General features: G+C 63.6%; 203 protein-coding genes, 3 tRNA genes and 1 other RNA gene (2 of these 207 only partly in view). 131 read left to right on the top strand and 76 right to left on the bottom strand.

Annotated elements, in window-relative coordinates; translation table 11 throughout:
- The 5 genes from WBR68_RS05445 to WBR68_RS05425 form a co-directional block, all read right to left on the bottom strand.
- Positions 1 to 335 carry the 5' end (the start) of an aldo/keto reductase gene (locus WBR68_RS05445; RefSeq protein WP_230693669.1) on the bottom strand. It extends 583 nt beyond the left edge of the window, so 335 of the gene's 918 nt are visible here — the first part of the coding sequence; it begins with the start codon at positions 333 to 335; the stop codon falls past the left edge of the window.
- A gap of 68 nt (positions 336 to 403) precedes the next feature.
- Positions 404 to 1,114 carry a Bax inhibitor-1/YccA family protein gene (locus tag WBR68_RS05440; RefSeq protein ID WP_050447648.1) on the bottom strand — a complete coding sequence of 237 codons (711 nt, stop codon included), beginning with the start codon at positions 1,112 to 1,114 and terminating at the stop codon, positions 404 to 406.
- A gap of 119 nt (positions 1,115 to 1,233) precedes the next feature.
- Positions 1,234 to 1,653: a hypothetical protein gene (locus WBR68_RS05435; RefSeq protein WP_127183751.1), complete on the bottom strand. Its 420-nt coding sequence runs from the start codon at positions 1,651 to 1,653 to the stop codon at positions 1,234 to 1,236.
- A 63-nt stretch (positions 1,654 to 1,716) separates the two neighbouring features.
- Entirely contained in the window at positions 1,717 to 2,178 is a 462-nt protein-coding gene (locus WBR68_RS05430) for a DNA polymerase III subunit chi (protein ID WP_230693668.1), read from the bottom strand.
- Between the two features lie 22 nt (positions 2,179 to 2,200).
- Positions 2,201 to 3,709, bottom strand: a complete 1,509-nt coding sequence (locus WBR68_RS05425) for a leucyl aminopeptidase (RefSeq protein ID WP_230693667.1) — start codon at positions 3,707 to 3,709, stop codon at positions 2,201 to 2,203.
- A gap of 57 nt (positions 3,710 to 3,766) precedes the next feature.
- On the opposite strand from WBR68_RS05425, the gene lptF reads away from it, so the two are divergent.
- Positions 3,767 to 4,876 (top strand): LPS export ABC transporter permease LptF, encoded by a 1,110-nt coding sequence (lptF, locus tag WBR68_RS05420; protein WP_230693666.1) that lies wholly within the window; start codon positions 3,767 to 3,769, stop codon positions 4,874 to 4,876.
- Positions 4,877 to 4,968: 92 nt separating this feature from the next.
- Here lptF and WBR68_RS05415 read toward each other — a convergent pair whose 3' ends face one another.
- The gene (locus WBR68_RS05415) at positions 4,969 to 5,889 is read right to left on the bottom strand and encodes a LysR family transcriptional regulator (protein ID WP_050447653.1); all 921 of its coding nucleotides are present in this window, start codon (positions 5,887 to 5,889) and stop codon (positions 4,969 to 4,971) included.
- 214 nt (positions 5,890 to 6,103) lie between these two features.
- Here WBR68_RS05415 and WBR68_RS05410 point away from each other — a divergent pair, with 214 nt between their 5' ends.
- From WBR68_RS05410 to WBR68_RS05395, 4 genes are all read left to right on the top strand, one after another.
- On the top strand, positions 6,104 to 7,321 hold the full coding sequence (locus WBR68_RS05410) for an ABC transporter substrate-binding protein (protein ID WP_050447654.1): 1,218 nt from the start codon (positions 6,104 to 6,106) through the stop codon (positions 7,319 to 7,321).
- A gap of 99 nt (positions 7,322 to 7,420) precedes the next feature.
- Entirely contained in the window at positions 7,421 to 8,914 is a 1,494-nt protein-coding gene (locus tag WBR68_RS05405; RefSeq protein WP_230693665.1) for a CoA-acylating methylmalonate-semialdehyde dehydrogenase, read from the top strand.
- A gap of 96 nt (positions 8,915 to 9,010) precedes the next feature.
- A complete protein-coding gene (locus WBR68_RS05400) occupies positions 9,011 to 9,955 on the top strand; it encodes a CysB family HTH-type transcriptional regulator (protein WP_050447656.1) in 945 nt (314 codons plus the stop codon).
- Positions 9,956 to 10,203: 248 nt separating this feature from the next.
- Positions 10,204 to 10,527 carry a DUF2325 domain-containing protein gene (locus WBR68_RS05395; protein ID WP_039883953.1) on the top strand — a complete coding sequence of 108 codons (324 nt, stop codon included), beginning with the start codon at positions 10,204 to 10,206 and terminating at the stop codon, positions 10,525 to 10,527.
- Positions 10,528 to 10,697: 170 nt separating this feature from the next.
- Here WBR68_RS05395 and WBR68_RS05390 read toward each other — a convergent pair whose 3' ends face one another.
- Positions 10,698 to 11,369: a C40 family peptidase gene (locus WBR68_RS05390; protein WP_050447657.1), complete on the bottom strand. Its 672-nt coding sequence runs from the start codon at positions 11,367 to 11,369 to the stop codon at positions 10,698 to 10,700.
- Between WBR68_RS05390 and WBR68_RS05385 the strand changes: the two genes are divergently transcribed.
- From WBR68_RS05385 to ltaE, 6 genes are all read left to right on the top strand, one after another.
- Complete coding sequence (locus WBR68_RS05385) at positions 11,285 to 13,543, top strand: propionate--CoA ligase (protein ID WP_342490491.1); 2,259 nt, start codon at positions 11,285 to 11,287, stop codon at positions 13,541 to 13,543. The two genes, WBR68_RS05390 and WBR68_RS05385, sit on opposite strands and share 85 nt — an antisense overlap.
- The gene (locus WBR68_RS05380; protein ID WP_006218075.1) at positions 13,540 to 13,947 is read left to right on the top strand and encodes a heme-binding protein; all 408 of its coding nucleotides are present in this window, start codon (positions 13,540 to 13,542) and stop codon (positions 13,945 to 13,947) included. The genes WBR68_RS05385 and WBR68_RS05380 overlap by 4 nt, the downstream gene beginning before the upstream one ends.
- 38 nt (positions 13,948 to 13,985) lie before the next feature.
- Positions 13,986 to 15,287: an MFS transporter gene (locus tag WBR68_RS05375; protein ID WP_230693688.1), complete on the top strand. Its 1,302-nt coding sequence runs from the start codon at positions 13,986 to 13,988 to the stop codon at positions 15,285 to 15,287.
- Positions 15,288 to 15,556: 269 nt separating this feature from the next.
- A complete protein-coding gene (gene acs / locus WBR68_RS05370; protein ID WP_230693663.1) occupies positions 15,557 to 17,536 on the top strand; it encodes an acetate--CoA ligase in 1,980 nt (659 codons plus the stop codon).
- Positions 17,537 to 17,681: 145 nt separating this feature from the next.
- Positions 17,682 to 18,569, top strand: a complete 888-nt coding sequence (locus WBR68_RS05365) for a DMT family transporter (RefSeq protein WP_230693662.1) — start codon at positions 17,682 to 17,684, stop codon at positions 18,567 to 18,569.
- Between the two features lie 57 nt (positions 18,570 to 18,626).
- Positions 18,627 to 19,637, top strand: coding sequence for a low-specificity L-threonine aldolase (ltaE, locus tag WBR68_RS05360; RefSeq protein WP_230693661.1), 1,011 nt, complete (start codon positions 18,627 to 18,629; stop codon positions 19,635 to 19,637).
- A 16-nt stretch (positions 19,638 to 19,653) separates the two neighbouring features.
- Here ltaE and WBR68_RS05355 read toward each other — a convergent pair whose 3' ends face one another.
- From WBR68_RS05355 to WBR68_RS05340, 4 genes are all read right to left on the bottom strand, one after another.
- Positions 19,654 to 19,998: an antibiotic biosynthesis monooxygenase family protein gene (locus WBR68_RS05355; protein ID WP_230693660.1), complete on the bottom strand. Its 345-nt coding sequence runs from the start codon at positions 19,996 to 19,998 to the stop codon at positions 19,654 to 19,656.
- On the bottom strand, positions 19,995 to 21,098 hold the full coding sequence (locus tag WBR68_RS05350) for a cytochrome (RefSeq protein ID WP_230693659.1): 1,104 nt from the start codon (positions 21,096 to 21,098) through the stop codon (positions 19,995 to 19,997). The genes WBR68_RS05355 and WBR68_RS05350 overlap by 4 nt, the downstream gene beginning before the upstream one ends.
- A 71-nt stretch (positions 21,099 to 21,169) precedes the next feature.
- Positions 21,170 to 22,033 (bottom strand): NAD-dependent epimerase/dehydratase family protein, encoded by an 864-nt coding sequence (locus tag WBR68_RS05345; protein ID WP_230693658.1) that lies wholly within the window; start codon positions 22,031 to 22,033, stop codon positions 21,170 to 21,172.
- Between the two features lie 76 nt (positions 22,034 to 22,109).
- Positions 22,110 to 23,756, bottom strand: a complete 1,647-nt coding sequence (locus tag WBR68_RS05340) for an electron transfer flavoprotein-ubiquinone oxidoreductase (RefSeq protein WP_050447664.1) — start codon at positions 23,754 to 23,756, stop codon at positions 22,110 to 22,112.
- Between the two features lie 113 nt (positions 23,757 to 23,869).
- Here WBR68_RS05340 and WBR68_RS05335 point away from each other — a divergent pair, with 113 nt between their 5' ends.
- The 3 genes from WBR68_RS05335 (at position 23,870) to WBR68_RS05325 (ending at position 25,950) form a co-directional block, all read left to right on the top strand.
- Entirely contained in the window at positions 23,870 to 24,319 is a 450-nt protein-coding gene (locus tag WBR68_RS05335; RefSeq protein WP_167401066.1) for an acyl-CoA thioesterase, read from the top strand.
- A 269-nt stretch (positions 24,320 to 24,588) separates the two neighbouring features.
- The gene (locus WBR68_RS05330) at positions 24,589 to 25,287 is read left to right on the top strand and encodes a CoA transferase subunit A (protein WP_050447666.1); all 699 of its coding nucleotides are present in this window, start codon (positions 24,589 to 24,591) and stop codon (positions 25,285 to 25,287) included.
- Positions 25,288 to 25,299: 12 nt separating this feature from the next.
- A complete protein-coding gene (locus tag WBR68_RS05325; protein ID WP_050447667.1) occupies positions 25,300 to 25,950 on the top strand; it encodes a CoA transferase subunit B in 651 nt (216 codons plus the stop codon).
- 48 nt (positions 25,951 to 25,998) lie between these two features.
- Here the strand turns inward: WBR68_RS05325 and WBR68_RS05320 are convergent, their stop codons facing one another.
- Entirely contained in the window at positions 25,999 to 26,451 is a 453-nt protein-coding gene (locus tag WBR68_RS05320) for a GNAT family N-acetyltransferase (protein WP_050447668.1), read from the bottom strand.
- 182 nt (positions 26,452 to 26,633) lie between these two features.
- On the opposite strand from WBR68_RS05320, the gene WBR68_RS05315 reads away from it, so the two are divergent.
- The 9 genes from WBR68_RS05315 to WBR68_RS05275 all read left to right on the top strand — a co-directional run bounded on the left by WBR68_RS05315 (position 26,634) and on the right by WBR68_RS05275 (position 37,830).
- Entirely contained in the window at positions 26,634 to 27,509 is an 876-nt protein-coding gene (locus tag WBR68_RS05315) for a MurR/RpiR family transcriptional regulator (RefSeq protein WP_050447669.1), read from the top strand.
- Complete coding sequence (locus tag WBR68_RS05310) at positions 27,506 to 28,486, top strand: isoaspartyl peptidase/L-asparaginase family protein (RefSeq protein ID WP_230693657.1); 981 nt, start codon at positions 27,506 to 27,508, stop codon at positions 28,484 to 28,486. The genes WBR68_RS05315 and WBR68_RS05310 overlap by 4 nt, the downstream gene beginning before the upstream one ends.
- Before the next feature lie 39 nt (positions 28,487 to 28,525).
- Positions 28,526 to 30,412, top strand: a complete 1,887-nt coding sequence (locus tag WBR68_RS05305; protein ID WP_050447671.1) for a dipeptide ABC transporter ATP-binding protein — start codon at positions 28,526 to 28,528, stop codon at positions 30,410 to 30,412.
- Positions 30,413 to 30,478: 66 nt separating this feature from the next.
- Positions 30,479 to 32,032, top strand: coding sequence for a glutathione ABC transporter substrate-binding protein GsiB (gene gsiB / locus WBR68_RS05300; protein WP_050447672.1), 1,554 nt, complete (start codon positions 30,479 to 30,481; stop codon positions 32,030 to 32,032).
- An 89-nt stretch (positions 32,033 to 32,121) separates the two neighbouring features.
- A complete protein-coding gene (gene gsiC, locus WBR68_RS05295; protein WP_050447673.1) occupies positions 32,122 to 33,042 on the top strand; it encodes a glutathione ABC transporter permease GsiC in 921 nt (306 codons plus the stop codon).
- A gap of 7 nt (positions 33,043 to 33,049) precedes the next feature.
- On the top strand, positions 33,050 to 33,949 hold the full coding sequence (gsiD, locus tag WBR68_RS05290; RefSeq protein WP_050447674.1) for a glutathione ABC transporter permease GsiD: 900 nt from the start codon (positions 33,050 to 33,052) through the stop codon (positions 33,947 to 33,949).
- A gap of 109 nt (positions 33,950 to 34,058) precedes the next feature.
- The gene (locus WBR68_RS05285) at positions 34,059 to 35,153 is read left to right on the top strand and encodes a DmpA family aminopeptidase (protein ID WP_230693656.1); all 1,095 of its coding nucleotides are present in this window, start codon (positions 34,059 to 34,061) and stop codon (positions 35,151 to 35,153) included.
- 20 nt (positions 35,154 to 35,173) lie between these two features.
- The gene (locus WBR68_RS05280) at positions 35,174 to 36,019 is read left to right on the top strand and encodes a M55 family metallopeptidase (RefSeq protein ID WP_230693655.1); all 846 of its coding nucleotides are present in this window, start codon (positions 35,174 to 35,176) and stop codon (positions 36,017 to 36,019) included.
- A 14-nt stretch (positions 36,020 to 36,033) separates the two neighbouring features.
- Positions 36,034 to 37,830: an aminopeptidase P family protein gene (locus tag WBR68_RS05275; RefSeq protein ID WP_230693654.1), complete on the top strand. Its 1,797-nt coding sequence runs from the start codon at positions 36,034 to 36,036 to the stop codon at positions 37,828 to 37,830.
- 490 nt (positions 37,831 to 38,320) lie between these two features.
- Here the strand turns inward: WBR68_RS05275 and WBR68_RS05270 are convergent, their stop codons facing one another.
- The gene (locus tag WBR68_RS05270) at positions 38,321 to 39,310 is read right to left on the bottom strand and encodes a hypothetical protein (RefSeq protein ID WP_230693653.1); all 990 of its coding nucleotides are present in this window, start codon (positions 39,308 to 39,310) and stop codon (positions 38,321 to 38,323) included.
- A gap of 219 nt (positions 39,311 to 39,529) precedes the next feature.
- On the opposite strand from WBR68_RS05270, the gene WBR68_RS05265 reads away from it, so the two are divergent.
- From WBR68_RS05265 to ftsB, 4 genes are all read left to right on the top strand, one after another.
- Positions 39,530 to 41,182: a CTP synthase gene (locus WBR68_RS05265; RefSeq protein ID WP_050447679.1), complete on the top strand. Its 1,653-nt coding sequence runs from the start codon at positions 39,530 to 39,532 to the stop codon at positions 41,180 to 41,182.
- A 202-nt stretch (positions 41,183 to 41,384) separates the two neighbouring features.
- Positions 41,385 to 41,669, top strand: coding sequence for a DUF1330 domain-containing protein (locus WBR68_RS05260; protein WP_050447680.1), 285 nt, complete (start codon positions 41,385 to 41,387; stop codon positions 41,667 to 41,669).
- A gap of 4 nt (positions 41,670 to 41,673) precedes the next feature.
- A complete protein-coding gene (eno, locus tag WBR68_RS05255; protein WP_050447681.1) occupies positions 41,674 to 42,960 on the top strand; it encodes a phosphopyruvate hydratase in 1,287 nt (428 codons plus the stop codon).
- A gap of 71 nt (positions 42,961 to 43,031) precedes the next feature.
- A complete protein-coding gene (ftsB, locus tag WBR68_RS05250; RefSeq protein WP_230693652.1) occupies positions 43,032 to 43,433 on the top strand; it encodes a cell division protein FtsB in 402 nt (133 codons plus the stop codon).
- An 11-nt stretch (positions 43,434 to 43,444) separates the two neighbouring features.
- Here the strand turns inward: ftsB and WBR68_RS05245 are convergent, their stop codons facing one another.
- The 13 genes from WBR68_RS05245 to WBR68_RS05185 all read right to left on the bottom strand — a co-directional run bounded on the left by WBR68_RS05245 (position 43,445) and on the right by WBR68_RS05185 (position 57,277).
- Entirely contained in the window at positions 43,445 to 44,176 is a 732-nt protein-coding gene (locus WBR68_RS05245; RefSeq protein ID WP_230693651.1) for a pilus assembly protein, read from the bottom strand.
- 89 nt (positions 44,177 to 44,265) lie between these two features.
- Complete coding sequence (gene hslO / locus WBR68_RS05240; RefSeq protein WP_127183765.1) at positions 44,266 to 45,195, bottom strand: Hsp33 family molecular chaperone HslO; 930 nt, start codon at positions 45,193 to 45,195, stop codon at positions 44,266 to 44,268.
- 72 nt (positions 45,196 to 45,267) lie between these two features.
- On the bottom strand, positions 45,268 to 45,789 hold the full coding sequence (locus WBR68_RS05235; protein ID WP_050447685.1) for a gamma carbonic anhydrase family protein: 522 nt from the start codon (positions 45,787 to 45,789) through the stop codon (positions 45,268 to 45,270).
- Between the two features lie 3 nt (positions 45,790 to 45,792).
- A complete protein-coding gene (locus WBR68_RS05230) occupies positions 45,793 to 47,655 on the bottom strand; it encodes an acyl-CoA synthetase (protein WP_370641193.1) in 1,863 nt (620 codons plus the stop codon).
- Positions 47,656 to 47,784: 129 nt separating this feature from the next.
- Positions 47,785 to 48,657: a UDP-2,3-diacylglucosamine diphosphatase gene (locus WBR68_RS05225; RefSeq protein WP_127183766.1), complete on the bottom strand. Its 873-nt coding sequence runs from the start codon at positions 48,655 to 48,657 to the stop codon at positions 47,785 to 47,787.
- Positions 48,658 to 48,742: 85 nt separating this feature from the next.
- Positions 48,743 to 49,261 (bottom strand): RDD family protein, encoded by a 519-nt coding sequence (locus WBR68_RS05220; RefSeq protein ID WP_050447687.1) that lies wholly within the window; start codon positions 49,259 to 49,261, stop codon positions 48,743 to 48,745.
- Between the two features lie 116 nt (positions 49,262 to 49,377).
- Positions 49,378 to 49,566 (bottom strand): hypothetical protein, encoded by a 189-nt coding sequence (locus WBR68_RS05215; protein ID WP_035212795.1) that lies wholly within the window; start codon positions 49,564 to 49,566, stop codon positions 49,378 to 49,380.
- Positions 49,567 to 49,822: 256 nt separating this feature from the next.
- Entirely contained in the window at positions 49,823 to 51,199 is a 1,377-nt protein-coding gene (locus WBR68_RS05210; RefSeq protein WP_230693687.1) for a THUMP domain-containing class I SAM-dependent RNA methyltransferase, read from the bottom strand.
- A gap of 511 nt (positions 51,200 to 51,710) precedes the next feature.
- Positions 51,711 to 52,139 carry a CopD family protein gene (locus tag WBR68_RS05205; protein WP_172616216.1) on the bottom strand — a complete coding sequence of 143 codons (429 nt, stop codon included), beginning with the start codon at positions 52,137 to 52,139 and terminating at the stop codon, positions 51,711 to 51,713.
- Between the two features lie 262 nt (positions 52,140 to 52,401).
- Positions 52,402 to 53,850 (bottom strand): bifunctional 2-methylcitrate dehydratase/aconitate hydratase, encoded by a 1,449-nt coding sequence (locus WBR68_RS05200; RefSeq protein WP_230693650.1) that lies wholly within the window; start codon positions 53,848 to 53,850, stop codon positions 52,402 to 52,404.
- A 77-nt stretch (positions 53,851 to 53,927) separates the two neighbouring features.
- Entirely contained in the window at positions 53,928 to 55,121 is a 1,194-nt protein-coding gene (gene prpC / locus WBR68_RS05195) for a bifunctional 2-methylcitrate synthase/citrate synthase (protein WP_230693649.1), read from the bottom strand.
- A gap of 97 nt (positions 55,122 to 55,218) precedes the next feature.
- Positions 55,219 to 56,109: a methylisocitrate lyase gene (prpB, locus tag WBR68_RS05190; protein ID WP_050449838.1), complete on the bottom strand. Its 891-nt coding sequence runs from the start codon at positions 56,107 to 56,109 to the stop codon at positions 55,219 to 55,221.
- A gap of 178 nt (positions 56,110 to 56,287) precedes the next feature.
- Positions 56,288 to 57,277 (bottom strand): malate dehydrogenase, encoded by a 990-nt coding sequence (locus WBR68_RS05185; protein WP_006218122.1) that lies wholly within the window; start codon positions 57,275 to 57,277, stop codon positions 56,288 to 56,290.
- A 347-nt stretch (positions 57,278 to 57,624) separates the two neighbouring features.
- Between WBR68_RS05185 and WBR68_RS05180 the strand changes: the two genes are divergently transcribed.
- The 8 genes from WBR68_RS05180 (at position 57,625) to WBR68_RS05145 (ending at position 64,706) form a co-directional block, all read left to right on the top strand.
- On the top strand, positions 57,625 to 58,404 hold the full coding sequence (locus WBR68_RS05180) for a GntR family transcriptional regulator (protein WP_050449837.1): 780 nt from the start codon (positions 57,625 to 57,627) through the stop codon (positions 58,402 to 58,404).
- Between the two features lie 121 nt (positions 58,405 to 58,525).
- A complete protein-coding gene (gene sdhC, locus WBR68_RS05175) occupies positions 58,526 to 58,942 on the top strand; it encodes a succinate dehydrogenase, cytochrome b556 subunit (RefSeq protein ID WP_050449836.1) in 417 nt (138 codons plus the stop codon).
- Positions 58,943 to 59,326 carry a succinate dehydrogenase, hydrophobic membrane anchor protein gene (gene sdhD / locus WBR68_RS05170; RefSeq protein ID WP_050449834.1) on the top strand — a complete coding sequence of 128 codons (384 nt, stop codon included), beginning with the start codon at positions 58,943 to 58,945 and terminating at the stop codon, positions 59,324 to 59,326. It abuts the gene before it with no gap.
- 3 nt (positions 59,327 to 59,329) lie between these two features.
- Positions 59,330 to 61,108: a succinate dehydrogenase flavoprotein subunit gene (gene sdhA, locus WBR68_RS05165; protein ID WP_127183770.1), complete on the top strand. Its 1,779-nt coding sequence runs from the start codon at positions 59,330 to 59,332 to the stop codon at positions 61,106 to 61,108.
- An 18-nt stretch (positions 61,109 to 61,126) separates the two neighbouring features.
- A complete protein-coding gene (locus WBR68_RS05160) occupies positions 61,127 to 61,843 on the top strand; it encodes a succinate dehydrogenase iron-sulfur subunit (protein WP_006218127.1) in 717 nt (238 codons plus the stop codon).
- 37 nt (positions 61,844 to 61,880) lie between these two features.
- A complete protein-coding gene (locus WBR68_RS05155; protein ID WP_006218128.1) occupies positions 61,881 to 62,141 on the top strand; it encodes a succinate dehydrogenase assembly factor 2 in 261 nt (86 codons plus the stop codon).
- A 20-nt stretch (positions 62,142 to 62,161) separates the two neighbouring features.
- The gene (gltA, locus tag WBR68_RS05150; RefSeq protein WP_050449832.1) at positions 62,162 to 63,472 is read left to right on the top strand and encodes a citrate synthase; all 1,311 of its coding nucleotides are present in this window, start codon (positions 62,162 to 62,164) and stop codon (positions 63,470 to 63,472) included.
- A 100-nt stretch (positions 63,473 to 63,572) separates the two neighbouring features.
- Positions 63,573 to 64,706, top strand: a complete 1,134-nt coding sequence (locus WBR68_RS05145; RefSeq protein WP_230693648.1) for a hypothetical protein — start codon at positions 63,573 to 63,575, stop codon at positions 64,704 to 64,706.
- On the opposite strand, the gene WBR68_RS05140 is transcribed toward WBR68_RS05145, so the two are convergent.
- The 3 genes from WBR68_RS05140 to mdeB form a co-directional block, all read right to left on the bottom strand.
- Positions 64,696 to 65,148 carry a DUF2214 family protein gene (locus tag WBR68_RS05140; RefSeq protein ID WP_050449831.1) on the bottom strand — a complete coding sequence of 151 codons (453 nt, stop codon included), beginning with the start codon at positions 65,146 to 65,148 and terminating at the stop codon, positions 64,696 to 64,698. The two genes, WBR68_RS05145 and WBR68_RS05140, sit on opposite strands and share 11 nt — an antisense overlap.
- Before the next feature lie 151 nt (positions 65,149 to 65,299).
- Positions 65,300 to 67,597 carry an NADP-dependent malic enzyme gene (locus tag WBR68_RS05135; RefSeq protein WP_050449830.1) on the bottom strand — a complete coding sequence of 766 codons (2,298 nt, stop codon included), beginning with the start codon at positions 67,595 to 67,597 and terminating at the stop codon, positions 65,300 to 65,302.
- Between the two features lie 488 nt (positions 67,598 to 68,085).
- Positions 68,086 to 70,773 carry an alpha-ketoglutarate dehydrogenase gene (gene mdeB / locus WBR68_RS05130; protein ID WP_230693647.1) on the bottom strand — a complete coding sequence of 896 codons (2,688 nt, stop codon included), beginning with the start codon at positions 70,771 to 70,773 and terminating at the stop codon, positions 68,086 to 68,088.
- 218 nt (positions 70,774 to 70,991) lie between these two features.
- Here mdeB and WBR68_RS05125 point away from each other — a divergent pair, with 218 nt between their 5' ends.
- Entirely contained in the window at positions 70,992 to 73,037 is a 2,046-nt protein-coding gene (locus tag WBR68_RS05125) for an OPT family oligopeptide transporter (RefSeq protein WP_050449828.1), read from the top strand.
- A gap of 98 nt (positions 73,038 to 73,135) precedes the next feature.
- Here the strand turns inward: WBR68_RS05125 and WBR68_RS05120 are convergent, their stop codons facing one another.
- The 4 genes from WBR68_RS05120 to puuE form a co-directional block, all read right to left on the bottom strand.
- Entirely contained in the window at positions 73,136 to 74,641 is a 1,506-nt protein-coding gene (locus WBR68_RS05120) for a nucleobase:cation symporter-2 family protein (RefSeq protein ID WP_050449827.1), read from the bottom strand.
- A 218-nt stretch (positions 74,642 to 74,859) separates the two neighbouring features.
- Positions 74,860 to 76,089: a M20 family metallopeptidase gene (locus WBR68_RS05115; protein WP_050449826.1), complete on the bottom strand. Its 1,230-nt coding sequence runs from the start codon at positions 76,087 to 76,089 to the stop codon at positions 74,860 to 74,862.
- A 6-nt stretch (positions 76,090 to 76,095) separates the two neighbouring features.
- Entirely contained in the window at positions 76,096 to 77,874 is a 1,779-nt protein-coding gene (uraD, locus tag WBR68_RS05110) for a 2-oxo-4-hydroxy-4-carboxy-5-ureidoimidazoline decarboxylase (protein WP_230693646.1), read from the bottom strand.
- An 11-nt stretch (positions 77,875 to 77,885) separates the two neighbouring features.
- Positions 77,886 to 78,830, bottom strand: a complete 945-nt coding sequence (puuE, locus tag WBR68_RS05105) for an allantoinase PuuE (protein WP_230693645.1) — start codon at positions 78,828 to 78,830, stop codon at positions 77,886 to 77,888.
- Between the two features lie 167 nt (positions 78,831 to 78,997).
- Between puuE and uraH the strand changes: the two genes are divergently transcribed.
- Positions 78,998 to 79,348: a hydroxyisourate hydrolase gene (gene uraH / locus WBR68_RS05100; protein WP_230693644.1), complete on the top strand. Its 351-nt coding sequence runs from the start codon at positions 78,998 to 79,000 to the stop codon at positions 79,346 to 79,348.
- Between the two features lie 216 nt (positions 79,349 to 79,564).
- Positions 79,565 to 80,770 (top strand): urate hydroxylase PuuD, encoded by a 1,206-nt coding sequence (locus WBR68_RS05095; protein ID WP_230693643.1) that lies wholly within the window; start codon positions 79,565 to 79,567, stop codon positions 80,768 to 80,770.
- A 76-nt stretch (positions 80,771 to 80,846) separates the two neighbouring features.
- Here WBR68_RS05095 and WBR68_RS05090 read toward each other — a convergent pair whose 3' ends face one another.
- On the bottom strand, positions 80,847 to 81,863 hold the full coding sequence (locus WBR68_RS05090; protein ID WP_230693642.1) for a 1-aminocyclopropane-1-carboxylate deaminase: 1,017 nt from the start codon (positions 81,861 to 81,863) through the stop codon (positions 80,847 to 80,849).
- Between the two features lie 194 nt (positions 81,864 to 82,057).
- Between WBR68_RS05090 and WBR68_RS05085 the strand changes: the two genes are divergently transcribed.
- The 5 genes from WBR68_RS05085 to zapE all read left to right on the top strand — a co-directional run bounded on the left by WBR68_RS05085 (position 82,058) and on the right by zapE (position 89,789).
- Positions 82,058 to 82,528: an Lrp/AsnC family transcriptional regulator gene (locus tag WBR68_RS05085; protein WP_050449819.1), complete on the top strand. Its 471-nt coding sequence runs from the start codon at positions 82,058 to 82,060 to the stop codon at positions 82,526 to 82,528.
- Positions 82,529 to 82,858: 330 nt separating this feature from the next.
- Positions 82,859 to 85,726, top strand: coding sequence for a 2-oxoglutarate dehydrogenase E1 component (locus tag WBR68_RS05080; protein ID WP_050449818.1), 2,868 nt, complete (start codon positions 82,859 to 82,861; stop codon positions 85,724 to 85,726).
- 103 nt (positions 85,727 to 85,829) lie between these two features.
- The gene (gene odhB / locus WBR68_RS05075) at positions 85,830 to 87,059 is read left to right on the top strand and encodes a 2-oxoglutarate dehydrogenase complex dihydrolipoyllysine-residue succinyltransferase (protein ID WP_127183777.1); all 1,230 of its coding nucleotides are present in this window, start codon (positions 85,830 to 85,832) and stop codon (positions 87,057 to 87,059) included.
- A gap of 129 nt (positions 87,060 to 87,188) precedes the next feature.
- Positions 87,189 to 88,616 carry a dihydrolipoyl dehydrogenase gene (gene lpdA / locus WBR68_RS05070; protein WP_050450282.1) on the top strand — a complete coding sequence of 476 codons (1,428 nt, stop codon included), beginning with the start codon at positions 87,189 to 87,191 and terminating at the stop codon, positions 88,614 to 88,616.
- Between the two features lie 81 nt (positions 88,617 to 88,697).
- A complete protein-coding gene (zapE, locus tag WBR68_RS05065) occupies positions 88,698 to 89,789 on the top strand; it encodes a cell division protein ZapE (protein WP_050450283.1) in 1,092 nt (363 codons plus the stop codon).
- Between the two features lie 75 nt (positions 89,790 to 89,864).
- Here zapE and WBR68_RS05060 read toward each other — a convergent pair whose 3' ends face one another.
- The 8 genes from WBR68_RS05060 to WBR68_RS05025 form a co-directional block, all read right to left on the bottom strand.
- Positions 89,865 to 90,893 (bottom strand): extracellular solute-binding protein, encoded by a 1,029-nt coding sequence (locus WBR68_RS05060; RefSeq protein ID WP_050450284.1) that lies wholly within the window; start codon positions 90,891 to 90,893, stop codon positions 89,865 to 89,867.
- Between the two features lie 37 nt (positions 90,894 to 90,930).
- Positions 90,931 to 92,583, bottom strand: coding sequence for an ABC transporter permease (locus WBR68_RS05055; protein ID WP_230693641.1), 1,653 nt, complete (start codon positions 92,581 to 92,583; stop codon positions 90,931 to 90,933).
- Positions 92,580 to 93,629, bottom strand: a complete 1,050-nt coding sequence (locus WBR68_RS05050; protein WP_050450286.1) for an ABC transporter ATP-binding protein — start codon at positions 93,627 to 93,629, stop codon at positions 92,580 to 92,582. Before WBR68_RS05050 ends, WBR68_RS05055 begins: the two co-directional genes overlap by 4 nt.
- A gap of 74 nt (positions 93,630 to 93,703) precedes the next feature.
- Complete coding sequence (locus WBR68_RS05045) at positions 93,704 to 94,528, bottom strand: inositol monophosphatase family protein (RefSeq protein ID WP_230693640.1); 825 nt, start codon at positions 94,526 to 94,528, stop codon at positions 93,704 to 93,706.
- Complete coding sequence (locus WBR68_RS05040) at positions 94,525 to 96,120, bottom strand: FAD-dependent oxidoreductase (RefSeq protein WP_230693639.1); 1,596 nt, start codon at positions 96,118 to 96,120, stop codon at positions 94,525 to 94,527. The genes WBR68_RS05045 and WBR68_RS05040 overlap by 4 nt, the downstream gene beginning before the upstream one ends.
- Positions 96,117 to 97,253: an NAD(P)/FAD-dependent oxidoreductase gene (locus tag WBR68_RS05035; protein ID WP_230693638.1), complete on the bottom strand. Its 1,137-nt coding sequence runs from the start codon at positions 97,251 to 97,253 to the stop codon at positions 96,117 to 96,119. The genes WBR68_RS05040 and WBR68_RS05035 overlap by 4 nt, the downstream gene beginning before the upstream one ends.
- On the bottom strand, positions 97,253 to 98,230 hold the full coding sequence (locus WBR68_RS05030; RefSeq protein WP_230693637.1) for a 4-hydroxyproline epimerase: 978 nt from the start codon (positions 98,228 to 98,230) through the stop codon (positions 97,253 to 97,255). Before WBR68_RS05030 ends, WBR68_RS05035 begins: the two co-directional genes overlap by 1 nt.
- A gap of 228 nt (positions 98,231 to 98,458) precedes the next feature.
- Positions 98,459 to 99,373 carry a dihydrodipicolinate synthase family protein gene (locus tag WBR68_RS05025; RefSeq protein ID WP_127183783.1) on the bottom strand — a complete coding sequence of 305 codons (915 nt, stop codon included), beginning with the start codon at positions 99,371 to 99,373 and terminating at the stop codon, positions 98,459 to 98,461.
- Between the two features lie 220 nt (positions 99,374 to 99,593).
- On the opposite strand from WBR68_RS05025, the gene WBR68_RS05020 reads away from it, so the two are divergent.
- The 5 genes from WBR68_RS05020 (at position 99,594) to WBR68_RS05000 (ending at position 103,956) form a co-directional block, all read left to right on the top strand.
- The gene (locus WBR68_RS05020; protein WP_083447588.1) at positions 99,594 to 100,226 is read left to right on the top strand and encodes a DUF4198 domain-containing protein; all 633 of its coding nucleotides are present in this window, start codon (positions 99,594 to 99,596) and stop codon (positions 100,224 to 100,226) included.
- A 23-nt stretch (positions 100,227 to 100,249) separates the two neighbouring features.
- Complete coding sequence (locus WBR68_RS05015) at positions 100,250 to 100,531, top strand: DUF3649 domain-containing protein (protein WP_050450292.1); 282 nt, start codon at positions 100,250 to 100,252, stop codon at positions 100,529 to 100,531.
- The gene (locus WBR68_RS05010; RefSeq protein WP_230693636.1) at positions 100,528 to 102,213 is read left to right on the top strand and encodes a PepSY-associated TM helix domain-containing protein; all 1,686 of its coding nucleotides are present in this window, start codon (positions 100,528 to 100,530) and stop codon (positions 102,211 to 102,213) included. Before WBR68_RS05015 ends, WBR68_RS05010 begins: the two co-directional genes overlap by 4 nt.
- A complete protein-coding gene (locus tag WBR68_RS05005) occupies positions 102,210 to 102,533 on the top strand; it encodes a DUF3325 domain-containing protein (RefSeq protein ID WP_050447816.1) in 324 nt (107 codons plus the stop codon). Before WBR68_RS05010 ends, WBR68_RS05005 begins: the two co-directional genes overlap by 4 nt.
- 70 nt (positions 102,534 to 102,603) lie before the next feature.
- A complete protein-coding gene (locus tag WBR68_RS05000; protein WP_050447818.1) occupies positions 102,604 to 103,956 on the top strand; it encodes a tryptophan--tRNA ligase in 1,353 nt (450 codons plus the stop codon).
- Positions 103,957 to 104,029: 73 nt separating this feature from the next.
- Here the strand turns inward: WBR68_RS05000 and WBR68_RS04995 are convergent, their stop codons facing one another.
- Both WBR68_RS04995 and tex read right to left on the bottom strand, forming a co-directional pair.
- Positions 104,030 to 104,536 (bottom strand): hypothetical protein, encoded by a 507-nt coding sequence (locus WBR68_RS04995; RefSeq protein ID WP_050447820.1) that lies wholly within the window; start codon positions 104,534 to 104,536, stop codon positions 104,030 to 104,032.
- A 332-nt stretch (positions 104,537 to 104,868) separates the two neighbouring features.
- On the bottom strand, positions 104,869 to 107,247 hold the full coding sequence (gene tex, locus WBR68_RS04990) for an RNA-binding transcriptional accessory protein Tex (protein WP_050447821.1): 2,379 nt from the start codon (positions 107,245 to 107,247) through the stop codon (positions 104,869 to 104,871).
- Positions 107,248 to 107,461: 214 nt separating this feature from the next.
- Between tex and WBR68_RS04985 the strand changes: the two genes are divergently transcribed.
- The gene (locus tag WBR68_RS04985) at positions 107,462 to 109,600 is read left to right on the top strand and encodes an ATP-dependent DNA helicase (RefSeq protein WP_230693635.1); all 2,139 of its coding nucleotides are present in this window, start codon (positions 107,462 to 107,464) and stop codon (positions 109,598 to 109,600) included.
- A 98-nt stretch (positions 109,601 to 109,698) separates the two neighbouring features.
- On the opposite strand, the gene WBR68_RS04980 is transcribed toward WBR68_RS04985, so the two are convergent.
- Positions 109,699 to 110,487 (bottom strand): outer membrane protein assembly factor BamD, encoded by a 789-nt coding sequence (locus WBR68_RS04980; RefSeq protein ID WP_050447825.1) that lies wholly within the window; start codon positions 110,485 to 110,487, stop codon positions 109,699 to 109,701.
- A gap of 107 nt (positions 110,488 to 110,594) precedes the next feature.
- Between WBR68_RS04980 and WBR68_RS04975 the strand changes: the two genes are divergently transcribed.
- The 10 genes from WBR68_RS04975 (at position 110,595) to WBR68_RS04930 (ending at position 120,006) form a co-directional block, all read left to right on the top strand.
- Entirely contained in the window at positions 110,595 to 111,602 is a 1,008-nt protein-coding gene (locus tag WBR68_RS04975; protein WP_230693634.1) for an RluA family pseudouridine synthase, read from the top strand.
- Positions 111,590 to 112,354: a peptidoglycan editing factor PgeF gene (pgeF, locus tag WBR68_RS04970; RefSeq protein WP_230693633.1), complete on the top strand. Its 765-nt coding sequence runs from the start codon at positions 111,590 to 111,592 to the stop codon at positions 112,352 to 112,354. The genes WBR68_RS04975 and pgeF overlap by 13 nt, the downstream gene beginning before the upstream one ends.
- 123 nt (positions 112,355 to 112,477) lie before the next feature.
- A complete protein-coding gene (locus tag WBR68_RS04965; protein WP_050447917.1) occupies positions 112,478 to 114,112 on the top strand; it encodes a PHA/PHB synthase family protein in 1,635 nt (544 codons plus the stop codon).
- Positions 114,113 to 114,190: 78 nt separating this feature from the next.
- Positions 114,191 to 114,928: an acetoacetyl-CoA reductase gene (phbB, locus tag WBR68_RS04960; RefSeq protein ID WP_050447831.1), complete on the top strand. Its 738-nt coding sequence runs from the start codon at positions 114,191 to 114,193 to the stop codon at positions 114,926 to 114,928.
- Between the two features lie 118 nt (positions 114,929 to 115,046).
- On the top strand, positions 115,047 to 115,613 hold the full coding sequence (gene phaR / locus WBR68_RS04955) for a polyhydroxyalkanoate synthesis repressor PhaR (RefSeq protein WP_006218172.1): 567 nt from the start codon (positions 115,047 to 115,049) through the stop codon (positions 115,611 to 115,613).
- A gap of 231 nt (positions 115,614 to 115,844) precedes the next feature.
- Complete coding sequence (locus WBR68_RS04950; protein WP_050447832.1) at positions 115,845 to 116,381, top strand: iron transporter; 537 nt, start codon at positions 115,845 to 115,847, stop codon at positions 116,379 to 116,381.
- Between the two features lie 2 nt (positions 116,382 to 116,383).
- A complete protein-coding gene (locus tag WBR68_RS04945) occupies positions 116,384 to 116,737 on the top strand; it encodes a cupredoxin domain-containing protein (protein ID WP_050447918.1) in 354 nt (117 codons plus the stop codon).
- A 13-nt stretch (positions 116,738 to 116,750) separates the two neighbouring features.
- Positions 116,751 to 117,608: an FTR1 family iron permease gene (locus WBR68_RS04940; RefSeq protein WP_230693632.1), complete on the top strand. Its 858-nt coding sequence runs from the start codon at positions 116,751 to 116,753 to the stop codon at positions 117,606 to 117,608.
- A gap of 39 nt (positions 117,609 to 117,647) precedes the next feature.
- Entirely contained in the window at positions 117,648 to 119,045 is a 1,398-nt protein-coding gene (locus WBR68_RS04935; protein WP_230693631.1) for a 4Fe-4S binding protein, read from the top strand.
- Positions 119,046 to 119,133: 88 nt separating this feature from the next.
- Positions 119,134 to 120,006, top strand: coding sequence for a PhzF family phenazine biosynthesis protein (locus WBR68_RS04930; protein ID WP_230693686.1), 873 nt, complete (start codon positions 119,134 to 119,136; stop codon positions 120,004 to 120,006).
- A 115-nt stretch (positions 120,007 to 120,121) separates the two neighbouring features.
- Here the strand turns inward: WBR68_RS04930 and WBR68_RS04925 are convergent, their stop codons facing one another.
- From WBR68_RS04925 to WBR68_RS04915, 3 genes are all read right to left on the bottom strand, one after another.
- Positions 120,122 to 120,457 carry a BON domain-containing protein gene (locus tag WBR68_RS04925; protein ID WP_050447835.1) on the bottom strand — a complete coding sequence of 112 codons (336 nt, stop codon included), beginning with the start codon at positions 120,455 to 120,457 and terminating at the stop codon, positions 120,122 to 120,124.
- Between the two features lie 96 nt (positions 120,458 to 120,553).
- Complete coding sequence (locus WBR68_RS04920) at positions 120,554 to 120,718, bottom strand: DUF1328 domain-containing protein (RefSeq protein ID WP_083447431.1); 165 nt, start codon at positions 120,716 to 120,718, stop codon at positions 120,554 to 120,556.
- A gap of 44 nt (positions 120,719 to 120,762) precedes the next feature.
- Positions 120,763 to 120,963 (bottom strand): CsbD family protein, encoded by a 201-nt coding sequence (locus WBR68_RS04915; RefSeq protein ID WP_050447836.1) that lies wholly within the window; start codon positions 120,961 to 120,963, stop codon positions 120,763 to 120,765.
- 383 nt (positions 120,964 to 121,346) lie between these two features.
- On the opposite strand from WBR68_RS04915, the gene WBR68_RS04910 reads away from it, so the two are divergent.
- On the top strand, positions 121,347 to 121,475 hold the full coding sequence (locus tag WBR68_RS04910) for a hypothetical protein (protein WP_255695874.1): 129 nt from the start codon (positions 121,347 to 121,349) through the stop codon (positions 121,473 to 121,475).
- Positions 121,476 to 121,637: 162 nt separating this feature from the next.
- Here WBR68_RS04910 and cphA (WBR68_RS04905) read toward each other — a convergent pair whose 3' ends face one another.
- Positions 121,638 to 124,208 carry a cyanophycin synthetase gene (gene cphA / locus WBR68_RS04905; RefSeq protein ID WP_127183792.1) on the bottom strand — a complete coding sequence of 857 codons (2,571 nt, stop codon included), beginning with the start codon at positions 124,206 to 124,208 and terminating at the stop codon, positions 121,638 to 121,640.
- 14 nt (positions 124,209 to 124,222) lie between these two features.
- Positions 124,223 to 126,838, bottom strand: a complete 2,616-nt coding sequence (cphA, locus tag WBR68_RS04900; protein WP_050447838.1) for a cyanophycin synthetase — start codon at positions 126,836 to 126,838, stop codon at positions 124,223 to 124,225.
- A 270-nt stretch (positions 126,839 to 127,108) separates the two neighbouring features.
- On the opposite strand from cphA (WBR68_RS04900), the gene WBR68_RS04895 reads away from it, so the two are divergent.
- The gene (locus tag WBR68_RS04895) at positions 127,109 to 129,394 is read left to right on the top strand and encodes a cyanophycin metabolism-associated ABC transporter (protein ID WP_050447839.1); all 2,286 of its coding nucleotides are present in this window, start codon (positions 127,109 to 127,111) and stop codon (positions 129,392 to 129,394) included.
- 21 nt (positions 129,395 to 129,415) lie between these two features.
- Positions 129,416 to 129,898, top strand: coding sequence for a cyanophycin metabolism-associated DUF1854 family protein (locus tag WBR68_RS04890; RefSeq protein WP_050447840.1), 483 nt, complete (start codon positions 129,416 to 129,418; stop codon positions 129,896 to 129,898).
- A gap of 12 nt (positions 129,899 to 129,910) precedes the next feature.
- Here the strand turns inward: WBR68_RS04890 and WBR68_RS04885 are convergent, their stop codons facing one another.
- Positions 129,911 to 131,050 carry a GNAT family N-acetyltransferase gene (locus WBR68_RS04885; protein WP_230693630.1) on the bottom strand — a complete coding sequence of 380 codons (1,140 nt, stop codon included), beginning with the start codon at positions 131,048 to 131,050 and terminating at the stop codon, positions 129,911 to 129,913.
- A gap of 95 nt (positions 131,051 to 131,145) precedes the next feature.
- Here WBR68_RS04885 and WBR68_RS04880 point away from each other — a divergent pair, with 95 nt between their 5' ends.
- From WBR68_RS04880 to WBR68_RS04865, 4 genes are read left to right on the top strand one after another with little or no spacing between them, the layout of a single operon-like run.
- A complete protein-coding gene (locus WBR68_RS04880; protein WP_050447842.1) occupies positions 131,146 to 131,991 on the top strand; it encodes a ferritin-like domain-containing protein in 846 nt (281 codons plus the stop codon).
- Positions 131,988 to 132,701 carry an MOSC domain-containing protein gene (locus WBR68_RS04875; protein WP_050447844.1) on the top strand — a complete coding sequence of 238 codons (714 nt, stop codon included), beginning with the start codon at positions 131,988 to 131,990 and terminating at the stop codon, positions 132,699 to 132,701. Before WBR68_RS04880 ends, WBR68_RS04875 begins: the two co-directional genes overlap by 4 nt.
- 32 nt (positions 132,702 to 132,733) lie before the next feature.
- Positions 132,734 to 133,966: a lytic murein transglycosylase gene (locus tag WBR68_RS04870; RefSeq protein WP_370641196.1), complete on the top strand. Its 1,233-nt coding sequence runs from the start codon at positions 132,734 to 132,736 to the stop codon at positions 133,964 to 133,966.
- The gene (locus WBR68_RS04865; RefSeq protein ID WP_255695873.1) at positions 133,963 to 134,499 is read left to right on the top strand and encodes a YidB family protein; all 537 of its coding nucleotides are present in this window, start codon (positions 133,963 to 133,965) and stop codon (positions 134,497 to 134,499) included. Before WBR68_RS04870 ends, WBR68_RS04865 begins: the two co-directional genes overlap by 4 nt.
- A 168-nt stretch (positions 134,500 to 134,667) precedes the next feature.
- Here WBR68_RS04865 and ssrA read toward each other — a convergent pair.
- The 5 genes from ssrA to ompA all read right to left on the bottom strand — a co-directional run bounded on the left by ssrA (position 134,668) and on the right by ompA (position 138,880).
- Positions 134,668 to 135,057: a transfer-messenger RNA gene (gene ssrA, locus WBR68_RS04860) on the bottom strand.
- Between the two features lie 91 nt (positions 135,058 to 135,148).
- Complete coding sequence (locus WBR68_RS04855; protein ID WP_050447847.1) at positions 135,149 to 136,327, bottom strand: MFS transporter; 1,179 nt, start codon at positions 136,325 to 136,327, stop codon at positions 135,149 to 135,151.
- A gap of 420 nt (positions 136,328 to 136,747) precedes the next feature.
- Entirely contained in the window at positions 136,748 to 137,422 is a 675-nt protein-coding gene (locus WBR68_RS04850) for an HAD-IA family hydrolase (RefSeq protein WP_050447848.1), read from the bottom strand.
- Complete coding sequence (gene ubiG / locus WBR68_RS04845; RefSeq protein ID WP_230693629.1) at positions 137,419 to 138,147, bottom strand: bifunctional 2-polyprenyl-6-hydroxyphenol methylase/3-demethylubiquinol 3-O-methyltransferase UbiG; 729 nt, start codon at positions 138,145 to 138,147, stop codon at positions 137,419 to 137,421. The genes WBR68_RS04850 and ubiG overlap by 4 nt, the downstream gene beginning before the upstream one ends.
- A 151-nt stretch (positions 138,148 to 138,298) precedes the next feature.
- Positions 138,299 to 138,880 carry an outer membrane protein OmpA gene (ompA, locus tag WBR68_RS04840; protein WP_050447851.1) on the bottom strand — a complete coding sequence of 194 codons (582 nt, stop codon included), beginning with the start codon at positions 138,878 to 138,880 and terminating at the stop codon, positions 138,299 to 138,301.
- A gap of 412 nt (positions 138,881 to 139,292) precedes the next feature.
- Here ompA and gyrA point away from each other — a divergent pair, with 412 nt between their 5' ends.
- From gyrA to cysM, 15 genes are all read left to right on the top strand, one after another.
- Positions 139,293 to 141,977, top strand: coding sequence for a DNA gyrase subunit A (gene gyrA, locus WBR68_RS04835; protein WP_050447852.1), 2,685 nt, complete (start codon positions 139,293 to 139,295; stop codon positions 141,975 to 141,977).
- Positions 141,977 to 143,107: a 3-phosphoserine/phosphohydroxythreonine transaminase gene (gene serC, locus WBR68_RS04830; RefSeq protein WP_050447853.1), complete on the top strand. Its 1,131-nt coding sequence runs from the start codon at positions 141,977 to 141,979 to the stop codon at positions 143,105 to 143,107. Before gyrA ends, serC begins: the two co-directional genes overlap by 1 nt.
- Positions 143,100 to 144,185 (top strand): prephenate dehydratase, encoded by a 1,086-nt coding sequence (gene pheA / locus WBR68_RS04825; RefSeq protein ID WP_050447854.1) that lies wholly within the window; start codon positions 143,100 to 143,102, stop codon positions 144,183 to 144,185. The genes serC and pheA overlap by 8 nt, the downstream gene beginning before the upstream one ends.
- A 9-nt stretch (positions 144,186 to 144,194) precedes the next feature.
- Positions 144,195 to 145,316, top strand: a complete 1,122-nt coding sequence (gene hisC, locus WBR68_RS04820; protein WP_050447856.1) for a histidinol-phosphate transaminase — start codon at positions 144,195 to 144,197, stop codon at positions 145,314 to 145,316.
- Positions 145,313 to 146,215: a prephenate dehydrogenase gene (locus WBR68_RS04815; RefSeq protein WP_230693628.1), complete on the top strand. Its 903-nt coding sequence runs from the start codon at positions 145,313 to 145,315 to the stop codon at positions 146,213 to 146,215. Before hisC ends, WBR68_RS04815 begins: the two co-directional genes overlap by 4 nt.
- Before the next feature lie 5 nt (positions 146,216 to 146,220).
- Positions 146,221 to 147,543: a 3-phosphoshikimate 1-carboxyvinyltransferase gene (gene aroA, locus WBR68_RS04810; RefSeq protein WP_050447858.1), complete on the top strand. Its 1,323-nt coding sequence runs from the start codon at positions 146,221 to 146,223 to the stop codon at positions 147,541 to 147,543.
- 12 nt (positions 147,544 to 147,555) lie between these two features.
- Positions 147,556 to 148,260, top strand: a complete 705-nt coding sequence (gene cmk, locus WBR68_RS04805; protein ID WP_050447859.1) for a (d)CMP kinase — start codon at positions 147,556 to 147,558, stop codon at positions 148,258 to 148,260.
- Between the two features lie 267 nt (positions 148,261 to 148,527).
- Positions 148,528 to 150,240: a 30S ribosomal protein S1 gene (rpsA, locus tag WBR68_RS04800; RefSeq protein WP_006225145.1), complete on the top strand. Its 1,713-nt coding sequence runs from the start codon at positions 148,528 to 148,530 to the stop codon at positions 150,238 to 150,240.
- 3 nt (positions 150,241 to 150,243) lie between these two features.
- On the top strand, positions 150,244 to 150,603 hold the full coding sequence (locus WBR68_RS04795; RefSeq protein ID WP_050447860.1) for an integration host factor subunit beta: 360 nt from the start codon (positions 150,244 to 150,246) through the stop codon (positions 150,601 to 150,603).
- A 139-nt stretch (positions 150,604 to 150,742) separates the two neighbouring features.
- Positions 150,743 to 151,057, top strand: a complete 315-nt coding sequence (locus WBR68_RS04790) for a LapA family protein (protein WP_050447861.1) — start codon at positions 150,743 to 150,745, stop codon at positions 151,055 to 151,057.
- A gap of 60 nt (positions 151,058 to 151,117) precedes the next feature.
- Positions 151,118 to 152,332: a lipopolysaccharide assembly protein LapB gene (gene lapB, locus WBR68_RS04785; protein ID WP_050447862.1), complete on the top strand. Its 1,215-nt coding sequence runs from the start codon at positions 151,118 to 151,120 to the stop codon at positions 152,330 to 152,332.
- On the top strand, positions 152,329 to 153,270 hold the full coding sequence (gene rfaE1, locus WBR68_RS04780) for a D-glycero-beta-D-manno-heptose-7-phosphate kinase (protein WP_050447863.1): 942 nt from the start codon (positions 152,329 to 152,331) through the stop codon (positions 153,268 to 153,270). The genes lapB and rfaE1 overlap by 4 nt, the downstream gene beginning before the upstream one ends.
- Positions 153,267 to 154,256: an ADP-glyceromanno-heptose 6-epimerase gene (gene rfaD, locus WBR68_RS04775; RefSeq protein ID WP_127183801.1), complete on the top strand. Its 990-nt coding sequence runs from the start codon at positions 153,267 to 153,269 to the stop codon at positions 154,254 to 154,256. Before rfaE1 ends, rfaD begins: the two co-directional genes overlap by 4 nt.
- A gap of 193 nt (positions 154,257 to 154,449) precedes the next feature.
- Entirely contained in the window at positions 154,450 to 154,965 is a 516-nt protein-coding gene (locus WBR68_RS04770; RefSeq protein WP_230693627.1) for a ComEA family DNA-binding protein, read from the top strand.
- 82 nt (positions 154,966 to 155,047) lie between these two features.
- Complete coding sequence (gene cysM / locus WBR68_RS04765; RefSeq protein ID WP_050447866.1) at positions 155,048 to 155,956, top strand: cysteine synthase CysM; 909 nt, start codon at positions 155,048 to 155,050, stop codon at positions 155,954 to 155,956.
- 94 nt (positions 155,957 to 156,050) lie between these two features.
- Here the strand turns inward: cysM and mltB are convergent, their stop codons facing one another.
- On the bottom strand, positions 156,051 to 157,205 hold the full coding sequence (mltB, locus tag WBR68_RS04760; protein ID WP_050447867.1) for a lytic murein transglycosylase B: 1,155 nt from the start codon (positions 157,203 to 157,205) through the stop codon (positions 156,051 to 156,053).
- A gap of 10 nt (positions 157,206 to 157,215) precedes the next feature.
- Between mltB and WBR68_RS04755 the strand changes: the two genes are divergently transcribed.
- The 15 genes from WBR68_RS04755 (at position 157,216) to WBR68_RS04685 (ending at position 175,227) form a co-directional block, all read left to right on the top strand.
- Positions 157,216 to 158,139, top strand: coding sequence for a histone deacetylase family protein (locus WBR68_RS04755; RefSeq protein WP_083447432.1), 924 nt, complete (start codon positions 157,216 to 157,218; stop codon positions 158,137 to 158,139).
- A 70-nt stretch (positions 158,140 to 158,209) separates the two neighbouring features.
- Complete coding sequence (locus WBR68_RS04750) at positions 158,210 to 158,959, top strand: electron transfer flavoprotein subunit beta/FixA family protein (protein ID WP_046802734.1); 750 nt, start codon at positions 158,210 to 158,212, stop codon at positions 158,957 to 158,959.
- Positions 158,959 to 159,888, top strand: coding sequence for an electron transfer flavoprotein subunit alpha/FixB family protein (locus WBR68_RS04745; protein WP_050447869.1), 930 nt, complete (start codon positions 158,959 to 158,961; stop codon positions 159,886 to 159,888). The genes WBR68_RS04750 and WBR68_RS04745 overlap by 1 nt, the downstream gene beginning before the upstream one ends.
- A gap of 197 nt (positions 159,889 to 160,085) precedes the next feature.
- On the top strand, positions 160,086 to 161,777 hold the full coding sequence (gene aspT / locus WBR68_RS04740; protein ID WP_050447870.1) for an aspartate-alanine antiporter: 1,692 nt from the start codon (positions 160,086 to 160,088) through the stop codon (positions 161,775 to 161,777).
- 25 nt (positions 161,778 to 161,802) lie between these two features.
- Entirely contained in the window at positions 161,803 to 163,629 is a 1,827-nt protein-coding gene (locus WBR68_RS04735; protein WP_050447871.1) for a bifunctional aspartate transaminase/aspartate 4-decarboxylase, read from the top strand.
- 26 nt (positions 163,630 to 163,655) lie between these two features.
- Entirely contained in the window at positions 163,656 to 165,356 is a 1,701-nt protein-coding gene (gene aspT / locus WBR68_RS04730) for an aspartate-alanine antiporter (RefSeq protein ID WP_050447872.1), read from the top strand.
- A 72-nt stretch (positions 165,357 to 165,428) separates the two neighbouring features.
- Complete coding sequence (locus WBR68_RS04725) at positions 165,429 to 167,255, top strand: acyl-CoA dehydrogenase (protein ID WP_050447873.1); 1,827 nt, start codon at positions 165,429 to 165,431, stop codon at positions 167,253 to 167,255.
- Positions 167,256 to 167,406: 151 nt separating this feature from the next.
- Positions 167,407 to 168,048, top strand: coding sequence for a peroxiredoxin (locus WBR68_RS04720; RefSeq protein ID WP_050447874.1), 642 nt, complete (start codon positions 167,407 to 167,409; stop codon positions 168,046 to 168,048).
- Between the two features lie 213 nt (positions 168,049 to 168,261).
- On the top strand, positions 168,262 to 169,290 hold the full coding sequence (locus tag WBR68_RS04715; protein WP_255695872.1) for a sulfate ABC transporter substrate-binding protein: 1,029 nt from the start codon (positions 168,262 to 168,264) through the stop codon (positions 169,288 to 169,290).
- A gap of 24 nt (positions 169,291 to 169,314) precedes the next feature.
- The gene (gene cysT, locus WBR68_RS04710; protein WP_230693626.1) at positions 169,315 to 170,205 is read left to right on the top strand and encodes a sulfate ABC transporter permease subunit CysT; all 891 of its coding nucleotides are present in this window, start codon (positions 169,315 to 169,317) and stop codon (positions 170,203 to 170,205) included.
- The gene (gene cysW / locus WBR68_RS04705) at positions 170,202 to 171,104 is read left to right on the top strand and encodes a sulfate ABC transporter permease subunit CysW (protein ID WP_230693625.1); all 903 of its coding nucleotides are present in this window, start codon (positions 170,202 to 170,204) and stop codon (positions 171,102 to 171,104) included. Before cysT ends, cysW begins: the two co-directional genes overlap by 4 nt.
- A gap of 27 nt (positions 171,105 to 171,131) precedes the next feature.
- On the top strand, positions 171,132 to 172,196 hold the full coding sequence (locus tag WBR68_RS04700; protein ID WP_230693624.1) for a sulfate/molybdate ABC transporter ATP-binding protein: 1,065 nt from the start codon (positions 171,132 to 171,134) through the stop codon (positions 172,194 to 172,196).
- Positions 172,193 to 172,939: a phosphoadenylyl-sulfate reductase gene (locus WBR68_RS04695; RefSeq protein WP_230693623.1), complete on the top strand. Its 747-nt coding sequence runs from the start codon at positions 172,193 to 172,195 to the stop codon at positions 172,937 to 172,939. Before WBR68_RS04700 ends, WBR68_RS04695 begins: the two co-directional genes overlap by 4 nt.
- A gap of 41 nt (positions 172,940 to 172,980) precedes the next feature.
- Positions 172,981 to 173,889, top strand: a complete 909-nt coding sequence (cysD, locus tag WBR68_RS04690; protein WP_230693622.1) for a sulfate adenylyltransferase subunit CysD — start codon at positions 172,981 to 172,983, stop codon at positions 173,887 to 173,889.
- Between the two features lie 39 nt (positions 173,890 to 173,928).
- Positions 173,929 to 175,227, top strand: a complete 1,299-nt coding sequence (locus tag WBR68_RS04685) for a sulfate adenylyltransferase subunit 1 (RefSeq protein ID WP_050447924.1) — start codon at positions 173,929 to 173,931, stop codon at positions 175,225 to 175,227.
- A gap of 179 nt (positions 175,228 to 175,406) precedes the next feature.
- Here the strand turns inward: WBR68_RS04685 and WBR68_RS04680 are convergent, their stop codons facing one another.
- Complete coding sequence (locus WBR68_RS04680) at positions 175,407 to 175,664, bottom strand: hypothetical protein (protein ID WP_230693689.1); 258 nt, start codon at positions 175,662 to 175,664, stop codon at positions 175,407 to 175,409.
- Between WBR68_RS04680 and WBR68_RS04675 the strand changes: the two genes are divergently transcribed.
- Together WBR68_RS04675 and WBR68_RS04670 are read left to right on the top strand one after the other, a co-directional pair.
- A complete protein-coding gene (locus tag WBR68_RS04675) occupies positions 175,560 to 176,885 on the top strand; it encodes a PA0069 family radical SAM protein (RefSeq protein ID WP_230693621.1) in 1,326 nt (441 codons plus the stop codon). The two genes, WBR68_RS04680 and WBR68_RS04675, sit on opposite strands and share 105 nt — an antisense overlap.
- Positions 176,886 to 176,947: 62 nt before the next feature.
- Positions 176,948 to 177,415, top strand: a complete 468-nt coding sequence (locus WBR68_RS04670; protein ID WP_050447882.1) for a hypothetical protein — start codon at positions 176,948 to 176,950, stop codon at positions 177,413 to 177,415.
- A 31-nt stretch (positions 177,416 to 177,446) separates the two neighbouring features.
- Here the strand turns inward: WBR68_RS04670 and WBR68_RS04665 are convergent, their stop codons facing one another.
- Positions 177,447 to 178,319, bottom strand: a complete 873-nt coding sequence (locus tag WBR68_RS04665) for a DMT family transporter (protein ID WP_230693620.1) — start codon at positions 178,317 to 178,319, stop codon at positions 177,447 to 177,449.
- Between the two features lie 219 nt (positions 178,320 to 178,538).
- On the opposite strand from WBR68_RS04665, the gene rplS reads away from it, so the two are divergent.
- Both rplS and WBR68_RS04655 read left to right on the top strand, forming a co-directional pair.
- Positions 178,539 to 178,919 carry a 50S ribosomal protein L19 gene (gene rplS, locus WBR68_RS04660; RefSeq protein ID WP_006218237.1) on the top strand — a complete coding sequence of 127 codons (381 nt, stop codon included), beginning with the start codon at positions 178,539 to 178,541 and terminating at the stop codon, positions 178,917 to 178,919.
- Between the two features lie 123 nt (positions 178,920 to 179,042).
- Entirely contained in the window at positions 179,043 to 179,774 is a 732-nt protein-coding gene (locus WBR68_RS04655; RefSeq protein ID WP_050447884.1) for a CoA pyrophosphatase, read from the top strand.
- An 85-nt stretch (positions 179,775 to 179,859) separates the two neighbouring features.
- On the opposite strand, the gene rsgA is transcribed toward WBR68_RS04655, so the two are convergent.
- Complete coding sequence (rsgA, locus tag WBR68_RS04650) at positions 179,860 to 180,783, bottom strand: ribosome small subunit-dependent GTPase A (protein WP_050447925.1); 924 nt, start codon at positions 180,781 to 180,783, stop codon at positions 179,860 to 179,862.
- Positions 180,784 to 180,812: 29 nt separating this feature from the next.
- The gene (locus WBR68_RS04645; RefSeq protein WP_050447885.1) at positions 180,813 to 182,063 is read right to left on the bottom strand and encodes a M48 family metallopeptidase; all 1,251 of its coding nucleotides are present in this window, start codon (positions 182,061 to 182,063) and stop codon (positions 180,813 to 180,815) included.
- 60 nt (positions 182,064 to 182,123) lie between these two features.
- Here WBR68_RS04645 and orn point away from each other — a divergent pair, with 60 nt between their 5' ends.
- Positions 182,124 to 182,669 (top strand): oligoribonuclease, encoded by a 546-nt coding sequence (gene orn, locus WBR68_RS04640; protein WP_050447887.1) that lies wholly within the window; start codon positions 182,124 to 182,126, stop codon positions 182,667 to 182,669.
- 25 nt (positions 182,670 to 182,694) lie between these two features.
- A complete protein-coding gene (locus WBR68_RS04635) occupies positions 182,695 to 183,321 on the top strand; it encodes an NAD(P)H-hydrate epimerase (RefSeq protein WP_230693619.1) in 627 nt (208 codons plus the stop codon).
- Between the two features lie 56 nt (positions 183,322 to 183,377).
- Here the strand turns inward: WBR68_RS04635 and paaX are convergent, their stop codons facing one another.
- Positions 183,378 to 184,307 (bottom strand): phenylacetic acid degradation operon negative regulatory protein PaaX, encoded by a 930-nt coding sequence (gene paaX / locus WBR68_RS04630; protein ID WP_050447889.1) that lies wholly within the window; start codon positions 184,305 to 184,307, stop codon positions 183,378 to 183,380.
- Between the two features lie 172 nt (positions 184,308 to 184,479).
- Here paaX and paaA point away from each other — a divergent pair, with 172 nt between their 5' ends.
- The 9 genes from paaA (at position 184,480) to paaK (ending at position 192,720) form a co-directional block, all read left to right on the top strand.
- Positions 184,480 to 185,469, top strand: a complete 990-nt coding sequence (gene paaA / locus WBR68_RS04625; protein WP_230693618.1) for a 1,2-phenylacetyl-CoA epoxidase subunit PaaA — start codon at positions 184,480 to 184,482, stop codon at positions 185,467 to 185,469.
- 137 nt (positions 185,470 to 185,606) lie between these two features.
- Complete coding sequence (paaB, locus tag WBR68_RS04620; RefSeq protein ID WP_050447891.1) at positions 185,607 to 185,891, top strand: 1,2-phenylacetyl-CoA epoxidase subunit PaaB; 285 nt, start codon at positions 185,607 to 185,609, stop codon at positions 185,889 to 185,891.
- Between the two features lie 14 nt (positions 185,892 to 185,905).
- Positions 185,906 to 186,670 carry a 1,2-phenylacetyl-CoA epoxidase subunit PaaC gene (gene paaC, locus WBR68_RS04615; protein ID WP_050447892.1) on the top strand — a complete coding sequence of 255 codons (765 nt, stop codon included), beginning with the start codon at positions 185,906 to 185,908 and terminating at the stop codon, positions 186,668 to 186,670.
- Positions 186,667 to 187,173, top strand: a complete 507-nt coding sequence (gene paaD / locus WBR68_RS04610; protein ID WP_050447893.1) for a 1,2-phenylacetyl-CoA epoxidase subunit PaaD — start codon at positions 186,667 to 186,669, stop codon at positions 187,171 to 187,173. The genes paaC and paaD overlap by 4 nt, the downstream gene beginning before the upstream one ends.
- 13 nt (positions 187,174 to 187,186) lie before the next feature.
- Positions 187,187 to 188,272, top strand: a complete 1,086-nt coding sequence (gene paaE, locus WBR68_RS04605) for a 1,2-phenylacetyl-CoA epoxidase subunit PaaE (protein ID WP_050447894.1) — start codon at positions 187,187 to 187,189, stop codon at positions 188,270 to 188,272.
- A gap of 47 nt (positions 188,273 to 188,319) precedes the next feature.
- Entirely contained in the window at positions 188,320 to 189,984 is a 1,665-nt protein-coding gene (gene paaN / locus WBR68_RS04600; protein WP_127183817.1) for a phenylacetic acid degradation protein PaaN, read from the top strand.
- Between the two features lie 14 nt (positions 189,985 to 189,998).
- The gene (paaG, locus tag WBR68_RS04595; RefSeq protein WP_127183818.1) at positions 189,999 to 190,787 is read left to right on the top strand and encodes a 2-(1,2-epoxy-1,2-dihydrophenyl)acetyl-CoA isomerase PaaG; all 789 of its coding nucleotides are present in this window, start codon (positions 189,999 to 190,001) and stop codon (positions 190,785 to 190,787) included.
- The gene (gene paaI / locus WBR68_RS04590; RefSeq protein ID WP_050447926.1) at positions 190,787 to 191,257 is read left to right on the top strand and encodes a hydroxyphenylacetyl-CoA thioesterase PaaI; all 471 of its coding nucleotides are present in this window, start codon (positions 190,787 to 190,789) and stop codon (positions 191,255 to 191,257) included. Before paaG ends, paaI begins: the two co-directional genes overlap by 1 nt.
- 143 nt (positions 191,258 to 191,400) lie before the next feature.
- Positions 191,401 to 192,720 carry a phenylacetate--CoA ligase PaaK gene (paaK, locus tag WBR68_RS04585; protein WP_050447898.1) on the top strand — a complete coding sequence of 440 codons (1,320 nt, stop codon included), beginning with the start codon at positions 191,401 to 191,403 and terminating at the stop codon, positions 192,718 to 192,720.
- 63 nt (positions 192,721 to 192,783) lie between these two features.
- On the opposite strand, the gene WBR68_RS04580 is transcribed toward paaK, so the two are convergent.
- The 6 genes from WBR68_RS04580 to radC all read right to left on the bottom strand — a co-directional run bounded on the left by WBR68_RS04580 (position 192,784) and on the right by radC (position 199,009).
- Positions 192,784 to 194,184, bottom strand: a complete 1,401-nt coding sequence (locus tag WBR68_RS04580; protein WP_230693617.1) for an MATE family efflux transporter — start codon at positions 194,182 to 194,184, stop codon at positions 192,784 to 192,786.
- On the bottom strand, positions 194,181 to 195,911 hold the full coding sequence (locus WBR68_RS04575; RefSeq protein WP_050447900.1) for an ArnT family glycosyltransferase: 1,731 nt from the start codon (positions 195,909 to 195,911) through the stop codon (positions 194,181 to 194,183). Before WBR68_RS04575 ends, WBR68_RS04580 begins: the two co-directional genes overlap by 4 nt.
- Before the next feature lie 124 nt (positions 195,912 to 196,035).
- Positions 196,036 to 196,302, bottom strand: coding sequence for a type B 50S ribosomal protein L31 (locus tag WBR68_RS04570; RefSeq protein WP_050447901.1), 267 nt, complete (start codon positions 196,300 to 196,302; stop codon positions 196,036 to 196,038).
- Between the two features lie 238 nt (positions 196,303 to 196,540).
- On the bottom strand, positions 196,541 to 197,389 hold the full coding sequence (gene kynA, locus WBR68_RS04565; protein WP_050447902.1) for a tryptophan 2,3-dioxygenase: 849 nt from the start codon (positions 197,387 to 197,389) through the stop codon (positions 196,541 to 196,543).
- 185 nt (positions 197,390 to 197,574) lie between these two features.
- The gene (kynB, locus tag WBR68_RS04560; protein ID WP_006218257.1) at positions 197,575 to 198,201 is read right to left on the bottom strand and encodes an arylformamidase; all 627 of its coding nucleotides are present in this window, start codon (positions 198,199 to 198,201) and stop codon (positions 197,575 to 197,577) included.
- 130 nt (positions 198,202 to 198,331) lie between these two features.
- Complete coding sequence (gene radC / locus WBR68_RS04555; protein ID WP_050447903.1) at positions 198,332 to 199,009, bottom strand: RadC family protein; 678 nt, start codon at positions 199,007 to 199,009, stop codon at positions 198,332 to 198,334.
- A gap of 49 nt (positions 199,010 to 199,058) precedes the next feature.
- Here radC and WBR68_RS04550 point away from each other — a divergent pair, with 49 nt between their 5' ends.
- Genes WBR68_RS04550 through maiA form a run of 3 tightly spaced genes read left to right on the top strand, consistent with a single transcriptional unit; the run spans position 199,059 to position 201,205 of the window.
- Entirely contained in the window at positions 199,059 to 199,535 is a 477-nt protein-coding gene (locus WBR68_RS04550; protein ID WP_083447433.1) for an FKBP-type peptidyl-prolyl cis-trans isomerase, read from the top strand.
- On the top strand, positions 199,535 to 200,512 hold the full coding sequence (ispH, locus tag WBR68_RS04545) for a 4-hydroxy-3-methylbut-2-enyl diphosphate reductase (RefSeq protein WP_230693616.1): 978 nt from the start codon (positions 199,535 to 199,537) through the stop codon (positions 200,510 to 200,512). The genes WBR68_RS04550 and ispH overlap by 1 nt, the downstream gene beginning before the upstream one ends.
- Before the next feature lie 48 nt (positions 200,513 to 200,560).
- Positions 200,561 to 201,205: a maleylacetoacetate isomerase gene (gene maiA, locus WBR68_RS04540; protein WP_230693615.1), complete on the top strand. Its 645-nt coding sequence runs from the start codon at positions 200,561 to 200,563 to the stop codon at positions 201,203 to 201,205.
- Positions 201,206 to 201,229: 24 nt separating this feature from the next.
- Here the strand turns inward: maiA and WBR68_RS04535 are convergent, their stop codons facing one another.
- The 4 genes from WBR68_RS04535 to WBR68_RS04520 all read right to left on the bottom strand — a co-directional run bounded on the left by WBR68_RS04535 (position 201,230) and on the right by WBR68_RS04520 (position 204,956).
- Positions 201,230 to 202,672, bottom strand: a complete 1,443-nt coding sequence (locus WBR68_RS04535) for a DegQ family serine endoprotease (protein ID WP_230693614.1) — start codon at positions 202,670 to 202,672, stop codon at positions 201,230 to 201,232.
- Positions 202,673 to 202,750: 78 nt separating this feature from the next.
- Positions 202,751 to 204,085 carry an ATP-binding protein gene (locus tag WBR68_RS04530; protein WP_230693613.1) on the bottom strand — a complete coding sequence of 445 codons (1,335 nt, stop codon included), beginning with the start codon at positions 204,083 to 204,085 and terminating at the stop codon, positions 202,751 to 202,753.
- The gene (locus WBR68_RS04525; RefSeq protein ID WP_050447910.1) at positions 204,082 to 204,741 is read right to left on the bottom strand and encodes a response regulator; all 660 of its coding nucleotides are present in this window, start codon (positions 204,739 to 204,741) and stop codon (positions 204,082 to 204,084) included. The genes WBR68_RS04530 and WBR68_RS04525 overlap by 4 nt, the downstream gene beginning before the upstream one ends.
- A gap of 139 nt (positions 204,742 to 204,880) precedes the next feature.
- Positions 204,881 to 204,956: transfer RNA gene (locus WBR68_RS04520), tRNA-Thr, on the bottom strand.
- 235 nt (positions 204,957 to 205,191) lie between these two features.
- Between WBR68_RS04520 and WBR68_RS04515 the strand changes: the two genes are divergently transcribed.
- The 4 genes from WBR68_RS04515 (at position 205,192) to WBR68_RS04500 (ending at position 208,031) form a co-directional block, all read left to right on the top strand.
- Positions 205,192 to 205,267: transfer RNA gene (locus WBR68_RS04515), tRNA-Asn, on the top strand.
- Positions 205,268 to 205,398: 131 nt separating this feature from the next.
- Complete coding sequence (locus WBR68_RS04510) at positions 205,399 to 206,415, top strand: CobW family GTP-binding protein (protein WP_050447911.1); 1,017 nt, start codon at positions 205,399 to 205,401, stop codon at positions 206,413 to 206,415.
- A 113-nt stretch (positions 206,416 to 206,528) separates the two neighbouring features.
- Positions 206,529 to 207,434 carry a LysR family transcriptional regulator gene (locus WBR68_RS04505; protein ID WP_230693612.1) on the top strand — a complete coding sequence of 302 codons (906 nt, stop codon included), beginning with the start codon at positions 206,529 to 206,531 and terminating at the stop codon, positions 207,432 to 207,434.
- 366 nt (positions 207,435 to 207,800) lie between these two features.
- Complete coding sequence (locus WBR68_RS04500; protein WP_127183825.1) at positions 207,801 to 208,031, top strand: hypothetical protein; 231 nt, start codon at positions 207,801 to 207,803, stop codon at positions 208,029 to 208,031.
- Here WBR68_RS04500 and WBR68_RS04495 read toward each other — a convergent pair.
- Positions 208,010 to 208,086 (bottom strand) — tRNA-Met (locus WBR68_RS04495). The two genes, WBR68_RS04500 and WBR68_RS04495, sit on opposite strands and share 22 nt — an antisense overlap.
- Positions 208,087 to 208,148: 62 nt before the next feature.
- Here WBR68_RS04495 and scpB point away from each other — a divergent pair.
- The 8 genes from scpB (at position 208,149) to typA (ending at position 219,891) form a co-directional block, all read left to right on the top strand.
- Positions 208,149 to 209,354 (top strand): SMC-Scp complex subunit ScpB, encoded by a 1,206-nt coding sequence (gene scpB, locus WBR68_RS04490; RefSeq protein ID WP_230693611.1) that lies wholly within the window; start codon positions 208,149 to 208,151, stop codon positions 209,352 to 209,354.
- A 35-nt stretch (positions 209,355 to 209,389) separates the two neighbouring features.
- Positions 209,390 to 211,237, top strand: coding sequence for a 23S rRNA pseudouridine(2605) synthase RluB (gene rluB / locus WBR68_RS04485; protein ID WP_230693610.1), 1,848 nt, complete (start codon positions 209,390 to 209,392; stop codon positions 211,235 to 211,237).
- Positions 211,238 to 211,729: 492 nt separating this feature from the next.
- The gene (gene rimP, locus WBR68_RS04480; RefSeq protein WP_050447914.1) at positions 211,730 to 212,233 is read left to right on the top strand and encodes a ribosome maturation factor RimP; all 504 of its coding nucleotides are present in this window, start codon (positions 211,730 to 211,732) and stop codon (positions 212,231 to 212,233) included.
- Complete coding sequence (gene nusA, locus WBR68_RS04475; protein ID WP_050447915.1) at positions 212,230 to 213,708, top strand: transcription termination factor NusA; 1,479 nt, start codon at positions 212,230 to 212,232, stop codon at positions 213,706 to 213,708. The genes rimP and nusA overlap by 4 nt, the downstream gene beginning before the upstream one ends.
- A gap of 95 nt (positions 213,709 to 213,803) precedes the next feature.
- A complete protein-coding gene (infB, locus tag WBR68_RS04470; RefSeq protein ID WP_230693609.1) occupies positions 213,804 to 216,854 on the top strand; it encodes a translation initiation factor IF-2 in 3,051 nt (1,016 codons plus the stop codon).
- A 23-nt stretch (positions 216,855 to 216,877) separates the two neighbouring features.
- On the top strand, positions 216,878 to 217,279 hold the full coding sequence (gene rbfA / locus WBR68_RS04465) for a 30S ribosome-binding factor RbfA (protein WP_006218273.1): 402 nt from the start codon (positions 216,878 to 216,880) through the stop codon (positions 217,277 to 217,279).
- Between the two features lie 39 nt (positions 217,280 to 217,318).
- The gene (gene truB, locus WBR68_RS04460) at positions 217,319 to 218,071 is read left to right on the top strand and encodes a tRNA pseudouridine(55) synthase TruB (RefSeq protein ID WP_050446074.1); all 753 of its coding nucleotides are present in this window, start codon (positions 217,319 to 217,321) and stop codon (positions 218,069 to 218,071) included.
- Positions 218,068 to 219,891 carry a translational GTPase TypA gene (gene typA / locus WBR68_RS04455; RefSeq protein WP_050446073.1) on the top strand — a complete coding sequence of 608 codons (1,824 nt, stop codon included), beginning with the start codon at positions 218,068 to 218,070 and terminating at the stop codon, positions 219,889 to 219,891. Before truB ends, typA begins: the two co-directional genes overlap by 4 nt.
- Positions 219,892 to 219,999: 108 nt before the next feature.
- Here the strand turns inward: typA and WBR68_RS04450 are convergent, their stop codons facing one another.
- A complete protein-coding gene (locus WBR68_RS04450) occupies positions 220,000 to 220,398 on the bottom strand; it encodes a tautomerase family protein (protein ID WP_127183828.1) in 399 nt (132 codons plus the stop codon).
- Between the two features lie 108 nt (positions 220,399 to 220,506).
- Here WBR68_RS04450 and WBR68_RS04445 point away from each other — a divergent pair, with 108 nt between their 5' ends.
- Both WBR68_RS04445 and WBR68_RS04440 read left to right on the top strand, forming a co-directional pair.
- Positions 220,507 to 221,373, top strand: a complete 867-nt coding sequence (locus tag WBR68_RS04445) for a LysR family transcriptional regulator (RefSeq protein WP_230693608.1) — start codon at positions 220,507 to 220,509, stop codon at positions 221,371 to 221,373.
- Positions 221,374 to 221,461: 88 nt separating this feature from the next.
- Positions 221,462 to 222,883, top strand: a complete 1,422-nt coding sequence (locus WBR68_RS04440) for a M20 family metallopeptidase (RefSeq protein WP_230693607.1) — start codon at positions 221,462 to 221,464, stop codon at positions 222,881 to 222,883.
- A 57-nt stretch (positions 222,884 to 222,940) separates the two neighbouring features.
- On the opposite strand, the gene WBR68_RS04435 is transcribed toward WBR68_RS04440, so the two are convergent.
- On the bottom strand, positions 222,941 to 223,621 hold the full coding sequence (locus WBR68_RS04435) for an LOG family protein (RefSeq protein WP_446697884.1): 681 nt from the start codon (positions 223,619 to 223,621) through the stop codon (positions 222,941 to 222,943).
- Between WBR68_RS04435 and polA the strand changes: the two genes are divergently transcribed.
- The 3 genes from polA (at position 223,620) to WBR68_RS04420 (ending at position 228,156) form a co-directional block, all read left to right on the top strand.
- Positions 223,620 to 226,337 carry a DNA polymerase I gene (gene polA, locus WBR68_RS04430; protein WP_127183831.1) on the top strand — a complete coding sequence of 906 codons (2,718 nt, stop codon included), beginning with the start codon at positions 223,620 to 223,622 and terminating at the stop codon, positions 226,335 to 226,337. The genes WBR68_RS04435 and polA overlap by 2 nt on opposite strands.
- A gap of 117 nt (positions 226,338 to 226,454) precedes the next feature.
- Positions 226,455 to 227,294: a ZIP family metal transporter gene (locus WBR68_RS04425; RefSeq protein ID WP_100857142.1), complete on the top strand. Its 840-nt coding sequence runs from the start codon at positions 226,455 to 226,457 to the stop codon at positions 227,292 to 227,294.
- 73 nt (positions 227,295 to 227,367) lie between these two features.
- Positions 227,368 to 228,156 carry a dienelactone hydrolase family protein gene (locus WBR68_RS04420; RefSeq protein ID WP_230693606.1) on the top strand — a complete coding sequence of 263 codons (789 nt, stop codon included), beginning with the start codon at positions 227,368 to 227,370 and terminating at the stop codon, positions 228,154 to 228,156.
- A 74-nt stretch (positions 228,157 to 228,230) separates the two neighbouring features.
- Here WBR68_RS04420 and WBR68_RS04415 read toward each other — a convergent pair whose 3' ends face one another.
- A protein-coding gene (locus WBR68_RS04415) for a Na/Pi cotransporter family protein (protein WP_050446066.1) crosses the window boundary here: on the bottom strand, positions 228,231 to 229,400 show its 3' portion. It continues 492 nt past the right edge of the window; only the last 1,170 of its 1,662 coding nucleotides appear in the window; its start codon lies beyond the right edge, outside the window — the gene reads right to left on this strand; its stop codon occupies positions 228,231 to 228,233.

The raw sequence follows: 229,400 nt of genomic DNA, 5'->3' as shown, positions 1-229,400 counted from the left end.
AGGAAGTACCGGCTGCCTTCGTCGCCCTGGCGCGCCAGCAGCGCTCCCACAACCGCCTCGGCCTGGCCGTAGCTGGGCGCGGTGTCGATCAGCGTGCCGCCCGCTTTGGCGAAGGTGTCCAGCACCTGCGCCAAGGGCTGCATGGCTGCTGCGTCATCGGGCGAGGTGTTGAAGGTGTCGGCAGTGCCCAGGCCGATGACGGGTATCTGTTCCTTCGTAGACGGAATGGAGCGCTTCAGCATGGCTTGCTTGGCGCTCAGGGCCTGGACGGCGCCCGCGGGTCCCAGCAAGGTGGCGCAGGCGGCGGTTTGGAGGAAGCGGCGGCGATCGTGCATGGGAGCGCTCCAAAGAAAAAGGCCTACATGCGAATGTAGGCCTTCAGTACTGAACTTGCGGGGCGCGATTACTCGCGGTTACCGCCGAAGATGCCCAGCAGCATCAGCAGGTTCGAGAAGACGTTGTAGACGTCCAGATAGATGGCCAGGGTGGCGGACACGTAGTTGGTTTCACCCCCATTGACCACGCGCTGCAGGTCAACCAGCATGAACGCCGAGAACACCAGGATGGCCATGACCGAGATGGTCAGCATCAGTGCGGGCATTTGCAGGAAGATGTTGGCCAGCGCTGCAACCAGGATCACGACCGCGCCGATGAACAGGAATTTCTGCATCCCGGACAGGTCGCGCTTGATGGTGGTGGCCAGTGTGGCCATCGTGCCGAACACGATCGCCGTGCCGCCGAATGCCGTCATGACAAGCTGCGAACCGTTGCTGAAGCCCATCACGAAGCCAAGCAGGCGCGACAGCATGATGCCCATGAAGAACGTGAAGGCCAGCAGCAGCACCACGCCCATCGAGTTGTTCTTGTTTTTCTCGATGGCGAACATCATGCCGAAGGCGCCCACCAGGAACACGATCGCGGAAAGGCCGGGGCTGGCGCCCATGACACGGTTGATTCCCGTGTAGAGGCCGACCGCCGCGCCCAGCACCGTGGGAATCAGCGAAAGGGCCAAGAGCCAATACGTATTGCGCAGCACCTGATTGCGCGCGACCTCGCCCGGCGCGCCAGCGACCGAGCCGGAACGGTTAAAAGGGGACGGACGATATTCGTTCATGGAGAACTCCTGTATGCGCCAAAAATAATTGCCTAGTAGGCTTAGAGGGGAAGGATACCTTACAGTTCCCTGAAGAATCCAGTTTTTGGAAGATTTAGACCCGCGGCCAGACTCCCTGTTTACCCAGGGCGGACCTCGTTCAATACCCGGGAAACGATACCCGGTAATTCGGCATCCATGCGCGTTTGGATCTGTTCAACGGCATCGGCCAGCGCGCGGCGCATCAATTGTTCGACCTCGGCTTGCAGTCGGGCGCTCAATACCGTTGCATCTGGCTGCGCCACGGTGGTTTGCGCGGCGGCGGCATGAACCGCTGCCGGGGCCTCGTCCACGTCCCAGTCCTGGCCATGGCCATCGGCGATGTCCGTCAGCAAAGGAAACGCATCGTCGGCGTCGGCGGCGGGGGCGTCGTCAGCCAATTCGGTCAGCACGGGGGGAACGCGGCCTTCAGTCTCAAGGGGCGGGCGCGGCGCGTAGAGCGTCGGTTCGGCCCGCTGGGTCAGTGTGGGGATGCCGGTGTCGTTGGAGCGAGAGGGCATGAGGGCTCCCAAGTATCAAAAACCCGCGGCGGGGACGATGCCCGCCGGGATGGATTGGGCTGGTCAGCCGCCGGTGGCTTGGCGGCTGAGGTCGTGGCTTAGCGGCGTGTGGCCCGCATTCTGATAGACGCGCCAGCGCTGTCGGGCGGCTTGCTTGTCGTCCGGGTCATCGGACACGATTTCAAGCAGGCGCTCGAAGGTGTCGAAGCCGGGCGGGCAATCGTTGTCCAGATTCAGCAGCCACAGCGGGGCGGCGTCCGCGCCCGCTGCGGCCTGGGCCGCCTGCTGCGGGTCTCCCGCCGTCAACACCACCGGCGTTTCGGGCGCCAGCGGGTCGTTGGCCAGCACGTGCGGCACGAACGAGGTGTCGTCAAAGGCCCACAGCATGCGGTCGAACGCGGCCAGCCGCGAACCGTCTTTACAGTACACCACCAGCCGCTGCCCTGCCAAAAAGCGCTTGCGCACCACCTGGCAGGCCATGCGCAAGCGGTCGGGCGCGCCGAAGGCGAAGTCGATCCGCGTCATGCCCGGTTCCGTTGCAAGCGCTTCAAACCTGGTCCAGCAGATATTGCATCAGCAGGGGCACGGGGCGGCCGGTGGCGCCCTTGTCCTTGCCGCCGCGCCAGGCGGTGCCGGCGATGTCCAGGTGGGCCCACGGGTAGGCCTTGGCGAAGCGCGACAGGAAGCACGCCGCGGTCACCGCGCCGGCCGGGGGGCCGCCGATGTTGGCCAGGTCGGCGAAGTTGGACTTCAGTTGTTCCTGGTAGGCGTCGTCCATCGGCATGCGCCACGCGGTGTCCAGCGACTTGCGGCCAGCCGTGGCCAAGGCCTCGGCCAGCGCGTCGTCTTTCGAGAACAAGCCGCTGTTGACGTGGCCCAGGGCCACAACGCAAGCGCCGGTCAGCGTGGCGATGTCGATCACGGCCGACGGCTTGAAGCGTTCGGCGTAGGTCAGGGCGTCGCACAGGACCAGGCGGCCTTCGGCGTCGGTGTTCAGGATCTCGATGGTCAGGCCGGCCATGCTGGTAACGACGTCGCCGGGCTTGTTGGCGGTGCCGCTCGGCAGGTTCTCGCAAGCGGGGATCAGGCCGACCACGTCCAGCGGCAGCTCAAGTTCGGCCAGGGCGCGAAACGATCCCAGCACGCTGGCGGCGCCGCACATGTCGTACTTCATTTCGTCCATGGTGGCGGCGGGCTTGAGCGAGATGCCGCCGGCGTCGAAGGTGATGCCCTTGCCAACCAGCACGATCGGGCCCTGAGCGCCTTTCGCGCCTTTCTTGGCGGTCTTGGCGCCGGCGTGGCGCAGCACGATGAAGCGCAGCGCTTCGGCGGAACCGCGCGCGACCGACAGGAAGGAACCCATGCCCAGCGCCTCGACCTGCTTGCGGTCCAGCACTTCGACCTTCAGGGATTTGAATTCGCGCGCCAGGCGCTTGGCGGTGTCGCCCAGGTAGGTGGGGGTGCAGATATTGCCGGGCAGGTTGCCCAGCGTGCGGGTCAGTTCCATGCCGTTGGCAATGGCGGCACCTTCGCGCAGGCCTTTCTGGGCCTGAGCCGCGTCGGCGCGCTCGACCACCTGGACGATCTTCTTGAGCTTGGGGCGGGCGTCGCGGTCGGGTTTGCCGAAGCTTGCGTCGTAGTGATAAGTGGCGGCGCCGGCCGCAATGGCGGCGCTGCGGGCGCGGGCAATGATGGCGACGTCGGCGACAGGGTTGGCGGCCAGCGTGGACACGCCTTCCGTCAGTTGGGCGCCCACGCAGACCGAGGCGAACGCCTGTTCGGCCGATGCGTGAACGCGGGCCGAATATTCTTCCTGCTTGCCCAGACCCACCAGCACCACACGCTGGGCGGTCACGCCGGGCAGCGTGCGCAGTGTCAACGTGGAGCCTGCGCGGCCGCGGAACTCGGTCTTGAGCACGGCGCGCACGGCGCCGTTGGAAGCGCGGTCGATGATGTCCGCGGCGGGGCTCAACACGCCATCCGCGTACACCCCGACAGCCAGGGCGGCGGTTTTAACCTGGTGCAGGGAAGCGGTGGTCTGTGTGCTAAATTCCATGAGGGTTTCCCGTGTGCGTCTGTGTATGATGCGGTCGATTATCCCGCATATTCTCCCATGTCTCTATTTAAACGCTCTGTCGTCAGCGAGATCACCAGTCACGCTGGCGTTGTCTTTTCCACGTTGCTCGTCGTGTGGCTCAGCGTGCTTCTCGTGCGCCTGCTCGGTGAAGCGGCGGGGGGCAACATCGGAGCCGACGTCGTGGTGGTGCTGGCCGCGCTGTCCACCATCACCGCCTTGCCGACCATTCTGGCCGTGTCCATTTTCATCGCGGTGCTGACGACCGTCACGCGCAATTACCGCGAATCCGAAATGGTGGTGTGGTTTGCCAGCGGCCTGTCGCTGGCCGACTGGCTACGGCCCGTGCTGCGCGTGGCCATTCCCGTGGCCCTGGCGGTGGCCGGCTTGACGCTGGTGGCCGCGCCGTGGGCCTACCGGCAGATTGGCGAATACCACGAACGGTTCGAGCAGCGTTCCGACCTGTCCAAAGTGACGGCCGGGCAGTTCGCGGAATCGTCCGGCGGCAGCCGCGTGTTCTTCTCGGAAGACCCGGTCAAGCCCACCGACGAATTGGGCAACGTGTTCGCGCGTGAAACCGGGCCTGAATGGTTGAGCGTGCTGACGGCTAGCAGCGCGCACAGCGAAACCCTGCCCAATGGCGACCGCTTCCTGGTGCTGGGCGAAGGCCATCGCTATGACCTCAAGCCGGGTACGCCTGAAATCCGCCTGGTGCACTTCGAAAAGTACGGTTTGCGCCTGGAAAGCAAGGCGGGTGAAGACCCCATCGGCGAAGCCCGCGCCGCAGCCGAGCGCTCGTCGAAGGCGCGCGCCACCATGCAACTGATCGCGGATGACACCGACAGCAGTTGGTCGCAGGTCATGTGGCGCATTTCGTTGCCGCTGGCCGCGCTCAACCTGGCGCTGCTGGCCATTCCCCTGGGGGCGGTGAACCCGCGCCTGGGGCGTTCGGGAGATTTGCTGATTGCCGGCCTGGTGGGCTTGCTTTACATGAACATGATCAACCTGTCGCGCGCCTGGATTTCCAACGGCAAGCTCAGCTTTGGCGTGGGGGTGTGGGCAATCCATGGCGTGGTGGCCTTGCTGACCGTGTTTCTGCTGATGCGCCGTCTGCGGGTCAAGGCGCCCAAGAGCGCGACCCCGGCTTAAGGCCGGGCAAGACGCCGAAAAAGCAAGATGCAAGGGGCCGGTTTCCGGTCCCTTTGCTTTATGGCGGGTACTTCACCGAGGCGGGTACTTCATCACGGCAGGTACTTCATCGTGCCGCGCTTGCCCGCCAGCAGGTCGGCGTTCTTCAGCACCGACTTGCGGATGAATTCCCACAGGGCCGTCACGCGCTTGAGCTTGCGCAGGTCTTCGTGGCAGTACATCCAGAAAGAACGGGTGATCTCCACTTCCTTTTCCAGCACGGGCTTCAAGCGTGGATCCTGCGCGGCAATGAAGCAGGGCAGGATCGCCAACGACTGCCCTTGCAGCGCCGCATGGTATTGCGCCACCACGCTGGTGCTGCGCAAGACCACATTGCTGGCGGGCAGCAGGTCTTCCAGGTAGCGCAGTCGTTCGCTGAACAGCAGTTCGTCCACATAGCCGATGAAGGTGTGCTGGGCCAGATCCGCGCGCGTGGCAATCGGCGGGTGGCGCGCCAGATACCCCGGCGTTCCGTATAGCCGCAAGGTGTAATCGCACAGCTTGCTGCACACATAGGGGCCGCGCTGCGGGCGTTCGATGGTGATGGCCAGGTCGGCCTCGCGCTTTGACAGGCTGACAAAGCGCGGCACGGGCAGGATGTCCAGGGTGATGTGCGGATAGCGGCGCTGGAAGTCGGCGGCCAGCGGCGTTAGCACATAGCTGCCGAACCCCTCGGTGGCGCCGATACGCACATGCCCCGACAAGGCCTGGCCGATGCCTGACAGGTTTTCGCGGGCGGTATGCACGGTGCTTTCCATCTGCTCGGCATGCACGAAAAGGCGCTGGCCGTCGTCCGTCAGCATGAAGCCCGCGCTGCGGGACTTTTCAAACAGCAAGGTGTCCAGCTCTGCCTCCAGCGCACGAATGCGGCGCGACACCGTGGTGTGTTCCACCCCCAGCTTGCGCGCGGCGGCGCTGACCCGCTGCGTTCGGGCGACTTCCAGGAAGTACCGCAGGCTATCCCAATCCAACACGATTTCGCTCTCCGCAGGCCCTTCGCCAACAGGGGCGCGAGGCAATTTTCTTATTGTGCATGAATGCACAAGGAATGTGCATTTCTGGTGTTGCTTGTTGATTTTCACACATCTACACTGGGTCGGCTGGCCTCGGGGAATGCCCCCGGGAGCCGCAGGCCGCAAAGACGGCATATCGCTACGACTCAGCGCATAACACTCAGGAGACAAATCCATGAAATTGCACGCACGCGGGCTGGCCGCAGGCTTGTGTCTGGGCGCTTTATTGGTAAGCCAGGCGCAGGCGGCCGACAAGCCGCCAGTGAAGATCGGCATTCTGACGGATATGTCCGGCACCTATGCCGGGATGGGCGGGCCGGGTTCGGTGGCGGCGGCGCAATTGGCCATCGACGACTGCCTGGCCGCGGAATGCAAGGGCATGAAGATCGAACTGGTGTCCGCCGACAACCAGAACAAGGCGGACGTGGGTGCGGCGAAAGCGCGTGAATGGTTTGACCGCGATGGCGTGACGGCCATTGCCGACCTGACCAATTCGGCCGTGGCGCTGGCGGTGCAGGGCATTGCGCGCGAGAAGAACAAAGTGGTGATGTTCTCGGGTCCGGCCACCACGGCGCTGACCAACAAGGAATGCTCGCCCGTTGGCTTCCATTGGATGTTCGACACGTATTCGCAGTCCGCGGGCGGCGCCAAGGCCACCGTGCGGGCAGGCGGTAAGTCCTGGTACTTCATCACCGTGGACTATGCGTTCGGGCATTCGCTGGAAGCGGACACGGCCAAGGCGGTGAAGGCGCTGGGCGGTACGGTTGCCGGCAACGTTCGGCATCCCTTGAACGCGCCGGATTTTGCGTCGTACCTGTTGCAGGCGCAAAGTTCGAAGGCGCAGGTCGTGGCGCTGGCCAACGGTGGCCAGGACACCGTCAACGCGGTCAAGCAGGCGCGTGAATTCGGCATTGTTGAAGGCGGGCAGCGCCTGGTGTCCTTGTTGATCTTCCTGTCGGACCTGCGTGCCTTGGGCCTGGAAAACGCGCAAGGCCTGTCGTATGTGGACGGTTTTTACTGGGACTACGACGATGCATCGCGCCAATGGGCCGCGCGTTTCGAAAAGGCCTTCCGTGGCCTGAAGCCCACGATGACGCAGGCGGGCGTGTATTCCAGCGTGCTGCATTATCTGCGCGCGACGGCTGCCGCCGGCAGCACCGACGGCAAGGTGGTGGCCGACAAAATGCGTGAAATGCCCATCAAGGACCCGATCATGCGCAATGCATCGATCCGCCCCGATGGCCGCGTGATCCACGACATGTACCTGTATGAAGTGAAGAAGCCCGCGGAATCCAAGGGCGGCTGGGACTATTCCAAGCTGATCGCCACCATTCCGGCGGCCGAAGCCTTCCAGCCCCTGGCCGACTCAAGTTGCCCGCTGGTGAAGAAATAAGCCCGGCGCGCCGGCTTGGGCCCCTGTCCGGCCGGCGCACCGCAAGATCCAAGAACGCGGATTCCATCCGCATCGTCTACGCAGTGTGAGGAGCATCAAATGAGTGAAGTCCCCCGCGTTCCGCTATTGATCGGCGGCAAGCTCGTGCAGTCCAAATCCACCGAATGGCGCGACGTGATCAACCCCGCCACCCAGGAGGTCGTTGCCAAGGTGCCGTTCGCCACGCGCGAAGAGCTGGACCTGGCCGTCTCCAACGCCAAGGAAGCCTTCAAGACCTGGCGCAACAGCGGGCAGGGCACGCGGATGCGCGTCATGCTGAAGTTCCAGGAACTGCTGCGCGCCAACACCGGCAAGCTGGCCGAGATGATTACGCGTGAACATGGCAAGACGCTGCCCGACGCCGAAGGCGAAATCGGGCGCGGCCTGGAAGTGGTTGAACACGCCTGCTCGATCGCCAACCTGCAACTGGGTGAGTACGCCGAAAACGCCGCGTCCGGCATCGACGTCTACACCCTGATCCAGCCGCTGGGTGTTTGCGCGGGTATCACCGCGTTCAACTTCCCGGTGATGCTGCCTTGCTTCATGTTCCCGATTGCCGTGGCTTGCGGCAACAGCTTCGTGCTCAAGCCGTCTGAACAGGATCCGACCGCGTCGCTGTTCCTGGCCCAATTGGCGCTGGAAGCCGGCCTGCCCCCGGGCGTGCTGAACGTGGTGCATGGCGGCCCTGACACGGCCAACGGCCTGTGCGAACACCCCGACATCAAGGCGGTGTCGTTCATTGGTTCGACCCGCGTGGGCACCGAGATCTACAACCGCGCATCGGCCGCGGGCAAGCGTTGCCAGTCGATGATGGGCGCCAAGAACCATTGCGTGATCCTGCCGGACGCGGATCCCGAAGTGGCGTTGAACCAACTGGTGGGCGCGGCTTTCGGCGCCGCCGGCCAGCGCTGCATGGCCTCGTCGGTGGCCGTGCTGGTGGGCGATGCCCGCAACTGGCTGCCCGATTTCGTCGAGCGCTCGAAGAAGCTCAAGGTCAATTCCGGCACGGACCGCGAAGCCGACCTGGGCCCGCTGGTGTCGCCCAATGCCAAGAAGCGCGTGGAAAGCCTGATCCAGAAGGGCGTGGACGAAGGCGCCAAGCTGCTGCTGGATGGCCGCAACCTGAAGGTGTCGGGCTTTGAGCAAGGCAACTTCGTGGGCCCGACGATTTTTGACGGCGTCAATGAAGACATGACCATCTATACCGAAGAAATTTTCGGACCGGTCTTGTGCTGCGTGGGTGTGGAAACGCTGGAAGACGCGGTGGCCTTCATCAACCGCAATCCCAACGGCAACGGCGTTGCGCTGTTCACGCAGGATGGCGGCGCGGCGCGCTATTTCCAGAACAACATCGATGTGGGCCAGGTCGGCATCAACGTGCCGATTCCCGTGCCGGTGGCTTGGTTCAGCTTCACGGGTTCGCGCGGCTCCAAGCTGGGCGACTTGGGCCCCAACGGCAAGCAGGCCGTGCAGTTCTGGACGCAGACCAAGACGGTTACCGCCCGCTGGTCGGCTCACGCCAAGACGGTGAACACCACGATCTCGATGCGCTGAAAGGAGGGACGCCTTGCTCCTAAGCTTATACAAATAAGTCATATAGTGAGGCGTCCTTATTACTTATAATTGGCCGATCTATCAGGGGCCAATTCAATGAACCTCCAGCAATTTCGTTTTGTGCGTGAAACCATCCGGCGCGACTTCAACCTGACCGAAGCCGCCCGGATGCTCTATACCTCGCAGCCTGGAGTTTCCAAGGCCATCATCGAATTCGAAGACGAGCTGGGCATCAAGATCTTCGAACGCCACGGCAAGCGCATCAAGGGCCTGACCAAGCCCGGCTTGGCGGTATCGCAAGTGATCGACCGCATCATGCGCGAAGTCGACAACCTGAAAAAAGTCAGCGATGAATTCGCCCGGCGCGACGAGGGCGGCCTGGTCATCGCCTGCACCCACACTCAAGCACGCTACCTCTTGCCCCGCGTGATCCCCGCGTTCCGCAAGCAATTTCCCAAAGTACATTTGTCGCTGGCTGAAGGCAGCCCGGCGCAACTGGCGGAAATGGTCTTGCATGAGCAGGCCGATCTGGCGCTGGCGACCGAGTCGCTGGCGCTGACGCCGGGCCTGGCCACCTTGCCCGTCTATGCCTGGGAACACACCGTGGTGGTGCGCCCGGACCATCCGCTGGCGGAATTGACGTCCAGCGCCGCCAAGCGCCTGTCGCTGGCGCAACTGGCGGAACACCCCATCGTGACCTATGACCGCGCGTTCACGGGCCGCAGCACCATCGACGAGGTATTCGCCAACCAGGGCATCCACCCCGACATCGTGCTGGAAGCCATTGATGCCGACGTGATCAAGACCTACGTGGATGTAGGGCTGGGTATCGGCATCATCGCCGGCGTGGCCTATGACCCGCGTCGCGACTCGAACCTGGTCGGCCTGCCGGTGGGGCATCTGTTCGGCACGCACACGACGCGCGTGGGCGTGAAATCGGGCGTGTTCCTGCGCGACTACGTCTACACGTTCCTGGAAATGTTGGCGCCCTCGCTAACGCGAGCGGTCGTGTCCGCTGCCGTGCAAGGCGTGCCGAAATAGGCTTGATACCCGGTTGCGATCCAATCAGCGCGGCGTCTTCGGACGCCGCGTTTTTTTTGCGCCGGCGGGCGGGGCCGACATGGCGCGACCAGCCGTACAGCCGCGAGTTCCCTGGCCGATAGCAAATCTCACTATCCCCTGGGACAAGCTCATATAAATAATTAAATAAGAACCGATCTCATTTAAGTTGACTAAAAAATAGGAATCATTATCATTACATCCAGGCTCAACGACCAGTGAGGTTCATCATGACGGCAGGACTCAGTGCAGTAGTGGTTGGGGCAGATCGACTGGGTAATATTCCGGATCTGCTCAAAGGACACAACATTTCGATCACGCATCACATCAGCGGCCGTGATCCCTCGCATCAGAAGAAAACGCTGCAATTGCCTTCGGGCACGCAACTGGTCATTTTGCTGACCGACTTCCTGGGCCACAACGTCATGAAGACCTTTCGCAACGCCGCGCAGCGTGGCGGCATCCGGGTCGTGGCTTGTCGCCGTTCGGTATGCAGCATGCAGCAAGCCCTGCAGCAGTGTGGTCTGTGCTCACGTGCGGGCACCGTGCACTGAATCCGTAGCTTGTCGCTGGACCATAAGAACTGGGGAGGCCGAAACGGCCTGTGGCCTTGAGGCCGCGAAGAGCAATCAAAAACGCCGTCAGGCCAAAGTCTGACGGCGTTTTGCTTTTGGGGGATGGCGTTCCGGCAGCCGCTTGTGCGAGCATGCCGAAAGCAGCGCGATCAGTTGGCGGCGCGGGCCGATGCCATCAGCGTGTTGTCAAGGCGGCGAGCGCCGTTGTAGCGCTTGGACCAGTAGGCCATGGTCATGCTTTCCACGCGCACGACGCCACCGGCGCTGGGCGAGTGTACGAAGCGGTCGTCGCCCAGGTAAATGCCCACGTGCGAATAGCGGCGGCCCATGGTGTTGAAGAAGACCAAGTCGCCGGCTTTCAATTCGTTCTTGGCGACCGAGACGCCTTGCCGGGCCATTTCGGCGGCGTTGCGCGGCAGTTTCAAACCCAGGGAGCGTTCAGCGGAGTACGAGACCAAGCCGCTGCAATCAAAACCGGTTTCAGGAGAGCTGCCGCCGAAGCGGTAGCGGATGCCCAGGTAGTTCAGGGCTTCGCTGACCATGGCGTTGTCGCCGCTATTGGCGCCGGCGTTGCCGGCACTGCGGCCTTGGCGATCGCGCTTGAATTTTTGCGTCACCAGCATGCCGATGGGGTCATCGGCGGTGGCGACCCATTCCATTTCGTACGGATCAATCTCGGACGTATGGGCGGTTGACTTTTGCCCGGTGCCTGCACAACCTGCCAGACTCGCTACACATGCCATCAGCGCGAGCGTATGCAGACCGCGCTTTGCCTGGCCAGTGGATGAATAGAATCGCGCGAGTATGGAGTGTCGATGCATTCGCCTGGGATGACCTGCTTTTTCACAGCAAAAAGCACGGAATTAGCCGTGGATTGGGCCGAAATGTCAGCAGAATCAACAATTATCTACAACTTCGCGGGCATTCTACCAAACTTTTATTACTAATCAGTGCCAGATCAGTAACGTTCCGTGCCGCGTGGAAATTTGGAAGAATATTTTTGACTTGTGGCAAGCCTCGTGCAAGGTTTGCCTACCAAAATGACCGAAAGATTCGCAAGAAATCAATCCGCCTTAAGGCGTACGAACAATACCAGGAGACACAAATGCAAAAAACTCGGGATTTCCATTACAGATCATTGCATGACCGGGATGCCTTCTGGCGTGAGGAGGCGGGACGCATCCATTGGGATACGCCTTTTCAGTCTGTCCTGGATTTCTCTCGGCCGCCATTCGCCAAGTGGTTCGTGGGCGGAACGACCAATCTTTGCTACAACGCGGTCGACCGCTGGTTGCCGACCCAGGGCGATCAACCCGCGCTGATCTGGGTGTCCGCCGAGGTGGAACAAGAACGCGTCTACACCCGGCAAGACGTATACGAAGAAGTCAACGCGGCTGCCGCCATGCTTAAGGAACTGGGGGTGGGGCGCGGTGACCGCGTGCTGCTGTACATGCCGATGGTGCCGGAAGCCGTGTTCACGATGCTGGCCTGCGCCCGGATCGGCGCAGTGCATTCGGTGGTGTTTGGCGGATTTGCGTCCGTCAACCTGGCCCAGCGCATCGACGACGCCGCGCCCAAGGTTGTGGTGTGCACCGACGGCGGGTCGCGCGGCGGCAAGGTGGTGCCGTACAAGCCGTTGTTGGACAAGGCCTTGAGCCTGGCGAAGTCGCCGCCCGTCTCGGTGGTGGTGTTTGATCGCGGCCTGGCGCCGTTCGAACCCGTGGCCGGACGCGATCTGGATTACGCCACCTTGCGCGCGCGCCACCACGGCGCCCGGGTGCCGGTGCAATGGCTGGAATCGTCCGAGCCCAGCTACATCCTTTACACGTCCGGCACCACTGGCAAGCCCAAGGGCGTGCAGCGCGACACGGGCGGCTATGCGGTCGCGCTGGCGTCGTCCATGGAATACCTGTTCAACGGCCGCGCGGGCGATACGTTCTTTTGCACCAGCGACATCGGCTGGGTGGTCGGCCATTCCTATATTGTTTATGGCCCCTTGATCGGTGGGCAGGCCACGGTGCTGTATGAAGGCACGCCGGTGCGTCCCGATGGCGCCATTCTGTGGAAGCTGGTGGAGCAGTTTGGTGTGAATACCCTGTTCTCCGCGCCCACCGCCGTGCGAGTGCTCAAGCGGCAGGACCCCGCGCTGCTCAAGCGCCATGACCTGTCCAGCCTGCGCGCGGTATATCTGGCCGGTGAACCCTTGGACGAGCCGACCGCCACCTGGATTTCAGAGGGGCTGGGCAAGCCCATCATCGACAACTACTGGCAGACCGAATCCGGCTGGCCGATCCTGTCCGCGCAGCCGGGGGTTGAGAACGTGCCGACCCGATTCGGCAGTCCTTCATTTCCTGTCTACGGCTTTGACGCGCGCATCGTCAGCGAGGCCACGGGCGAAGATCTGGGGGCCGACGAAAAGGGCGTGGTCGCGATTGTGCCGCCGCTGCCCCCGGGCGCCATGTCCACGATCTGGGGCGACGACGCGCGCTTCGTACAGACGTATTTCACGTCGATTCCCGGACGGCAGGTGTATTCCACGTTCGACTGGGGGCGGGTGGATGCCGATGGTTATTGGTTCATCCTGGGCCGTACCGACGACGTGATCAACGTGGCCGGCCACCGGCTTGGCACGCGAGAGATCGAGGAATCCGTCAACAGCCACAGCGGAATTGCCGAATGCGCGGTGGTGGGCGTGGCGGATGCCTTGAAGGGCCAGGTGGCCATGGCGTTCGCCGTGTTGAAGAATCCCGCCGGAGCCGAGACGCCCGACGGGGCAAAGCAGCTGGAAGGCGATATCATGCGGCTGGTGGAAGATCAGCTGGGAGCGGTGGCAAGACCCGCCAGGATCCGGTTTGTGGGCGCATTGCCCAAGACCCGTTCGGGCAAGGTGTTGCGCCGTGCGATCGTCGCAGTATGCGAAGGCCGCGATCCCGGAGACCTGACGACCATTGAAGACCCATCCGCCCTGGAACAGATCAAGGAGTCGTTGCAATGAATACCAAACCCGTGCTGAGCGCCGAAGACGTCAAGAAGATCCTCGCCGCGGCCGAAGCACACGCCGTGCAGAACAAGTGGGCCGTGACCATCTCGGTGGTCGATGACGGCGGCCACCTGCTTGGCATGCTGCGTCTGGATGACGCGGCCCCCATCTCGGCGCACATCGCGCCCGCCAAGGCCAAGACCGCCGCGCTGGGCCGCCGCGAATCGCGTATCTACGAAGAGATGATCAACAATGGCCGCGTGTCGTTCCTGTCGGCGCCGCTGATCGAAGGCATGCTGGAAGGCGGCGTGCCGGTCACCGTCAACGGCCATGTGGTGGGCGCCGTCGGCGTGTCGGGCGTGAAGTCGACCGAAGACGTGCTGATCGCGCAAGCGGGCATTGCCGCGCTGGGCCTGTGAGCCAGACGCAATTGCCGGAACCGCCCGCGGGCGGTTCCATGCCTGAAGTCGGGGCAGGGGGCGCGAGCCCTCTGAACCCCGGCGTGGCTAAACGCGAAGTCTGGGCCTGGGCCATGTACGACTTCGCGAATTCCGGCTACACCACCGTCATTCTCACGGCGGTGTTCAGCACCTATTTTGTTGGCGTGGTCGGCGGGCGCGCCCCGTGGGCCACGCTGGCCTGGACGGCGGCGCTGTCGCTGTCCTACCTGCTCATCATGCTGACGATGCCCACGCTGGGCGCGCGCGCCGACGCCAGCGGCAGCAAGCGTCGTCTGCTGTATTCCAGCACCATCGGCTGCGTGGCCGCCACCTTGGTGCTGACGCAGGCCGGCCCCGGCGACGTGTGGCTGGCGCTGGCCGCCATTGTGGTGTCCAACTATTGCTACTGCGTGGGGGAATCCGTGGTGGCGGCATTCCTGCCCGAGCTTGCCCGCCCGGCCGCGCTGGGCCGCGTATCGGGCTGGGGCTGGAGCTTCGGTTATTGCGGCGGCATGCTGACGCTGGGCTTGTCGCTGGTGGTGGTGACATCGGCCGAAGGCCGTGGCATGACGGCGGAACATTTCGTGCCCTGGGTCATCGTCGTCACCTGCACGGTGTTCGCGTTGGCGGCGCTGCCGTCGTTCTTTCTGCTGAAAGAGCGCGCGCGGCCGCAGGCGGTCAAGCCACAAGCGCTGCACATGTTGAAGCGCCTGGCCTACGCCTGGCGCGAAACCGGCCAGCACTTTCCCGAATTTCGCCGCTTGCTGATGTGCATTGCCTGCTATCAGGCGGGTATATCGGTCGTCATTACGCTGGCCGCTGTTTACGCCTCCGAAGTCATGGGGTTCACCACGCCGCAGATCATGCTGCTGGTGTTCACGGTGAATATCGGCGCCGCCGTGGGAGCGTTCTCGTTCGGTTATGTGCAAGACCGCATCGGCCACAAGCCGGCGCTGGCCATCACCTTGTGCGGCTGGATCGTGATGGTGCTGGTGGCGTATTCGGCCGTGACGGCGCCGGTGTTCTGGGTGGCCGCCACGTTGGCGGGGCTATGCATGGGCACCACCCAAAGCGCAGGCCGCGCCATGACCGGCGCGCTGGCGCCTGCCGGCCGCCTGGCCGAGTTCTATTCGCTGTGGACCTTTGCCGTGCAACTGGCCGCGGTGATCGGGCCGTTGACCTACGGCATCGTCACCTGGGCTACGGATGGCAACCATCGCCTGGCCATCCTGGTGACCGGCGTGTTCTTCGTGGGCGGGCTCATCCTGTTGTCGCGCGTGGATATGAAGCGCGGCCTGGCGCGGCGTCCCGCCGTCTGAATCAACACCTGCGGCAGCCTGCCGTGGTGTTGATCGGGCTGCTATCCTTATGCACTGCCTTAAAGGCATCACGCGTGATGCGCGATGCCTTGCGTTGATTGCTCGGGCTCCGGCCCGGTTTTTGCGTAAGGTGCCCGTAAGAGCGTGGCGATACGGTGGTGGGTAGATAAGAAATGTCCCCGCGTCGTAATCCTTCACGAAGCTTGCGGTTCGGCGGCCAAGGCAAAACAGCGGCATCAACAACAAAATCACCGTTTGGAGACAAGATCATGTCGAATGCAATTGAGTCCGTCTTGGTAGAAACCCGTGTTTTCCCGCCGCCCGAACGCGCGGCCCAAGGCGCGGCGATTCCCAGCATGGACGCCTACAACGCGTTGTGCGCCCAGGTGGAAAACGATTTCGACGGCTTTTGGGCCGGCCAGGCCCGCGACAATCTGCAATGGACCACGCCCTTTACGCAAGTGCTGGATGAGTCCGACGCGCCGTTCTACCGCTGGTTCGGCGATGGTGAACTGAACGTGTCGGCCAACTGCCTGGACGTGCACCTGACCAACGGCAACGCCGACAAGACTGCAATCATCTTCGAAGGCGACGATGGTACGGTCAACAAGGTGACCTACCGCGAACTGCTGGCGCGCGTGTGCCGCTTCGCCAATGGCCTGAAGGACCTGGGCTACAAGAAGGGCGACCGCGCCATCATCTACATGCCCATGTCGATCGAAGCCGTGGTGGCCATGCAGGCCTGCGCGCGCCTGGGCGTGACGCACTCGGTGGTGTTCGGCGGCTTTTCGGCCAAGAGCCTGCAAGAGCGCATCGTGGACGTGGGCGCATCGCTGGTCATCACCGCCGACGAACAGGTGCGCGGCGGCAAGACCATTCCGCTCAAGCCCGCCGTGGAAGACGCCATCGCCATGGGCGGCTGCGAAGCCGTCGGCAAAGTGATCGTGTACCGCCGCACCGGCGGCAAGGTGCAGTGGAACGAAGGCCGCGACCTCTGGATGCATGAGGTCGAGGCCGGCCAGCCCGACACCTGCGAACCCGTGCCGGTCAACGCCGAACACCCGCTGTTCATCCTTTACACGTCCGGTTCCACCGGCAAGCCCAAGGGCGTGCAGCATTCGTCGGCAGGCTATCTGCTGTGGGCGCTGCTGACCGTGAAGTGGACTTTCGACGCCCGCAAGGACGACGTCTATTGGTGCACGGCCGACGTGGGCTGGGTTACGGGCCACACCTACATCACCTACGGCCCGCTGGCCGCCGGGTTGACGCAGGTGGTGTTCGAGGGCGTGCCCACGTACCCCAACGCCGGCCGCTTCTGGGACATGATCGCGCGCCACAAGGTCACCACGTTCTACACGGCGCCCACGGCCATCCGTTCGCTGATCAAGGCGTCGGAAACGACGCCGGACGCGCACCCGAAAAATTACGATCTGGACAGCTTGCGCATCATCGGCACGGTGGGTGAACCCATCAACCCCGAAGCCTGGATGTGGTATCACAAACACGTCGGCCGCGAACGCTGCCCGATCGTGGACACCTGGTGGCAGACCGAAACCGGTGGCCACATGATCACCCCCTTGCCGGGCGCCACGCCCACCAAGCCGGGTTCGTGCACGCTGCCGCTGCCGGGCATCGCCGCCGCCATCGTCGATGAAACCGGGGGCGACGTAGAAAAGGGCAATGGCGGGTTCCTGGTCATCAAGCGCCCGTGGCCCGCGATGATCCGCAACATCTGGGGCGACCCGGAGCGCTTCAAGAAAAGCTACTTCCCGTCGGAACTGCGGGGTTATTACCTGGCCGGCGACGGTGCTCAGCGCGATGCGGATGGCTACTTCTGGATCATGGGCCGCATCGACGACGTGCTGAACGTGTCGGGCCACCGCCTGGGCACGATGGAAGTGGAATCGGCCTTGGTGGCGCACGAACTGGTGGCGGAAGCCGCCGTGGTTGGCCGCCCGGACGACACCACCGGCGAAGCCGTGGTGGCCTTCGTGGTGCTCAAGCAGGCGCGTCCGGAAGGTGAAGAGGCGCAAGCTATCGCCAAGCAATTGCGTGACTGGGTCGCCAAGGAAATTGGCCCCATCGCCAAGCCCAAGGACATCCGCTTTGGCGACAACCTGCCCAAGACGCGTTCGGGCAAGATCATGCGCAGACTGCTCCGCGTGGTGGCCAAGGGCGAGGAAGTCACGCAGGACGTGTCCACGCTGGAAAACCCCGCCATTCTCGAGCAATTGGCCAAGCCGCTGTAAGTAAGTGCGATCGGCCATAAGCGGCCGGTCTACCTCTTGGCGACAGGAGCATAATGTCAGACGCCCGCACCGGTAATCGCCGGTCCGGGCGTCTTTTCTTTTTCGTGCCCTTGTTTTTTTACTTTCACAAGACGGAGCCAACCACGTGAACGGCAGCAGTTTTGATCGCGCAGGACTTGCCCTGATGTTCAGCACCATCGTGGTCTGGGCGGGTAGCTGGATCGCGATGAAACTGATCGTGCCTTACATCGGCCCCTTCGACTTCGTGGCCTTGCGTTATGTGGTGGGCAGCCTGGTGCTGTTCGCGCTGGCCATTGCCACCCGCCGGCCGCTGGGCATGCCCCCATGGAAATTGACCCTGCTGATCGGGCTGACCCAGACGGCGGGATTCCAGGGCTTCGTGCAGACGGCGTTGGTGTCGGGCGGCGTGGGCAAGGTCTCGCTGATGGCCTACACCATGCCGTTCTGGGTGGTGCTGTTTGCGTGGTGGCTGCTGGGCGAGCGCCCGTCGGCCAAGCATGGCGTGGGTATTGGCCTGGCGGCGATCGGGCTGGTCTGTTTTGTTGAACCGTGGAACGGCCTGGGCGATATCCGCCCCGTGTTGCTGGGCCTGGGCAGCGGCCTGTGCTGGGGCGTGGGCACGGTGCTGTCCAAGCGCATGTTTGAATGCCACGCGCCCGACGTCATGACGTTCACCGCGTGGCAGATGCTGTTCGGCGGTCTGGTCATGGTGCCCGTGGCGTACCTGGTGCCGCAGATGACGGCGCAGTGGGATTGGCCGCTATGGACGGGCATGACCTACATCATCTTGATTGCCACGGCGGCGGGTTGGCTGCTGTGGTTGCAGGTAGTGCGCCGCGTGCCCGCTTCGATTGCGGGCCTGTCCAGCCTGGGTGTGCCCGTGGTTGCCATGCTGCTGGCCTGGGCGATTCTGTCCGAGACCCCCACGCTGGTCGAACTGGGCGGCATGGTGCTGATCCTGGCCGGCATCTTCGTGGTGAGCCGGGCCGCGCCCGCCGCCCGCGCATCCTGATTCCAAGCTTCCGACTTCCGTTCCCGATCCCCTCTCTTGCCTATCAAGGATTTTCCAATGATCGATCTGCGCAGCGACACCGTCACACGGCCCACGCCCGCCATGTTGCAGGCCATGGTTTCCGCCCCCCTGGGTGATGACGTGATGGGCGACGACCCCACCGTGATCCAGCTTCAGGCGGCGGTAGCCGAACGCGCCGGCAAGGCGGCGGGGCTGTTCTTTCCGTCGGGCACGCAAAGCAATCTGGCCGCGTTGATGGCCCATTGCGATCGCGGCGATGAATACCTGGTGGGGCAGTTGGCGCACACCTACAAGTACGAAGGCGGTGGCGCGGCCGTGTTGGGCAGCATCCAGCCCCAGCCCATCGAACACGCCGAAGACGGCTCGCTGCCGCTGGAGAAGCTGGCGGCGGCGGTCAAGCCACAGGACGATCCGCACTTTGCCCGTACCCGTTTGCTGGCTTTGGAAAACACCTTTCACGGCAAGCTGATTCCGGCCGGCTACATCCAGGCCGCCACGGATTGGGCGCGCAAGGAAGGCTTGGCGACCCATCTGGACGGCGCGCGCGTGTTCAACGCGGCGGTGGCCAGTGGCAAGCCATTGGTCGACATGTGCCAGCCCTTCGACTCGGTGTCCATCTGCTTTTCAAAAGGCTTGGGCGCGCCGGTGGGATCGGTGCTGGTGGGCAGCAAGGAACTGATCGCCCGCGCGTATCGCTGGCGCAAGGTGCTGGGCGGCGGATTGCGCCAATCCGGCGTGCTGGCGGCCGCCTGCCTGTATGCGCTGGAACATCACGTTGAGCGTCTGGCTGACGACCACGAGAACGCGCGGGCGCTAGCCGAAGGCTTGCGGGCTATTCCAGGCGTGAAGGTACTGAGCCAGGATACGAACATGTTGTTCGTGGAGTTCGAGCCATCCCGTTGCGATTCACTGACCGACGCGCTGGGCAAAGACGGCATTCTGATGCGCGCCGTCTATGGCGGCCCCACGCGCCTGGTCACGCACCTGGACGTGTCGGCTGATGACGTCCAGCGTGTGGTTCAGGCGGTGGCGCGCCACCTGGCCTGAACGGGGCGGGGCGGCATCAACCGTGTCGTTGGCGGCTGTCGGCGGGCGCCTGGTCTCGTTCAGCCATGCCGTAGTCGCGCAGTACCTGCGCAACGCGCAGCCGATAGTTCTGAAACACGCCGCCGCGTCCGGCTTCCTGGGCGCGGCGATGCGACTCCAGTGAACGCCAGCGCTTGACGGCGTCTTCATCGCGCCAGAATGACAGCGACAGCAGCTTGCCCGGCGTGCTCAGGCTTTGAAAGCGCTCGACCGAGAGGAAGCCATCGATGGTCTTGAGATCGTCGATCAGGCCAGCGGCAATGTCCAGATAGGGATCGGCGTTGCCGTTGGCGGGTTCAACTTCGAATATCACGGCGATCATGGGGTGGGTTCCTTTGAAAACGCAAACTGTGGCACGCGTGCATTGGGCAGCGGCCGATACCGGAAACGGGATGCCAGAGCGGCCGCGTCGGCTCCGGCTTGCAGCAAATGAAACAGCGCGTCCGCAGCGTGGCGGCGCGCAAGCCCTTGGCCGGGACAGGCGTGGCGTTGCGCGCCGAATGTCCAGCCGGCATCGGGCTGGACCGTTGCCGCCGCGGCCAATATCAGCAGCACGGTCTGGCCGGCCTCGATCCGCTGGCCGCACACCGAGATGGCGTCCGCCAGAAACCGCCGCGTGTTGTGCAGGGGCGGATCGTGGCGGATGACGTGGTCGACGATCGCGTCGGCGTCGGCGGGGACGGCATCGGCAGACACGCCGCGCCTGCCGGCATGGATCAGCGCGTTGCCCAGCAGCCCGGCGCCGGCTTCGCACGACTGAAACAACAGGCCGGCAAGGTTCGCCGCCAGCACGGCAGCGGGGATCTGCGCGCGGGCGCCGTCATCTCGCAGCTTGCGCAAGGCCGGGCCGGCGTCGGCGGCGAGCAGGAAGGATTCCAGGCGGCGTTGCAGCGCGTCGGCAGCGGCATGTCCGGCGGCTATCTGGTCCGCATCAGCGGTGGTGGGCAGGGCGGACAGGAACGTGGCAATCTGCGCAGCGCTATCGGCGTGCAGGGCGGGGGGCAGTCCCAGGAAGGCTGCTTGAGCATGCACGGGGGCGGCGGTCAGGTAGCGGTCTATGGCAGCGGCGTCCAAGGCCGGTATCGCGGGCCATCGCGGGGTACAGGCTTGCGTGCCTTGTTCCTGGATGTATGCCGCCAGCAAGGCCTTCAGCCGTGTGTGCATATCGCTGTCGTTCATGCGTACGAAGCGGCCGAACAGCGTGCCTGCGGGGCCGGCGCACAGGGCGCGCGGCACAGGTTCCGATGGCGGACGGACGCGCGCAGTTGGATTGCGCATCACGGCCGTGATCGTGTCAGGGTGGCTGGCGACCCAAAGGCCTAGCGCGTCGTCGTGGTACATGGGCTTCTCGCGCGCCAGCGCGGCGTAGTAGGGGTAGGGGTCGCCGTGCGTGACGGCAAGCAGGGGATGGGCGGGAAGCATGGCGTGGCCGGTAGGAGATCCGGCTGCCAGTATCTGCCCCCCGGGCATGCAACGATTCGATGCAGGCCGAACTATGCCTGCGACGTGCCTGGCTGGCGGGCGCCAGCGTCCGCCAGCAGCGCCGCGTAACCCTGGCGTGAATCCGGCCATTGCAGTGTGAAGCCGCTGGCGCGCAGCCGCCCGTTATTGAGCTTCTTGCTGCCCACATTCGCCGGGGCAGGGGCGACACGCGGCGCGGGCGCGCCAATCATGGCAGCGAGCTCGACATAGAGCGTGCGCAGCGGCAGCGGTGTGTCGTCGCACCCGATATACGCCGGTTCAACCTTGGGCAACAGCGCCAGATGCACCACGGCGGCGGCCGCGTCGTCGATGTGGATACGGTTGGCCCAATGTTCAGGCTGCGTCGGCGCGCCTGCCGCGCCGCTGCGCAGGCGCTCGATCAATTGCAGCCGGCCGGGTCCATACAGTCCGGCCAGCCGCAGCGCGGTAGACGACAGGCCGCGCGCGGCCAGCGCGGCTTCTGCTTCAAGCAGAATCTGGCCGTTGAAGCCTTGCGGCGCGGGCGGCGTATCTTCGGTGACCCAGTCGCCATGGTGTTCGCCATACACGGCGCTGGATGACACGAACACCACGCGCTTTAACTGCGACGTATCCAACACGTTCAGCACGTTCTGCAAGCCATCGATGAAGACGCCGCGATACAAGGCCGGGTCGCGCCCACCGGGGGCGGGCAGATGGATCAGCCGCGTGACGCCGGCCGGTAATTCGGGCAGCGTATCCGCGCGCGTAATGTCGCCTTGCAGCCATTGGATGCCGCTGTCGTCGGTGGGCGGGTGGCGGCGCAGCGCGGTCACCTGGTCGCCACGCGCCAGGAAGCGCCGGGCCACGCGCTGGCCGAGGTCGCCACAGCCGATGAGAAGTACGCGTTCAGTCATGATGCCGCCTTGGTTCGTGAAAAAGGCGCCCCGGAAGGCGCCTTGAGGCAGGGCGTTGAACAACCCTGGCCGGGATTTACATGCCGCTGTAGACGGGCCCTTCGCCGCCTTGCGGGGCTACCCAGACGATGTTCTGGGTAGGGTCTTTAATGTCGCAGGTCTTGCAGTGCACGCAGTTCTGCGCGTTGATCTGCAAACGGTCTTCGCCGTGGTCGTCCTTGATGAATTCGTACACGCCGGCCGGGCAGTAACGCGATTCCGGCCCACCGTACTTGGCCAGGTTCACCTGCACCGGCACCGACGGATCCTTCAAGGTCAGGTGGATGGGCTCGTTTTCTTCGTGGTTGGTATTCGAAATGAACACCGAGCTGAGCTTGTCGAAGGTGAGCTTGCCATCGGGCTTCGGGTAGTCGATGCGCGCGCATTCGGAAGCCGGTTGCAGACAGGCGTGGTCGGGCTTGTTGTGGCGCAGGGTCCAGGGCATCTTGCCCTTGAGCAGCAGTTGCTCCACGCCCGTCATCAGCGTGGCGATGGTGCGGCCCTTCTTGAACCACTGCTTGAAGTTGCGCGCCTTGTTCAATTCCGCGTGCAGCCACGATGCTTCGAAAGCCTTCGGATACGCGGCCAGCTCGTCTTGGCGGCGGTCGGCCAGCAGGGCGTCGAACGCGGCTTCGGCGGCCATCTTGCCCGACTTGATGGCGGCATGGCTGCCCTTGATGCGGGACGCGTTCAGGAAGCCGGCCTCGCAGCCGACCAGCACGCCGCCCGGGAACGTCAGCTTGGGCAAGGACATCAAACCGCCCGCCGTGATGGCGCGCGCGCCGTAGGCAATGCGCTTGCCGCCTTCGAAGGTGCCGCGGATGGCGGGGTGCGTCTTGTAGCGTTGGAATTCGTCGAACGGCGACAGCCAGGGGTTGGCGTAGTCCAGGCCGACGATCATGCCCACGGCCACCAGGTTGTTGTCCAGGTGGTACAGGAACGAACCGCCGTAGGTGTCGGAATCCAGCGGCCAGCCGGCCGTGTGGATGACGAGGCCGGGCTTGGATTGCGCCGGGTCGACTTCCCACATTTCCTTGATGCCGATGCCGTAGGACTGCGGGTTGCGGCCGTCGTCCAGCTTGAAGCGTTCGATCAGTTGGCGGCCCAGTTGGCCGCGCGAGCCTTCGCCGAACACGGTGTAGCGGGCATGCAGTTCCATGCCGGGCTGGTAGTGGTCGGTGTGCGTACCGTCGCGGGCCACGCCCATGTCGCCGGTGGCCACGCCGCGCACGGCGCCGTTTTCGTCGTACAGCACTTCAACCGCGGCGAAGCCGGGGAAGATGTCCACGCCCAGCGCCTCGGCTTGCTCGCCCATCCATTTGACGACGTCGCCCAGGCGGACGATGTAGTTGCCCTCGTTGTGGAAACAGGGCGGCAGCATCCAGTTTGGCGTGGTGCGCGCGCCGGTCTGGGACAGGAACATGAACTTGTCCTGCGTGACCGGCACGGTCAGCGGCGCGCCTTTTTCTTTCCAGTCGGGGATAAGTTCGGTCAGCGCCAGCGGGTCCATGACGGCGCCGGACAGGATGTGTGCACCCAGTTCCGCGCCTTTCTCCAGGACGCACACGCCGATTTCCTGATTCTTTTCAGCGGCCAGCTGCTTTAGACGGATTGCGGTGGCCAAGCCGGCGGGTCCACCGCCAACCACGACCACGTCATATTCCATCGACTCGCGTTCAGACATTTGCAAAGCTCCCCGTATGTATTCCATATTTGGCTGGAAGTATTATCGGCGATTGTATTGCAGGCGGAGGCCGTGCATGCCTTCGTATTTCTTTTAGCCTTCAGGAGTAATCGGTGAACCCGGACAATCTGTCTGCGCGGATTCTGGCGGTGGGCGATACCCATCAGGTGGAATTGCCCTTGCGTTGGGGCGACTCAGACGCCTTGAATCATCTGAACAACACGCTGTATTTCCGCCTCATGGAAGAGGCTCGCATGCAGATCCTGTACGACGCGGGCTTCGAGCTGCCCGCTGACAACGGCGCCATCCTGGCCCACGCGTCTTGCGATTTCCTGCGCCCGCTGACCTATCCGGCCACGGTTCGCGTCATCCACAAGGTCACGCGCATTGGCCGTTCCAGCGCGGAATTCGAGCTGTTGCTGGAGAAGGTCGGCGACGACGCCGGCCCCTATGCGCGCGGACGCAACGTGCTAGTCTGGATGGACTACGTGGCCAATACGTCCGCACCGTGGCCGCCCGAAGTGCTGGCGCAGATGGCCACGCAATTTCAGGCGGCCGCTTGAGACGCTGCTTGAGATTAGGGGCGCGGAATCGCCCGTCATGCCGTTAAAATCAAGCGCAAAATCACAAGAGAAATAAAGGGGCGCGCCACCCTCGGCGCCGCGACCCAGAGACATCGGGCAGTATCGTGATGCCATCTGGGGCCGACGCCGGCAGCCGCGCTCCAAGGAAAAACAGGGCTTTCCCCGATTTTCTTGTTCCCCCATGGGACACACCGCGCAAGCGGCGGGGCGGGCTCTCTTCGGTTAGACCTTAACTAGGAGTTGGAGCGATGGACAAGGTTTTTGCAAGCGCCCAGGAGGCGCTGGCAGGCATCGTCAAGGACGGTCAGATGATCGCCGTGGGCGGTTTCGGCCTTTGCGGTATTCCCGAGGCCCTGATCGCCGCGCTGCGCGATTCGGGCGTGAAGGACCTGACCTGCGTCAGCAACAATGCGGGCGTCGACGGCTTTGGCTTGGGCCAGTTGCTGAACACGCGCCAGGTGCGCAAGATGATCGCGTCCTACGTGGGCGAAAACAAGGAATTCGAACGCCAATACCTGTCGGGCGAACTTGAGCTTGAGTTCACCCCGCAGGGCACGCTGGCCGAGAAGCTGCGCGCTGGTGGCGCCGGCATTCCCGCCTTTTTCACCCGCACCGGCGTGGGCACCATCGTGGCCGACGGCAAGGAAATCCGCGAGTTCGACGGCCAGCAATACGTGATGGAACGTTCGCTGACGCCGGACGTGTCGCTGGTCAAGGCGCACATTGCCGACCGCAGCGGCAACCTGGTGTTCCGCAAGACGGCCCGCAACTTCAACCCGAACGTCGCCATGGCCGGCAAGTTCACGGTGGTTGAAGTCGAAGAAATCGTTGACACCGGCAGCCTGGATCCCGATCAGATCCACCTGCCCGGCATCTATGTGCAACGGATCGTGCTGAACACGACGCCGGAAAAGCGCATCGAACAACGCACCACTCGCCCGGCCTAAGGAGAAGACGACATGGCATGGTCCCGCGATGAAATGGCCGCGCGCGCCGCGCGCGAGCTGCAAGACGGTTTTTATGTGAACCTGGGTATCGGCCTGCCGACCCTGGTGGCCAACCACGTGCCCAAGGGTGTTGAGGTGTGGCTGCAATCCGAGAACGGCCTGCTGGGCATTGGCCCGTTCCCCACTGACGCCGAAGTCGACGCTGACCTGATCAACGCCGGCAAGCAGACGGTGACGACGCTGCCCGGCTCGTCGATCTTCTCGTCCGCCGATTCGTTTGCAATGATCCGCGGCGGCAAGATCAACCTGGCCATCCTGGGCGCGATGCAGGTGTCCGAAAAGGGCGACCTGGCCAACTGGATGATTCCCGGCAAGATGGTCAAGGGCATGGGCGGCGCGATGGACCTGGTGGCCGGCGTTGGCCGCGTCGTGGTCCTGATGGAACACGTGGCCAAGAAGAAGGACGGCACCGAAGACATCAAGCTGCTGCCCGAATGCAACCTGCCGCTGACTGGCGTGGGGGTGGTCGACCTGATCATCACCGACCTGGGCGTGATGGAAGTCACGGAAAATGGCTTGAAGCTGCTGGAAACGGCTCCCGGCGTAACCGTCGACGAAATCCAGTCCAAAACCCTGGCCAAGCTAGACGTCTCGGCACTGTAACGACAACGCCCCGCAAGGGGCGTTTTTTTTCATGCGTGCGCGCCGGGCCTACGCCAACCGCATCCCCACATGCGGAATCCCGTCTTCCATATATTCCTCGGTCACCTGCACAAACCCGTGCCCGCCGTAGTACCCCCGCAGTCGGGCCTGCGCACCCAAGTACATCGCACGCCCCGGCCAACACCTGCGCACCTCCGCCATCGCATGGCGTATCAACTCATGCCCCAGCCCCTGACCTCGCGTCCAGGGCGCGCTGATAACCCGGCCGATCTCGATATCACCATTCTTATTCAGTGACGGATCCAGAATCCGGCAATACGCCGCCAACTGACCGTCCTGCCAGGCCATCAAGTGCGAAGTCTGCCCGACCAGATCCTTTCCATCGATGTCCTGAAAGATGCATTCCTGCTCAACGACAAACACTTCGGTGCGTAGCTGGAGAATCGCGTAGATCTCCGCAACGGTCAGCTCCTGGTGGGGCTTACAGATCCAATTGGGCATGGCGGCATTCCAAGGCAAGAAAAGAGGCGCCAATAGCGTACCTCAAACCGACCCCGTTTCTTTTCGCCCACCGTTACATAAATTCACGGGTATACCCTTAGTATGAAAAGGAATTTTCTTATTTAAAATTTGCGTGTAAACAGATTTACACAAACACCCGCTAAGACGCACTCCCAAAAAAGATGACCAAGGCCGTACTGTCGATCGCTGATCGGATCGCCCGGGCTCAGCCCGCGCTGAGCCGGACTCAGCACAAGATGGCCGAATACGTGCTGGCGCATCAATTCCGCGTGGCCACCATGACCATCGACGAATTCGCCGTAGCGGTCGGCGTGTCGGTGGCAACGGCCAACCGTTTTGCGCGCGCCCTGGACTTGCCGGGCTACCCGCAGTTTCGCGCCGAGCTGGCTCGCGGCTTCGAAGCCGCGCTGGAACCCGTGGAAAAGCTGCGCACCGAATTGGCGCATTCCGCCAGCGCCGTGCAGATCTTTGCCGCCACGCTTGAAGAAGACATCCGCAACGCCCAGCGCAACTTGCAGGCGCTGGACTCGGGCGCCTGTGAGCAGGCGGTGCAAGCCATCCTGGCCGCCGACCGCGTCTTCATCATCGGTTTCGGGGCCAGCGGTTTCCTGGCCGGCCTGCTGCAACGTGGCCTGTGCATGCACCTGCGCTCCGTCGAGTCGCTGGCCGGGCCGGGCGGCGTGTCGCACGCGGCGCGCCAGATGTCGCGCATGACCGACAAGGACCTGGTCATTGCCATTGGCTTTCCCCGTTATCTGGCCGACACCGTGACCTTGGCCGCCGCTGCCAAGCAGGCGGGCGTGCCGGTGTTGGTGCTGACCGACAAGCCCACCTCGCCCTTGGCGCCCACGGCCTCCGTCGTGCTGTACGCGTACTCGGCGCGCCAGTTGATCCCCAATTCCGAAACCGCCGCGCTGGGTTTGATCGAAGCCCTGTCCGCCGCGGTGGCCTATCGGGCCGAGAATTCCGTTGCGGCAGCCGCTGGGGTGACCCAGTCCGTGATGCCGTGGCTTATCCATGGAGTAGGTAAACGATGATTCAACCCGTGATTGCCATTCACGGTGGCGCCGGCGCGATGTCCCGCGCGGCCATGTCGCCCGAGAAAGAACAGGAATACCTGGCCGCCCTGGAGTCCATCCTGACAGCCGGCCAGGCCGTGCTGGCCCGTGGCGGCAGCGCCCTGGACGCCGTGACCGAAGCCGTGCGCCTGCTGGAAGACTGCCCCTTGTTCAATGCCGGCCACGGCGCCGTGTTCACCAGCGCGGCCACGCATGAATTGGACGCGTCCATCATGGACGGCTCCACGCTGCGTTCGGGCGCCATCGCCAACGTGAACTGCGTGCGCAACCCGATTTTCGCGGCGCGCCGTGTCATGGAAAACAGCAAGCACGTGTTCTTCGTGGGCGAGGGCGCCGAAGCCTTCGCCAAGGCTGAAGGCCTGGAAATCGTTGACCCCTCGTACTTTTCGACCGAGGCTCGCCGCGAACAATTGCTGCGTGTGCAGCGCGAAACGCCGGACGCCGCCGTGCTGGACCATGACGGCCAAGCCATGGTTGCGCGCGGCCAGCCCGCGCCAGCCGACCCGCTGGACGCCGACAAGAAGTTCGGCACGGTGGGCGCGGTGGCCGTGGATGCAGAGGGCAACGTGGCCGCTGCCACGTCGACCGGCGGCATCACCAACAAGCAGGTCGGCCGCGTGGGCGATGCGCCCATGATCGGCGCCGGCACCTACGCCAGCAACAAGACTTGCGCCGTGTCCACCACGGGTACCGGCGAGATGTTCATCCGCATGGTCGCCGCTTACGACGTGGCGGCCCAGATGGAGTATTGCGGGGCGTCGCTGCAAGAAGCAGCCGACCGCGTCGTGATGGAAAAACTGCCCACTATTGGCGGCAAGGGCGGCCTGGTGGCCGTTGACGCCCAGGGCAATGTGGCCTTGCCGTTCAACACGGAAGGTATGTATCGAGGTTACGCCCGCGTTGGCGAAAAGCCGGTCACCGCCATCTACCGATGAGCGTGGCGGGTTCTGTTTTGATTTTGGGGATTAATAAAGATGGTTGATCGCGCAAACAGCCTGGCGCTGCCGGAAAACCGCGTGGTCCAGGTCGACGACCTGACAGTGCGCTTCGTGGGTTCGGAGCGCACGGTCGAAGCCGTGCGCAACTTGTCGTTCCATGTGGACCGGGGTGAAACCCTGGCCATCGTGGGCGAATCGGGTTCGGGCAAGTCGGTAACGTCCCTGGCCCTGATGCGTCTGGTGGAACATGGCGGCGGCCGTATCGCCCAGGGCCGCATGGCGCTGCGTCGCCGTAACGGCTCCGTGATCGATCTGGCCGGATCCAGCCAACGCGTCATGCGCAATGTGCGCGGCGCCGACATGGCCATGATCTTCCAGGAGCCGATGACGTCCTTGAACCCGGTGTTCACCGCCGGCGACCAGATTGCCGAGTCGATCCGCCAGCACCAGGGCAAGGACGCCGCCGCCGCTCGCGCCGAAGCGCTGCGCATGCTGGAGCAGGTGCGCATTCCGGAAGCCAAGTCGGTGCTGGACCGCTACCCGCATCAACTCTCGGGCGGCATGCGTCAACGCGTGATGATCGCCATGGCGCTGGCCTGCAAGCCGGCGCTGCTGATTGCCGACGAACCCACCACCGCGCTGGACGTCACCATCCAGGCGCAGATCCTGCAACTGATCCGTCAGTTGCAGGAAGAAATGCACATGGGCGTGGTGTTCATCACCCACGACATGGGCGTGGTGGCCGAAGTGGCCGACCGCGTTCTGGTGATGTATCGCGGCGACAAGGTCGAGGAAGGCCCGTCGGAACAGGTGTTCGCCGAGCCGCGCCACAGCTACACCAAGGCGCTGCTGTCCGCCGTGCCGAAGCTGGGCGCGATGGAAGGCACCGACTTGCCCGCGCGTTTCCCCTTGCTGCAAGTGGAAGGCCAGGTGCAGCCCGTGGCGGAGCCCGGCATTGCCAGCACGCAGGAAGTGCCGGCCGCCAAGCGCGAGCCGATTCTTTCCGTGCGCAACCTGGTGACCCGCTTCGACCTGCGCGGCGGCATCCTCAGCCGCGTGCAACGCCGCGTGCATGCGGTGGAGAAGGTCAGCTTCGACCTGTACCCCGGCGAAACGCTGTCGTTGGTGGGGGAATCCGGTTGCGGCAAGTCCACCACCGGCCGCTCGCTGCTGCGCCTGGTGGAAAGCCAGGGCGGCGAGATCAAGTTCGGTGGCCGCGACATCGTCAGCCTGAAGAACAACGAATTGCAATCCCTGCGCCGCGACATCCAGTTCGTGTTCCAGGACCCGTTTGCGTCGCTGGACCCGCGCGTGACCGTCGGCTTTTCCATCATGGAGCCGCTGCTGGTGCACGGCGTGGCCAAGGGCAAGGAAGCCGAACGCCGCGTGGCCGATCTGCTTGAGCGCGTGGGCATGCCGCCTGAAATGGCGCAGCGCTACCCGCATGAATTCTCGGGCGGCCAACGCCAGCGCATCTGCATCGCGCGCGCGCTGGCGCTGAACCCCAAGGTGGTGATCGCGGACGAATCCGTGTCGGCGCTGGACGTGTCCATCCAGGCGCAGATCGTGAACCTGCTGATCGACCTGCAACGCGACATGGGCATTTCGTTCCTGTTCATTTCGCACGACATGGCCGTGGTGGAGCGCGTGAGCCACCGCGTGGCGGTCATGTACCTGGGCCAGATCGTTGAGATCGGCCCGCGCCGCGCCATCTTCGAAAACCCGCAGCACCCGTACACCAAGAAGCTGATGTCGGCCGTGCCGATCGCCGATCCGGCGCGCCGTCACCTCAAGCGCACCTTGTTGTCCGATGAAATTCCCAGCCCGATCCGCAAGCTCGGCGACGAGCCCGTGGTGCAGCCGCTGGTGCAGGTTGGAACCGATCACTTCGTTGCCCGCCATGCGGTCGGCGGCGCGTATTGATTCCGTTGTCGTACTTGTTTTTCTTCCACCAAACCCCCTAATTCCAATTTGGAACCAGGAGTTGCAATGATGAAAGTTCTGCGCCCCACCAAGCTGATGGCCGCCGCCGCGGTGGCCTTCGGTGTGCTCACTTCGCCGTTGGCGCACGCGTCCAAGGACGTGACGTTTGCCGTCTCCATCGCACTGGAAACGCTTGATCCGTACAACACCAACAGCACCCTGAACCAGGCTGCCGGCAAGGCCTACTACGAAGGCCTGTTCGAATTCGACAAAGACCTGAAGATCCAGAAGGTGCTGGCCACCGACTACTCGGTCAGCGAAGACGGCCTGGTCTACACGTTCAAGCTGCGTCCCGGCGTGAAGTTCCACGACGGCACCGACTTCAACGCCGAAGCGGTCAAGATCAACTTCGATCGTCCGTCCAACCCGGACAATCGCCTGTCGCGCTACATCCAGTTCAGCGTCATCGACAAGACCGAAGTGGTTGACCCGATGACCGTCAAGATCACGCTGAAGAAGCCGTTCTCGGCCTTCATCAACGCGCTGGCCCACCCGGCCGCCATGATGATCTCGCCGGCCGCCCTGGCCAAGTACGGCAAGGAAATCGGTTTCCACCCGGTGGGCACCGGCCCGTTCGAATTCGTCGAATGGAAGCCGGCTGAATACCTGAAGGTCAAGAAGTTCGACGGCTACTGGAAGAAGGGCTACCCCAAGGTCGACACGCTGACCTTCCGTACCGTGACCGACAACAACACCCGCGCCGCCGTGGTGCAGACGGGCGAAGCGCAGTTCGCTTTCCCGGTGCCGTTCGAACAAGCCGCCGTGCTGAAGAAGAACGACAAGCTGGACGTGGTCGATCACCAGAACTCGATCATGGCACGCTACCTGTCGATGAACACGCAGCAAAAGCCGTTCGACAACGTCAAGGTGCGTGAAGCCATCAACTACGCCATCAACAAGGAAGCCCTGGCCAAGGTCGCTTTCTCGGGCTATGCCACCGTCGTTGACGGCGTGGTGCCCAAGGGTGTGGACTACGCGCACAAGACCGGCCCGTGGCCGTATGACCTGAAGAAGGCCAAGGCCCTGCTGGCTGAAGCCGGCTACCCCAACGGCTTTGAAAGCACCCTGTGGTCCGCCTATAACGACGGCACCTCGGTGAAGGTGGTTCAGTTCCTGCAGCAGCAGCTGGCGCAAGTCGGCATCAAGGTGCAAGTGGAAGTGCTGGAATCGGGTCAGCGCGTGCAGCGTGTGCAGCAAGTGCAGAAGCCGGAAGACGCCAAGGTTCGCATGTACTACGCGGGCTGGTCGTCCTCGACCGGTGAAGCCGACTGGGGCCTGCGTCCGCTCTTGACCACCCCCGCTTTCCCGCCCGTGCTGAACAACGTGTCCTACTACTCGAACAAGACGGTTGACGCCGGCGTTCAAGAAGCTCTGGCCACGACCGACCGCGCCAAGAAGACGGAAATCTACAAGAACGTTCAGGAAACCATCTGGAAGGACGCCCCGTGGGCCTTCCTGGTGACCCAGAACAACCTGTATGTGAAGTCGAAGAACCTGTCGGGCGTGTATGTGGAACCGGACACCTCGTTCTGGTTCGGCGACATCGACCTGAAGCAGTAAACCTAGCAGTCACTCTCGGGGCCTTCGGGCCCTTGTAAGGCCACATTCGGCGGGGGCGCGGTGTCCCCGCCGATGTTGCAGGAATTTCAATGCTGACCTACATCGTCAAACGTCTTCTGGGCATGATCCCCACGCTGCTGCTGGTAGCCGTGGTCGTGTTCCTGTTTGTGCACATGCTTCCGGGCGACCCGGCGCGACTGGCCGCGGGCCAGGAGGCCGACCAGCAAACGGTCGAGCTGGTGCGCAAGGAACTTGGGCTGGATCTGCCCCTGCCGCAGCAGTTCGTGCGCTACTTCAGCAACATGCTGCAAGGCGACCTGGGTACCTCGCTGCGTACCAAGCGGCCCGTCTCGACCGAAATTTCCGACCGCTTCATGCCCACGCTGTGGTTGACGCTCGCCAGCATGGCGTGGTCAGTCACCTTCGGCATGATCATCGGCATTGTCTCGGCGGTCTGGCGCAATCGCTGGCCCGACCGTCTGGGCATGACACTGGCGGTGTCAGGCATTTCTTTCCCCGCCTTCGCGCTGGGCATGATGCTGATGCAGGTGTTTTCCGTGAACCTGGGCTGGCTGCCGACCGTGGGCGCCTCCAGCTGGAAACATTACATCCTGCCGTCCCTCACGCTGGGCGCCGCGGTGGCCGCCGTCATGGCGCGCTTTACCCGCGCTTCGTTTGTGGAAGTCATCCAGGAAGACTTCGTACGCACGGCCCGGGCCAAGGGCCTGACCGAGCGCCGCGTCGTCATCAAGCATGCGCTGCGCAACGCGCTGATTCCGGTTGTCACCATGATGGGTCTGCAATTCGGCTTCTTGCTGGGCGGCTCGATCGTGGTCGAAACCGTCTTCAACTGGCCCGGCCTTGGCCGCCTGCTGGTTGACGCCGTGACCCAACGCGACTATCCGGTGATTCAGGGCCTGGTGCTGCTGTTCTCGCTGGAATTCATCCTGATCAACCTGATTGTCGACGTGCTCTATGGCGTCATCAATCCCAGCATCCGTTACAAGTGAGGCGGCCATGAGCAATACGACACCCGCCACGACCATCGCCGCCGTTCCGAAGAACGACGTGCGTACGCCCGCCACCGAGTTCTGGCGCAAATTCAAGAAGCAGAAGCTGGGCGTGGGCGCCGGCATCTTCGTGCTGCTGCTGGTGGTGGTCGCGGCCTTCGCGCCGTGGATCGTGCCCTTCGACGCCGAAAACTTCTTCGACTACGACGCGCTGAACGCCGGCCCGTCGCTGACCCACTGGCTGGGCGTGGATTCGCTGGGCCGCGACATCTTCAGCCGCATCGTCATGGGCGCGCGGATTTCGCTGGCCGCGGGCTTCCTGTCGGTGGCCATGGGCGCCATCGTGGGTACGTTCATGGGCTTGATGGCCGGCTACTACGAAGGCTGGTGGGAACGCATCACCATGCGTATCTCGGACGTGCTACTGGCATTTCCGGGCATGCTGCTGGCCATCGGCGTGGTGGCCGTGCTGGGTTCCAGCATGATCAACGTGATCGTGGCCGTGGCCGTGTTCAGCGTGCCGGCGTTTGCCCGCCTGGTGCGCGGCAACACGCTGTCGATCAAGCAGATGACCTACGTCGAAGCGGTCAAGAGCGTGGGCGCGTCCGACTGGACGATCATCATGCGCCACATCCTGCCCGGCACGATCTCGCCGATCGTGGTGTACGGCACGATGCGTATCGGTACGTCGATCATCACCGCCGCCAGCTTGTCGTTCCTGGGCATGGGCGCATCGCCTCCCACGCCGGAGTGGGGCGCCATGCTGAACGAAGCGCGCGCCGATATGGTGATTGCCCCGCACGTGGCCATCTTCCCGGCCCTGGCAATCTTCCTGACGGTGCTGGCCTTCAACCTGCTGGGCGACGGCCTGCGCGACGCGCTCGATCCGAAGATCGATCGCAAGTAAAGCGTCGTTTTTCTCGCCGCCGTCCTCGTTCCACGCGCAACTCGAATTGGTTGCGTGTGAATTGAACGAAGGGCGGCGGCGTTTTGCATTAAGGACCTTGGCGAAAACCATGGACAAACAAGTGCTGGATTTTCCCCGCATTGGCGTGCTGCCGTCGGGACCGCTGGATTCGATTTGCGACGTGGGTGACGTCACCGTCGGACACTGCACACTGGCCGACGGCGCGCAGCAGACCGGCGTCACCGTCGTGCGCCCGCATGCTGGCGACCCCTATCTGGACAAGGTTCCCGCCTCTGCAACCGTGCTGAACGGCTTCGGCAAAAGCACCGGACTGATCCAGGTGCAGGAACTGGGCGTGCTGGAAACGCCCATCGCGCTGACGAACACCTTTGGCGTGGGCACCGTGGCCAACGCGCAGATCCGCCAGGCCATCGCGGCCAACCCGGAGATCGGGCGCGGCATGGCCACCGTGAACCCGCTGGTGTTCGAATGCAATGACGGTTACTTGAACGACATCCAGGCGCTGGCCGTGCAGGAAGCGCATTACGTCGATGCCTACGCCAGCGCCACCAAATCGTTTGCGCAAGGAGCAGTAGGCGCGGGGCGCGGCATGTCGTGCTTTTCATTCAAGGGCGGCATCGGCTCGGCCTCCCGCGTGGCGTCCATCCAACCCGGCTTGCGTTACACCGTCGGCGCGCTGGTGCTGGCCAACTTCGGGCGCTTGCCCAACCTGAGCGTGGCGGGCCGCCCGTTCGGCCGCCGGCTGGCGGACCAGTTGGACCGTGGCCTGGTGCAGCAAGGCGAGAACGCGGCGATCGTGCCGGAGAAGGGCTCGATCATCTTGCTGCTGGCCACCGATGCGCCGCTGGATGCGCGCCAATTGCGCCGCTTGTCGCTGCGCGCAGGCGCGGGCCTGGCGCGCACGGGTTCGGTGTTCGGCCATGGCAGCGGTGACATCGCGCTGGCCTTTTCCACCGCCTACACCGTGCCGCAGCGGGTCGAGCAGCCCATGCCGGCTGTGGCGATGCTGCATGAAACCCGTATCGACCCGCTGTTCGAAGCGGCCGCCGAAGCCTGCGAGCAAGCCATTATTTCCGCGCTGTGGCATGCCGATGCCGTCACCGGGCGCGACGGCCATCACCGCGCGGCCATCCGCGAGGCCGCGCCGCAATGGCGCCAGTGGCTGGCCGACACCGCATTCTGAATTCTTTGAAGGTTGATTCCATGAAGATCCTGATTTCCACCGATATCGAAGGCGTCGCCGGCGTCTTCCACCCCGAGCAGGTCCGCGCCGGCAATGGCGAATACGAGCGTGCCCGCGCCTGGATGACGGCCGAAGCCAACGCCGCCGTGCAAGGTGCATTCGCGGGCGGCGCCGACGAGATCCTGGTCAATGACTCGCATGGCGGGTTTCGCAACCTGCTGCCCGACGGCCTGGACGAGCGCGCCCGCCTGGTGCTGGGCAAGCCGCGCTACCTGGGCATGATGGGCGGGCTGGAAGAGGGCTGCGACGCCGTCTTCATGATTGGCTATCACTCGCGCTCGCAAGGCCGGGGCATCCTGGCGCACACGATCAACAGCTTTGCGTTCGCGCGTGTGTTCATCAACGGCATGGAGCTGGGTGAAGCGGGCCTGTACGGCGCGCTGGCCGGTGAAATGGGCGTGCCGGTGATTTTGGCGACGGGCGACGACGTGTTCATCGCGGAAACCCGCGACACGTTTCCCGGCGCCGAATGGGTGCAGACGAAGGTGGCCCATGGTCAGGGCAGTGGGGTGACCTTGTCGCCAACAGCATCGCGCCACGTCATCGCCGCCGCCGCCGAAACCGCGGTGCGCAAGCTGAAGCAAGACCCCGCCGCTTCCGGCGAGGTGAAATCCGTTCCTTTCCGCATTGCCGCCCCTATAGAATGCCGATTGCAGACGCAGAGCGCGGCCTTGGCCGACCTGTTCTGCATGTGGCCCACGCTGGAACGCGTGGACGGCGTCACCTTGCGATTCACCGTGGATAGCATGCAGTCGGCCGTCCGCACGCTGAACAGCCTGGCCGCCATGTCTTTCATGTTGCGCTAAGGATTCCATCCCCCATGTCTAGCACCGACGCCCGTATCGCCCAATTGCGGCAGGCCATGAGCCGCCGCGGCCTGTCCGCCTATATCGTTCCGTCTTCGGACCCGCACCTGTCCGAGTACCTGCCGGCGCGCTGGCAGGGGCGGCGCTGGCTGTCGGGCTTCACCGGGTCGGTTGGCACGCTGGTCGTCACGGCCGACTTCGCAGGCTTGTGGGTGGACAGCCGCTACTGGGTGCAGGCCGAGGCGCAACTGGCTGGCACCGGCGTGCAGTTGATGAAGATCGCGCTGGCGTCCACGCCGGGTCATGTCGATTGGCTGGCCGCCAACACCCGCGCGGGCGATGTCATCGGCGTTGACGGCCAGGTGCTGGGTCTGGGGGCGTTTCGCGCCTTGTCGGCGGCTGCCGCCAAGTCCGGCGCCACGCTGGAAATCCGGGAAGACCTGCTGGACGAGATCTGGACCGACCGCGCGGGTCTGCCCGACGCGAAGATTTACGAACATGTCGCGCCAGAGGCCTGCGTGGCGCGTGCCGACAAGCTGGCGCAGGTGCGTGACGCCATGCGGGCGCACGGCGCCGATGTGCATTTCATTTGCACCGTGGACGATATCGCGTGGTTGCTGAACCTGCGCGGCGCGGACGTGGATTACAACCCGGTGTTCGTTGGACATGCGCTGATCGGCCTGGACCACGCCACGTTGTTCGTGGCGGACGGCAAGATCGACGACGCACTGCGCGCCACGCTGGCCGCCGATGGCGTCGAAGTGGCCGCGTACGCACAGGCCGCGGACGCCCTGGCTTCGCTGGAACTGGACCAAAAGCTGCTGATTGATCCGGCGCGCGTGACCTGCGGCGTGTTCCACGCCATGGACCCGGCGGTGCCGCGCATTGAAGCGATCAACCCGTCCACCTTGCTGAAGTCGCGCAAGACCGATGCCGAGCTGGCGCATGTGCGGCAAGCGATGGCGCAGGACGGGGCGGCGCTCTGTGAATTCTTTGCCTGGTTCGAAGGCGCACAGGGCAAGGAAACCATTACCGAACTGACGATCGACGAGCAGATCACTGCCGCCCGCGCCCGCCGCCCGGCCTACGTCTGCCCCAGCTTTGCCACCATTGCCGGCTTCAACGCCAATGGCGCCATGCCGCATTACCGCGCCACGCCGGAATCGCACGCCACCATCGAAGGCGATGGCCTGCTGCTGATCGATTCGGGTGGCCAGTACCTGGGCGGCACCACCGACATCACGCGAGTGGTTGCGGTGGGCACGCCCAGCGCCGACCAGAAAGTGGATTTCACGCTGGTGCTCAAGGGCATGATCGCGCTGTCGCGCGCGTCCTTCCCGCGCGGCACGCCGTCGCCCATGCTGGATGCGATTGCGCGTGCGCCCATCTGGGAAGGCGGCGCGGAATACGGCCATGGCACCGGCCACGGCGTGGGCTACTTCCTGAACGTTCACGAAGGCCCGCAGGTAATTTCGTATCGCGCGATGCCGGGGCCGCATACCGCGATGGAGCCGGGCATGATCACGTCGAACGAACCGGGCATCTATCGTCCGGGCCGTTGGGGCGTGCGTATCGAAAACCTGGTCGCCAACCGCAGCTGGCTGACGTCCGAGCTAGGCGAGTTCCTGTGCTTTGAAACGCTGACGCTGTGCCCGATCGACACGCGCTGCATTGAAGTATCGCTGCTGCGCGCCGACGAAATCGCCTGGCTGAACGACTATCACAAGACGGTCTTCGACCGCCTGTCACCCTTGGTCGAAGGCGAAGCCCTGGCCTGGCTGGAACGCAGCACGGCGCCGCTAAACGCGTAAGCACCACGCGGCACCACCCGATGGGTTGCGCGCGGCATGCGGCAATTCATTGCTGCCCAGCCGCGCGCGCTTCACCCATCCTACGATCAGACGTTGCACGCACCCGGTAGGATGGGTGAAGCGCGGCAGGCACTGGGCAAGAAAGAAACAGCCCAACGCGCGCAACCCATCGAGCAACGGTCGAGCGTCAACGGCCCATTGCAAGAACGTCGCATCGCCCGATGGGTTACGCGCGGCATGCGGCAATTCACTGGCTCCCAGCCGTGCGCGCTTCACCCATCCTACGATCAGACGTTGCACGCACCCGGTAGGATGGGTGAAGCGCGGCAGGCACTGGGCAAGAAAGAAACCGCCCAACGCGCGCAACCCATCAGGCAACGGTCGCGCGTCAACGGCTCACCGCAAGAACGCTGCACCGCCCGATGGGTTGCGCGCGGCATGCGGCAATTCACTGATTCCCTGCCGCGCGCGCTTCACCCATCCTACGATCCTACGCAGTGTGCGCCTGGCGATACAGCGCCAGCTTGCCGAGGATGCATCCCACGGCCAGCAGCGCGGCATAAGCCGCCAGTGCCGCCACGCCCGCGCCTATGGATTGAGCCGCGCGCATCAGTTGGCTCCAGCTCATTGCCTGGATGACCAGATAGCCGATGCCGATACCCAGCGCCTGCGCCAGCCAGAACACAATCGTGCCGTGGACCACGGCCCGCCCCGGCCCCACTGCGCCCATCTGGCGCGGCAAAATGTTCAGGCAAACCAGCGTGCACAGCACCAACAGCAGCGCGGGCAGAACCAGATACCCCAACACGAAAGACGGCCAGTCGGCATTTAGAAACAGCATTTGCAGATAGCCGCCCAAGACGATCGACACGGTCAACTGCCAGGCAAGCACGGTCAGGCCGGTGTTCCAGGCCGCGTGGCGCCGATCATAAGCGGGCGCGCCCGCCTGCCCCGTGCGTTGTACGGTCCAGGTGGCGATGCGCACGACCACGAACATACCGGCGATTTCCAACACGACGTTCACGACGCGAAAGAGCACGCCCATGGCGAGAAACTGCCCGGCCAGGTCGATGCCGAACCGCTCGGTCAGCGCGCCGCGTTGCGCCATGAGGAATTGCATTCCGACGTTGTGCAGGTACGCGATGGCGGCCGAGACCATCAAGGTGTAGATCAACTGCAAGGCGATGAAGGTGCCGAACAGCTTGCGCGGTTCGTCCACGGCGGTGGTGTCGTGACGGCGAAGCCAGCCGTGCATCGTGCCCCACACCGTCAGCCCGATCATGACGGCGGACGCCACGATGTTGGTCAGCATGGGCATCAGATACTGAGGCTGGCTGTACATCTCGCGCATCTGCTCGGACTGGGGCAGGCCGAACATCGTGGTGCTTTGCACCAGCGCGGCGTAGACCAGGCGCACGATGACGGCAACAAGCGCCAGGCGCCAGGCAAGCGAAGAGGGGGATCGGGCGGAGGGGATCATCGGCGAGGAGCGAGTGTTGAGAAAAAACAGCACCTGAAAATTAGGGATCGAACATATCACGGCGCTGTTCGCCCACGCGCAAGCGCCGCGTCGTGGGGCTCATTTGAGTGCTGCCAAATGTTACTCGTCACTCGCTAGGGGAAAACCCAAATAACTTCCGCCTCCCGGCTATAATCCAAATTTCCCGCACGCGCCCGCTCGTCCCGGGTGCTCATTACGATGACCAAATACGTATTTGTCACCGGCGGAGTGGTGTCTTCCCTGGGCAAGGGCATCGCCGCTGCGTCGCTCGCCGCCATCCTCGAGTCGCGTGGTTTGCAGGTCACCATGCTGAAGCTCGACCCGTACATCAACGTCGATCCGGGCACGATGAGCCCCTTCCAGCACGGTGAAGTGTTCGTCACCGAAGACGGCGCCGAAACCGATCTGGACCTGGGCCACTACGAGCGTTTCATTTCCGCTCGCATGCACAAGGTGAACAACTTCACCACCGGCCAGATCTACGAATCGGTGCTGCGCAAGGAACGGCGTGGCGACTACCTGGGCAAGACTGTCCAGGTCATTCCGCACATCACCAACGAAATCCAGGACTTCATCGCTCGTGGCGCTGAAGCCGGCTGGAACGGCAACACGGACGTCGCCATTGTCGAAATCGGCGGCACCGTGGGCGACATCGAGTCCCTGCCGTTCCTGGAAGCCGCGCGCCAGATGAGCCTGCGCATGGGCCGCAACAACGCGGCCTTTGTGCATCTGACCCTGGTGCCCTTCATCGCCTCCGCCGGCGAATTGAAAACCAAGCCCACGCAGCACTCGGTGCAGAAGCTGCGCGAAATCGGTATCTATCCGAACGCGCTGCTGTGCCGCGCCGACCGTCCCATTCCGGACGACGAGCGCGCCAAGATCTCGATGTTCTCGAACGTGCCGCTGGACGCCGTCATTTCCGTCTGGGATGCCGATTCCATCTACAAGATTCCCGCCATGCTGCACAAGCAAGGCGTGGACAACATCGTCTGCGAAGCGCTGGGCCTGACCCCGCCGCCGGCCGATCTGTCCATGTGGGACAACCTGGTCGAAGCGCTGGAGCACCCGCAGCATCAATTGACGATCGGCATGGTCGGCAAGTACGTCGACCTGACCGAATCGTACAAGTCGCTGACGGAAGCCCTGGTTCACGCCGGCATCCACACGCGCTCGAAGATCAACATCGAGTACATCGATTCGGAAGACATCGAAACCCGCGGCACCGACCAACTGAAGCATCTGGACGCCATTCTGGTGCCGGGCGGCTTCGGCAAGCGCGGTACCGAGGGCAAGATTGCCGCCATTCGCTTTGCCCGTGAAAACGGCGTGCCCTACCTGGGCATCTGCCTGGGCATGCAGCTGGCCGTCATCGAGTTCGCGCGCCATGTCGCTGGTCTGGGCGGCGCCAACAGCACGGAATTCGACCCGTCGGCGCCTCACCCGGTGGTGGCCCTGATCACCGAATGGATGGACCGCGAAGGCAAGGTCGAAAAGCGCGACAACTCGTCCGACCTGGGCGGCACCATGCGCAAGGGCGCGCAGCGCGTGCCGATCAAGCCGGGCACCCGTGCGCAGACCATCTACGGCGACGAAGTGAACGAGCGTCACCGTCACCGCTACGAGGTCAACAACGTCTACGTGCCGCGCCTGGAAGAGGCCGGCATGGTGATCAGCGCCCGCACGCCGACCGAAAACCTGCCGGAAATGATGGAATTGCCCAACCACCCGTGGTTTGTGGGTGTGCAGTTCCACCCGGAGTTCACGTCTACGCCGCGTGATGGCCACCCGTTGTTCTCCAGCTATATCCGCGCCGCCATCGAGCAGAAGTCTCGCCGCGGTCAGGGGGCGTAATGCGGGTGCGCGGTCTCGAGTTCCGTCAGCGGATCCTCGGGGCCGCGGCCCTGTCCCCCAGCGCCGCCCTATGCGGCGGCGCTGCTTTCGGATACAACCAATTAGCATCGGACAGGTGTCGCCAGGCCGCTTTGCGCGACACTGGCGGCTTCGCCGCATCCGGCGCAATCCCCTTTCAACGCCACTGCTCTGAAGGAACCCCATGAGTGCTTACATCATCGCCGAAGTCACGGTGACCAAGCCCGCGCAATACGAGGACTACAAGCGTCTGTCCACGCTCGCCATGCGCGCGTACGATGCCAAGGTCCTGGTGCGAGGCGGCGAGACCAAGCACCTTGAGGGGCGTAAGCCTGGTCGCACCGTCGTCCTGGAATTTCCGTCCATGACCGCCGCCCAGGCCTTTTACGACTCCTGGCAGTACCGCCGTGCCCGCAACGCCCGCGAGGGCGCGGCTGTCATGAATATGTTTATCGTTCAGGGAATGTAAAGTCATGAGTGCAATCGTCGACATCATCGGCCGCGAGATTCTGGATTCGCGCGGCAACCCCACCGTGGAATGCGATGTGCTGCTGGAATCCGGCGCCATGGGCCGCGCGGCCGTGCCGTCCGGCGCTTCCACCGGTGCCCGCGAAGCCATCGAACTGCGTGACGGCGACAAGGGCCGTTATCTGGGCAAGGGCGTGCTGCGCGCCGTTGAAAATCTGAACACCGAGATCTCCGAAGCCTTGATGGGCCTGGACGCCCAGGAACAGACCTTCGTTGATCGCACCTTGATCGAGCTGGACGGCACGGAGTCCAAGGAACGCCTGGGCGCCAACGCCATCCTGGCGGCCAGCATGGCGGTGGCCCGCGCCGCCGCCGACGAATCCGGCCTGTCGCTGTATCGCTACTTCGGTGGCAGCGGCCCCATGAGCATGCCCGTGCCGATGATGAACGTCATCAACGGCGGCGCGCACGCCAACAACACGCTCGACCTGCAAGAACTGATGATCCTGCCGGTAGGCGCGGGCAGCTTCCGCGAAGCCCTGCGCTGGGGCGCTGAAGTCTTCCACATGCTGAAGAAGCTGATCCACGGCCAGGGCATGTCCACGGCGGTGGGCGACGAGGGCGGTTTCGCCCCCAACGTGCCCAGCCATGAAGCCGCCATTCAACTGATCCTGAAGGCCATCACCGAAGCCGGCTACGAGCCGGGCACGCAGATCGCCCTGGGCCTGGATTGCGCCAGCTCGGAGTTCTACCGCGACGGCAAGTACACGCTGGCCGGCGAAGGCGGCATCTCGCTGTCCTCGCAGGAATTCACCAACCTGCTGGCTACCTGGTGCGACAAGTACCCGATCATCTCCATCGAAGACGGCATGGCCGAAAACGATTGGGACGGCTGGAAGCTGTTGACCGATCAGCTTGGCAAGAAGGTGCAATTGGTGGGCGACGACCTGTTCGTCACCAACACCAAGATTCTGCGTGAAGGCATCCAGAAGGGCGTCGCCAACTCGATCCTGATCAAGATCAACCAGATCGGCACGCTGACCGAAACCTTCGCCGCCATCGAAATGGCCAAGCGCGCCGGCTACACCGCCGTTGTGTCGCACCGCTCGGGCGAAACCGAAGACTCCACCATCGCCGACATCGCCGTGGCGACCAACGCCATGCAGATCAAGACGGGTTCGCTGTCCCGTTCGGATCGCATGGCCAAGTACAACCAGCTTCTGCGCATTGAAGAAGAGCTGGCTGAAGTGGCCTCGTATCCTGGCCTGGAAGCTTTCTACAACCTGCGTTGATGGGAAGCGCGGTGGCAGCGCCTGGCGCCGCCACCGCATCCGCGCCACGACTGCTCTGAGGGTTCTCGCGTATGCGCCTGTTGTTCCTGGTGCTGTTCGTGCTGGTCGGCTTGATCCAATACCCGCTGTGGCTGGGTAAGGGGGGCTGGTTCAAGGTCTGGGATCTGCAACGCCAAGTGGCCGAGCAGCGCGAGACCAACGAAGGCCTGCGCGCGCGCAATGCGGCGCTGGAAGCCGAAGTGCGCGATCTTGAAGGGGGCACCGGAGCCATTGAAGAGCGTGCGCGCGGCGAATTGGGCATGATGCGCGAAGGCGAAGTGTTCGTCTATGTCTTGCCGAAGAATGCGCAGCCGCCCGCTGGCGCCGACGCGCTCACTTCCGACGCGGCGGCCAAGGCGGGTGCGCCCGCGCGCGCTGGCGGGCACGCCGGCAGAGCTCCAGCCAGCCCCACGAGCACCGCCCCACGGCACTGACGGACACCTGTTCAGTTGCAACGGGCCTGGCGGCAGGCGCCGGCCACGATTTCGGCGGGATATCGCCCGCTGTCGGTCCAGTCGACAGGATCTGACTGCATCTCTATCTCCAGTTCAATCTGTATCGGCAGTAAGCCGTGTTGGCGGGCGACGCCGGCGTAGCTGGCGTTGTCGCGCCCTGATGCCGCCAGCACGGCCCGCAGGGGCGCAAGCCAAGGCTTGTGCAGATAGGTCAGGCGCAAAGTCAGTGTGTTGGCCTGGAATATGCTGGGGCCACCCGGGCGCGGCGGCCGGCGGGCGTGTTGCAGATCCTGGTAGCTGTTGTCGATGGTTCGGCGGGCTGGCGCTGCGGGCACGTTCCGTCCGCTGCCGCCATGCTCGCGGAACGCGCGGGCGTTGGGTCCCAGTACTTCGATGCGCCAGGGTGTCAATCCGACTGACTTGCCGAGTTCGGACTGAACGCGCGTCAGTTCCAGACGGGCGCCTGTTTCGCCGTGGGCGCTGGCGTACAAGGGCAGCAGACCGTGAAGAAAAGCGTCGCGCATGGGGATGGGGTCGCCGTGGGCCGTTGCCCCGGCACGAGCCACCTCCATCAGTGCTACATGCGTCATCTGGCGCACGGCTTGCCAGCGCGCGGCTTCGACACCCAGCAGGCCCAGCAGCAGCACCATGGCGCCAGCTACGGCGAATTCAATGGCAGCGGCGCCCCGCTGATGCGGCGCGGCAAAGAAAATGGCGGTCATGGCTGCGCAGTGTGGCGCGGGCATGACCGCCTGTCGATACGGACAATCCGGTGTGATGGAAACGTCCCGTTTGGCGGGACGAGGCAACTTCAGTGCACGGTGGGAGGGACGTCATCAGCCGCGGGCTGATGCGGTGAGAACAACGTGGCGCAGTCGACGGCATCGAATTTGTAGGGTTTGCCGCAGAAATCGCAAGACACGTCCACCTGACCGCGTTCGGCCAGCACGCTATTGACTTCCTCTTCACCCAACGAGCGCAGCATGCTGGCAACGCGTTCGCGAGTGCAAGGGCAGTGCCAGCGCACGGTGGCAGGGTCGAACGCCAGCAGGGTGTCTTCCCAGAACAGGCGATGGATCAGGGTGTCGATATCGGCTTCCAGCACTTCGTCTCGCTTGAGCGTGCTGGCCAGCGCAACGACGCGGTCCCAGGTATCGGCGGCCGCCTGCTCGGTCAGCAGGGGGGCGTCGGTGCCGCCATGGAAAGGCAGGCGCTGCACGAGCATGCCGGCGGCATGGTCGGCGTCGGCGGCCAGCCACAAGCGCGTGTCGAGCTGTTCGGAAGCCTTCATGTAATGCTGCAACGCTTGCGCCACCGTATCGCCTTCCAGCGGCACGATGCCCTGGTAGGTTTGCTGGCCGGGCAGCTTGCGCTGCGGGTCCAGCACCACGATGAAGCGGCCGTTGCCGCCGGGGTTCAGCAGGCTTTGCATGGTGCCGTCGGCGGGCACTTCGTGGCCTTCGCGCACCTTGACGGTGGCGCGCAGGCTCAGGTCTGAACGGCATTCAACCACCAGCAAGGCGATGGGGCCGTCGCCCTGGATCTGCAGCACCAGCGAGCCGTCGAACTTGATGTTGGCGGCAAGCAGGGTGGAGGCGGCGACGAGTTCGCCCAGCAGGTGGGTGATGGCGGGCGGGTAGTCGTGGTTGGCCTGGACGGCCTTCCACGTGGCGTCCAGGCGCACGGCCTGAATGCGAACGCTGCGGTCTTCGGTAAGGTATTTTTTGAGCTGATCGGTCATGGGCGAATGTTAGCCGATCAGGCGGCCCAATTCCCGTGCTGCCAGCAGGGCTTCGGGCGCTGCCCGGGGCGCTCAGGCCAAGCGTTTTAGCGCGGTCTTGTAGTGTTGGCCGCGCGCCACGTAATGAGCGGTATTTTTGTGCAAATTGGCGATTTCCTCTTCCGAGAGTTCGCGCACCACCTTGCCAATGCCGATCACCAGCGAGTTGTCCGGAATGACCCGGCCTTCGGGAATGATCGCGCCCGCGCCGATCAGGCAGTTACGGCCGACCACGGCGTTGTTCAGCACGATGGCCTGCATGCCCACCAGCGCGCCTTCGTGGATGGTGCAGCCGTGCAGCATGGCCTGATGGCCCACCGTGACGTTCGGGCCGATCGTCATGGGACAGCCACTGTCCACATGCAGGACGCTGGATTCCTGGATATTGGTGCCATGGCGGATCAGGATGGCGTCGTTGTCGCCCCGGATCGATACGTGCGACCAGATGCTGACGCCGGCCTCCAGTGTGACGTTGCCGATGAGGTCGGCGCTATCGGCGACGTAGGCGGCGGGGTCGATGTTGGGGGTCAGATCATCAAGCTGGTAAATGGGCATTGCCTAGGTTTCCGATAATTTTTCTGGGCCCGATGGGGCAGGCGCGACGTCCGCGGCCGGGGCGGGTGTCGCGCAAGCGCTGGGCGTGCCGGGCGTGGTGGCGGGTGCAGGCGGCGTGTCGGCCGGGGGTGTAGGGGCAGGCGCGGGCGGCGTGGAGGCCTCGGGCGTTGTGACTGGTGTGGGGGGCGCAGTCGCCCCGGGCGCCGTCGCCACGGCATGGGCGCGCTCTTGTTCGCGTTGGCGCAGGATACGGCGCTGGACCTTGCCGGTTGTGGTCATCGGCAATTCGTCGACGAACTCAATCTCTTTTGGATATTCGTAGGGCGCCAGGCGTTCACGAACATGCTCTTGCAGGTTTTCGATGATGTCGGCACGGTCGCGTTGGACGAATTCGGGCGTCAGCACGACATACGCTTTGACCAGTGCGCCGCGCTCGGCGTCCGGCTTGGGCACCACGGCGGCGTTGGCTACGGCGGGGTGGCCCACCAGGCAGCTTTCGATTTCTCCGGGGCCAATGCGGTAGCCGGCCGACTTGAATACATCGTCGGCACGGCCGGCGTACCAAAGGTAGCCGTCGGCATCGACGGTAGCCAGGTCGCCCGTCAGGCACCAGTCGCCCTTGAACTTGAGCTGGGTGGCAGCTTCATTGCGCCAGTAGCCCAAAAACATGACCGGGTCGGGAAAACCGTGGATGTCCAGCCGGTTAACGGCGATTTCACCGGTTTCGCCCGCTGCGACCGGCTGGCCGTCGTCATTCAGCACCGCCACTTGATGGCCAGGATACGGGCGGCCCATGCTGCCCGCACGGGCCGGCCAGCGCTTCTGGCTATTGCCCACCACGTAGTTCATTTCGGTTTGGCCGAACATCTCGTTGGGCGTCACGCCCAGCGCGGACTGGCACCATTTGAAGACGGTTTCCCCAACGCTTTCCCCCGCGCTCATGATGGAACGCAGCGCCAGTTGATAATGATTGCGCGGCTCGGGTACGGCCTTCATCATCATTTTCAGCGCGGTGGGAAACAGGAAGGTGTTGGTGACCTGGTAGCGCTCCATGAGCTCGAACGCGCGCTCGGGCGAAAAGCGGCCCCGCGTGCCCACGATGGGGTGCCCGAAATACAAGGTCGGCAACAGCGCATCCATCATGCCCCCGGTCCAGGCCCAGTCGGCGGGCGACCAGAACACGTCCCCTGGCTTGGGAAACCAGTCTTGCGAGGCCACGAAACCCGGCAGGTTGCCGATCAGCACGCTATGCGGCAACAGGGCCCCTTTGGGGGCGCCGGTGGTGCCTGACGTGTAGAGCAGGATGGCGGGGTCCGACGAGCGGGTCGCAACGGCCTTGAATTCGCTGGGTTGGCGGGCCAGCAGGCTGCGCCACGGCAGCACGCGCTCATCGGCAAATCCGATGCCGATGATCTGCTGCAGGTTGGGGCAGTTGTCGCTTACCGCCAGCAAGTTGGCGCTGGAAGCGTGGTCCACGATGGCGACTCGCGTTTCGGAGTCGCGCAGACGGCTTTCCAGGGCTTCGGGGCCAAATAGCGTCGACAAGGGCAGTACGACGCCGCCCACGGTGTAGATGGCCATGTGGGCCACCACCGTTTCCGGCCGTTGCCCCAACACCACACCAACGCGGTCGCCGCGGCCCACGCCCATCTTCACCAGGCCGTTGGCCAGTTGATTGACGGCTTCGGCCAGGCGAGCATAGGTCCAGACCTCGCGGTTGCCTGATTCGTCTTCGTAGTAGATGGCGATGCGCCGCGCATCCGGACTACTGGATGCCCAGCGGTGGCAGCACGCTTCCGCGATGTTGAACTGGGTGGGAACCAGCCAGCGGAATGATTGGTAGAGCGCCTGATATTGGTCGTTCATGGCCCTATGTTGTAAGCATGTTGCAGCTGCGTGAACGGACCGGCTCGCCCGTTGGCTCAGATGCAAGCATGACCTAGAGGGCCGTGAACTGCAATATCCCCGTTGCGTAATGGGGACGCATACGGGTTATCACGGGTGTTTGCTTTGGCGGCGCAAGGCAGATGGCAAGGCGGGCAGTGAAAGCGAACGCGGCGGGCGGGTAGAGGGATCGGCTTGCCGTTCCGCCTGGATGGCGGCCCAATCCAGCAATTGCAATTGGCCCTCGTGAGTTTCCGCCAGGGCCGACAGGCTTTCCACCCAGTCGCCGTCATTGCAGTACAGGATGCCGTTGACGTCGCGCAGTTCTGCTTTGTGGATGTGGCCGCAGACCACGCCGTCCAGGCCACGCCGGCGCGCCTCGCCTGCCAGCGCTTCTTCAAAATCCGTGATGAAGGACACCGCGTTCTTGACCTTGTGCTTCAGATACTGCGACAGCGACCAGTAATGCAGGCCCAGCCGGTGGCGCAGCCGGTTGAAATGATGGTTGATCCACAAGGCCAGTTGGTAGAGCCCGTCACCCAGATGCGCCAGCCAGCGGCTGTGCTGGATCACGCCGTCGAACTGGTCGCCATGCAGCACCAGCAGGCGCAACCCCTTGGCGGTGACGTGTACGTCTTCGTCCAGTATTTCAATGTCGCCAAATGCGTAGCCGGCGAATTCCCGCGCGAACTCGTCATGGTTGCCGGGTATGAACACGACCCGCGTGCCATTTCGAGCCTTGCGCAGAATGCGCTGGATGACGTCGTTGTGCGCGCGCGGCCAGTGCCAGTGCTTGCGCAGTTGCCAGCCGTCCACAATGTCGCCCACCAGATACAGGGTGTCCGAATCGTTGTGGTCCAGGAAATCGAGCAGGAATTCCGCCTTGCACCCGGCAGTGCCCAGGTGAATGTCGGAAATCCAGAGGGCGCGCCAATGTGCGGGGCGGATCTCGTTCACGGTCGCTTCCATGTGGGCTGTCGTCATGCCTCGGAATGAGACCAGCCCGCCATGACCGGCGTGTGAAACCTTCGTGACGGTGTTGTGACGGTCGTGCTGTCACGGGTGCCGCTTATCGGCTTTTTTGGCGTGCAGGTGCGTTGCGCAGCCGTGTACCCAGAAGCCGGTCGTGCAGGAATTGGCCGTCCGGGTCGAACCAGGACCAGATAAAGATCGTGAAGGGCGCGGCAACGATGAACATGTCCACCGAGGCCCAGCCGGTCAGGCTGGCGGCGCCCCACACCACGGCGGCACCGGCCAGCACCAGCGGCCAGACCAAGACGTAGCGCAGGATCAGGCGGGGCGTCTTTGGGGTGTTGCCGTCTCGGTCGACCAGTCGGATGTTCCAGGTTTTCATGGGCAGCGTCTGCCCACGGCGGCGCCAGCACAGCACGAAGTAGGCGCCGATGGCAACGAACAACCACGCTTGGCGGGCCCCGCGCAACTCCAGCGCGTTCTTGCTTTGGGTCAACGTGTCCAGCAGGTAGCCGGCCAGAAAGACGACGCCGAACAACAGCACGGCTTCATACATCATGCAGGCGAATCGGCGCAGCCGATTGGGAGTCTGGTCGAGGTAAGCGTCGGTCGTCATGGGTCGCCATTATCCGACAAAAAAAAACCCGCCGGTAAGGGCGGGTCTATAAAAGGGGCTATGCAGCCCCCAAGGGGAAAATCGTTTGGGCCGCGAACTCAGGCCCAGGTGAAGCTTCAGGCGGCGGAGTGCGCGTTCTTGGCGCTCGTCTTGCCAGCCAGGGCTTTCACGCCGTGAGCCAGCTTACGCAGGCCTGCGGCCAACGCCCGCATCGGGTGCGGACGGAATTGTTCTTCAATTGCCTGGAGCATCAGTTGGCGCTCGAGTTCGTCGGTCAGGCGGATGGTGTTGTTCGGGTTGATCACAATAGCCTCCACGGGCTTGCTCAGTTGTTTAGCTACTAGGGATAACCCGAATTATAGGGGTTAACCCTGGCCCTGTGCAAGTGGCAGATGCAAGCTGGTGCAATGTGGCAACACCTTGGTGCTGATAATGCCCCAAATTCGAGCGTCGGGGCACCAGTGCAAAGATACGGGCGCTATGTTGCGGCGCTTTTACAACGTGACGCCACGGCGGAAAGAGGGGATTTGCCCGGACGAGAACCGTCCGGGCCAAGTGCGTTCAGGCGTCGCGGTAGCCGGCGGCAACCAGCTCGAAGCCGAAGAGGCGGCAGTCCAGCGCGCCGTTGTGCAAGGGCACGCGGCGCTTGGGTTTCAAGCGCATCTGGTTCGGCAAAGTCATGTCGCTGGTGATGACGTGTAACTGCCAGCCCGCGAAATTGCGTTTCAGGCAGGTGGCCCAATCGCGCCACAAGTCGGCGTCCGGCTCGGTCAGCATGCGCTCGCCATAGGGCGGGTTGGTGACGATCCAGCCGTGGTCGGCGGGCGCCGTTATCTGGCGGGCGTCGCCGACTTCAAAACGGATCGAATCGGCCGTCAGCCAGGCGCGCTCGGCGTTGTTCTGAGCGAATTCAATGGCTTGCGGATCCAGGTCGTAGCCCACCAGCGGCGCGTCCAACTGCGGCAGGATGCGCGAACGGGCGTCGTCCTTCAGGTCGCGCCAGCGGTAGGCGTCGTGGTCGCGCAGCCGTTCAAAGCCAAACGGGCGCGAAATGCCAGGGGGCACGCCAAGCGCAATCCAGGCCGCTTCGATCAGGATGGTGCCCGACCCGCAGAACGGGTCCAGCAACGGCGCGGCGGGGTCCCAGCCGGCCAGGGCCAGCATGCCGGCCGCCAGGTTTTCGCGCAAGGGCGCTTCGCCCTTGTCCAGACGCCAGCCGCGCTTGAACAGCGATTCGCCCGACGTGTCCAGGTACAGCGTGGCCGTATGGCCCGTCAGGAACAGGTGGACGCGGGCATCCGGGCGCACCGTGTCGATGCTGGGGCGTTCGCCTTCCAGTTCGCGCAGTCGGTCGCAAATGCCATCCTTGGCACGCAGGTTGCAGTACTGCAGGCTCTGCACCGGGCTCTTGATGGCTGAGGTGTCTACGCGCAGCGTTTGTTCGGCGCCGAACCAGCGTTCCCAGGGGGTGTCGCGGGCCAGGTCCAGAATGTCGTCTTCGTGCGAGATTTCCGCATGGGCGACCTGCACCAGAATGCGGGTGGCCAGGCGCGAATACAAGTTGGCGCGCTGCACGCCCGACCAGTCGGCCGTGAACGAGCAACCCGCGCGGCCGGCCTGGGCGTCTTCGTAGCCCAGTGCCTGCATTTCGGCCGTCAGGGCCTCTTCCAGGCCTTGCGGGCAGGGGGCGAACACCGTGAACACTTCCGCCTGGCGAGTGTCGCGCGGGCGGCGGCTGCGGGTTTCAACGCGGGGGGCGCGATCGCGATAGTCGTCGTGGGGGTCGTCTTGGTAATCGCTGCGCGCTTCGGTGAATTCCGGTTCCGGGGTGTGCTCGGGCGGCTCAGCGTGGAAGTCGGGCGCAGGGCTGTCGTCTTCGAACGGGTCGTAGAAGCGGCCCGCCGGTGTAGCCGGCGCAATGTACTGGTCATCGCGCAGGCGCGGGGCGCGCTGCGGCGGACGGCCGGAACGCGCCTCGGGGGCGGTGCGGCGCGAGTCGTCGGAACGCCCACGGGCGGGCTGTCCGCGATCGAACCGGCCGCGTTCGGAATTGCCACGATCAGAGCTGCCACGTTCGGAGCCACCCCGTGCAGAGGCACCGCGTTCGGATGTGCCCCGTTCCGCCGAGCCTCGGCCGGCAGCGCCACGACCTTCGCCACGGCTGGGTTGCCCGCGCTCGTACTGCCCGCGCGCGCCAGCGCCCGGTTTGCGGCGCGCCTCTTCTTCCTGGCGGCGTTGATAGCCTTCAGGATCTTTTTGGCGTTCTACGTTTTCCTTGGTGCGCGAGATCTGCGCAACCAGTCGGGCGCGGGCACCGGTGCGGGTGCGCTTGGGCGCTTCTTCGGCATGGGCGTCGCGCGCCGTTTTTTTGATCGTCAGCGTCTTGCGCGGGCGGTCCTTGTCATCAGAGGACATACGAATCCTGGCGAATGTGCAAAGGTAGGGGGAATCAGAAGGGTTTGACGACGACCAGCGCCACCACCACCAAGAGCAGCAAGACGGGAACTTCGTTGAACCAGCGATAGAACTTGTGCGAACGGGTGTTTTTGCCCTGTTCGAACTTACGCAGCATCAAGCCACAGGCGTGATGGTAGCCGATGACGAGCAAGACGAAAAAGAGTTTGGCATGCATCCAGCCGTTGCCCGGACCCACGCCGATGCGGTAGCCCAGGTACAGCCACATGCCGAACACAACGGCGACCACGGCCAGAATGGTGGTAAAGCGGTACAGCCGGCGCGCCATGCCCAGTAACGTGGCCTGGACGGAAGCGTCCGATTGCTGCGCCAGGTTCACGAAAATGCGCGGCAGATAGAACAATCCGGCAAACCAGGAAGCGATAAAGACAATGTGAAAGGTCTTGACCCAAAGCATGCCCATGGCACCATCCCGTCGAGGAAAGCCGCATTGTAAAGCCGCCGCTGCTCGTAGGATGGGTGCAGCGCGATACGCCAACCCCAAGAACGCTGACATCAATCGCGCGAAACCCATCAAGCAGCGCTGAACAACAAGACTGCCCCCGCAAGAACCCGACAAGGCGGCCCCCGCAAAAATCCCCTACGGATTCCAGCGCCCCTTCCGCATGGGTTGCGCGCGTGCGGCACTTGCGCCATTGCAAGCGTTCACGCGCGCTACACCCATCCTACGTGTACAGGTCCACGTATTCGTGGACTGGCATGGATTCCAGCGCTTTTTGATCCAGCGACACCTCAAGGATGCGGCGTTGCTGCTTGGCGGAGAGCATGCGGGCCAGATTGGTGCGGAACTTGGCTTCCAGCAATGGGATGCCGTCCGCGCGGCGGCGCTTGTGGCCGATGGGATATTCGCAGACGATTTCATCCAGCTTCGAACCGTCCTTGAATTCCACTGTCAGCGCGTTGGCGATCGAGCGCTTGTTCGGGTCGTGGTAGTCCCGCGTATAGGCCGGGTCTTCCACGCAGACGATCTTGTCGCGCAGGATGTCGATACGCGGGTCGCGCGCGACGTCGTCTTCGTAGTCGGCGGCGGTCAAGCGGCCGAACAGCACGGGCACCGCCACCATGTACTGGATGCAGTGGTCGCGGTCGGCGGGGTTGTTCAGTGGGCCCTTCTTGTCGATGATGCGGATGCACGCTTCATGGGTGCGGATCGTGATGGCCTTGATGTCGTCCGCGCTTTTGCCCAACGCGTTGAGTTTTGCGTGGATGTCCATGGCGCATTCCACCGCCGTCTGCGAATGGAATTCCGCCGGGAACGAAATCTTGAACAGCACGTTCTCCATCACGTAGCTGCCATACGGTCGCTGAAACTTGAACGGCTGACCCTTGAACAGCACGTCGTAAAAGCCCCAGGTCTTGGCGCTTAGTACCGAGGGGTAACCCATTTCACCGGTTTTCGCGATCAACGCCAGGCGCACGGCGCGGCTGGTGGCGTCGCCAGCGGCCCAGCTCTTGCGGCTGCCGGTGTTGGGCGCGTGGCGATAGGTGCGCAGGCTTTGGCCGTCGACCCAGGCCAGCGACACGGCATTGATGACTTCATCGCGGTCCAGCCCCAGCATCTGCGCCACCACGGCGGTGGATGCCACCTTGACCAGCACTACGTGATCCAGGCCTACCTTGTTGAAGGAATTTTCCAGCGCGATGCAGCCCTGGATTTCATGCGCCTTGATCATGCCGGTCAGCACGTCGCGCATGGTCAAGGGCGGTTTGCCGGCGGCGACGGCCGTGCGCGACAGCCAATCCGCCGTGGCCAGAATGCCGCCCAGATTATCGGAGGGGTGACCCCATTCGGCGGCCAGCCAGGTGTCGTTGAAATCCAGCCAGCGGATCATCGTGCCGATGTTGAACGCGGCCTGCACGGGGTCAAGCTGGAACGGCGTGCCTGGCACCTTGGCGCCGTTGGGCACCACGGTACCTGGCACGATCGGCCCCAGCAGCTTCTTGCACGCCGGGTATTCCAGCGCTTCCAGGCCGCAACCCAGCGTGTCGATCAGGCAGTTGCGTGCGGTCTCGTACGCCAGGCTGCTCGTGATCTCGTAGTTGAGAACGTAGTCCGCGATATCGACCAGGACCTGATCGGGATCGGGACGTACGTTTGAGATTGGGGCGGACATTGCGAACCCTCCTTAGCGAAGAAGTGAATACAGGTGGCCATGCCGCGCCTTGTTCTCGTTCTGGTTGCGGGGCCGCCTTACTTGCGTTTTTCCAGCGGCACGAACTTCTGATCTTCCGGGCCGACGTAGTTGGCGGTGGGGCGGATGATCTTGTTGTCGATGCGCTGTTCGATGATGTGGGCCGACCAGCCTGCCGTGCGCGCGATGACGAACAGCGGGGTAAACATGGCGGTGGGCACGCCCATCATGTGGTAGCTGACGGCCGAGAACCAGTCCAGGTTGGGGAACATCTTCTTGATGTCCCACATGACCGTTTCCAGGCGTTCGGCGATGTCGAACATCTTGGTGCTGCCGGCCTTCTTCGACAGCTTCTTGGCCACTTCCTTGATGACCTTGTTGCGCGGGTCGGACACGGTGTAGACGGGGTGGCCAAAGCCGATGATGACTTCCTTGGCCTCGACGCGGCGGCGGATGTCGGCTTCGGCTTCGTCCGGCGTGTCATAGCGCTTTTGCACGTCGAACGCCACTTCGTTGGCGCCGCCGTGCTTGGGGCCGCGCAGCGCGCCGATGGCGCCGGCAATCGACGAGAACATGTCCGAACCCGTGCCGGCGATGACGCGCGCGGTGAAGGTCGATGCGTTGAACTCGTGTTCGGCGTACAGGTTCAAGGAGATGTGCATCGCCTTGACCCATTCGTCGCTGGGCTTTTCGCCGTGCAGCAGGTGCAGGAAGTGGCCGCCGATGCTGTCGTCGTCGGTTTGCACGTCGATCATGTGGCCGTTGTGGCTGTAGTGGTACCAGTACAGCAGGGCCGAGCCCAGGTTGGCCATCAGGCGGTCGGCGATGTCGCGCGCGCCCGGGGTGTTGTGGTCGTCTTTTTCAGGCAGCACGCAGCCCAGCACCGACACGGCGGTGCGCATCACGTCCATCGGGTGGCTGGACGCCGGCAGCGCTTCCAGCGCCACTTGCAACTGGGCGGGCAGGCCGCGCAGGCTCTTCAGCTTTTGCTTGTAGGCAGCCAGTTCGGCCTTGTTGGGCAGCTTGCCGTGGACCAGCAGGTGGGCAATTTCCTCGAACTCGCTGGTGTGGGCGATGTCCAGGATGTCGTAGCCACGGTAGTGCAGGTCGTTGCCGCTGCGGCCGACGGTGCACAGCGCGGTGTTGCCCGCGACCACGCCCGACAGGGCAACGGACTTCTTGGGTTTAAAACCGGCTTTTTCTTCCGGCTTGGCGTCCGGCTTGGCTTCTTGCTTTTTGGGAGCCGTGCTCATGTCTCTACTCCTTCACTTTCGCTGTGGTCGATGCAATGGGTGACTAGCAGGGCGTCGCGCGGGTGTCGCGGCGCCGGATACCGAAGGTGCCGCGGGATTACGCTTTGCCCTTCTGGAAGAGCGCATCCAGTTTGGATTCAAATTCGTGATAGCCGATGCGGTCGTACAGCTCGTCGCGCGTCTGCATCAGGTCCACCACGTTTTTCTGATGGCCGTCGCGGCGGATGGCGGTGTAGACGGCTTCGGCGGCCTTGTTCATGGCGCGGAAGGCCGACAGCGGGTACAGCACCATGCCCACGCCCACGCTCTTGAGCTCTTCAACGCTGAATAGCGGCGTCTTGCCGAATTCGGTGATGTTGGCCAGCACCGGCACTTTCACGGCTTTGACGAAACGGTCATAAGTGGGCAGGTCGTAGGCGGCTTCGGCGAAGATGGCGTCGGCGCCGGCTTCCACGCAGGCCAGCGCGCGTTCAATCGCGGCGTCCACGCCGTGGGACGCAATGGCGTCCGTGCGGGCGATCAGGTAGAAGTCGCTGTCGGTGCGCGCGTCGGCCGCGGCCTTGACGCGATCGGCCATTTCTTCGGTGGTGACGATTTCCTTGCCCGGACGGTGGCCGCAGCGCTTGGCGCCGACCTGATCTTCGATGTGGCAGGCGGCCGCGCCGAACTTGATCAGGCTCTTGACGGTGCGGGCGATGTTGAACGCCGACGGGCCGAAGCCGGTGTCGATGTCCACCACCAGCGGCACGTCGCACACATCGGTGATGCGGCGCACGTCGGTCAGCACGTCGTCCATGGTGTTGATGCCCAGATCGGGCAGGCCCAGCGAACCGGCCGCGACACCGCCGCCCGACAGGTAGATGGCGCGGTAGCCGGCGCGCTTGGCCAGCAGCGCGTGGTTGGCATTGATGGCGCCGATGATCTGCAGCGGGCTTTCTTCGGCAAGAGCGCGGCGGAAGAGGGCGCCGGGCGATTCGGGTCTGGACATGGATGTCTCCGTTCTTATGGCTAGCCCACGACCTTATCGCGGGTCCGGAATATAAATCTGTCCCCTACGCGACAATCCCGGCGCGGCCGGGCCAAGAGACAGGTGTATGTTTCGGCATGATGGCAGTACAGAAGAATTGGGCCCGCATCAACGGGCCCAATCCTGATTCAAGCGCTGCTTACTTCAGCAGGTCCTTGACGCCGTCGCGCTCTTCCAGCAGCTCTTTCAGCGTGAAGTCCAGGCGCTCGCGCGAGAAGGCGTCGATTTCCAGGCCTTCGACACGCTTGTATTCGCCGTTTTCGGTCGTGACCGGCACGCCGTAGATGATGCCTTCCGGAATGCCATACGAGCCATCCGACGGAACACCCATCGTGACCCACTTGCCGTTGCTGCCCAGGACCCAGTCACGGACGTGGTCGATGGCGGCGTTGGCGGCCGAAGCGGCCGACGACAGGCCACGGGCTTCGATGATGGCGGCGCCGCGCTTGCCCACGGTGGGGATGAACGTGTCGCGGTTCCAGGCGTCATCGTTGATGAGCTTGGTGAGCGATTCGCCGCCGACGGTGGCGAAGCGGAAATCCGGGTACATCGTGGGCGAGTGGTTGCCCCAGACGATCAGGTTTTCGATGTCGGCAACCGGCTTGCCCGACTTGGCCGACAACTGCGACAGGGCGCGGTTGTGGTCCAGGCGCAGCATGGCGGTGAAGTTCTTGGCCGGCAGGTCCGGCGCCGACTTCATGGCGATGTAGGCGTTGGTGTTGGCGGGGTTGCCCACGACCAGCACCTTGACGTTGCGGCTGGCCACGTCGTTCAGGGCCTTGCCTTGCGCCGTGAAGATCTGGGCGTTGACGGACAGCAGGTCCTTGCGTTCCATGCCGGGGCCGCGCGGACGGGCGCCAACCAGCAGGGCCACGTCGGCGTCCTTGAAGGCGGTGCGCGGGTCGCTGTGAGCCGTCACTTCCTGCAGCAGCGGGAAGGCGCAGTCATCCAATTCCATGATGACGCCCTTCAGGGCCTTTTGCGCTTTCTCGTCGGGGATTTCCAGCAATTGCAGGATGACGGGTTGATCTTTACCCAGCATTTCGCCGGAGGCGATGCGGAATAGCAGTGCGTAACCGATTTGGCCGGCGGCGCCGGTGACGGCGACACGCAAGGCAGGCTTGGACATGGACGTTCTCCGTAATGGTTTGGCGAGAAAAAATCTCACCAATCAGTGTAATCGTTGGGGCATCAAAAACAGCGCGCGGAAGCAGGCCGGCGCGGGGCCCTGACAGCCGTGAATCCTAGAACGATTTCCAGGGGGCGTCAAACGCTCTTCTATCTTATATAAGACATAAGACGTTGGACAGCGTCTGGCGCGATATGCCACAATAGAGCGTTTATTCGAATGCGTTGCAGCCCGGTCTGTTGTGCCTCCTGACAGCGCATTTTGGATGTGGGTTCGCATGCTGTTTGCGTCCTTGTTTGCGCTGCCCTCCCATCATCCGGATGAACATGACACTTTCAAGAAGATCCATGGCAGAGCCTCGGCCCGAAACCTCCTTACGCACACGCGCCGCCCGTTCAACGGGCGAGGGGGCCGCTTTCAGTCCGCTCTATCGCCAGATCAAGGATCTGCTCGTTCAAAGTCTTGAGCGCGGCGAATGGAAGCCCGGTGAACTCATCCCCAGCGAAATCGATCTGGCTGCCCGTTTTCAGGTCAGCCAGGGTACGGTGCGCAAGGCGGTCGATGAGTTGGCCGCCGAGCACATGCTGCTGCGCCGCCAAGGCAAGGGCACCTTTGTCGCCACCCACCACGAAGCCCGTGTGCGCTACCGTTTCCTGCGCCTGGCCGCCGATGAAGAAGGCGAGGCCGGCCGCGCCGAAAGCCGCATCCTGGAATGCCGGCGCTTGCGCGCGCCCGCCGAGATCGCGCGCGCCCTGGATCTTCGGGCCGGCGAAACCGTCGTGATGATCCGCCGCCTGCTGTCCATGGGACAGACACCCACCGTGGTGGACGACATCTGGCTGCCCGGTTCCATTTTCCGTGGACTCACCCTCGAGCTGCTGACCGCCAACAAGGCGCCGCTCTATGGTCTGTTTGAATCCGAATTCGGCGTGAGCATGGTGCGCGCGGACGAGAAGCTGCGCGCGGTGATCGCGCCGGCCGAAGTCTGTCCGCTGCTTAATGTTCCCGCCGGCACGCCGTTGTTGCAGGTAGATCGGGTGTCTTACACCTATGGTGACCGCCCCATGGAAATCCGCCGGGGTTTGTACTTGACCGATCGATACCACTACCGCAATAGTCTGAATTGATGAGCTTTTTAACTACGATTTGATACCAACCCAATCTCTGGGCGAAAATAGCGTGTTTGCCCGAAAGGGCCACGGCACTTTCGCCGTCACGATTCCCTAGTTCCGAAACACCGAGGCCGTCATGTCCGACACCGCTGCCAAGCCACGTCCGCAGTTTCGCAATATTGGGCTTGCCCAAGTTGCGTTCTCCTATCGCCTGCCCCTGGCCGGCAAGCTGTCCATCCTGCACCGCATCAGCGGCATTTTGCTGTTCCTCTGTTTGCCCTTGGTCATCGTGCCGCTGTTCGCAGCAAGCGTGGCCGCACCGCAATCGTTTGCCTGGATCGCTTCCATCGCGGCCAACCCGATCGTCAAGCTTGTCTTCCTGGTCCTCGTCTGGGGCTACCTGCATCACTTCTGTGCCGGCATCCGCTACCTGCTGCTTGACCTGCACATCGGTATCGACAAGCTGTCGGCCAAGAAAAGCGCCGGCGTGGTCTTCGGTGTCAGCCTGGCGCTGACGCTGGTGTTCGCCCTCAAACTGTTCGGAGTGCTGTAAATGGCCGCCGCTAAAAACTACGGACCCAAGCGCCTGGTCGTCGGCGCGCACTATGGCGTCATGGATTTCATCATTCAGCGCATCACCGCCGTCATCATGGCCGTGTATACGCTGGTGCTGCTCGTTGGCATCCTGATGATGCCTGCCTTCACGTATGAACACTGGGTCAAGCTGTTCAATTTCTACGTGGTCTTCATTCCGGTTGGCCAGATTTTGGCCTCCCTTGCATTCATTGCGTTGGCCTGGCATGCCTGGATTGGCGTGCGCGACATCTGGATGGATTACGTCAAGCCGGTGGGCCTGCGCCTGCTGTTGCAAGTGCTGACGATCCTCTGGCTGATCGGTTCGGTCATTTACTTCGCGCAAATCCTCTGGAGCATTTAAGCCGTGGTCTCTGTCATGAAATCCTTGCCGCGCCGCCAGTTTGATGTGGTGGTCGTTGGCGCCGGTGGAGCCGGCATGCGTTGTTCGCTGCAACTGTCCCAAGCGGGCCTGTCCGTTGCAGTGCTGTCCAAAGTGTTCCCCACGCGTTCGCACACCGTTGCCGCACAGGGCGGTGTAAGCGCCTCCTTGGGCAACATGAGCGAAGACAACTGGTACTGGCACATGTACGACACCGTCAAGGGGTCGGATTGGCTGGGCGACCAGGACGCCATTGAATTCATGTGCCGTGAAGCGCCGAACGCCGTGTACGAGCTTGAGCACTTCGGCATGCCGTTTGACCGCAACCCCGACGGCACGATCTACCAGCGTCCGTTCGGCGGCCACACCGCCAACTTCGGTGAAAAGCCGGTGCAGCGCGCCTGTGCCGCCGCCGACCGCACCGGCCACGCGCTGTTGCACACCCTCTACCAGCGCAACGTTGCCGCGCGCACCCAGTTCTTCGTCGAATGGATGGCGCTGGACCTGCTGCGCAACGAAGCCGGCGACGTTGTCGGCGTGACCGCCCTGGAAATGGAAACGGGCGAAATCTACATCCTGGAAGCCAAGACCACGGTGCTGGCCACCGGCGGCGCTGGCCGGATCTGGGCCGCTTCCACCAACGCCTTCATCAACACCGGTGACGGCCTGGGCATGGCGGCGCGTGCCGGCATCCCGTTGCAAGACATGGAATTCTGGCAGTTCCACCCCACCGGCGTGGCCGGCGCGGGCGTGCTGATCACCGAAGGCGTGCGTGGCGAAGGCGGCATCCTCTTGAACAAGGATGGCGAACGCTTCATGGAGCGCTATGCGCCCACGCTGAAGGACCTGGCCCCGCGTGACTTCGTGTCCCGCTCGATGGACCAGGAAATCAAGGAAGGCCGTGGTTGCGGTCCGGACGGCAGCTACGTTGTGCTGAAGCTGGATCACCTGGGCGCCGACGTCATCAACAAGCGTCTGCCCTCGATCCGCGAAATCGCCATCAAGTTCGGCAACGTCGACCCGATCAAGGAACCGATCCCCGTCGTCCCGACCATTCACTACCAGATGGGCGGCATTCCGGCCAACTACCACGGCCAGGTGCTGTCGCGCGAAAACGGCGAGAACAAGGTCGTCAACGGCCTGTACGCCATCGGCGAATGCGCCGCGGTGTCCGTGCACGGCGCCAACCGCCTGGGCACGAACTCGCTGCTGGACCTGATCGTGTTCGGTCGCGCCACCGGCAACCACATCGTGAATTCGCATCCTGAGCGCCAGCGCGCGCACCAGGACCTGCCGAAGGAAGCCGTGGACTTCTCGCTGGACCGCGTGAACAAGCTGGAAACGCGTACGTCGGGCGAAAAGACGCAAGACATCGGCAACGCCATCCGCTTCTCGATGCAGCGCCACTGCGGCGTGTTCCGCACGCTGGAACTGTTGAACGAAGGCGTGACCCAGATCGAAGACCTGGCCAAGCAAGCCGACAATATCTGCTTCAAGGACAAGTCCAAGGTGTTCAACACCGCGCGCGTCGAAGCGCTGGAACTGGCCAACATGACCGAAGTGGCCCGCGCCACGATCAAGTCGGCCGCTGCCCGTACGGAAAGCCGTGGCGCGCACGCGCTGGACGACCACCCGACGCGCGACGACGAGAACTGGCTGAAGCACACGCTGTGGTACTCCGAAGGCAGCCGCCTGGATTACAAGCCTGTGCAGATGAAGCCGCTCACCGTTGAGTCCTTCCCGCCCAAGGCGCGTACCTTCTAAGTCCGGATAGAGCCCATTATGAGCACCAAGAGAATCGTCAAGTTCGAAATCTACCGCTACGATCCGGACAAGGACGAGCGCCCCTACATGCAGAAGCTGGACGTTGAACTCCAGCCCACCGACAAGATGCTGCTTGATGCGCTGGTGCGCATCAAGAACGACGTCGATGACAGCCTGGCCCTGCGCCGTTCGTGCCGTGAAGGCGTGTGCGGTTCGGACGCCATGAACATCAACGGCAAGAACGGTTTGGCCTGCACGACAAACCTGCGCGAATTGAAGGAACCCATCGTTCTGCGTCCGCTGCCGGGCCTGCCCGTCATCCGCGACCTGATCGTGGACATGACGCACTTCTTCAACCAGTACCACTCGATTCGTCCGTACCTCATCAACGACGCGCCGCCGCCCGAAAAAGAGCGCCTGCAGTCGCCCGAGGCCCGCGAAGAATTGGACGGCCTGTACGAGTGCATCCTGTGCGCATGCTGTTCCACTTCCTGCCCGTCTTTCTGGTGGAACCCGGACAAGTTCGTCGGCCCGGCCGGCCTGCTGCAAGCCTATCGCTTCATCGCCGACAGCCGCGACGAAGCCACCGGCGAGCGTCTGGACAACCTGGAAGATCCGTACCGCTTGTTCCGTTGCCACACCATCATGAACTGCGTCGACGTCTGTCCCAAGGGGCTGAACCCGACCAAGGCAATCGGCAAGATCAAGGAACTGATGGTTCGCCGCACGGTCTAGTTTCTAGTGTGAAGACTTTTGTTTTTATGGTGTAACGATGAGCAGGCTAACTGAACTGGAGCGGGCGCGTCTGCGTTGGCGGGCGCGCCGCGGCCTGCTCGAAAACGACTTGATCATCACTCGGTATCTGGACGCCTACGAGGCCGAACTTACCGATGATGATGTGGCCGCATTGACCCAGCTGTTCGAGATGGGAGACAACGATCTTCTTGACCTGCTGCTGGCCCGCAAGGAACTCGAAGGCGACCTGGACACCCCCAGGCTTCGGGGCATTATTGGCCAGATGCGCGCACTCTGATTAATGTGAGAGGAATAAACATGAACCTGTCTGACAAAAAAGCCACTCTATCCTTCTCGGATGGCAGCGCACCCATTGAGTTCCCTGTCTACAAGGGCACGGTCGGTCCGGATGTGATCGACATCCGCAAGCTGTATGGCCAGACGGGCATGTTTACGTTTGACCCCGGCTTCATGTCCACCGCGGCTTGCGAATCGGGCATCACGTACATCGACGGCGACAAGGGCGAACTGCTGTACCGCGGCTTCCCCATCGAGCAATTGGCCGTCAACTGCGACTTCATGGACATCTGCTACCTGATCCTGAACGGCGATCTGCCGAACCAGGAACAGAAGGCTGACTTCGACTCGCAAGTGACCCATCACACGATGGTCAACGAGCAACTGCACTTCTTCCTGCGTGGCTTCCGCCGCGACGCCCACCCGATGGCCGTGCTGACGGGTCTGGTTGGCGCGCTGTCCGCGTTCTACCACGACTCCACCGACATCACGAACCCGCAGCATCGCCACATCTCGGCCATCCGCCTGATCGCCAAGATGCCGACGCTGGTTGCGATGGCGTACAAGTACTCGCAAGGCCAACCGTTCATCTATCCGCAGAACGACCTGTCCTACACGGGCAACTTCCTGCGCATGATGTTCGCCACGCCGTGCGAAGACTACAAGGTCAACGAAGTCGTTGAACGCGCGCTGGACCGCATCTTCATCCTGCACGCCGACCACGAGCAAAACGCGTCGACGTCCACCGTGCGTCTGTGCGGTTCGTCGGGCACCAACCCGTTCGCCGCCATCTCGGCCGGCGTGGCTTGCCTGTGGGGCCCGGCTCACGGCGGCGCCAACGAAGCTTGCCTGCAGATGCTGGAAGAGCTGCAAGCCAACGGCGGCATCGACAAGGTCGGTGAGTTCATGGAGAAGGTCAAGGACAAGAACTCGGGCGTGCGCCTGATGGGCTTTGGCCACCGCGTCTACAAGAACTACGACCCGCGCGCCAAGCTGATGCAGGAAACCTGCAAGGAAGTGCTCTCGGCCCTGGGCCTGGAAAACGACCCGCTGTTCAAGCTGGCCATGGAACTGGAACGCATCGCCCTGTCGGATCCGTACTTCGTCCAGCGCAAGCTGTACCCGAACGTGGACTTCTACTCGGGTATCGTCCAGCGCGCCATCGGCATCCCGACCTCGCTGTTCACGGCCATCTTCGCGCTGGCTCGCACGGTGGGCTGGATTGCCCAGTGGAACGAAATGCTGTCGGATCCCGACTACAAGATCGGCCGTCCGCGCCAGCTGTTCACGGGTTCGGTCACCCGCGACGTGCCACCGATGGACAAGCGTTAATCCGCTTTTCCTTTCGGCAAGTGAATGACAAGAAACCGCCTTCGGGCGGTTTTTTGTTGCCTGCGCAAAGGGGCCATGAGGCGGCGGATATGCGGATATCATGCTGGCCATGATTCCTTTCTCGCTTCCACCAGCCCATTTCTACCTGCTGCTTTGGTTTGGCTTGCTTGCCGGCGTCGTGTTGGGCGTGTGGGTCTTGGTGCTGGCCGTCAGCGCCGGCCATCGCCGCACGGTCCGCAAATATTGGAAGACCTCGACCGTGGTGTTCGTGGTGCTGGCGGTGCCCTTTGCCTTCTTCGCGTGGGTGCACTTCATGGTCCAGCAAATCGAGCGCGAGATCGAGCGGGCCGAGGCGGCGCGCAACGTGACGCTGGAACAAGCAACCACCGTGGGTGGCGTGGCCATGCCCGCCGGCACGCGGCTGAAGTTGCAAGACGAAGGGCAGATGGACACCTACGTTGAGGCCGAGTTTCCGGCGCCCACCTCTGTCTTCGGCGTTCAGGCGACGCGGATTCGCCGCTATCTGGACACCGAATACGAAAAGGACACGTACGCGCTGATTCAGCGATATCCGCGTAGCGTCATCCTGACAGGCCAGGGCGACCAAGCGGTGCTGGGATGGCGTTGCGACAGCACGCATGACATCGAGTTTGATACCGAGCCCGATGGCGCGATGAAGGCCTTGAGCCAGTGCCGGCTGGGTAGTGGCAATCAAATTGACGGCATGATGATCCACTCGGGCTCAGTGCTGTACGGCTCAAATGGCACGGTGTACGTAGACGGTTCGACCGACCCGGACCGATGGCGCATCGAGGTCAAGGACCCCGACGCGGTGCGGGTGTTCGGACTCATGTTGAGCGAACCCTGGATCTATCTTGATGGAGACCGCCGCTTGCTGCGCGTCAGCGACGCGGAGCTTGCCTGCCGCGTGCATCTGGGCAACTTTGACTACGCCGAGGGCACGCGGGTCAAGTCTATCCGGCGCGTGATCGATGGGCAGCGCGAACCCTTTCCTGGCGTGCTGGTGTTCAGCCCCAGTGTGGGGCAAGTGGCCAAACGTGAAGGCTATGCCGATGTGCCCGAAGGCATGTCGGTCATGCAGGCACTGGATGGAACGTTTATCGGCATTGTGAATAACGACGAGGTCGGCGTTTTTGAATTCTCGACCTTCGTCGTGGACGGCAACGCGCCGGCGGCGCCCGCACGGGCGCGTTGCCCCTCCCTTACACGCTGACGTGGCGCGCCATCAGCACCGCGAACAGCGGCAGGAAAATGAACAGGTGCGATTCGATCATCACCCAGCGGCGCACGCGCTTGATCTCGGGTAACGCGGGCACGAAGTCCGCTTGCTGGCGCGCCTGTTTTGCCCAGCGGAAGATGGCCAGCGTGGGCGGGATCGAACAGAGCGCGATGATGACGAACAGTGTGATCTTTGCGTGGAACCACGGGCTGCTCATGTAAAACGCCGCGCCTTTGACGCCTTGCGTCAGGCGCAGCAGCCCGGTGATCAGCACCAGCACGGCGCTGACGCCATACAGGCGGTCGTAGATCACCAAGCGCTTCACGCCGTTGGCGCTCAGATCGGGGCGTAGCAATACGGCTTCGGCGGTCAGCACGACCACCATGACAAAAATCGCCAGGTAGTGGAACCAGGCGTATAGCGCATCGGCCAGCATGTCGTCTCCAGGAAAAAGGTCAAGCATGGTTTTACCACCGGCCCATGGCGTGGCGTCGATCAAGTGGCATGAAAATACGGCGTGGGCCGCGGAAACACGCCATGAAAAAGGCGCCCCGAAGGGCGCCTTTGGCGTCAAGACCCGCGTGTGATCAACGGCGCTTTTTGGCGGCGTCGGCGGCTTCCTGCTGCGCATCCACCACGGCCAGGGCCGTCATGTTGACGATGCGGCGCACGGTGGCGCTGGTCGTCAGGATGTGCACGGGGCGCGCGGCGCCCAGCAGAATGGGACCCATCGCGACGCCATTGCTGCCCGTCATCTTCAGCATGTTGTACGTAATGTTGCCGGTGTCCAGGTTCGGCATGACCAGCAGGTTGGCGCGACCCTTGAGCGTGCTGTCCGGGTAGGCCAGCACACGGATCTTTTCCGACAAGGCGGCGTCGGCGTGCATTTCGCCGTCCACTTCCAGGTCAGGCGCGCGTTCCTGCACCAGCTTGCTGGCGGCGGCCATCTTCTTGGACGATTCCGTGACGCGGCTGCCGAAGTTCGAATGCGACAGCAGGGCAATCTTGGGCACCACGCCAAAGCGCAGCATTTCGTCGGCGGCCTGGATGGTGATGTTGGCCACTTCTTCCGACGTCGGGTTTTCATTGACGTGGGTGTCGGTGACGAACAGCGTCTGGTCAGGCAGCATCAGCACGTTCAGGGCGGCGTAGGTCTGGCCTTCCTTCTTGCCGATGATTTCGTCAACGTACTTGAGCTGGTTGTCGTACTTGCTGGCCACGCCGCACAGCAGCGCGTCGGCGTCGCCGCGACGCAGCAGCATCGCGCCGATCAGCGTGTTGTGCTTGCGGATCATCGCCTTGGCGATGGCCGGCGTCACGCCTTCGCGGCCCTTCAACTGGTAGTACGCGGTCCAGGTTTCGTTGAAGCGCTCGTCGTCTTCCGGGTCGACGATTTCGAAATGCTCGCCAGCCACCAGGCGCAGGCCGGCCTTGTTGATGCGCATTTCGATGACCGACGGGCGGCCGATCAGGATCGGACGGGCCAGCTTTTCGTCAACCACGGTCTGCACGGCGCGCAGCACGCGTTCGTCTTCGCCATCGGCGTAGATGACGCGCTTGGGCGCCTTCTTGGCCTGGGCGAACAGCGGACGCATCAGTTGGCCCGAGTGGTACACAAAGCCCATCAGCTTCTGGCGATAGGCTTCGATGTCTTCGATGGGGCGGGCGGCCACGCCGGAGTCGGCGGCGGCTTGGGCCACGGCGGGCGCAATCTGGAAGATCAGGCGCGGGTCGAAGGGCTTGGGAATGATGTAGTCGGGGCCGAACGACAGTTCCTGGCCGGCATAGGCGCGGGCCACTTCATCGTTTTGTTCAGCTTGCGCCAGTTCGGCGATGGCCTTCACGCAAGCCAGCTTCATTTCTTCCGTGATGCGCGAGGCGCCGGCATCCATGGCGCCGCGGAAGATGAAGGGGAAGCACAGTACGTTGTTGACCTGGTTCGGGTAGTCCGAACGGCCGGTGGCGATGATGCAATCGGGGCGGGCGGCCTTGGCCACTTCGGGGCGGATTTCCGGCTCGGGGTTGGCCAGCGCCAGGATCAGCGGACGGTCGGCCATGGTCTTGACCATGTCGCCCGTCAGCACGCCAGAGGTCGAGCAGCCCAGGAACACGTCGGCGCCATTGACCACGTCGGCCAGCGTGCGCGCGTCGGTCTTTTGCGCGTAGCGCTTCTTGTTGGCTTCCATGTTTTCATCGCGGCCGTCCCAGATGACGCCGCGCGAATCCACAACAAAGATGTTCTCGCGCTTGACGCCCAGGTGCACCAGCAGGTCCAGGCAGGCGATGGCGGCAGCGCCGGCGCCCGAGCAAGCCAGCTTGACCGAGCCGATGTCCTTGTTCACGACCTTCAGGCCGTTCAGGATGGCGGCCGACGAAATGATGGCGGTGCCGTGCTGGTCGTCATGGAAGACGGGAATCTTCATGCGCTCGCGCAGCTTCTTTTCAATGTAGAAGCACTCGGGCGCCTTGATGTCTTCGAGGTTGACGCCGCCCAGCGTGGGCTCCAGCGCCGCGATGATGTCGACCAGCTTGTCGGGGTCGTTTTCGGCCAGTTCGATGTCGAACACATCGATGCCGGCAAACTTCTTGAACAGGCAGCCCTTGCCTTCCATGACCGGCTTGGCGGCCAGCGGACCGATGTTGCCCAGGCCCAGGACGGCGGTGCCGTTGGTGATCACGCCCACCAGGTTGCCGCGCGAGGTGTACTTGGACGCGGCGTCATCGCCCTGGTCGAAGATGGCCATGCAAGCTGCCGCCACGCCAGGAGAGTAGGCCAGGGACAAGTCGTCCTGGTTGGCCAGGGTCTTGGTCGGAACGACCGAGATTTTGCCGGGGGTGGGGTAGGCGTGGTAATCCAACGCCAATTTGGTAAGAGTTTCGTCCATGGGATCGGGGCCTCTGAGGCACTAACTGAGAAAGAAAACGGAATGAAAAACGAATGACAAGCGGCGGGCTCGCGGCCCGCCGGTTTCTTTGCGAAATGCTTAGGGAACACCCGTATTTCACCAGAAAGCGCGGACACTTGGTTGTTGCAGTGCAGCGATCAGGCGTGTTTGATCAAGAACGGGTCGGATTATGTTTAGGTGGCGACGGGTTCCCCGTCGGTCAGATGATCGGCGCCCGGGGGATGGGCGTTCGGTTCCCATCGGTCGGGTGATCGGCGCCCATCGAATCGTAGGATGGGTGTAGCGCGCGATGGCCGGCACAAGAACACGGTGCGGACCGCGCGAAACCCATCAGGCAGCGGCTGAACAACAGACGCAATAGGCAAGAAAGCTGTGGCTGCTCTGTTCAAGAATTCCACCGGTGCTTGATGGGTTTCGCGCGATTGATGGTGGGGTTCTTGTCTTGGCCATCCCGCGCTACACCCATCCTACGAATTCCAGGGTGGGGTTTTGCGGGTGCGGGTGTTCAGCTTGTCGCGCAGCTTGTCGGCGTCTGCTTGCCGGCCCAGGCTGTCCAGCGCGTAGAGCGTGATCCAGTCGGCGCTGACTTCGAAGAAGTCGCGCAGTTGCGCGCGGGTGTCGCTGCGACCAAAGCCGTCGGTGCCCAAGGTGCGATACGGGGCCGGCACCCAGGCGCGGATCTGTTCGGGCACGGCGCGCACGTAATCAGTGGCGGCGATGACCGGCGCATTGCTGTCGCCCAGGCAGGTGCGGACCCAGTCCGCGTCGCTGGCCGTGTCCAGGCCCAGCACCCGCGCACGTTCGGCTTCGCGGCCGTCGCGGGCCAGTTCGGAAAAGCTGGTGACGCTCCAGACCTCGGCGTCCACGCCGTACTGCTCGTGCAACCGCTCGGCCGCCATTTCCGCCTCGCGCAGCATGGGGCCCGCGCCCAGCAAGCGCACTTCCGCTTGCTTGCGCGCGGCGCGCAGGCGGTACATGCCGCGCAGGATGCCTGTGCTGATGCCTTCGTCGGCGGGCATGTCGGGCTGCGCCAGGTTTTCGTTGGTGACGGTCAGGTAGAAGAATTCGTCGCGCTGCTCGTCCAGCATGCGGCGCATGCCGTGTTCGACGATCACGGCAACCTCGTAGGCGTAGGCGGGGTCGTAAGCGCGGCAGCTTGGCACGGCGGCCGCCATGATGTGGCTGGACCCGTCCTGGTGTTGCAGCCCCTCGCCGCCCAGCGTCGTGCGCCCGGAGGTGGCGCCGATCAAGAAGCCACGGGTGCGCTGGTCGGCGGCGGCCCAGATCAGGTCGCCGATGCGCTGAAAGCCGAACATCGAGTAATAGATATAGAACGGCAGCATCGGCAGGCCGTTGACCGAGTAGCTGGTGCCAGCGGCCGTCCACGACGAAATCGCCCCGGCTTCGGTGATGCCTTCCTCCAGGATCTGGCCGTCGTGCGCTTCGCGGTAATACAGCACCGAGCCGATGTCTTCGGGTTCGTACAACTGGCCTTGCGCGGAATAGATACCGATCTGCCGAAACAAGTTGGCCATGCCAAAGGTGCGGGCTTCGTCGGCCACGATGGGCACGATGCGCGGCCCCACGGCGCCGTCCTTGAGCAGCGCGGTAAGCATCCGCACGATGGCCATGGTCGACGACATTTCCTTGCCGTTGGCGGCCAGCGCAAAGCGCGCCCAGTGTTCGAGAGGCGGCGGCGTCAGGCGCGGCGCTTCGGTACGGCGGCGGGGGATGTGGCCGCCCAGCGCGTTGCGGCGCGCCTGCAGATGACGCAGTTCGGCGCTGTCTTCGGCGGGGCGGTAGAACTTCAGCGCCAGGCAGTCCGCGTCCGAGATCGGCAGGGCAAAGCGATCACGAAAGGCCAGCAAGGCCTCGTCGTCCAGCTTCTTCTGCTGGTGCGTCGTCATCTTGCCCTGGCCCGCCGCGCCCATGCCGAAGCCCTTCTTGGTCTGGGCCAGGATCACGGTGGGCTGGCCGCGGTGATTGGCCGCGCGGTGATAAGCGGCATGGATCTTCACCATGTCGTGGCCGCCGCGGTGCAGGCGGTCGATGGCCTCATCGGTCCAGTCCGCCACCAACGCGGCCAGTTCGGGGTGTTGATTGAAAAAATGCGCGCGATTGAATGCGCCGTCGTTGGCGGCAAAAGTCTGGAATTGGCCGTCCACCGTATTCGAGAAAGCGCGGGCCAGCGCGCCGTTGGTGTCGCGGGCAAGCAGGGCGTCCCAGTCGCTGCCCCACACCAGTTTGATCACGTTCCAGCCGGCGCCCGCGTACAGCGTTTCCAGTTCGTCGATGATGCGGCCGTTGCCGCGCACCGGGCCATCCAGCCGTTGCAGGTTGCAGTTGACGACGAACACCAGGTTGTCGAGCTTCTCGCGCGCGGCAAGTGTCAAGGCGGCGATGGATTCCGGCTCGTCCATTTCACCGTCGCCAAAAATGCCCCAGACCTTGCGGTCGCTGGCGGGGGTGAGCGACCGGTGCTCCAGGTAGCGCATGAAGCGCGCCTGATAAATCGCGTTGATGGGGCCGATGCCCATGGACCCGGTTGGAAATTGCCAGAAATCAGGCATCAACCAGGGGTGGGGGTAGGACGACAGCCCGCGCAGGCCGCGCGCGGTGGCGGTGATCTCCTGGCGGAAATGCGCCAGGTCGTCTTCGCCCAGAAAGCCTTCAAGAAAGGCGCGGGCGTAGACCCCGGGCGCGGAGTGCGGCTGCATGTAGACCAGGTCACCCAGGTCTTCGGCCGATTGCGCGCGGAAGAAGTGGTTGAAGCCCACTTCAAACAGGTCGGCGGCGGATGCATAGCTGGCGATGTGGCCGCCCAGCTCGCCATGCGCCTGATTGGCGCGCACCACCATGGCCAAGGCGTTCCAGCGGTTGATGCCGGCGATGCGTTCTTCCACCGCCAGGTTGCCCGGAAACGGCGGCTCTTGGCTGGCGGGAATGGTGTTCAGGTAGGCGGTGCGGGTCTGGCTGTTGGCGCGCAGCCCCAGAGACGCGGCGTGCCCCAGCAGGCTGTCCAGCACATAGCCCGCGCGCCCGGCGCCATCGGCGTGAAGCAGCGATTGCAAGGCGTCGCGCCATTCGGCGGTTTCCGTGGGATCGGCGTCAGACCCGGTGTGATGGCCGAGGGCGGGGTGGCTCGCGTCGCGCATGGGTGTTGTCTCCTGTTATCGCTCAATGCTAGACCTGTGTGGGTGGCATGAGTCATCAAATTCATAGGGAGATTTCCGGGATTTCAGCATAATCTTTTGCCGATGTTTCCCTTGCCGGCAGCTTCTGCGGCATAACGGCGCTTACTCGTGGTGACCACTGGGTGGACGCCAAAGCGCTAGAATGCGCGGTTTATCCGCATTCACAACGGGAGACTTCAATGACTCAACCCGTCAGCGTCCCGGCCAACGTCACGCTACCGGAACTGACGTTCCGGGGCATTTTGCTGGGCGCCCTGATTACCGTGATCTTCACGGCCTCGAACGTCTTCCTGGGGCTGAAGGTGGGCCTGACGTTTTCGTCCGCCATTCCGGCGGCGGTGATTTCGATGTCGGTGCTGCGCCTGTTCAAGGACGCCAACATCCTGGAAAACAATATGGTGCAGACGCAGGCCTCGGCGGCCGGCACCCTGTCGTCCATCATCTTCATCCTGCCGGCGCTGGTCATGATGGGCCACTGGCAAGGCTTCCCGTTCTGGCAGACGCTGGGCATATGCGCCGCGGGTGGCATGCTGGGCGTGATGTTCACCATTCCGCTGCGCCACGTGATGGTGGTGCAAAGCAAGCTGCCGTACCCGGAGGGCGTGGCGGCGGCCGAGATCTTGCGCGTGGGCAGCGCCGAACGGGCGCAAGATACGGCCGAAGGCAAGGCCTCTGGAAGACCTGCCGCCACGGGCATGGGCGATATCGTCGCGGGCGGCCTGGTGGCCGCGGTGGTCAGCTTTGCGGCCAACGGCTTGCGGGTGCTGGGCGATAGCGTCAGCGGCTGGTTCGCGCTGGGTGGCGCGGTGTTCCGGCTGCCCATGGGCTTTTCGCTGGCGTTGCTGGGCGCGGGTTACCTGATCGGCATCGTGGCGGGCCTGGCCATGCTGACCGGCCTGATCATTTCCTGGGGCATCGCCGTCCCCGTGCTGACCGCAATGGGCGACATGCCGGCCGGTCAATCGCTGGCGCAGTACGCCACCGGCCTGTGGGCGTCGCAAGTACGCTTCATTGGTGCGGGCGTCATCGGCGTGGGCGCAATCTGGACGCTGGCGACCTTGTTCGTGCCCATGGCGCGTGGCGTCAAGGCCTCGTTCTCTGCGTTGAGCAAGGCCGGTGCGGCCCGCGCCGGTCAGGCGCCGCGCACCGAACGCGACCTGTCGGCGGGCTGGATTTCGATCGTGACGCTGGTGCTGGTGGCGGTCTTGGTCATCACCTTCCAGGTGTTCCTGGCGGGCGCGCCCTTGTCAGCCGGCGCCATCTGGAAGCTGGTGGCCTACGCCGTGCTGTTTGCCTTTGTCTTCGGCTTTCTGGTGGCCGCGGCCTGCGGCTACATGGCGGGCCTGGTGGGGTCATCGACCAGCCCGATTTCGGGCGTGGGCATCGTGGCCATTGTGTTGGTGTCGCTGTTGATGCTGACGCTGGGCGGCGAATTGCTGCAGGCGCAGAACGGCGTGCAGATGGCGATTGCGTTGTCCATCTTCAGCACCTCGGCCGTGGTGGCGGTGGCGTCCATTTCGAATGACAACTTGCAGGACTTGAAGACGGGCTGGTTGGTTGGGGCGACGCCGTGGCGCCAGCAGGTGGCGCTGCTGATTGGCTGCGTCGTGGGCGCGGCGGTGATTTCACCCGTGCTGGACCTGCTTTACAACGCCTACGGTTTCGCGGATGCGATGCCGCGCGAAGGCATGGACCCCACGCAAGCGCTGTCGGCGCCGCAGGCCACGCTGATGCTGGCAATTACGCGCGGCATTTTCACGCATCAACTGAATTGGACGATGATCCTGATCGGCATGGCCGTAGGCGTTGCGCTGATCGTGGTGGACGAAGTTCTCAAGCGGACCTGCCGCGTGGCGCGCATGCCCGTGTTGGCCGTGGGCATCGGCATCTATCTGCCGCCAACCGTGGCGGCGCCGATTGTCGCGGGTGCGGTGCTGGCGTGGTTGCTGGAGCGCGCATTGCGTCGCCGTGCCGCCGCGGCGGGAACCCCGTATGAGCAATTCGCTGATGCGGCGAACCGTCGGGGCGTGCTGATCGCCTCGGGCCTGATCGTGGGCGAAAGCCTGGTGGGCGTGCTGATGGCGGGGATTATCGGCGCGGCGGGGACCGATGCGCCGCTGGCGATCGCGGGCGAAGATTTTTCGGTCACGGCGTCTTACCTGGGGCTGGCTGTCTTTGTCTTGGTGGCGGTGCTGTTCTGGCGGCGGGTGATGCGCCTGGCTTGATAGCTGGCAGGCCAGGCAAGGCTTGCCACGCTCCGGTACAGCCTGAATACATTGCGGCCGACCCTATCCGGGACCGGCCGCAATGGTCCACAACCTGCTCAATGTTCCTCGGCTTGCAGCGCCGCGGCGATGATGGCGCGGTCGTCCTGTTTGGCTCCGTTCAAGAACAGGTTCAGCAGCACGGCAGATAGCGACGCCAGCAGAATGCCGGACTCAATCAGCGTGTGCAGCGAGTGTGGCATCCATTGTTTGAAATTGGGCGCGATCAGCGGCACCATGCCGATGCCGATCGACACCGCCACGATCATGGAGTTGTGGCGGTTGCCCTTGAAGTCCACGCCGGACAGGATGCGGATGCCGGTGGCGGTGACCATGCCGAACATGACGATGCCGGCGCCGCCCAGCACCACGGTGGGCAGCGATTCCACCAGCGCGGCCATCTTGGGCAGCAGGCCCAGCACCAGCAGGATGATGCCGCCCGCCACGCACACGAAGCGGCTTTTCACGCCGGTCACCGCGACCAAGCCCACGTTCTGCGAAAAGCTGGTGTAGGGGAAGGTATTGAAGATGCCGCCGATCAAGGTGCCCAGGCCATCGGTGCGCAGGCCGCGCGCCATGTTTTCCTGGCTGATCTCGCGGTCGGTCATTTCACCCAGCGCCAGGAACATGCCGGCGGATTCGATCATTACCACCACCATGATCAGCGCCATGCTCAGGATCAACATAGGGTCGAACCTGGGCATGCCGAAATGGAAGGGCAGCACGATATCGAACCAGTCTGCCTGGCCGATTTTCTCGAACGTCATGATGCCGGTGGCCGCAGCCACGATGGCGCCGATGACGATACCCAGCAGCACCGAGATGTTGGCGATGAAGCCGCGCGTGAATTTGACGATCAGCAAGATGGACGTCAGTACCAGCACGGCGATGCTGAAGCCGGTCAGGTCCGCATAACGCGGGTTGGGCATCGACGGCATGATGGCAAAGCCCTGGGGCACGGGCGGGATGGCGCTGCCCGGCGAGGTAACGTCCGCCAGCCATTTTGCGTAGATGGGGTCCACGATGACGGGCGCGGTAGGGCCGGACGGATTGCCGAATACCCAGTTGATGCCGACCCGCATCAGGGTGATGCCGATGACGGTGATGATGGTGCCCGTTACCACGGGCGGAAAGTAGCGCAGCATGCGGCTGATCATCGGGGCGATCAGGATGGAGATGATGCCCGCCCCGATGATGGTCCCGAAGAGCAGTTGCGCCCCGCCCGGGCCGGGGTTGGCGTTGGCCATGGCCACCATCGGGGCCACCGCCGCGAACGTGACGCCCATCATGACGGGCAGTTTGATGCCGAACCACTGCGTGGCGCCCAAGGTCTGGATCAAGGTCACCAGGCCGCAACAGAAGAGGTCGGCCGAGATCAGCATGGCGACTTCGTCGGGCGTCAGGTTCAAGGCGCGACCGACGATCAGCGGTACGGCCACCGCGCCGGCATACATCACCAGCACATGTTGCAGGCCCAACGCCGCCAGCTTGCCCGAGGGCAGACGCTGGTCAACGGGGTGGAGATCTTGAGACGCGCTGGATGGCGCGGGCGATGCAGCCTGCATGGGAAAGTCTCCTGGCGGAGTGAAATGTCGGTCGGGAAAATCCTGAAAAGCAGTTCTTGTGTACGGGAAATGTATACAGGGTGGGGTGGTTCTCGAAATAGAGGAAAACCCGCATCAAATAGACATTATTGGTTACGTTATGTAGGAATTATCAGATTTACGGCAGCACGAAGCCTGACGCCGCGACTGGCGCCGCGTCAGGCTTGAGTTGCGGGAAATCAGACCGGTTGAAGCAGGTCCGACAAGGTGCGCGCGATGACCTTGGTGGCCCGGCGCAAGTCTTCCAGCACGACGCGTTCGTCGTTGCGCTTGGCGTGTGATTCCAGCACGGTGCGCGGCCCGGCACCGTAGATCACGCCGGGAATGCCGGCTTCGGCGTACAGGCGTACGTCGGTATAGAGCGGGGTTCCCATGGCGGGAATCGCTTCGCCAAAGAGGGCTTCACCATGTTTCTGGATGGCATCGACCAGCGGCTGGTTGCCTGGCAGCGGACGCATCGAATTAGCCAGCAGCAGGCGTTTGATGTCGATGGTGATGCCCGGCGTGGCAGCGGCCGCCTCTTGGATGATCCGGCGGATATCCGCTTCCACTTCCACCGCGTTTTCTTCCGGGATCATGCGCCGGTCCAGCTTGAAGCTGACCTTGCCGGGCACCACGTTCGTGTTGGTGCCGCCTTCAATGCGTCCGACATTCAAATAGGGATGGCTGATGCCGGGTACTTCCGACGTAATGTCCTGATAACGCGCGTTTTGTGCGTACAACGCATTCAGGATCTTGACCGCGCCTTGCAGCGCGTCCACGCCAGTGGCGGGAATGGCGGCATGCGCCATCTTGCCGTGCACGGTCACTTCCATTTGCAGGCAGCCGTTGTGCGCGGTGACCACTTCATAGCTGAACCCGGCGGCGATCATCAGGTCGGGCTTGGTCAGCCCTTGCGACAACAGCCAGCCCGGCCCCAGCAGGCCGCCGAATTCTTCGTCGTACGTAAAGTGCAGTTCGACGGCGCCATGGCTGGGCTTGGCAACCGCTTCCAATGCGCGCACGGCGTAGGTAAAGCTGGCGAAGTCGCTTTTGCTGACGGCGGCGGCGCGGCCGTACAGGCTGCCGTTTTCGATTTCAGCACCATAGGGGTCGTGCTGCCAGCCGTCGCCGGGGGGCACCACGTCGCCGTGGGCGTTCAGCGCCACGCGCCTGCCTGGGCCGTACTCGCGCCGCACGATCAGGTTGGTGATCGATTCCATGCCGTAGTCCCGCACCTCTTGCATGGGGACGGCGTGCGCTTCGGCTTCAAATCCCATTTCCTTGAGCAGTTCGGCGGTGCGGACCGCGTGCGGGGCATTGTTGCCGGGCGGCGTGTCGGTGGGTACGCGCACCAGCGATTGCAGGAAGCGCACCTGCTCGTCGAAGTGGGCGTCGACCCAGGCGTCTAGTCGGGCGTAGTCGGTCATGGCGTTTTAGCGTTTGATGTCGTTGGCAAGATCGTCCAGCAGGCCTTGCATGGCTTGCGCGGCCAACTGGATGTCGTCTCGGGTGGTGGATTCGCGGGGGTTGTGGCTGATGCCGTGGTTCTGGCCGCGCACGAAAAGCATGGCTTGCGGCATGACTTCGTGCAGCTTCATGGCGTCGTGCCCGGCGCCGCTGGGCATGCGATGCACCGGCACGCCGAGCGCGTCGACGGCGCGTTCCCAGCGCTGTTGCCACGCGGGGTCGCTGGGCGCGGCGGCGGCGCGCATGGTTTCTTCAAGCGCATAGCGCAGGCCGCGGCGTTGGCAGATGGCGTCAAGTTCGGCCAGCACGTCGTTCACCAGCGCGTCGCGCTGCGGATCGCTGGGCGCACGCAGGTCCAGGCTGAAACGGCATTCGCCCGGCACCACATTGATGGACCCGCTGGGCACTTCCAGCATGCCGATGGTGCCAACCGAATCGCCGTCACGCGCCGCGCGCTGTTCTACATATAGAGCCAGTTCGGCGGTGGCGGTGGCCGCGTCGCGGCGTCGGTTCATGGGCGTGGTGCCTGCATGGCAGGCCATGCCGAAGATCTGTGCCTGATAGCGCACGCTGCCGTTGATGGACGTGACGATGCCCAGCGGCAAGCCCATTTCGTACAGCACCGGCCCTTGTTCAATGTGGACTTCAACAAAGCCCAGATAGCGCGACGGGTCGCGGCGCAGCTTGGGGATGTCGTCAATGCACAGGCCCGCATGCAGCATGGCGTCGCGCATAGTGACGCCCTGGGCGTCTTGCTGGTCCAGCCATTCGGGTTTGAAGTGGCCGATCAGCGCGCCGGATCCCAGGAAGGTGGCGCGATAGCGCTGGCCTTCTTCTTCGGCAAAGCCGATCACTTCCAGGTGGTAGGGCAGGCGGCGGCCCTGGCGGTGCAGTTCGCGCACGCAGGCCATGGGCACGAAAATGCCCAGGCGCCCGTCGTATTTGCCGCCGTTGCGGACGGTGTCGTAATGGCTGCCGGTCATCAGCGTGGGGGCGTCGGCGCGGTCGGCGCGGTAGCGACCCACCACGTTGCCCACGGCGTCGATTTCAACTTCGTCAAAGCCGCAATCGCGCATCCAGTGCGAAACGCGTTGCGCGCAGGCGCGGTGCGCCTCGGTCAGATAGGTGACGGTAAGCTGGCCCTTCTCGGCGTAGCCGGGGTCGCTATGGATGCTTAGGCGTTCCTGCCAGTCCCAGATGTCGTTACCCAGGGTCAGGTCCACGCCGAATTTATCCGCCAGGCGGATTTCGACGATGCGGTGGATGTTGCGCAGCGCTTCCTGGCGTTCAACGTCGGGCGGGTTGTCGAGCCGGCGCGCGAATTCATCGATGATCTGCTGGCGAGTCAGACCCGTGCCGCGCGCCCCGCGCACGGCCAGGATGAAGGGGAAGCCGAAGCGTGTGTTGTAGTCGGTGTTCAGTTGCTGCAGGCGCGCCAGTTCGTCGGGCGAGCAATGCGTGAGCCCCGCCTGGTCCTGTTCGTTGGTGGATTCCGCGGTCAGGCTGTTTTGCAGCATGGCGCGGCCGGCCAGTTCCGGGTGCGAGCGAATCAATGCCAACTGCGCTTCGATATCGGCCTGGTCCAGCACCTGCCGCATCTGGTCTTGCAGATGCGCCAAGGACCGGAAAGGGCGCGCCGCCAACGCTTGCCGCGCGATCCATGGCGAATGTTCGTACAGGCCGTCAAGAATGGCTAGCGCCGCCTCGGGCGTGGCGGCATTGAGTTGTTCCAGCGTATGGGGCATGGTTGTCGCGCTCAACGGGTGGGTTGGTAGGGATGAGTGGCTTTCCAGTGCCGGGCGATATCCAGGCGGCGGCACACCCACACGCGGTCGTGGCTGCCGATGTGGTCCAGAAACCGCTGCAATGCCGTGATGCGGCCTGGGCGTCCCAACAGCCGGCAATGCATGCCGATGCTGAGCATCTTGGGCGCTTCGTCGCCTTCGGCGTAGAGCACGTCGAAACTGTCTTTCAGGTACTGGAAGAACGGGTCGGCGTGCGAGTAACCCTGGGGCAGGGCAAAGCGCATGTCGTTGCAGTCCAGCGTGTAGGGCACGATCAATTGCGGCACGACGGTGCCATCGCTTTTTTGTACCTGCATCCAGAAGGGCAGGTCGTCGCCGTAGTAGTCGCTGTCGTATTCAAAACCGCCGTAGTCCGCCACCAGGCGGCGCGTGCGGGGGCTGTCGCGCCCGGTGTACCAGCCCAGCGGCCGCGTGCCCGTCAACTGCGTGATGGCGTCCATGCCTAGGCGCATGTGTTCGCGCTCGGTGGCTTCGTCCACGTTCTGGTAGTGCACCCAGCGCCAGCCATGGCAGGCAATTTCATGGCCCAGCTCGGTGAATGCCGCCGTCAGTTCGGGGTGGCGCTGCAAGGCCATGCCCACGCCGAATACCGTCAGCGGCAGTTGCCGTTTTTCGAATTCGCGCAGGATGCGCCACACACCGGTACGCGACCCATATTCATAGATGCCTTCCATGCTGAGATGGCGGTCGGGGTAGCTGGCCGGGTTGAACATTTCCGACAGGAATTGTTCGGACCCGGGGTCGCCATGCAGCACGCTGTTTTCACCGCCTTCTTCGTAATTCAGCACGAACTGCACGGCGATGCGCGCGCGCCCGGGCCATTGCGCATGGGGCGGGTTGCGGCCATAGCCGATAAGGTCGCGGGGATACGGAAGCGTGGAATCGTAGGTGTTCATGAATGGATGGGCACAAAGCCGATGAGCGCGGCAGGGCGCAAGTGGGCGGACGGTTTCATGATGGGCTAAACAATAGCTGGAAAGCAATTGGCTGTATACAATTTATGTACATCATTAAGGATAACCATAAGATCATCGGGCGCACCGTCTGATGCACAGGAGACACCATGGGACTGACCACGCACGTACTCGACACCATGCACGGCTGCCCGGCGGAAGGCATGGCCGTTGCGCTGTATTCCACCGACGGCCCTTCGGCCTCGCTGCTTAGCCGCTTCACGTTGAACCACGATGGCCGCAGCGAGAAACCGCTCTTCAACGATGCCGAACTGAAGGTAGGTACGTATCGGCTGGTGTTCGATGTGGCCGCTTACTTCAAGGCCCGCGGCGTGGCCTTGCCCGAGCCCAATTTCCTGAATCTGGTCAGCCTGGATTTTGGCGTGGCGCATGCCGATCAGCACTATCATGTGCCCTTGCTGGTCAGCCCCTGGAGCTATTCCACCTATCGTGGATCGTGATGGCCCGATGCGGGCATCAGGGTATTCCTGATGCCAGGACGGCCCGCCTTCCATAGCGTTGTGGACAAAACCTGCATACAATTTCGCGGATCTTGATCGCAGCGGTGCGGGGCTTATCAACCAGGCCTTGTGCGCGATCTATCTTCTGCTTACAGCGCCCGCGGTGGTAGGCAGTGCGGCGGAGCCTATCAAGGCCCGCCCACTGCGGGGGCGTGTATGGAAAGCTACTACCTGGATTGGGTCAACCTGTTGCTGCGTTGGGCCCACATCATTACCGGCATCGCGTGGATCGGCACCTCGTTTTATTTCGTGATGCTGGACAACAGCCTTGAAAAACCGCAAGACGCCGAGTCGCTCGACAAGGGCGTGGGCGGTGAGCAGTGGGCGGTACACGGCGGCGGCTTCTACAACATGCAGAAGTACGCGGTGCAGCCCAAGAAGCTGCCCGAACATCTGCATTGGTCGTTCTGGGAAAGCTACAGCACCTGGATCACCGGCTTCGCGCTATTCACCGTGTCGTACCTGTGGAACGCCAGTACCTATCTGATTGACCGGTCGAAAATGGATTGGCAGCCCGGCACCGCCGTGGCGGTGGCGCTGGCGTTCTTCGTTGTGTTCTGGATTGTTTACGACGGCATCTGTCGTTTGTTCGGCCGAGGCAAGCATGGCGACACCATCGTGGGCGTGCTGGTGGTGGTGTTCATCGCCCTGGCATCCTGGCTGGCTTGCCATTGGTTCGCGGGCCGCGCCGCGTTTCTGCTGGTTGGCGCGATGATGGCCACCACCATGAGCGGCAACGTGTTCTTCTGGATCATCCCCGGCCAGCGCAAGAACGTGGCGGCGATGCGGGCGGGCAAGCCGGTCGACCCGGTTCATGGTCAGCGCGGCAAACAGCGCAGCGTGCACAACACCTACTTCACGCTGCCGGTGGTGTTCACCATGATGAGCAACCACTACAGCTTCACCTATACCCATCACTACAACTGGATCGTGCTGCTGCTGATCATGCTGGGCGGCGCGGCGATACGCCAGTTCTTCGTGGTGCGCCATCGTTTCAAGCTGGGCAATGCGCGCAACCCACTGCCGTATGTGCTGCTGGGCGTGGCGGTGCTGGGCTTGACCATTGTGTGGATGCGGCCCGCGCCCGTGGCGGCGTCGGCGGCGGTGGCCGCGCCCGCCGAGGTGGCGTTTGCAAAAGTGCGCCATGTGTTCGACCAGCGTTGCCTGCTTTGCCATGGGGAACAAGTGCAGATGAAGAACGTGCGCCTGGATTCCGTTGAGCAGATCGCGGTCCATGCCCAGGCCGTTTACCAGCAAGTGGTGGTGTCGAAAATCATGCCGATGGCCAATTCCACCGGCATGACCGACGATGAACGCGCGTTGATCGGCGCGTGGTTCCAGGCGGGAGCCAAGACCCAATAGCCCAGGCGGGGCCGGTCAGCGCAAGTCGCCCGCTGGCCAGCCCATCGCCCCGAAGCCGGCGGGCGGGCCGTCGGCTTCAGCCGTTGCGGTACAGAAAGCTGTAGGCGTTGATCGCCGGCACCCCTCCCAGGTGCGCATACAGAACCTTCGACCCAGCCGGTATCTCGCCTCGACGAACCAGATCCATCATGCCCTGCATGGACTTACCCTCGTACACGGGGTCGGTCATCATCCCTTCCAGGCGCGCGCAGGTGCGGATGGCGTCGTTGGTTTCGGCCGACGGCAAGCCATACGCCGGATAGGCGTAGCGCGTATCCAGCACCACGTCGCTGTCGGCGATGCCTGCTTCCAGCCCCACCATATCCGCCGTGCGGCGAGCGATGCGCAGGATCTGCGCGCGGGTTTGTTCCGCCGTGGCCGATGCGTCGATGCCGATGACGCGGTTGGCCCGGCCGTCCGCCGCAAAGCCCACCACCATGCCGGCCTGCGTGCTGCCGGTGACGGCGCAGACCACGATGTAGTCAAACTTGAAGCCCAGGTCGGCTTCCTGGCGCCGCACCTCTTCGGCAAAGCCCACATAGCCCAGCCCACCCAGTTCGTGATCGGACGCGCCGGCGGGAATGGCGTAGGGCTTGCCGCCCCGTTTGCGCACGTCTTCCAGCGCTTCTTCCCAACTGCGGCGAAAGCCGATGTCAAAGCCCTGGTCCACCAGCCGCACGTCCGCGCCCATCAGGCGGCTCATCATGATGTTGCCCACGCGGTCGTAGACGGCGTCGGAATAGTCCACCCAATTTTCCTGCACCAGCACGCAGGCCAGGCCCAGCTTGGCGGCCACCGCGGCCACCATGCGGGTGTGGTTGGATTGAATGCCGCCAATGGTGACCAGCGTGTCGCAACCTTGCTCCAGCGCCTGCGGGATCAGGTATTCCAGCTTGCGCAGCTTGTTGCCGCCAAACGCCAGGCCGCTATTGCAATCTTCGCGCTTGGCGTAGATGTCGACCTTGCCGCCCAGGTGCGCGGACAGGCGTTCAAGTTTTTCGATGGGGGTGTCGCCGAAGGTCAGGCGATGTCGGGGAAAACGTTGCAGATCCATGCGGGCTCCTGATGAAGGCATTCCGGCCGGCGAGTGAGGCGCGGATGGGAAAAATCATAGGAATCACGGGTGGAAGTGGTCAATTGCGTATTAAAGATAGATGGCGATATAAAAATTTATGAAAAATTAGGTTTTCGATTTAATATTTTTTCGAATCGCACATTAACCAGATAATATTTTTAGGGACATATTAAATGGCCGCGCTTTCCGGACTGGACCGTATCGACCGGCACATTCTTCGCGTCTTGCAGGACGACGCGCAGATCACCAACCTGGATCTCAGTACGCGCGTCCACCTGAGCCCCGCGGCCTGCCTGCGGCGCGTGGAAAAGCTGAAGGCCGAAGGCATCATCAAAAAGACGGTCGCGCTGCTTGAACCCGCCGAGGTCGACATGGCCACGCTGGTCATTGTGGGGGTGGTGCTTGACCGGTCCACGCCCGATTCCTTCACCGACTTCGAGGAAGCGGCGCGCGGCATCAGCGGTTGCCTGGAATGCCACCTGGTGGCGGGCGAGTTCGACTACTTCCTGATGCTGCGCATACGCGACCTGGATCGCTTCAACAAGCTGCATGCGGGCGAGATCATCAAGCTGCCCGGCGTACGCCAGATTCGCACCTTTTTTGTGTTGAAAGAGATCTTGTCGACGACAGCCTTGCCGGTGTGACGCGGCTAATGCGCAACACTTGTGCGCCAAGTTGCTCGGCAATGACGCACTGCGGCATTTTGGAATGCCAGAAATTGATGGCGCGTAGACGACGCAATGTCAGGGGTTGGCCGGACATTCCACGGCCGCATGCAGGCATTCCGAATGCGCTTTTGCGCCACAAAAATGTCGGAAGACGCCCGTAAACTCAAAGGGTTATACTGCTCGGCATACGGCTTTCAAGGCTTGTACGCGCCTTCTGCCCCCTGCGATCCGCTAAACGGGAAGCCCGTGTCGCGGAAGGTTTTTCCTGCATCGTGTCGAGTGAAGCACTCGTAAAGGTGAAGCGATATGTCTTCGGAAATAGAATCTCTATCCACGTCTTATCTCTTTGGCGGTAACGCCCCCTATGTTGAGGAGCTTTACGAAGCCTACCTCGATAATCCCGGTTCGGTTCCTGATAACTGGCGCGAATATTTCGACCAGTTGCAGCACGCTCCCGCTACCGACGGCCAAGAGTCCACTCGTGACCAGGCCCATGCTCCCATCGTCGAATCGTTCGCCCAGCGCGCCAAGGCCAATGCCTTCGTGCAACGCTCTGCCGAACCCGACCTGAGCGTCGCCAGCAAGCAGGTGTCGGTGCAATCGCTGATTGCTGCCTACCGCTCGCTGGGCTCGCGCTGGGCCGACCTGGATCCGCTCAAGCGCCAAGAGCGCCCGCCGATCCCCGAACTGGATCCGGCCTTCTACGGCCTGACCGAAGCCGATCTGGACCAAACCTACTCGGCCACCAACACCTACTTCACGACCGCCAGCACCATGACGCTGCGCGACATCCTGAAGGCGCTGCGCGACACGTATTGCCGCAGCGTCGGTGCTGAATTCACGCACATCTCCGACCCCGCCGCCAAGCGCTGGATCCAGGAACGCCTGGAAACCACGCTGGGCGCGCCGTCCTACTCGGCCGAAGAAAAGCGCCACATCCTGCAGCAGCTGACCGAGTCCGAAGGGCTCGAGCGCTTCCTGCACACCAAGTACGTCGGCCAGAAGCGCTTCTCGCTGGAAGGCGGCGAAAGCTTCATCGCCTCGATGGACGAAGTGGTGAACCACGCCGGTGAAAACGGCGTCCAGGAAATCGTGGTCGGCATGGCCCACCGCGGTCGCCTGAACCTGCTTGTGAACATCATGGGCAAGATGCCCGGCGACCTGTTCGCCGAGTTCGAAGGCAAGCACGCCGAAGGCCTGACCGACGGCGACGTGAAGTACCACAACGGCTTCTCGTCCGACCTGTCCACCCGTGGCGGCCCGGTCCACCTGTCGTTGGCGTTCAACCCGTCCCACCTTGAAATCGTCAACCCCGTGGTCGAAGGCAGCGCGCGCGCTCGCCAGGAACGCCGTGGCGACGCCGAAGGCAAGACCGTGCTGCCGGTGCTGGTGCACGGCGACGCGGCTTTCGCCGGCCAAGGCGTGGTGATGGAAACGCTGAACCTGGCGCAAACCCGTGGCTACGGCACGGGCGGCACGCTGCACATCGTCATCAACAACCAGATCGGTTTCACCACGTCCGACCCGCGTGACTCGCGTTCGACGCTGTATTGCACCGACGTGGTCAAGATGATCGAAGCCCCGGTGTTCCACGTCAACGGCGACGACCCCGAAGCCGTGGTGTTCGTCACCAAGCTGGCCCTGGACTACCGCCTGCAATTCCGTCATGACATCGTCGTGGACATCGTTTGCTTCCGCAAGCTGGGCCACAACGAGCAAGACACCCCGTCGCTGACGCAGCCGCTGATGTACAAGCGCATCGGCCATCACCCCGGCACGCGCAAGCTGTACGCCGACAAGCTGACCACGCAAGGCGTGCTGGCTGAAGGCGAAGCCGATCAACTGGTCAAGGACTACCGTCAACTGATGGAAGACGGCCAGCGCACCATCGAGCCGGTGCTGACCGACTACAAGAGCAAGTACGCCATCGACTGGTCGCCGTTCCTGGGCGCCAAGTGGACCGACCAGGCCGACACCGCCGTGCCGCTGGCTGAACTCAAGCGCATCGGCGAACGCATCACGACGGTTCCGGAAGGCTTCACGGTGCACCCGCTGGTCGCCAAGCTGCTGAACGACCGCCGCACGATGGCCAAGGGCGAAATGAACCTGGACTGGGGCATGGGCGAACACCTCGCCTTCGCCACGCTGGTTTCGTCGGGCTACGCCATCCGCATCACCGGTCAGGATTCGGGCCGTGGCACGTTCACGCACCGCCACGCCGTGCTGCACGACCAGAACCGCGAACGCTGGAACGACGGCACCTACATTCCGCTGCAAAACGTGTCGGACGGCCAGGCGCCGTTCACCGTCATCGACTCCGTGCTGTCCGAAGAGGCGGTGCTGGGCTTTGAATACGGCTACTCCAGCGCTGAACCGAACACGCTGACCATCTGGGAAGGCCAGTTTGGCGACTTCGTCAACGGCGCCCAGGTCGTGATCGACCAGTTCATCAGCTCGGGCGAAGCCAAGTGGGGCCGCCAGTCGGGCCTGACCCTGATGCTGCCGCACGGCTACGAAGGCCAAGGCCCCGAGCACTCGTCGGGCCGCATCGAGCGCTTCCTGCAACTGTGCGCCGACAACAACATGCAAGTGGTCCAGCCGACCTCTGCCTCGCAGATCTTCCACGTTCTGCGCCGCCAGATGATCCGCCCGTTCCGCAAGCCGCTGGTGCTGTTCACGCCGAAGTCGCTGCTGCGCAACAAGGACGCGGGTTCGCCCCTGACCGACCTGGCCGGCGGCAGCTTCCAGCCGGTGATCGGTGAAGTCGACGAGGCCATCGACGCCAGCAAGGTCAAGCGCGTTCTGGCTTGCTCGGGCAAGGTGTACTACGACCTGGTCAACGCCCGCCGTGAGCGTGGCGCCGACCACGTGGCCATCGTCCGCGTCGAGCAGTTGTACCCGTTTGCGCACAAGGCGTTCGAGACCGAACTGCGCAAGTACCCGAAGGCCACCGAAGTGATCTGGGTTCAGGACGAACCGCAGAACCAAGGCGCCTGGTTCTACGTTCAGCATCACGTGTACGAGAACATGGTGGAAGGCCAGAAGCTGGGCTACGCCGGCCGCGCCGCGTCGGCATCGCCGGCCGTGGGCTACCTGGCCAAGCACCAGGAGCAGCAGAAGGCCCTGATCGAAACGGCTTTCGCGCCCAAGTTCAAGGTCATGTTGACGAAGTAACCCTGACTTGATGCACGCGCCGCGCGCGGCAAGCGTTTTGGAACCCGGTTTCGAACCTTGCCGCGCAGCGTGACCAGAACACAAACTTTACGGAACAAACAAAATGGCTATTACCGACGTCGTTGTCCCCCAACTTTCCGAATCCGTCTCCGAAGCGACCCTGCTGACCTGGAAGAAGCAGCCGGGCGCTGCCGTTGAAGCGGACGAAATCCTGATCGAAGTCGAAACCGACAAGGTTGTGCTGGAAGTGCCGGCCCCCGCTTCGGGCGTGCTGGCTGAAATCGTCAAGGGCGATGGCAGCACCGTGACCTCGGGCGAAGTGCTGGCCCGTATCGACACCGCCGCCAAGGCCGCCGCCGCCGCGACGGCTCCCGCCGAAGCCCCCAAGGCTGCTGAACAAGCTCCGGCTGCTCCCGCCGCTGCCCCGGCCTCGTCGGCCGCCGCCGGCGTGGCATCGCCCGCCGCCGCCAAGATCCTGGCCGAGAAGGGCGTTGACGCCGCTTCCGTGTCGGGCACCGGCCGCGATGGCCGCGTGACCAAGGGCGACGCCCTGGCCGCTTCCGCTCCCGCCGCCAAGGCTGCTCCGGCCAAGGCCCCGGCCGCGCCGGCCCCGACCACGCTGTCGCTGGACGGCCGTCCGGAACAGCGTGTGCCGATGAGCCGCCTGCGCGCCCGCATCGCCGAGCGCCTGCTGCAGTCGCAACAAGAAAACGCAATCCTGACCACGTTCAACGAAGTGAACATGCAAGCGGTCATCGATCTGCGCAGCAAGTACAAGGACAAGTTCGAAAAGGAACACGGCATCAAGCTGGGTTTCATGTCGTTCTTCGTCAAGGCCGCTGTGGCCGCGCTGAAGAAGTACCCGCTGATCAACGCGTCGATCGACGGCAAGGACATCATCTATCACGGCTACTTCGACATCGGTATCGCTGTCGGCAGCCCGCGTGGCCTGGTGGTGCCGATCCTGCGCAACGCCGACCAACTGTCCATCGCTGAAATCGAGAAGACCATCGCCGACTTCGGCCGCCGCGCCGCTGACGGCAAGTTGGGCATTGAAGAAATGACCGGTGGCACGTTCTCGATCTCCAACGGTGGCGTGTTCGGTTCGATGCTGTCGACCCCGATCATCAACCCGCCGCAATCGGCCATCCTGGGCGTGCACGCCACCAAGGATCGCGCTGTGGTCGAAAACGGCCAGATCGTCATCCGTCCGATGAACTACCTGGCGCTGTCCTATGACCACCGCATCATTGACGGCCGTGAAGCCGTGCTGGGCCTGGTCGCCATGAAGGACGCCCTGGAAGATCCGCAGCGCCTGTTGCTGGACCTGTAATCTCGACGCTCCGCGCGGCGCCGCACCGGGCCTTCCGGTTCGCGGCGCCCCGGTCGGCCCACGGCTGGCCTCCGGCTCGCAAACACCGGGCGGGGCGTGTTCCACCCCACACTCAATCGCGAGAACACTATGTCCAAACAATTTGACGTCGTCGTGATCGGCGCAGGCCCTGGCGGCTACATCGCCGCCATTCGCGCAGCCCAGCTGGGCATGTCGGTCGCTTGCATCGACGCCTGGCAAAACGGCCAAGGCGGCCCGGCTCCTGGTGGCACCTGCACCAACGTCGGCTGCATTCCGTCCAAGGCGCTGCTGCAATCGTCCGAGCACTTTGAACAAGCCAACCACCACTTCGCCGAGCACGGCATCGAAGTCAAGGGCGTCAGCCTGAAGCTCGACACCCTGATCGGCCGCAAGAACACGGTGGTCAAGCAGAACAACGACGGCATCCTGTACCTGTTCAAGAAGAACAAGGTCACCTTCTTCCACGGCAAGGGCGCGTTCAGCGGCCAAGTGGAAGGCGGCTGGGCCATCAAGGTCACCGGCACCGCCGAAGAAGACCTGGTCGCCAAGCACGTGGTGGTGGCGACGGGTTCGTCGGCGCGTGAACTGCCAGGCCTGCCGTTCGACGAAAAGGTCGTGCTGTCCAACGACGGCGCACTGAACATCGGTGGCGTGCCGAAGACGCTGGGCGTGATCGGCGCCGGCGTGATCGGCCTGGAAATGGGCAGCGTGTGGCGCCGCCTGGGTTCGGAAGTGACCATCCTGGAAGCGATGCCCGAATTCCTGGCCGCCGCTGACGGCCAGGTTGCCAAGGAAGCGCTGAAGGCGTTCACCAAGCAAGGCCTGAACATCCAGATGGGTGTGAAGATCGGCGAGATCAAGGCCACCGCCAAGTCGGTGACCGTGCCCTACGTCGACGCCAAGGGCGCCGAGCAGAAGCTGGTGGTCGACAAGCTGATCGTCTCGATCGGCCGCGTGCCCTACACCGGCGGCCTGAACGCCGACGCCGTGGGCCTGAAGCTGGACGAACGCGGCTTCGTGGCCGTGGACGGCGACTGCAAGACCAACCTGCAAAACGTCTGGGCAGTGGGTGATGTGGTGCGCGGCCCGATGCTGGCGCACAAGGCCGAAGAAGAGGGCGTGGCGGTTGCCGAGCGCATCGCCGGCCAGCATGGCCACGTCAACTTCGACACCGTGCCGTGGGTCATCTACACGTCGCCGGAAATCGCCTGGGTCGGCAAGACCGAGCAGCAACTCAAGGCCGAAGGCCGCGAGTACAAGGCCGGCAGCTTCCCGTTCCTGGCCAACGGCCGCGCCCGCGCGCTGGGCGACACCACCGGCTTTGCCAAGGTGATCGCCGATGCCAAGACCGACGAAGTCCTGGGCGTGCACATCGTGGGCCCGATGGCCTCGGAACTGATCTCGGAAGCCGTGACCATCATGGAATTCCGTGGCGCCGCCGAAGACATCGCCCGCATCTGCCACGCGCACCCGACGCTGTCGGAAGCCGTGAAGGAAGCCGCTCTGGCCGTGGACAAGCGCGCGCTGAACTTCTAAGCGTCCTTGACCTGAGCTAGACAGGGGGCGGGTTCAAGGACCCGCCCTTTTTTCATTTTGGTTGGTTGAGCTAAGTCCCCCATGAACGTCCGCGAATACTACGAACACGCCTTGGCCGAACGTGGCTACAAGCCCGATGCCGCGCAAAAGCAGGCCATCGACCGCTTGCAGCGCTATTACGACGAATGGGTCAAGTTCAAGTCGATGCGCTCGAACGCGCTGAAGAAGCTGCTGAACCGCCCGGATGTGCCGCGCGGCGTGTATCTGTGGGGCGGGGTGGGGCGTGGCAAGAGCTTCCTGATGGATGCCTTCTATGCCACCGTGCCGGTCGTGCGCAAGGCGCGGCTGCACTTTCATGAATTCATGCGGGGCGTGCACCGCGAGCTGGAAGAAGTGAAGGGCATGCAGGACCCGCTGGACGAAGTGGCCAAGCGGGTCGCCAAGCGCTATCGCCTGATCTGCTTTGACGAGTTCCATGTGTCGGACGTGGCGGACGCGATGATCCTGCACCGACTGCTGTTGAAGCTGTTCGAGTACGGCACGTCGTTCGTCATGACGTCGAACTACGAGCCGTCGACCCTGTACACCGACGGCCTGCACCGCGACCGCGTGCTGCCGGCGATCAAGTTGATCCAGTCGCGCATGGACGTGATGAACGTGGATGCCGGGGTGGATTACCGCCGCCGTTCGCTCGAGCAGGTGCAGAGCTACCACACGCCGCTGGACGAGCGCGCCCAAGCCGCGCTGCAAAAGGCCTTCGACAGCCTGGCCGATACGCCGCCGCAGGAACCCCTGCTGCATATCGAACACCGCGAAATTCGCGCGGTGGCGCTGGCGGGCGCGGTGGTGTGGTTCGACTTCGCCACGCTTTGCGGTGGCCCGCGTTCACAGAATGACTACCTGGAATTGGCCAGCCGCTTCCATGCCGTGATCTTGTCAGGTGTGCCGAAGATGGGGCCGCGCCAGGCGTCCGAGGCGCGCCGCTTCACGTGGTTGATCGATGTGTTCTACGACCACCGCGTCAAGCTCATCATGTCGGCCGAGTGCGAACCCGAAGAGATCTACACCGAAGGCGCGCTGGCCAACGAATTCCATCGCACCGTGTCGCGCATTCTGGAAATGCAGTCGCGCGAATACCTGGAATCTGAACGGCGCCTGGCGGCGACGTTGTAGTCATGCCGTTGTAGCAATGGCGCAGTGCGGCCCTTGAGGACAGGGCCGCACCGTTTCGCGGGCTGGCGCCAAATGTCAGGCGCTGCGTGCCTCCGCCAGGTAGGCGCGCCACCGTGCAAGAAATGCCTCGCGGCCAGCGGCGGCTTCGGCTTCGTCCACCGGCACGATCTTGATGTCGGCAAGTGGCGGCATGTCCAGATGTTTGCTGACGTCGATATCGGTGCGGCTGGGGCGGCGGAAGGCGTTTTGCAGCAGGGCCAGCTGCATCTCGCGCGACAACAGCAGGTCGTACATGCGCTTGGCGGCTTCCGGGTTAGGCGCGTTCTTTACCATGGCCATGTTGTCGGCCACGGTGAAGGTGCCGTCGGCGGGGTACATGATGCCGATTTCCTTTTGGCCGCCAGCCACGTAGGGGTAGGCGGTGGATTCGAACGTGATGCCCACCGCATACTCGCCCTGGCCCACGCTGCGCACCACGTGCGAAGCGGCGCCGGACACGCTGGTGTTGCGCGCCAAGGCCCTCAGGCCCTCGGTGCCCAGCACGCGTTCGATTCCCCACAAGGCCGTGAACGCCGTCGAACTGTTGCCGGGATCGCCGATGATGATCTTGCCTTTGAAGCGACGGTCAGTCAGGTCGGCCCAGGTGGTGGGCGCGGCGCCGGGCAGATGCCGCGTGTTGATCATGCCGACCACGATATGCAGGTTGGCGGCCATCCAGAGGTCGTCGGGGCCGTGCAGCGCGTGGGGGATGGCGGCGGTTTGCGCGGAACGGTAAGGTTCAAACAAGGTTCGGTAGCCGTGCATGACGTTGGCGCTGGACGTCCAGAACAGATCCCCTTTTGGCTGCCCGGCTTCGGCTTCGATGCGCTTTAGCAACTGGCTGCTGCCGCCCGCCACCGTGCTGGGCTTGATGTGGGGCAAAAGCTCGCGTGCGATGTCGCTGGCCGTTTCCACGGACTGGGCATTCAGCGTGGTGTACAGCACGACCTGTTCGGTGCGCTGCGCCAGCGCGCGGGTAGGCAGGGCGCCCATGCCGCCGATACCGCCAGTGGCGGCCAGCAGCTTCAGCACTTGTCGGCGGTTCAAGGGGGGGAGTTGGATCATGGTGGTTCCTTGAGCGTTGCGGTTGAATGAGCCGGTCTCAGGCAAAGAGCCGGATCTTGAAGACGCGGGTAGCCAGCAGCACGGGCGCCAGGATCACGCTGATCAGCACCAGGCCGTAGGCCGATGCCTGCGCCATCAGGCCGCTGTCGATCAGGCGGAAAATCTGGATTGGCAGCGTTTCATGGCCGGGCGAATACACAATGACCGACGCGCTGAGCTCGGACACAGTGGTTGTCCAGGTGAGCACGGCGGCGGCGGCGATGGCGGGCAGCATCAGCGGCAGCACCACCTTCACGAAAGAGGCGAGTGGTGGCACACCCAGGCTGATGGATGCCTCTTCAATGGAATCCGGCAGGTTGAATAGCGTGGACGAAGCATTGCGCACGCCGAACGGAAGCCGTCGCACGATATAGGCCAGCACGATCAGCGACGCCGTGCCGGACAGGTCGAATGCGCCGTGGCCGAACGTCATCAGCAGGCCGATGCCGATGACCGTGCCTGACAAGGCCAGGGGAATGGAGCTGAGGTAGTCCAGCCAAGGCGTCAACAGGTTGCGCTTCTTGACGATCTGATAGCTTGCCAGGGTGCTGAAGGCAATGGCGACCAGCGTGGCGGCGCCCGCGTACAAGACGGAATTCAGCATCGGGGCCGGGGCGTTGACCAGCACCCGTTCCAGATGCGCGACCGTCCACTCGCCCCAGCGCATCACCGGGCCGTGCGCGCGCGTGAAGGCGCCCACGGCAAGCGTGGCCAGCGGCAGCATCGACAGCGCCATCACGGCCAGGGCCGCGCCTGCCAGCGTCCATGCGCCTGCGCCGCGTATCGGTGTTTCGGGGGCGCCGCGTCCTTGCGTGATTTGATAGCGTCCGCGCGACACAATCCAGCGTTGCAGAAAAAGCGCCAGCATCACCAGCGAAATCGAAGTGGTGGCAAGCGTGCTTTGCATGACCGGATCGCTGCCCGTTTCCGAAACCGACGCCTGGTACGTCAGCACGGACAGCAGTTCCACGCGATGGCCAAGAATCATCGACGTGGCGAAGTTGCCCACCACCATGGTGAACACGAGCAATGCGCTGGCCAGGATGGCGGGCATCACCACGGGCGCCATGACCTTCAAGCGCGACAGGGGCGGCGACGTGCCCAGGCTTTGGGCCGCCTCTTCCAGTTGCGAGTCAAAGCCTCGGATGGCCGCCAGCGTGCCGATGTAGATGTAGGCGTAGTACGTGAACGTCATGACGGTCAGCAGCCCCGGCCAGCCGTAGAACGAGGGCAGGTCCAGGCCCAGGCCGTCGCGCAGCGCACGGGTGAGCACCCCGTTGTTGCCCAGGATCATCAGCCAGGTCTGCGCGCCGATGACCTCGGGAATGATCAAGGTGATCAGGGGCAGCACAGACACCAGCCCCTTGCCGGGGTAGTGGTGGCGCGCGCTCAGGTAGGCCAGCGGCACGCCGATGCCAGCCGCCAGCAGCGTTACGCCGACGCCCAGCAGCAAGGTGTTGCCGATGGCGCGCAGATAGCGCGGGTCGGACAGCAGAATGTGCCAGCCGGACTGGCCTGCCTCGTTGCGTGCCAGCACGCTGGCGGACAGGATGTTCAGCACGGGCCAGACCAGGAAGACCAGCAGCACGGCCAGCACCGCCAGCGATAACCATGTCCAGGGCGACCTCAGCATGGGGAGCACGCGCTTCATGACGCCAGCACCAGCGTTTTTTGCGTATCAAATACCAAGCCGACCTGTGCGCCACGGGCCAGCGCCGCAGCGGGTTCGCCATGCACGTCTACGTTCAGATGGCCGCCGCCGGGCAGTTCAACACGGTAACTGGTCTTGATGCCCAGGTACTGCAATGCCAGGATGCGCGCCGGCACACCGGTGCCTGGCGTGGTGGTCAGCATGATGTCTTCGGGACGCGCCACCAGTACCGCTGCGCCCGCCAGCGGTGCGGGGGCATGCGCGGCAATGTCGTGTCCGTCCACCAGTAAGCGCACGGGGCCGGGCTCACGCGCCTGGCATTGCACCGGCAGCAAGTTGGCCGCACCGATGAAGTCCGCCACGTACCCGCTGGCCGGCTGACTGTAGATGGCGCGCGGCGTGCCCAACTGCGCCACGCGGCCGCGCTCCAGCACGGCGATCTGGTCGGACAGGGCCAGCGCTTCTTCCTGGTCATGGGTGACGAAGACGGTGGTGATGCCGGCTTCGCGTTGCAGCTCGGCAATGGTCTGCCGAACCTGGATGCGCAGCTTGGCATCCAGATTCGACAGCGGCTCATCCATCAACAGCACTTGTGGCTGGATGACCAGGGCGCGCGCAAGCGCCACGCGCTGGCGTTGCCCGCCAGACAGTTCGGCGGGCAGGCGCGCCGCGTATTGCGCCAGGCCAACGCGTTCAAGTGCGGACGTCACCTTTTGCTTGATGTGCGCGGACGCCACTTTCCGCGCGCGTAGGCCGTAGGCGGTATTGTCGAACACGCTTCGGTTGGGAAACAGCGCGTAATCCTGGAACACCATGCCGATATTGCGTTGGTGCGCGGGCACCCGCGTGACGTCGCGTCCGCCAAATCGCAGGCTGCCCGACGTGATGGGGGTGAAGCCGGCAATGGCGCGCAGCAGGGTGGTCTTGCCGCAGCCGCTGGGCCCCAGCAAGGTGAAAAAGCCACCCGGGGGGATGTCCAGGCTCAATCCGTCGATGACACGTTGCTTGCCGTATGAAATGCAGAGGTTTTCAATGCGGATGTCCATGCCCGGGAGCTCCTGGTGCAAGAGGAAAATGCGTCGGTATCGGGAAGGCGCCGACCGTTGCGGCGGTGACGGATTCAAGCCATTGCGTGGCGTACAAGCGTGAGCGCTTCGCGATGCCGGTCAGGGTCGCCGGCAGCGAGGATGCGTGAAGCCGGGTTGTCCAGGCCAAGCGCGCGACCGTTCCAGTCGGTGATGACGCCGCCCGCGCCCTGGATGACGGGGATGAACGGCGCGTAGTCATAGAGCGCCAGCCGGGCATCGATGGCGATGTCGGTGCGGCCAGCGGCAAGCAAGCCATACGCCAGGCAGCAGCCGCCATAGATGCGCCAGCGGGTGCGTTCGCGCAGCGCCTGAAACGCGGGCAGTTCGTCGGACGCGTAGAAGTCGGGGTTGCTGGTGCTGAGCATGGCGTCGCTCAGCAGGCCGCAGGCGCGGGTGCGGCAAGCCTTGCCTTGGTGCAGCGTGGGGCGTCCGGTGGCGCCGATCCAGCGGTCGCCGATGGCGGGGAAATCCATCACGCCCAGCACGGGCATGCCGCGATGCAAGAGCGCGATCAAGGTGCCGAAAACCGGCACGCCGGCAATGAAGGGGGCCGTGCCGTCTATGGGGTCGAGCACCCAGACATGCTCGGCATCCAGCCTGACCGTGCCGCCTTCTTCGCCGTAGATACCGTGTTGGGGATACGCGTCTTCGATGCGCAAGCGCAGGTGCGCTTCGATGGCGCGGTCCAATGCGGTGACCAGGCTGCTGTCCGGCTTGATATCGGTGTGCGGCAGGTCGGGCCGTGCCGGCGACGAGGCGGCGTTGGACGCATCGCGCAGATACGGCGCGTACATGCCGCGGGCCTCATCTGCAAGTTGCTGCGCGAAGGCGAGCTGCGCGTCCAGGAAGGGAGTCATGAGAATTCCTTGTTCGGGATAGGGGGCGATGAAGTCAGGCCGGCGAGCGTGTCGATGCGGACGGGCGCGAGCAGGTGCCGGGGCGGCGCGGGCTGCCAGCCATAGAGCGCTTGCGTGGCCGCGCCGCAGATGCGGCCCTGGCATGCGCCCATGCCGCAGCGCGTGTGCAACTTTGCGTCCATCCAGCTTTGGCGGGATACCAGCGCGGAATGCGGCACGTCTTCGCAACGGCAGACCAAGGTGTCGGGCCGCGCCAAGGACAGCAACGACGGGTGCAGCGCGAAATGGCTGCGCAAGGTATTGGCGAATTCCTGCCAGTGGGCCAGGTCGGTGGTCAGGCGCGCGGCCTGTGCCAGGCCACCGACCGCCGCATGGCCCGCCATGGCGCCTTGCAACCGTGCCTGCTCGTTGCCGCCAATGCCCGTGCATTCGCCCGCCGCGAATACGCCCGGCACCGTGGTCTGCTGCATGTCGTTCACGCGCAGACCCTGGTGCGCGTCCAGCTCGCACCCAAGCATCTGGCCAAGTTTGATGTTGGGCACCAAGCCAAAACCACAAGCCAGCCGATGGCAGGCGATTTTCTCTTCGCCATCAGCGCGGCTTAAACGCACCTGCTGCACCCGCCCGTCGCCCGTGGCTTCGAGCACGTGGCTGGCGCTGCGGAAATGGGGGCTGAAAAGTGCGGCGGCCTGCATTGCCTTGCCCGGCCAGCGTGCCAGGCGATAGGCGAAGCGCGCCAACGTGCGCCAATCGGTTTGTTCGGCAATGCGGACAACGCGCGCGCCCGCCTTGCGTGCGGAATGCGCGGCCGCCAGCAGCAGGGGGCCGGTCCCGGCAATGACGATGCGCTGTCCGCGCAGTGGCACGCCCGACTTGGCCAGGGCCTGCAGCCCGCCCGCGCCGGTAACGCCGGGTAGCGTCCACCCGGGAAAAGGCAGCAGGAGTTCGCGGGCGCCGGTACACAGGATCAGTGCGTCGTAGTGCTGAACCCATCCCCGGCTTGCGTCCTCAAGCATGAGTGCCGGCTGCCCGGACAAGCCAGCCATTCCGGCCAGCCCCACGACCCGGGTGCCGCAAAGCAGCGTGATATTGAGATGACGCGCGACCTGCTCGCGCAAGCGGCGGGCGGCGGCAGGCAGGGCCACGCCAGGTCCATCACGCCAGATCTGGCCACCCGGAGCAGGGTTGTCATCAAGCAGCACAATGGCGCGGCCACTGGGCGCGGCAGCCAGCGCGGCGGCCATGCCCGCGGGGCCGGCGCCAATGATGAGAAGGTCGCAATGGCTGTCGTGGCTGTCTTGGGCGGTGGCGCTGCTGGCGTCGTGCCCGTGTTCCAGGATGGTGTCGACGCGCATACCTTCGCGGCAGCGCGTCTGGCAGGCAAGCCGCAGATGGCCGTCTATCAGGACTCGGCATTCATGGCAGGCGCCCATGCCGCAAAACGCGGCGCGCCTTTCACCGGAAATCGACACGCGCGAGTTACCGGGCGGGCGCGCCGCCAACGCGGCGGCGACGCTGCTGTCAGCCGCAACACTGACCTGCTGGCCATCAAGCCGGATGCGCAAGCGCGCGGACGCGCGGGGAAAAGTCATGGCGCCACCTTGTGGAATGAACGGGACGGTGCAAACGGGGCTGCGGCCAGCGGTGGCGCTGTGTCTTGTATCAGCGCGGCCAGCAGCGTGGCGGTGGCCGGTGCGGTGGTGACACCCAGGCCTTCATGACCCACGGCCAGCCAAAGCGTTGGGCGTGTGGGGTGCCGGCCTATCAGCGGCAGCCCGTCGGGCGTGGCGGCGCGGATGCCCGTCCAGGTGCGCAGGATGTTCATGCCGGACAGGCCTGGCAGAAACTCCATGGCGCGCTTGAGCATGCGTGACAGCACCATCGGGTCCACGGCGGACGTTGATTGCCCGGACTGGCGAGAAGAGCCGATCAGCAGTTGTCCGGTGGGGCGGGGCTGCACGTTGAACGCCACGGCGGCGCCTTGGCGCTGTTGGGCGCTGGCCATGTAGCCGAGTTCGACAAGTTGATGGCGCATGCCCGTGGGGTAGCGGTCGGTGATGGCCAGATGGCCTTTTTTGGGTTGCAGGGGCAGGTCGTCGCAAAGCCGGGTGGCCGCCCAGCCTGCCGCCAGCACGATGGCCCGGGCGTCGCGTCGCGTTCCATCGGCAAGTACCGCGCCTTGCGTGTCGATGTTGCAGACTTCGGCCGCTTCGAACGACAGGCCCGGCGGCGCATGCGCCAGCAGCCAGCGGGCGGCGCTGGGCGCATACACCAGGCCGTCGCCAGGTACGTGCAGTGCGCCCGCCAGGCCGGTGCGCAAGGCCGGTTCGGCGTTGGCCAGCTGTTGCGCGCCAAGCAGGGTGGCGTCGATGCCGTGGTCGCGCAGGCGAGCTTGCTTGCGCCCGGCTTCAGCCATGTCGCGGTCGTTGGCGGCAAGCCACATCGTGCCGCATCCGGTATAGGCGCAGGCTGGGTCCGCGTCGTTCATGCGGGCGCCCCAATGCCGCCATGTATCCAGGGACGCGGCGCTGAGCGCCAGTTCGGCAGGGCTGCTGTCCATGGCAACCAGATGCCCCATGCCAGATTGCGTGGCGCCGCCCAAGCGGCCGTCGAGCACACGCACCGTCAGGCCGTCCTGTGCCAAACGATGGGCACAGGCGGCGCCGATGATGCCGGCGCCAATCACCAGGACATCCGTGTGCAGGGGAGCATTGGACGGCGCCATCAGCCGGCTTCAGGCGAATGCGCCGGGCGGATGCCCCAGCCGAAAGGGTCGTCGGGCGAAATCAGCAGCGTGGATTCAGCGCAGATGTGCGCGCGTCCTCGGATGGTGGGCACGACCTGCTTGCCCGCTATTTCATAGCTGGCCTCGAACGTGCTGCCGATGACGCTGGCCTGGCGCCAGACCTGCCCGGGTGCAAGCTTGCCGTCGGCGGCCAGGCAGGCCAGCTTGGCGCTTGTGCCCGTGCCGCAGGGTGAGCGGTCGTAGGCTTTGCCTGGGCATAGGACAAAGTTGCGGCTGTTGGCCTCGGGGTCGGACGTGAACAGTTCGATGTGATCGATGACGGCGCCGTCGGCGCCAGTGATGCCCGCCGATTGCAAGGCGTGGCGGATGGCCCAGGCGTAATGGGTCAGCGCGTCGATGTTGTCAGGCGCAATGCGCTGCAAGGTTTGGACCATGCCTTGGCCGCCTTCGTGGTCGACAAGAAAGAACCAATTTCCGCCCCAGGCGACGTCACCGATTACTTCGCCGTAGCCGGGCACGTCAACGCGCACGGCGCGATGCAGGCGATAGGCGGGCACATTGCGCACGCTGATCGACCCGTCGTCGTGCAAGAGGGCGCGGATGGTGCCGACCGGTGTTTCAATGCCGTGTTCGCCGGGACCGATGCGGGCCAGGTAGGCCAGCGTGGCGACCAGGCCGATGGTGCCGTGGCCGCACATCCCCAGGTAGCCGGCGTTGTTGAAGAAGATGACGCCGGCGGCGTTGGCCGGATCCTGTGGTGCGCAAAGCAGTGCGCCTACCATGACATCGCTGCCGCGCGGTTCCAGCACGGTGGCGGCGCGCCAGGCATCATGTTCGGTGGCAAGGCGGTGTTGCCGTTCGGCCATGCTGCCCGCGCCCAGGTCGGGAAAGCCCGATATGACTAGCCGGGTGGGCTCGCCTGCCGTATGGGAGTCGATGACAAGGATCTGATTCATTGACGCGCCTTATGTGGGAACAGCACGAGCGTGGTGGGGTATGAGTGAGATGCCGGCCTAGTCTAGGCAATTAAAGGCCTTGCGTCGTGCCGTAGAGACCGTAATGTCACGCTAGTTGCGATGGAATCTGCGGCGCCATGCGGCAATAGGCGGCATATGGTCGCCCGGCGATAACTCAAGGAAATTGCGAGTAATTACTCAGAGTTATCGCAGGGCGGCGCGAACCTATCAGGGCACGGATTGGTATTGCGCGGGACGGGTGGCCAGCGCATGGGCCACGACGCGTTCGATCAGGGCGCGTTCCTCGCCGATGACGGGCAGGCGAGGACGGCGCACATGCTCCGTGCCAACGCCCACCAGCGCGTCGATCAGCTTCAGGTTCTGGACAAGTTTCGTGGACACGTCCAGATGCAGAAGCGGCGTCATCCATTGGTAAAGGGCGAGCGCTTCGGCGTGCTTGCCCGCCTTCATGAGATCGTAAAGGGCGACCGTTTCACGCGGGAATGCGCACCCCACGCCGGCAAGCAAGCCGTCGCAGCCCAACGCCAGGCCCTCGTAGGCCAGGTCGTCCACGCCCAGGAAAATTTGATAGCGGTCGCCCACGGCGTTGCGCAGGTCGGTCACGCGGCGGGTGTCGCCCGAGCTGTCCTTGACGGCGGCGAGCCATTTGCAGTCGGCCAGTTCGGCCATGTGCGCGGGCGTCAGGTCCACGCGGTAGGCCAGCGGGTTGTTGTAGACCATGATGGGCTGCTGGGCGGCGTCGGCCATGGTGCGTACGTTCAGCATGGCTTCGCGGGGATCGGCGACGTAGATCAGCGAGGGCATGACCATGAAGCCGGCAACGCCCAGCTTGTTGGCGTCGTCGATATACCGCAGGGCTTCGCGCGTGCTGGTTTCCGATACGTTGGCCAGAACCGGCACACGCCCGCCGGATGCTTCCAACGCGATCCGGGTGACCGCCAACTTTTCTTCCAGCGTCAAGGTGCTGGCCTCGCCAAGCGACCCGCAGGTGACAACGCCGTGGATGCCGTTGCGAATTTGAAAGTCGATGTGGCGGGCGGTGCCTTCGGCGTCGATGCGTTCGTCGGCATGAAACTTGGTGGTGACGGCGGGGAAAATGCCTGTCCAGCGAGGGTGCGTCATGGATGACTCCAGTGAGAAAGCACGGTGGGTGGCTTCAGATATGTTCTTAATATATTTAAATTACGAATTAAAAGAATGCGGGTTAACCAGCGATTGGCATTGCGTCCCATTTTTTTGATGAAGGCCGTAGTGAGAATAGTTATAATTCAGGCGATTCCAAATAGGCATCAGCCGCGGGGCTTGCCTGTTTCCGGAATATCGGACTAAAGGAAAATCCATAATGAAATTCGCAAAGACGTTAGCCGCCATCGCCCTGTTGGGCAGCGCGGGCGCCGCGCAGGCACACTTTGTTTGGCTGGAACGGGGGGCCGAAGGACCGGCCAAGGTGTACTTCGGCGAATGGGCTGACGATGTGCGCGAAAAGCAGGATGGCCTGCTGGGAAAAGTCATGGTGGCGCCGGTCGTGACCGCGGCCGATGGCACGGTGCTGAAAGCGTCGGGCAAGGGCGCTGACTTTGTCGAATTCGCTGCCAGCGGCAAGGGCGACGTCCGCCTGGCCCAGCCGATCCAGTTCAAGGAAACCCTGGTGAAGTACGGCGCCAAGGCAGGCCGCACCGACACGCAAGCCAAGCTGGACCTGGAACTGGTGCCCACCGCCCCCGGCGCCAATACGTTCGTCCTGCATTTCCAGGGCAAGCCTTTGGCCAAGACCGAAGTCACCGTGTTCGGTCCTCCGAAATGGGAAAAGCGCTTCTGGAGCGATGAGAACGGTCGCATCGAAATCACGACGCCGTGGCCGGGCCAGTACGTGCTGGAAGCCGCGCACGTCGAAGAGAAGGCGGGTGAGGCCGATGGCAAGTCCTACGCCAAGATCCGCTACGTTTCCACCCTTAGCTTCAATGTGAACAAGTGAAAGCACCCGCAGCCGGCGCAGGCATGATGCGCTATCGCATGGCCGTATTTTCCAGGGCGGTTGCCGCCATTCTGGGCGGCTATGCCCTGGCCTCGGCGGCTGCGGCCTGCCTGGCGGTCTGGCTCCCCATGGGGCGGGCCGACGCCGTCACGACGGCCCAGATGTTGTCCTTCGTGGTCTACGCCTGCGGCGTGATCTGGGTGTTTGCCACGCGCAACGCCTGGCGCGCCTGGGCCGGCATTTTGTTGCCGGCATTGCTGCTGGGCGGGCTGTTCCTGGCCGGCCGCACGATGGGGGCGGCATGAAGGCAAAGAAGGTCAAGGCGCAGGGTGAAGAGGGCCTGCGCCAGTCGATGTCCTGGTTGCATACCTGGGCCGGATTGATTTTCGGCTGGGTGTTGTTCGCGATGTTCCTGACTGGGTCGCTGGCGTTCTTCCGACCCGAGATCACGCACTGGATGCAGCCCGAAATCCAGGTAAAGCCGGCGCCCGCCGTGCCGTCGGTGGAGGTGGCGCAGCGCTATCTGGCCGAACATGCGCCGGACGCCAAGCGCTGGTTCATCACGCCGCCGTCGAATCGCGAGCCGCTGATCCTGCTGCTGTATCAAGTGCCCAAGCCCAAGCCGGGCGAGCGCGGATTCGTGCGCGTGAAGCTGGACCCTGCCAGCGGGCAGGCGGTGACGGGCCGCGAAACGCGCGGCGGCGAGTTCTTCTATCGCTTTCATTTCGAACTGGAGACCGCGTTTCCGTGGGGGCGTTGGCTGGCCAGCATCGCGGGTATGTTCATGCTGGTGGCGATCATCAGCGGCATCATCACGCACAAGAAGATATTCGCGGATTTCTTTACCTTTCGCCCTGGAAAGGGGGGGCAACGCGCCTGGATGGACGGTCACAACGTGCTGTCGGTCCTGGGACTGCCATTCCACCTGATGATCACCTTCAGCGGACTCGTGCTGTTCATGGTGATGCTGATGCCCGCGGGCATCAAGGCTGTATATGAAACCCCGCGTCAGTACACGGACGAGGTCTTCAAATCATTCAAGGTGACACCGCCGCTGAATCAGCCCGCGCCATTGATACCGATTGCGCCGTTGGTCGAGCAGGCGCAGCAGGAGTGGCATGGACGCGTAGGCCGCATCACCGTCAACAACCCTGGCGATGCTGGCTCCACCGTGACGCTCACGCGCGCCGCCGCTGACGGGGTGTCATTTGGGCTGATGGCCCCCTGGAAGCGCTTTGACGGCGTCACGGGCAAGTTGCTGGAAGGGCAGGACACGATGGGCGCGACCGCCCGAACGGCGGGCACCATCACTGGCCTGCACTTGGGCCTTTTTGCTGAACCGCTGTTGCGCTGGTTCTACTTCCTGGTCAGCCTGGCGGGCACCGGCATGGTGGGAACGGGGCTGGTGCTGTGGATCGCCAAGCGGCGCCAGAAGGCGCGCCCGCAAGATAGCCGCGAAGCGTTTTCGCTGCGCCTGGTTGATGGCCTGAACGCGGGCACGATCGCGGGCGTGGTGTTCGGCGTGGCGGCGTTTTTCCTGGCCAATCGCTTGCTGCCCGTGGATTTGCCAGGGCGCCAGTTTTGGGAGTCGCGGGCGTTCTTCGCGGCCTGGGCCGTGTCGCTCGTCTATGCCTTTGTTTTCCAGCCTCGCAAGTGGCAGGACCTGCTGGCCATTGCCGCTGGCGCGCTGGCCTTGGTGCCGGTGGTCAATGCCCTGACCACCTCGCGCCACCTGGGGGTCTCGTTGCCTGAAGGCGATTGGGTCATGGCCGGGTTCGACCTGAGCTGCCTGGCCAGCGCCGCGTTGTTTGCCTGGATGTCGCGCAAGGCGGCTCGAGCCCGCCGCATGCCGGCCAAGGCGTCGGCCCGGGCCGTGGGTGCGCCGCGCACCCCGTCGCCGGCTGCGACCAGGCCGGCGTCGGTGCCGTCGTCTGCCCAGGCTGCGCCCAGCGCCGCCGTCTACGAACCGCGAGGTGATACGCCATGACGCTTGCCGCTTTTTGCCTGGCCTACGCGGGCTTTTCCGCCCTGTGCCTGGGTATGGATCGTCACTACGAAGACCTGTTCGACCGCGCCATGCCGCGCCGCCATCGCGTGCCATTGCGGGTGTTCGGCTGGATCGCCCTGGCTCTGTCGCTCTATGCATCCGCCACGGTATGGGGCTGGAGCTACGGCACGGTGGAATGGATCGGCATTCTCAGCATTGCCGGTCTGCTGCTGATCTGGTTCTTGACCTTCCGTCCGCGCGCGGCGTTGACCACGGGTGGGCTTTGCGCGCTGGCCGCGCCACTGCTGGCGGTCTGGTAGGCGCGCCGATCTTCAGGCCTCGCGGGCAAGTTACACTGCTTGTTTCCCCTCGCACACGCCTCTTCGCCCCATGAATACCCGCGTCCTTACCGGCATTACCACCACTGGCACCCCCCACCTTGGCAACTACGCTGGCGCCATCCGGCCCGCGGTAGAGGCCAGCACGCAGCCGGGTGTGGACGCATTCTTCTTTTTGGCGGACTACCACGCGCTGATCAAGTGCGACGACCCGGCCCGTGTGGCTCGCTCCCGCCTTGAGATCGCCGCCACCTGGCTGGCGGTGGGCCTGGACCCCGAGCGCGTCACGTTCTACCGGCAATCCGACATCCCCGAAATTCCCGAGCTGTGCTGGTTGCTGACCTGCGTCACCGCCAAGGGCATGATGAATCGCGCCCATGCTTATAAGGCCTCGGTCGACCAGAACCTGGCCAAGGGCGTGGACCCGGACGATGGCGTCACGATGGGCTTGTTTTCGTATCCCGTGCTGATGGCGGCGGACATCCTGATGTTCAACGCCAACCGTGTGCCGGTCGGCCGCGACCAGATCCAGCATCTGGAAATGGCCCGCGACATTGCCCAACGTTTCAACCATCTATATGGCCGCGACTATTTCACGCTGCCGGAAGTGGCCATCGAAGAAGACGTTGCCACCTTGCCGGGCCTGGATGGCCGCAAGATGTCCAAGAGCTACAACAACACCATTCCGCTGTTCGAAGGCGGGGCCAAGGCGCTGCGTGCCTCGGTGATGCGTATCGTGACCGATTCCCGTGCGCCGGGCGAAGCCAAGGACGCCGAAAGTTCGCACTTGTACACGCTGTTCCGCGCGTTTGCCACGCATGCGGAATCGGCGGCGTTTCGCAAGCAACTGGAAGATGGCATGGCTTGGGGCGATGCCAAGCAGGCGCTTTACGAGCATCTGGAAACGCGCCTGGCGCCCATGCGCGAAAAGTACGTTGAACTGATCGCCAACCCGGGCCGTATCGAAGACATTCTGCAGGCTGGCGCCGACAAGGCGCGCAAACAGGCGCTGCCGCTGATGCAGGAATTGCGCGTGGCGGTGGGCTTGCGCAATCTGAATGCCGGCGCCAAGTCCGGCAAGCCGCAAGGCAAGAAGGACAAGGACAAGGGCGCGCGTTTCGTCAGCTTCCGCGATGAAACGGGCGGCTTCCGTTTCCGCCTGTTGGCGGCTGATGGTGAAGAGCTGCTGTTGTCGCAGCGTTTCGCCGATCCCAAGCAAGCGGGCGCCTTGATGCGCCGCCTGCAATCCGAATCGGCCGAGCAAGTGCTGCAGGTGGCGGGTGAAGGCTACTCGGCCGTCATCGACGGCGTGACGGTTGCCGAAGCGCCCGAGGGCGTGCAGGGTGATGCCGATGCGCGCCTGGTGCGCGTGCGTGCGGCGCTGGCGTCGTTAGCCCAAGAATAGGCGGCTGCCGGATGGCTGCGGCGCGGGTTGCCATCCCCGCTGCAACCCGCGCCGCCATCCTTTTGAAGCAAGCTCAGGCTGGCCGCGCGCCTGCCACGATGCGGCCGTCGCGCACCTGGAAACGCTGCGCATTGCCCTGGCCGGCGATCTCAAGCAGGTCGCCGTCCGAATAGCCGACCACGTTCGGGCATTCCAGCCATTCGGGATTGATGAAGGGGAAGTATTTCAGCGTGCCGCTGCCTTGGCTGGCGAAATCAAAAGTTGTGTTGGCGACCACTTCGGGGTCCCATTGGCTGGCGTCGAACGTCAGCGCGCAGCCCACGCCGATGCGGTATACGATGCTGGCGCCCATGCTGGCGAATCCCAGCGCGCCCACTTGAAGCTGGGCGCCATTGCGTAATTCAATCACCCGGCTACCCAGGCGTTCCAGCGTGATGTGCTTGAAAGCAACTTCAGCGCCGTCAATGATCAGATGCGCGTATTGGCCGAGCGTGACTTCGGCATAGGCGCCACTATGGCCGGCTTCTTTTTCGGTAATGGTTGCCGCTTCATTGGCGGCAAGCGTAAGGGTAGTGCGCATGACGAATGGCTCTCCGGGGGGCGTTCTACGGGATAGGGCGCTTTTTCTTTTGCTTCTTGCCTGATAGACGGTTCGCGCCGCGGTTCGCCTGATCATGGATGTTTGTGTCTGCTGTGTTCCCCAACGCCACCAGCTTTTATTATTCGGACACAATTCGATATTTTCCCTTATTTTTGGAATTGTTGATTGAGCGCGCGCAAGAAAATGGGCCGATCTACGGGAAAGTCCTAGGGGCGGCGGCGGGCAACTAAAAGGCCAGGACCCAATGAAAAAGCCAGGGCCGTGGGGCCCTGGCTTTGCGGACAGCAGGCGCTAAGACTCAGCGCTAAGACTCAGCGCTTGAGCTTGGCGAAGGCGTCCGCCATGGCGCTGTTCATGCCGCTGGCGCCACCCGCCGCGTTGCCACGACCACCGTCGCCTTGAGCGCGGCGTGGGCGGTCACCGCCCTTGGGGGCGTCACCGCTGCGGCGTGCGGGTGCCGCGGTGTCGTTCAGGCGCATGGTCAGCGCGACGCGCTTGCGGGCGGCATCCACTTCCAGCACCTTCACGCTGACCGTCTGGCCCACGCGCACGACGTCGCGCGGGTCCTTCACGAATTTTTCGGCCAGCGCCGAAATGTGGACCAAGCCGTCCTGGTGCACGCCAATGTCGACGAACGCGCCGAAATTGGCCACGTTGGTCACCACGCCTTCCAGCACCATGCCCGGGTACAGGTCGTTCAAGGTTTCAACGCCTTCCTTGAATTGGGCCGTCTTGAACTCGGGGCGCGGGTCGCGGCCGGGCTTTTCCAGTTCGGCGAAGATGTCGCGCACCGTGGGCAAGCCAAAGCGCTCGTCCGTGAAGTCGGACGGCGACACCCCTTTCAGGGCGTCGCGCTGGCCGATGATCTGTTTGACCTCGGCCTTGATCTTCGCCACGATGCGTTCCACGACGGGATAGGCTTCGGGGTGCACCGATGAGGCGTCCAGCGGGTTGTCGCCGTTGGGAATGCGCAAAAAGCCGGCGGCTTGTTCAAAGGCCTTTTCGCCAAAGCGCGGCACCTTGCGCAGTACGTCGCGCGTGGGGAATGCGCCGTTCTCGTCGCGCCAGGACACGATGTTCTTGGCCAATAGCGAATTCAAACCCGACACCCGAGCCAGCAACGCGGCCGAGGCGGTGTTCACGTCCACGCCCACGGCGTTCACGCAATCTTCGACGACGGCATCCAGCGAACGCGCCAGCTCGCGCTGGTTGACGTCGTGCTGGTACTGGCCCACACCGATGGCCTTGGGGTCGATCTTGACGAGTTCGGCCAACGGATCCTGCAGGCGGCGGGCGATGGACACGGCGCCGCGCAGCGTCACGTCCAGGTCGGGAAATTCCAGGGCAGCGGTTTCCGAGGCGGAATAGACGGATGCACCGGCTTCAGAGACCACCACGCGGGTGACTTTCAGGTCAGGGAAGCGTTCCATCATGTCGCCCACCAGCTTTTCGCTTTCGCGCGAGGCGGTGCCGTTGCCGATGGCGATCAGGTCGACCTTGTGGCGCGCGACAAGCGCGGCCAGCGTGTTGATCGTGCCGTCGCGATCGCGGCGCGGTTCAAACGGGTAGACGGTGGTGGTGTCGACGACCTTGCCGGTCTGGTCGATGACGGCGATCTTGCAGCCCGTGCGGATGCCGGGGTCCAGGCCCAACACGGCCTTGGGGCCGGCGGGCGCCGCCAGCAGCAGGTCTTTCAGGTTGGCGGCGAACACGCGGATGGCTTCGGCTTCGCCGCTTTCACGCAGGCGGCCGATCAGTTCGCTTTCGAATGCCGTCAGCAGCTTCACGCGCCAGGTCCAGCGGCAGACTTCACCCAGCCAGCGCGCGCGCGGCGTGGCGTCCAACGCAAACAGGCCATTGCCCAATTTCAGGAAATTGGCGATGCGCGCCACGCAGGGGTGCGGCACCTGCGCTTCAAGCTCGGCTTCCAGCCCCAGGCGCAATTCCAGCACGCCTTGCTGACGGCCGCGCAGCAGCGCCAGGATGCGATGCGAAGGCAGCGTGCGCAAAGGCTCGTTGAAGTCGAACCAGTCGCGGAAGTTGGCGCCTTCGGTTTCCTTGCCGTCGATCATCTTGGAATAGATCAGGCCGGTGGACCACAGGTGCTCGCGCATGTCGGCCAGCAGGTCCGCGTTTTCCGCATAGCGCTCGGCCAGGATGTCGCGCGCGCCGTCCAGCGCCGCCTTGGCGTCGTTGATGGACGCTTCGGGGTTCAGGTACTGCGCGGCCAGCGCGGCGGGGTCGCAGGCCGGGTCGGCCAGGATGGCGTCGGCCAAGGGTTCAAGGCCGGCCTCGCGGGCGATCTGGGCGCGCGTGCGGCGCTTGGGCTTGTACGGCGCGTACAAGTCTTCCAGGCGCTGCTTGGTGTCGGCGGCGGCAATTTCCTGCTGCAGCTCGGGCGTCAGCTTGCCCTGCTGCGAGATGGATTCAAGGATGGAACCGCGGCGCTCTTCGAGCTCGCGCAAATAGCCCAGGCGCACTTCCAGGTTGCGCAGCACGGTATCGTCCAGGCCGCCAGTGGCTTCCTTGCGATAGCGCGAAATAAAAGGCACGGTGGCGCCGTCATCCAGCAGTTCCACCGCGGCAGCGATCTGGGAGACGCGCGCGCCGAGTTCGGTGGCAAGCTGCGCGACGATGCGGGCGTTGTCGACGCCGGCGGCGACGTTCGTGATAGCGGAAGTTTCAGACATCTCTATACGACGACAAAAAGGAAAAACAAGGGGCGGATTGTGCCATAAGCCGCTGTTACAGAACGTGCCAGGGGGGATGGATCCGTCCCTGGTCCGCAAGGAAAGCGGGCTGGGCAAAGGGTATCATTTGGTCCTTTCCCACATCAGTGTCTGGCGCCCGAACCGTTACCGGTACCGGTTCACCATAGACTCCGACCGACACTAGGCTGCCGTAATGCTGGACCTGGATATTTCCGAATTTTTTGATGAAGATGGGCCCTTGGCCACGGCCATGCCCGGCTACAAGCCACGCCCGTCGCAGGTGGAGCTGTCGCAAGCCATCGGCGACGCCATCCAGGACCGCGCCACGCTGGTGGCCGAAGCGGGCACCGGTATCGGCAAGACCTGGGCCTATCTGGTGCCCGCCTTCATCCAGGGCGGCAAGGTGCTGATTTCCACCGGCACCCGCACGCTGCAAGACCAGTTGTTCGCGCGCGATCTGCCGCGCGTGCGCGCCGCGCTGGCCGCGCCCGTGACCGCCGCCTTGCTCAAGGGCCGCGGCAACTACGTTTGCCACTATCACCTTGAACGCTTGCAGGGCGACGAACGCGCGCTCAAGTCGCGCACCGAAATCCAGCAACTGCGCCAGATCCAGGTCTTTGCGGGCATTACCAAAACGGGTGACCGCAGCGATCTTGCCCAGGTGCCTGAAGATGCCGACATCTGGCAGCGCGTGACGTCCACGCGCGAAAATTGTCTGGGCCAGGAATGCCCGCGCATTCGCGATTGCTTTGTGGTCAAGGCACGCCGTCAGGCACAAGAGGCCGACGTGGTAGTCGTGAACCACGCGCTCTTCATGGCCGACCTGGTGCTGCGCGAAGAGGGCGTGACCGACCTGCTTCCCGAAGCCGATACCGTCATCTTCGACGAAGCGCATCAACTGCCCGACACCGCCACCCGCTTCCTGGGCAACAGCGTGTCCACGCATCAGCTCATGGACTTCGGCCGGGCCCTGGAAGTGGCCGGCCTGGCGTATGCGCGCGAGGCCGCCAAATGGAGCGACGTCAGCCGGCACCTTGAAACTGCCGCGCGCGAATTGCGCCTGGTCTGTGCGCCGCTGGACCGCATGCCCGGACGCAAAGCCACATTTGAAGCCATTCCCAACCCCGAGGAATTCGACGAGGCCCTGGCCGCCTTGCGCGAGGCCGTGGACGGCGCCACGAAGGCGCTGGGTGCGGTGGCCGAAAAGCACCCGGACTTGATGGCGGCCGCGCGCAGCGGCGCCGAGATCTCGGTGCGACTCAAGCGCTGGGCAACACCCGGGCGGGCAGGAACCGGCTTCGAGGACGAAGGCTGGGGCCGCGATGACCAGGCGCCAGAGGCCGGGCCTGGACTCGCGCCCGACGCAGCGTCGGTTCCAGCGTTGGGTTCCGCGTTGGCCGATGGTCCGTCCACGCCTGCCGCCATACTGGAAGGCGTGGCCGCGGCCGCCGAACAATGGACGGGGCCCGCTGTGCGCTGGGTCGAACACGGCCAACATCATGTGCGCCTGCATTCCGCGCCGCTGTCCGTGGCGCAGGCATTTTCCAAATACCGCAAGCCGGGTCAGGCCTGGATCATGACCTCGGCCACGCTGTCGGTGAACGGTGAATTCACGCACTTCACCAGCCAACTGGGCCTGGAGCGCGCACGCACCGGCAAGTGGGAATCGCCCTTCAACTATCCCGAGCAGGCGTTGCTGTTCGTGCCGCGCGGCATGCCCGAGCCGCAATCGCCGCAGTTCCTGGACCGTTTCGTCGACACGCTGATGCCCTTGCTGGAAGCCAGCCCCGGCGGCACGCTGGTGCTGTGCACGACGCTGCGCGCGGTGGAAAAAGTGGCCACTTTGCTGGCGGATGCCTTCGACGACGCCGGCCACGACTGGCCGCTTTTGAAACAAGGCGAGGGCACGCGCCGTGATCTGCTGGACCGCTTCTGCAAGTTGAAGCATCCGGTATTGGTAGGCAGCGCCAGTTTCTGGGAAGGCATCGATCTGCCGGGTGATGTGCTGACGCTGGTGGCCATCGACAAGCTGCCGTTCGCACCGCCCGACGACCCGGTCATAGAAGCGCGTCTGCGCGCTTGCCGCGCCCAAGGCGGTAACCCATTTTCGGAATATCAGTTGCCGGAAGCCGCTATTTCACTCAAGCAGGGCGCGGGCCGTTTGATCCGCACGGAATCCGATTGGGGAGTGCTCATGGTGGGCGACGCCCGCCTGGTCGAAAAGCCTTACGGCAAGCGCCTGTGGCGCGGCCTGCCGCCGTTTGCGCGCACGCGTGAACTGGAAGAGGTGCTGGCGTTCTACCGGCGCAAGCAGGACGGCGCGGACGCCTAGCGTAGGGCGGTGTTCCACGCGCAAGAAAAAGCCCCTTGGATGTTTTTCCAAGGGGCTTTTCGTTTCCCATGCCGTGAAGCCGGTTGATCGGCGATCAATCAGTCAAACGGGTTCCACCAGTTGCGATCGGCCTGCAGGCCCTTGGTCTTGAATTCGCTGTTGGGGAAGTTCTTGTCGTAGACGCGCTGCGCGTCGTTTTTCAGATCGGTCATGCCCAGCTTGTCGTAGGACTCCACCATCAGATAGAGCGCTTCTTCGGTAGCGGGCGCACCTTCGAAGTCGGTGATGACGGTTTGCGCACGGTTGGCCGCGGCCACGTAGGCGCCGCGCTCGTAGTAGTAACGAGCTACGTACACCTCGTTCATGGCGATGGTGTTCACCAGCCAGGCGACGCGCTTTTCGGCGTCTACCGAATACTTGCTTTCCGGGTAGCGCTTGATCAGTTCATTGAAGGCGTCGTAGGACGCGCGCAGCCCCTTGGGGTCGCGCTCGGCGGGGTCCTGGCCTGTAATGTTGGACATGAACGCGCTGGCCGGCGTGAAGTTGATCAGGCCTTTCAGGTAGAGCGCGTAGTCGGTGCCGGGGTGGTTGGGGTAGAGCTGCTGGAAGCGGTCGATGGCGGCCAGGGCCTGTTCGTTTTCGCCGTCTTTCCAGTTGACGTAGGCCAGTTCAAGCAGGGCTTGCTGGGCGTACACGCCGAAGGGGTAGCGGCTTTCGATGGCGGTCAGGCGTTCGCGTGCTTCCTTCCAGCCTCCGGAGGACATTTCGGCCTTCGCGTCGGCGTAGAGCTGTTCGGCGCTCCAGTTGGTGGTTTTGTCATATTTGGTGTTGGTCGAGCCGCAACCGGCGATGACCAATACGGCAAATAGCGCGATAACCACGCGCAAAACCGGCCCGCTTCGGGATGCGGGGTTCAAGGGAGCTGCGGGGTGGTGAATCACGAGAATCGTATCCTTGGTGTTAGCATGGCAGGCTGATTATATGATTTGTCTCCATGTCTGATACAGCCGCCGGCACAGATCTCGTTTCCGACGACGAATTCCCGGGCCTTCCTGATGAAAATCCCGCCGAAACTCGCGGCGAACCGCAACTTGTAACGGTACCTTCCAGTACCCGCGCCGACCGGCTGGACAAGGTGCTGGCGGGCCTGCTGCCCGACCATTCCCGCAGCCGCCTGCAAGGGTGGATCGAATCCGGCAATGTGCACGTCAACGGCGCCCCCGGCAAGATCCGCCAAACTGTCGGCCCGGGCGACGAGCTCCTGGTCTGGGCCCAGCCCGCCCCCGATGCGCGCGCCTTCACGCCCGAACCCGTTGAATTCACCGTCGTGGACGAAAGCCCAGACTGGATCGTGGTCAATAAGCCCGCAGGGCTGGTCACGCACCCCGGCGCCGGCAACTGGAGCGGCACGCTGCTCAACGGCCTGCTGTATCGCTACCCGGAATTGGCGGCGGTAGCGCGGGCGGGCATCGTACACAGGCTGGACAAGGACACCTCCGGACTCATGGTGGTGGCCCGCAATGAAAAGGCCCAGACGCATCTGGTGCGCCAATTGCAGGCGCGCAGCATGGGCCGCGAATACGTGGCCCTGGCGCATGGCTGGGTAGCGGCGGCCGGCAAGGTCGACCGCGCCATCGGCCGCGATGCCCGCGTGCCCATCCGCATGAGCGTCGAACGCCCGGTCGCGCCCAAACCCGCCATTACCAATTACGCGCCAGCCCGTCGCGGTCAGGTGGACCCGGGCGGCCGCGTCACGGAAGTGGTGTGCCGCCTGGAAACCGGCCGCACGCACCAGATCCGCGTTCACATGGCCAGCCTGGGGCACCCGCTGCTGGCCGACACCATCTACGGCGGCAAGAACATTGCCGGCGCAACGCGCCAGATGCTGCACGCCCGCGCCCTGCATTTCGACGACCCAGGCGGCGGCGGTGACGTGCAGTTTGCCGCCGACATTCCCGCCGACATGGCGCAGGTTCAGGAGACGATTGCATGGACCGCGTGATTGCCAACCTGCCCGTCGTGACTGGCCCGGCATGGCCCGGCGTCAGGTATTTCTGCACCACCCGCGCTGGTGGCGTGGGGGTGGCGCCGCACGACACCCTGAACCTGGGGCTGCGCGCGGGCGACGACCCCGCCACCGTGGCCGAGAACCGGCGCCGAGTACGCGCCGCCGTGCCGGCCGATCCGCTCTGGCTGCGCCAGGTGCACGGTAGCGAAGTCGTGGACGCCGATTCCCCCGACCTGCCCGATGAACCCGCGCTGGACGCCAGCGTGACCTCGCAACCGGGCCGGGTACTGGCCATCATGGTGGCTGACTGCCTGCCCGTCGTTATCGCCGATGCGCACGGCAAGGTGCTGGGCGCGGCGCACGCCGGCTGGCGGGGCTTGGCGGGTGGCGTGTTGGAACATACGCTGGCGGCCATGCGCGCCAAGGCGCCGGCGGCCGCAGGCTGGCGCGCCTGGGTCGGCCCCGGCATCGGTCCGCAGGCCTTCGAAGTGGGGCAGGATGTGCTGGACGCCTTCACGGCGGACGATCCCGCCACCGCGCGCTACTTCACGCCACGGCCGGGCCTGCCCGGCAAATGGTTGGCCGACCTCGCCGGTTTGGCGGATTTCCGCCTGCGCCGCGCCGGGGTAAAAGAGGTGTCCTTGAGCGGGATGTGCACGGTGTCGCAAGCGCAGCGCTTTTTTTCTTACCGCCGCGACACCGAAACCGGACGCATGGCGTTGCTGGCCTGGCTCGACCCGGTTTGATCTGGCGCAAGGCTGTTGCGGAAGGCTTGAACCCCTGCCGCGAAACTCCTTGTATACCCGCATTGACAGTGATGGACCCGGAATGCAACATCAATTGAGCAGTGTCGATAACAAGGTGTGGAAGTGAACGCCAATCTCTCCGCAGGTCCCATTCCGGTGAGCGTGGCACCGGAAATCCTGGCCGACATTCAGGCCGAATTCTCTCGCGAATGGCAGCGCCTTTGTGACGACGCCCGGCGCGGCGCGCTCGTGCCCCCGGCCGACCGCCGCTTCGCCGGCGATGCCTGGGCCGCCAACAACTCGCACCTGCTTCTTGCGCATACCTACCTGCTGTCGGCGCGCGCCATGCAGCGCATGGTCGACGCGGCCCAGGTCAGCGAACCCATGCGCAACCGGCTGCGGTTTTCCATCATGCAATGGGTCGATGCGCTGTCGCCGTCGAACTTCCTGGCCTTGAATCCGGACGCCCAGCAATCCATTGTGGAAAGCGCCGGTCGCGCCCTGAACGAAGGCCTGGCCAACCTGTTGGGCGACGTCAAGAAAGGCCGCATCACCCAAACCGACGAATCGCAATTCGAGATCGGCCGCAACGTGGCGGTGACGCCCGGCGAAGTGGTGTTCGAAAACAAGCTGTTCCAACTGATCCAATACGCGCCCTCGACGGCCACGGTGCACGAGCGCCCGCTGGTGATCGTGCCGCCGAACATCAACAAGTTCTACATCCTGGATCTGCAGCCCGAGAATTCCTTCGTGCGCTATGCGGTCGAGCAGGGCTACACGGTGTTCCTGATTTCGTGGCGCAACCCGGTGGCCAGTGATGACGACGGGGTGGACCGCGCCACCTGGACCGATTACCTGGACGACGCCGTGCTGCAAGCGCTGCGCGTGGCCAGCGACATCACCAAGCAGCCTAAGGTCAACGCGCTGGGCTTCTGCGTGGGCGGCACGATGCTGGCCTCGGCGCTGGCGCTGGCCGAGGCGCGTGGCGAACACCCGGTGGCCTCGCTGACCTTGCTGACCTCGCTGCTGGACTTCCACGACACCGGCATCCTGAACGTCTTTGTCGACGAAGCCCATGCGCTGCTGCGCGATCATCAGCTTGGCAATGGCGGGCTGATGCCTGGCCGCGACCTGGCCACCACGTTCTCGTTCCTGCGGCCTAATGAGCTGGTCTGGAACTACGTGGTCGGCAACTACCTGAAGGGCCAGAAGCCGCCGCCGTTCGACCTGCTGTTCTGGAATGGCGACAGCACCAATCTGCCAGGGCCGTTTTTTTCCTGGTATTTCCGCAATACCTATCTAGAGAACAATCTGAAAGTGCCGGGTCGCGCGCAAGCCGCCGGCATGCCGCTGGACCTGACGCGCCTGACCATGCCGGCCTATATTTTCGGCTCGCGTGAAGACCACATCGTGCCGTGGGTGTCGGCCTATGCGTCCACGCAATTGCTGCGCGGACCCCAGCGTTTCGTGCTGGGGGCGTCGGGCCACATCGCGGGGGTGGTGAATCCGCCCGCCAAGAAGCGCCGCAGCTACTGGGTGGCCGACAAGCTGGGCCAGAAGGGCCATGAGATGCCGGGCGATCCAAATGCCTGGTTCGCGCAAGCCACGGAACAGGCCGGCAGTTGGTGGCCGGACTGGACGGCCTGGCTGGCGGACCATTCCGGCAAGCAGGTCAAGGCGCGTACAAAATTAGGCAATGCCAAGCACCAGCCGATCGAGCCGGCGCCTGGCAGGTATGTAAAGGTCAGGGCAGCCTGAAACCGCACGACGCGGTTTGCCCGGGATCAAGAAGAAAGTTAATCAACGAGGCGTCCGTCGCACACAGGAGGAAGTCCAATGAGCGGAAAACTGGCTTACGTAACAGGCGGGATGGGCGGTATCGGCACCTCTATTTGCCAGCGCTTGGCCAAGGATGGCTTTCGCGTAGTGGCAGGTTGCGGCCCGAGCCGCAACTACCAGCAATGGCTGGATGAGCAAGCTGCGCAGGGCTACACGTTCCACGCATCGGTGGGCAACGTATCGGACTGGGAATCCACGGTGAAGGCCTTCGAGAAGGTCACGGCCGAACTGGGCGGCGTCGACGTGCTGGTCAACAACGCGGGCATCACCCGCGATGGCCTGTTCCGCAAAATGAGCGCCGACGACTGGCGCGCGGTGATCGACACCAATCTGAACAGCCTGTTCAACGTGACCAAGCAGGTCATCGAGGGCATGGTTGAACGGCAGTGGGGGCGCATCATCAACATCAGCTCGGTAAACGGGCAGAAGGGCCAGTTCGGCCAGACCAACTATTCCACGGCCAAGGCCGGCATTCACGGCTTCACCATGGCGTTGGCGCAGGAAGTGGCCAGCAAGGGCGTCACGGTCAACACCATTTCGCCTGGCTACATCGGCACCGACATGGTTCGCGCCATCCGCCCCGAAGTGCTTGAAAAGATCGTGGCCACCATTCCGGTGCGCCGCCTGGGCACGCCCGAGGAAATCGCGTCGATGACGTCGTGGTTGGCATCGGACGAGTCCGGTTTTTCCACCGGAGCGGACTTCTCGCTCAACGGCGGCCTGCACATGGGCTGACGGCTAGCGGGCCGCCCCCCGGCGGCCCAAGGCGCGGGAAGGCCTCGGGGAGAGGGCCTTCCGGCATTACACTCCACCTTATTCGAAGTCTTAGAGATCGCCCGATCCGGGGACACACATGACGCAAGCACAAACCGGCGCCAGCCTGCGCCTGATTAAAAAATATCCCAACCGTCGCCTATACGACACCCGGACCAGCACCTACATCACTCTGGCAGATGTCAAGCAACTGGTTCTGGCCAACGAAGAATTCCAGGTGGTCGACGCCAAGAGCGGTGAAGACCTGACGCGCAGCATCCTGCTGCAGATCATCCTGGAAGAAGAAAGCGGCGGCATGCCCATGTTCTCGTCGAACATGCTGTCGCAGATCATCCGTTTTTACGGACATGCCATGCAGGGCATCATGGGTTCTTACCTTGAGAAGAACATCCAGGCCTTCATGGAAATCCAGACGCGCATGGCGGAACAGTCCAAGGGGCTGTACGGCAGCCAGTTCGGACCGGAAGCCTGGACGCAGTTCATGAACGTGCAAACGCCCATGCTGCAAAACATGATGAACAACTACATCGACCAGAGCAAAAACCTGTTCGTGCAGATGCAGGACCAGATGCAGGACCAGACGCGCGCGATGTTCTCGACGTTCCCGTTCACGCCTGGCAGCACGCCGGGCCAGGGCCGCAAGTAAGCGTCGACAGGCTAGGGCGCATTCTCGCCCTTGGCTCCGCCAGCAGCCGGTATGGCATCTGCCTTGCCGGCTTTTTTGTGGCGGTTTTCTGCCTTGAGCAAACGCAATGAACTGATGCATTCCGGGCCTTTCGGTTCAGGGTGATGTCAGTTTTTTTCGTTACATTAATGCAAACGGTTCTTGTTTATGTTTATCGAACCGCCATTCATTTGAGTCTCAAGGATTACCCACATGATCAAGAAAGCCTTGGCGCTGGCCATCGTCGCCCTGAGCGTGTCTGCCGCGAATGCGGCTGAATACCCCATCGGCAAGCCGGCAGAAAAGGGCGGCATGGAAATCGGCGCGGTGTACCTGCAGCCGATCGAAATGGATCCGCCCGGGATGATGCGTCCCGCCAAGGATTCGGATGTCCACCTTGAGGCTGATATCCACGCCACTGCCGGCAACAAAACCGGCTTTCCCGAAGGCGAGTGGGTGCCGTATCTGGTCGTGAATTTTGAAATCCAGAAGGTCGGCAGCCAGAACGTGCAGAAGGGCACCTTCATGCCCATGGTGGCCAACGACGGCCCGCACTATGGCGACAACGTCAAGCTGGAAGGCCCCGGCAAGTACAAGCTGAAGTACACGATCCTGCCGCCGTCCCAAAACAAGATGGCCCACTTCGGCCGCCACATCGACAAGGAAACCGGTGTGGGTCCGTGGTTCGAGCCCTTTGAACTGGACTACGAATTCGTCTACGCCGGTACCGGCAAGAAGGGCGGATATTGATCGTGCGCCGCCTGCATCGCCTGATTGCCGCCGGTTTGATCGGCCTGGCCAGCCTGGCCGGCATGGCGCCCGCGCAGGCGGCCGAACTGCCGACGTTCACGCTCAGGTTCAAGCCGGACGGCACGTTCGAGCCGGCCACCCTGGAGGTGCCCGCCGGCCGTTTCAAGATTGAACTCATCAACGAAAGCAACGAGCCGGTGGAATTCGAGAGCATTCCATTGCGCAAGGAAAAAGTGTTGGGTCCGGGGGTGAAGTCCTTCGTGGTCATCACCATTTCCCGCCCTGGCGAATATCCCTTCTTTGATGACTTTCACCAAGCCGTGAAAGGCACCCTGGTCGTCAAGCCCAAGGAATAAGCGGTAGCTACACATGGAACAGGTTCTATTTATTGTCTGGCGTGAAAGCGTCGAAGCGTTGCTGGTGGTGGGTATCTTGTATACCTGGCTGCGCGCCACGCCCGAAGGCAAGCGCGGGCTGAACTACCTGTGGGGCGGTGTCGCGGCGGGCCTGGCGCTGGCGGTGGCCTTGGCGTTGGTGTTGCTGGGCGTGTCGTCCTGGCTTAGCGACGAAGGCCAGGAATGGTTTCAGGCCATCATGTCGCTGGCGGCCTGCGCGCTGGTTGTGCAGATGGTCGTGTGGATGAAAAAGCACGGCCGCACCTTGAAGAGCGAACTGGAAAGCGGCGCGCGCAGTTCGGTTGCCAACGACAACTGGTGGGGCCTGTTCGTGCTGGTGGCCATTGCCGTGGCGCGCGAAGGCAGCGAGACGGTGGTGTTCCTGTACGGCACCGTGTCGGCGGGCGAAGGCGGCAGCGACATGCTGATGCTGGCCCTGGCCGGTGTGGCCGGCTTTGCGGTGGCCTTGCTGACGTTCTGGCTGCTGCAACTGGGCGGCAAGCTGATCACGTGGCGCCGCTTCTTCCGCGTGACCGAAATCCTGCTGCTGCTGCTGGCCGGGTCCCTGCTGGTTGGTGGCCTGGACCACCTGATTTCGCTGGACGTGCTGCCGACGATTATCGACCCCGTGTGGGATAGCTCGTGGCTGTTGGACGACAGTAGCGGCGTGGGCAAGGTGCTGGCGGACTTCGCGGGCTACCGCGCCTTCCCGGCCCTGACCTCGGTCTTGCTGTGGGTGGCTTACTGGGTCGTGGTCTGGGCGCTGTTGCGCTGGGTGGGCGACAAGCCCGCTCGGGTGCCTACCCCGGCCCCGTCCCGCAATGCATCCTGATTCCGACGTGATGCCGGACTGAATAATGAAGGTTTGATCATGGCTGCTGTACTCGGGAGGGCGACCTCCCGGATCGCCGATTTTCTTCGTGACCATGCCCCGCTGTTGCGCAAGCTGCAGTGGGGCATTGTTGCGTTGTACGCGTTCCTGTTGATCGTGCCCGCGATCATGCCATTGCCCGATAACGCGGCATCGGTGTTCAACAACCTGACCATCGTCGCGCAGTTTGCGTTCTGGGGCGTATGGTGGCCGTTCGTGTTGATATCCATGCCCATCCTGGGCCGCGCCTGGTGCGGCTGGCTGTGCCCCGAAGGCATGCTGACCGAGTGGGCCAGTGAGCGCGGGCAGGGCCGCGCCATTCCGAAATGGATGCGCTGGGGCGGCTGGCCTTTCGTGGCCTTCGCCCTGACCACGGTCTACGGTCAGCTTGTCAGCGTCTATCAATACCCGCTCGCCGTGCTGGTGGTGCTGGGCGGGTCCACCGTGGCGGCGATGATCGTGGGGTGGCGCTACGGCCGCAGCAAGCGCGTGTGGTGCAAGTATCTGTGCCCCGTCAACGGCGTGTTCAATCTGCTGGCCAAGCTCGCGCCCTGGCACTTCAAGGTAGATGAAGAAAAGTGGCGCCATCCGGTCATCCGGATCGAACCCATCAACTGTGCGCCGCTGGTGCCACTGCGTCACATGAAGGGCGCGGGCGACTGCCATGTGTGCGGGCGCTGCAGCGGCTACCGTGGGGCCATCGAACTGACGCCGCGTTCGCCCGAAGAAGAAATCGTGCATGTCGCCGACGGCGACGCCTGGCAGACCGCCTTGCTGTGCTTTGGTTTGATGGGCATCGCCATCGGCGCCTTTCTCTGGAGCGCCAGCCCCTGGTACGTGACGGCCAAGCAATGGGCCGCGACCTGGCTGGTCGAGCGCGACATCCTGTGGCCGTTGATGGACAACGCGCCCTGGTTCATCTTGACGCACTACCCCGACGTGAACGACAGCTTTTCGTGGCTGGACGGCGCGGGCATCCTGATGTTTGTGGTGGGCGCCACCATCATCGTGGGCGGTGCAAGCTTCCTGTCGCTGTGGATCGCGGACCGGCTTGCGCCCGCGGCTGCCGGGGCCGACGCGCCAGCCTGGCGCTGGATTCGTCCGGGCGTGCACAAGTTGGCGCAGGCGCTGATTCCGTCGGCGGGCATCGGCGTGTTCCTGGGCCTGTCCGCCACCACGGTCAACCTGCTCAAGCACGAAGGGGTCCAAGCCGCGTGGGCCGGGCCGGTGCGCTTCACGCTGCTGACGCTGGCCGTGCTGTGGACCCTGCGCCTGTTCGCCCGCCTGCTCAAGCCGCGCGCGGCAAGTGGCGTGCGCAAGCTGGCCGCGTGGATCGTCCTGGCGGCGGGCCTGGCGCCGTTCTGCCTGGCATGGGTGTTTTTCTTTGCGATCTGGTAAGCACTGCTTGATGGCTGGCGGCGGGCCACTGCGATAAAGTGGAACGCCTTGCCGGTCCGCCGGCGCTTTGATGCCTACACGCCAGTCCATGACTTCCTACGCCTTTCGCCTGCTTAACGTCTTTGCATCAACCACCTTCAGCGGCAACCAGCTTTGCGTGTTCGAAGACGCGCGCGGCATGGACGACGCCACGATGCTGAACCTGGCGGCGCAGTTCAATCTTTCCGAAACCACCTTCATCCTGCCGTCTGACAGCGCCGACGCGCGCGTGCGCATCTTCACGCCTGGCTACGAAATGAAGTTCGCGGGACACCCCACGATCGGCACGTCCCAAGTGGTGCGCGAGCTGCGCCAAACGGGCGATGCCTTGACGCTGGAATTTGCCGCGGGCCTTGTGCCGGTGCAAGCACAAGGTGACGCCTGGACATTCACCGCGCCATGCCCGGGTGGCGTCCAGACAGCGACGCCCAAACTGGACCGCGCCGAGATCGCGGCGCTGGTCGGGCTGACCACGGATGACCTTGCGGCCGACCCGATCTGGGTGGACACCGGCGCGGACCAATTGCTGGTGCCCCTGGCCAACGTGGACGCGGTGCGCCGGGCGGCGCCGGACGCATCGAAGCTCAGTCGCTGGCAAGCCAGCAGCCTGGGCCGCAAGACGCTGTACGTGTTTGCGTTTGATGAAGGCAATCTGCGCGATGCTCGCCAGGTGGTGGTGGCGCGCTATTTCTTCGCGAAGGCGGGCGGGGGCGTCGACGAAGATGCGGGCACGGGTTCGGCCTGCGCCAATCTGGGCGGTTGGCTGATCCACCAGCAACGGCCCTTGCCGGCCAGCATTCTGGTGGAGCAGGGCGACCAGATGGGCAGGCCGTGTCGCCTGCTGCTGGACGTGCTGGCCGATGGCCGCATCCAGGTGGGTGGCCGCGCCTTGGAAATCGGACGAGGCACCATCAGTATCTGACGGCGCGTCGGTGGAACCGATACGCCAAAAAAAAACGGCGCCTGTGTCAGCCACAGGCGCCGTACTCTCTCTAGGCCTCGGTATGGAACGGGGCCGTCCTGCTACATGCTCTGGCTTACTTGTTCTTGGCGGCGTCGACCTTGATGTTGTTCTTCACCTGCTTCACGCCTTCAATGCCACGGGTGACCTTGGCAGCGTGATCGGCTTCAGCCGCCGTGCCCACCGTACCAGTCAGCGTCGCAACGCCGTTATTGGTTTCCACAGCGATATCCAGGGCGCTCAATTGCTTGTCGGCAACATAGGCGGCCTTGATCTTGGTGGTGATGGTGGCGTCGGAGGCGTACTCGCCCACCGACTGTTCGGGCTTGCCGTCATTCGCAGCAAAAGCCATGGAAGTGAAGACAGCGCCAGTTCCCAGTGCGGCGGCGGCGATCAGCTTGCGAAATTCCATAGTCGTGCTCCTTGTTTGTATGGTCTGCCGCGAAAAAAGGCGGCGCGGCAGACGATCAACTTTCTTGTGTAGGGGTATGCGTTCTATCGACGTGTTCTATTTCTTTTTCAAGGCGCCGCTCAAGATGGACAAGAGCGCCAGCACCAGGAATACGAAGAACAGGATCTTGGCGATACCCGCGGCCCCGGCGGCAATGCCGCCAAAGCCGAGAACCGCCGCGATGATCGCGATAACGAAGAAAACTACGGCGTAATGCAACATGTCAGCTTCTCCAGTGGTTTCGACCGATCAAGGCGGGGCGGTGTTCAGGGATTGCGATCGAAGAAATCCCGGACTTCCTTTTGCGCTTCTTCCTTGGTCTTGCCGTAGCGCTCTTGGATCAGACCGGCCAGGCGTTCGGCATTGCCTTCCGTGCGGGTCAATTCGTCGTCGGTGAGTTCACCCCAGGCGGCTTTGGCCTTGCCAGTCATTTGCTTCCACTTGCCGGCGATGATGTCGTTGTTCATGGTGACCTCTCTTCTTCTCTGCGTGCGACACAAGGCTTATGGCCTATAAGTCTTGCAGTCGCGGTTGACTAGGACACTGATCAGCTAGCCCCCACCGTACGGGCCGCTCCTGGAGCTGTCAAACCTCGCTGTGGGTAAATGTAACAGCGAAAAAGCGGGTTCCTGGCGCGCTTTCCGACGGAAAAAAGAGCAGGTTGGCGACAGAGCAGGAGTTACATTCCGGCAATGTCTTGTCCCCTTTTGAGCGGGCCTCGTAACGGAAGATGCGGGGCTTTTCGAGACGCGCGGCACTGGTTGGGTTGAGGGTGGGCCGGTATAGTCGTGACGGAACACTCAGTGGTTCGACACTTCATGCTTCATCAACGAAAAAGGAAGGGGCACGCATGACGCAACGACTTTGCAGCGCGATTTTGCTGACGTTGGCCGCCATGGCGGCAGTGGGCTGCACGCACGTGACGGATCGGTACCAGGCCACGGCGCCCACGCAGGCGGTGACCACGCCCAGCACCTGATCGCATCGGCCAAGGCCGTGGGCGGTGCTTGGTATGGCCATGGGCCGTATGGCAGTGGCCGCATGGCGGCATGGCCGGGCAATGCAAACGGGGCGCCTCGGCGCCCCGTTTGCGTTTGCGGCGGTTGAGTTACCGCGTGGGTCTATCCACCGTGGCCCAGGGCTACGGTTGCGCGATGCGCTTGGCGATATGGTCCAGCGCCTCTTCCACCTGGTCCACCAGGATCAGGCACAGATCCCCGGCTTGCAGCCGCGCCAAGGCGGTGTCGATAGCCAGGAATTCGCCGTGGATCTCTTCAATGTGCCGCACGCGCGGGGCGCCGACCAGGCCTTCCTGCAACAACGCCAGCACTTCGCCGTCGGCGCGTCCGCGTTGGCATTGGTCTTGGTAAAGCAGCACGTCGTCAAACGCCGCACCCAGGATTGCCGTCTGCATGCGGATGTCTTCGTCGCGGCGGTCGCCCGCCCCGCTGATGACCACTGAACGGCGCTTGGCGGGCATGGCGTCCACCGCACGCACCAGGGCCAGGATCGCGTCGGGATTGTGGCCGTAGTCCGCAATGACCGTGGCGCCGCGGTAGTCGAACACATTGAAGCGTCCGGGCGCGGTCTGGGCGTCGTTGACGAACGTGGCCAAGCCATGGCGGATGACGTCCAAGTCCAGGCCCAAGGCCCAGGCCGCCGCAATCGACGCCATCGCATTTTCAACCTGGAAGGTGATCGTGCCGTTGCGCGTGAGCGGGATGTCGGACAGCGGAAAGCGCATTTCTTGTGCGCCCTGCGCGGCCACGATCGCGTCGCCGTCGCGGTACACCGAACGCAGGCCCTGCGCGCGGTGCGTGGTCAGCACCGGGTGGTTGCGGTCTTCGGCAAAGTAGGTGATGGAGCCCGGGCAACTGCCGGCCATCTCGGCCACGATGGGGTCGGCGGCGTTTAGCACCGCGGTGCCCGTCGGGTGGACGTGCTGGACGATCACGCGCTTGACCACGGCCAGGTCTTCCACCGTGCTGATGTAGCCCAGGCCCAGGTGGTCACCCATGCCGATGTTGGTGACGATGGCCACGTTGCAGCGGTCAAACGCCAGGCCTTCGCGCAAGATGCCGCCACGCGCCGTTTCGAACACGGCGGCGTCCACGTCCGGGTGCATCAGCACGCTGCGCGCGCTGCGCGGGCCGCTGCAATCGCCCGTGTCGATGCGCAGGTTGTTGACGTACACGCCGTCGGAATTGGTCATGCCGACGCGGTTGCCGGCCGCGCCCATCAGATGGGCGGTCAGGCGCACCGTGGTCGTCTTGCCGTTGGTGCCGGCCACCGCCACCACCGGAATGCGGCCGTCGTCGCCGTCGGCGTACATGTTGGCGATGATGGCTTCGCCCACGGGGCGGCCCTTGCCGAACGAGGGGGTCAGGTGCATGCGCAGCCCCGGCGCCGCGTTCACTTCCACCACGCCGCCATGCTGGTCTTCCAAGGGGAAGAGCACGCTTTCGGCCACCACGTCCACGCCGCAGATGTCCAGGCCGATCATGCGGGCCGCGGACACGGCGCGTGCCGCCATCTCGGGGTGGACTTCATCGGTCACGTCGGTAGCCGACCCGCCGGTACTGAGGTTGGCGTTGTTGCGCAGAAAGATCAGGGTGCCGGGCGCCGGCACGGAATCCGCGTCGAAACCCTGCTTTTGCAGCGTGGCCAGCGCAATGTCGTCAAAGCGGATCTTGGTCAACGATGTGGCGTGCCCATCGCCGCGCAAGGGGTCGGCATTGACCTGGTCAACCAGTTCGCGAATGGTATGCTGCCCGTCGCCCGTGACCTGCGGCGGATCGCGGCGCGACGCCGCCACCATATTGCCGCCCACCACCAGCAGGCGGAAATCGTGGCCGGGAATATAGCGTTCGACGATGACTTCCGAGCTGATTTCCTCGGCAGCCTCGAAAGCCTGGATCACCCGTTCGCGGGTCTCGATATTGACGGCGACGCCGCGTCCCTGGCTGCCGTCGCGGGGCTTGACCACCACCGGGCCGCCGAGCGCTTGCGCGGCTTCCCAGGCTTCTTCGGCCGACGTCACGGAACGGCCCATCGGCACCGGCACGCCAGCGGCGTCCAGCAGCATTTTGGTCAGGTCCTTGTCCTGCGCGATGGATTCCGAGATGGCGCTGGTGCGGTCGGTTTCAGCGGCCTGGATGCGGCGCTGCTTGCTGCCCCACCCGAACTGCACCATGCTGCCTTGCGTCAGCCGGCGATAGGGAATGTTGCGCGCCACGGCGGCGTTCACGATGGACCCGGTGCTGGGTCCCAGGCGCACGTCTTCATCCAGATCGCGCAAGCGCTTGAGCGCATCGGCCAGGTCGAACGGCGTGTCGTCCAGCGCGGCGCGAACGAGCTGCTGGGCCAGTTCCATCGCCAGCAGGCCGACGGCTTCTTCGCTGTATTCCACCACCACCTGGAACACACCGGGCTCGATGGTGGCCGACGTGCGGCCAAAGGTGACCGGGCAACCGGCGTGCGCCTGCATTGTCAGCGCGGCAATCTGCAAGACATGCGCGATGGATACGGCCTCTTGATGCCCTTCGGGGCGCATCAGCCCGATTTGCGGCAGCCGCGCGCGCAGGCGCGCTTCGAACTCGGGCAGGTCGTCGATGGAGCACTCGGCGTCGGCACAAGAAACAATGGCCTCGATCGCCGTGTTCTTGCTCCACAGATTGGGGCCGCGCAGGGCACGGATACGGGAAACTTCCATGGCAGGTGTTCCTGTCAGTATTGTTGAATCCAGCGGCGCACCAGATCGATGGTGGGTCCGGAGAAGGCTTCGTCGGATTGCAGCAGGACGAAGTCGCCCGCCGCGATGCCGTTCAGCACGCTCTCGATGGCCTTGCCATGGTCAGGTTCGTCCTGGATGTCTTTCACGCGGCTGCCTTGCGACAAGCCCTGGCGCAGCAGTGCGCGCGCCTGCCCCAATGGACGCTTGCTTTGCACCGTGTTGTCGTCATACAGCACGACACGGTCAAAGGCATCGCCCAACAGGCGGCCCTGTTCGATCAGGTCCGCGTCGCGGCGGTCGGCGCCGGCGGAATAGACGGCGGCGCGGCTCGACGCGGGGAATTGATCAATCGCGGCGATCAGCGGGCGCAGGGCCGACGCGTTGTGCACATCGTCCACCACGACCGCGGCGCCATTGCGTTCAAACAGCGTGAACTGCCAGGGCGCGTCGGCCTGGTCGATGTCAAAGGTTTCGATGCCGGCGCGGATCAGTTCCACGGGAATGTCCAGGGCCCAGGCGGCGCCCACCGCGGCCAGCACGTTTTCCACCTGGAAAGCCACGCGCCCGCCGTGGGTCAGCGGAATGGCGGCAACATCCGCCAGGCGCTCTTCGCGCGTGCCTTGCGCCAGGACGATGGCGCCGTCGCGCACAAACACCGCGCGGCCGTCCTGTTGCAGGTGGGCGGCAATGGCGGGCAGGGCGGGGTCGATGCCAAAGAAAATCACTGATCCGTCGCACAGCTCGGCCATCTCGACCACGCGCGGGTCGCGTGCGTTGAGCACGGCCGCACCGGTCGGCAACACCACATCGACTTGCGTGCGGAACACATTGAACATGCGCTCCGTTTCGTTGATGTCGAAGTCGCCCAGATGGTCGGCGTCGTCGATGTTGGTGACCACGCCCACCTGGCAGCGGTCATAGGCCAGGCCTTGGCCCAGGATGACGCCGCTGTCGTTCTCGATGACGGCGGCGTCCACGTTGCGGTTCATCAGCAAACGGGTGCCCGACGCAAAGTCGGCGTGGTCGCCCTTGTGCGCCAGGCGGCGGTCCAGATACAGGCCTTCGCTGCAGGCCAGGCCGGTGCGCTTGCCCGACAGGTGCAGCAAGCGCGCGACCAGGCGCGCCACCACGGTCTTGCCGTTGGTGCCCGTGACGCCCACGATGGGGATGCGGCCCGCGTCGCCTTCCGGGAACAGGTGGTCGACGATGGCGCGGCCTACCGGGCGCGGCGTGCCGTCGGCCGGTTTCAAGTGCATCAGCAAGCCGGGGCCGGCGTTGACTTCCACAATGGCGCCGCGCTGCTCGGCCAGCGGCCGGGTGATGTCTTCGGCCACCAGGTCTACGCCAGCGATGTCCAGGCCCACCACGCGCGCGGCCAAGGCCACAGTGGCGGCAATGCTGGGATGCACGCGATCGGTCACGTCGAAGGCGACGTTGCCGCTGCGCTGCACCAGCACGCGCTGCCCTTCAGCCGGCACGCTGTCTTCCGACATGCCCTGGCGCGCAATCTCCAGCCGGGCGGCGGAATCCAGGCGCACGAAATTCAGCGGATGGTTTTCGGTGCGGCCACGGCGCGGGTCGATGTTGATCTGGCTGTCGATCAGTTCGGCGATGGTGGATGCGCCGTCGCCCGTCACCCAGGCAGGTTCTCCGGCGGCGGCCGCCACCATGCGGTTGCCCACCACCAGCAGGCGGTGCTCGTTGCCTAGCACGAAGCGTTCGACGATGACGCCGCTGCCTTCGTCCACCGCCACGCGGTAAGCGGCCACCACGTCTTCGCGGGTCGTCAAATTGGTGAACACGCCCCGGCCATGATTACCATCGTAGGGCTTGACCACCACCGGCAGGCCGATGTCTTCGGCGGCGTCCCAGGCGTCGTCTTCGCTATCGACCAGGCGGCCTTCCGGCACCGGCACGCCGCAGGTCGACAACAATTCCTTGGTCAGATCCTTGTCGCGCGAAATGCCTTCGGCGATGGCGCTGGTGCGGTCGGTCTCGGCCGTCCAGATGCGGCGCTGCGCCGAACCGTAGCCAAACTGAACCAGGTTGCCTTCAAACAAACGGATATACGGAATATCGCGGTCATCGGCGGCATCCACGATGCAGGCGGTGCTGGGCCCCAGGCAGTGCTTGTCCACCAGGCTGCGCAGTTTGGCAACGGTGGCGGGCACGTCGAACGGGCGGTCTTCAATGGCCGCCATGACCAGGTCGCGCGCTTCGTTCAACGCGGTGCGCGTGACCTGTTCCTGCCAGGCGCGCACCACAACCTTGTAGACGCCGCGCGTCGACGTTTCCCGGGCCTTGCCGAAGCCGCCGCGCAAGCCGGCCAGGTTCTGCAATTCCAGGGTGACATGCTCAAGAATGTGGCCGGGCCAGGTGCCTTCTTTCAGACGGGCCAAAAAGCCGCCGCGCACGCCGGGGCTGCATCGGTGTTCGATCAGCGTCGGCAGCCATTCGGACAAGCGCTCGTAAAACCCGGGAATGGTGTTGGAGGGGTAGTCTTCCAGCTCACCAATATCCACCCATGCTTCCAGGACCGGGCGATAGGTCCAAATGTTCGGGCCGCGCAAAGCCACGACATCGAGAAATTCAATGTCTTTCTTTTTCATGTTTTAATTTACGAGAGAAGCAGGTTGGCACGCGCGGACGCCCCAAGGTAAGTCCGCGAAATTACTGGCGAAATTACGGGATTGCGCTGTAAGAATAATGCCAACGAGTGGGGGATCCCAGATATTCCTAATTAGAAAAATCGGCTGCTACTATACGACGCCTTCAAGGCGTCGATTCGTTGTGTTGTAAGGAAGGGACACGTTTGCCGCCGTGGGTGGTAAACCGGTTGCCGCCTAGTAGGGCAGAGTCCTGGCCCGGTATGCGTTCCAATGAAAAAACCACACCTGCTTTCCGGCCTTGCCGATGCATTTCCTGCCCGTTGGCGGGACGAAATCCGCGCTGAACTCGCGGATGACGAAACCTTATTGGCCTGGGTTGAAATTGACCTGGACCAGCGACTGAAGTTCCAGCCCGGGCTGGTCGCCGCCACCGACCGCCGCCTGCTGTCGCGTAATTCCGCTGACAACGGCTGGGAATCCTGGGCCTATGGGCCGCAACTTACCTTAAGTCTTACCGATCATGCCGGCGCCGCCGTGCTGGAATTGCACGACGATGCCGCGCGTCTGGCGGTCTGGCGCTTTACCCTGGCCCGCAATCCGGCCGCGCTGCGCCTGTTGGCCCAGTTCGAATCGCAACAGGCGATCCGGCTGTCCGGCCAAGCCGAAGAAGCGCCGCAAGAGCGCAACTGCACCGTCTGCAATAACCTCATTCCCGCAGGCGAAGAAGAATGCCCCACCTGCAACCAGGAACTGGCCGCGCCGTCGTCCACCTGGGCGCTGTTGCGCCTGTGGCGATTCGCCCGGCCGTATCGCGGCCCCTTGCTGGCGGGGTTCTTGCTGACCTTGCTGGGCACGGCCGCCACCCTGGTGCCGCCGTACCTGACCATGCCGTTGATGGACGAGGTGCTGATTCCGTTCCAGAACGGCGCGCCGATCGACTACGACAAGGTCCGCTTGTATTTAAGCGGTTTGCTGGCGTCCGCCTTGCTGGCATGGGGGTTGGGCTGGGCTCGGACCTACATCCTGGCCTGGGTCAGCGAACGCATCGGCGCCGACCTGCGCACCACCACCTATGAGCACTTGCAGCAGTTGTCGCTGGAATATTTTGGCGGCAAGCGTACGGGCGACCTGATTTCCCGCATTGGCAGCGAGACCGATCGCATTTGCGTGTTCCTGTCGCTGCACCTGCTGGACTTTGCCACCGACATCCTGATGATCGTCATGACGGCGGTGATCCTGGTGACGATCAACCCCTGGCTGGCGCTGGTCACGCTGGTGCCACTGCCGTTCATCATCTGGATGATCCACGCGGTGCGCGACCGGCTGCGCCATGGTTTTGAAAAGGTTGACCGCATCTGGTCCGAGATCACCAACGTGCTGGCCGACACGATTCCGGGCATTCGGGTGGTCAAGGCGTTTGCGCAGGAAAAGCGCGAGGTTGCGCGGTTTCGCGAAGCCAATAACCGCAACCTGGAAGTCAATGACCGCGTGAACACAACGTGGTCCTTGTTTTCGCCCACGGTGACGCTGCTGACCGAAGTGGGTTTGCTGGTGGTGTGGATATTCGGTATCTGGCAGGTGTCGCAGAACCAGATCACGGTGGGGGTGCTGGCGGCGTTCCTGGCCTATATCGGGCGCTTTTACATGCGCCTGGATTCGATGAGCCGCATCGTCTCGGTCACGCAAAAAGCGGCCGCCGGCGCCAAGCGCATCTTCGATGTGCTGGACCATGTGTCCAGCGTGCCCGAGCCGCAAAGGCCCGCCACGCTGCCGCATATCAATGGCCGCATCGAATTGCGCGACGTGGGCTTTCGCTACGGCAACCGCCAGGTGATCCGGGGGCTGGACCTGACCATCGCGCCGGGTGAAATGATCGGCCTGGTGGGGCACAGCGGTTCGGGCAAGAGCACGCTGATCAACCTGATCTGCCGCTTCTACGATGTGTCCGAAGGCGCGGTGCTGGTCGACGGCATCGACATCCGTTCGGTGCGCGTGGCCGATTACCGGCGCAACATCGGGTTGGTGCTGCAAGAGCCTTTCCTGTTCTTCGGCACCATCGCCGAGAACATCGCTTACGGCAAGCCCGACGCCACCCGCGACGAAATCGTGGCCGCGGCGCGCGCAGCCCATGCCCATGAATTCATCCTGCGCCTGCCGCATGGCTACGATTCGCTGGTGGGCGAACGCGGTCAGGCCCTGTCGGGCGGTGAACGCCAGCGCATCTCTATCGCGCGCGCGCTGCTGATCGATCCGCGCATTTTGATCCTGGACGAAGCCACATCGTCGGTGGACACCACCACCGAAAAGGAAATCCAGAAAGCGCTCGACAACCTGGTGCGGGGCCGCACCACCATCGCCATCGCGCACCGCTTGAGCACGCTGCGCAAGGCGGATCGGCTGGTCGTACTGGACCGTGGCCAGATTGTGGAGCAGGGTCCGCACGAAGATTTGATGGCCCGCGAGGGCGCCTACTATCGCCTCTATCAGGCGCAGGCGCGTCAGGCTGAAGCCGACGCACAGGCGTCGGGCAGCGAAGACATGGCCGCCGTGGCCTGACGCGGAACCGGGATTCTCTTCATGACATTGGCCTCCTCGTTGCCGACTTTTCAGCTACGCCGCAACGCCTTCGGGCGTCTGGAATACACCTCCGCCGACGGCGAGACGCATGAAGGGGTCATTCCCGTGCGCGCGTTCCCGATCAGTGAAGCCGGGCGTGGCCTGTCGCTGGTGACCAGCGACGGCCATGAACTGGTGTGGATCGAACACCTGTCCGACGTTCCGGCGCCGCAGCGCGCCCTGATCGAGGAAGAACTTGCCGGGCGCGAATTCATGCCCGAAATACGCAAGCTGAGCAGCGTGTCCACCTATGCCACACCCAGCACCTGGAAGGTCGAGACCGATCGCGGCCCCACGTCCTTCACGTTGCGCGGTGAGGAAGACATCCGCCGGCTCAGTCCACAGACGCTGTTGATTGCCGACAGCCACGGCATTTTCTATCTGGTGCGCGACATCCTGGCCCTGGATAAGCACAGCCGCAAGCTGCTGGACCGCTTCTTGTAGGTGTGAACGGCGCTATGCGCCGTTCTTGGCGCTCTTGAATGGCGTGTGCGATTCCAGCTCGCCCAGGTAGTCGGTGACGGCCGAGGTCTCTTCATCCAGGAAGTTCTGGATGGCGTCGGCAAAGCCCGGGTGCGCCACCCAATGCGCCGACCAGGTCGGCGTGGGCAGCAAGCCGCGCGCCATCTTGTGTTCGCCTTGCGCGCCGCCTTCAAAGCGCTTGATGCCATGCGCGATGCAGTACGCGATGGACTGCATGTAGCAGGTCTCGAAATGCAGCCCCGGCACGTATTCCGTCGCGCCCCAGTAGCGACCGTACAGCGCGTCGCCGCCCGCCAGGTTCAGGGCCACCGCCACGGGTTCGCCATCACGTTCGGCCAGCACCAGCACGAAGACGTCGGGTTGTTCGCGATGTGCGCGCTCGAAGAAATTGCGGTTCAGGTAAGGCGGGTTGCCATGGTTGAAGTACGTGCGGCAATAGCAGTCGTAAAAAAAGCCAAGCTCAGCGGGGCCGATCTCGGCGCCGCGTAGCCAGCGGAACGACAAGCCGGCGGCGGCCACCTTCTTGCGGTCTTGGCGGATCTTCTTGCGCTTGTCGTGGTTCATCATCGCCAGGAACGCATCGAAATCCGCGTAGCCGGGGTTGGTCCAATGAAACTGCACGCTTTCCCGCACCATGAAACCCGCGTCGCGCAACACGCGCATGTCGGCGTCTGACGGAAACAGCACGTGCAGCGACGACACCTTGATTTCCTCGGCGAAGGCCACCAGGCCGCGCACGAGCGTGGCGCGATCTTCGTCGTTGGACGCCAGCAGGCGCGACCCCGTGACCGGCGTAAACGGAATGGCCGACAGCAGCTTGGGGTAGTAGCGCATGCCGTGGCGCTGGAAGGCATCGGCCCAGGCGTAGTCGAACACGTACTCGCCGCGCGAATGGGACTTCAGGTAAAGCGGCACGGCCGCCGCCAGCGCATCGTCGCGCCACAGGGCCAGGTAATGCGGCGCCCATCCCGAGGCCGGCGCGGCGCATTTCGTTTCATGCAGTGCGCACAGGAATGCATGCCGCAGAAAGGGTTGATCCCCGGCCAGGGCATCCCAGGCATGGGCGTCGATGCGGGACAGGTCGGTTTCAATGGTCAGGCGCAGGGAATCCATCCGTGAATGATAAAGTCATCGACAGCGCACGGGTTTGAAACCGTGGGCTTTTTCAGGGTTTGCGGTGGCAAGCGCCACCTGGGATTGAACACACCATGTACAGCAACACAATGCCCGCGGCGCCGCGCGGGCGCGTCGACGACTGCTTGCGCGGGCAGGCGCTGGCGGCACTGGCCGCGCCAGAATGGCCAGAAAAAATGGCGGCCGTGCGAGGTATCGCGGATAGCGCTCTGCTGGACTGCCAGCGGGAATTCGCGGCGCCCGCCGGCTTGCCCGGTCGGCCGCAACGCCCGGAACTGGTGGCGCCCGCCCAGGTCAAGCATCGTTCCATGGCCACGGTCGAGGGCCGCGCGGCGTTGCTGCACGCGCTGGCCCACATTGAGTTCAACGCGGTCAATCTGGCGCTGGACATCCTGTGGCGTTTTGCTGGCATGCCCGAGACCTTCTATCGCGACTGGCTGCGTGTTGCACGCGAAGAGGCTTATCACTTCGATCTGTTGCGTCAGCGGCTGGCGGCCTTGGGCCATGCCTACGGCGACTTCCCGGCGCACAACGGTTTGTGGGACATGGCCGAGCGCACCAGCGACGATCTGCTGGCGCGCCTGGCGCTGGTGCCTCGCACGCTGGAGGCGCGCGGGCTGGATGCCTCGCCCATGATCCGCAATAAATTGGCAGGGGCGGGCGACGCGGAAAGCGCGGCCATCGTCGACATCATTCTGCGCGACGAAATCGGGCATGTCGCCATTGGCAACCATTGGTTCAAGCTGCTGTGCGCGCAAGCGGGCAAGGAACCCGTGGCTTGTTATGCCGAACTGGCGCAACGCTATGGCGCGCCCCGGCTGCGCGGCCCGTTCAACCTGGAAGCACGCCGTGCCGCCGGGTTCGACGACGCCGAACTGGCCGCGTTGCAAGCGGATCAACCGGAACTGAACACCCGATGACACCCATCACCATTGACGCGCTGCTGACGGGCATCGTGCGCCCGCTGGGCGATTCCGGCCGCGATAGCGGTATCGACAAGCATCCCGTGGCCGAGCGCCTGTGGCTAGGTGCCGAAGGCCTGCGCGGCGACGAACAGGCCGACCGCCGCTTTCATGGCGGCCCGGAAAAAGCGCTGCACCATTACGCCCGTGACCACTATCCGGCGTGGCGCGCCGAGCTGGGTGAACGGGCGGTGCTGGATGCCCCGGGCGCGTTCGGCGAAAACATCTCCACCACCGGGCTGACCGAAGCGGATGTCTGCGTGGGCGACGTCTTTTGCGTCGGCACGGCACTGATTCAGGTGTCGCAGGCACGCCAACCGTGCTGGAAGCTGGACCACCGCTTCGGCCAGCGCGGCATGGCGGCGCGCGTGCAATCAAGCGGCATGACCGGCTGGTACTACCGGGTGCTGCAAGAAGGTTGGCTGTGCGTGGGCGATACGCTGGCCCTGCGCGAACGGCCCCAGCCGCAATGGCCGTTGTCCCGCGTGCAAGACATCCTGAACCGGCGTGTGCTGGATACGGACGTGCTGCACGCTCTGGCGACGATGCCCGAGCTGTCGCCGAACTGGCGCGCGCTGTTCGAGAAGCGCGCGCAGGCGGGCCAGGTGGAAGATTGGACCCGACGACTGGAAGGCGATGCCGCGCTTTCAGCACCCAAGGAACGTTGAACATGAAGCATCCCCGCATGAAGTATTCAGGCATGAAGTTCCCCGCTACGAGAAGCAAGCCGTTCCTGGTCCTGGCGCTTTGCAGCGTCGTGCTGGCGTTGCCGATGTCGGCGGCACGTGCCGCCGACGCCTACGCCGCCTGCTTATCGCAATTGCGCGGCCCGGCGCAGAAAGCGGGCGTGTCCGCGTCCACCTTCGAGACGCACACGGCCGGGCTGTCGCCCGATATGACGGTTATAGACCTGCTGGATGCACAGCCCGAGTTCAAGACGCCCATCTGGGACTACATGGCGGGCCTGGTGGACGACGAGCGGGTGGCGGACGGCCAGGCGGGCATGGCGCGCTGGCAAGCGGAGCTGGCGCGCGCGGCCTCGCGCTATAACGTCGACCCGGCCACCATTGCGGCGGTGTGGGGCGTGGAAAGCAATTTCGGCCGCACGCTGGGCGGCCGGCCGCTGCTGACGTCCTTGTCCACGCTGTCGTGCTTTGGCCGCCGGCAAGCGTATTTCCGGGGCGAGTTCTTCGCCACCTTGAAGATCATCCAGGACGAGAACATCGCGCCGCAACGGCTGGTGGGGTCCTGGGCAGGCGCGTTCGGCCAGACCCAATTCATGCCGTCCACGTATCTGCGGCTGGCGGTTGATTTCGATGGCGATGGCCGCCGCGACCTGGTCGATAGCGTGCCCGATGCGCTGGCCTCCACCGCCAACTTCCTGAAGCGCGCGGGCTGGAATCCGCAACTGACCTGGGGCTATGAAGTGCGCCTTCCTGCCGGGCTCAGCACGGCGGGGGCGGGGCGCAAGAACAAACGTCCGATGTCGGCATGGGTCAAACAGGGCGTGACGCGCGTGGACGGCCTAGCCTTGCCCGGGGGCGAGACGCCAGCCGGCCTGCTGCTGCCAGCGGGTAGAAATGGGCCCGCATTTCTGGTCACGCGCAATTTCGATGCGCTGTATTCCTACAATGCCGCGGAAAGCTACGCGCTGGCCATTGCCCATTTGTCCGATCGGCTACGCGGCGGTGGGCCGCTGGTACAGCCCTGGCCCACCGACGACCCTGGCTTGTCCAGGGCGGAACGGCGCGAATTGCAACGCCTCTTGATCGCCAAAGGCTATGAGCTGGGTGAACCCGATGGTATGGTCGGCACCCGCACGCGCCAGGCCTTGCAGGCCGCCCAGCGCGAGCTGGGTCTGCCGGCGGATGGAAGGGCGGGGCAGAAGGCGCTACAGGCGCTGCGGGCCTCGGCCTCGCCCGCGCCGCGTTGACCGTATCCACCCGACGAATTTACAAGTTTTGCAAAGATCCCGCGCCAGGTAACCACCCTGACACGTGCGGGGCCAGCCTCGGCCCTATACTGATTTTCCGACTTTTCAGGAGAGCTGCGATGAGCTTGTTGGATACCTTGGCCTCGATGGCCGGCGGCGGTCAGCAAGGAGGTTCGGCGTCGTTGCTGCCGGCGCTGATCGAGCAATTGAACAAATACCCGGGCGGCCTCAGCGGCCTGATCGCCAGCTTTCAGAAGGGCGGCTTGAGCGAAGTGGTGGCGTCGTGGGTAGGCCCGGGCCAGAATTTACCCGTCAGCGCCGACCAGTTGGGTTCCGTGCTGGATCCCGGCGTCGTCAACGAGCTGTCCGCCAAGACCGGGCAGGACACCGATTCGGTGCTGGCGTCGCTGTCTTCGCTGCTGCCGCAATTGGTGGACAAGGCCACGCCGGAAGGCGAAGTGCAGCCCGGCCAGCAGTTCAACCCGACCGATCTGCTGGCGTCGCTGTCCGGCATGTTCGGAAACCGCGGCTAAGGGCGGCAAGGGGCTTTCCCCTCACGCATGGCCTGCTTTCATCCGCCGTGTTGGCCAAGCCGGGTCCTGCTTGTTTCTTCCGGCATGGCATCTGTTGCGAATCGGCAAAAAAATGGCCAACTCCGAAGAGTTGGCCATTTGCTAAGCACTGTGCAATAAAGCGGAATTTGGTGGAGCCGGGGGGAATTGAACCCCCGTCCGCAAGCCCTCTGCAATCAGTTCTACATGCGTAGTCGATTTATTTAGTTTTAACTTTGGACTTAGCCAACCGACAGGCCGGACCAAAGCGATTCACGTAATTTAAATCTGAGCCGTGTGACCCCAGCGCAGACCGATTCCTTGTGAATGTCGCTGCTGCGGTTCGAGGGTTACCCCCCTAGGAAGTTGCCTTCCTCCGCCTGACCCAAGGACAGATCAGTGCAGCGGCTCACCGCTTAAGCGGCGAGAGCGAAACGCTCGTCGTTGGCGTTTGTAGTGTTTCCAGTGGTTTAACGAGCGAACTGGTGCTCGGCATGCCCTGAGTTGTTTCGCGACCCACGTCGAATCCGGATCGGCCCCAAGAACTTTCTATTGTACTGGTAATTGCCATAGCCTGCTGCACTGTCCGCCGCCCGTCGCCTGGGCGTGGTGCGGCGGACACAAATGGGCGTCAGGCGGCGTTCGCGCAAGCAGGTTTGGCCGACGGCAGCGTGCGCGACGCGAGCATCAGCGCAAGCGCCAGCGCGACTGAAATCGCCACGATCAAGGCTGCCGCCCAACCCAGCGAAGCCAGCCCGTACTGGTCAATCACATGGCCACCCACCACGGCTCCCAGCCCGATCCCGATGTTGGCACCCGATATATTCAGCGACGCCGCGAAGGCGGGCGCCTCGGGGGCCGCTTTCATCAAGCGCACATGGCAAACGATGAAAAGCGCCGCCTGCGCAATACCCCACAGGCCCAGCGCCACGGCCAGCAGACCATGCGATTGCATCACCGGCGCCACAAATACCAGTCCCGCTGCCATCAGCGAGGAAAACAGGGCGGTGGCGCCCAGGGGGCTGCGGTCCACCATGCGGCCGCCCAGCGTGTTACCGATCAAGCCGACCGCCCCAAAGGCCATCATCGTCCAGCCGACAATCTGCCCATCAAAGCCCGCCAGCCGCTCCAGCATGTCCGCCAGATAGGTGTAGGCCGTGAACATGCCGGTAAACACCAGCAGCGACAGCACCACATGGCCCAGCACGATCGGATTGCGCAGGATGCGCAGTTGCGTGACCAATTTGACACTGTCAGCGCGGATTCGTGTGCTGGGAAAGGCCAGTAGCAACAGCAGGGCTTTAGCGAACGCCACGGCCGATAGTACCCAGAACGCCGCTCGCCAGCCGAATGCGTCCGAGATCAACACCCCGATCGGGATGCCAAACACGGTAGCCGCCACAATACCGAAAGCGACCATGGAAATCGCCCGGCCAGCGCGTGCTGGCCCCACCAGCTCAACGGCGGTTGCGCTGGCCAGTGACCAGAACACGGGCAAGGCCAATGCGGGCACAAAGCGGGCCACGGCCATGACCCAGATGTTCGGCGCCAGGGCGGCAACCGCGTTTGAAACGCCGAACAACACCAGCACCCCGATGAATAGCCGCTTGCGTTCGACATTGGCCATCAATGCGGTCAGCAAGGGGCCGGTAGCGGCCACCGTAAAGGCGAACAGCGAAACGAGCAGGCCGGCCTGGGACACGGTGACCTGCAGGTCGCGGGCCAAGGCGGGCAACAATCCGACGATTAGGAATTCGGTGGTCAAAATCGTAAAACCGGCGGCAGAAAGTAGCAGGATGGGCAAAAGCATAGGCATTCCATGGGCGCGATGCCGAATGGCGTTGCGCGAGGGGGGCGTTGTCAGCGAAAAGGTCGTCGGTGCGCGCAAGCATTGGCCGCGCACGGTGCACGAAGGTGTTCAACCGTCGGCGTGGGGGGGAGTGGTTGCGGAGGCAGGCTCCGTAACACCGGCGTCTGCCGGATCGGCAATCGGGAAGTACCCGACCGCCTTGCATGGGTCACACTTTAAGGGACTTGGAAATCCGGATAAAGCGTGCAATTCCGGAAAGATTGTTCGCCGGGTGCAACTAATGGAGGCAGCTACCAGGCGCCACTAATTCGCGCCAGGCATTGGCACGCGGGACTGGCGGGACGAATCAGCACGACGAAATCAGTACGACGAATGGCAAGAGGGCCGGCGGACCGTTGCGGTCCGCCAAGCCTGGCGCCTTTAGCGCAGGTCGATGGGCAGCAACGGCTGGATGGCCGCCCAAAGTTCCTCAGGCGTATTGGCGCAGGTTTCCGCTTCCCAACTGATGATGTTGTCGTCTTCGCCCACGTAGCCATACGCCGCCGCGACGGCGGGCATGCCGGCCGCATGCGCAGCCTGAATGTCGCGCAGGTCGTCGCCCACGTAAACGCAACGATCGGTGGAAAAACCGGCTTCCCGCGCGGCATGCTGCAGCGGCAGCGGATGCGGCTTGGCATGGGCCGTGGTGTCACCGCAGACAAGCACGGCGCTGTCGCGGGTCAGGTCCAGGAATTCGACGATGGGCAGCGTCAGGTAAGTGACTTTATTGGTGACGATGCCCCACGACATGCCCTGCCGGCGGATATCCGCCAGCAATTCCTCAATGCCGGGGAACAGCTTGCTGTGCACGGTGGAGTTGGCTGCGTAGTCTTCCAGAAACTGCAAGCGCGTCGGCTCATAGTCCGGATCGCCCGGTGCCAGGTCCAGGGCCACCCGAAGCAGGCCGCGCGCGCCTTGCGACGCGACGGGGCGCAGGGCTTCGAAAGGCATGGGTTCCAGACCACGGCGGGTGCGCTGCTGATTGGCGGCGGCGGCCAGGTCGGGAGCGGTGTCGGCCAGGGTGCCGTCGAAATCGAACAGGATCAGGGCGCTCATTTGCGGGTAGCCATCAGGTAGTTGACCGAGGTGTCAGACGACAGTGAGTAAATCTGGGTAATTGGGTTGTATTCCATGCCGCGCATGCTTACGGGCTCCAGGCTGGCGGCGCGCGCCGCGGCGGACAGTTCGCTGGGCTTGATGAACTGGTCATAGCTGTGGGTGCCGCGCGGCAGCAGCCGCAGCACGTATTCCGCGCCGATGATGGCGAACAGGAAGGCCTTGGCGTTGCGGTTCAGGGTTGAAAAGAACACCCAGCCGCCCGGTTTCACCAGCGTGGAGCAGGCACGCACGATGGAAGCGGGGTCGGGCACATGCTCCAGCATTTCCATGCAGGTGACCACGTCATACTGGCCGGGCTGCTCGGCCGCCAGTTCTTCCACGGGCACTTTGCGGTATTCCACCTTCACGCCCGACTCCAGGCCGTGCAGGCGGGCCACCTTGAGCGATTTGTCGGCCAGATCGATGCCAGTCACGTCCGCACCGCCGCGCGCCATCGCTTCAGACAGGATTCCGCCGCCGCAGCCGACGTCCAACACCTTTTTGCCGGCAAGGCTGCCCGCGCATTCCTGAATCCATTCCAACCGCAGCGGATTGATGGCGTGCAGCGGCTTGAACTCGCTTTCGGGATCCCACCAACGGCTGGCCAAGGCGCTGAACTTGTCGAGTTCAGCCTGATCAGCATTGACGGCAGGGCGGTCGGAGTCGTGAATTTGCGTGGTCATGGGAAGGTCCAGCGAAAGGCGACGCTATATATATAGAGGGGCCCGCCGCGCGTTGCCGGGCAGGCCACGCGCCAGGGCACCAGATTGGTGCGAAGCGGACGAAAAAAAGGGCCTCGCTATGCGAGGCCCCTTATTGTAGCTAGTCCGGCAATTACTTGCGGCTACCCACGATTTCGATTTCAACGCGACGGTTTTGGGCACGGCCCTCTTTCGTCTTGTTGGAAGCGATCGGGTTCAGCTCACCCTTGCCTTCCGTGTAGATACGGTTCGGGTCGATGCCCTTGCTGACCAGGTAGGTCTTGACCGAAGCGGCGCGGCGCTCGGACAGCTTCTGGTTGTAGGCTTCCGTGCCGATCGAGTCGGTGTGGCCAACAGCAATGATGGTTTCCAGCTCGATACCGCGAGCTTGCTGGGCGACTTGGTCCAGCAATTGACGGCCTTCGGGCTTCAGGGTCGACTTGTCGAAGTCGAAGAACGTGTCAGCATTGAACACGACCTTTGCCGCCATCGGGGCCGGCTTCGCCTTCTGTTGTGCAACCGGGACACCGTCGCAACCGGGGATACCGGTGGCAGGGGTCCAGAAAGCATCGCGCCAGCACAGTTCGTTCGTACCGTTTTTCCAAACGTCACCGAACGGGTTGCGCCAGTTGTCCACGGTTTGCGCGGAAGCTACACCAGAGGCCGTGACGGCGGCGAAGGCGAGCGCCAGAGCGAATTTGGAGGGTTTGTTCATGTTTCTCCTCGTTGAGCTTGAAGCTGGATAAGTGACTCGCAGCGAACCCCCGCCGCATATCAGGAAAACGGGGCCAGTATAGCAACGCCAAGAGCTGGTTCAAAGTATTAGCTACTGGGTTTCCTGCGTGCTGGAAACAATCTTAAGGCATTTGGGGGCCTTTGGCTTCCCTGGAGAGGCGCATTAATGCTGGATACGACGTTTTCGGCGCTCGTTCGGTTTCCCATGTTGGTTTTTGACAACAGGGCCGCAGGCCGCCATCGGGCGGCCAAAGAGGCGGCTTGATCAATAGGCCGGGTGAGCGCCTAGCGGGCTACTGCGGCAACCCCGCCAAACGGGAACGGAATCGAATGATAGAATTTCCTGTTTACCCGGCCCGGGTTCCTCCTTACACGATTCTGTCGTTATATATATGGATTCCTTTGCCAAGGAGACGCTTCCGGTTTCGCTGGAAGAAGAGATGCGCCGCAGTTACCTCGATTACGCGATGAGCGTGATCGTTGGGCGGGCGCTACCGGATGTGCGGGACGGGCTCAAACCCGTCCACCGGCGCGTGCTCTACGCGATGCATGAGCTGAACAACGACTGGAACCGCGCTTACAAGAAGTCAGCGCGTATCGTCGGGGACGTTATCGGTAAGTACCACCCCCACGGTGACCAGTCCGTATATGACACCATCGTTCGCATGGCGCAGGATTTCTCCATGCGCTACATGCTTGTCGACGGCCAGGGCAACTTCGGCTCCATCGACGGCGACAACGCCGCGGCGATGCGTTACACCGAAATCCGCCTGGCGAAGATCGCCCACGAATTGCTGGCCGACATCGACCAGGAAACGGTGGACTTCGGCCCCAACTACGACGGCAGCGAACAAGAACCGCTGCTGTTGCCGTCGCGCCTGCCCAACCTGCTGGTCAACGGCAGCTCGGGTATTGCCGTGGGCATGGCCACCAACATTCCGCCGCACAACCTCCAGGAAGTGGTGGACGGCTGCCTGTACTGCCTGCGCAATCCGGCCTGCACGGTCGATGAACTCATCGAGATCATCCCGGCGCCGGACTTCCCCACGGGCGGCATCATCTATGGCATGTCCGGCGTGCGCGAAGGCTATCGCACCGGTCGCGGCCGCGTCATCATGCGCGCCAAGACGCACTTCGAAGACATGGAAAAGGGCAACCGCCAAGCCATCGTCATCGACGCCATCCCCTACCAGGTCAACAAGAAGACGCTGCAGGAACGCATTGCCGAGCTCGTCAACGACAAGAAGATCGAAGGTATCTCCGATATTCGCGACGAGTCCGACAAGGACGGCATGCGCCTGGTCATCGAGCTCAAGCGCGGCGAAGTGCCCGAGGTTGTGCTGAACAACCTGTACAAGAACACGCAGTTGCAAGACACCTTCGGGATGAACCTGGTGGCGCTGGTCGATGGCCAGCCCCGCCTGCTCAACCTGAAGCAGATGATCGATTACTTCCTGCAGCATCGCCGCGAAGTGGTCACGCGCCGCACGGTGTTCCAACTGCGCAAGGCCCGCGAACGCGGCCACGTGCTGGAAGGTCTGGCCGTTGCGCTGGCCAACATCGACGATTTCATCACCATCATCAAGGCCGCGCCGACGCCTCCCGTCGCGCGCCAGGAATTGATGGCGAAGTCGTGGGATTCGTCGCTGGTGCGCGAGATGCTGTCGCGCGCCGACGGCGACACGCCGGGAGGCCGGGCGGCCTTCCGTCCGGACGACCTGGGCACCGAGTTCGGCCTGCAAGGCGACGGCATGTACCGCCTGAGCGATACGCAGGCTCAGGAAATCCTGAACATGCGCCTGCAACGCCTGACCGGGCTGGAGCAGGACAAGATCGTCGGCGAATACAAGGACATCATGTCCACCATCGCCGACCTGCTCGACATCCTGGCCCGCCCCGAGCGCATCACGACCATCATCAGCGACGAACTCCAGGCCATCAAGGCCGAGTTCTCGACGAACACCAAGGACTCGCGCCGTTCGGAAATCGAACTGAACGCGACCGAGCTCGACACCGAAGATCTGATCACGCCCACCGACATGGTCGTGACCCTGTCTCACGGCGGGTACATCAAGAGCCAGCCCCTGTCCGAATACCGCTCGCAAAAGCGTGGCGGACGCGGCAAGCAGGCCACGGCGATGAAGGAAAACGACTGGATCGACCAGTTGTTCATTGCCAACACGCATGACTACCTGCTCTGCTTCTCGAACCGTGGCCGCGTGTACTGGCTGAAGGTCTGGGAAGTGCCGCAGGGCACGCGCAACTCGCGCGGCAAGCCCATCGTGAACATGTTCCCGCTGGCTGACGGCGAGAAGATCACCGTGGTGCTGCCGGTCAAGGAATTCAGCGAAGATCACTACGTCTTCATGGCGACGTCGCGCGGCACGGTCAAGAAGACCCCGCTGTCCGACTTCTCCAACCCGCGCAAGGCCGGCATCATTGCCGTCGACCTTGACGATGGCGACTACCTGATCGGCGCAGACCTTACCGACGGCAAGCACGATGTCATGCTGTTCTCGGATTCGGGCAAGGCCGTGCGCTTTGACGAAAACGACGTGCGCCCCATGGGCCGCAACGCCCGTGGCGTGCGCGGCATGATGCTGGAAGAAACGCAGACCGTCATCGCGTTGCTGGTTGCCGGCGACGAAACGCAGACCGTGCTGACCGCCACCGAAAACGGATATGGCAAGCGCACCCCGATCGGCGAATACACCCGCCACGGTCGTGGCACGAAGGGCATGATCGCCATCCAGACCACCTCGCGTAATGGCAAGGTGGTGGGCGCGGTGCTGGTCAACCCGACCGACGAAATCATGCTGATCACCACCGGCGGCGTGCTGGTGCGTACCCGAGTCGCGGAAATCCGCGAAATGGGCCGTGCGACTCAAGGCGTCACGCTGATCAACGTTGATGACGGCAGCACGCTGTCCGGTGTGCGTCGTGTGGTGGAAAGCGATGCGGACGACGACGGTGAACTGGACGAAGACGTCCAGGCCGAAGGCGGCGCGACGGAAGGCGGCGACGACAGCAACGGCGCAGCGGACTCGACGGATTCGACGGAACCTACGGAGCAATAATGGCCCGCCCCTGGAACTTCTCGGCAGGCCCCTCGGCCTTGCCCGAGGTGGTATTGCAGCAAGCAGCAGCTGAGATGCTGGATTGGCATGGCAGTGGCATGTCGGTGATGGAAATGTCTCATCGCGGCAAGCACTTCGTGCAGATCTGCGACGAAGCTGAATCCGATCTGCGCGATCTTTTGGGCTTGCCCGCCGATTACGCAGTCATGTTCATGCAAGGCGGCGGTTCCGGGGAAAACGCCATCGTTCCCATGAATCTCATGGGGCGTCGCGGCACACCGGCCGCCGACTTCGTCGTGACGGGCCATTGGTCCAAGCGTTCCTACAAGGAAGCGGCCCGCTACGGCAGCACTCATGTCGCGGCAAGTAGCGAACAAGCCATCCAGCTGGATGGCCGCGAACAGGCGCCGCTGACCTGGGTGCCGCCGGTCGACTCCTGGAACGTGCGCAAGGAATCGGCCTACCTGCATCTGTGCAGCAACGAAACCATAGGCGGCGTCGAGTTCATGGACTGGCCCGACACCGCCGCGCTGGGCGCGCCGGACGTTCCGCTGGTGGTCGATGCGTCGTCGCATTTCCTGTCGCGTCCGATGGACGTGACGCGCTGCGGCATGGTGTATGCCGGTGCGCAGAAAAACGCTGGCCCGGCAGGCGTAACCATGGTCATCGCTCGCCGCGACCTGATCGGCCACGCCTTGCCAATCTGCCCGTCGGCGTTCGATTACGCCAACGTGGCCGCCGAGCATTCGCGCTACAACACGCCGCCCACGTTCGCGATCTACGTCGCGGGCCTGGTGTTCAAGTGGGTCAAGGCCAATGGCGGCGTGGCGGGCATGGAAGCCGCCAACAAGGCCAAGGCCGACCTGCTGTATGGCTATCTGGACAGCAGCAATTTCTACCGCAATCCCATTCATGCGCCGGTGCGTTCGCGCATGAACGTGCCGTTTGTGCTGCGCGACGAATCGCTGAACGATGCCTTCCTGCAAGGCGCCGACGCAGCGGGTCTGACCCAGTTGAAAGGGCACAAGAGCGTGGGCGGCATGCGCGCGTCCATTTACAACGCCGTGCCCCTTGCCGGGGTGGCGGCGCTGGTCGAGTACCTGAAGGAATTCGAGCGCCGCTATGGATGACGATCTGCAGCGCAAGCTGCGCCCCTTGCGCGAACGCATTGATGCGTTGGATGCGCAAATTCTTGATCTCTTGTCGCAGCGCGCCAGTGCCGCGCTGGAAGTGGGCGAGGCCAAGCACGCGGCACAAGCCGACGGCCCGGTCTTGCGCCCCGAGCGCGAGGCCGAGGTCATCCGCCGTTTGCAGCAGATCAACCCCGGCCCTTTCCCGAATGCGGGCGTGGCGTCGGTGTGGACCGAGATCATCTCGGCCTGCCGTGGTCTGGAACGCGGCATGACCGTTGCCTATCTTGGCCCGCAAGGCTCGTTTTCCGAGCAGGCCGCGCTGGAGCATTTCGGCCACGCAGTGCAGAAACTGCCGTGCGTCTCGTTCGATGAGGTGTTTCGCGCGGTTGAGGCCGGCCAGGCTGATGTGGGCATGGTGCCGGTGGAAAATTCCACCGAAGGCGCAGTCAACCGCAGCCTGGACCTGCTGCTGAACACCCCGCTCACCATTCTGGGTGAGCGTTCGCTGGTGATCCGCCATTGCTTGATGTCGCAATCGGGCAGCATGGACGGCGTCAAGACCATCTCGGCGCATCCGCAGGCGCTGGCCCAGTGCCAGGGCTGGCTGACGCGCAACTATCCTGATGTGGACCGCGTCGCGGCGTCCAGCAATTCCGAAGCGGCGCGCGCCGCGGCGGGGGACCCGACCATCGCTGCAATCGCCGGCGAAGTGGCCGCGCCCGCCTGGAATCTTCAGGTGATTGCGTCCGGCATCCAGGACGATCCGCACAACCGCACTCGCTTCCTGGCCATCGGCAACATCCAGCCGTTGGTCAGTGGCAAGGACAAGACCAGCCTGATCCTGGCCGTGCCCAACCGCGCGGGCGCCGTGTACGAAATGCTGGCGCCGCTGGCGGCCAACGGCGTGTCGATGACGCGCTTCGAGTCGCGCCCCGCGCGCACCGGCCAATGGGAATATTATTTCTACGTAGACGTGCTGGGTCACCGCAATGATCCGAACGTTGAGCGCGCCCTTGCCACGTTGCAGGCGCAGGTTGCCTACCTGAAGGTGCTGGGTTCCTACCCGGCGCCGTGAGTCCACACCATGACCACCGCATCCAAGCCCCTCGTTGCCCCCGCGCACGTCAGCGCCATCGCGCCGTATCAGGCGGGCAAGCCCATTGAAGAACTGGCCCGTGAATTCGGGCTGGACCCGGCCAGCATCGTGAAGTTGGCCTCCAACGAAAACCCGCTGGGCATGCCCAAGTCGGCGCGCGCGGCCATGCTGGCCGCGGCCGAGTCCCTGGCCCGTTATCCGGACCCCAATGGGTTTGATCTGAAGGCGGCGCTGGCCGAGCGTTACGGCGTGCCGATGAACTGGATCACCTTGGGCAACGGCTCGAACGACATCCTGGAGATCGCGGCGCTGGCCTTGCTGGAGCCGGGTTCGTCAGCGGTGTACGCGCAACATTCGTTCGCGGTCTACCGTCTGGCCACGCAAGCGCGCGGCGCGCGCCACATCGTGGTGCCGGCCAAGGACTATGGCCATGATTTGGATGCCATGTTCGACGCCATCGCCGACGACACGCGTCTGCTTTTCATTGCCAACCCTAACAATCCCACGGGCACCTTTGTGTCGGGCGATAAGGTCACGTCGTTCCTGGAGCGTGTGCATGCCGCCCACGGCGACCGCGTCACCGTCGTGCTGGACGAGGCCTACAACGAATACCTGGATCCGGAATACCGCTTCGACAGCACCGCGCTGGCGCGCCGTTTCCCGAACCTGATCATCTCGCGCACCTTCTCCAAGGCCTATGGGCTGGCGGGGCTGCGCGTGGGCTTCTCGGTGTCGCAGCCGCCGCTGACTGATTTGCTGAATCGCGTGCGTCAGCCGTTCAACGTCAACACGCTGGCGCAGGCTGCCGCGATTGCCGCATTGGGCGACACCGCATACCTGGAAGAAGCCTATGCGTCGAACAAGTCGGGCAAGGCGCAACTGTGCGCCGCATTTGACCGCCTTGCGCTGCGCTACGTGCCCAGCTACGGTAATTTTGTGCTGGTGCATGTGGGCGATGCGCCCCGCATCAATCTGGAATTGCTCAAGCGCGGCGTGATCGTGCGCCCCGTGGCGGGTGACGGTCTGCCGGAATGGTTGCGCGTGTCGATCGGCCTGCCCGAAGAGAACGCCCGCTTTATTGATGCCCTGACCGACATTCTGGCCACATGAACGACGCGTTACCTTCTACCGATCAGGGGGCCGCTGGCCCCCTGATTCCTGTATTGGCCGTGGTGGGCGTTGGCCTGATCGGCGGGTCGTTCGCCGCGGCGTTACGTCGGGCAGGGCAGGTGGGCCGTGTGCTGGGGGTTGGGCGCAACGCGGCGTCGCTGGCTAGGGCGGTCGAACTGGGCCTTATTGATGAGGCTGTCAGCGCCGAAGACGCTGCGGCGCGCGCTGATCTGGTCCTGTTGTCCACGCCGGTTGGCGGCCTGAAAAACGTGTTGTCGAGAATGCTGCCCCACCTGGGCGCGGCCACCGTGGTGACCGACGCGGGCAGCACCAAGGCCGAAGTCGTCGACGCCGCGCGTGAGGCGCTGGGCGAGCGGGTCGGATGCTTCGTGCCCGGTCATCCGATCGCAGGCGCCGAGCGCACGGGTCCCGAGGCCGCTGATGCCAAGCTCTACGCCGGCCGCACGGTCATCCTGACGCCGCTTGCCGAGAACTGCGCCGCGTCCATCAACCAGGTGCGCCGAGCATGGCAGGCCTGCGGCGCGAGCGTGATCGATATGGATGCTGGCGCGCACGACCGTGTGCTGGCGTCTGTCAGCCATCTGCCCCACCTGCTGTCGTCGGTCTATATGGAGCAGGTGGCCACGGCCGCTGACGCCCGCACCCGGCTTGACCTCGCGGGCAGTGGTTTTCGTGATTTCACGCGCATCGCGGCGGGCTCGCCGGAGATGTGGCGCGATATTTTCCTATCCAATCGCGATGCGATGCTGGCCGAGCTTGCCGACGTGCGCGCCGTGCTGGATCGTGCCGAACGCGCCATTGCCGACGGCGATGACGTGACGTTGCTGGCATTGCTGGATACGGCGGCGCAAGCGCGCCGTAACTGGCGCAAGGAGTAGCTGAAATGGGCGCTTTGCCTTATCTGGACCTGCCGTGTGTGCGCCAAGCGCAGGGTGTGATGGCCTTGCCGGGTTCCAAGAGCATTTCCAATCGCGTGTTGCTGCTGTCGGCAATTGCCGAGGGCGCCACCACGATTACCGGGCTGCTGGATTCCGACGATACGCGCGTCATGCTTGGCGCCTTGCGTCAGTTGGGCGTGCAGGTATCCGAACTGGATGCCGGCAGTGTCACCGTGCAGGGCGTGCAGCGGTTCCCGGTCGAAAGTGCCGATCTTTTCATGGGTAACGCTGGCACGGCGATACGTCCCCTGACTGCCGCGCTGGCGCTCATGGGCGGGGATTACCGCCTGTCGGGCGTGCCGCGCATGCATGAACGACCCATCGGCGATCTGGCGGACGCTTTGAATGCACTGGGTGCCCGTATTGATTACCTGGGGCAGCCGGGCTATCCGCCGTTGCATATTGGCCGCGGCCAGATCTCGGACGACGCGGTGGCGCGCGTACAGGGTTCGGTGTCCAGCCAGTTCTTGACCGCCTTGCTGCTGGCGGCGCCATTGCAGGCCGGCCTTAGCGGTAAACCGGTGACGATTGAGGTGGTAGGCGAACTGATCTCCAAACCTTACATTGAGATCACGCTAAATCTGATGGCACGCTTTGGTGTGCAGGTGCGGCGCGATGGCTGGAGCCGTTTTGTGATCGACGGCGGCGCAGGCTATCGCAGCCCAGGGCAGATTGCGGTGGAAGGCGATGCCTCGACGGCGTCCTACTTTTTGGCGCTTGGTGCGATCGGCGGCGGCCCGTTGCGAGTAACGGGTGTGGGCGCTGACAGCATTCAGGGCGACGTCGCGTTTGCCGATACGTTGGCGCAAATGGGGGCCAACGTGGCCTACGGTCCTGACTGGATCGAGGTTACCGGAGTTCGCGTGGCCGACGGCGCTCGCCTGAAGGCCTTCGACACGGATTTCAATCTGATCCCGGACGCCGCCATGACCGCCGCGGCGCTGGCGCTCTATGCCGACGGCCCCTGCCTGTTGCGCAACATCGGCAGTTGGCGCGTGAAGGAAACCGATCGCATTCACGCCATGCAGACCGAGCTTGAAAAGCTGGGCGCGCAGGTGGAATCGGGGCCGGATTGGCTGCGAGTCATTCCGCCCTCGCAGGACGCCTGGCGCGATGCGCACATCGGCACCTGGGATGACCACCGCATGGCGATGTGTTTCTCATTGGCCGCGTTCGGGCCGGCGGCGGTTCGGATTATGGATCCCGGTTGCGTCAGCAAGACGTTCCCGGGTTATTTTGATGTTTACAGCAGCCTGGTCTCGGCTTAGCGCACTGCCCACATGAATTCGACTTCCCCGACCGACTCTTCAGTCTCCGTCATCACGATTGACGGCCCCACCGCATCCGGAAAGGGCACGGTGGCGCATCGCGTCGCCAAGGCGCTGGGCTGGGCTGTCCTGGACAGCGGCGCGTTGTACCGCCTGACCGCCTTGGCCGCTCTCAAGCAAGGCGTGTCCGCCGACGACGAACCTGGCGTAGCGCGTGTGGCCGAAACTCTGGATGTGCGCTTCGACGGCCCGCATGTGTATCTGGCGGGTGTGGATGTGGGCCACGACATCCGTCGTGAGGAAGTCGGCAATTTTGCTTCCCGCGTGGCGGCATTTCCCGGTGTGCGACTAGCCTTGCTTGAGCGCCAGCGTGCCTTTCGGCTGCCGCCTGGGCTGGTCGCGGACGGTCGCGACATGGGCACCGTGGTGTTCCCCGATGCGTCCCTTAAGGTGTTCCTGGTTGCCGACGTGGTGGCCCGGGCGGAGAGGCGGCGTAAGCAGTTGATCGAAAAGGGAATTTCTGCTAATCTAGACGACCTTCTGCGAGACATGCGCGAGCGAGACGCCCGCGATACCGAACGCGCCACGGCGCCGCTGGCTCCCGCAGCAGACGCACACGTGCTGGATTCGTCTGATTTGACGATTGCAGAAACGGTGCAGGCAATACTGGATTTTTGGCAGCAGGCTGGCAATAAAGCAAGTAACTCAGGCAAATAGCTTAGGCAAGCAGCTTAGGCAAATAGCCCGGGCGACGGCTGATTTACCAGAATTTGCGCTGCAAAATCGCCCGGACAGTGCAACGTGTAACGAACGTGCAAGGTCCGGGCCAAGTTTTACTTGATTAGGCCCTGTCCTAGCCAGGCGCAACCCCCACGGGCCACCCCGCAGGGCAAACCGGCAGGCAGGTATTTTGACTCCACTGTGGCGGGCAATCCGCTGCGGTGTGTTCTTAACGGCCATTTCGGCCCAATGGATTTCAACCCCATGTCTTCCGTTTCCACTACCGCCACCGGCGGCGAAAGCTTCGCCGACCTTTTCGCACAAAGCCTCAAGAGCCAGGACATGAAGTCCGGCGAGGTCATCAGCGCCGAAGTCGTGCGCGTCGACCATAATTTCGTCGTCGTCAACGCCGGCCTGAAGTCCGAAGCGCTGATCCCCCTGGAAGAGTTCCTGAATGACCAGGGCGAGCTCGAAGTGCAACCCGGCGATTTCGTCTCGGTGGCCATCGATTCCCTGGAAAACGGCTACGGCGACACCATCCTGTCGCGTGACCGCGCCAAGCGCCTGTCGGCCTGGCTGCAGCTGGAAAAGGCCCTGGAAAACGGCGAACTGGTTACCGGCACCATCACCGGCAAGGTGAAGGGCGGCCTGACCGTCATGACCAACGGCATCCGCGCGTTCCTGCCGGGTTCGCTGGTGGATCTGCGTCCGGTCAAGGACACCACCCCGTACGAAGGCAAGACCCTCGAATTCAAGGTCATCAAGCTCGACCGCAAGCGTAACAACGTTGTGCTGTCGCGTCGCCAGGTGCTGGAAGCCAGCATGGGCGAAGAGCGTCAAAAGCTGCTCGAAACCCTGCACGAAGGTGCTGTGGTCAAGGGCGTGGTCAAGAACATCACCGACTACGGCGCGTTCGTTGACCTGGGCGGCATCGATGGCCTGCTCCACATCACCGACATGGCATGGCGTCGTGTGCGTCACCCGTCCGAAGTCCTGCAAGTGGGTCAAGAAGTCGAAGCCAAGGTCCTCAAGTTCGACCAGGAAAAGAGCCGCGTCTCGCTGGGCGTCAAGCAACTGGGCGAAGATCCGTGGGTGGGCCTGGCTCGCCGCTACCCGCAAGGCACCCGCCTGTTCGGTAAGGTCACGAACCTGACCGACTACGGCGCGTTCGTTGAAGTCGAAGCCGGCATCGAAGGCCTGGTTCACGTCTCCGAAATGGACTGGACCAACAAGAACGTCGACCCGCGCAAGGTTGTTACCCTGGGCGAAGAAGTCGAAGTCATGGTCCTGGAAATCGACGAAGACCGTCGTCGTATCTCGCTGGGCATGAAGCAGTGCCGTCAAAACCCGTGGGAAGAGTTCGCCACGAACTTCAAGCGCGGCGACAAGGTCCGCGGCGCCATCAAGTCGATCACCGACTTCGGCGTGTTCGTCGGCCTGCCTGGCGGCATCGACGGCCTGGTTCACCTGTCCGACCTGTCGTGGACGGAAACGGGCGAAGAAGCCGTGCGCAACTTCAAGAAGGGCGACGAGATCGAAGCCGTGGTTCTGGGCATCGATACCGACAAGGAACGCATCTCGCTGGGCATCAAGCAGCTGGAAGGCGACCCCTTCAACAACTTCGTCGCCACGTTTGACAAGGGCGCGGTTGTTCCGGGCACCATCAAGTCCGTCGAAGCCAAGGGCGCCGTGGTTACGCTGTCCGTGGACGTTGAAGGTTACCTGCGCGCTTCCGAGATCTCCTCGGGCCGCGTTGAAGATGCCACCACCGTGCTGAACGCCGGCGAAAACATCGAAGCCATGATCGTCAACATCGACCGCAAGACGCGTTCGATCCAACTGTCGATCAAGGCCCGCGACAACGCCGAAACCGCCGATACGATCCAGCGCATGTCCGACGCCAGCGCTTCGTCCGGCACCACCAACCTCGGCGCGCTGCTGAAGGCCAAGCTGGACCAACAGCGCAACGACGGTTAATTCGTGACCAAGTCGGAGCTGATCGCCGCCTTGGCGGCCCGCTATCCTCAGCTGGCCGCCCGCGACACCGATTACGCCGTCAAGACCGTGTTGGATGCAATGACCCAGGCCCTGGCCTCGGGTCAGCGCATCGAGATCCGCGGCTTTGGCAGCTTTTCGTTGTCGCAGCGGTCTCCCCGCATCGGTCGCAATCCGAAATCTGGCGAACAAGTGCTGGTGCCTGGCAAACAGGTGCCGCACTTCAAGGCGGGCAAGGAATTGCGCGAGCGGGTTGACCTGGTCGGCGGCAACGATGAGGACGCCCAGTCTTCTGAGTCGGGTGAGCCGATGACGTCAATGGCAAGTTTGCACGCCATGCACTGACGAGTCGGCTAGTAAGGCTGCCTACGGGCAGATCGGACCGAGAACAGGCCCCTTGAGAAATCAAGGGGCTTTGTTTTTTTCCTTGGACGGTTAAGACGTCGCTTACAATTGACCGTCTTGAATCTCTGGAGCATGCGTCATGCGCTATCTCGTCTGGGCCCTGCGATTGCTCGTGTTTATTGCGGTATTGATGTTCGCCTTGAAGAACACCGATCCGGTTGCCGTGAAGTTCTACGCGGACTACGTCGTGCAAGACGTGCCGCTGATCGTCGTGATGCTGGTTGTGTTTGTGGCTGGCGCCTTGTTCGGCCTGTTGTTGACCGTGCCTGCCGCCATGCGTCGCCGCCGCGAAGCCATACGCTTGCGCCGCGAGCTGGACCGCGTCCAGGCCGCCGTCAACGGCACCACGCCCGTCGTGCCGCCCGAAGCCGTTGCACCGATGTCGCCGCTCTGATGGCGAGCCAAACACCGCAAGTCCCGCATACCGCACTGAATTACCGCAAGAGCCCGAACCGTGGATTTTGAACCTTGGTGGTTGATTTTCGTGCCGGTGTTGTTCGCGCTGGGCTGGCTGGCCGCGCGTTTCGATATTCGGCAGATGCTTCGGGAAACCCGCAGCCTGCCTGACTCCTATTTCCGCGGGCTGAATTTCCTGCTCAATGAAGAGCCGGATCGCGCAATCGACGCCTTTGTCGAAGTCGCCAAGCTGGACCCGGAAACCACAGAGCTGCACTTCGCATTGGGCAGCCTGTTCCGCCGGCGCGGAGAAATGGAGCGCGCCATCCGCGTGCACCAAAGCCTGCTCAGCCGTTCCGACCTGCCCGACGCCGAGCGCGAACACGCCCAGCATGAGCTGGCCCAGGACTTTCTCAAAGCCGGCATGCTGGACCGCGCTGAAAGCGGTTTCGAGCAGTTGAAGGACACGCGCTACGCTCTGCCGGCCTTGCGTTCCCTGATTCGCATCTTTGAGTCCGAGCACGATTGGCCGCGCGCCATCGAAGCCGTCAAGACCTTGCAGGGCCTGGTCGACGAGCCGGTGCCGCAAATCGTGCACTACTACTGCGAACAGGCGCAGACCGCGCTGTCGGCCAAGCCCGCGGATGTGGATGCGGCACACAAGGCGCTGGACGCCGCCGACCACGCCTTGTCGACCACCGATACCTCGGTGGGCAAGGGCGCCATGGTGCGCACCGCCATGCTGCGCGCCCGCCTGGCATTGCTTGAGCAGGACCCGAAGCGCGAGCGGCTCTATCTGGAATCGGTCATGACCGACGCGCCTGAATTCGCGGGGCTGGTCGCCGAACAATTGCTGGCGAACTATCGCGCCGCCAATCAGATCGAGGCAGGCCTGGATTTCCTGCTGAAGCAGTATCAGCGCCACGCCTCGTTGGACCTCTTCAACGTGGTGTTCCGCGAATTGCGCGCGCAGCAGGGGTCGGAGGTGGCATGGACGTTTGCGCGCGGCGCATTGCGCAGTCATCCGTCCTTGCTGGGCCTGGACCGTCTGTTGGAAGCCGAACTGGCCAATCCGGAAGGTGGCGCCGAAAAGGGGCCGGTGCCCGGCGCCGACCTGACGCTGCTGCGCAGCCTGATTCACAAGCATACGCAACGACTGGACCGCTATGCGTGCCGCAGTTGTGGTTTTCAAGCGCGTCGTTTTTATTGGCAATGTCCCGGCTGCAACGCCTGGGAGACCTATGCGCCGCGCCGCCTGGAAGAACTTGAATGAAGCCTTTCCCCGCCGAAGCCATTTCGCAAAGCCGCGTCCTAGTGGTTGGCGACGTGATGCTGGACCGCTACTGGTTCGGTGAAGTCGAACGCATCTCGCCGGAAGCGCCCGTGCCCGTGGTGCGCGTTGCGCGCCGTGAAGACCGCCTGGGTGGCGCCGCCAACGTAGCGCGCAACGTTGCGGCGCTGGGCGGCCAGGTGACGTTGGTGGGCGTGTTGGGCGAAGATGAGGCGGGCGACAGCATTCGCCGCCTGTCCGCCGAGGCCGGCATCCATGCCGACCTGATTGCCGACCCGTCCTTGCATACCACGCTGAAGATGCGCGTGCTGGGCCGCCAGCAACAATTGCTGCGCGTGGACTTCGAGCAGCATCCCGAACCTGCCGCCTTGGATAGCGTGGACGCCGCGCTGGCCCGGCATCTGGCCAACCATGATGTGGTGGTGCTGTCGGACTATGCCAAGGGCGTGCTGACGCGCGTCGAATCTCTCGTGTCCATGGCCCGCCATGCCGGCATTCCAGTGCTCGTGGACCCCAAGGGCGATGACTATTCGCGCTATCGTGGCGCGACGCTGGTCACCCCTAACCGGGCGGAAATGCAGCAAGCCGTGGGCCGCTGGAATTCCGAAGCTGAATTGACCGACCGCGCGCAACGCTTGCGCGCCAATCTTGATCTTGAAGCCTTGCTTGTGACGCGTTCCGAGCAAGGTATGACGTTGTTTACCGATGCGGGACGCGACCACATCGACGCGCAGGCGCACGAAGTGTTTGATGTGTCCGGCGCGGGCGATACGGTGTTGGCCACCCTGGCGGTCTCACGCGCCATTGGCCTGCCCTGGGCCGAGTCGATGGGCTGGGCCAACAAGGCCGGCGGCATCGCCGTGGGCAAGCTGGGCACGTCCGTCGTCACCGCCGCGGAATTGGCAGGAGAAACCTCATGATCGTCGTAACCGGAGCCGCGGGCTTCATTGGCAGCAACCTGGTGCGCGGACTCAACCGCCGCGGCATCCATGACATCATCGCGGTTGACGATCTGACCGAGGGCGACAAGTTCGTCAATTTGGTCGATTGCCAGATCGCCGACTACATGGACAAGGACGACTTCCGCCGCCGCGTTGCCGACGGAAGTTTGCCCGAGGTGCGTGCGGTGCTGCATCAAGGTGCGTGCTCGGACACCACCGAGCGCAACGGCCGTTACATGATGGACAACAATTACCGCGTCACGCTTGAACTGTTCGAGTTCTGCCAGGCGCGTCGCATTCCGTTCCTGTACGCCTCGTCCGCCGCCGTCTATGGCGCGTCGTCGGTGTATGTGGAAGACCCGGCCAACGAAGGGCCGTTGAACGTCTACGGCTATTCCAAGCTGCTGTTCGACCAGGTGCTGCGCAAGCGCATGGGCAGCCTGACCGCGCAAGTCGTGGGCCTGCGTTATTTCAACGTGTACGGGCCACACGAACAGCACAAGGGCCGCATGGCCTCGGTGGCGTTCCACAACATGAACCAGTTCCTGGAGCACGGCCACGTGCGGCTGTTCGCGGGCTGGGACGGTTATGTAGATGGTGGCCAAAGCCGCGACTTCATCTCGGTCGAAGACGTGGTGGCGGTCAATCTGCACTTTCTCGATCACCCCGAGCAATCCGGTATTTTTAATTGCGGCACGGGGCGGGCGCAGCCCTTCAACGATGTGGCCGCGGCCGTCGTGAACACATTGCGCGGCGAGAACGGAGACGCTGAACTGAGCTTGGCGCAGTTGGTTGAGCTGGACCTGATCCGCTATATCCCGTTCCCCGATGACCTCAAGGGACGCTACCAAAGCTATACGCAGGCCGATGTGTCGCAACTGCGGGCGGCCGGCTTTCAGGCGCCGATGCGCGACGTGCAGACCGGCGTGGCCGAATACGTTCGGTATTGGCGCGCGCGGGGCTGACCCGGATATTACGCCCCGCCAGCAAGACACAAGCCACCCTTTGAGGTGGCTTTTTCTTGCCTGACGGCTGATGCGCCCACGTAGTTTCCGAGGTGGATCATTTCATTCACTGCCCGGCCCAAGAGCGGGGCGGGGAGCCATGATCCGGGTGTGGCTCGGCATCTGCCGCGCCCTTTCTTTCCGGAGACTTTCCATGATCGCTTTTCCCGTACCCGCCATCGCTCGGCGCCGCCTGACCATGCCTTGGCACAACGTCCATGCCCGGCAGATGGCCGCGCGTGCGCAAGGCGCGCGCCGTCCGCTGCTGCACACCTTGGGTGCGCTCCTGCTTATTGCCGGCTTGGGCTTCTCGGCACCTGAAGCGCGGGCCCTGGATGTGAACCAGGCAAACGCGCAGCAATTGGAAACCATCCGCGGAATCGGTCCCCGCACGGCCGAGATCATCATTACCGAACGCGAGCGGGGCGGGCGCTTCGATTCGTTCGAGGATCTGGCCGAGCGGGTGCGCGGCATCGGCGAAAAGAAGGCACAGGCGCTGAAGGCGGCGGGATTGGAGGTCGGTGAAGGGGATGCCGCGACCAATGCCGCCGCGGCGTCGAGTGCAGCCGCCGCCACTGCACCAGGCGCCGCCGCCGGCAAGCCGCCATCCCAGCCCGCCAACCGTCCGGCAACCGGTAAAACCGCGACCCCGCCGCCCAGTCGGCCCTGACGGTAGCCTGCTGCCTGGGAACCCCTGGCGCGAGCGCGGCTTTTGCCCGCGCTCGCCGTCGGGCAGAGTTATGATCCTTCGCATGACTACTACCTACCCCACTATCGAGCAGACCGTCGGCAATACGCCTTTGGTGCGTTTGCAGCGCATTCCTGGTGCCGCGGGTGACGCGCGTGGCAACGTCATCCTGGCCAAGCTGGAAGGCAATAACCCCGCCGGTTCCGTCAAGGATCGCCCGGCCTTGTCGATGATCCAGCACGCAGAAGCGCGTGGTGACATCAAACCGGGCGATACGCTTATCGAAGCCACCAGCGGCAACACCGGCATCGCCCTGGCCATGGCGGCCGCGATGAAGGGCTACCGCATGATTCTGATCATGCCGGACAACCTGTCGGTGGAACGCCGTGCGGCCATGGCGGCTTATGGCGCCGAACTGATCCTGACTCCGGCCGACAAGGGCGGCATGGAGTATGCGCGCGACCTGGCCACCGAGATGCAGGCGGACGGCCGGGGCGTGGTGTTGGACCAATTCGCCAACCCCGATAATCCGCGTGCGCATGTGGAATCCACCGGTCCGGAACTGTGGACGCAAACCGAGGGGCGCATCACGCACTTTGTCAGCGCCATGGGTACCACGGGCACCATCATGGGGGTGTCGACCTACCTGAAGTCGCGCAATCCGGCGGTCCAGATCGTCGGGGCGCAGCCGGCGGAAGGCTCGCAGATTCCCGGCATCCGGAAGTGGCCCGAAGCCTACTTGCCGAAGATATTTGACCGCAGCCGTGTGGATGCCTACGAATCCATCGAACAATCCGAAGCCGAAATCATGGCACGCCGGCTGGCGGCGGAAGAGGGCATCTTTGGCGGCATCTCGTCCGCTGGCGCGCTGGTCGCCGCCTTGCGCGTGGCCGAGCGCGTCAATGACGCCACCATCGTGTTCATCGTGTGCGACCGCGGCGACCGCTATCTGTCGACGGGCGTCTTCAACTGAGCCTGTCTTGCTTCGGGCCGCACGCCCACGGCACATCGCCCCGTTCAAGACGGGGCGATGTTGTCTTCAAGCCGGGGAATCAGCGGGAAGCCAATCAGCGCGCCACGCGCGTTTCGATCTCATAGGCCAGGTCCGCTACCGACGTGGCGTAGAAATAGCTGCGGTTGTACTTGGTCAAGGCGAAGAAGTTCGGCGTGCCCACACGGTATTGCGCCGTGCCCCGCGCTTCCTCGACCAGGTCCACAACGCCCAAGGGCTGGCTGCTCCAGCCCGCGCTGGACGCGCCCGGCTGCAGGCGCGCGCCAGCCGCCGTCAGCGTGCTCCAGCTTTGCTTGGGTTCCAGCCCGCCGTCAACCAGCGGGGTGGGATCGGCCGGCAGCACCACGGGCGCGAACACCGGCAGGCCGCGTTGCCAGCCATGCTGGGCCAGGAAGCTGCCCACCGACATGACGGCGTCCTGCGTGTTGCTCGTCAGGTTGATATGGCCGTTGTCGTCGCCGTCCACCGCGTAATGCATGATGCTGGTCGGCATGAACTGCGGCATGCCGATGGCGCCCGCATACGAGCCTTGCGTTTCAAGTTCCAGCTTGTCTTTCATGACCAGCGTCAGGAAATCCGCCAGTTGGCCCCGGAACATCGTGGCGCGTTCGGGCTTGTTGGGATCGGGGTAATCAAAGGCGAGCGTGGCTAGCGCATCCAGTACCCGGAAATTGCCCATGTTGCGGCCGTACAGGGTTTCAACGCCGATGATGGACGCGATGATTGGCGCCGGCACGCCGAAGCGTTGGGCCGCCTGATTGAGCAGGTCGCGGTTTTCGTTGTAGAAGTCCACGCCCCAACTGATTCGTTTCGGCTCCACGAAGCGCGAGCGGTAGGTCAGCCAGCTACGCCAGATTTTCTTGCCCGGTGGTGACGGCGCAATCAAGCGCGACACCGTGGCGTTATAGCGCGAGCTCTCAAGCGCCTTGACCATCGGGTCCAGCGGCAGTTGGCGCTCGGCCGCGAGTTCTTCGACAAAGCTGCGCACTTCCGGGCGTAGCGCACCGGTGGCGGTCAGCGTGGCGGGGGCGTCGTCCGGCAGTTCGGAGCCGGGGGTCGGCGTGGTGGGACCGATGCGGATGGCGGTGTTGGCGGAGGCGGCCGCGGGTTGGGCCGAAAGCGAATTTGGAGCGGTGGGAGCGGTGGTGGAGCAGCCCGCCAGCAGGGCGGAGAGCGTTCCGAGTTGCAGTAATCGCCGACAGATGAACATAATCTTCCTTATGGAGACCATGTATCTTACCCACCCGACATGCCGCTTGCATGAAATGGGCAGTTGGCACCCCGAAAGCCCGCAGAGGCTGGACGCCATTTCCGACCAGTTGCTGGCCAGTGGCTTGATGCCCTATCTGGACGATCGGCAGGCGCCCCAGGCGTCGCGCCACGACCTGTTGCGGGTGCACACCGTCCAGTATCTGGACAGTTTGCGCGAACATACGCCGGACCAAGGGTATTACCCAATCGATCCGGACACGCTGATGAATCCCCACACCTATGAAGCCGCCCTGTATGCGGCGGGCGCGGGCGTGGCGGCGGTGGATGCGGTGATTGGCGGTGAAGCCCGCACGGCGTTCTGCGCGGTGCGTCCGCCTGGCCACCATGCTTGCCGCTCGCAGGCCATGGGGTTCTGCTTCTTGAACAACGTGGCGATCGCGGCGCGCCATGCGCTGGAGTTCCACGGCCTGTCGCGGGTGGCCATCGTTGACTTCGATGTGCACCACGGCAACGGTACCGAAGACGTCTTTGCGGGCGACGAGCGGGTGCTGATGTGCAGCTTCTTCCAGCATCCGCTCTTCCCCAACAGCGGCACGGACCAGCCCGCGGCCAACATGGTGAACGTGCCCGTGGCCGCCTACACGGTGGGGGCCGCGGTCAGGACCATCGTCACGGATACCTGGTTGCCCAGGCTGGAGGCCTATCGCCCGGAATTGATCCTGGTGTCGGCGGGATTCGACGCCCACCGCGAGGACGATATGGGGCAAATGGGGCTAGTGGAAGCCGACTACGCCTGGATCACCGAGCAGATTGTCGAGGTGGCGGAACGGCATAGCCAGGGCCGGATCGTCAGCACGCTGGAAGGCGGTTACAACTTGTCAGCACTGGGGCGTAGCGTGGTTGCGCATATACGAGCGCTGGCGAAGCTGTAGAATCAGGAAAAAATTGTGCAATGCGATCCCGGCGCATGCCGGGTATTTATTTCCATTTGGAGGCAGCGGGATGAAGGTGTTGGTACCTGTCAAGCGCGTCGTTGACTACAACGTCAAGGTGCGCGTCAAGTCGGATCAAACTGGCGTGGATATCGCCAATGTGAAGATGTCCATGAACCCCTTTGACGAAATCGCCGTCGAAGAAGCGACCCGGCTCAAAGAGAAGGGTGCCGTCGCTGAAGTCGTGGCGGTTTCTTGCGGCGTTGCGCAATGCCAGGAGACGCTGCGCACCGCCATGGCCATTGGCGCCGATCGCGGCGTGCTGGTTCAGACGGACGCCGAACTGCAGCCGCTGGCCGTGGCCAAGCTGTTGAAGGCCTTGGTCGACAAAGAGCAGCCGCAATTGGTGATTTTGGGCAAGCAAGCCATCGACGACGACGCCAATCAAACCGGCCAGATGCTGGCCGCGCTGCTGGACTGGCCGCAAGCCACGTTCGCCAGCAAGGTTGAACTGGCCGACGGCAAAGTCACTGTCACTCGCGAAGTGGACGGCGGCCTGGAAACGTTGACGCTGACGTTGCCGGCTATCGTGACCACCGACTTGCGCCTGAACGAGCCGCGTTACGTCACGCTGCCGAACATCATGAAGGCCAAGAAGAAACAGTTGGACACCGTCACGCCCGAAGAACTGGGTGTTGATCCCGCGCCGCGCCTGAAGACGCTGAAGGTCAGCGAGCCGCCCGCCCGCAAGGCCGGCATCAAGGTGGCCGACGTTGCGGCCCTGGTGGACAAACTCAAGAACGAAGCGAAGGTGGTCTGATGACGACGCTGGTTATTGCCGAACACGATAACGCCCAGTTGAAGGGCGCAACCCTGAACGCCGTTGCCGCCGCCGCCAAGATCGGAGGCGACGTGCACGTGCTGGTCGCCGGCGCCAACGCGCGCGCCGTGGCTGACCAAGCCGCTGCCGCCGCCGGTGTTGCCAAGGTCCTGCTGGCCGATGCGCCGCAGTTGGCCGACGGCCTGGCCGAGAACGTTGCCGCCCAGGTATTGGCGGTGGCGTCGAACTACAGCCACATCCTGTTCCCGGCCACCGCGTCGGGCAAGAACGTGGCGCCGCGCGTGGCGGCCAAGCTCGACGTGGCGCAGATTTCGGACATCATCGGCGTGGAATCCGCCGACACGTTCCAGCGCCCCATCTACGCGGGCAACGCCATTGCCACCGTGCAATCGGCTGACGCCGTGAAGGTCATCACCGTGCGTACGACGGGCTTTGACGCCGTTGCCGCGCAAGGTGGCTCGGCCGCCGTGGAAGAGGTTGCCGCCGTTGCCGATTCGGGCAAGTCCACGTTCGTGGGCCGCGAAGTGGCCAAGAGCGACCGCCCCGAACTGGCAGGCGCTCGCGTCGTGGTCTCGGGTGGCCGTGGCTTGGGCAGCGCTGAAAACTTCAAGATCCTGGATCCGCTGGCCGACAAGCTGGGCGCCGCATTGGGCGCCTCGCGCGCGGCGGTGGACGCGGGCTATGCCCCGAACGACTGGCAGGTTGGCCAAACCGGCAAGATCGTTGCGCCGCAGTTGTACGTGGCCGTCGGCATCTCGGGCGCCATCCAGCACTTGGCCGGCATGAAGGATTCGAAGGTCATCGTGGCCATCAACAAAGACCCCGAAGCGCCGATTTTTGGCGTGGCCGATTATGGTCTGGTGGGCGACCTGTTCCAGGTCGTGCCGGAACTGACTGGCGCGCTGTAACGCACAGCAGCTTCACTAGTATGAAAGCCCCGCGGACGGCATGTCCGCGGGGTTTTTTTTGGCCTGCAATCTTCTCCGACTGTCTGATATGTTTGCAGTATTTCTTTTGAATTTCTGAAAGATTCTGATAATGTGCTTCGCGCGGAGCAGGATTTTCGCGCGCGTGTTTGACCTGTACATAACGAAGGAGATTCGGGATGGAATGGTTTTTTGACACATTGCGGAAGTTTCCAGAATTAGCGGTATTCCTCACCCTGGGCCTGGGGTATTGGATTGGAGCCAAGAAAATCTTCGGCTTCAATCTGGGCGCGGTAACCGGGACTTTGCTGGTGGGCGTGTTGGTCGGGCAGCTCGACATCACTATCGCCCCGATTCTCAAGCAGGTGTTCTTCCTGCTTTTCCTCTTCGGTCTAGGCTACGGCGTCGGCCCTCAATTTTTCCGCGGCATGAAAAGCGATGGCCTTCCCCAGGTCATTTTCGCGGTCATCATTTGCGTGATCTGCTTGCTGGTCACCTGGGCCACGGCGGTGGGTTTTGGCTTTGACGCCGGTACCGGCGCCGGACTCTTGGCGGGTGCGCAAACCATTTCCGCGGTGATGGGCGTGGCCACTGACACCATCAACGGGCTGAGCGTGGACGCGGCAACCAAGAAGCAGTGGATCGACAGCATTCCCGTGGCGTACGCGGTCTGCTACATCTTCGGCACCGTCGGCAGCGCGTGGCTGTTGGCCTCGCTAGGCCCCAAGCTGATGCGCGTGGACATCGTCAAAGAATGCAAGGAATACGAAGCCCAGATGTCCGGCGGCGGCGATTCCATGGAGCTGTCCGGCTACCGGAAATTCACCGCGCGTGCCTACAAACTGGACCACTCCGAACTCGTGGGCAAGACAGTTGGCGACCTTGAAGCACGCTTTGTTGACGCGCGTGTCTTTGTCGAACGCATTCGCCGCGGCGATCAGATCATCGATAACGACTCCAGCACCGTGCTGCAGGCCGGCGACGTGCTGGGCGTGACCGGGCGCCACGATGCGCTGGTCTTGCAGGCCGGCGGCATTATCGGCGGCGAAGTCGAAGACCGGGACGTGATCAACCTGCCCGCCGAGATCGTTGAGGTGGTGCTGACCAACAAGAACGTGGCCGGCAAGACGCTCAAGGAACTGGCGGAAAATGAGACCGTGCGCCAACTTGGGCGCGGCGTATTTCTGCGCAAGGTGGTGCGCGGCGGCCACGAGATGCCCGTCAACTGGGGGCTGAAGCTGGACCGCGGCGACCGCCTCTTCGTCTTGGGCGCGAAACGCGACGTCGAGCGGGTAGTGGGCAAGTTGGGCTACGTGGACCGGGCCACCGAGCAGACCGACATGGTGTTCGTGGGCTTCGGCATTTTGCTGGGTGGGCTGTTTGGTTCGCTGGTGCTGACGGTCAGTGGTATTCCCATCACCTTGTCGACCTCCGGCGGCGCGCTGATTTCGGGCCTGATCTTCGGTTACTTGCGCTCTGTGCATCCCACTTTCGGCCGGGTGCCGGAACCCGTGCATTGGTTTCTGACATCGGTCGGGCTGACGGCGTTCGTGGCCGTGGTCGGTATTACATCGGGACCCGGCTTCGTGCAGGGCTTCCAGCAACTGGGCGCCAAGCTTTTTGTGGCCGGCATTATCGCCACCAGCGTGCCGATGATTCTGGGCGTGTTCATCGCCCGGTATGTCTTCAAATTCCATCCCGCCATCGTGCTGGGCGTATGCGCCGGCGCCCGGACTACCACGGCCGCGATCGGACAAATCACGGAAACGGCGAAGAGCCAGGTGCCCGCCCTGGGCTACACGGTTCCCTATGCGATCGGCAATACCCTGCTCATTATCTGGGGCATTGTCATTGTCATGCTCATGACCTAGCGTTCCAAACCAGGAGTACTGAATAATGGCTACCACCTCGCCTCTTACTGTCAGTTTGGCCTCGGCTTTGAAAACGACCCGTTCGCGCCAACGTGACCTGGAACAGTTGTCTCCCTTTGAGTTAAAGGATTATCTGATTACGCTGGCCAAGGAAAACCAGCACACGGCTGCCTTGACCATGTTGAACGCCGGGCGGGGTAATCCGAATTGGATCGCCACCGAACCCCGCGACGCCTTTTTCCTGATGGGCCGGTTCGCCATGAAGGAAGCGCGCCGGGTGCGCGATGACACCATTCTGGCTGGCATGCCGGCCAAGAAGGGCTGTGCTGACCGGCTGCGAAAATTCCTGTCCAAGCACAAGGGCGAAGACGGCTACGACTTCCTGGTGGGCGTGCTTGAGTACGGCGTGAAGATCAAGAGCTTTGACCCGGACGAGTGGATCCACGAACTGACCGACAGCATCATCGGCGACAACTACCCCGTGCCGCCGCGCGCGCTGGTTCATATCGAACAGATCGTGCATGACTACCTGATCAAGGAAATGTGCGACGGCCGTCCCCCGAAGGGCAAGTTCGACCTGTTCCCGGTCGAAGGCGGCACCGCCGCCATGTGCTACATCTTTGACTCGCTGATGCAGAACGGCCTGTTGAAGCAAGGTGACACCATCGCGCTGTTCCTGCCGACCTTCACGCCCTATATCGAGATTGCGCACCTTGAGCGCTTCAAGTTCAAGATCGTCGCCATCAACGCCAGCAGCATGCGCGCCGACGGCACGCACGACTGGCACTATCCGGCCTCTGAAATCGCCAAGCTGGAAAATCCGAAGATCAAGCTTGCCGTGACGGTGAACCCGAGCAACCCGCCATCGGTGGCGTTCAACCCGGTCGAGATGAAGCAGATCGTGCGGCTGATCCGCAAGAATCCGGACCTGGTGCTGGTGACCGACGACGTCTACGGCACTTTCGTGCCGAACTTCCGTTCGCTGATGGCCGAGGTGCCGCACAACACTATCTGCGTGTATTCCTTTTCGAAGAATTTCGGTTGTACGGGCTGGCGCCTGGGCGTGATCGCCACGCACGAGACAAACACGATGGACCGGCGCATCGCCGAACTGCCCGCGGCATGGAAGCAGCGGCTGAACAAGCGCTATGGCGCCATGACGATGGAACCCGAAAAACTGAAGTTCATCGACCGCATGGTGGCCGACAGCCGCAACGTGGCGCTGAACCACACGGCCGGGCTGTCGTTGCCGCAACAGGTGCAGATGGGCTTCTTCGCGCTGTCCCACCTGCTGGACCTGAAGGACGCCTACAAGCACCTGACCATGGAAATCGTGCGCGCTCGCCGTGATGCGCTGTGGAGCGGGCTGGGCATACCGGTGCCGCCCGAGGACCCCGCACGCGCCTGGTATTACGTGGAACTGGACTTCATGGTGTGGGCCAAGGTCATGTATGGCGACGCCTTCTGCAAGTACATGACGTCGAATTACGAGCCGGTGGACTTCCTGTTCCGCTTGGCTGAAAAAACAGGCGTGGTGTTGATGGACGGCGGCGGGTTCGGCGGGCCGCCCTGGTCGATCCGCATCTCGCTGGCCAATCTGGACGATGCTGATTACGCCAAGATCGGCAAGTACATGGTTGAATCCGCGACCGAGTACGTCGAAGCCTGGAAGGCCTCCGAGCTGGTGCGCTCGGGTCCGACCGCCGGTAAGGGGCAAACGTTGAAGGCCAGCGCCGCCAAGCGCGCGCCCAAGAAGGCAGCAAAGAAGGTGGCCAAGACGGCGGTGAAAAAGGCGGTCAAGCAAGCCGACACTGCCGCCAAATCCGCCAAGAAGGCCAGGGCCCGCAAGTAGGCAACCACTACAGGCGACATGACCCCATGACATGCTCGGTCGGGTTTTTCAACAGCGTCCCCATTGCGGTGTTGTTTGTCACGGTGGGCTTGGGATACCTGATCGGCAAGTTGAAGCTCGGACCGATTCAACTGGGCGGCGTGTGCGGCACGCTCATCGTCGCCCTGTTGATCGGTCAGACGGGTTGCCAGATGCGTGGCGACCTGAAAGAGGTTGCGTTCGCACTGTTCATTTTTGCCATGGGCTATTCGGGCGGCCCGCAGTTCTTCGCCAACCTGAACCGATCCAGCCTGCGTTATATCGCCTTGCCGATCATCGAGGCGCTGCTGGTGCTGAGCATTGTGCTGGCGGCCGTGCCGCTGTTTGGCCTGGACGCCGGCACGGCGGCCGGTCTGGCGGCGGGGGCGGCGACCGAATCGGCGGTGGTGGGCACCGCGGCCGAGGCGCTCAAGCATCTGGGCCTGCCGGACGCCGAAGTGCAGCGCATGGAGGCCAATATCGCCACGGCCTACACGCTGACCTATCTGGTGGGCTTGATCAGCATCGTGTTCTTCACCAGCCAGGTTGCGCCCGCGCTGCTGCGCATCAACTTGCGCGAGGCTTCCAAGGCCTTGGAAGCCAAGCTGGGCATGGCCGCGGGCGAGGACGAGGACGTGAACCTGCCGACCTTGCCGCGCTTGGTGGGGCGCGCGCACGTCGTCAAGGATGCCGACGGCATGAAGGTTGGCGACGTCGAGGCGCAGTTGGGCGGGCGCACGGTGATCAGCCGCATTCTGCGCAACGGCGAGGCCGTAAACGCCACGCCAGAAGACACTGTGACCACCGGCGATGTGGTGGTGGTGCTGGGCTTGCGCCGTTTCGCGCTGCGGGCCGGCACGGTCGTGGGGCCTGAAATCCTGCTGCCCGAAGCGCATGCGGACGATCTTCATATGAGCGAGTTGGCCGTGATCGTCAATAAAAAGGCGATCAACGGAACCACGATGGGGGAACTGGCCAAACGGCCGGGAGCGCGGCGCGCGCGTGGCGTTTTCGTGCAATCAATCATGCGGTCGGGCCATATGTTGCCGCTGACGCCGGCCACGGTCGTGCAGTACGGCGACCTGGTGACGCTGGTGGGCGCCGAACCCGAACTGTCGGAGGCCGGCGCCGCGCTGGGCAATGAACTGCGCCGCAGCGGCATCACCGACCTGGTGTTCCTGGCTTTTGGCATTCTTGCCGGCCTGATGATCGGCAGCCTGAGCGCGCGCCTGTGGGGCATCCCGGTGTCGCTGGGCAGTGGCGGCGGGGCGCTGGTCAGCGGGTTGGTGTGCGGATGGATCAACGCCAAGCGGCCTACGCTTGGCCATATGCCAGACCATGCCGTGCAACTGCTGAAAGACCTTGGGCTGGCGGTCTTCGTGGCGTGCGTGGGCTTGTCGGCGGGGCCCGAGGCGGTATCGCTTATCCGTGAACACGGCGCCGTGCTGCCCGTGATCGGCTTGCTGGTGTCCCTGGGACCCGCCTGCCTGTCGCTATGGGTGGGCCACAAGATACTGAAGATAGAAGGCCCCTTGCTGGTAGGGGCCATTGCGGGCCAGCACGTCAGCACGCCCGCCATCAGCGCCATCTTGAATGCCAGCGGCAGCTCCGTGCCGCTCTTGGGCTACACGGTGACCTATGCCATCGCCAACGTGCTGTTGCCCGTGCTGGGACCGATCATTGTGTCCTTGGCGTACCATCTGAGTTAAGACGCGAATTCAAAAAACGCAGTAGACGCGAGGCGCCAGGCGCCTCGCCGTCGTTTTGCACCCGGAGACACCATGCCCTATGTAACCCCGCTACAGGATTTCCGCTTCACGCTGAAAGAACTGGCCGGCCTGGACGACATTCTTAAATTACCCGGCTTTGACGACGTGACGCCGGACCTGGTTGACGCCATCCTGGAAGAAAACGGCCGCTTCGTGGAGCAGGCGGTGGCGCCGTTGAACGTACCCGGCGACACGCACCCACCGGTCTGGAACGACGGGCAGGTCACCACCACGCCCGGCTATGCCCAGGGCTTCAAGGATTACGCCGCGGGCGGCTGGCAGGGCTTGCAGCATCCGCGGGAATGGGGCGGACAGGGCTTGCCCAAGCTGCTTGCTGCCGCGCCGGCCGAGAACATCCAGGCGGCCAGCCTGGCGTTTTCCTTGTGCCCGATGCTGACTGATGGGGTTATCGAAGCGGTGTTGACCGTGGGTTCTGACGCGCAGCGCAAAGAGTACGTGCCCAACCTGATCGCGGGCAAGTGGACGGGCACCATGAACCTGACCGAACCGCAGGCGGGCTCCGACCTGGCCCAGGTCGCCACGCGCGCCGTGCGGCAGGACGACGGTACGTTTCGCCTGTTCGGCCAAAAGATCTTCATCACCTTCGGTGAGCACGACCTGGCGGAAAACATCATCCACCTGGTGCTGGCCCGCACGCCGGACGCGCCGGCGGGTGTGAAGGGGATCTCACTATTCATCGTGCCCAAGTTCCTGGTGGAAGCGGACGGCAGCCTGGGCAAGCGCAACGACGTCTGGTGCGCGTCGTTGGAGCACAAGCTTGGCATCCACGGCAGCCCGACGGCGGTGCTGCTGTATGGCTCGGGCAAGGGCGAAGTCGGCGAAGGCGCGGTGGGTTATCAGGTCGGCGAACTGAACCGTGGCCTTGAGTACATGTTCATCATGATGAACGCCGCGCGTTTTTCGGTGGGCCAGCAGGGTATCGGCGTGTCTGAACGGGCGTATCAGCACGCGCTGTCCTATGCGCGCGAACGCGTGCAGGGGCGCGCGGTGGAAGGGTCGGCCGGGCCGGTGGCCATCGTGCGCCATCCTGACGTGCAACGCATGCTGCTGACCATGAAGGCGTTGACGGAAGCGGCCCGCGCCGTTTCGTACGTGACGGCTGCCGCGCACGACAAGGGCACGCATCACCCCGACCCTGAACAGCGCTCGCGCAACCGGGCGTTCTACGAATACATGGTGCCCATCGTGAAGGGCTACTCGACCGAGACCGCGGTGGAGGTCGCGTCGCTGGGCATTCAGGTGCACGGCGGCATGGGCTTCATCGAGGAAACTGGCGCGGCGCAGTTTTATCGGGATGCGCGCATCCTGCCCATTTACGAGGGCACCACCGCCATTCAGGCCAACGACCTGGTTGGCCGCAAGACGCAGCGCGACGGCGGCGCTACGGCCTACGCGGCCATTGCCGCCATGCGCGAGACGCTGCGCGCGGTTGAGGCCGAGTCGGCACGCGCGGCCGCGCCCGAGCGCGATGCGCTGCGCCTGTTGCGCGACAACCTGGATGGCGCCATCCAGGCCTACGAGGCAGGCGTCGGCTTCATTCTTGAGCAGTCGGCCGCGAACGTTCGCGCGGTGTTTTCCGGCAGCGTGCCCTACCTGATGCTGGCCGGCGTGGTGCACGGTGGATGGCAGATGGCGCGCGCCGTGTTGGCGTGCCGTCGGCATCTTGCAGCGGGGTCGACGGACCCGTTCCATAAGTCGAAGATCGCGACAGGATTGTTCTACGCCGCCCACATCCTGCCGCGCGCGCTGGCCCTGTCCGCAGCAGTGCGCGCCGGGGTCGTGGCGGACGCCTGCGGGGCGGACGCGAATATTGCATAAGGTTATATGGCTTGCGTATTTCGTCGGCCGAAGGTTTGATGGAAGAATCGTTTTTGACGCGTTAAGCTGCACGTTCAAGCCCCATTTCTGAGCGGCCCGTTGAAGCCGGGCGGCCAGATCCCTCCCACTCTATCCGCATACAGGAGACACCATGAGCCATCTACGTCTGGGCGACACCGCCCCTGATTTTGAACAGGATTCCTCGGCCGGTCCCATCCGCTTTCACGAGTATCTGGGCAATAGCTGGGGGGTACTCTTTTCGCATCCGGCCGACTTCACGCCCGTGTGCACCACCGAACTGGGCTACACGGCCAAGCTTGCCGACGAATTCGCCAAGCGCAACGTGAAGGTGCTGGCCCTGTCGGTTGACGGCACGGATTCCCATACGAAGTGGATCGAAGACATCAACGACACGCAGTCCACCCAGGTCAACTTTCCCATCCTGGCCGACAAGGACCGTAAGGTCTCCGAGCTTTACGACATGATCCACCCGAACGCCAACGCCACCCTGACGGTGCGTTCCGTGTTCATCGTGGACCCGAACAAGAAGGTGCGCCTGATCATCACGTACCCGGCCAGCACGGGCCGCAACTTCAATGAGATCCTGCGCGTCATTGATTCGCTGCAACTGACGGACAGCCACAGCGTGGCCACGCCGGTCAACTGGGAAGATGGCGACGACGTGATCATCGTTCCGTCGCTGCAGGACGAAGCTGTTATCAAAGAGAAGTTTCCCAAAGGCTACAAGGCCGTGCGTCCGTACCTGCGCGTTACGCCGCAACCGAATAAGTAAATTCGGATTTCGGGGGGTAGCCCCTATGCGTTGAAAGCGGTTTTCCGCCGCCCGAACCGCCGCCTTTCCCATAGGGAAACGCGGCGGTTTTTCTTGTTTGGGATGGCGGTCCTATATGCCTGCGAGCGATGAGCAATCAAATAATGATTCGTTCCGTTCAGGATGGGCAACACGCACACTTGCTTCCATATTGCCAAAGACAGGGAGCAGGGAATGGCGTTCGGGAAAGCGGGTTGGTTGGCCACGCTGGTGGTGGCGGCGGTTTCTCTGACGGCCATGGCGCCGGCTCAAGCTCAGCAAAAACAAACCTTGTTGAATGCGTCCTACGACCCCACGCGCGAACTCTATCGCGCCATTGATGACGCCTTCATCAAGCAGTACAAGGACAAGGCCAATGTGGACCTGACGATCCGCCAGTCGCACGGCGGTTCGGGCCGCCAGGCGCGTTCGGTCACTGATGGGCTGGAAGCCGATGTGGTGACGCTGGCGCTGGCCTATGACATCGATGCCATCGCCGACCGCGGCTTGATCCCCGCGAACTGGCAGTCGCGCCTGCCGCGGAACAGCTCGCCCTATACCTCGACCATCGTGTTCCTGGTGCGCAAGGGCAACCCCAAAGGCATCAAGGACTGGGACGACCTGATCAAGGACGGCGTGCAGGTCATCACCCCCAACCCGAAAACCTCGGGCGGCGCGCGCTGGAACTACCTGGCCGCGTGGGCCTACGCGCTGGAAAAGAACGGCGGCAGCGAAGATAAGGCGCGCGCCTACGTCAGTGATCTGTTCAAGCACGTACCGGTGCTGGACACCGGCGCACGCGGGGCCACCACGACCTTCGTGGAACGCGGCGTGGGCGACGTGCTGCTGGCCTGGGAAAACGAAGCCTTCCTGGCGCTTGAAGAACTGGGTCCGGACAAGTTCGACATCGTGGTGCCGTCGCTGTCCATCCTGGCTGAACCACCGGTGGCCGTGGTCGACAAGACCGTGGACAAGAAGGGCACGCGGGCCGCCGCCCAGGCCTATCTGGAATTTCTGTACGCCCCGGCCGCGCAAGAGATCATCGCCAAGAATTACTACCGGCCCATCGACAAGACGGTGGCCGCCAAGTACGAAAGCAAGTTTCCCAAGCTCAAGCTCGTCACCATCGACGACAAGATCTTCGGCGGCTGGCGCAAGGCGCAGAAGGACCATTTCAGCGATGGCGGCACCTTCGACCAGATCTATCTGCCGCAGAAAAAATAACGACAAGGTTCTGGAACGACGGCCATGACGACAGCCTCCAACCCGACGGCAAACGGCGCGCCAGCGCTGTTTGCCAGACGGCGCAACAGCCCGGGCGTGCTGCCCGGATTCGGTATATCCATGGGGTACGCGGTGCTGTACCTGAGCGTGCTCGTGCTCATTCCCCTGGCCGCGCTGCCCATCAAAAGCGCCGAGCTTGGTTGGCAGGGCTTCTGGGATACCGTGACCGCGCCCCGGGTGATGGCGTCGTATCAATTGACCTTTGGCGCATCGCTGCTGGCGGCGCTGGTGAACCTGGTGTTCGGCTCGGTGGTGGCGTGGGTGCTGGTGCGCTACCGCTTTCCCGGCAAGAAGATCCTGGACGCGCTGGTGGATCTGCCGTTCGCGTTGCCGACGGCGGTGGCAGGCATCGCGCTGACCGCGCTGTATTCGCAAAAGGGCTGGCTGGGCGGACCGTTGTCAGAATGGTTTGGATGGAAGGTGGCGTTTACGCCGCTGGGTATCGTGATTGCGCTGATCTTCATCGGCGTGCCCTTCGTGGTGCGCACCGTGCAACCCGTGCTGGAAGACGTGGAGCGCGAGATCGAAGAGGCCGCCGCCAGCCTGGGCGCCAGCCGCAGGCAGACCGTACGCCGTGTGCTGTTGCCCACCATCCTGCCGGCCTTGTTGACGGGCTTTGCGCTGGCGTTCGCGCGGGCGGTTGGGGAATACGGGTCGGTGGTGTTCATTGCCGGCAACATGCCCATGGTGTCCGAGATTACGCCGCTGTTGATCATTTCCAAGCTTGAGCAGTTCGACTACGCGGGTGCTGCCGCCATCGCCACCGTGATGCTGGTGTTGTCCTTTGTCATGCTGCTGGTCATCAACCTGCTGCAAGGCTGGCAAGCCCGCCGCAACCTTGGGAGGCTGGCATGAGCGCAGCGGATCGTCCTGCCCATTTGACCGAGCCGCGCTGGGTGCGCGGCATTCTGTTGTTCATTGCGTTGTCGTTCCTGACGCTGTTCCTGCTGGTGCCGCTGGCGGCGGTGTTTGCCGAGGCGTTCAAGAAGGGCTGGCAGCTTTATCTGGCCGCCATCGTCGAGCCCGATGCGTGGTCTGCCATCCGGCTGACCTTGCTGGTGGCCGCGATTGCGCTGCCGGTCAACCTGGTGTTCGGCGTGGCCGCGGCGTGGGCCATCACCAAGTTTCAGTTTCGCGGCAAGCAGTTCCTGATCACGCTGATTGATCTGCCGTTTTCCGTATCGCCCGTGGTGGCGGGGCTGGTCTTCATCCTGCTGTTCGGTACGCAAGGGTGGATGGGCGCTTGGCTGCAGGACCACGATTGGAAGATCGTCTATGCGGTGCCCGGCATCGTCCTGGCGACCTTGTTCGTGACCTTTCCCTTTGTTGCGCGCGAACTGATTCCGTTGATGCAGGCGCAAGGCAGCGAAGAAGAACAGGCCGCGTTGACGCTGGGCGCCAGCGGCTGGCAGATCTTCTGGCGGGTGACGCTGCCCAACATCAAATGGGGGCTGCTGTACGGCGCCATTCTGTGCAATGCGCGCGCCATGGGCGAGTTCGGTGCGGTGTCGGTGGTGTCGGGGCAGATTCGTGGGCTGACCAACACGATGACCCTGCACGTCGAGATTCTCTACAACGAATACCAGTATTCCGCGGCGTTCGCCGTGGCGTCCTTGCTGGCCTTGCTGGCACTGGTGACGCTGGTGGCGAAGAACGTGGTCGAGTGGCGCAACGCCCGATTCCTGCGGGCCGCCGACCTGCCGGTCGAGTATCCCGGGCCGGCGACGGCAAGCCTCAAGCCGGCCGCGGCGTAACGCGCGACGGCTAAGACGGAGACAAGCATGAGTATCGAAGTTCGAAATTTATCCAAGCGGTTCGGGCAATTCCGCGCGCTGAACGACGTGTCACTGCATATTGAAACCGGTGAACTGGTGGCGTTGCTGGGGCCTTCGGGCTGTGGCAAGACGACGCTGCTGCGCATCATCGCGGGCCTGGAAGCCCCCGATACCGGCAGCGTGCTGTTCGCGGGCGAAGACGCAACCGACGTTGATGTGCGCCGGCGTCAGGTGGGATTCGTGTTCCAGCACTACGCGCTGTTCAAGCATATGACGGTGTTCGAAAACGTGGCCTTCGGGCTGCGCGTGAAGCATCGGTCGCAGCGCCCTTCCGAAGATCAGATCCAGCGCAAAGTGCATGACCTGCTGACGCTGGTGCAACTGGACTGGCTGGCGGACCGCTATCCGGCGCAGTTGTCGGGTGGGCAGCGCCAGCGCATCGCCCTGGCGCGCGCGCTGGCCGTGGAGCCCAGGGTGCTGCTGTTGGACGAACCCTTCGGGGCGCTGGACGCCAAGGTGCGCAAGGAACTGCGCCGCTGGCTGCGGCGCCTGCATGACGAGCTGAACGTGGCCAGCGTGTTCGTGACGCATGACCAGGAAGAAGCGCTTGAAGTCGCCGACCGCGTGGTGCTGATGAACGCGGGCCGTATCGAACAGGTAGGCACGCCGCGCGAAGTCTGGGAAGCGCCGGCGACGCCGTTCGTATACGGATTTCTGGGTGATGTGAACCAACTGCAGGGCGTGGCTACGCGCGGTATTTGGGAAGGGGCCGGACTGTCCTTGCCCGCGCCCGACCTGGCGCAAGCCGAGGCGCGGCGCGCCACCGCGTATGTGCGTCCGCATGAGTTCGAGATCGAGCGTTATCGGGCGGGTGGCGAGGGCATTGCCGTGCGCTTGTCGCACGCTTATCTGGCGGGCCCCAGCGCGTATCTGGAACTGGCGCGCCAGGATTCCGACGCCATCATCGAAGCGGAGGTGCCGGAGCATCTGTACCGGCAGATGGATCTGCGCGATGGCGATACCTTGTTGGCGCGTCCCCGGCGCGCCCAGATTTTTGCGGTGCAAGCATGACGACTATTGCTGATCTTTCTTCCCTTCTGGACGCGGGGCTGGCCGCGCGCTGGAACACCTTGACCGAGCGTCTGGCCGACGTCCAGCGGCGCCATCCCGACGCCGCGCTGGCCTCGTCGCTGGCGGCCGAAGACATGTTGCTGACGCACGCCATCTATGACTCGGGCCTGGACCTGGAAGTGTTCACGCTGGACACCGGCCGCCTGCATGCCGAAACGCTGGGCGTGCTGGACGCCGTGCGCGCGCGCTATGGGCGCGATGTCACGGTGTATCGGCCAGATGCGGCGGCGGTGGAACAGCACGTTGCGGCGCATGGTGCATATGCGTTCTATGAAAGCGTTGACCTGCGCAAAGCCTGTTGCCAGATCCGCAAGGTCGAGCCGCTCAAGCGCGCGCTGGCCGGGCGCGGCGCCTGGATTACCGGGCAGCGCCGCCAGCAGTCCACCACCCGTGGCGAATTGCCGCTGGAAGAGCAGGACCCGGTGTTCGGCCTCTACAAGTTCAACCCGCTGGCTGAATGGAGCGAGGACGAGGTCTGGGCCGTGATCCGCGCGCTGGGCGTGCCCTACAACCCCTTGCACGACCAGGGGTACCCGTCCATCGGGTGCGAGCCCTGTACGCGCGCCATCCGGCCGGGCGAGGACGTGCGCGCGGGGCGTTGGTGGTGGGAGTCGTCGGACTCCAAGGAATGCGGCCTGCATGCGGGTAACCGCGTCATCGGCATCGTGGCGCGCGGCGAGTGACGCCATCCATGAATTCACAATCTGTTTTAGGGGAATAACCTATGTCCGCTGTGATCCAACGCAGCCACCTGGATTGGCTGGAATCCGAAGCCATCTTCATCATGCGCGAGGTGGCCGCCGAAAGCGAAAAGCCCGTGCTGCTGTTCTCGGGCGGCAAAGATTCGGTGGTGCTGCTGCGCCTGGCCGAAAAGGCCTTTCGCCCCGGGCGCTTCCCGTTCCCGCTCATGCACATCGATACCGGCCACAACTTCGATGAAGTCATCGCCTTTCGCGACCAACGCGCCGCGGAACTGGGCGAGGAACTGATCGTGCGCAGTGTTGAAGATTCCATCAAGCGCGGCAGTGTGGTGTTGCGCCGCGAAACGGATTCGCGCAACGCGGCTCAGGCGGTGACGCTGCTGGAAGCGATTGAGGAATTCGGCTTTGACGCCTGCATCGGCGGCGCGCGGCGCGACGAAGAAAAGGCGCGTGCCAAGGAACGCATCTTTTCGTTCCGCGACGAGTTCGGCCAATGGGATCCCAAGGCCCAGCGCCCCGAACTGTGGAACCTGTTCAACACCCGCGTGCATCGGGGCGAGAACATGCGCGTGTTCCCGATCTCGAACTGGACCGAGCTGGACGTCTGGCAATACATCCAGCGCGAGCAATTGGCGCTGCCGTCCATCTACTACAGCCACGAACGCGAGGTGGTGCGCAGGAAGGGCCTGCTGGTGCCAGTGACCCGCCTGACGCCGCCGCAAGATGGCGAACAAGTCGAGCGCTTGCCGGTGCGTTTCCGCACAGTGGGCGATATTTCCTGCACCTGCCCGGTGGCTTCTGATGCCGCCGACACCTACGCCATCATCGCCGAGACGGCAGTGACCGACATCACCGAGCGCGGCGCCACGCGCATGGACGACCAGACTTCCGAGGCCTCGATGGAGCGCCGCAAGAAGGAAGGCTATTTCTGAATGCACAACGCCGGCTGCGGCCGGCGGCAGGGGACGCACATGAATGCACTGAACGATTCTTTTCTTTCCGGCGCCGGCACGGGCGTGTTGCGCTTGATCACGGCGGGGTCCGTCGATGACGGCAAGTCCACCTTGATCGGCCGTTTGCTCTACGACAGCAAGGGCGTGTTTGCCGACCAGCTGGACGCCATCTCGCGCGCCAAGCATAAGCGGGTGGCGGGCGACGGCATTGACTTTTCGCTGCTGACCGACGGCCTGGAAGCCGAACGCGAGCAGGGCATCACCATCGACGTGGCCTATCGCTATTTCTCCACGCCCGCGCGCAAATTCATCATTGCCGACGCGCCCGGCCACGAGCAGTACACCCGCAATATGGTGACGGGCGCATCGACGGCGGATGTGGCGGTGATACTCATCGACGCCACGCGCGCGGCCGACGGCAAGCTGTTGCCGCAGACCAAGCGGCACAGCACGATCGCGCGGCTGCTGGGCATCCGCCATATTGTGGTGGCCGTGAACAAGATGGATCTGGTGGATTGGGATCAGGCCGTCTTCGACCGCATCCGCGATGCGTATGCCGACCTGGCCACCAAACTGGGCATTGCGCATTTCGACGTGCTGCCGCTGTCGGCGCTCAATGGCGACAACGTGGTGACGCTGTCGCCCAAGACGCCTTGGTACGAAGGCCAGCCCTTGCTGGCGTTGCTGGAATCGCTGGACCTGGCCAGCGACGGGCGCGCGTTGCCGTTGCGCTTTCCGGTGCAATGGGTGGCGCGGCACGGCGGCGATCAGAAGGAAGACTTTCGCGGCTACGCGGGGCGCGTGGCCAGCGGCGTGCTGCGCGCGGGCGATGCGGTCACCGTGCAGCCGTCGGGCGTGACGGCGGTGGTTCGCGAGGTGCGCGTATTTGACCGCGTGTTGGATGAGGCGGTGGCCGGCGATTCCGTCACGTTGGTGTTGGACCGTGATGTGGACGTGTCGCGTGGCGACGTGATCGTGCACACGGCCGCGCCCGCGCAAGTGACGCGCGAGTTCGAGGCCGAGCTCTGCTGGCTGGATGCGCAAGCCTTGAATCCGGCGCGCAAGTATCTGTTGAAGTCGGGCACGCGCCTGACGTCGGCGAAGATCCGCGCGGTGCTGTCGCATCGCGACATCCACGAATTGCAGGAAGTGGAAAACACCGAAGGCACCTTGCAGATGAACGACATTGGTCGCGTGACTTTCACCACGCGCGAGGCCTTGGCGGTGGATCGTTATGCGGATGTTCCGGCCACGGGCGCCTTTATTTTGATCGACGAAGCCACGCATCAGACCGCGGCGGCGGGCATGTTGCGTTAATGCCTGTCTGGGCCGAAAAACAACGTATTTTCGGTCCGATTTTTGCTGTTGTATTTCTTCCAAACCCAATGCTAGTGCGGGTTTCCAGGCGATATCGCCTGGTGAAATCGATTTGTTCAGACGCGCTTGGCGTCTTGCGGTAAAGTGGGGCTGTCTTACGAAAAGGCTTTTGGTGCTTGTCAAAACCACTGTGTTTTTGTACAGTAGTTTTTATGGCACGCACCGATCATTCTTTTCTCGCCGGTTCTGGGTCCCCGGCTGCCGCCCCCGCCGCCTTGCGCGGTCGGGGTGCGGTTACTAATGTTCGGCATCGCTTTCAGCGCGATGACCGTGTGCAGGTCGATGACGGCTGGTCCGGTTCCGGTCTGCCAGCGGATTTCGTCGAATCCGTCCCTGATAATTTCCCCGACAACGCTCCCAAAAGCACGTTCGACCATTCGGTCCCTGGCGCTGGCTCTCCGCGCGGTACGACGGTCATTCCCATCCTGCCCGATACGCGCCTTGAGCCGCCCGTTCCCAAGACGACAGTTACCGCGGAAGAAGCCCGCAAGATGCTGTCGCGCAATGATTCACCCGATATCCCCTTTGATGTTGCCGTGAACCCTTACCGGGGTTGCGAGCACGGTTGCGTGTATTGCTACGCCCGGCCCACGCATTCGTACCTGGGCATGTCGCCGGGGTTGGACTTTGAAACCCGCCTGGTAGCCAAGGCCAACGCCGTCGAGGCCTTGCGCGCCGAGCTCGCGCGCCCTGGCTATAAGCCGTCGCCCATCAATATCGGTTCTGCTACCGACGCCTACCAGCCCATCGAACGCGACTGGCGCCTGACGCGCGGCATGCTCGAACTGATGCTGGAAACCCGGCACCCGGTAACCATCGTGACGAAGAACGCGCTGGTGGCGCGTGACCTGGACCTGCTGGCGGCGTTGGCTGAACAGAATCTGGTGGTGGTCTATATCAGCATCACCACGCTGGACGCCGGTATGGCCCGCACGCTGGAGCCGCGCGCCGCGGCGCCCTGGCGGCGGCTGGAAGCCGTGCGCAGCCTGACGGATGCGGGCGTGCCAGTGGGCGTGCTGGTGGCGCCGGTCATCCCCTTCATCAACGACGAATCCATGGAACACATCCTCCAGGAGTCCAAGGCGGCCGGCGCGCATTACGCCAGCTATACCGTCTTGCGCCTGCCCTGGGAGGTCAAGACCTTGTTCGAAGACTGGCTCAACGCCCATTACCCCGACCGCGCCCAGCGCGTCTTGCACCGCATAGAAGACCTGCGCAATGGCCGCCGCAATGACCCGAACTTCGGTTCGCGGATGCGGGGCACCGGCATCTGGGCAGACCTGCTGCGCCAGCGCTTTGCCGTCGCCACCCGCAAGCTGGGGCTGAACCGCCACCGTCTGGCGCTGGATTGCGACCGCTTCCAGCCCCCGGTGATGGCAGGTGGTACGCCATCGCTGTTTGCGACGGACGTTGCGGCTGCCTCGGGCGGTGCGTCTTCAGCGGCCAGATCTTCTTCCGATTTCCTATCCCCGGTTGGCGCGCAAGCGTCTTCAGGGGTCCCCCATTCTGACGGCTTGCCCGCGGTCAGCGGCGCCTATGGGCGCGGCGAACGCCAACTGCGCGCGTTGGCGGCTGGCCAGTTGTCGCTGTTTGATTGATCGCGGTTCGTCGCCGTGTCGGCCGCTGCGGCGGCGTGGAATCATTTCTTCAAGGAGTTCTTATGAACACCGCTGATTTTTCCGTTTTGTCCGACGAGCTTGTCGTCTCGCTGAACCCGCTGCGCCGCGGCGTCCATCGTGCGCGTGCCGTTTGCACCAAGCTGACAGGTATGGCCATGCCGTGGACGACCGCATCGGCCGGTGGCGAGCGGCGCGACCGCAGTCGGTCAGGCACCACGCCGGCACGCTGGCCGTTTCCACCCGCGCCGGTAGACGAGGGCACGCTAGGGGGGCAAACCGTATCGGTGCCGATGCCGGTGGCCGAGTCATCGCCCGCATCAATGCCGATGCCTGTCATTCGTCCCGTGGCGGCTCCCGCCGAACGCGAGCGCAGCCTGGGCAACGCCACGGTAGAGCCCGTGACCTCCCAAGTGACCATGAAGGCGATGGTGTTGGATGTGGTGATGGTGCTGGCGTGGGGCGCAATCATCCCTGGGCTGATGTGGCTGGGCGCGGCGGCGGGCTTCTAAGCAGTCAGGCACCATGCCTGGGGCAGCGCAATCAGCTGGAACCCAGCAGGACCACGCCCACCAGAATGGCAAGGCAGCCGGCCAAACGGCCCGGGCCAACCTTTTCGCGCAGCAGGAACATGCCAGCCAGGGTGCCAAGCATCATCGACATTTCGCGGGCTGGCGCCACCAGGCTCAAGGGCGCGCCGTTGCGCAAGGCGTACAGCACCAGGATGTATCCCAGCGGAGACAGCAGGCCCACGGCCAACGCCAAGTGCCAGTGCCCACGCATGGACTCCCAGGCTTGAGCACGCCGGCCCAGCATGTGGGGCGTCATCATGGCGGTTCGAGTGACGCAGGTAAACCAGTCGAACAGTACGGGGCTGATCAGCAGTACCTTCACGCCATAGGCGTCCACCACGGTATAGGCGGCGATGAACAGGCCGATCACCACGCCCCAGCGCACGCCAACCCAGGCTTGCGCCTGCTTGAAGATGGTCAGCCGGCCCTGGGTGGCAATCAGCAGCACCCCGATGACCACGCACAGCATGCCGATAATGCCGGTGCTGGTGGCGGGTTCGCCCAGCAGCAGAAAGGCCCCTGTCGTGGACAGCAGCGGGCCGGTGCCTCGTGCAATGGGGTACACCACGGACAAGTCGGCCACCTGATAGCCGCGTTGCAGGCACAGGCTGTAGCCCAGGTGCAACAGGCTGGATGTCAGGATGGCGCCTACGACGGGCCAGGTCCAGCTCATGCCGTCGTGTACCAGCACCCAGATCACCCAGGGGGCATAGAGCACCGAAGCGCATAACCCGTAGGCAAACACGAATGGGGCGCCCACCATGGCCGCGCGCTTGGCAAGCAGGTTCCACGTTGCGTGGGCCATCGCCGCCAGGACGACCAATATCAGGGACGTATACGACATGAGGGAACAGCGTCAGATGACGTGTTTGTGACAGAAGTGGCAAGGGTACAGCAAGCCACGGGAAGGCCGCCATTCTACTCGACGCTTACGCAAACTTTTGGTGTAGAATCATTGGTTTGCCAAATCTCATCCTCTGCTTGCGGCACGAGTAACAACATCGGTAAAAATCGCACGGCAAAAATTTTTAGTCCGCAAAGACATGATGATCTAGGAGTTCTCATGAACCTTATCGCTATCCTGGAACAGGAAGAAATTGCCCGTCTGACCGGCGGCCAAGCCAAGCCTGAATTTGCTCCTGGTGACACCGTCATCGTGAGCGTGAACGTCGTTGAAGGCACCCGCAAGCGCGTGCAGGCCTTCGAAGGCGTTGTTATCGCCAAGCGCAATCGCGGCCTGAACTCCGCGTTCACCGTGCGCAAGATTTCGTCGGGTGAAGCCGTGGAACGTACGTTCCAGCTGTACTCGCCGCAAATCGCCGGCATCGAAGTCAAGCGCCGCGGCGACGTGCGCCGCGCCAAGCTGTACTACCTGCGCAACCGCTCGGGCAAGTCGGCACGTATCAAGGAAAAGCTGGTCAGCAAGCAAGCCTCGGCGGCTTGATCGCTTATCGGCACACGGCCCTACCAGTGTCGGACGTTCGCGCCATTCAGCGTTTCCGTCCGGCACGGGTTTCCGGGTTAAAAAGGCACCTGCGAGGGTGCCTTTTTCTTTTTGCAAAGCCGTATGTCTGATTCCTCGTATTCCGCGCGGCCACGACGGCCGCTCGTGCGTCCCGGCTTCGATCCGGCGACGCAACCGTGGGTAGTGGCCAATGAGTCCTTGCCGGCCGTGCCCGCCAGCCTGCTGACCCCGCATCGCTTGCGGGGCACGCTGACCCAGCCCTCCACGTGGAGGCTGGAGCTGTCTCGCGACAACGACCTGCGCTATCCCGGGCGCGAAGGCGCGCCAGTGCCTGCCGCCGTGCTGATCCCGCTGGTCACCCGCGACAACGGCGTGCACATCATGCTGACCCAGCGTGCCGCGCACCTGCATGACCATGCCGGGCAGGTGAGCTTTCCGGGTGGTCGCATCGAAACCAGTGATTCAACCCCTGTCGCCGCCGCCTTGCGCGAGGCGCAAGAGGAAACGGGCTTGCCCGCCGACCATGTTGAAGTGTTGGGCAGCATGCCGCCTTACCTGACGGCAACCGGTTTTTCGATCATTCCGGTGGTGTCGCTGGTGCGTCCGGGCTTTGAGCTGGCGCCCGACGCTTTCGAGGTGGCCGAAGTGTTCGAAGTGCCGCTGTCGTTTCTGATGGACCCCGCCAACCATCGGCTGTATGAAGCCCGCTTGGACGACGGTCGGGTGCGAAATTATTACGGCATGCCCTACGGCAAGCATTTCATTTGGGGCGCCACGGCAGGCATGCTGCGCAATCTTTATCACCTGTTGCGTAACGGCTTGCAGCCTGGCTGACAACCCAGGCTCGCAGCACCTTGCCCCTGCACACGCAACAAAAGACGGCCATTTCTGGCCGTCTTTTGTTTGGAAATGGGGGGTATCAGTAGCGCTGCTGGCCCGCCAGATTCTCTTCCAGAATGCGCTCGTACAGCGCGTAGCGCAGTGGGTTGATCTTGCCTGCCTGCAAGGCGGCAACCACCCCGCACCCGGGTTCGCGCCGATGCGTGCAGTTGTAGAACCTGCATTCCTCGATGGGCTGCGTAAATTCCGGGAAGCCGCGGATGATGTCGTCGCGCGTCAGGTGCTGCAAGCCAAACGCCTGGAACCCGGGCGAATCGATCAAGTCGCCGCCGGGCTCGGGCAAATGGTAGAGCCGCGTGCTGGTCGTGGTGTGCTTGCCCATGTCCAGCGCAGTGGAGTGCTCGCGCGTGGCGGCGCGGGCGTCGGGAATCAGGGCATTGAGCAGGGTGGACTTGCCCATGCCGCTTTGGCCCAGCAACAGGTTGGTGCGTCCGGCCAGGCGCGGGGCCAGCAGGGCATGCACATTTTCCGGTTCCAGGGCGCTAAGTTCGACGACCGGCACGCCTAGCGCGGCAATCGGCGCCAGACGTGCGCGCGCGGCGGGCAGCTCTTCGGTCAGGTCGGTCTTGTTCAGGACGATAAGCGGGGATATGCCGACGCTCCAGGCGCCGGCCAACGCGCGCCCGGTCAGGTCGTCCGAGAACGTGGGTTGCACCGCAATCACGATCAGCAACTGGTCAACGTTGGAGGCGAACTGCTTGGAGCGCATGTCGTCCGACCGATACAGCAGGTTGCTGCGCGGCAGAATGGCGTCGATAGCGCCTTCGTCCTTGCCTTGCGGCGCGATGCGCACGCGGTCGCCGACGGCAGCTCCGGCTTTTTTGCCGCGCGGAAAGCACTTGCGTAGCGAACCATCGGCAAGCTCCACCGTGTAGTGGCGCCCGTGCGCGGCGATGATGCGGCCGTCGATCTGGTCGCCTACGGCTTCGGATGGCGCGGCCATGGCGCCGTTTCGGGTAGTGCGCGTGTTGCTCATGCGGCAGGCGCCATCAGGTGGCGGATGCGCTCGGCGGCGGGGGGGTGGCTGTCGTAGAAGGCGGAATGCACAGGGTCGGGAGTCAGCGTAGCAGCGTTGTCGTCATAGAGTTTGACCAGTGCGGATACCAGGTGTGCCGGCGAACTCTGCTCGGCCGCATAGCGATCCGCCTCGAATTCGTCGCGACGCGAGTACCAACTGGCCAACGGCGTGAACATGAAAGTAAAAACGGGAATGACCAGGAAGAACAGCAGCAGCGCCATGGCGTCGTTGCGACCACCCAACTGGGGTAGCACGCCCAGATCCACATAGAACCAGGGTTGCTGCGATACCCAGCCCAGGATGGCAAAGAAGGCCAGCGCGGCGCCGAAGCTGAAGACCACGCGCTTGATGATGTGGCGCTTGGCGAAGTGGCCCAGTTCGTGCGCGAGCACGGCTTCGATTTCATCGCCGTTCAGGCGGGCGAGCAGGGTGTCGAAGAACACGATGCGGCGCGACCGCCCGAAGCCGGTGAAATAGGCGTTGCCGTGCGCAGAGCGGCGCGAGCCGTCCATCACGAACAGGCCATTCAACGCAAAGCCGCAGCGCTGCGCCAGGCGCTGAATGCGGCCAGCCAGTTCCGGGTCGGACAGCGGCGTGAACTTATTGAAGAGCGGGGCAATGAACATCGGGTAGATGATCAGCAGCGCCAGATTGAATACCGTCCACAGCGCCCAGGCCCACACCCACCAGTAGGCGCCCGCGCTGCCCATCAGCCACAGCACGGCGGCGGCCAGCGGCAGGCCCAGCACGGCCGCCACGAGCAAGCCCTTGGCGGTGTCCGCGATGAACAGTTCAGGTGTCATGCGGTTGAAACCGAAGCGAGCTTCCAGTTTGAACTGTCGCCACAGCGTGAACGGCAGGCCCAGCAGACCCAGCACCAGCGCCACCACCACCAGCAACAGCATCTGGCGCAAGAAGTCATTGCTGGTAAGCTGGCCCACCATCAGGTCGATGAATTGCAAGCCGCCCATCAGCGTCAGGCACACCAGCAGAATTGCGTCGTAGGTGCGTTCCAGCATGCCCAGCTTGACGCGCGCAACCGTGTAGTCGGCGGCGCGCTGATGGCTGGTCAACCCGATGCGTGGCGAGAATTCGGCGGGCACCTGGTCGCGGTTGCGCGCAACGTGACGGATCTGGCGGCTGGCCAGCCACAGGCGCACCGCGATATCGGCAAGCAGGAAGGCAACGAACAGCAGAGTGAACATGGGCGAAGCGGATGGCTCAATAGGGATGTGCGAAAATCGCGTGTTTTATAGGCAAATTATATGGCTGTGAACGAAAATCGCCTGGTCTGGCTCGACATGGAAATGACCGGGCTGGATCCCGAGAAAGAACGCATCATCGAGGTTGCCGTCGTGGTCACCGAACCCGACCTGACGGTGGTGGCCGAAGGCCCGGTTCTGGTCGTCCACCAGCCCGACAGCCTGCTTGACGCCATGGATAACTGGAACAAATCCACCCACGGCAAGAGCGGCTTGATCGACAAGGTCCGCGCATCGACCGTGTCCGAGGCGCAGGCAGAGGATACGCTGTTGGCGTTTTTGGCGCAGCATGTGCCGGCGGGAAAATCGCCGCTTTGCGGCAACACCATCAGCCAGGACCGCCGCTTCATGTTTGCTTACATGCCGCGCCTGGAACAGTTCTTCCACTACCGTAATCTGGACGTCAGCACGCTGAAGGAATTGGCGCGCCGCTGGGCGCCGGCCGTGTACAAGGGCTTCGAGAAAAAGAGCCGCCACGAAGCGCTGGCCGACATCTACGAATCCATCGACGAACTCAAGTACTACCGCGAACACTTCCTGAAAGTGTAAGCAGGCGGCTTGGGACGGGATTGCCATGACCAGTCATTCCGTTGCTCAGATTCGCCGCGCCGAGCAGTTGGCGTTGGCACAGGGGGCGTCACTCATGCCAAAGGCTGGCGCGGCGGCCGCGGCATTTGCTGCCGAACGGGTAGCTCCTGGCGGCTCCATCCTGGCCGTGGCCGGTCCCGGCAACAACGGCGGAGATGCCCTGGAAGCCGCGACACGCCTGCTGGCGTTGGGTCTGCGCGTTCAGGTCCTGCTGCCGTCTGGCCCCGAAAAATTGCCCGCCGATGCGGCGCGCGCCTGGGCGGGCTGGCTTGCCGCCGGGGGCCATACGCTGGCGTCGCTTCCCGCCACGCCTCCTGATCTGCTTATCGACGGCCTGTTCGGTATCGGGTTGAACCGTCCGTTGGATTCCACCTGGCAGCAGTTGGTCGATATGATCAATGCGTGGCGCGCGCCCGTGTTGGCGCTGGATGTGCCTAGCGGCATCGACGCCGATACCGGCGCGGCGTTAGGCCGGCCAATCCAGGCTACCTGGACGCTGTCTTTTATTGCTACCGCCCGGGGTTTGACTCGGCCCGGCGCCGGTCGCGACGCCGCGGGCGAATGCCATGTGGACACGCTGGGTGTGGAGATGCCCGGCGATGCTGCCAGCTAGGCGGATTGCCCCGGCGTACCATTGCCGAGGCCACGCGCTCTGAAGGCGCGCCCCCCTCAGACCGGCCGCCCTCCAAAACGGGATTCCACGTCAGTCGTCAGCGGGGTGTAACGCTCATTGTCTTGCCCGGCGCGCGCGTTCAGATGCGTTTCCGACGCATCGAACACCTTCCAGTAGATGCGCCCGCATAGGGCGCGGGCGGCGTGGCCCGGCCAGTTGTCGGGCAGCATCGGCCCGGGCAGTTGTGGGTCGTGCAGCACGATCCGGCGCCAGTGGTGCAGCAGCATGACCCGCACGACAAAGGCGTCGGCGGGCGGTGGGGTTTCCTCCAGCAGCTTTTCCAGCGGACCGAAATTACGCGAGAACTGGCGGTACTGCTCGGCCACATCGTCCAGGTTCCAGCATTGCGAGGCCAAGCTGGCGATGGGCAGGCCGCCCGCACCGGCCAGATCGCGGGCAGATAGCACCAACGCCCGGTCCGGAATGCCCAGTTTTTCCAGGATGTCGTGCGCGGCGCTCGCCTCGGTGTGCGGATGCGCGAACAGGCCCGGCGCGATCATGCCGAACCCTTCCCAGACCAGTTCCCGGCGCAGCTCGGCGCGTTCGGCCAGCCCGTTGCCGGTGCGTGGTAGCGCCACCAGCGTCCATTCCCCGTTCCAGTCCTGCGTCGCGCCTTCGTAAATGCGCTGTGAGGCATGCGCGGTATGTCGCTGCCCCTGTTCAGAAATCAGGTACAGGCTGCGCCGGCCATGCCGTTCCGATTGCAGCCAATTCTGCGCCACCAGCCGAAAGACGCTGGTGCGCAGCAGGCGTTCGTTGATGCCCAGCGGGGCCAGCAGTTCGATCAGGTCGCCCAGCCAGATGGCGCCGCCGTGAGGCGCCAGCGCGTCCCCCAGCAAGCTGACGCAGAGCGATTTGGCGCGAGGCGGGTCGCTTTTCAACAAGCGGGACAGGAAACGGTCCAAAGGCGACGTAGGGTTTGCCATAGGGTGGGCCAAATGCGGCCGATATCGGGATCCGCAATATGATACATAAATCCAATGTGATACAGCTTTGCGTTTGACAATGATTTTTTTGTATTAAATAATCCGCCTATGACATGACGGCGCTGTGGAACGTTTGCCTTGCGTTTTCGCAAACCGTCTCAAGGAGACAAACATGTACGCTCAACTCGTCGAAACCGGCGTCAAGCAGGTCAAGACCGCGGACCAGCTTGAAGGTCCCGAACAGACGTTTCAGCGCCGCATAGACGATGGCGTGCGCATCGAGGCCAAGGACTGGATGCCCGATGCCTATCGCAAGACGCTGGTGCGCCAGATCTCGCAGCATGCGCACTCGGAAATTGTCGGCATGCTGCCCGAAGGCAACTGGATCACGCGCGCTCCGTCCCTCAAGCGCAAAGCGATTCTGCTGGCCAAGGTGCAGGACGAGGCCGGCCACGGTCTGTACCTGTACAGCGCCGCCGAGACGCTGGGCGTGTCGCGCGATGACCTCATCGACGACCTGCACGCGGGCCGCGCCAAGTACTCCAGCATCTTCAATTACCCCACGCTTAGCTGGGCCGATATCGGCATGATCGGCTGGCTGGTCGATGGCTCGGCCATCATCAACCAGATCCCGCTGTGCCGCTGTTCATACGGCCCCTACGCGCGCGCCATGGTGCGCGTCTGTAAGGAAGAATCCTTCCACCAGCGCCAGGGGTACGACCTGCTGATGCAGATGTGCCTGCACGGCACGCCCGAGCAAAAGGCGATGGTGCAAGATTCCTTGAACCGCTGGTGGTGGCCCGCCCTGATGATGTTCGGCCCGTCCGACGCCGAATCGCCCAACAGCGCGCAATCGATGGCCTGGAAGATCAAGCTCTTCTCCAACGATGAACTGCGCCAGAAGATGGTGGACCAGACTGTGCCGCAGGCCGAATACCTGGGCCTGACCGTGCCGGATCCCGACCTCAAGTGGAACGCCGAACGCGGTCACTATGACTTCGGCGAAATCGACTGGAGCGAGTTCTACGCCGTGCTCAAGGGCAACGGGCCGTGCAACCGCGAACGTCTGGCCGCGCGCGTCAAGGCGCACGAAGACGGTGCCTGGGTGCGCGACGCGCTGGTGGCCTACGCGGACAAGAAGGCGCAGCGCAAGGCCGCTTGAAGCGAAGCGCTTGAACTGGCCGCAGCGTCTGCATACCTATTCAAGCGCGCCTGCGCACCTCTTTTCCACCCCGACATCACCTCATCATTGCCGTCCGGAGCGCGCCGCGCGCGCCCGGCATTTCAAGGATATTCATCATGAGCAAAGACTGGCCTTTGTGGGAAGTGTTCATCCGCAGCCAGCACGGCCTGGCCCATAAGCACGTCGGCAGCCTGCACGCCTCGGACGCCGAAATGGCGATCAACCACGCTCGCGACGTCTACACGCGCCGCAACGAAGGCCTGAGCATCTGGGTCGTGCGCGCCTCGGATATTTCGGCCAGCAGCCCCGGCGACAAGGAACCCTTGTTCGAACCGGCCAACAGCAAGGTCTACCGGCATCCCACGTTTTTCCCGATGCCCGACGAAATCAAGCACATGTAAGGCGGTGGGCGGACATGGACAAGACTCTGTTTGAATACCTGCTGCGCCTGGGCGATTCGTCGCTCATCCTGTCGCAGCGCCTGGGCGCGTGGACCGGCCACGGCCCCATCCTGGAAGAAGACCTGGCGCTGACCAACACCGCGCTGGACCTGTTGGGCCAGGCTCGCATGTGGCTGACGCTGGCGGGCGAAGTCGAAGGCGCCGGCCGTGACGAAGACGCGTTGGCCTATCACCGCGACGCGCATCAATTCCACAACGTGCTGCTGGTTGAACGCGCCAATGGCAACTATGCCGACACCATGGCGCGCCAGTTCCTGTTCGACGTGTGGCACTACTTCCTGTTGCAACGCCTGGAGCAGTCCGCTGACGAACGTGTCGCCGCCATCGCCGCCAAGTCCATCAAGGAAGTCACCTACCATGTGCGTCGCTCGTCGGACATGGTGGTGCGCCTGGGTGATGGCACCGACGAAAGCCACGCCAAGATGCAGGCCGCCATCGACGACGCCTGGCGCTTTACCGGCGAATTGTTCGCCGACGACGCCGTGGACCAGGACGTGGCCGCGCGCGGCATCGGCTGCGAACTTTCCGCCCTGCGCGCACCGTGGCTGGCCCACGTGCGCGAAGTGCTGGAAGAAGCCACCTTGACCGTGCCCGACGAAACCGCCGCCAACCATCTGGCCTACCGGGGCGGCCGCCAGGGCAAGCACACCGAAGAACTGGGCTACGTGCTGGCCGAAATGCAGTACCTGCCGCGCGCCTATCCAGGAGCCTCGTGGTGAACGCGCTGGCGCCCATTTCCGCCGACCAGGTCTACGCCTGGCTGCACGAGGTTCCCGATCCGGAGATCCCCGTGCTGTCCGTGGTGGACCTGGGCGTGGTGCGTGACGTGACCTGGGACGGCGACACCTGTGTCGTCGTCATCACGCCCACGTACTCTGGCTGCCCGGCCATGCGCGAGATCACCCAGGACATCCAGCAGACGCTGGCGCGCCACGGTATCGACGCAGTCCGTGTCGATACCCGCCTGGCACCCGCCTGGACGACCGACTGGATGAGCGAAAAGGGCCGCGAAGCCCTCAAGGGCTACGGCATCGCCGCCCCCGCCGAACGCGCCATCGACATCTCGGGCATCAGCCGCCGCGCCGCCGCGCCCGCCATCGCGTGCCCGCGTTGCGGCTCGCGCGACACGCGGATGGTCAGCAACTTCGGGTCCACGTCGTGCAAGGCGCTGTATCGCTGCGTGTCTTGCCGCGAACCCTTCGATTATTTCAAGACTCACTGAGAGCGGTTTCAAGATGAGCAACCAATTTCATTCCTTGAAGGTGGCCTCGGTGGCGCGCAATACGCGCGACGCCGTGGTTGTCACCTTTGACCTGCCCGACACGCTGACCGACGAGTTCGCCTTCCTGCCGGGGCAGTACCTGACCCTGCGCACGCAACTGAATGGCGAAGAGCTGCGCCGCTCGTACTCGATCTGTTCCGCCCCGCACGACAAGCTGCTGCGCGTGGCCATCAAGAAGGTCGACGAAGGCGCGTTCTCCAGTTGGGCCAACCACGAACTGCAACCGGGTCAGACGCTGGAAGTGATGGCGCCCGCCGGCAACTTCACCGTGGATTTCTCGCCCGAGAACCAGCGCCATTACGTGGCCTTCGCGGTGGGCAGCGGCATCACGCCGGTGTTCTCGCTGGTGAAGACCGCGCTGTCGACCGAACCGCGCAGCAAGTTCACGCTGTTCTTTGGCAACCGCGCATCGTCGGCCGTGCTGTTCCGCGAAGAAATCGAAGACCTGAAGAACCTGTACATGGAGCGCTTCTCGCTGGTCTACGTCATGAGCCGCGAGACGCAAGACATTGAACTGTTCAACGGTCGCCTGGACGGCGACAAGGTCGATCAGTTGATGTCGGCCTGGATGAGCCCCGAAGACATCGATTACGCTTTTGTCTGTGGTCCGCAGACCATGACCGAAAGCGTGGTCGAGCGGCTGCAGGCCCGTGGCATTCCGAAGTCGAACATCAAGTTCGAATTGTTCGGGGCGCCCAAGGGGCCACGCGCGCTGCGCACCGGCCACGACGCCCCGCAGGCGCCGGGCAAGGGCCAGTGTGAAGTGACCGTGGTGCAGGACGGCCACAGCCGCATGTTCGTGATTGATAAGAATAAAGACAGCGTGCTGGACTCGGCGCTGGCGCAGGGAATCGAGCTACCGTATTCGTGCAAGGGCGGCGTGTGTTCCACCTGCCGATGCAAGGTTATCGAAGGCGAAGTGGACATGGACGCCAACTTCGCCCTGGAAGACTACGAAGTGGCGCGCGGATTCGTTTTGAGTTGCCAGAGCTTTCCGGTCAGCGACCGCCTGGTTATCGACTTCGACCAGGAAACCTGACGCGGCCCGAGCCAGTCAGACACCCCTAATTCATTGGAGAGACAAGCGTGTCCCAAAAATTCTTCGAACGTCACCAGCCCGTGCTGGAACAATCCCTGGCGGCTGCCGCGTTGCGTGGCTACTGGAGCCCCTTCGCTGAATCGCCCAGCCCGCGCAACTATGGCGAAACGGCCAACGACGACGGCCGCGCCGCCTTCGAAGCCCTGAAGGGCAAGCCGTTCCCGTTGAACCTGCATGATGCCGACGGCACCGTGGGCGGCGAAAAATCGCCCTATGGGTTCGACCTGGGCATTACCTACCCGCACGTTCCGGTCGACAAGCTGATCAGCGCGTCCAAGCGTGCGCTGGAAGATTGGCGCCGCGCTGGCCCGCAAGCCTGGGTGGGCGTGTCGCTGGAAATCCTGGCGCGCCTGAACAAGCTCAGTTTCGAAATTGCCTACGCCGTGCAGCACACCACCGGCCAAGGTTTCATGATGGCCTTCCAGGCCGGCGGCCCGCACGCGCAAGACCGTGGCTTTGAGGCGGTGACGTATGCGTGGCAGGAAATGTCGCGCATTCCGGGCGTGGCGATCTGGGAAAAGCCGCAAGGCAAGAATGACCCCATCCGCATGGAAAAGCAGTTCACCGTGGTGCCGCGTGGCGTGGCGCTGGTGATCGGCTGCTCGACCTTCCCCACCTGGAACGGCTACCCCGGCCTGTTCGCCAGCCTGGCCACCGGCAACACCGTCATCGTCAAGCCGCACCCGGGCGCGATCCTGCCGCTGGCCATCACCGTGAAGGTGGCGCGCGAAGTGCTGCAAGAAGCGGGCTTCGACCCCGATGTGGTCCTGCTGGCCGCGCACGAAGCGGGCGACGATACGGCGCAGAAGCTGGCGCTGGACCCGGCCGTCAAGATCGTGGACTTCACCGGCAGCACCGCCAACGGCGACTGGCTGGAAAACAATGCCCGCCAGGCGCTGGTCTACACCGAGAAGGCCGGCGTCAACCAGGTCATCATCGATTCCACCGACGACTTGAAGGGCGTGGCGCGCAACCTGGCGTTCTCGCTGGCCTTGTACTCGGGCCAGATGTGCACGGCGCCGCAAAACATCTACGTGCCGCGCGACGGCATCAACACGCCGGAAGGCCGCGTCAGCTTTGATGACGTCGCCGCCGCCTTGGGCGTGGCGCTGGAGAAGCTGGGCGCGGACGCCGCCCGCGCAGTCGAACTGACGGGCGCCATCCAGAATGACGGCATCGTTGAACGCATCGAAAAAGCCCGCGCGCTGGGCCTGCCGGTGGTGGCCGACAGCAAGACGCTGACGCATCCGCAGTTTGAAAACGCCCGCGTTCGCACGCCGTTGCTGCTGCGCACGGAAGCGGGCAACGCGGCCATCAGCCAGGAATGGTTTGGCCCGATCGCCTTCGTGGTGGCCACGGATTCCACCGCGCACAGTGTCCAGTTGGCGCGCGACAGCGTCATTCAGCACGGCGCCTTGTCCTTGTCGGCCTACACGACCGATCCGCAAGTGGCTGACCAGGTGCAGGACGCGGCGGAAGTGTCCGGCGTGTCGTTGTCGTTGAACCTGACGGGCGCGGTGTTCGTCAACCAGACCGCGGCATTCAGCGACTTCCACGGCACCGGCGCCAACCCGGCCGCCAACGCGGCGCTGTCCGACACGGCCTTCGTGTCGAACCGCTTCCGCGTGGTGCAAACCCGCCGTCACGTCTAAGCAGGGCGACGCTTATGAGCTACCAGGATATTCAATTCGACCTGTCGGGCGGCATCGCCCGCCTGACGCTGAACCGACCCGACAAGCTGAACAGCTTCACGGCCAACATGCACGCCGAAGTGGCCGACGCGCTGACGCGAGTGGAAACCGAAGGCGCGCGCGTGCTGGTGCTGACCGGCGCGGGCCGTGGCTTTTGCGCGGGCCAGGACTTAAGCGAGCGCAAGCCCGCCGAAGACGGCACGCCGCCCGACCTGGGTGAAACCGTCGACAAGTTCTACGCGCCGTTGGTGCGCCGCCTGAACGCCTTGCCCATGCCCGTGGTGGTGGGCGTGAACGGCGTGGCGGCCGGGGCGGGCGCCAACCTGGCGTTCGCGGGTGACATCGTCATCGCCAAGGCATCGGCCAATTTCATCCAGTCGTTCTGCCGCCTGGGCCTGATTCCCGACACCGGCGGCACGTTCGCGCTGCCGCGCCTGGTGGGCCGCGCGCGCGCCATGGGCCTGGCCATGCTGGGCGACAAGCTCAGCGCCAAGCAGGCCGAGGAATGGGGTCTGATCTGGCAATGCGTGGCGGATGAAGAATTCGACGCCACGCTTGAGCGCTTGGCCAAACACTTCTCGACCGCGCCCACCAAGGGCCTGGCGTTCACCAAGCAGGCCATGCAGGCCAGCCTGGGCAATGACCTGGCGACGCAATTGGATCTGGAGCGCGACATGATGCGTGAGCTGGGTCGCAGCGCCGACTACGCGGAAGGCGTTGCCGCCTTCCTGGGCAAGCGCGAACCGCAATTCAAGGGGCAATGATGAGCGTACACGTTCCCCCCGTTGAAGCGCCAAGCGATCCGCAGGAACTTGCGCAGGCCGTAGGCACTGTGATGTACGCGGGCGACGCGGCCTCGCAGGGCCTGGACATGAAGGTCGAGGAAATGGCGCCTGGCTATGCGCGGCTGACGATGCGCGTGCGCGCCGACATGCTGAACGGCCACAAGACCTGCCACGGCGGCTTCATCTTCGCGCTGGCCGACAGCGCGTTCGCGTTCTCCTGCAATTCCCGCAACGTCAGCACCGTGGCTTCGGGCTGCACCATCGATTACCTGGCGCCGGGTTTCGAAGGCGACCTGCTGACCGCCGTGGCGCAAGAGCGCTCGCTGGCCGGCCGCACGGGCGTGTATGACGTCACCGTCACCAACCAGGACGGCCGCAACGTCGCCCTGTTCCGTGGGCGGTCCTATCGCATCAAGGGCCAGATCGTGGGGGTTCCCGCCGAAGGCTGAGGATGACACTCCAACGCCAATAGAAACGTCGTCATCCAAGCAAAGTCAAAGCCAAGGCCAACGGCAGGGTGGCAGCAGCGCGGGACGAGAACCCCGCGTGCCATCCAGACCGGCGTAAAAAGAATTTCAGGAGAGAGATAACCATGTCCAACACCATGAGCAAGCCGGGGCTGGACCCCATCGAGCATGCCAGCGAGGATGAACTGCGCGCGCTGCAGCTTGAGCGCCTGAAGTGGTCGCTCAAGCATGCGTACGACAACGTCCCGCACTACAAGAAAGCGTTCGACGAAGCGGGTGTGCATCCCGATGACCTGAAGCAGTTGTCCGATATTTCCAAGTTTCCTTTCACGACCAAGAAGGAACTGCGCGACAACTACCCGTTCGGCATGTTCGCGGTGCCGCGCGAGCGCATTTCGCGCATCCATGCGTCCAGCGGTACCACGGGCAAGCCGACGGTGGTGGGCTACACCAAGGGCGACCTGGACAACTGGGCCAACCTGGTGGCGCGATCGATCCGAGCGGCCGGCGGCAAGCCCGGCGACACCGTGCACATCGCCTATGGCTACGGCCTCTTCACGGGCGGCCTGGGCGCGCATTACGGCGCCGAGCGCCTGGGTTGCACGGTCATCCCGATGTCGGGCGGGCAAACTGAAAAGCAGGTGCAGCTGATCAATGATTTCCGTCCGGACATCATCATGGTCACGCCCTCCTATTTCTGCAATATTCTCGAAGAACAGCGGCGCCAGGGCATTGATCCGCGTCAAAGCTCGCTGCGTATCGGCATCTTTGGCGCCGAGCCCTGGACGGGGCAGATGCGTGCCGACATCGAGGCCGAGGCCGGTATCGATGCGGTCGACATCTATGGCTTGTCGGAAGTGATGGGGCCGGGCGTGGCCAGCGAATGCGTGGAAACGAAGGACGGCCCGGTGGTCTGGGAAGACCATTTCTATGCCGAGATCATCAACCCCGACACCGGCGAGCCCGTGGCCGACGGCGAACCGGGCGAACTGGTGTTCACGTCGTTGACCAAGGAAGCGATGCCCATCATCCGCTACCGCACGCGCGACCTGACCCGTCTGTTGCCGCCCACCGCGCGCAGCATGCGCCGCATCGGCAAGATCACCGGCCGCAGCGACGACATGCTGATTGTGCGGGGCGTGAACATGTTCCCGACGCAAGTGGAAGAGCTGGTGCTGAAGATTGCGCAACTGGCGCCACACTACCAGTTGGTGCTGTCACGCACCGGCAATATGGACGAGCTTGAGATCCTGACGGAAGTGCGCGCAGAGTTCTCGGGCCTGTCGGATGCCGAGCGCAACAACCTGGGCAAGCAATTGCAGCATGCGGTGAAGACGCACATCGGCGTCAGCGCGCGCATCCAGGTGTCGGATGCGGGCCACGTGGAACGCACGCTGACGGGCAAGGCGCGTCGTGTGATCGACAAGCGTCCGAAGGTGGTCTGACAGCGACGTATGCGGCGCAACAAAAAAGCAGCCTTCGGGCTGCTTTTTTTGGTTCATCGGGCATTACCGTGCCAAGGCCCGTACGATGCGCCGGTACCAGATATGCAGCAGGATGGCGGAAAGCGCCAGGCCCACCATTGCCATCAACCACATGCTGCCGGCGCCTTCGGGCGAGCCGGGCAAGAGCACGTTGCGGATGCTGTCCAGGCCACCACGGCCCGGGCCGAAGCCGAACCACCAGCCACCCACCAGGCCCACGCCCGCCAATGCCACCACCTGCAACAGCAGGGGCACCACCGCCACCTTGTAGGCGCGCAGCAGGTACGAGTTGATGCACTGCATGGAATCGAATAAGTGAAACAGGGGCAAGACCGCCAGTAGCGTCGTGGCCACGGCCGCCACGCCAATGTCATCCGTATAGGCCGCCAGGATAAGCGGGCGGCCCACCAGCAGCACGGAGGCGGTGAGCAGTGCACCCATCAGCCCCAGCGCCAGCCCGGCCATGCCGGTGCGGTGCGCATGGGCAAGATTGCCCGCGCCGATCGCCTGCGCGGTCAGCGCGGCGGTTGCCACGCCCAGCGCCATGGGCATCATGTAGCACAGCGCGGCCAGGTTCGACATGATCTGGTGCCCGCCCGTCACATACGTGCCTTCACGCGCCACCAGCAGGGCCATGAAGGTAAAGGCCGACACTTCCACCAGGTAGGAGCCGCCCATGGGGATGCCCAGGCGCAGCAGTTCCTTCAGCGTTTTCCAGTCGGGCCTGCCGACGCGCAGATTGAAGCGCCGGTAGAAGCGGTCATGCGTGATCACCCAAAGGCCCAGGCCCAGGCTCATCCACGAAACCACCGCGGTCGCCAACCCGGCGCCAGTGGCGCCCATGGCGGGCAGGCCCAGATTGCCGTAAATGAACAGCCAGTTGAAGAATGCCTTGAAGGCGATGGCCGACAGATTGATCGCCATGACCAGCTTTGGCCGCGATACCGACGTGCCCAGTGCGTAGATGGTGCGGAACACCAACGCGGCGGGCAGCGCCAGGACCAGCGCCTGTAAATAAGACCCGATACGTTCGCGTACGCCAGGCGCCACATCCCCCGACATCGACAGCCACACGTCCGGGAACAGCATCAACACCGCGCCTACGACGGACAGGCCCAGCGCCAGCCAGACGCCTTGGCCCCAACTGCGGCCGACTTCGTCGTTGTTGCCAGCGCCGTAATGCTGGGCCAGGATCGGGATCAGCGCGTGCACCACGCCCATCAGGCCCACGAAAACAGTGATGTAGATGGATGCGGACAGGGCCATCGCGGCCAGGTCGCTGGCGCTGGAATGGCCCGTCATGGCGGTGTCCAGGACGCCGAACGAAATGCCGGCCCACTGGCTGATCAGCACTGGCCAGGCCTGCCGGGCGATGCCGCGCAGGGTGGCGCCGAATGACATCGGCGCCGTGTTTACGGGGGTCATCGGTTGGGGCCGACTCTCAGCAGGCGGAACACTTCCTGGCGGTCGGCGCGGCGGCCGCCCTGCCACAGCACGGATGCGCCATCGCTATATGCGGCGGTGTTGTCGCGCAGGCTCTGGTTGTTGGTCTGTTGCAAGATCAGCGTGCACTTCGCGTCGAAGGTGAAGCTGAGATTATTGAAGATCAGGAACGAAGCGCGTTGGCCACTGCCCAGGCTCAAGCCGCGCACGCATTCGCCAGGCCGGGTGTGTTGCGCCAGTGCCTGGGCCAGTTGGCCCGAGACGGTGCGGTAGCTGCGTGCGTAGTCCACGGCGGGTTGCCACAGCAGCACCAGCAGGATCCACGTTACGGTCAGGCCACCGGCGGACAGCACGGTGCCGCGCCACAGGGCTTGCGGCCGCACGCGCAGGCGCCACACCACCAATGCGATCCACGCCACGGTGAAGATCACCGCCAGGGTAAAAGCGCCCCACGAGATGACGGGCTCGTAGCCGGTCGTCTGGCGGGCGATATTGCGGGAAATTTGTGCGGGCCAGTTGAAGTGCAGCGCTACCCAGCCTAACCAGGCGGTCGCGGCCGTCAGCGAAAAACACATGACGGCAAACCAATCCAGCGTATTGACGACGCCGCGGCGCAGAGTCGGCAACGAAAACGCGCCCAGCACCGCGCACGGCACCGCCAGCAGCACGTATTCGGAATCGGTGGCTTCCTCCAGGCCAAACAGCACTGCTGCCGCGCAAACCAGCAGCATCAGCGGTAGCCAGATGTGCGGCGCGTAAATCCAGGCGCGCCAGCGCCACGCGGCTAACAGGGCCAGCGGCCAGGTCGGCCACAGATACCAGGGAAGATCGCGCAGGGTACGGCCCACGTCGTGCCATGAGGGCAGGGCAAAGGACGACAGGTTCCAGGTTTTCCAGTTGCGGATCCAATACTGGCTGCTTTCGCTGGCCGGGATCCACCAGGCCAGGATCAGCGCAACGGTGACCAGCGCCGCCCAAGGCAGCCAGCGCTTGCATTTCCACAATTGGCTGCGCGGGTAGAAGGCCAGCAGCGCGCCGACCATGATGGGCGCGGCGCCGACCCAGCCGCGCGTCAGGAAGCTGGCGGCCAGCGCGATACCCAGGGTAGTGGTGCCGGTGAAGGGCCGGTCGACACTGCGCGCCAACGAGTAGAAGGCCAGCGCCTGGCAGGCCATGATGGCTGGCACGACCGTGGTTTCATGCGTGCGTTGAAGAATGCCGACGGTGGCCAGCAGCAATAGCAGGGCGGCGTCGGCCAGCATGCGGCCGTAGTCGCGCGGTTCGGGCTCGCCGCCAAAGGGCAGGGCCAGTGGTTGGGCTTCGGTGCGGCGTCCCAGCAGGTAAGTGCCGTACCAGACGCTGGCGGCGGTGATGCCGAACCACAGCAGGTTGGGCAGGCGGCCGGCGGTGATGTCGCCGATGAAGGGGCCGAACAGCCAGATGCAGATGGCGCCCACCCAGGTGATCAGCGGGCCTTCTTCGGCATGGGCCAGCAGGCCTACTTGCGGCAGCAACCAGGTGATGCCGCCTTCGCGGATCGCCGTGATCATGGTGGCCAAACCAACCGCATCATCCGTTTTCCACGGGTCGCGCATGAACAGGCCGGCCACGATATAGGCCAGGGCCAAACCCAGCAGAATCAGTCTGGGGAGCTTTGCGGTCGCCACGGAGGTGAGCCGGGCGGGAGTGGAAAAAGAAAGTGGGGACACGGGCGTTAATGTAACCGAGTGATCTGGTTGCGCCAGCCCCCAACCTGTAAAAAGCCGGCTAGGGGGGAAAAAAAAGCAGCCCGAAGGCTGCCTTTTTGCTGTGACTCCCGCAGGAGCAACAGGATCAGGAAGCGGACTTGACGGTGCCAGCGGTACGGGCGAAGCGGGCGCGGAACTTTTCCACACGGCCGGTTTCGACGATACGCGTTTGAGCGCCCGTGTAGAACGGGTGCGATTCGGAGGTCACGTCGCACTTGAAGAGCGGGTACGTCTTGCCATCGATTTCAATGGTTTCGCGCGAGTGAACGGTCGAACGAGTGATGAACTTGTTGCCCGTTTGCAGGTCGGCGAAGACGACTTCGCGGTATTCGGGGTGAATGCCTTCTTTCATGGTGCTTATCCCAGGACTCGCTAAGGAGTCTTTTTCAAGTTGTAGGGTCGCCAGCCAGGACGCGTTATGCCGTTCAGTTATGCCATGAACTTATGTCATGCAAAACAGAACGCCCACGCAAGAATTCCAGCCACGTATCCAAAAAGTAACCCCAAATTCTAGCACGGGTTTTTCCGGATACGCCAGTACAACGCGGCCCAAACGCGGTGCGCTGGGCGGCTGAAAATTAGGGCCGGGCTTACAGGTCGGTGCGCAGCTTCCAGATTTCCGGGAACAGCACAACGTCCAGCATCCGGCGCAGGTAATCCACACCAGATGTGCCGCCCGTGCCGCGTTTGAATCCGATCACGCGCTCCACGGTGGTCACGTGGCGAAATCGCCACAAGCGGAAGGCGTCTTCCAGGTCGGTCAGCTTTTCGCCTAATTGATACAGGTCCCAGTAGCGGTCGGTGTCGCGGTAGACGGTCAGCCAGGCAGCTTCCACGCCTTCCGACGATACATATGGCTGCGTCCAGTCCCGTTCCAGCCGGTCGGCGGGCACCTCCACGCCATGGCGCGCCAGCAGGCGCAGCGCTTCGTCATACAGCGAGGGCGCGTCGTAGGCGCTGCGCACCTGGGCCAGCAGGTCTTCGCGGTGTGCGTGGGGCTTCAGCATGGCTGCGTTCTTGTTGCCCAGCAGGAATTCGATCTGACGGTACTGATAGCTCTGGAACCCGCTGGAACGCGCCAGATAGGGACGTAGCGCCGAATACTCGGGCGGTGTCATGGTGGCAAGCACATCCCAGGCGTGAACCAACTGCTCCATGATCTTGCTGACGCGCGCCAGCATCTTGAACGCGGGCTGTAGCCGGTCGGCCGCCACGTTGGCGATGGCCGCGCGCAGTTCGTGCAGCATCAGCTTCATCCAGAGTTCGCTGGTCTGATGCTGGATGATGAAGAGCATCTCGTTGTGTTCGGGCGACAGCGGGTGCTGCGCGCCCAGCACTTCATCCAGATGCAGGTAGTCGCCGTAGGTCATGTCGCGCGTGAAATCCAGCTGCGCTTTTTCCTGGTGGACGATGTCTTCGGGGCGGTGCGGGCAGCTCATGCTTGGCCTCCGAGGCAAGGGGGCGCGGCGCGGCGGGCCGAGGCGGGCAGCGCGCGCCAGCCAGGCGCGCGGGTGCGGGCGCAAGCAAGCGCCATGGTGTGATCAAGGGTGATGTTCATGATCGTGCGTCTTTCAAGACGGGCGGGGCCGGTTGAGGGCGCCCGCCCGAGGGCCAGCGGACCAGCCTACAGTTCGCGCAAGACGGCGCGAACCGGACTGGCATCGGCCTGGACCAGCGCCAACGGCAGGGCGATCAACTCGTAATCGCCTTCGGGCACGTCGTCAAGCACCAGATTTTCCAGTACCCGCATGTCGTGCCGCAAGATCGTGTGGTGGCTGTCCAGGGTCTTGCTGGACGCGGGGTCGATGCTGGCGGTATCCAAGCCGATCAGCATGACGCCGCGTTCGGCCAGCCATTCGATGGTTTGGGGCGCGTAAGCCGAAAAGTCGTCGGTCCACCAGTCTTGCGCCGCGTGTTTGGCGGTACGCACGAGCACGCGCGGTGGCAGGTTCAGGGCCGCGTGGGCCAGGTGGTCCGTGGTGATGAGCGGGCCGCAATCAATCGCGTGGATGACGCGACAGGGGCCCAGGAAAGGTTCCAGCGACACGGCGCCGATGGCAGCCGCGCCGTTCTGGTAGTGCAAGGGGGCATCCGCGTGCGCGCCGATGTGCGGCGACAGTGTGATCTCGCTGACATTGACCGGGCAACCGGGCGTAAGCGACCACTTCCATTGCTGGCGGTACGGCGTGTCACCGGGAAAAACGGGCGACGCCGTGGAGACGGGCGGGGAGATGTCCCACAAGCGTTTCATCAGAAGCGTTTTCGTGTCTGGGAAAAGGTCGCGCCAAGGCGGAATAGGTTAAAGCCTAAAGCAATTCTTGCCGGCAGTCTAACGAAATCCGGTGCGTGGCGTGCTGGGCAAGTCCCTGTCGGGGTACTCGCTAAACGCCACCCAATTCAGCCATGGAGATAACCGCCGCGCCGGCCACGATCAGGTGATCGACGAGTTTGACGTCCACCAGCGCCAAGGCCTGCTTCAGTTGCTGCGTGAAGCCACGGTCAGCGGCGCTGGGTTCGGCCAGGCCCGAAGGGTGGTTATGGGCGACGATCAGTGCAGCCGCGTGGTGACGCAAGGCCTCGCGCACGACCTCACGCGGGTAAACCGATGCCTGTGACAGCGTGCCGCGCGCCAGTTCGCCCGTGGCAATCACGCGCAACTGGTTGTCCAGGTAGAGGGCAATGCAGTGTTCCACGCGCCGATGACCCAGCGCGGTCAGGCAATATTGTTTCACCTGTGCCGGGTGGCGCAGGGAATGGGGCCGGGTCAGGTCTTCCTCTATGGCCCGGCGGGCCAGTTCCAGCAAGGCGGCTAGCGTGCAGGCCTTGGCGGCGCCCAGGCCGGGAACGGTCATGAGTTCTTCGGGTGTGGCCCCCAAAAGTCCGCGCAAGCCGCAAAAGCGCTCGAGCAGCCGGTTGGACAGATCCACCACATTAAGGCCGGGAATTCCGGTGCGCAGGCCCAGCGCCAACAGCTCCGCATCCTGGAGCGCACCGGCGCCGTGGCGCAACAATCGTTCACGGGGACGCTCGTGTTTGACCAGCCGGACAGACAATTTCATAAGAGGCTCTAAAATCAGGGTTTATCCAATATCCATACGGTGGCAGATCTTGAGCATCGCCTCTAACGAAGTGAACGTTTTTGTCCGTCAGGATTCCTACCTGACGCTGCATTACCGAATCACGCTTGCGTCCGGTCCTGGCAAGGACTCGGTGTTCACCAACACGTTCGACGGCCGTCCCGGCACGCTGCAAATGGGCAGCGGCCAGTGGGCGCCCGGCCTGGAAGCTGCGCTGATCGGCCATGCCGAAGGCGAAAAGTTCAGCGTCACCCTGGAGCCGGCGGACGCCTATGGCGACCGCAATCCCGAGCTGATTCAACGGGTCACGCGCGCGATGCTGGCCGAGCACGCGGGCGCCGATGCGACGTTCGAACCCGGTGACCTGGTGGAATTCACTGCGCCCAACGGCGGACGCTATTCGGGCGTGCTGAAAGAAATCAACGATGAGTCGGCGTTGTTCGACTTCAACCATCCGCTTGCGGGCGTCCGCTTGCAACTGGACGTGGCGCTGCTGGGAGTTCTCTGATGAGCAAGGCCGTTACCGCCTCCGACGCCGAAGTCGTGCTGGCCCAGCCGCGCGGCTTCTGTGCCGGCGTGGACCGCGCCATCGACATCGTCGAGCGCGCGATCGAACTGCACGGCGCCCCGATCTACGTGCGCCATGAGATCGTCCACAACCGCTATGTGGTGGAAGACCTGCGCGCCAAGGGCGCGATCTTCATCGACGAACTGGACGACGCGCCCGCTGGCGCCATCGTCGTGTTCTCGGCCCACGGTGTGTCCAAGGCGGTGCGGGCGGAGGCCGAGTCGCGCGGGCTGCAGGTGTTTGACGCCACCTGCCCGCTGGTGACCAAGGTTCATATTGAAGTGGCTCGCATGCGCGCCGCCGGCCGCGAGATCATCATGATCGGTCACAAGGGCCATCCCGAGGTCGAAGGCACGCTGGGGCAGGCGCAAGGCGGCATGTATCTGGTCGAAACCGTGGACGACGTGGCGAGCCTGCAGGTCAATGACCCTGAAAACCTGGCCTACGTCACGCAGACGACCTTGTCGGTGGATGACGCGGCGGCGGTATCGCAGGCACTGAAGGCGCGCTTTCCCAGCATTGTCGAACCCAAGAAAAGCGATATCTGCTATGCCACGCAGAACCGCCAGGATGCGGTCAAGGTGATGGCGCCCGAGTGTGACCTGGTGTTGGTCGTGGGCAGCCCGAACAGTTCGAACTCCAACCGCCTGCGCGAAGTGGCCGAGCGCAAGGGCGTGGCGTCATACCTGATTGACGGTGCGCACTCCATTGACCCGGCGTGGCTGGTCGACCGCAAGCGCATTGGTGTGACGGCCGGCGCGTCTGCGCCTGAGGTCCTGGTGCAGCAGGTGATCGACCGCGTCAAGGAATTGGGCGCGGTGTCGGTGCGCACCATGCCTGGCCTGGAAGAGAATGTGGCCTTTCCGTTGCCCAAGGGCTTGTCGCGCAAGGCCGCGCAGACGGAATCGCTGGAATAGGCAGGCGCCGCTTGTGCGCGGCGCCGGGAAAAACATCAAGGAGACTTCATGCAGTTGTACAGCTATTTCCGCAGCTCGGCTGCGTACCGCGTGCGCATCGCCCTGAATCTGAAGGGCCTGACCTACGAATATCTGCCCGTGCATCTGATGAAGGATGGCGGCCAACAGTTGTCGGACGGGTATCGCAAGCTGAATCCGACGGCGCTGGTGCCGACCCTGATCGATGGCGAGGCCGTCATCGGCCAATCGCTTGCCATCATCGAATATCTGGAAGAAACGCATCCCCAGACGCCGCTGTTGCCGTCCGATGCGATTGGCCGCGCGCGAGTGCGCGATCTGGCGCTAGGCATCGCGTGCGACACGCATCCCTTGAACAACCTGCGCGTGCTGAAGTATCTGAAGCACACGCTGGGCGTGGACGAAGCGGCCAAGACCGCCTGGTACAAACACTGGGTGCAACAAGGCCTGGAAGCCCTGGAAGCTCAGTTGGCGCGTTCCAGCGCCACGGGCCGCTTTTGCCACGGCGACACGCCGACCATCGCCGACCTGTGCCTGGTGCCGCAGGTGGCTAATGCGCAGCGTTTCGACTGCGACCTTTCAGCCATGCCGAACGTGATGCGCATCGATGCCGCCTGCCGCGAACTGCCGGCTTTTGCAGACGCCGCGCCGGGCAAGCAGCCCGACGCGGAGTAAACCCGGGAAGCGGGCAGGGGGGGCTTAGCCGATCTGCACCGGCACGAAGATCTTGTCTTCGCCGCGCTGTACCAGCAGGGCAACGGTCTTGCCCGCCTTGGACAGCGCTTCCTTCACTTGCCCGATGTTGTGCACCGGCACGCCATTGAGCGACAGCAGCACATCACCCGGTTCAATGCCCGCCTTGGCGGCCGGACCGGCAGAGCGCTCGATCAGCAAACCTTCGGTACCTGACGCCTGCTGTTCCTGCGGGCTCAGGGGGCGCAGCGCCAGGCCCAGTTGGCCGCGTTGCACTTCCTGATCGCCGGCGGACGCCTGCGTCTTGTCCTTGGGGATGCCGCCCAGCGTGGCGACGAGTTCCTTCGGGGCGCCCGCCCGCCAGATGTCCAGCTTGATCTTTTCACCGGGCGAGGCCAGGGTGATCATCGATGCCAGGTCGCCAGAGGACACGATGGTCTTGCCGTTGATCTGCCTGACCACGTCGCCGGGTTGCAGGCCGGCCTTGGCGGCGGCACTGCCTTTCTCCACGCTGGACACCAGCGCGCCCGACGGCGACTCCAGCTTGAACGAATTGGCCAGGTCCTGATTCACTTCCTGTACCGTCACGCCCAGACGCGCATGCTGCACCTTGCCGTGCTCCAGGATCTGGTCCTTGATCTTGTAGGCCACGTCGATGGGAATCGAGAACGACAGGCCCTGGAAGCCGCCGGTGCGGCTGTAGATCTGCGAATTGATGCCCACGACTTCACCCCGGTCATTGAACAGCGGGCCGCCCGAATTGCCCGGATTGACCGCTACGTCCGTCTGGATGAAGGGCACGGAGGTGTCGTCGGGCAGCGAACGGCCCTTGGCGCTGACGATGCCCGCGGTGGCGGTGTTTTCCAGGCCATACGGCGAGCCGATGGCCAGCACCCATTCACCCACCTGCAATTGGTTGACGTCCCCCACCTTGACCACCGGCAGGTTCTTGGCGTCGATCTTGATCACGGCCACGTCGGTCTGCGGGTCGGCGCCCAGTACTTTCGCCTTGTATTCGCGGCGGTCGGTCAGCTTGACGGTGACTTCCTTGGCGTCCTGCACGACGTGCGCGTTGGTCAGGATGATGCCGTCATTGCTGATGATGAAGCCCGAGCCTTCGCCGCGCATCGGTACTTCACGCGACGGCATGCCGCCGCGCGCGCCCGGAATCTGGCCGAAGAACTGGGCAAAGGGATCATCTTCATCGGCCGACACCTTGCGGGTGCCGCTGACGCTGATGTTGACGACGGCCGGCCCAAAGTCGCGGGTGATCTGCGCAAAGTTGGGGGGGCTGGAGGTGTTGATGGATTGCGGGGCGGCGATCGCGGTCGGCGCGTTGGCCGCCATCGACACGCCGCCCATCACGGCGGTTGCGCCAGCGCCGCCAATGGCGCCAGCGGCCAGCAGCGCCAGCATCAGGCGCGAGGGTTTCAGTTGCGAGGTCTTCATGTCGGCTCCTGCGTTCATGTTTGAGGACATGGCGCTATCTTCGGGCCTGACACTTAGGGGAATCTTAAAACGGCCTGATCAACGCGAAAGCGGAAGTTCCACGCGGGCGCGCAAACCCTGGCCGCCCGGCGCGTCCTCAAGAAGAATCTGGGCGCCGTGCTGATCGGCAATGGCGCGCGCGATCGACAGCCCCAGCCCGCTGCCGTGCTGCGTATTGCCCTCGGCGCGATAGAAGCGGTCGAATACGCGTTCGCGTTCGGCGGGCGGAATGCCGGGGCCTTCGTCGTCGATCAGGACAAGCACTTTGTCTGGCAACGCCTCCAGGCGGAGCCGGATGCGTCCGCCAGCGGGCGAGTGCTTGATGGCGTTGTCCAGCAGATTGCGGGCCAGCAAGACCAGCGCGTCGTGATGGCCCTGCACGCGAGCATCGGGCGCGCCTTCCAGGTCGATGGCGATCGACTTTGCATTGGCCTGCACCAGCATTTCCGACACGGCCTGGCGCAGTACATCGGCCAAGTCCACGGGACCGGCTGGCGTCCGTTCCGCGGCGCTTTCGTGGCGGGCCATGGACAGCAGTTGCTCGACCAGCCGGGTGGCGCGGTCAATGCCGGCTGCCAGGCGTTGTTCGGCAACCTGGCGCGTGTCCGGGTCGCCCGCGCGTTGCAACGCCTGCAATTGCAGCCGCAGCGCCGCCAAGGGCGAGCGCAGCTCGTGGGCCGCGTCGCCCACAAACTGTTTCTGCTGGGCGAAAGCGCCGCGCATGCGCTCCAGCAGCAGGTTCAATTCCAAAATCAGCGGGCGGATTTCATCGGGCAGCCCTTGCACATTGACGGGCGACAGGTCTTCGGGCTGGCGCGCCGCCACCTGCGCACGCGCGCGCTTGACCGGCCGCAAGGACCAACTGACCACGCACCAGACGATAAGCATCAACAACGGCGCTGCTGCCGCAATGGGGGCGATGGTGCGCAGCGCGAGTTCACGCGCCATGTGTTTGCGCACGGCCATGTCCTGCGCCACCTGGATTACCTGGAAGGGGGTCGCCAGCGAATACACGCGATAGGTGGTGCCTTCCATCCGCGCATCGGAAAAGCCCAGCACGATCTGGTCGGGCAGGGGGCGGCGAGAGCGGGAATTGAAGACGCGCAAGCCGTCCGGGGTCCAGATCTGGATGATCAGGTCGTCGGCCATGGGTGTGGCGGCACCCCGGCTATGGGTGGGGCCGGTGCTGAGCAGGCCGTCGCCCGTGCCCAGTGACAGCGCGGTGCGCTGCAGCAGCGAATCAAAGATATCGTCGGCCTGAGCCAGCGTGCTGCGATAGGCGATTACGCCCTGCGCCAGCGCGCCGAACACAATGGCGGCCAGCAGAAAAAAAAGCAGGCGGGCGCGTAGTGAACCGCTAAGCCTGATGCTCATGTTTTAGGAATGACATAGCCGACGCCTCTGACGTTCTGAATCAAGTCCGAGCCTAGTTTCTTGCGCAGGCCATGAATATAAACCTCAACCGCGTTGCTGCTGACGCTGTCTTTCCAGCTGTAGAGTTTTTCTTCCAGTTGCGCGCGTGAAAAGATCATGCCGGGGCGCGAGATCAGGGGTTCCAGCACGGCCCACTCGCGGGCCGTCAGCGCCACGGGTGTGCCGTCCACCATCGCGGCGTGTGCCTGTGGGTCGATCGTGATGCCGTCATGTTCGAACACGGGTTCAGCGCGGCCGGCGCTGCGGCGGATCAGGGCGCGCATGCGCGCCAGCAACTCATCCACGTCATAGGGTTTGACGATGTAGTCATCGGCACCCGCGTCCAGCCCCGCAATGCGGTCGCTGACGGCGTCGCGGGCGGTGGCGATCAGCACTGGAGTGCGGTCCTTGCGCGTGCGCAGGTCGCGCAGCAAGGCCAGGCCGTCGCGCTTGGGCAGACCCAGGTCCAGCAGGATCAGATCATAGGTGTCGGTGCGCAGCGCCAATTCGGCGGCGTTGCCGTCCCGGACCCAATCAACGGCGTAGTGTTCCGCGCGCAGGCAATCCAGCACACTTTCACCGATCATGAGGTCGTCTTCGACAAGGAGGATGCGCATGGTGGTCTTCGCTTTGCTGAATGAAATCCAGCAAGTTGGATGCGCGGCGGGCGGGGGGAGTTCCCAAGCGGGCCAGTGAGCAAGAAATGTTCTGGCGCGGAAATGAAAAAAGCAGCCCGAGAGGGCTGCTTTTAGAATTTGGTGCCGGCAATAGGAGTCGAACCTACGACCTTCGCATTACGAATGCGCTGCTCTACCAACTGAGCTATGCCGGCAAGACCATTTGCTTCAATTCATGCGTGCCGAAATCAGGATTTCACCGACGCTCAAACTTCAAGCAAAACATCTTTGTTCTTCCCAGTTTTTCGCCCTGTTTATGGGGCCTGATCTGGAAAGACCGAAATCATATCAGAGTTTTTTGGCTATGGGAAACAACTGGCCAAAAAAGAAGAAAAAAAATCGCAGTTTGCATGCGCTAAAAATTTAGGTCATAATTACGTTCTTGGCAGATCCCCGATAGCTCAGTCGGTAGAGCGACGGACTGTTAATCCGCAGGTCGCTGGTTCGAGCCCAGCTCGGGGAGCCAAAAAAATTCAAGATCAATAAGCTGCAGCTGAAAAAGATGCTAACGCCTAGGGATCCAAAGCCGAACAAAAGGGCCACTCGCGAAAGCGGGTGGCCCTTTTTGTCGCTCTGTTGGTTCTTTCGAGTTGAGTGATGGAAGACGATAGGCAGAAAGAGGATAAGCGCATTGGCGTGACGGTGCTCTCGGGTTTTCTGGGTAGCGGCAAGACCTCGCTGCTCAACCGTTTGCTGCACGAGTCCGCCTATTCCGATGCGGTCGTCATCGTCAATGAGTATGGCGATGTTGGAGTGGATCATCACTTGGTCAGGTTGGCGCCCGCCAATGTGGTGCTCGTCGAAGGCGGCTGTCTTTGCTGTGTTGTCAGCGGCGCGGTGGTTGATACCTTGCGTGATCTGTTCATGCTGGCGATCAGTCGCCGGATCAAACCGTTTCGGCGTGTGATCATTGAAACCAGTGGGCTGGCTGACCCTGCCTCGACGCTATTCATGCTCAAGCATGACCGGTTTCTTGCCGAACGCTATGCGTATCGCGGCGCAATCGTCTTGGTGGACGTGCGCCACGGCGAGGCACAATTGGCGAACCAGCCCGAGGCGGCGCGGCAATTGGCGCTGGCCGACACTGTTGTATTGAGCAAATCCGATTTGGCCGACTCGGCGCAATTGCGGCGGGTTGAGCAAGCGGTCATTGCCGTCAACCCTGGCGCGCAGCGCTGCGTGCAACGACACGACTCTCCGTTGGCTGGCATCCTGCGTGATGGTCCAGATGGACTGGTGCGGCGCGATGGCGCGGCATTGTCGAATTGGCTGCAGGCTTTTGCGCGGCCAGGCGCCAGCCGGCATGCGAGTGTGGGCAGTTTTTCATTGGTGTTGTCGTCCCCGCTGGGGCGGGCCGCGTTTCTGGCGGGCGTCTCCCGTATACAAGAGCGCTTTGGTCCGGGCATTTTGCGCATGAAGGGGCTGGTGTGCTTCGAGGGAGACACGCTGCCATGCGAGGTGCATGGTGTGCATGGCGAACTGTATCCCTTGCGGACGCTGGCGCAGTGGCCAAGTGATGAGCGGGCGTCCCAATTGGTCTATATCGTGCGAGGCCTGGACGTTGCGGAGGTTCGCGCGGCGGTGATCGAGGCGCTGGGCCAGGCGCCAGCTTGATTCTGTGCGGGTATTGCGGGGTGCGCAGCGCTCAAATTGTCGCCATTTTGGCGCGGATGTTGCACAGAAATACGGTATAACCGGTACGGTCTGATGCAAGAACCGAGACAATCATGGATCGTTTGAAGGCGATGCAGGTGTTCGTGGAAGTTGCCGACCGGGGCAGCCTGTCGGCGGCGGCAGTTCATTTGGATATGTCGCGCGCCATGGTGTCGCGCTATCTGGCGGAAATGGAGCAGTGGGTGGGGGTGCGCTTGCTGCATCGCACGACGCGTCGCTTGAGCCTTACACCCGCGGGCGCGGAAACTTTGCCGCGCTGCCGGCAGATGCTGGGTATGGTGGGCGATCTGCGCAGTGCGGTGTCCACGCCCGAAGACACACCGCGCGGCTTGTTGCGGCTTACCACCAGCATGTCATTCGGCACGCGTCAGTTGGCGCGCGTGGTAGCTGACTACGTCAAGCTGCACCCGGATACCTCGGTTGATCTGATGTTGGTGGAGCGGGCTGTCAATCTGGTCGAAGAGCGGGTCGACTTGGCTGTCCGCATCACTAACGACCTGGATCCCAACCTGATCGCCCGCAAGCTGGCGGTGTGCCGTTCCGTGGTGTGCGCATCTCCCGAGTATCTGTCTCGCGAAGGCATGCCGGCGCGCATCGAAGATTTGTCGCAGCGTAACTGCCTTACCCACTCTTACTTTGGCAAAAGCCTGTGGCGCTTCGAGCGTGATGGTCAGCCTGTGGATGTGCCGGTCAGTGGCAATATCAGCGCCAACGAGGCGTCCGTACTGCTGAGCGCCGCGCTGGAGGGCGCGGGTATTGCGATGTTGCCCACTTACTGCGCAACGGAAGATATCGCCGCAGGCCGATTGAGGGCGATTCTGCCGCAATGCAAACCGCAAGAGCTTGGTATTTACGGGGTGTACGCATCACGCCGGCAAATGCCGCTGATATTGCGCTCCATGCTGGATTTTCTGGTCGAGCGGCTGGGTTCCGCGCCGTGGGACAAGCCTGGGGCATAGTTGCGGTACGCCGTGGTGTGGATTTTCGGCCTTGAGGGCTTGGGTTATGGCGGTATAATTTTCAAAATGCGCGGGCGAGTCAATGTCCGCTAGCATGTAGTCTTCGAAAATATTCAAGAATTTTAAGTCTGGCGCAGATCTGGCCCCCCAAAGCTTGATGATCCGGGCCCTTGATATTGATTGCCGCGGGGTTGGGATGCCGGATTCCGGCTCGTCCTGCAGGCTTGTTGGCGATTTTCGCCATCTTTTCCAGAATTTGCTTAAGGCCTCTGCCGCGCATCGAAGTGGCAGGCCATTGCCCCATCTTGATTGGCGCGCCTGTATGGGCGCGTGCTTGCCGCGCATGGCAGTCAACCCAGGAACCCTGTGAACACTACGCCCTTTTACGTCGCCCATCGCAGTTCTGCACGCATGGGCGTGCGGCAGGGCAGGGTAGGCGTGGAGTCGGTGGTGGTCGCGGATGCCTGGCGCGCGCGCGCGGCGCAAGCCGCTGAGAATGTGATCAACGACGATGTGATCAGTAAAGACGGCGCAAATGAAAAAGGCCCGGCGCATTCGCCAGGCCTTGATCAATTTGGTTGCGGGGGCAGGATTTGAACCTACGACCTTCGGGTTATGAGCCCGACGAGCTGCCAGACTGCTCCACCCCGCGTCTGAGAAAAGAATATTAACCTTATTTTCCACCGGGTGCAAGTTAGCCCTTTTTGAATTTGAATGTCGATGAACGATAGTGAGGCAATACTCGTGCTGGAAACCGCGTTGCTATGCGCGGTGCAGCCGATGCAACTGTCCGATATGCGCAAGCTATTCGGGGATGATGAGCAGTTCGACAACAGCAAGCTGCGCGGGCTGTTGGAGACGCTGCAAGCCAATTGGGCCGATGGTGGTCTTGAGCTGGTGCAATTGGCGAGCGGATGGCGATTTCAAAGCCGGCCGCATATGCAGCGCTATCTTGAGCGGCTCAGCCCAGAAAAGCCGCCCAAGTACTCACGAGCCGTTATGGAGACGCTGGCTATCGTGGCTTGGCGCCAACCGGTAACGCGGGGCGATATCGAAGACATACGCGGTGTGACCGTCTCGTCGCAAATCGTGAAAGCCCTGGAAGATAGAGGGTGGATCGAGGTGATCGGGCACCGTGATGCGCCGGGGCGTCCGGCTCTGTTTGGCACCACGCGCCAGTTCCTTGATGATCTGGGCTTGCGCGCGCTGGACGAGTTGCCGCCCCTGGAATCCGCCCAGGCCGCAGCCGCGCTGGCCGGGCTGGACCTCGGCGAGGTGCAGCAATTGACCGGCGAGGGCGCCATTCCCACGAATGAACCGGCTGAGGCGGAGGTTGCCGCCGAAGCTATGAACGGTTTGGCCGAAGCCGCCAGCGATGGCGGAAAGGGGAATCAAGGGGAATTTGCCGTCGGAAATGCGGACGAAGCCCGCGAAAATAGCGATCTCCCCGTTGCGGAATTGCCTGTTTCGGAACAGGATGCACCCATAGACCCGGTCGATAGCGTAGAATCCGTCGTTTCGCGCACAGAAGAAGGCGCGGATCCCGATGACGAATCCACCGTCCGGGAGCAAGCCGAAGGCTTGTCCAATACGCCGATCCTGTCCGGTTTTCCCGACGACAGAACCGGTAACGACATTTCCGATATGGCCGCCGACCCTACTGAGGCCGGTGCTGCAAAGGAAAGTGTCGAGCACGCAAAACACGCGGAACCGACCGACCCGATTGACGAGACCGATCACGCAGCGCCTGGCGCAGCTGGGCATGAGCCCGATTTCGGCCTTGATGATCCTGTTCGGCCCGAAACCGATGCCGCTTCCTCGGCTTCGGATGACGTGGATCCGGCGCAGCCTGGCGCTGGCCGCGATTCGGCGTCCCCTGATGATGACGAGCCCGCCCCTGGCAGGCGTACCCAAGTTTGAAATTCGGAGCTGTCCCAGTGACAACGAATACAGCAATGCAGGACGACAATCCCCGTTCGGATGACACCGTTTCCAACGGTCAGCCGGATTCCTCTTCCGTGCGCGAACCCGCCGCCGAAGGCGAGGCCGGTGCCCGTGGGCGCGGCCGCAAGCTAAGGACGCCTTTCCGCCGCCGTCGTGGAGATGCCGCGGCAGAGCAGGCGCCGGCGGCAGGTGGCCAGCCGGCCGCCGCCGCCGTGGTCGAGTCGGCTGACTCCCGTGGTGGCGAGCAAGAAGCGGAACAAGCGCTGTCGTATCTTGACAACGCTGAGCGCATGGAGCAGCGGCTGGGCAAGTACCTGAACAGCGATTCGGTCATGCCCAAGCTGCACAAGGTGCTGGCGGATGCAGGCATCGGCTCGCGCCGCGAGATGGAAGAGCTGATCGTGGCCGGCCGCGTCTCGGTCAATGGCGAGCCAGCTCATATCGGCCAACGCGTTGCGCCCAATGATCAGGTTCGCGTGAACGGCAAGCCCATCATGCGTACCAATACAAAGAAGCCCCCGCGCGTGATCCTGTATCACAAGCCGGCAGGCGAAATCGTCAGTCACGACGATCCGGGTGGCCGCGCCAGCGTGTTTGCGCGTCTGCCCAAGTTGCGCACGGGTAAATGGTTGTCGGTGGGCCGCCTGGACTTGAATACGGAAGGTCTGTTGATCTTCACGACGTCTGGCGATATGGCCAACCGCATCATGCATCCCCGTTACGGTACCGAGCGGGAATACGCCGTCCGTGTGCTGGGCGAGATGGATGAAGCGCAACGCCAGTCGCTGGTCGATGGTATTGAGCTTGAAGATGGCCTGGCGGCATTCGGCGCGCTGGATTATCTGGGTGGCGACGGCAGCAATCGCTGGTACCGCGTCACCTTGCAGGAAGGGCGCAACCGCGAAGTGCGCCGTATGTTCGAAGCGGTTGGCGTAACCGTCAGCCGACTCATCCGTACCCGCTTCGGCGATGTGGTTCTGCCCCGCAGCTTGCGTCGTGGTCGCTGGGAAGAACTGGATGGCTCGTTGGTCACCGCGTTGATGGTCCAGCTTGGACTGTTGCGCGATGACGACGAATCGGGTGGCAACCGCCGCCGCTCGAAGCAACCCCAATCCCATGACAGCGCGCTGCCCCCGGGCTTCGGCACCATGGATCGCAATGGCATGAATGGCGCTCGTATCGGCCGTCGTGGCAAGTTGCAGGGCGGCCGCCTGGGCAGCGCGGGGCAAGCGGCGGCGTGTCCGTCCGACCCGTTCGGTACTGGTCTGATGATCGCAGGCGGTTATGCCAACGGTCATCCGCTTGCCGCGGAAGGCGCTGGTGGCAATCGCAAGGGCGGCAAGCCCGGCGGTGGTCGCTCGGCATCGGCGGGCGGCGGGCGTCCTGATGGCAAGCCCGGCGGTAAGCCGGGCGGTAAGCCGGGCGCCAAGCCTGCTGGCAAGATGGGTGGCAAGCCGCGTGGTCCGCGCGGTCCGCGTGCGGCGGCAGCGGGCGGGCAGCCGGGCAATGTGGCGTCGGTAGATGCCGGCGTTGTCGGCAACGTGGCCGAAGGCCAGATGGGTGGTGGCCGCAAGCCTTCCGGTGGCAAGCCGGGCGGCAAGCCGCAAGGCGCGCGCGGCGGCAACGGTGGTCGGAATGGCAAGCCCGCGGCTGCGGGTGGGCGTGGCGGAAACAAGTCTGAAGGGCCGCGCAGCGCGGGCGGCTCGGCGGCCAATAAGGGCCCGGGTGCGGGCGGCAAACCGCGCGCACCGCGTGCAGCCTCGTCGGCGCCGCGTGGCGACGACTGGCAACCCCGCAGCGCATCCGCGCATGAATCCCGTCTGGGCGTCATGGGTGGGCGTGGTCGTCAAGGTCGCTGATTTGCCTGCCAGTGGCGCGTTGGCCGCGCCGCTGGCCGCGATATGTCCCGTATAAGCGTAAGCCCTAGATGAATCAGGCGTTTTTCCTGTTTATCTGGTAAAATCAATGGTTTTCATGGCTTCGCGTCATTGCTTTTTGCGTCCCGCCTCTGGCGGGTAGCGGGCAAGCCGCCTCTGGCGGGTAATGCGCAGGGGCAGGTCTGAAAGGGTTGGGTCTGAACAGATCGAGTCTGAACGGATCGAGCAGTCAATGATCAAATTGGCGCGCGGCAGCATGGCGCAGTTCAATAGCAGTTGGCATCGGATATGCACCAAGTGCTGCCGAACCTGAAAGGTTGGGTTTGAGCGGGCAGGGTTGGACAACCCATGGTGCATCAAATTAGGTCGCAATATAGGGCGCTGCCCAGCATTGCTCCTTACGTGTAGTAGGGAAGCGGCTGGGCTCTGCGCAATATCGGTGGGCTGGGCGTGCAGCCCATTTTTTTTGAGTATATGGCTGATTTATTCGCATTGACCGAAGAGGCTCTGGCCGGCATGGACGTCGAACTCGTGGACGTCGAGCGTGCCGCCCTGGGCCTTTTGCGCGTAACGATCGATCGGGTCGGCGGTGTGCGCATCGAAGACTGTGAGCAGGTGTCCCGCCAATTGTCGCGGGTGTTCGAAGTCGAGAACGTCGATTACAAACGGCTGGAAGTCGGTTCGCCGGGTATAGATCGCCCGTTGCGCAACGAGGCTGAATTCCGCCGGTTTGCTGGCGAGCGCATCGAGATCAAGCTGCGCGAGGCATTAGACGGACGTAAGGTTTTCTCCGGCACGTTGACCGTGCCCGAAGACGACGCCGCCGCCTCGGATGCCGCTGCTGGGATGCACAAGACCGTCTTCGGTCTCGAATTTGAGGCAAAAAAGAACGAAATCCAGGTGTTGAATTTCACGGTCGAAGATATCGAACGTGCAAAACTGGATCCCGTTCTGGATTTCAAGGGCAAAAAGCGATGAGTCGCGAAATTCTTCTGTTGGTCGATGCCTTGGCGCGTGAAAAGAACGTCACGCGTGACGTCGTGTTCGGTGCGTTGGAAAGCGCGCTGGCCTCGGCCATGAAAAAGCGCTTCAAGGATGATGCGGACATTCGTGTCGCCATCGATAGGGAAACCGGCGATCACGAAGGCTTCCGCCGCTGGCTGGTGGTGCCGGACGAAGCTGGCCTGCAAGAGCCCGACAAGCAGGAAATGCTGTCGGATGCGCAGGAAATCGTTCCTGACATCCAGGAAGGCGAATACATCGAAGAGCCGCTTGAGCCCATCGAATTCGGCCGTATCGGCGCGCAGGCGGCCAAGCAGGCCATCCTGCAAAAGATCCGTGACGCCGAACGCGAGCAGGTGCTGAACGACTTCCTGGACCGTGGTGAAACCATTGTGTCCGGCACGATCAAGCGCATGGACAAGGGCGACGCCATCGTCGAAACGGGCAAGATCGAAGCGCGCCTGCCGCGTTCCGAAATGATCCCGAAGGAAAACCTCCGGGTTGCCGACCGCGTCCGCGCCTTCGTGTTGCGTGTTGACCACGCCGCGCGTGGCCAGCAAGTCATCCTGTCGCGCACCTCGCCCGAGTTCATTCGCCAGCTGTTCGAGAATGAAGTTCCGGAAATCGAGCAGGGCCTGCTCGAGATCAAGGCCGCCGCTCGCGATGCGGGGGTGCGTGCGAAGATCGCCGTGGTGGCATACGATAAGCGTATCGATCCGATCGGTACGTGTGTGGGCATGCGTGGTTCGCGTGTCACCGCGGTGCGCAACGAGCTGGGCGGCGAACAGGTCGACATCGTGTTGTGGTCGGAAGACCCCGCGCAGTTTGTCATTGGCGCCTTGGCGCCGGCCAACGTCGAATCGATCGTCGTTGACGAAGACAAGCATGCGATGGACGTCGTCGTCGACGAGGAAAACCTGCCCAAGGCCATTGGCGCCAAGGGTCAGAACGTGCGCCTAGCGTCCGAGCTGACTGGCTGGCAGATCAACATCATGACGCCGGAAGAAAGCCTGAACCGCCAGGAAGTCGAGCGCTCGGGTCTGCGCACCACGTTCATGAGCAAGTTGGACGTTGATGAGGAAGTCGCTGACATCCTGATCGACGAAGGTTTCACCGGTATCGAGGAAATCGCTTACGTGCCCATGCAGGAACTGCTGGAAATCGAAGCGTTTGACGAAGACACCATCAATGAATTGCGCGCCCGTGCCCGCAACGCGCTGCTGACTGAGGCAATTGCTCAGGAAGAGCGTCTTGAGACCGCACAGGATTTGCTTGAACTCGAAGGCATGACGCAAGAGCTGGCTGCCAAGCTGGCCGAGCGCCAAGTGCATACGCGAGATGATCTGGCCGAATTGGCAACGGACGAACTGGCGGAAATCGCCGGTTTGACCGAGCAGGAAGCCAGCGACCTCATCATGCGTGCCCGTGCCCATTGGTTCGACGAAGAATAACCATAAGGACACGGGTCTGCGGTGGGTAGTGCTGGATTCATCCACTGCAAGTTCACGTTGTTTGTAATTGCTGCATATAGGGAAGAGAGAGCCTAATGTCGAGTAACACCGTCGCCCAGTTCGCTACCGAGCTGAAAATGCCTGCCAACGTGCTGCTGGATCAGCTGCGCTCGGCTGGTGTTGACCTCAAATCGGTTGACGATTCCGTCACCGACAGCGACAAGGCGAAATTGCTCGAATCGCTGCGCCGCGCCCATGGCGCGACCGAAGGCAAGAAGATCACCTTGACGCGCCGCCAGACGTCCGAGATCCGGCAGGCTGACGCCACCGGCCGCTCGCGCACGATTCAGGTCGAAGTGCGCAAGAAGCGCGTGTTCGTCAAGCGTGATCCCTCCGAAATTGCCCTGGAGCAGGCCGCGTCCGCGCGTGCCGAAGATGAAGTTGCTGTTGAAGAAGAGCAGCAGGTGTCCGCGCCGGCTGCACCCGAGGCTCCTGCCGTGGCCGAGCCCCGCGAAGCCACGCCCGTCCAAGCGGAGGCTCCGGCCCCCGTCGAGGCGGAAGAGCCTGTTGCTGTAGAAGCGCCCGCGCCGGTTGAAGCGCCCGCGCCTGTTGAATCCGTCGCGGCCGAAGTGCCCGCCACCGTCGAGGCGCAAGCCGCCGAAGTCCAGGCCCAGCCTGAACCCGAACCGACGCCGGCGCCTGCTCCTGCCGAGCCCGTGGCCGAAGACGCCAAGCCCGAAGTTAAGACTGAATCCACCGAGCGCAAGGCTGAAGAAGCCAAGCCGGAACCCGTTGTGCTAGCCAATAAGTCCGATACACCTTCCCCCCAGGCCAATGCGCCGATCGCCCAGGCGCAGCCTGCCGCGAAGTCCGAACCTGTGCAGTCCGCCGCGCCCGCGCCGGCCACGCCCCCCGTCCGGGTGGGCAATCGTGCCGACAACCGCCGCGCCGGCCCGCCGCTTGCCGCCTCCGCTACGACGGGTGGCCGCGATGAGGCCCGCCGTGCCGCCGAGGCCGAAGCCGCCGCGCTGCGCGAAATGCTGAACCGTCCGCGCAAGGTACTGCGTGCCCCCGAGCCGGAGGCGCCCGCCGCCGCCGCTGCTCCGATTTCGGGCACGCTGCACAAGCCGGCCGGCAAGCCCGGCGCCACGCCCGGCGCCAAGAAAGACGCCAAGCCCGCCGCTCCTGGCACGAAGAAGACCATCAAGACCGCCGAAGTCGCTTCGACCTGGTCTGATGACGCCTCGCGCAAGAAGCCGGCCGACAAGCCCGCAGCCCCGGCCAGCCGTGACGGCTGGCGTGCAGGTGGCAAGGGTGGTGGCAAGGGCGGCGGCCGTGGTGGCCGCAACCAGCAGAACGACCGCCGCAACGAGCCCGCACCGCAAGAGTTCATTGCTCGCGAAGTGCACGTGCCGGAAACCATCAGCGTGGCCGATCTGGCTCACAAGATGTCCGTGAAGGCCGCCGAAGTCATCAAGCATCTGATGAAGCTGGGCCAGATGGTCACCATCAACCAGGTACTGGACCAGGAAACGGCCATGATCGTGGTTGAAGAACTGGGCCACGTGGCGATTGCCGCCAAGCTGGATGATCCGGAAGCGTTCCTGGACGATTCCACCGCGGTGTCCGAAGCCGAGCAACTGCCGCGCGCCCCGGTTGTTACCGTCATGGGCCACGTTGACCACGGCAAGACCTCGCTGCTGGATTACATCCGCCGCGCCAAGGTTGCCGCGGGCGAAGCCGGCGGCATTACGCAGCACATCGGCGCCTACCACGTTCAAACCGAACGCGGCATGGTGACCTTCCTTGACACCCCGGGCCACGAAGCGTTTACCGCCATGCGTGCCCGCGGCGCCAAGGCGACCGACATCGTGATTCTGGTGGTGGCCGCCGACGACGGCGTGATGCCGCAAACGCGTGAAGCCATCCACCACGCCAAGGCCGCGGGCGTGCCCATGGTCGTGGCCGTGACCAAGATCGACAAGCCGTCGGCCAACCCCGAGCGCGTCAAGCAGGAATTGGTTGCCGAACAGGTCGTGCCGGAAGAATACGGTGGTGACGTTCCCTTCGTGGGCGTGTCGGCCAAGACCGGTGAAGGCATCGACGACCTGCTCGAAAACTTGCTGCTGCAAGCCGAAGTGCTTGAACTGAAGGCGCCGGAAGACGCACCCGCCAAGGGTCTGGTCATCGAAGCCCGTCTGGACAAGGGCCGTGGCCCGGTCGCGACGATCCTGGTGCAAAGCGGTACGCTCAAGCGCGGCGACGTGGTGCTGGCTGGCGCAAGCTTTGGCCGCGTGCGCGCCATGCTGGACGAAAACGGCAAGCCGATCCAATCGGCCGGCCCGTCCATCCCGGTTGAAATCCAGGGCCTGACCGAAGTGCCGGCCGCCGGCGACGAACTGATGGCGCTGTCCGACGAACGCAAGGCACGAGAAATCGCGCTGTTCCGCCAAGGCAAGTTCCGCGACGTCAAGCTGGCTCGCCAACAGGCCGCCAAGCTGGAATCGATGTTCGACAACCTGGGCGAGGGCACGCAAACGCTCACGCTTATCGTCAAGACCGACGTGCAGGGTTCGCAGGAAGCGCTGGTGCAGTCGCTGGTCAAGCTGTCGACCGACGAAGTTCGTGTGCAAGTGGTGCACGCGGCTGTCGGCGGTATCTCGGAAACCGACATCAACCTGGCCATCGCTTCGAACGCGGTCGTGATCGGCTTCAACGTGCGTGCGGAAGCAAGCGCCAAGAAGCTGGCCGAAAACAACGGCATCGACGTGCGCTACTACAACATCATCTATGACGCCGTGGATGAAGTTAAGGCGGCCATGTCGGGCATGTTGGCGCCCGAGAAGAAAGAAGAAATCATCGGCCTGGTCGAGATCCGTGAGGTCTACAGCATCTCGCGCCTTGGCAACATCGCTGGTTGTATGGTGCTTGACGGCATCGTCCGCCGCGATTCCCAGGTACGCCTGCTGCGCAACAACGTGGTTCAGTGGACGGGGCATCTTGAATCGCTGCGCCGCTTCAAGGACGACGTCAAGGAAGTCAAGTCGGGCTTCGATTGCGGTCTTACGCTGCGCGGCAACAACGACATCCAGGTGGGTGACCAGCTGGAAGTCTTTGAAATCAAGGAAATCGCGCGTACGCTGTAAAGCGTCGCGAGGCATTATTGCTAATGAGCCGTCACAAGTCCAAAGCCATCCCCGGCCGCAATTTGCGGCTGGCCGACCAGATCCAAAAGGATCTGGCGGAGATCATCCAGCGCGAAATCGATATGTCTCGCGCTGGGCTGATCACGCTCTCCGGTGTGGAATTGTCGACCGACTACGCGCATGCCAAGGTGTGGTTCACGGTTTTGGGCGCCGAGCCCGAAGCCGCCACCGCCTTGCTGAACGAAAAAGCCGGTTGGCTGCATTCCCAGCTTTACAAGCTGCTGCACATACACACTGTCCCCACTTTGCGCTTCTTCCACGACGAGCAAATCGCCCGTGGCATCGAAATGTCGATCCTCATCGACCGCGCAAATCGGCCCGGCCCCCACTCGGGCGTGCCTGACGAACCTGAAGACCAGTCCTGATCGGGCTGTCGTCACTGCTTTTTCAACCGGATTCCGACGATGGCTAAACGACGCGGGCTTTTGCTCGACGGTGTGCTGTTGCTCGACAAACCCGTAGGTTTGTCGAGCAACCACGCCTTGCAACGCGCCAAGCGTTCCATGGACGCGGCGAAAGCCGGTCATACGGGCACGCTGGATCCCTTCGCCACCGGCTTGCTGGTGTGCTGCATGGGACGCGCAACCAAGATTTCCGGCGCGATGCTCAACGCCGACAAGGCGTATCGCGCTACGCTGCAATTTGGCAGCGAAACCGATTCTGGCGACCTGACCGGCAATGTCGTGTCAACCGCCGAGCCGGGCTTTACCGTTGACGAGCAAGCGCTGCGCGACGCGCTGTCACGTTTCTCGGGCACCATCGAGCAGATTCCGCCGATGTACTCCGCGCTCAAGCGCGACGGCAAGCCGCTGTACGAGTACGCGCGCGCCGGCATCGAACTCGAACGGGCCCCGCGCCAGATCACGATTCACCGCATCGAGCTGTTGTCCCTTTCGGGAACGCAGGCAGAGATCGATGTGGCTTGTAGTAAAGGCACATACATCCGAACACTGGCCCAGGACATCGGGCGCGTGCTGGGCTGTTACGCCCACCTGACGGCGCTGCGGCGCACGCATGTCGGGCCATTTTCTCTGGAACGCGCCGTTGAGCTGGAAGCCTTGCAGGCCATGCCAGACCCGAAGCAGGCATTGCTTGCACTGAACGAATTGCCGGAGGGCTTGCTGCCCTCCACCCTGACCTTAAAGGACTCGCTATGACTCGCGCCTTGCGCAACGTCGCCATCATCGCCCACGTGGACCACGGTAAAACAACCCTGGTCGACCAGCTGCTGCGCCAATCCGGCACCTTCCGCGAAAACCAGGCGCTGACCGAACGGGTCATGGACTCGAACGATCTGGAAAAAGAACGCGGCATCACGATTCTGGCCAAGAACTGTGCCGTTGAATACGAAGGCACGCACATCAACATCGTCGACACCCCGGGCCACGCCGACTTCGGTGGTGAAGTCGAGCGCGTGCTGTCCATGGTTGACGGCGTGCTGCTGCTGGTTGACGCCGTTGAAGGCCCGATGCCGCAGACCATTTTCGTGACGCGCAAGGCGCTGGCCCTGGGCCTGAAGCCGATCGTGGTCGTCAACAAGGTTGACCGTCCCGGCGCGCGTACCGACTTCGTCATCAACGCCACGTTCGACCTGTTCGACAAGCTGGGCGCGACCGAAGAGCAGCTGGACTTCCCGGTGGTGTACGCCTCGGGCCTGTCGGGCTACGCCGGCCTGACGCCGGACGTGCGTGAAGGCAATATGCGCCCGCTGTTCGAAGCCATTCTGCAACACGTGCCGCAGCGCGAAGATGACCCCAACGGCCCGCTGCAGATGCAGATCATCTCGCTGGACTACAACAGCTACGTTGGCAAGATCGGCGTGGGCCGCATCAACCGTGGCCGCATGCGCCCCGGCATGGAAGTGGCTTACAAGTTTGGTCCGGACGGCCAGGGCGGCAAGGGCCGCATCAACCAGGTCCAGAAGTTCCATGGCCTGGAGCGCGTCGTGGTTGACGAGGCCGAAGCCGGCGATATCGTGCTGATCAACGGTATCGAAGAACTGGGCATTGGCTGCACCGTGACCGACGTGCTCACGCAGGAAGCCCTGCCGATGCTGCGCATCGACGAGCCGACGCTGACCATGAACTTCATGGTGAACACGTCGCCGCTGGCGGGCCGTGAAGGCAAGTTCGTGACCAGCCGCCAAGTGCGTGACCGCCTGGACCGCGAACTGAAGTCCAACGTGGCGCTGCGTGTGCGTGACACGGGCGACGACACGGTGTTTGAAGTGTCGGGCCGTGGCGAACTGCACCTGACGATTCTGCTGGAAACGATGCGCCGCGAAGGCTACGAGCTGGCCGTGTCGCGTCCGCGCGTGGTGTTCAAGGAAGTCGACGGCGTGAAGTGCGAGCCGTTTGAATCGCTGACCATCGACGTTGAAGACGCCCACCAGGGGGGCGTGATGGAAGAGCTGGGCCGCCGCAAGGGCGACCTGCAGGACATGCAGCCGGACGGCCGTGGCCGTACGCGCCTGGAATACCTGATCCCGGCCCGTGGCCTGATCGGCTTCCAGAACGAGTTCCTGACGCTGACGCGCGGCACGGGCTTGATGAGCCACATCTTCCACGAATACGCCCCCGTCAAGGAAGGCGCGATCGGCGAACGCCGCAACGGCGTGCTGATCAGCCAGGACCAAGGCGATGCCGTGGCCTACGCACTGTGGAAGCTGCAGGATCGCGGCCGCATGTTCGTGAGCCCGGGCGATGCGCTGTACGAAGGCATGATCATCGGCATTCACAGCCGCGACAACGACCTGGTTGTGAACCCGATCAAGGGCAAGCAACTGACGAACGTGCGCGCCTCGGGTACCGACGAAGCCGTGCGCCTGGTTCCGCCGATCCAGATGTCGCTGGAATACGCCGTTGAATTCATCGACGACGACGAACTCGTGGAAATCACGCCGAAGTCGATCCGTCTGCGTAAGCGCCACCTGCTGGAAAACGAACGCAAGCGCGCCGCGCGCGAAGCCTCGGCCTAAGCGGGCACGAAGGCCACAGCCGCTGTGGCCTTCGCGCAAGACAAGCCGCGCACCTTCGGGTGCGCGGTTTTTTTTATGCTGCGCGGGCAGTCATATAGCGCGCCTTTCTTATAGTCCGCTTTGCTGATGCCGGTATTCCTGGGTAGCGCCGCCATACCCATACGCGGCCGCGCGCGCGTCGATCACATGCACGTAAGAGCATTCGTGCAGTTCGCCCAGAATGCTCTGGAACGCCGCATAGATCTCTTTGATGAAACGCGCCTTCTCGGCCTTGGTATTGGTTTCGTCCGTGACGCTGATGTCCAGGTGAAAGGCGTTCTTGCCTTGCTCCGAGAGCGGCGTGCCGCCGATAAACCACAGATCGTGGGGGATGTGCTGCAAGGTAATCGCAATGACTGGCAGCTTCTTGCCCAGCACGGACTGCGTCAGCCCAGCCACGGCGTCGACGACGCGGCGATTGATGGCGGGATCGGATTGGCCAGAAAGATGTACGACGATATGGGGCATGACAGGCTCCGGTTTGTGAGGGGTACAAGACCAGTGTAGAAACCTGATTTACATCGGAAAAGCGGGAAATTACGATTTCACCCATCGATAAATCCGTTGGATAGGGCAATGTCGGGATTTGATCTGGACCAGTTGCGCACTTTGGTCGCCGTGCTGGACGCGGGCAGCCTGACTGCGGCGGCGCCCAAGGTGTTCCTGTCGCAATCGTCGGTCAGCGAACAGATGCGCAAACTGGAAGAGCGCGCCGGCCAGGCCCTGCTGGTGCGCGGTAAAACCGGGGTGACGGCCACGCCCGCGGGCGAACGCCTGCTGCAACACGCGCGCGCCATCCTGGCCTTGAGCGACGAGGCCTATCGCGATCTGCGTGGCGTGGCGCTGCGCGGCGAACTGCGATTTTTCATTACGGATTACTTTCGGCCCGGCGACGTGGCGCGCATGCTGCGGCGATTGAACGAGCAGTACCCGCAGGTGCGGCTGCATGTGACGATCATGAAAAGCGGCGCCATTGAGGCTGCTTACGAGCGCGGTGAGATCGACGTGGGCATATCGATGTCGATCCAGGAGCGCGGTGCGCCCCGGGCGCGTGCGCAGGGTGCGCTGTTGCGCCGCGAGCCGCTGCTGTGGATGGCGGCCGAGGGCGCAGGCGCGCCGTCGGACGACGCTCCCTTGCCATTGCTGGTGCTGCCGGAGACCTGCGCATTGCGCCAGTATGTGGAACGGCAGCTTGCGCGGCGTGCCGTGCCTTATACGGTGGCGCACGTGGCGTCTGGGGTGGCGGGATTGCAGTTGGCGGTGTCGGCCGGGCTGGGCGTGGCCTGCCTGAATGAATCCGCCTTGGCGCCAGGGATCGCGCGTTTGCATGCACCTGGATTGCCCGCGTTGCCCTCGGTGGAATTTCGCCTGCTGCCCGCACGCACCGGGGAAAGCGAGTTCATCGGATTGGCGCGAGAGGCCATCGTCAAGGCCCTGGGCTGATCGAATCTGGTGCGGCCAGCGGAGCTTCAATAGGCTCGCCTCGGACCGAAAAATGATCGACACTGCCGAAACCAGCAGAGGAGACATCATGGGTGCCATCGACAAACTTGCGCCGTTCATCGACGCGCGCAGCGGGCGTTATGCGGAACTGAGCGACCGCATCTGGAGCTTGGCCGAACTACGCTACGACGAACACAAGTCGGCCGAATTGCACATTGCGATGCTGGAAGAAGCCGGCTTTCGCATTACCCGCGACGCGGCCGGCATTCCCACGGCATTCGTGGCCGAAGCCGGCCACGGCGGACCCGTCATCGGCATCCTGGGCGAGTATGACGCGCTGTCCGGCTTAAGCCAGGAAAGTGGCGCCTTTGCGTGCCAGCCATCGCCTGAAACGCCCAATGGCAATGGCCACGGTTGCGGCCACCACCTGCTGGGCACGGCAGCGCACTTTGCCGCCGTGGCGGTGAAGGAATTCCTGGAAGCCAACCAGTTGCCGGGCACCATCCGTTTCTACGGCTGTCCGGCGGAAGAGGGCGGGTCGGGCAAGACCTTCATGGCGCGCGAGGGCCTTTTCGATGAGCTTGATGCTGCCTTGACCTGGCATCCGGCTTCGCACACAGGCATCTTCCATCAGTCCACGCTGGCGAACATTCAGGCCTACTTCCGCTTTCGCGGCATCGCGGCGCATGCCGCGAATTCCCCGCATCTGGGCCGCAGCGCCCTGGACGCCGTGGAGCTGATGAACGTGGGCGTGAACTACTTGCGCGAGCACATGGTGCCGGACGCACGCGTGCATTACGCCGTGACCAATAGCGGCGGCATTTCGCCCAACGTGGTGCAGGCCCGCGCCGAGGTGCTGTACCTGGTGCGCGCGCCCATCAATTCACAGGCGGCCGAACTCTATGAACGGGTCAAGAACGTGGCACGCGGCGCGGCGCTGATGACTGGCTGTGAGCTGGACATCGTGTTCGACAAGGCGTGCTCGAACTACATGCCGAACCGTGTGCTGAACGAGATCATGTACGCCAATATGCAGGCGCTGCAAGGCCCGGCCTACACGGCGGGCGAAGAACAGGCGGCGCGCCGGATGTGGGATTCCATCACGGAAGACGACATCGATAACGCTGGCAAGAACCTGGGCGCGGTACTGCGCAATCCCACGCCATTGTTCGCGGGCGTGGCGCCGTTTGACCCGGCCAAGACCGAGATCACTTATGGCTCGACGGACGTGGGCGATGTCAGTTGGGTGACGCCCACGGCGCAATGCTGGGGCGCCTGCTACGCCTATGGCACGCCGTTCCATTCCTGGCAGATGGTGGCGCAGGGCAAGATGTCGATGGCGCACAAGGGAATGGTGCACGCCGCCAAGATCATTGCGGCGACGGCGGCTGATCTGCTGGTAAAGCCGGAAGCCCTGGCGCGCGCCAAGCAGGAACTGCTGGACGCGCGGCGTGGGCAGCCCTATGTGTGCCCCATTCCGGACGAGGTGGTGCCGTCGTTCAAGCGCTAGGCGGCAAGGCGGGCCAGAAGCAGCACGGCGGTCCTCAGCAGAGGACCGCCGCCACGTTCAAGCCGGCAGGGACGGCGCGTATTGCGCTTCGGAAGTGACCTTGTCATGGAATTCCACGACGCGGCGCACCACTTTGACGGGGTCGTCCTCGATGATGAAAAGGTCCAGGTCGTGCGCGCCGATCATGCCGTTGCCCAGCACCTGATCGCCCAGCCAGTCGACCAGCCCTGACCAGTATTCGCTACCCACCAGCACGATGGGCGCCGGCGGCACTTTGCCCGTCTGGATGAGCGTCAACGCTTCGAAGAGCTCGTCCAGGGTGCCAAAGCCGCCCGGCATCGCCACGTAGGCGAAGCTGTGCATGAAGAACGTGGCCTTGCGCGAGAAAAAATACTCGAACGACAGGCTGATGGTTTGGTATTCGTTGTTGTGGGCCTCGTGCGGCAGGCTGATGTTCAGCCCGATGCTGGTGCCGCCAGCCTCGAAGGCCCCTTTGTTGGCGGCCTCCATGATGCCGGGGCCACCGCCCGCGATGACCGCAAAACCGGCGCTGGCCAGGGCGGCCGAGATGGCGACGGTGGTTTCATAATGGGGGGAATTACGGCTGACTCGTGCACTGCCGAAGACGCTGACTGCGGGCCCGATGTGCGCGAGCTCGTCTGCCGCCGTCCGTATCTCTGACATAATCAGCGGAATCTGTTTGCCGGCGGGTGTTTCCATATCTGCCTTTTTAACCATGAAAAAAACCTTATTACTGGTCGACGGTTCAAGCTACTTGTACCGCGCTTTCCACGCTATGCCCGATTTGCGCAATGCGCAAGGCGAACCCACGGGGGCGCTGTACGGCGTGGTCAATATGCTGCGCAAGCTGGTATCTGATCATAAGGCAGAGTATGCCGCATGTATTTTCGATGCCCGCGGCAAGACCTTCCGCGACGACCTGTATCCCGAGTACAAGTCGCACCGTCCGCCCATGCCCGAAGACCTGGCGGCGCAGATCGAACCCATCCACCGTGCCGTGCGCGCCTTGGGTTGGCCGGTGCTGGCCATTGAGGGCGTGGAAGCGGATGACGTGATCGGCACCCTGGCCAAGCACGCCGCCGAACACGATGTACACACCATCGTGTCCACCGGCGACAAGGACTTGGCGCAACTGGTCAACAGCCACGTCACGCTGGTCAACACCATGACGGGCGAAGTGCTGGACGAGCCGGGCGTGGTCAACAAATTCGGCGTGCCGCCCGACCGCATCGTGGACTACCTGATGCTGGTGGGCGATACCGTGGACAACGTCCCCGGCGTGACCAAGGTCGGCCCCAAGACAGCAGTCAAATGGCTGACGGAATTCGGGTCCATCGACAAGCTCGTCGAAGGGGCGGACGGCATCAAGGGCGTGGCCGGCAACAACTTGCGCGAAGCCATTCCCAATTTCCCGCTGACGCGCCAATTGCTGACGGTGAAATACGATTGCGACCTGAGCGGCCACGTAGAAAACGTCAGCGACCTGACACCGCGCGAACGCGACATTGCCACGCTGACCGAACTGTATGAACGCTACGGTTTCCGCACCTGGCTGCGCGACCTGACGGGCGACGCCGAGCGCGTGCCCACGGGTGACGCCCGCATCGCGGCGGAGGTGCCCCAGGCGCCCGCCGAACTGGATTACCGCATCATTGCCGACTGGGCCGAATTCGACGCCTGGTTCGAAAAGCTGCAGGCGGCGCCCCTGGTGGCGCTGGACACCGAAACCACCTCGCTGGACCAGATGCAGGCCCGGCTGGTTGGGCTGTCGCTGGCGGTCGAGCCGGGTGTGGCCTGCTACATCCCGGTGGCGCACCGGGGGCCGGACGGCGCAACGCAGTTGCCCAAGGCCGAGGTGCTGGCGCGCTTGAAGCCGTGGCTGGAAGACGCCTCGCGCGCCAAGTTGCTGCATCACGCCAAGTACGACGCACATGTGTTCGCCAACGAAGGCATCAAGCTTGCGGGCATTACCGACGACACGATGCTTGAGGCCTATGTGCTGGAATCGCATCGTGGCGTGGGGCTTAACGACCTGGCCCAGCGCTACCTGGGCCGCAGCGGCGTGTCGTACGAGGACCTGTGCGGCAAGGGCGCCAAGCAGATCGGTTTTGACGAGGTGGCGGTGGACAAGGCGGGGCATTACGCCGCCGAAGACGCCGACTTCACCTTGCAATTGCATCGCGTGCTGCGCCCGATGGTGGCGGCCGACGAAGGGCTTGACCGCATCTATCAATTGGAAATCAAGGTGTCGGCGGTGCTGACCACCATCGAACGCAATGGTGTGAAGGTGGATGCCGACGAACTTGGCCGCCAAAGCCACAAGCTGGGCCAGGAAATGCTGCGGCTGGAGCAAAAGGCCTATGAATTGGCCGGGCAGCCCTTCAACCTGAATTCACCCAAGCAGTTGGGTGAAATCCTGTTTGATCGCATGCAGTTGCCGGTGGTGCGCAAGACCGCCAGCGGCGCGCCGTCCACCGACGAAGACGTGCTGACCAAGCTGGCGCTGGACTATCCGCTGCCGCAGGTGCTGCTGGAATACCGGGGGCTGTCCAAGCTGAAGTCCACCTACACGGACAAGCTGCCGCGCATGATCAACCCCACCACGGGCCGCGTCCACACGCGCTACTCGCAGGCGGCGGTGATTACCGGCCGGCTGGCGTCGTCGGATCCCAACCTGCAGAACATTCCCGTGCGCACCGAAGCAGGCCGCCGTGTGCGCGAGGCGTTCATCGCGGAACAGGGCATGCTGCTGTCGGCCGACTATTCGCAGATTGAACTGCGCATCATGGCGCACGTGTCGGACGACGCCAACTTGCAACGCGCGTTTGCCGCCGGCGAGGACATCCACCGCGCGACCGCTGCCGAGGTGTTCGGCGTGGCGCTGCCGGATGTGTCGACCGACCAGCGCCGTGCGGCCAAGGCCATCAACTTTGGTCTGATCTACGGCATGGGGGTGTTCGGCCTGGCGTCCAACCTGGGCATCACGCGCGATGCGGCGCAGGCCTACATCGACCGCTATTTCGCGCGCTATCCCGGCGTGGCGATGTACATGGAAAACACGCGCCGCGTCGCGCGCGAGCAAGGTTACGTTGAAACCGTGTTCGGTCGACGCCTGCAATTGCCGGAAATCCGTGGGGCTTCCGGTCCGCGTCGGCAGGGCGCGGAACGCGCGGCCATCAATGCGCCCATGCAGGGCACTGCGGCCGACCTGATCAAGCTGGCCATGGTGGCCGTGCAGGACTGGCTGGAAGCGGAAAAGCTGCAGACCCGCATGATCATGCAGGTACACGATGAGCTGGTGCTGGAAGCGCCGGACGCCGAGATCGAGGTGGTCAAGGAAGCCTTGCCGCGCCTGATGTGTTCGGTGGCCGAGCTGCGCGTGCCGCTCGTGGCTGAAGTGGGCATGGGCAAAAACTGGGAGCAGGCGCACTAAGCCTGCTGTTCTGTCCCCGCGAACCCGGTGGGCCGTCTTAGGACGGCCCATTTCCGATTTCAGGATTGCAACAATATAATGTTGCGCTTCCTCCCCGCCTCTATTGCGTCCCCCCACATGTTGCTGCTCTGGGTACTTCTTGCCACCGTTACCGGCGGGCTGATCGCCGTCCTTGTCGCCAGTTGGCTGGCCTACAAGGTTTTCGCCCAGTACCTGCACCACATGGTCAGCCTGTCGGTGGGCGTGCTGCTGTCGGTGGCGCTGCTGCATTTGTTGCCCGAGGCTTTCGAAGGGGGCGTGGCCGATGCGCACACGCTATTCGGCTTGATGCTGGCCTCGCTGATCGGTTTTTTCGTGCTGGAAAAGATTGCGCTGTTGCGCCATAGCCATCACCACGAGGGCGACGGGCACCACCATCACAAAGGCCACGATCACCACGAAGCCGGGCGCGGGGGCGTGCTGATCCTGATCGGAAGTTCCTTGCACAACCTGTGCGACGGCATCCTGGTGGCGGCGGCTTTCCTGACCGACCCGCTGTTGGGCGTACTGACCGCGGCGTCGATCATCGTGCATGAAGTGCCGCACAAGCTGAGCGATTTCGTCGTGCTGCTGAACGCCGGGCTGGCCCGACGCCGTGCCTTTTCCCTGATCCTGTTCACCAGCTTGTGTTCAGCCGTGGGCGGCATAATAGGGTACTTTGTGCTGCAGCAGGCGCAGGACTGGGTGCCGTATGTCTTGGTGGTTGCCGCCAGCAGCTTCCTGTATATCTCGGTGGCTGACCTGATGCCGCAGATGCATGAACGGGTGTCCCTTTCGGATGCCGTCCCGCAATTATTGCTGGTGGGTGTGGGCGTGGCGCTGATCTACAGCGTGACAACCGTGATGCACCATGGGCACGAGCACGGGGCCGACGCCGGCCACGGCGCGCCTCATGCCGAGCACGGCCACTCGCACTAGGCATAGCCCGACCACCATCAGGGCGCGCGCGGACGGGACACCTTGATGTCCAACCCATACACAGGAGTCCGCCATGAGTTTTTCCGCTGCCGCCGGCAACGTCGCCCCCACCGTCATACACACTGACACGGAAGGCCTGGTCCACGGGGATTTCAAGCTGCCCGTGGCTGATGGTTCCATTGCCGCGTATTACGCCGCGCCGGAAGGCCGCCGCGACCTGCCTGTCGTGCTGGTGGTGCAAGAGATTTTTGGCGTACACGAGCACATCAAGGATCTTTGCCGCCGCATCGCCAAGGCCGGTTATCTGGCGGTTGCCGCCAATCTGTACGAACGTCAGGGCGACGCCTCTACCTACACCGATATTCCCAAGCTCATTGCCGACATCGTCAGCAAGGTGCCCGACGAGCAGGTGTTTGCTGACCTGGACGCCAGCGTGGCCTGGGCCGCGGACAACGGTGGCGACGCCAAGCGCGTGGCCATCACCGGCTTTTGCTGGGGCGGCCGCCTGACCTGGATGTACGCCGCGCACAACCCCGACGTCAAGGCGGCCGTGGCCTGGTACGGCAAGCTCAGCGTGGGCCATGGTCCGCTGATCAAGCGGGTGGCTTTCGACGTGGTCAATGACCTGCACGCGCCGGTGCTGGGCCTGTACGGCGCCCTGGACGCCAGCATTCCGCTGGCCGACATCGAGACCATGAAGACGAAGCTGGCGGCCGGCAATGAAGCCGCCAAGCAATCGGAGTTCGTGGTGTACCCGGACGCCGACCATGCCTTCCTGGCGGACTACCGCGCCAACTACAAGCCCGAGGCGGCCAAGGATGGCTGGACTCGCATGCTGGCGTGGTTCCAGCGCTACCTGTAAACCGATAGGCGCCGTTTGGCGGGGGCTTTGTACCCCGCTTTGTTTCCAGCTTTGTTTCCTGCTTAGTTTCCCGCTTAGTTGCCCGCTTCTCTCAGGCGGCTGGGCAACAACTCCCCATGGCGGGCCAGAAGCGGGTACGCGGCCGCACCCACCAGGTGCGAGTTGATACCCTTCATGTCGCGCAGAATATCCAGATACAGCGCGCCGACCTCGGCGGCATCGACCTCGCCCGACTTGATCTTCTGTAAATGAGTGTCGGCCGCTTGTATCTCGATCGTGCGAAAGCGCGCCTTTTCACCGGCCAGGGCGCGCGCCTGGCGCAGGTCATCGTTGACGAAGAGCGCGGCGGCCTGACGCTGGTTGGCAATCAATTGGCCTAGCGTCTCGTCCAGGCTGGCCCGCTGCTCGGGGGAAAACACCCAACCTTGCTTGCGCAGCTTGGCCACATGGCTCAACAGCCCGTGGTGGGCGATGTCGCCGGCATGGCCGATGTTGCTGGCAAAGGCCAGAATGTCATCCATGCGCTGGACATCGTCGCGCGTCATGTTTTCCTGGTCCAGCGTGGCCAGGTAGGTGGTGATGGCGTTTTCCAGCTTGTCCAGCGCGGCGTCCAACTGACGCGCCTGCACCATGCGGTGACGGTTGTCGCGCTTGAAGCCGGCGCGGGCGTACAGCAGCAAGGTTTGCAGCATGTCTGCCATGCGCAGGGCTTCGCGCGCCGCGTTGCCCAGCGCCACCGCCGGCACGTCATGCGCCCATTCATCCAGGTACTGCGGGCGAGACGGGTCGTTGGGATCGGCCCGTTTGGGCAACCAACGGGTCAAGAGCGCCGCGTAAGGCGTCAGCAACGGCAGGAACAGAAGGGCGATGACCGCGTTGAACAGCGTGTGGAAATTGGCGACGGCGCGTGCCGGGTCGCTTGCCATGTCGCTCATCAGCGGTTGCAGCACCGGCAGCAGCATCAGCCCGGCCAGCACGCCCAGCACCCGAGTCAGCAGGTTGCCCAAGGGCAGGCGGCGGGCGGCGGGATCGTCGCCGGTCACGCCTTCGATCATCGGGTTGATGGCGGTGCCCAGGTTGGCACCCAGCACCAGCGCAAAGGCCACGTGGGGCGCCACCATGTGATGGCTTGCCAGGGACATTACCAGCACCACCACCGCCACGCTGGAGTGCGCGGCCCAGGTGAAGGCGGCCGACAGCAGCACGGCGGCCACCGGCTGGGTGGCCAGCGCGTCCAGAATCAT

The sequence above is a fragment of the Achromobacter sp. JD-1 genome (assembly GCF_038594925.1).
GTDB classification, from domain to species: domain Bacteria; phylum Pseudomonadota; class Gammaproteobacteria; order Burkholderiales; family Burkholderiaceae_B; genus Achromobacter; species Achromobacter spanius_C.
The sequence above is the reverse complement of the archived record's forward strand: the minus strand, read 5'-3'. Positions and strand labels throughout refer to the sequence as shown.

Coding starts and splice junctions, on each gene's coding strand:
- aspT (WP_050447872.1), top strand. CDS start 163,656: ATGACATGCTCGGTCGGGTTTTTCAACAGCGTCCCCATTGCGGTGTTG.
- WBR68_RS04910 (WP_255695874.1), top strand. CDS start 121,347: ATGACGCAACGACTTTGCAGCGCGATTTTGCTGACGTTGGCCGCCATG.
- rfaD (WP_127183801.1), top strand. CDS start 153,267: ATGATCGTCGTAACCGGAGCCGCGGGCTTCATTGGCAGCAACCTGGTG.
- WBR68_RS05355 (WP_230693660.1), bottom strand. CDS start 19,998: ATGATCGCCGTGATATTCGAAGTTGAACCCGCCAACGGCAACGCCGAT.
- aroA (WP_050447858.1), top strand. CDS start 146,221: ATGGGCGCTTTGCCTTATCTGGACCTGCCGTGTGTGCGCCAAGCGCAG.
- WBR68_RS04445 (WP_230693608.1), top strand. CDS start 220,507: ATGTCGGGATTTGATCTGGACCAGTTGCGCACTTTGGTCGCCGTGCTG.
- WBR68_RS05330 (WP_050447666.1), top strand. CDS start 24,589: ATGGACAAGGTTTTTGCAAGCGCCCAGGAGGCGCTGGCAGGCATCGTC.
- pheA (WP_050447854.1), top strand. CDS start 143,100: ATGGATGACGATCTGCAGCGCAAGCTGCGCCCCTTGCGCGAACGCATT.
- WBR68_RS04875 (WP_050447844.1), top strand. CDS start 131,988: ATGACACCCATCACCATTGACGCGCTGCTGACGGGCATCGTGCGCCCG.
- WBR68_RS04580 (WP_230693617.1), bottom strand. CDS start 194,184: ATGACCCCCGTAAACACGGCGCCGATGTCATTCGGCGCCACCCTGCGC.
- gsiC (WP_050447673.1), top strand. CDS start 32,122: ATGCTGACCTACATCGTCAAACGTCTTCTGGGCATGATCCCCACGCTG.
- serC (WP_050447853.1), top strand. CDS start 141,977: ATGGCCCGCCCCTGGAACTTCTCGGCAGGCCCCTCGGCCTTGCCCGAG.
- WBR68_RS04745 (WP_050447869.1), top strand. CDS start 158,959: ATGACGACGCTGGTTATTGCCGAACACGATAACGCCCAGTTGAAGGGC.
- WBR68_RS04440 (WP_230693607.1), top strand. CDS start 221,462: ATGGGTGCCATCGACAAACTTGCGCCGTTCATCGACGCGCGCAGCGGG.
- WBR68_RS04570 (WP_050447901.1), bottom strand. CDS start 196,302: ATGAAAGAAGGCATTCACCCCGAATACCGCGAAGTCGTCTTCGCCGAC.
- WBR68_RS04505 (WP_230693612.1), top strand. CDS start 206,529: ATGGATCGTTTGAAGGCGATGCAGGTGTTCGTGGAAGTTGCCGACCGG.
- WBR68_RS05440 (WP_050447648.1), bottom strand. CDS start 1,114: ATGAACGAATATCGTCCGTCCCCTTTTAACCGTTCCGGCTCGGTCGCT.
- paaE (WP_050447894.1), top strand. CDS start 187,187: ATGAGCAACCAATTTCATTCCTTGAAGGTGGCCTCGGTGGCGCGCAAT.
- WBR68_RS04535 (WP_230693614.1), bottom strand. CDS start 202,672: ATGAAGACCTCGCAACTGAAACCCTCGCGCCTGATGCTGGCGCTGCTG.
- WBR68_RS05050 (WP_050450286.1), bottom strand. CDS start 93,629: ATGGACATCCGCATTGAAAACCTCTGCATTTCATACGGCAAGCAACGT.
- rplS (WP_006218237.1), top strand. CDS start 178,539: ATGAACCTTATCGCTATCCTGGAACAGGAAGAAATTGCCCGTCTGACC.
- WBR68_RS04450 (WP_127183828.1), bottom strand. CDS start 220,398: ATGCCCCATATCGTCGTACATCTTTCTGGCCAATCCGATCCCGCCATC.
- rsgA (WP_050447925.1), bottom strand. CDS start 180,783: ATGGCCGCGCCATCCGAAGCCGTAGGCGACCAGATCGACGGCCGCATC.
- WBR68_RS04735 (WP_050447871.1), top strand. CDS start 161,803: ATGGCTACCACCTCGCCTCTTACTGTCAGTTTGGCCTCGGCTTTGAAA.
- cysW (WP_230693625.1), top strand. CDS start 170,202: ATGAGCGCAGCGGATCGTCCTGCCCATTTGACCGAGCCGCGCTGGGTG.
- WBR68_RS05375 (WP_230693688.1), top strand. CDS start 13,986: ATGCCTGAAGTCGGGGCAGGGGGCGCGAGCCCTCTGAACCCCGGCGTG.
- WBR68_RS05245 (WP_230693651.1), bottom strand. CDS start 44,176: ATGACCGCCATTTTCTTTGCCGCGCCGCATCAGCGGGGCGCCGCTGCC.
- paaG (WP_127183818.1), top strand. CDS start 189,999: ATGAGCTACCAGGATATTCAATTCGACCTGTCGGGCGGCATCGCCCGC.
- WBR68_RS04725 (WP_050447873.1), top strand. CDS start 165,429: ATGCCCTATGTAACCCCGCTACAGGATTTCCGCTTCACGCTGAAAGAA.
- WBR68_RS04815 (WP_230693628.1), top strand. CDS start 145,313: ATGAACGACGCGTTACCTTCTACCGATCAGGGGGCCGCTGGCCCCCTG.
- WBR68_RS04870 (WP_370641196.1), top strand. CDS start 132,734: ATGAAGTTCCCCGCTACGAGAAGCAAGCCGTTCCTGGTCCTGGCGCTT.
- WBR68_RS05345 (WP_230693658.1), bottom strand. CDS start 22,033: ATGACTGAACGCGTACTTCTCATCGGCTGTGGCGACCTCGGCCAGCGC.
- cphA (WP_050447838.1), bottom strand. CDS start 126,838: ATGAAAAAGAAAGACATTGAATTTCTCGATGTCGTGGCTTTGCGCGGC.
- sdhC (WP_050449836.1), top strand. CDS start 58,526: ATGTCCGACACCGCTGCCAAGCCACGTCCGCAGTTTCGCAATATTGGG.
- prpB (WP_050449838.1), bottom strand. CDS start 56,109: ATGTCCAGACCCGAATCGCCCGGCGCCCTCTTCCGCCGCGCTCTTGCC.
- WBR68_RS05260 (WP_050447680.1), top strand. CDS start 41,385: ATGAGTGCTTACATCATCGCCGAAGTCACGGTGACCAAGCCCGCGCAA.
- WBR68_RS04665 (WP_230693620.1), bottom strand. CDS start 178,319: ATGTCGTATACGTCCCTGATATTGGTCGTCCTGGCGGCGATGGCCCAC.
- WBR68_RS04985 (WP_230693635.1), top strand. CDS start 107,462: ATGCTGGACCTGGATATTTCCGAATTTTTTGATGAAGATGGGCCCTTG.
- WBR68_RS04645 (WP_050447885.1), bottom strand. CDS start 182,063: ATGTTCACTCTGCTGTTCGTTGCCTTCCTGCTTGCCGATATCGCGGTG.
- paaB (WP_050447891.1), top strand. CDS start 185,607: ATGAGCAAAGACTGGCCTTTGTGGGAAGTGTTCATCCGCAGCCAGCAC.
- WBR68_RS05090 (WP_230693642.1), bottom strand. CDS start 81,863: ATGGATCTGCAACGTTTTCCCCGACATCGCCTGACCTTCGGCGACACC.
- hslO (WP_127183765.1), bottom strand. CDS start 45,195: ATGACCGATCAGCTCAAAAAATACCTTACCGAAGACCGCAGCGTTCGC.
- WBR68_RS05425 (WP_230693667.1), bottom strand. CDS start 3,709: ATGGAATTTAGCACACAGACCACCGCTTCCCTGCACCAGGTTAAAACC.
- WBR68_RS05000 (WP_050447818.1), top strand. CDS start 102,604: ATGAATACCCGCGTCCTTACCGGCATTACCACCACTGGCACCCCCCAC.
- WBR68_RS05315 (WP_050447669.1), top strand. CDS start 26,634: ATGACCAAGGCCGTACTGTCGATCGCTGATCGGATCGCCCGGGCTCAG.
- eno (WP_050447681.1), top strand. CDS start 41,674: ATGAGTGCAATCGTCGACATCATCGGCCGCGAGATTCTGGATTCGCGC.
- WBR68_RS04655 (WP_050447884.1), top strand. CDS start 179,043: ATGTCTGATTCCTCGTATTCCGCGCGGCCACGACGGCCGCTCGTGCGT.
- WBR68_RS05120 (WP_050449827.1), bottom strand. CDS start 74,641: ATGCAGGCTGCATCGCCCGCGCCATCCAGCGCGTCTCAAGATCTCCAC.
- WBR68_RS05180 (WP_050449837.1), top strand. CDS start 57,625: ATGGCAGAGCCTCGGCCCGAAACCTCCTTACGCACACGCGCCGCCCGT.
- phbB (WP_050447831.1), top strand. CDS start 114,191: ATGAGCGGAAAACTGGCTTACGTAACAGGCGGGATGGGCGGTATCGGC.
- cysD (WP_230693622.1), top strand. CDS start 172,981: ATGTCCGCTGTGATCCAACGCAGCCACCTGGATTGGCTGGAATCCGAA.
- kynA (WP_050447902.1), bottom strand. CDS start 197,389: ATGAGCTGCCCGCACCGCCCCGAAGACATCGTCCACCAGGAAAAAGCG.
- WBR68_RS04770 (WP_230693627.1), top strand. CDS start 154,450: ATGATCGCTTTTCCCGTACCCGCCATCGCTCGGCGCCGCCTGACCATG.
- rpsA (WP_006225145.1), top strand. CDS start 148,528: ATGTCTTCCGTTTCCACTACCGCCACCGGCGGCGAAAGCTTCGCCGAC.
- WBR68_RS04885 (WP_230693630.1), bottom strand. CDS start 131,050: ATGGATTCCCTGCGCCTGACCATTGAAACCGACCTGTCCCGCATCGAC.
- phaR (WP_006218172.1), top strand. CDS start 115,047: ATGACGCAAGCACAAACCGGCGCCAGCCTGCGCCTGATTAAAAAATAT.
- WBR68_RS05185 (WP_006218122.1), bottom strand. CDS start 57,277: ATGTCCAAGCCTGCCTTGCGTGTCGCCGTCACCGGCGCCGCCGGCCAA.
- WBR68_RS04680 (WP_230693689.1), bottom strand. CDS start 175,664: ATGGTCGAACGTGCTTTTGGGAGCGTTGTCGGGGAAATTATCAGGGAC.
- WBR68_RS04720 (WP_050447874.1), top strand. CDS start 167,407: ATGAGCCATCTACGTCTGGGCGACACCGCCCCTGATTTTGAACAGGAT.
- zapE (WP_050450283.1), top strand. CDS start 88,698: ATGAACGTCCGCGAATACTACGAACACGCCTTGGCCGAACGTGGCTAC.
- WBR68_RS05305 (WP_050447671.1), top strand. CDS start 28,526: ATGGTTGATCGCGCAAACAGCCTGGCGCTGCCGGAAAACCGCGTGGTC.
- WBR68_RS04420 (WP_230693606.1), top strand. CDS start 227,368: ATGAGTTTTTCCGCTGCCGCCGGCAACGTCGCCCCCACCGTCATACAC.
- lptF (WP_230693666.1), top strand. CDS start 3,767: ATGTCTCTATTTAAACGCTCTGTCGTCAGCGAGATCACCAGTCACGCT.
- WBR68_RS04930 (WP_230693686.1), top strand. CDS start 119,134: ATGACTTCCTACGCCTTTCGCCTGCTTAACGTCTTTGCATCAACCACC.
- gsiB (WP_050447672.1), top strand. CDS start 30,479: ATGATGAAAGTTCTGCGCCCCACCAAGCTGATGGCCGCCGCCGCGGTG.
- WBR68_RS05430 (WP_230693668.1), bottom strand. CDS start 2,178: ATGACGCGGATCGACTTCGCCTTCGGCGCGCCCGACCGCTTGCGCATG.
- truB (WP_050446074.1), top strand. CDS start 217,319: ATGGCTAAACGACGCGGGCTTTTGCTCGACGGTGTGCTGTTGCTCGAC.
- WBR68_RS05040 (WP_230693639.1), bottom strand. CDS start 96,120: ATGACTTTTCCCCGCGCGTCCGCGCGCTTGCGCATCCGGCTTGATGGC.
- puuE (WP_230693645.1), bottom strand. CDS start 78,830: ATGAACACCTACGATTCCACGCTTCCGTATCCCCGCGACCTTATCGGC.
- WBR68_RS05230 (WP_370641193.1), bottom strand. CDS start 47,655: ATGAACGACCAATATCAGGCGCTCTACCAATCATTCCGCTGGCTGGTT.
- WBR68_RS04530 (WP_230693613.1), bottom strand. CDS start 204,085: ATGAGCATCAGGCTTAGCGGTTCACTACGCGCCCGCCTGCTTTTTTTT.
- WBR68_RS05055 (WP_230693641.1), bottom strand. CDS start 92,583: ATGAAGCGCGTGCTCCCCATGCTGAGGTCGCCCTGGACATGGTTATCG.
- WBR68_RS05225 (WP_127183766.1), bottom strand. CDS start 48,657: ATGACGACAGCCCACATGGAAGCGACCGTGAACGAGATCCGCCCCGCA.
- WBR68_RS05395 (WP_039883953.1), top strand. CDS start 10,204: ATGACGGCAGGACTCAGTGCAGTAGTGGTTGGGGCAGATCGACTGGGT.
- WBR68_RS05015 (WP_050450292.1), top strand. CDS start 100,250: ATGATGCGCTATCGCATGGCCGTATTTTCCAGGGCGGTTGCCGCCATT.
- maiA (WP_230693615.1), top strand. CDS start 200,561: ATGCAGTTGTACAGCTATTTCCGCAGCTCGGCTGCGTACCGCGTGCGC.
- WBR68_RS05410 (WP_050447654.1), top strand. CDS start 6,104: ATGAAATTGCACGCACGCGGGCTGGCCGCAGGCTTGTGTCTGGGCGCT.
- WBR68_RS05435 (WP_127183751.1), bottom strand. CDS start 1,653: ATGCCCTCTCGCTCCAACGACACCGGCATCCCCACACTGACCCAGCGG.
- gyrA (WP_050447852.1), top strand. CDS start 139,293: ATGGATTCCTTTGCCAAGGAGACGCTTCCGGTTTCGCTGGAAGAAGAG.
- WBR68_RS04890 (WP_050447840.1), top strand. CDS start 129,416: ATGACATTGGCCTCCTCGTTGCCGACTTTTCAGCTACGCCGCAACGCC.
- radC (WP_050447903.1), bottom strand. CDS start 199,009: ATGAAATTGTCTGTCCGGCTGGTCAAACACGAGCGTCCCCGTGAACGA.
- hisC (WP_050447856.1), top strand. CDS start 144,195: ATGACCACCGCATCCAAGCCCCTCGTTGCCCCCGCGCACGTCAGCGCC.
- paaX (WP_050447889.1), bottom strand. CDS start 184,307: ATGGCAAACCCTACGTCGCCTTTGGACCGTTTCCTGTCCCGCTTGTTG.
- WBR68_RS04425 (WP_100857142.1), top strand. CDS start 226,455: ATGTTGCTGCTCTGGGTACTTCTTGCCACCGTTACCGGCGGGCTGATC.
- ompA (WP_050447851.1), bottom strand. CDS start 138,880: ATGAACAAACCCTCCAAATTCGCTCTGGCGCTCGCCTTCGCCGCCGTC.
- WBR68_RS04915 (WP_050447836.1), bottom strand. CDS start 120,963: ATGAACAACGACATCATCGCCGGCAAGTGGAAGCAAATGACTGGCAAG.
- WBR68_RS05325 (WP_050447667.1), top strand. CDS start 25,300: ATGGCATGGTCCCGCGATGAAATGGCCGCGCGCGCCGCGCGCGAGCTG.
- ispH (WP_230693616.1), top strand. CDS start 199,535: ATGAGCAAGGCCGTTACCGCCTCCGACGCCGAAGTCGTGCTGGCCCAG.
- WBR68_RS04700 (WP_230693624.1), top strand. CDS start 171,132: ATGAGTATCGAAGTTCGAAATTTATCCAAGCGGTTCGGGCAATTCCGC.
- WBR68_RS05010 (WP_230693636.1), top strand. CDS start 100,528: ATGAAGGCAAAGAAGGTCAAGGCGCAGGGTGAAGAGGGCCTGCGCCAG.
- WBR68_RS04750 (WP_046802734.1), top strand. CDS start 158,210: ATGAAGGTGTTGGTACCTGTCAAGCGCGTCGTTGACTACAACGTCAAG.
- WBR68_RS05220 (WP_050447687.1), bottom strand. CDS start 49,261: ATGACGACCGACGCTTACCTCGACCAGACTCCCAATCGGCTGCGCCGA.
- WBR68_RS05025 (WP_127183783.1), bottom strand. CDS start 99,373: ATGACGCACCCTCGCTGGACAGGCATTTTCCCCGCCGTCACCACCAAG.
- mltB (WP_050447867.1), bottom strand. CDS start 157,205: ATGTTCATCTGTCGGCGATTACTGCAACTCGGAACGCTCTCCGCCCTG.
- typA (WP_050446073.1), top strand. CDS start 218,068: ATGACTCGCGCCTTGCGCAACGTCGCCATCATCGCCCACGTGGACCAC.
- WBR68_RS05035 (WP_230693638.1), bottom strand. CDS start 97,253: ATGGCGCCGTCCAATGCTCCCCTGCACACGGATGTCCTGGTGATTGGC.
- scpB (WP_230693611.1), top strand. CDS start 208,149: ATGTCGATGAACGATAGTGAGGCAATACTCGTGCTGGAAACCGCGTTG.
- WBR68_RS05020 (WP_083447588.1), top strand. CDS start 99,594: ATGAAATTCGCAAAGACGTTAGCCGCCATCGCCCTGTTGGGCAGCGCG.
- WBR68_RS04525 (WP_050447910.1), bottom strand. CDS start 204,741: ATGCGCATCCTCCTTGTCGAAGACGACCTCATGATCGGTGAAAGTGTG.
- WBR68_RS05155 (WP_006218128.1), top strand. CDS start 61,881: ATGAGCAGGCTAACTGAACTGGAGCGGGCGCGTCTGCGTTGGCGGGCG.
- WBR68_RS04935 (WP_230693631.1), top strand. CDS start 117,648: ATGGCTGCTGTACTCGGGAGGGCGACCTCCCGGATCGCCGATTTTCTT.
- WBR68_RS04880 (WP_050447842.1), top strand. CDS start 131,146: ATGTACAGCAACACAATGCCCGCGGCGCCGCGCGGGCGCGTCGACGAC.
- kynB (WP_006218257.1), bottom strand. CDS start 198,201: ATGAAACGCTTGTGGGACATCTCCCCGCCCGTCTCCACGGCGTCGCCC.
- WBR68_RS04920 (WP_083447431.1), bottom strand. CDS start 120,718: ATGTTGCATTACGCCGTAGTTTTCTTCGTTATCGCGATCATCGCGGCG.
- rimP (WP_050447914.1), top strand. CDS start 211,730: ATGGCTGATTTATTCGCATTGACCGAAGAGGCTCTGGCCGGCATGGAC.
- WBR68_RS05205 (WP_172616216.1), bottom strand. CDS start 52,139: ATGGGCATGCTTTGGGTCAAGACCTTTCACATTGTCTTTATCGCTTCC.
- WBR68_RS05405 (WP_230693665.1), top strand. CDS start 7,421: ATGAGTGAAGTCCCCCGCGTTCCGCTATTGATCGGCGGCAAGCTCGTG.
- ubiG (WP_230693629.1), bottom strand. CDS start 138,147: ATGACCACGCAAATTCACGACTCCGACCGCCCTGCCGTCAATGCTGAT.
- WBR68_RS05340 (WP_050447664.1), bottom strand. CDS start 23,756: ATGTCTGAACGCGAGTCGATGGAATATGACGTGGTCGTGGTTGGCGGT.
- WBR68_RS05380 (WP_006218075.1), top strand. CDS start 13,540: ATGAATACCAAACCCGTGCTGAGCGCCGAAGACGTCAAGAAGATCCTC.
- cysM (WP_050447866.1), top strand. CDS start 155,048: ATGACTACTACCTACCCCACTATCGAGCAGACCGTCGGCAATACGCCT.
- cphA (WP_127183792.1), bottom strand. CDS start 124,208: ATGGAAGTTTCCCGTATCCGTGCCCTGCGCGGCCCCAATCTGTGGAGC.
- WBR68_RS04715 (WP_255695872.1), top strand. CDS start 168,262: ATGGCGTTCGGGAAAGCGGGTTGGTTGGCCACGCTGGTGGTGGCGGCG.
- WBR68_RS05400 (WP_050447656.1), top strand. CDS start 9,011: ATGAACCTCCAGCAATTTCGTTTTGTGCGTGAAACCATCCGGCGCGAC.
- rfaE1 (WP_050447863.1), top strand. CDS start 152,329: ATGAAGCCTTTCCCCGCCGAAGCCATTTCGCAAAGCCGCGTCCTAGTG.
- WBR68_RS05310 (WP_230693657.1), top strand. CDS start 27,506: ATGATTCAACCCGTGATTGCCATTCACGGTGGCGCCGGCGCGATGTCC.
- odhB (WP_127183777.1), top strand. CDS start 85,830: ATGGCTATTACCGACGTCGTTGTCCCCCAACTTTCCGAATCCGTCTCC.
- sdhD (WP_050449834.1), top strand. CDS start 58,943: ATGGCCGCCGCTAAAAACTACGGACCCAAGCGCCTGGTCGTCGGCGCG.
- pgeF (WP_230693633.1), top strand. CDS start 111,590: ATGGACCGCGTGATTGCCAACCTGCCCGTCGTGACTGGCCCGGCATGG.
- WBR68_RS05270 (WP_230693653.1), bottom strand. CDS start 39,310: ATGATCCCCTCCGCCCGATCCCCCTCTTCGCTTGCCTGGCGCCTGGCG.
- WBR68_RS04510 (WP_050447911.1), top strand. CDS start 205,399: ATGGAAGACGATAGGCAGAAAGAGGATAAGCGCATTGGCGTGACGGTG.
- WBR68_RS05045 (WP_230693640.1), bottom strand. CDS start 94,528: ATGACTCCCTTCCTGGACGCGCAGCTCGCCTTCGCGCAGCAACTTGCA.
- WBR68_RS04695 (WP_230693623.1), top strand. CDS start 172,193: ATGACGACTATTGCTGATCTTTCTTCCCTTCTGGACGCGGGGCTGGCC.
- mdeB (WP_230693647.1), bottom strand. CDS start 70,773: ATGCGCGACGCGAGCCACCCCGCCCTCGGCCATCACACCGGGTCTGAC.
- paaI (WP_050447926.1), top strand. CDS start 190,787: ATGAGCGTACACGTTCCCCCCGTTGAAGCGCCAAGCGATCCGCAGGAA.
- uraD (WP_230693646.1), bottom strand. CDS start 77,874: ATGCCCCATACGCTGGAACAACTCAATGCCGCCACGCCCGAGGCGGCG.
- WBR68_RS04435 (WP_446697884.1), bottom strand. CDS start 223,621: ATGGTTAAAAAGGCAGATATGGAAACACCCGCCGGCAAACAGATTCCG.
- WBR68_RS04950 (WP_050447832.1), top strand. CDS start 115,845: ATGATCAAGAAAGCCTTGGCGCTGGCCATCGTCGCCCTGAGCGTGTCT.
- WBR68_RS05350 (WP_230693659.1), bottom strand. CDS start 21,098: ATGCTTCCCGCCCATCCCCTGCTTGCCGTCACGCACGGCGACCCCTAC.
- WBR68_RS05030 (WP_230693637.1), bottom strand. CDS start 98,230: ATGAATCAGATCCTTGTCATCGACTCCCATACGGCAGGCGAGCCCACC.
- WBR68_RS05385 (WP_342490491.1), top strand. CDS start 11,285: ATGCCATCAGCGCGAGCGTATGCAGACCGCGCTTTGCCTGGCCAGTGG.
- gsiD (WP_050447674.1), top strand. CDS start 33,050: ATGAGCAATACGACACCCGCCACGACCATCGCCGCCGTTCCGAAGAAC.
- polA (WP_127183831.1), top strand. CDS start 223,620: ATGAAAAAAACCTTATTACTGGTCGACGGTTCAAGCTACTTGTACCGC.
- WBR68_RS05235 (WP_050447685.1), bottom strand. CDS start 45,789: ATGCCCATTTACCAGCTTGATGATCTGACCCCCAACATCGACCCCGCC.
- paaC (WP_050447892.1), top strand. CDS start 185,906: ATGGACAAGACTCTGTTTGAATACCTGCTGCGCCTGGGCGATTCGTCG.
- prpC (WP_230693649.1), bottom strand. CDS start 55,121: ATGAGCACGGCTCCCAAAAAGCAAGAAGCCAAGCCGGACGCCAAGCCG.
- cmk (WP_050447859.1), top strand. CDS start 147,556: ATGAATTCGACTTCCCCGACCGACTCTTCAGTCTCCGTCATCACGATT.
- WBR68_RS04790 (WP_050447861.1), top strand. CDS start 150,743: ATGCGCTATCTCGTCTGGGCCCTGCGATTGCTCGTGTTTATTGCGGTA.
- WBR68_RS05320 (WP_050447668.1), bottom strand. CDS start 26,451: ATGCCCAATTGGATCTGTAAGCCCCACCAGGAGCTGACCGTTGCGGAG.
- WBR68_RS04925 (WP_050447835.1), bottom strand. CDS start 120,457: ATGGAATTTCGCAAGCTGATCGCCGCCGCCGCACTGGGAACTGGCGCT.
- WBR68_RS04940 (WP_230693632.1), top strand. CDS start 116,751: ATGGAACAGGTTCTATTTATTGTCTGGCGTGAAAGCGTCGAAGCGTTG.
- WBR68_RS04995 (WP_050447820.1), bottom strand. CDS start 104,536: ATGCGCACTACCCTTACGCTTGCCGCCAATGAAGCGGCAACCATTACC.
- uraH (WP_230693644.1), top strand. CDS start 78,998: ATGGGACTGACCACGCACGTACTCGACACCATGCACGGCTGCCCGGCG.
- nusA (WP_050447915.1), top strand. CDS start 212,230: ATGAGTCGCGAAATTCTTCTGTTGGTCGATGCCTTGGCGCGTGAAAAG.
- WBR68_RS05115 (WP_050449826.1), bottom strand. CDS start 76,089: ATGACCGACTACGCCCGACTAGACGCCTGGGTCGACGCCCACTTCGAC.
- acs (WP_230693663.1), top strand. CDS start 15,557: ATGTCGAATGCAATTGAGTCCGTCTTGGTAGAAACCCGTGTTTTCCCG.
- WBR68_RS04975 (WP_230693634.1), top strand. CDS start 110,595: ATGTCTGATACAGCCGCCGGCACAGATCTCGTTTCCGACGACGAATTC.
- WBR68_RS05135 (WP_050449830.1), bottom strand. CDS start 67,597: ATGGACGAAACTCTTACCAAATTGGCGTTGGATTACCACGCCTACCCC.
- orn (WP_050447887.1), top strand. CDS start 182,124: ATGGCTGTGAACGAAAATCGCCTGGTCTGGCTCGACATGGAAATGACC.
- WBR68_RS05095 (WP_230693643.1), top strand. CDS start 79,565: ATGGAAAGCTACTACCTGGATTGGGTCAACCTGTTGCTGCGTTGGGCC.
- gltA (WP_050449832.1), top strand. CDS start 62,162: ATGAACCTGTCTGACAAAAAAGCCACTCTATCCTTCTCGGATGGCAGC.
- infB (WP_230693609.1), top strand. CDS start 213,804: ATGTCGAGTAACACCGTCGCCCAGTTCGCTACCGAGCTGAAAATGCCT.
- paaK (WP_050447898.1), top strand. CDS start 191,401: ATGTCCAACACCATGAGCAAGCCGGGGCTGGACCCCATCGAGCATGCC.
- WBR68_RS04850 (WP_050447848.1), bottom strand. CDS start 137,422: ATGAGCGCCCTGATCCTGTTCGATTTCGACGGCACCCTGGCCGACACC.
- WBR68_RS05265 (WP_050447679.1), top strand. CDS start 39,530: ATGACCAAATACGTATTTGTCACCGGCGGAGTGGTGTCTTCCCTGGGC.
- WBR68_RS04670 (WP_050447882.1), top strand. CDS start 176,948: ATGAACACCGCTGATTTTTCCGTTTTGTCCGACGAGCTTGTCGTCTCG.
- WBR68_RS05285 (WP_230693656.1), top strand. CDS start 34,059: ATGGACAAACAAGTGCTGGATTTTCCCCGCATTGGCGTGCTGCCGTCG.
- WBR68_RS05140 (WP_050449831.1), bottom strand. CDS start 65,148: ATGCTGGCCGATGCGCTATACGCCTGGTTCCACTACCTGGCGATTTTT.
- WBR68_RS05200 (WP_230693650.1), bottom strand. CDS start 53,850: ATGTCCGCCCCAATCTCAAACGTACGTCCCGATCCCGATCAGGTCCTG.
- WBR68_RS04895 (WP_050447839.1), top strand. CDS start 127,109: ATGAAAAAACCACACCTGCTTTCCGGCCTTGCCGATGCATTTCCTGCC.
- rluB (WP_230693610.1), top strand. CDS start 209,390: ATGCAGGACGACAATCCCCGTTCGGATGACACCGTTTCCAACGGTCAG.
- WBR68_RS05145 (WP_230693648.1), top strand. CDS start 63,573: ATGCTGGCCATGATTCCTTTCTCGCTTCCACCAGCCCATTTCTACCTG.
- rbfA (WP_006218273.1), top strand. CDS start 216,878: ATGAGCCGTCACAAGTCCAAAGCCATCCCCGGCCGCAATTTGCGGCTG.
- WBR68_RS05080 (WP_050449818.1), top strand. CDS start 82,859: ATGTCTTCGGAAATAGAATCTCTATCCACGTCTTATCTCTTTGGCGGT.
- WBR68_RS04685 (WP_050447924.1), top strand. CDS start 173,929: ATGAATGCACTGAACGATTCTTTTCTTTCCGGCGCCGGCACGGGCGTG.
- cysT (WP_230693626.1), top strand. CDS start 169,315: ATGACGACAGCCTCCAACCCGACGGCAAACGGCGCGCCAGCGCTGTTT.
- WBR68_RS05160 (WP_006218127.1), top strand. CDS start 61,127: ATGAGCACCAAGAGAATCGTCAAGTTCGAAATCTACCGCTACGATCCG.
- lpdA (WP_050450282.1), top strand. CDS start 87,189: ATGTCCAAACAATTTGACGTCGTCGTGATCGGCGCAGGCCCTGGCGGC.
- WBR68_RS05275 (WP_230693654.1), top strand. CDS start 36,034: ATGTCTAGCACCGACGCCCGTATCGCCCAATTGCGGCAGGCCATGAGC.
- ftsB (WP_230693652.1), top strand. CDS start 43,032: ATGCGCCTGTTGTTCCTGGTGCTGTTCGTGCTGGTCGGCTTGATCCAA.
- ltaE (WP_230693661.1), top strand. CDS start 18,627: ATGATCGATCTGCGCAGCGACACCGTCACACGGCCCACGCCCGCCATG.
- WBR68_RS04635 (WP_230693619.1), top strand. CDS start 182,695: ATGACCAGTCATTCCGTTGCTCAGATTCGCCGCGCCGAGCAGTTGGCG.
- WBR68_RS05390 (WP_050447657.1), bottom strand. CDS start 11,369: ATGCATCGACACTCCATACTCGCGCGATTCTATTCATCCACTGGCCAG.
- tex (WP_050447821.1), bottom strand. CDS start 107,247: ATGTCTGAAACTTCCGCTATCACGAACGTCGCCGCCGGCGTCGACAAC.
- WBR68_RS05085 (WP_050449819.1), top strand. CDS start 82,058: ATGGCCGCGCTTTCCGGACTGGACCGTATCGACCGGCACATTCTTCGC.
- paaA (WP_230693618.1), top strand. CDS start 184,480: ATGTACGCTCAACTCGTCGAAACCGGCGTCAAGCAGGTCAAGACCGCG.
- aspT (WP_050447870.1), top strand. CDS start 160,086: ATGGAATGGTTTTTTGACACATTGCGGAAGTTTCCAGAATTAGCGGTA.
- WBR68_RS05060 (WP_050450284.1), bottom strand. CDS start 90,893: ATGATCCAACTCCCCCCCTTGAACCGCCGACAAGTGCTGAAGCTGCTG.
- WBR68_RS05125 (WP_050449828.1), top strand. CDS start 70,992: ATGACTCAACCCGTCAGCGTCCCGGCCAACGTCACGCTACCGGAACTG.
- WBR68_RS05280 (WP_230693655.1), top strand. CDS start 35,174: ATGAAGATCCTGATTTCCACCGATATCGAAGGCGTCGCCGGCGTCTTC.
- WBR68_RS05005 (WP_050447816.1), top strand. CDS start 102,210: ATGACGCTTGCCGCTTTTTGCCTGGCCTACGCGGGCTTTTCCGCCCTG.
- WBR68_RS04755 (WP_083447432.1), top strand. CDS start 157,216: ATGGAGACCATGTATCTTACCCACCCGACATGCCGCTTGCATGAAATG.
- WBR68_RS04855 (WP_050447847.1), bottom strand. CDS start 136,327: ATGCTTTTGCCCATCCTGCTACTTTCTGCCGCCGGTTTTACGATTTTG.